Source organism: Halalkalicoccus sp. NIPERK01 (genome assembly GCF_030287405.1).
Classification (GTDB): domain Archaea; phylum Halobacteriota; class Halobacteria; order Halobacteriales; family Halalkalicoccaceae; genus Halalkalicoccus.
Genome location: NZ_JASVVV010000001.1, coordinates 496,524 through 712,884, shown reverse-complemented (window position 1 = coordinate 712,884; position 216,361 = coordinate 496,524). Strand labels below are relative to the sequence as shown.

Here is a 216,361-nt window from a genome sequence, read left to right as displayed (position 1 = left end):
TCGTCATCCGGACGATGTCGCCACACGATCCCATCTGGTACCACCCCGAGACGCTCCGTTCGGCCGCGGAGGGGCGGATCGTCACGAGCCTCGTGGCCGGTGGCGTGCTCTCGGCCCTGTTGGTGGTCCTCACGGCGGGCGGCCTGTTCGGGATCACGCCCGTCGGCCTCCACAGCCTCTTCTTGCGCGAATCGCTCCCCGAACCGCTCTACCTCGCCGTCCCGCTGACACCGCTTCTGATCCCGGGGTACGTCCTCCGGCGCGAGGAGCGCGCGATCACCGCCCGCGACGCGGAGTTCCCGAGTTTCATCCGCGCGCTCGGGGCCAGCGAGAGCGCGAAGCGAAGCACGACCTCCGACGTGCTCTCGACGCTGCGGACGAAGGACTTCGGCCCCCTCACCACCGAGATCGACGACCTGTTCAAGCGCCTCAACATGCGTCTCGATCCCGTGCTGGCGTGGCGCTACCTCGCCGCCGACTCCCAGTCGTACCTGATCCAGAAGTTCAGTGAGATGTACTTGATCGGCCGGCGGATGGGCGGCAGTCCGCGCCGCCTGGGTGAACTCATCAGCCAGAACATGAACGAGGTCAATCAGCTCCGCGAACAGCGCAGACAGGCGGCCGTCACCTTGATCGGACTGCTGTACGGGATCACCGTTACCTCTGCGTTCGCCTTCTTCATCGGCCTCGAAGTCGTCGCAATTCTCTCGGGGATGAATGTCGACCTCACTGCGACCCAACAGCTCGGGGTCGGTCAGCTCATCCACACCGAGGTCTACGACATCGAACTCATTCGCTACCTGCTGTTGGTCGTCATCCTCTTCAACGCGCTGCTCTCCTCGATCATGATCCGAACCGTCGACGGCGGCAACAAGGCCAACTCCTTCATCCACTTCGTCCTACTGAGCTGGCTGGGCTGTCTCACCGCGGTGGTGACCACCCGGCTGGTGGAGCTCTTCCTGACCGTCTGAACCCGTGAGAACGGAACCCGTGTCGGTCGCACGATCGGGGCAGGACGCGGTTTCATCACGCTGGCGGACCCCCTCCACCGCTCTCCGATGGGACCCCGCTCGTCTCGGACGCTCGTGGCGGATCAGACCGCCTCGTAAAGATCCCCGAACTCGACTGCGTCGAGCGACTCGGGAGCCGTCACCGCCGGACGGTCGTCGTCGGACAGCGCGTCGAACCGGGCGTCGATCGTCGCCTCGAACCGTCGTTTATCACCCGCCCGCGCGACTCGTTCGACGGTCCCCTCGAAGTCCCCATCCATCTTGATCGCTCGATAGGTTCGCCCACCGTCCTCCCGATCGGCGGCGACCGTCGATCGGTCGACGGTCGCGGGATCGAACAGCACCACGTCGACGCCGTCGAGGGCGGCCCGCGTCCAGTACGAAGCGTGACGACGGCTCGCGTCCGCGAGCGCGACGGCATACCGATCCGCGACTCGCGGATCGGACGTCACGATACAGATCGTCGGGATCACGCCACCGACCTCCCTACCCGATCGAATCGTGTTCCCATCCGTCCCCGCGACCAACCACGAACTTGACTGCTCGATAACATATTGGATATTCTATACGAACGACCAACATAAAATACTATCGGACGTCGATAGGGCTCGGTATACTGTCGGTCATACCGCCGTGAATCGCTTGGAGCCACGACGGGCGGGACTCGTGCCCGTGCCCGTCGACTCGTGCCACCGCAGGTCGTACGCCCATGACCGACAGTATTAGAACGCCCCCTCGTCGCCCATGAAGGAGAAACCGCTCGCGCGGTCGTGGACGGTGATCCCGCCGGGACCGATATCGATCGGGAAGATGTCCGTCTCGACCGGCCGTTTTCGCATCTTCGCCACCCAGATGTACCGATTGACCCCCGAGTCGGTCGGCGTCTGGATCAGATAGATATTGCCGTCCGTGAGGAAGTTCTCGAGGCCGATCTCCCAGTTCGGAAAGCGGGCCCCCTGTTCGGTGACGAACAGCGTCGTCAGCCCGTTTCGTTTCAGGATGTCCGAGAACTTCAGGAGGTAGGTCCGTTTCTCGCGTTCGGTGTCGAAAAAGAGCGACAGCATCGTCAGCGAGTCGACGACGAGTCTGTCGTATCGGGTCCGCTCGAACTCCTCGAGGAGGGTGTCGAGCGTCGTCGAGAAGTCCTCCTCGCGGAGGAGGAGTTCCTTGTCGTAAACCGCGATATCGCCGCGCTCGACGAGGTCGCCCCAGTCGTCGAACCCGAGCGATTCGGCGGCCTCCTTCACGTCCGTCGCGTCCTCCTCGAAGGTGAGGTAGATACCGGACTCGTCGAACTTCTTCGTCCCGTGATAGAGATACTGGATCCCGAGGATCGTCTTTCCGGTCCCCGGGGTACCGCTGACGAGGACCGTCGAGTCGGTGACCAGTCCACCGTTCAGGATCGAATCGAGACCCTCGATCCCCGTCTCCGTGATGTCGACCATGCCGGCTACGTATCGCCTCACCGCCTTAGTCGTATTCGTTACCAATTCTATATGCAATTACTTAGTATAGTAAAAAATTGAAACTGAATATAATAGTACAAAAGATATATGCCCGCGGTTTTGAGGGGGAAGCATGAGCCCTCGGATCGAGGTAGAGGGGATCGTCGAGTCGGTTCCCGCCGGTTCCGCCCTCCTCGTCTCCGGTCCCCCGATGACCGGCAAGTACGACCTGTTCGTTCGGTTGCTCGCGGGGAGCGAGGCGATCGCGATCACGACGGACACGGACGCATCGACGTTGCGCGAGGACTACGCGGCGGTCGCCGCGTCCGAACGCCTCTCGATCGTCGACTGCGTGAGTCGGTCCCGTGGGGCCGCCACCGCCGACTCGGCGGACGTCCGCTACGTTCCCGGACCGGGGAACCTGACGCGGATCGGCACCGCCTTCACCGACCTCGTCGACTCCCGTACCGGCGACGACGTGCGCGTCGGACTCCACTCCGTCTCGCCGCTCGTGATGGCCGCCGAGCTGCGCTCGGTCTATCGGTTCCTACAGGTGTTCACCGGCCAGGTTCGGAGCGCGGGATGGCTGTGTCTGGCGACGTTCGATCCGACCATGCACGACGAACGGACGGTCAACACGGTCCTCGACCCGTTCGACGCCTGTATCGACACCCGCGAACGCGACGGACGGCGAGAGGCCCGGATCAGGGGGTTCGATTCTCGAGCGGGCGAGTGGACGCCCTTTTAGGTGCCCAGTCGCTGTGCGCGTGCGGTGACGACGATCCCACAGAGGACGATCGCCCCCCCGAGGACGGTCGCCACGCCGGGCACCTCCGCGAGCAACACGAGCGCGAGCAGCGTCGCGCCGACCGGTTCGCCCAGAAGTGAGACGCTCACGACGCTCGATTCGACGTGCGCGAGCGCCCAGTTCACAACGGTGTGTCCGAACACGCCCGGCCCGACCGCCATCGCCAGAAAGAGGGCCCACTCGCGGGCCGGATATCCCGTGAGCGTCTCGCCACCGGCCAGCGCGACCGCGAACAGGGTGAGCGCACACGCGCCGTAGACCACGCTCACGTAGGGTAGCAAGGCGATCCGCTGGCGGAGCGACCGGCCCGCGAGCACGTAACAGGCCGCCATCACCCCGCCGACGAGCGCGAGGGCGTTGCCGTAGAGGGCGGTGCCCGCGAAGGCCGTTCCGCCGAGGAGGTCGCTCACGGACATTACGATCGCACCGGCGACCGCGAGGACGATCCCGCCGACGGTGTGGACGGTGATCCGCTCGTCCAAGAGGAGATAGGCTCCGACGGCGACGAAGACCGGCTGGGTCTGGACCAGCGTGACGCTCGCGGCGACGCTCGTCCAGTTCAGGCTCTCGAACCACGCGGCGAAGTGGACCGCGAGCGCCACGCCCGTGACGGCGGCGACCCCCACGTCGGGAGCCGAGAACGCGCGGAAGTCGGCGCGGTGGCGGGCCAGCGCGAGCGGCGCGAGCAACAGGAGGGTGAACAGGACGCGGTAGAAGGCGACGACGACGCTCGGGGCCGCGCTCCAGCGCACGAGGATCGCGCTCGTGCTGATCGCGAGGATCGACAGCGCGAGCGCCAGCGGTGGCGAGACCCGGGACACGCCGGGGAGTCGGCCGGCGGGCGCTTATATCGTCCGCTGTCGCGTTCGCCCACCGAGGCGTGTCGAACCTTTTTGTACGACTCCGACGAACTCTCCCCGTCGCGGGGTGCGTGACGACCCCGCACGGAGGTACACATGGGAGACCTGACGCTCACCAGTCCGGCGTTCGACGACGGCGAACCGATCCCCGAGAAACACGGCTACGAGGCCGAGAACGTCAGCCCGCCGCTGTCGGTCTCGGGGGTGCCCGACGGGGCGGAGTCGCTCGCGCTCGTCGTGGACGACCCCGACGCGATGGAACCCGCGGGGAAGGTCTGGGATCACTGGATCGTCTGGAACGTCCCGGTCAACGCGGAGATCCTCGAAGGATGGAACCCGAGCGCCGACGGGGCCACCGAGGGGACGACCGACTTCGACGAGACGGGCTACGGCGGACCGGCCCCGCCGGACCGCGAACACACCTACCGGTTCCGGCTCTACGCGCTCGATACGACGATCGACCTGCCTTCCTCGGCCGGAAAGGACGACCTCGAGGACGCGATCGAGGGCCACGTCCTCGACGAGGCGTCCCTTCGAGGGACGTACGCGCCCTGAGATGGGCCATCGCCACGAGCGTCGGGTTCGGAATCGCCTGCTCGCGGCCCACGCCGACCTCCTCGTGGCGACGGGCGACCGCGCCGACGCCGTCGCCCGCGCGCGTTCCGGCCCGGCGACTCGACGCGAGGACGTCGTCGAGCCGCTGACGGCGGCCCTCGAACGCGCCGACCTCCTCGAGCGCTACCCGGCCGTGCTCGCCACCGCCGCCGCCGCGCTCGGGGAGTCCCTGCCCGTCGCGCCCGTGGCCGCCCCGCCCTACGTCGTCGTGACCGGAACGGGTCCCGTGTTGCGCGCCTCGCTCCCGTCGGGACGCCTCGTCGTTCGCCTCGCGGTCTTCGCGCTCGAGCGCGATCCCAGACGCTACGTCAGAACGGGGACGACGCCCGACGAGATCCTCGAGATCGAGCGCCGCTAACCCTCGAGCAGTTCCTTCGTCTTGCGGTGGCGATACCGGAACATCGGCTCGAAGCCGACGACCGCCAGTGGCGAGGCGGCCCGACAGACACCCGGAAGTTCGTAGTGGACCGTATCCCTGATCCGGGTGCCCTCCCCCTCGCGGCGGAACTGGTGGACGTGACTCCAGCGGGCGAACGGGCCGTCGCGCATCTCGTCCCTGAACAGCGCGCGCTCGTCGCTCTCGCTCCGATCGGTGATCACCGAGATCCACGACTCCCCCGGAGAGCCGAGCGGGCGAAGCACCATGTCGATCTCCGCACCCGCCTCGAGGACCTCTGGGTCGCGTTCGCCGTCCGGGCCGCGAACCCCTCGGATGGCGAGTCCCATCCAGTTCGGGGTCAGCGCTTCGAGGCCCTCGACTCGCGAGTGAAACTCCCAGACGTCGTCGAGCGGGGCGTTGACGTACGTCTCGCGCTCGTAGGTTGCCATACGCCGGCTACGGGTCGGACGCCTAAAACTACTTGAGCCGTTCCTGGAGGAAGGAGGGGTGGGCGGCGGTCACGCCGTCGATCGAGAGGATCTCCTCGCTGATGATCCGGCCGACCTCGTTGCCGTCGGTCGCCCGGATCTCCGCCATCAGCATGTGGTCGCCCGAGGAGGAGTACAGCGCTTCGACCTCGTCTATCCCGCCGAGCGCGCGGGTCGCCTCGACGTAGCGCTCGCTCTCGACGTCGATGCCCACGAGCGCGATCGAGCGCCCCGAGAGCTTCTTCGGGTCGACGTCCGCGGAGTAGCCGACGATCACGCCGTCCGACTCCAACTGGTCGATGTACTTCCTGACGGTCGGCTTCGAGACCCCCGCCTGACGTGCGATCTCCGCGTACGACGCCTGCGCGTCCTCCTCGAGTGCGGCCAGGATCCGGTCGGCTGTCGAGTTCGTCGCCACACCTCCTGTTTTGCGTCCGAGAAAAAATACCTTGCGAATCGGAAAGCCGTTTGTCTGACGGCCGACTGACGGCTCCCCGGATCCGAACGGGATCTCAGCGGTGACGATCGAGCAGGTCGTACGATCGCTCCCACTCGTAGTCGTCGTCGAAGTACCGCTCCGCGAGCGGTTCCTCGGGCATCTCGCCGATCGCCTGTTTCTCCTGCTGGTAGGAGGGACGGTCCTCGTCGACGTAGAACCGGCCGGTGAGGACGGTGCCCTCCTTGAGGACGTTCTCGGTCTCGTACATCATGTCCTGTGCCTCCCCGCGGTCGTGGACGTCGAAGTCGTAGTCGTCGGACTCCTGGACGTCGATGTACGGGACGTACTGTTTCGCGTCCTTGTTCCAGGTCGGACACTGGGTGAGGAAGTCGACGTGGGCGAACCCGTCGTGCTCCATTGCCTCCTTCAGGATCCCCTTCGCCTGGTTGGGGTTGACCGCCGCGGTGCGGGCGATGTAGCTCGCACCGGAGGTCAGCGACAGCGACAGCGGGCGGATCGGGTCCTTCGCCGACCCGCTGGGCTGGGTCTTCGACTTGTGACCCTTCGGGCTTGTCGGCGAGGTCTGGCCCTTCGTCAGGCCGAAGATCTCGTTGTTGAACACGATATACGTCATGTCGTGGTTCTCGCGGGCGGTGTGCATGAAGTGGTTCCCGCCGATCCCGTAGCCGTCGCCGTCGCCGCCGGCGGCGATCACTTCGAGGCCGGGATTGGCGAGTTTCGCGGCCCGCGCCACGGGCAGGGAACGGCCGTGGATGGTGTGAAAGCCATAGGAATCGAGGTAGCTGTTCAGCTTGCCCGAGCAGCCGATCCCCGTCACCAGCAGGGTCTCCTCGGGGGTCCGGCCCACTTCGGGCAGGGCCTGTTTCAGCGCCTTGAGCACGCCGAAGTCCCCACAGCCCGGACACCACGTCGGCTGGGGTTCGATACCCGGCGTGAACTCGTCGCGGTCGATCTCGCGCTCCTCTCCGATTGCGTTGAATGCACTCATAGTCTCAGTCGCTTACCGCAGGTTCGAGTCTGGTGTTTGCGCTCGGTGCGTCGGTGCCGCCGGCGATCTGGATCTCGAAGCCCTCGACGATCTCCGCCGGCTCGAACGGGTTGCCGTCGTACTTCAGCAGGCTGGTGAGCTTCTCGCCGAACTGGCCGAGTTCGCGCTGGGTGAGCCCGCGGAACTGCGCGGTGGCGTTCATCTCGACGACCAGCGCCTCGTCGACGCTCTCTAAGAACTCCGTGACCTCCTTCTCGGCGAAGGGCATCAGGTCGCTGACGCCGATCGCCTTGACCGAGTGGCCCTGGTCGTTGAGCCGCTCGACGGCCTCGCGCACCGCGCCCTGGCTCGATCCCCAGGTGACGATGCCGTACTCCGCCTCGTCGGGGCCGAAGTACGTCTGGTTCGAGCTCTCGGGGTCGCTGTCGAGGTGCTCGCGGATGGACTCGAGCTTCTTCATCCGGAGGTCCATCTGCGTGATCCGGTTGTCGGGGTCCTCCTCGATGTGGCCCGACTCGTTGTGCTCGTTGCCGGTCACGAGGAACCGCCCGCCCTTCTGGCCGGGCAGCGAGCGCGGCCTGACGCCGTCGTCCTCGGGGTCGTCGTGGCTGAAGCGCTTGAACTTGCCCGAGGGGTCGTGCGGGGCGTCCTCCAACTCGGCCTCGGTGAGCGTCGGCCCCAGAGACGGGTTGGGCTCGCGGTCGAACGCGCTCGCGGGGACGTTCTGGTTCTCGCCCGAGAGCTTCTGGTCGATCACGACGATGGCCGGAATCTGGTAGTCGTAGGCCATCTGGAAGGCCGTCCGGGTCTGTTCGTAGGCCTCCTGGGGCGTGCCGGGCGCGAAGACGACCCGACAGGAGTCGCCCTGGCTCGTATAGAGGATGTGCTCTAAGTCGCCCTGTTCGGGTTTGGTGGGCAGGCCCGTCGAGGGACCCGCCCGCATCGCTTCAACGAGGACGATCGGCGTCTCGGACATCTCCGCGAGGCCGAGCGGTTCGCTCATCAGGGCGAACCCACCGCCGGAAGAGCCGCTCATCGCCTTGACGCCGGCGTGGGACGCGCCGAGTGCCAGGGCCGCGGCGGCGATCTCGTCCTCGACCTGCTCGGAGATCCCCCCGAACTTCGGCAGGTGCTGGGACATGATCGTGAAGACGTCGGTCCAGGGGGTCATCGGGTAGCCCGCGATGAACCGACAGCCCTCGTCGAGCGCGCCGTAGGCGACGCCGTTGGAACCCGAGATGAGGACCTGGTCCTCGTCGTGCTCGCCCGTCGGGATCCGCAGATCGTGCTCGAACTCGTACTCCTCGTTGATCATGTCGTAGGCGTCGTGCAGGATCGTGAGGTTGGGTTCGAGGATCTTCTCGGGCATCGCGTTCTCCATGAGGTTCTCGATCTCGTCGAGATCCATCTCCAGCAGCGCCGCAGTGACGCCCACACCGGCGGTGTTGCGCATGACCTCTCGCCCGTGTTCGCGGGCCATGCTCCGGAGGTCGATGCCGAAGACGTGCCAGTCGTTCTCCTCTGCGCGCTCCTCGAAGTCGGGGATCTCGCTCGCGTCCAACAGCCCGGAATCGTAGATGATGATCCCGCCCTCGCGCAGGTCGTCGAGGTTCTCGCTGAGTGGCTTGATCTCCTCGTTGCCGTAGTAGGCGTTCTCCTTCGGGTTGCGCGCGAAGGAGTCACCCAGCGCGAGCAGGAAGTTGTAGCCGTCCCCCCGGGAATCGACGACCTCGTCGCTCGCGCGGATCTCGACGTACGTGTGACCCCCACGGATCCGCGACGGGTAGTGTCGATGCGTGAATACGTTCAGCCCCGAGCGCATCAGGGCCTTCGCGAAGTTCTGGCTCGTCGAGTCGATCCCGTCCCCGGAACCGCCCGCGATTCGCCAGATGAGTTCGTTGTCTGCCATATGTGAAATCCCGGCCCGTCTGGGCCATTGTGAATTGGTTCGCTCGGGGTACAGTAAAGCCTTTGCCATCCATTAGCAAGGAACGATGATGAGAGATAGGTGCGCTCTCTGCCGGTTTTCCGCGCCTACTGGCGGGGTCTGGTGGTAGCCCTCCGGGCAACGAGTCGGATCGGAGGGCGCTCGAAGGCGGAGCCGTACGCGAGACCGGACGTTTCGTTGTCGAACGGCGCCGCCGAAATCGTAATAAACCCCCGTGTGGAATGGTAACGAGAAACAACAATAACTACCGAACGATAATGAACTATCCGGTTTCGCTCAGGGAAGTCCCGCTCGCGCCGCTCCCGCGAACGCCCGGCGACGAGTGGGGGACACAGGTACAGCTGTTCGAGGAGATCTTTCTGGTGTTCCTCGTGCTGGGGACGGTCGTCGGCGTCGTGGTCGTCACCTACACGCTGTACAACGCCTACCGGTACCGGGATCGGGGCGAGGCGGTCGCGGAGGCCGACCGGCCCACGCTCGGCGAACTCCCCTCGAGCGAGGGCGGGGGGCGCAAGCTCTTTCTCTCCTTCGCGATCAGCGCCGTCATCGTGCTCGGGTTGATCGGTTGGACCTACGGCGCGCTGCTGTACGTCGAAGCGGGGCCCACGGGGGCGGGCGAGGACCTCGAGGTGACCGTCGTGGGCTTCCAGTTCGGCTGGGAGTTCGAGTACCCGAACGGCCACACTACCAACGGCGAACTCCGGGTGCCCGCCGACCGGGTCGTGACGCTGACGGTCACCTCGAACGACGTCTGGCACAGCTTCGGGATCCCCGACCTCAAGGTGAAAGCCGACGCGATCCCCGGCCAGACCACCGAGACGTGGTTCGTCGCCGAGGAGACCGGCCAGTACCAGGCGTGGTGTTACGAACTCTGTGGGGTCGGTCACTCGCAGATGCAGGCCGACGTGATCGTGATGGAGCCCGACGAGTTCGAGCAGTGGTACGAGGACCCCGAGGCCTACGAGGAGGCCGAGGGGAACGACGCCCAGAACCGGATCGACGCGGCTGACGGCACCGACGGATCGAACGCGGCAACCCACCCATAGACATGGCAGGTGACCTCCCCCCACCGGAATCGGTACGGCGCTGGCTCGTGACCACGAACCACAAGGACATCGGGATCCTCTATACGATCACCGCGCTGTTCTTCCTGCTCCTGGGCGGCGTGCTGGCGCTCCTCATCCGGATCCAGCTGTGGGTCCCCGGCGAGGGCATCCTCTCGGCGACCGCGTACAACGAGGCGGTCACCACCCACGGGTTGTTGATGGTGTTCTGGTTCCTCTCGCCGTTCGCGCTGGGCTTTGCGAACTACGTCGTCCCGCTCCAGATCGGCGCGAAGGACCTGGCCTTCCCCCGGCTGAACGCGCTCTCGTACTGGTTCTACCTCTTCTCGGGGCTCCTACTCGGGGTGTCGTTCTTCCAGGGGGGGAGCCTCGACGCGGGCTGGACGATGTACGCGCCGCTGAACGTGCCCGCCTACACCCCGAGCGTCGGCGGGACGACCGCGATACTCGGGTTGCTGTTGTTCGTCCTCTCGGTCACGGTCGGGACGGTGAACTTCCTCGTGACCATCCACCGGGGCCGGGCCGAGGGGATGGGGATGTGGGACATCCCCTTCTTCACGTGGTCGATCCTCCTGACCGTCTGGATGATGCTGTTCGCCTTCGCGGCGCTGCTGGCGGCCCTCTTACTGCTGGGATCGGACCGGATCATCGGCACGCTGTACTTCACCGCCACCGACTCGGGCGGCGGGTCGCTGCTCTGGGCGCACCTGTTCTGGTTCTTCGGCCACCCCGAGGTTTACATCGTCTTCTTCCCCGCGCTCGGGGTCATGTTCGAGACGTTCCAGACGTTCTGTGGCCGGCGGATCGTCGGCCGCAAGTGGGTCATCCTGGCGATGATCCTCGTCGCGCTCCAGAGCTTTCTCGTCTGGATGCACCACATGTTCCTCACCTCGATCAACCTCGAGATCAAGACGCTGATGATGGCGACGACCATCGGCATCTCCCTCCCGTTCGACCTGATGGTCTTCGCGCTCATCTACACGATGGTCAAGGGCCGGATCCAGTTCAAGACGCCCTTCCTGTTCTCGCTGGGTGCACTCTTGCTGTTCATCCTCGGGGGCATCACCGGGGTCTTCCTCGGCGCGGTCGTCCTCGACTACGAGTTCCGGGGGACCTACTGGGTCGTCGCGCACTTCCACTACGTGATGTTCGGCGGGGCGACAGCACTGTTCGGCGCGCTCTACTACTGGTATCCGAAGATCACGGGGAAAATGTACGACGAGTTCCTCGGTAAACTGCACTTCGCCACCTTCTTCGTCGGGTTCAACCTGCTCTACTTCCCGCTGTTCGTCGCGTGGGAGACGCCCCGCCGGGTCTTCGAGTACAACGTCGCGTTCGTCGCGTGGCACCAGCTCGCGACGATCGGCGCGTTCGTCGTCGCGGGGTCGTTCCTCCTCATGGTCTACAACCTCTATACGAGCCTCTGGACGGGCGAGCCGGCCGGCGACAACCCGTGGGACTTCGCGCGGACCGCCGAGTGGGCGATCGACTCGCCGCCGCCGCTGGAGAACTGGCCCGGCCGGGCGAGCTACGCGGGCGGGACGCTCGCGTTCGTCGAGACGGGGCCGCCGGGACGGGCCGCGGACGGGGGCGAGTCCGAGACGGTCGCCGACGGCGGGGGCGCGGTCGTCACGGCACACGAACCGCATCACGAGACGCACGAACACGAGGATCACGCGAGCGTCTGGCCGGTCCTCATCGGCGGCGCGCTCTTCCTGACGTTCCTCGGGCTGTCGGGCTTTCACGCCGGAGATGTCCAGGGAGTCCAGTACGTCGTCCTGCTCGCGCTCGGCGTCCTGCTGGCCGCCTACTCGCTGATCGGGTTCGGCCTCGAACGGTTCTCGGCCCCCGAGGCGGCCATCGGCGAGCGCTGGCCGTTCGAGGGGGTCGGGAAGACCAAACTCGGCGTCTGGTTCTTCCTCGCGTCCGACGTCGTGGTCTTCGGCGGGGTCATCGGCGCGTACGTCTTCATCCGCGCGGGGATGGGGTGGACCGCCTGGGAGAGCGTCCCGCCCGACGCGCTGCCCGGCCTCGTGAACACGTTCGTCCTGCTGACGAGCAGTTACACCGTCGTCCTCGCGCTCGCCGCCGCCGACCGCGGGAGCAAGCGGGGCCTGCTCGCCAGCCTCGGCGCGACGCTCGCGCTCGGAATCACCTTCCTCAGCATCAAGGCGTGGGAGTGGAGCTACGAGTTCTCCCACGGCATCTACCCGCAGACCGGCATCGAGGCCTCCGTCTACTACGTGACCACCGGCCTCCACGGCCTGCACGTCGTCTTCGGCCTGCTGATCGCGCTGTTCATGGGCGCGCGGATCTACGCGGCCGACGCCTACCTCGAGGACGACCGGCCCGTCGAGTTCTTCGGGCTGTACTGGCACTTCGTCGACATCGTCTGGGTGTTCCTCTTCCCGCTGTTCTACCTGATGTAACGCCCGACACGCCTGTCTCTCCCGTTTCAGTGCCAGACGATCGCGTACGTGTACGCGAGCGCGAACAGCAACACCAGTAGCGCGACGACCACCTTCGCGTGGAAGGTGAACAGGTCGTGGGCTTCCGCGTCGGACGCCTCCTCGTAGGCCGCGAGTTCGGCGTCGGAACACGCCTCGGGGTGGGCCTCCCCGAGGTGGAGCGCGTAGAGTCGCTCGGTTCGAAAGGGCTGCTCGCAGTGCGGGCAGGTCGCCGCCGGCGGCTCGTCTTCGGGCACCGCGAGTTCGGGTTCGGTCATCGGACGAACCATGCGTATCGTTCACGTCCCCGGGGGATACGTCCATCGGCGCTTCAGCCCACGAACGGCGGCGGCCGCGTCGGCAGCGAGAGCAGCCACAGGCTCGCCATCGTGTACAGCACCATGACGACGACGAACGGGAACTGGCTGCGGATCGCCTGCAGGCGCCCCGAGAACAGGTCGAACGAGGTCGCGTGGGCGGCCCAGATCGCGAGCAGGTGTCCGGCGAGGACCGACCCCACCTCGACGAGGCCGACCCACCCCGGCAACACGAGCGTTCGTGGCGGGATCGGCGGGGACAGCGGGTTCGAGACGGCACCCAGCAACGCGGGAGCGAGCGAGAGGGCGAACCCGGCGTAGTGGGCGAAGTGGTAGCCCGCGGCGATCCCCAGCAGCGGCGGCGCGAACCGGAAGGCGAGGTAGCGCGCGGTGAGGTACGTCCGTGCCTGCCGTCGCGCCCGCGTGGCCGCGAGCCAGTAGACACCGAGAAAGAGCGCGTAGCCCCCCAGCAACACCACGAGGTAGGTGATCGCCGGGGGGACGCCCAGTCCGACGAGCGCCCCGACGATTCGGGCGCCCGGCGGCGTGACGACGAGGCCGCTGTAGGTGAGCTCCCAGACCAACAGGACGACGAACGCCGCGCCCGAGAGGTCGCGAAACACGTCGCCGTCGCGGAGGCGCGAGCCCGGAATCCGAAGGATGAGTCCCGCGTCGGTGCGCTGGATCGGCGCGACCGCGCCGTAGCAGCGAAACCACACAGCGATCGGGTCGCCGTAGCGAAACCAGTCGGCGGGCGAGAAGACGACCGCGCCCGTGAGGGTGTACGCCGAGTAGCCCAGCACGGCCACGGCGAGCGTCGTCGGGCGCGCGGTGACCGGGAGGACAACCTCGATCCAGATCAGGGCGAGCAGCCCGCAGATCGCCGGGAGCACCCCGAGATCCGAGGGATAGTCGACGAAGCCGTGGGGGAGGCGCTCGGCGACGAATCGCCACGGGTCGAGCGTCGGCCACGGATCCCCGACGAGGTACGCCGTCATCGTCAGCCCCGCGCGGGCGGCGACGAACACGACGAGCACCGCGAGGTTCGCGGTGGCGACCCGCGGCCCCGCAAGGCCGATGGCGACGACCAGCGCGAGGACGGCGAGCGAGGCCGCGCCCGTGACGGTGGCGAGCGCCCGCCGTGCCGGACCCCGACCGGGAAGCCGGTACGACCGCCCGTGGACGGCGTCGATGAACGCCCGGTCCGTGACCAGCATCGACAGGAGCGCCGACGCGCCGACGACCGCCCCGCCGGTCAGCAGGTAGAGCCACGTCGGGACCGACACGTCGCTCCCGCCGTCCCCGAGTCCCGCGACGACGTTGCTCGCCGCGGCCACGTCGATACAGACGGCCAGGGCGAGCGCTCCCAGCGACCACCGCAGGAGACGGGACGTGTTCGATCCCCGGACGACCATTCGTCGGGAACACGCTCTCGCACGCTAATCTACCTGTCGCCGTTCCGGAACCGACGGGAAGCTATAAGTCTGTGAGAGATCATCTACCACACAATGGCGGGCGTCAAGCTCTACACGGCCATCTACGTCGCGCTCCTCGTGTTGGCGACCTCGAAGGTCGTCTTCTTCCAGGTGTTCGACTACTGGGACGCGGTGATGGCGACGATGGGTGCCGCGCTCGTGAAGACGACCCTGATCGTGGGCTACTTCCAGCACCTGCGCTTCGAACCGCGCTCGCTCACCTACCTCATGGGTATGGGAGTCTTCGCGGTGTTCCTCCTGACCGTCGCGGCGGCCTACTCGATCTTCTGACGGGCCTCGTACCCGTATCGTGTCCCGCCGTCACGGGGACCGGAAGCCCGGTCGCCAGTACAACAGCGCGATCGCGAGGACGAACGCGGCCGTCGAGACGTCGACCGAGAGGCTGGAGGCGGCGGCCGTCAGCACCGAGGACCCGCCGGCGACGCCCGCCACGCCCGCGACGGCCGGAAACGCACACCCGACGCACGAGGCGAGTCCGATCACGCCCGGGACCGCGGCACCGACCGCCTCGATGACGGCCGCGTAGACGAGATACGCGAGCGAGAGGTAGCCGATCACGAGATAGGGGACGAACGTGAGGTGGACCGTTGACGAGACGTAGCTCACCGCCGGTCCCCACCCGGGCGCTCCCATCCGGACGTGGATCCCGGCGGCGTGGACGTGGTGAGCGTGGCCTACCTGTACCCCGATCAGCCCCGAGACGCCGGCCAGCGCGAGGAAGTACGCCGCCGCGACGCCGAGCGCGAGCCATCGCGCCCGCCGCGACCCCGTTGGGGGCGCGGTCCGCAGGACCGCCCAGAGGCCGACGTCGATCCAGACGAACGGGTAGAGGACGTAGCGCAGACCCGTCGGCTCGGCCGGCGTGAGCCCGAAGTAGGCCGCGACGAGGAGTCCTTCGACGGCGACGACGGCTCCCAGTAGTCGGACGTCGCCCGACGGGACAGCGTTCGAGCGCCGGTTCGCGGTCAGGGCCATCTACGCGACGACGAGGTTGACGACGATCGCGCCGATGAACACCAATCCGAGCGTGATGACGCCCTCGGCCACGCCCCACGCGGTCGAACGCCCCTTCGATCTGGCCGTGATATACACTCCCACGAACAGGAACGCACAGGTCACGAGGAGGACGAACCCGCCGACCACGACGCCCGCGAGCGCCCGACCCGCCTCGGGGACCGGCCCGCCGCCGACGTAGAGGACCACGCTGCCGCCGATCACGAGTACGAGCGCCACGAACGCGAGGGTCCACGACGTCGGCGTTCGCATCGCCCCCGTCAGCGTCCCGGTCGTCCCGGCGAACCCTGCCGGGCGGTCGTCCTCGACCGGTGCCAGCGCCGGGCGTCGCCTCCCTCCCCGTGCGATGGCTGCCGCGATGACGACGAGGAGCAGCCCCATCAACAGGGCGCTCGCGAGGTTGGCGATCGCAACCATGGTACTAGATATCGTTCGGCGCGATCGGTATTAAACGCTCGCGTCGAAAACCCGCTCGTGGATCGGGGTCACTCCTCGTTCGCGGGGCTGCTCGGGTGGTAGTCGGTGTCGTACACGCCGACACGGCCGTCGACGCGGTCGGGGTTGATCCGCCCGGCCAGCAGCATGAAGTCGACGACCGTCAGCGCGCACATCGCCTCGACGACCGGCACCCCGCGGGGCGGCAGGACGGGGTCGTGACGGCCGATCACCTGGACCTGCTTTTCCTCGCCGGTCTCCCAGTCGACCGTGGTCTGTTCCTTGGGGATCGAGGTCGGGGCGTGCAGCGTCACCTCGCCGGTGATCGGCTCTCCTGTACTGATTCCGCCCTGGATCCCGCCGTGGTCGTTGCCGACGGGCACGGGATCGCCCTCCTCCGAGAACTCCCAGTCCTCGTTTCGCTCCGATCCCGAGTACTCGCGGGCCTCGGTTCCGAGGCCGAACTCGAAGGCCGTGGTCGCGGGCACGCTCATCATCGCCTGGCCCAATCGGGCAGGGAGGGAGTCGAAGCGGGGCGCGCCCAACCCTCTGGGAGCGCCGCGGATCTCGAACTCGATCGATCCCCCGATGGAGTCGCCCGCCTCCTGGTACTCCTCGATCAGGTCCTGCATCTCCCCCGCGACCTCGGGATCGCCACACCGGACGTCGTTCTCCTCGCTGTGTTCGACCATCTCCTCGAAGCTCACGCCCTCGGCGCGGACGTCCCCGATCTGGCTGACGTGGGCCTTGATCTCGATTCCCTGTAGCGAGAGGAGCTTCTTCGCGACCGCGCCTGCCGCGACCCAGTTCACGGTCTCGCGGGCCGAGGACCGCCCGCCCCCACCCCAGTTGCGCGTGCCGAACTTCGCCGAGTACGTGAAGTCGCCGTGGGAGGGCCGGGGCGCGGTGATGAAGGGTTCGTACTTGCCCGAGCGGGCGTCCTTGTTCTGGATGACCATCCCGATCGGCGTCCCCGTGGTGTAGCCGTCCTGCACGCCGGATTTGATCGAGACGGCGTCGGGTTCGCCCCGGCTGGTGGTGATCATCGACTGGCCGGGCTTTCGTCTGTCCAGGTCGCCCTGGATGTCCTCCTCCGCGAGTTCGAGGCCGGCGGGACAGCCCGACACCGTACAGCCCATCGCCTCGCCGTGGCTCTCACCGAAGGTCGTCACCTGGAACAGCCTGCCGAATCGGTTTCCGTTCATTGTCGCTGGATGGTGGCTCCGAGGTCATAAAGCACGTCGAAGAACTCCGGAAACGAGACGTCGACGTGTTCGGCTCCCCTGACTACAGTCTCGCCCGCCGCGACCAGCCCCGCGACCGCCAGCGCCATGATGACGCGATGATCGTCGTAGCCCTCGACGGTCGAGCCCGACAGCTCCGAGTCTCCGCCGTGGACCACGAGTTCGTCCTCGCTCTCCTCGACGCTCGCGCCCAACTTCGCCAGCTCGGCGGCCATCGCGCTCACCCGGTCGGTCTCCTTGTAGCGGACGTGCTCGCAGTTGGTGATGCGCGTCTCGCCGTCGGCGACGGCCCCGAGGGTCGCGATCGTCGGCAGGAGGTCGGGCGTGTCGCCGACGTCGACGGTGATCCCCGAGAGATCGGACTTCGAGGCCTCAATCAAACCGTTCTCGCAGTCCCACTCGACCGTCCCGCCCATGCGCTCGACCACGTCGACGATGGCGGTGTCGCCCTGCGCACTGGGCTGGGCACCCCGGACCGTCAGGCCCTCCTCGGCCGCGAGGACGCCCGCCGCAACCAGGTACGAGATCGAGGAGAAGTCGCCGGGGACGTGGTACTCCCCGTCGTAGGGTTCGTACGACTGGTTCCCCGGGACGCGAAAGCCCGACGCGCCCGCCGAGCGGACCGCGCCGCCCTCCGCATCGATCGGCTCTGCCTCGACGCCGAACTCGTTCAGCACTTCGAGCGTGATGTCGACGTAGGGAGCGGACTTGAGTTCAGTTTCCAGATCGATCTCGATTCCCTCCTCGGTGACCGCGCCGGCCATCAAGAGGGCGGTGATGTACTGCGAGGAGACGTCGCCGGGGATCGAGACCTCCCCTCCCGAAACGGGTCCCTCGATTACTAAGGGAGCTTGCCCGTTTCCACGGGTGCTCTCGGCCCGGCCGCCCAACTGGCCGATGGCGTCCAGAAGCGGGCCCTGTGGGCGCGATCGAAGCGAGCCGTCGCCGGTGAGGACGGTGATTCCGTCGGCGAGCGCGGCGGTCCCGGTCACGAGGCGCATCGTCGTGCCGCTGTTTCCGCAGTCGATGACGTCCGCCGGCACGTCAGGCCGACCAGCAAATCCCTCGACTTCGAGGCCGTCGTCGGTCTCGCTCACGTCGCCGCCGAACGCCTCGACGGCGCGGGCGGTCGCGCGCGGGTCGGCGCTGTCGAGCGGGTCGTAGACGAGTGCGCCCGACGAGTAACCCGCCGCGAGGATCGCCCGGTGGGTGTAGCTCTTCGAGGGCGGGGCCCGCGCGGTCCCGCGAAGCGAAGAACGGGTAATGGTGACGTCCATGCGCGAGCGTGACTCCCCCGCCGTATCACGCTATCGGTGGCGACAACGCCAAGGCGGTGGACGCGTAGCCCACACCATGTCCTCGGATCCTCGAACGATCCGTTCGGTCGCCGTCACCGCCGAGGACGCCGTCTCGGCCTACGAGGCGAGCGAGCGAAGCGCCGCCGACCCCGTGCTCCGGGTCACGCCTCCCTTCGCCGGGCGGATGCGCGCCCGCCTCCACGTGCCCGGCGACGAACCCGACGACTCGGGATCTATTCACCTCCCCCCGAGCGACCTCTTCGACCCCGAGCGCCTGCCGGAGTACCCCGAACCCGCCGAGACCGAGGCCGAAATCCGCGACGATCCCGACCTGACGTACTCGACGGAGCGCCACCACGACTACCACGTCCGGCGGGTCCGCGAGTGGCGCGAGGCGGCGACGGAGGCGTTCGCAGAGACCGTCGAAATCGACACGCCCGACGGACCCCACCGGATCGAAGTGAAGGTGCTGGGGGCGGGCGAGTTCCCCTAATCGGCCACGAGTCCGCGCGCGAGCGTCTCGACCAGCAGGTCTCGGATCCGCTCGTAGTACTCGGGGTCGTACTCCTCGAACTCCTCGCGGTGGATGACCAACAGCCCGATCACCGACATCAGCCCCAGTATCTCCATCGCCCCCGCGTCCTCGCGCAGTCCGTCCCCCCGATCGCGGAGCGTCTCGAAGATCGACTCGAACTCGACCACGCCCTCCCGTCGGAGCGCCGCCATCGTCTCGTCCGGGACGTCCTGATAGAACTCCCGGTAGTCGCTCTGGACGACCATCCGCTGGACGAACGCGTTGTCCTCGAGCCACTCCGCGTAGGATCGAAAGAGCGCTTCGAGCCCCTCGCGCGCGGTGTCGACCGTCGAGAGTTCCGCTCGTGCCTCCTCGGTGAACTCGGTTACCTCCCGGCGGTAGATCTCGAGGTAGAGTTCGGCCTTGGAATCGAAGAACCGATAGAACGTGCTCTTCGCGATGCCGACCGGCTCCGTGATGTCCGCCACGTTGGTCTTCTCCGGCCCGTAGCGGAGGAGCAACTCGTGGCCGGTTTCGACCAACTCCCCCCTGATTCGCTCGCGCTCCGCCTCGTCGAATCCTCGCATGTCCACCCTTCGATCTGTGACTGTATAACTAATTCGTTCGTTAGTCATGACCTCATGACCAAAATAGATATACAGTCACGAACCGTACGTCGGGGTATGGCAGCCATCGAGTGTACGGCGCTGACGAAGCGCTACGGTGATGTAGTCGGCGTCGACTCGCTCTCCTTTACGGTCGGGGAGGGCGAGGTCTTCGGATTTCTGGGCCCCAACGGCGCGGGCAAGACGACGACCATCCGCACCCTTCTGGGGCTGCTCTCGCCCTCGGAGGGAACGGCGACGGTGCTCGGGGCGGACATCCGCGAGGAGGCCGAACTGATCGAGGCCAAGCGACGGATCGGCTACCTGCCCGCCGACCTGGGGTTCGACGAGGGGCTGACCGGAAGGCGGGTGCTCGACCACCACGCCGCGATCAAGGGCGAGAGTCGACGCGAGGAACTCCTCGACTTGTTCACGCCGCCGCTGGACCGGGAGATCCGCGAGTACTCGACGGGCAACGAGCAGATGCTCGGGATCGTCCAGGCGTTCATGCACGACCCCGATCTGGTGATCATGGACGAACCCACCTCGGGGCTCGACCCGCTCAAACAGGAGGCGTTCCACGAGTTCGTCGAGGCCGAGAGCGAGCGCGGGACGACGATCTTCTTCTCCTCGCACGTCCTGAGCGACGTCCGGCGGGTCTGTGACCGCGTCGCCATCCTCCGGGAGGGCCGACTCGTCGCGCTCGAAGACGTCGAGACGCTCCTGGATCGCGGCGGCAAGCGGGTCCACGTCCGACTCGCCGAGGGCGCCGAGGGGTTCGTGACCGACGGAATGCTCGACGCACAGGTCACCGACGGGACCGTGACGTTCACCTACGTCGGCGAGTACAACGCCCTCTTGCGGCATCTCGCGGGCTACGACGTGCTCGACATCGAGATCCGGGAGCCACCCCTGGAGGACGTGTTCATGCACTACTACGGCGGGGGGACGGAACGAGAAAGCGAACCCGACGCGGTCCCGAGAGGGGAGGCCATCGATGCTTGAGATCGGTCGCTACGAGACCGAAAAGCGCCTGCGCGGGACGGTCGCGCTCGTGGTCGGGATCGCGGCCCTCTCGCTCGTGTTCCTGGCCTTCTTCCCGTCGCTCGAGAGCGCCGACGTCGACATCGACGCCATGCTCGCGGCGTACCCGCCCGCGATACAGGAGGCGTTCGGGATCGCCACCCTCAGCACGGTCGAGGGGTTTCTCGCCGTCGAGATCTACCAGTTCGTCTGGCTGCTCCTCCTCGGACTGTACTTCGCGTACAGCGCCGCCGGGCTGATCGCGGGCGACGTCGAGCGCGACCGGATGGACCTCACCCTCTCGTTGCCGGTCTCGCGGTCGCGCGTCCTCGTCGAGAAGTTCCTCTCCCTCTCGGTGCCGATCCTCGCGCTCAACGCCGTCGTCGCCGCCGCCGTCTACGTCGGCGTGCTCGCGATCGGCCAGTCGATCGACCCGCTCGACCTGGCGATGGTCCACCTGCTGTCGGTCCCCTACCTGCTGGCCTGCGGGGCGATCGGACTCGTCCTCTCGGTGCTGGTCGACCGCGCGGACGTCGCGAAGCGGATCGCCATCGCGCTCGTGTTCGTCCTCTTCCTGGTCGAGTCGATCGCCGCGAGTACTGAAGAACTCGAGTGGATCGGCTACGCCAGCCCCACCCGCTACTACGACCCGACCGCGATCCTCGTCGAGGGGAGCTACGACCTCGCGGGGGCGGCCGTGTTGCTCGCCGCGACCGTCGCGCTGGTGCTGCTCGCGCGGTTCCGGTTTTCCAGAGCCGATATCGGCGCGTAGGGTCGGAGATCGACCGTTTATTGTCCCGCGGACCACAGCGGGGGTATGGACCCGGACCTCTCGGCACTCGACTCGTTCCTCGCGGAGGCGGACGCCGACGGCTACCTCATCGACGCCGACTCCTCGGACTCGGATCAGCGCTACCTCTCGGGATTCGACGCCCACGATCCCTTTTTCACGCTCTACGACGGTGAAACGCACCTGCTCGTCTCCGGACTCGAGTACGGCCGCGCGAAAAAGGAGAGCCGCGCCGAGTCGGTCTCTCGCTACGCCGACTACGACTACCAGTACGGCTCGCCCGAGGAACGGTATCGAATGCTCGCGGCGTTCCTCGCCGACCACGGCGTCTCCTCGCTTTCGGTCCCCGCGCGCTTCCCGCTCGCGACCGCCGACGGCCTACGCGAGCGCGAGATCGGCGTCGAGGCCGAAACCGACGGCGTGCTCACCGGGATCCGTGCGGTCAAGACCGACGAGGAGGTCGAGTTCATCCGCGAGGCCCAGCGAGCGAACGAGGGGGCGATGGGGCGCGCCGAGACGCTGCTCAGGGAGGCGACGGTCGAGGAGGACGTCCTGTATCACGACGGCGAGCCGTTGACCAGCGAGCGCCTTAGGAGAGAAATCGAGATCGAACTCCTCCGGCGGGACCACGCGCTCGACGAGACCATCGTCGCCTGTGGCGCGGACGCCGCCGACCCCCACGACCGGGGGAGCGGTCCCCTCGAAGCGGGCGAAACCGTCGTAATCGACGTCTTCCCGAGGAACAAGGAGACGAACTACCACGCCGACATGACCCGGACGTTCTCGGTCGGCGAGCCCTCGGCGCGCGCACGCGAGTGGTACGACCTCACGAGCGAGGCGAAGGAGGCCGCACTCGCGGCGGTCGAACCCGGGGCCACCGGCGAGGACGTTCACGATGCCGTCTGCGCGGTCTACGAGGAGGCGGGGCTGCCCACCCTCCGGGACGACCCCTCGACCGAGACGGGCTTCATCCACTCGACGGGCCACGGGATCGGCCTGGACGTCCACGAACTTCCCCGATTGGCTCCCGGCGGCGCGGAACTGGAGGCGGGCCACGTGATCACCGTCGAACCCGGCCTCTACGATCCCGCTGTGGGGGGCATCCGGATCGAGGACCTCGTGGTCGTCACCGAGGAGGGCTACGAGAACCTGACCGACTACCCCGAGGAGTTCGTCCTCTGAGAACCGACTGATCTCGTCGATCGTCGTACCCATCTTTATACACTGTCGAATCGAGTGGGAAACGAGATGGACTGTCCCGAGTGTGGCGACCGACTGGCGAACGTACAGGGCTACGAGACCTGCCCCGACTGTGGCTACGTCAGGCCTCGCGAGCGAACGCCCCCGATGGCGTAGCATCCGCCGATCCGCCGTTTTTCGAGCGCGTGCGACCGGAGCGTATGCCAACGCCTTTTTCCCCGGACGGGTAATGGGGCGTCGATGGACGTACTGATCGTCGGCGCGGGGGCGATGGGTCGCTGGTTCGGGGAGGTGGTCGGGGGCGAGGGGCGGATCGCCTTCGTCGACCGGGAGGAGGCGGTCGCCCGCGAGGCCGCCGAGACGGTGGGTGGACGGGCGGTTCCGGAGGGGACGGCGGAACGGTTCGATCTGGTCTGTCTCGCGGTGCCGATCCCGGCGGTGGAACCGACGATCGAACTGTACGCCCCCCTCTCAGATCGGGCGATCGCGGACGTCAGCGGCGTCATGGCCGCGCCGGTCGCGGCGATGGAGGCCCACGCCCCCGAGCGCGAACACGTCAGCCTCCACCCGCTCTTCTCCCCCGAGAACGCCCCCGGCAACGTCCCGGTCGTCGCCGACGACGGACCGGTCGCCGGGTGGATCCGCGAACGCCTCCGCGAGGCCGGCAACACCGTCGTCGAGACCACGCCCGAGGAGCACGACGCGGCGATGGAGACGATCCAGACGAAGGCCCACGCGGCGGTGCTGGCGTACGCGCTCGCCGCCGACGACGTCCCCGAGGGGTTCGAGACGCCGGTCTCCCGCGAACTCGACGAACTCGTCCGGAACGTGACCGGCGGCAACCCTCACGTCTACGCGGACATCCAGTCGACGTTTCCGGGCGCGGACGACGTCGCCGAGGCCGCCATCGACGTCGCCGAGGCCGACCGCGAGGCGTTCGAGGCGCTGTACCGCGAGGCGGGCGAATGAGTCGACAAGCGATCCTCGATACGGCGAAATACCTCAGGAACGTCCGCCCGATCGACCCCGAGGAGGTCGCCGAGTACGTCGAGGGCGGCGCCCATCCCGCAGTCGTCCGCCAGACCCTGCGGGAGAACGCCCTCTCACTCGGGCTATACGAACGCGAGGACGGCACGTTCGTTCCCGCTTCGGAGGAACCGATTTCACCCACCTTCGACGGGGTGCGCACGATGCCCGACCGATATCTCTCGTGCCTCGAGGACCTGCTGGTCGAGCGCTTCGGCCCTGGCTGGGCCGACGGCGAGAGCGGGGCCGCCCTCAGGGAGGAGATCCGCCGGCTCAAGGAGCGCTACTACCGCCAGCACCCCGTCGAGTACTCCTACGAGACGGCGCTGGGCTACGCGCTCTATCACCTCCCCGACTACTACGCGGCGACCGGGTACGCGCTCGACGAACTGGGTTCACGGGACCTGCTCCCCTCGACGCTCCGGGTGCTCGACGTGGGCGCGGGCGTCGGCGGCCCCGCACTCGGTCTGGCCGACTACGCCGAGGGCGCGCTCGTCGAGTACCACGCGGTCGAACCGAGCGCGGCCGCAGACGTTCTGGAGGCGTTGCTCGCGGCGACTCCCCGAAACTTCCACCCGACGATCCACCGGACGACCGCCGAGGCGTTCGAGCCCGAGGTGGCGTTACGCGCGGACGGCCAGCGGGACTCGGACGAGTCCCGCGACGGGTACGACCTGATCCTGTTCGCGAACGTGCTGAGCGAACTCGCGGAGCCCACGGCGGTCCTGAAGCGGTATCTCACACACCTCGTGTCCGGTGGAGCGGCCCTCGCGCTCGCGCCGGCCGATAAGAACACCGCGACCGGCCTGCGGGAGATCGAACACGAGGTCGTCGCGGAAAGCGAGTACACGGTCTTCGCGCCGACCCTCCGGCTGTGGCCCGACCGCGAACCGACCGATCACTGCTGGTCGTTCGACCGGAAACCCGACCTCGCCGTCCCGGAACTCCAGCGCCGCCTCGACGAGGGGCGACGTGCCGAGGGGGAGCGCGGCGAGCGCGACGCCGCGACGGGCGAGTTCGTCAACACCGACGTCCAGTACGCCTACTCGATCCTCCGGCGGGACGGGCAGGTCCGGGTCGACGTCACCGCGAGCCCCGAGCGCTTCGCCCCGTTCGCCGCGAGCGAGGCCCACGTCACCGACCGGATCGACTGCATCGCGGTCAAACTCAGCGACTCGCTCTCCGATTCGAACCCCCTCTTTTTGCTCGGCGACGGCAGCCAGTCGGAGAGCCACTACGCCGTGGTGACGCGGGAGACGGCGCTCAACCGCGCGCTGTCTGCGGCCGAGTACGGCGACGTGTTCGTCCTCGAGTCCGTGCTGGTCCTCTGGAACGCGGACGAGAACGCGTACAACCTCGTGGTCGACGAGGAATGCGTCGTCGACCGGGTCGGATGACCGCGTTTTTGTCGACCGCCGCCGAGGCGGGCGTATGGACACGGATCTCGAGATCCTGCTGACGAACGACGACGGGATCGACAGTCCCGGCTTCCGCGCGCTCTACGACGCGCTCTCGGCGGTGGCGAACGTCACCGCGGTCGCGCCCGCGAGCGACCAGAGCGCGGTCGGCCGGGCCATGTCGAGCGAGGTCGGTGTCGAGGAACACGAACTGGGTTTCGCCATCGCGGGCACGCCCGCCGACTGTGTGGTCGCGGGCCTCGAGGCGCTCGGTCCCTACCCCGACCTCGTCGTCTCGGGCTGTAACACCGGCGCGAACCTCGGGGCCTACGTCCTCGGGCGCTCCGGGACGGTTAGCGCCGCCGTCGAGGCTGCCTTCTGCGGGGTCCCCGCCGTCGCCGTCTCCCTCTACATCCCCGAGGAGGAGTGGCCCCGGACGCCGGAGATCGAGGAGTACGCGGAGGCCTGTCGCGCGACCCGGTACCTCGTCGAACGCGCGCCGTCGCGGGGCGTCTTCGAGCACGCCGAGTACCTCAATGTCAACGCGCCGCTTCCCGCCGACGACCCCGCGCCGATGGTCGTGACCCGTCCCTCGACGGTCTACGAGATGGGCGCGACCCAGAACGGGGACTCGATCACGCTACACGACCTCTCGTGGGAGGCGATGAGCACGGGGGAGATCGACGACCCCGAGGGGACGGATAGAAGAGCGATCACGGAGGGAAAGGTCAGCGTCTCGCCGCTGACCGCCCCCCACACCACCGAGCACCACGAGGCGCTCGATCGGCTCGCGGCGGACTACTAACACGACCGTGTCATAGAATCGTTCCCAATGGATTGTTTTTCACTCTGCCCTTCAGCGAATCAGCTGGTAGATACGTACTCCGTATCTATCACCAGTCGTGGGTCAAGACCGTAGTTAACCGGTTTGAGTGAGGGTGACGAGGCGGAGACAGAGGAAATTCGGGCGAGTCGCTTCGTACTCATACCTCTCTGGGTCAGCCTGACGATACTCCTCGGTCGGCGTCGGCTCCAACAGTCGGTCAAGCTGGAAACCAGCCTCAAGCGCAGGCCCTAGCATCGCGGAGAGGGGGCGACGGTACGCCGGTACCTCCACCTCCTCGCCGAAGGAGTCCCAATTCGCGGAGACCCGTTCTATTTCGTGGTAGTTTCGAGCGTCGCCGTACTCCTCGAAGTCGGCATGAGGGTGTTGGACCGAGAAAACCACCCAGCCGCCGGGTCTGAGGATTCGACGGAGTTCACGGAGCAGTGACTCCCAATCCTTGATGTAATGGAACGCGAGCGAACTGGTGATGCCGTCAAACCCGTCATCGATGAGGGGGAGGTCACTTCCGAGGTCAGCCTGAACGAAGTCGGCGTCGGGTATCCTTTCTCGTGCGTACGTGAGCATCTCATGGCTCACGTCGAGGCCGACGACGGTAGCGCCACGGTCGCTGAGTGCCTTGGTGAGATGGCCAGCGCCACACCCTGCGTCAAGGACGTAAGTCCCTTCGACGTTGGGAAGCAAGGAGAGGGTCGCTGGCCGTTCGAGGTAGGCGTTCGCAGGCTTCGTGTCTCCCTCACGGTCGTACCCCGCGGCGAGCCTATCGTAGGCTCGGTGGGCAACTGGGGGGTCCGGAGTGTCGGGCATCAGGTCGTCAGACGCGATAGGACCGTAAATAAGCTTTAAATAGCCGTGTTTACTGCTCTCCGAAAATAAGCCCGTGATAGATACAGAGGGTGTATCTATCACTTTGAAGGACACGAGAGTATTACTACGACACGCTGAACAGTACTAGCGCGACAGCGCAGTGAGTATTAGAGCGACAGCGCGGCGAGCACGAACGCGAGGACGAGGAGGAGCGCGAGGGCGATCCCCACCCGCACGAGGATCGGCCAGTAGGTCGCGAGCGCGATGAGGGCGTCCGTCGGACTGCTGGATCGCGGGGGGCGCTCGCGGCGAACTCGACGGGATCGTCGCCGCTGGCCCGAGCGGGCCGTGCGGGATCGTCGCGAATGCCGTCGGCGTGCCGGTTCGTCGACCGGCCACTCCTCGCCGAGGTGGTGTCGGGCGTATCGGCGGTAGCCGAGCGCGTCGTAACGCCTCCGTCGAGCGTCGTCGAGCAACACGTCGCGGGCGGCGGTGAGCCGGCGGAACTCGGTCGCGCTCCCGCCCGAAACGTCCGGGTGGTGGCGTTTGGCCCGCTCGCGGTACGCGGCGCGGATCGCCTCGCGGTCGGCGTCCGGGTCGACCCCGAGGGCGTCGTACAGCGTCTCCATTCGACGGGTCGGGGTACGGACCCCGGCGCCAAAGCCGCTCTGATCGGGCGGGGGTGGCCGTACTGGCTTTACCCCCGCCACCCCGTCCGATCCGCCCGTCGACCGGCGCGAGGCGGCTATCGAACCCCTAGGCGGGTTTATCCTCCTCGACGGTGTACTAGAGCCGGTGGTATCAATGCTGTTCATAGCTACCTTGGATCACACGCCGGACAACTGCTGGGCACGCCCGGAGAACGAGGAGAAGGCCCGCGAGTGGATCGCGGGGATGGACCGGACGGCGGAGCAGGCCGGCGTCGAGGTCCACGGGTCGTACGTGACGCCGAACGAACACCGGTTCTACTTCGTCCTCGAGGCGGATACCTTCGAGGCGGTGACCGCGTTCCTCGGCCCGCCGCTCCTTCACGACCACGACGCGCACGTCGCGCCCGTCCTGACGTTCGGGGAGGCGGAACGGACGCTCCTCGAGGAGTGACCCGGACGGGCTCTCCGAGGACGGCACCGTTTCCCGGACGCCCTCGTCAGCCGTCGACAGGCATCCATGTTCGGAGAACCGAACGCGTTTCACGCGCCGGGCGGTACCCGACCGCATGGCCGACACCGACGTCCGCGTGTGGCTGGTCGAACGCACCTACTCCGACGACGAACAGAACCTCATCATCCTCGTCTACGCGACCCCCGACGGCGAGCGCTACTTCCGGAAGGAACGCGCCCTGACGAGTTTCACCGGCGACTCCAGGGACACGACCGCCGCCCTCGACGTCGACCCCGACAACCTCGGATCGGTCGACGAGGCGGACCTCCGCGAGCAGTACGCCGCCGAGGCCACGCGGATGGCCGACGAACACGACCCCGCCGACCCCATCTGATCCCCGCGTGGTGGCCCTCGATCCCCGTCCGGGCCTACTCGATGCGCTCGCCCACGAGGACGCCCACCTGATCGTGGACCCGTCTCGCACGGGTGACGGTAAAGCCCGCCTCGGTGAGCGCCTCGACGAGGGTACCGACGGTCGCGGGGTCGTCCACCTCGGGGCTATAAAACGGTTCGTCGGGGTCGGGAAGCCCGAAGAACATCACGTCGCCCAGCACGAACCTTCGAGGGCCGAGGTCCGCGATGACCTCGATGGCCTCGCGCTTCCCCTCGTCCGAGAGGTGGTGCATGGCGAAGTTCGATACCACTATCTCGACCTCGCCGTCGTAGTTGGGATCGCGAAAGCGCCCCTCGCCGAACGCCGCGTTCTCGATACCCTGCCCGGCCGCCTTCTCCCGCGCCCGCTCCAGCATCCCCGCGCTGATGTCCCGACCAACGACCCGCTTCGCCTCGGGCGCGAGCGCCAGCGCGATCGCGCCGGTCCCGCAGCCCAGATCGAGGACGACGTCATCCGGATCGGGATCGGCGCACTCGATCACGAGATCAGCACAGGCCCTGTACTCCTCGCTGTCCTGGCTCTCGTCGTACTCCGCGGCGTGCTCGTCGAATCGGCTCGCGTGCTCCTCAATCGTCCTCTTCATACCGGCCCCTACGCACGCCCGGCTCTATGAACGACTCGGAGGCGATCTCGCGGTTCCGTTCGGCGAGCCGCCCCCACTCGCGGAGGCCGGTTTCGATCCCCTCGGGCGAGAAGCCGATCCGCTCGCCGACGGCGATCAGTTCGCGGGGCCCGCGCAGTTGGAGGTGGCTCTCCGGGGAGGCGCTCACGACGTAGGGGACCTCGTACTGGTCGACGAGTTCGCGGAGTTTGCGCACGTCCGAGAGCGCCTGCACCCGCGGGCCGCCCTCGAGTCGGAGCACGGTCGAGAGGTCGAACTCGACGCGCACCCCGTTTCGCGCGGCGGCCTTCGCGAGCACGTGGTTGAAGTCGCCCTCGCCGGCCATCGGCCGGGAGAGGACGTCCACGCGGGGCTGTTCGACCGCGAAGCGATTGAGGTCGTCCGTCCCGCCCCGGAGCGCGAGGATCGTGTACTCCTCGCGGCGGTTCCCGAGGTAGCCGCTCGCCGTCTGTGAGCCCTCGGCGCGGATCTCGGTTCCACGAACGACGTCGATCCCGTAGGTCTCGGCGATTCGCTCGGTCTCGTTCCCTTCGAGCGCGTCGCCGTTTCGGACGACGACCCCCGCGAACCCGTACTCGCTCGCGGTGTGGGCGTGGCGTGCGACCGTCGAGCGGCCCTCGGGGGCGGCGTAGACCGCCTCGTACATACCACCCCTTCAGGGAGCGGCGCCATACCCGTGGCGGTTCGGGTTCGGGTATACCGTCGGCCGTAAGCCCTTGCGTGCATTCGTCGGTACATCCGACGAATGTACGCAGACCGTTACGACCGATAGTATAACATCCTCGATGGCGTATGCACACCCGTATGGCTCGACGTAGAAACCCCTTCGACGACCTCGACGAGTTCTTCGACCGCCTCGGCCGCCAGTTCGAGAACCAGCCCGGGTTCGATCAGGACGTCTTCGGCATGGGCGGCGCGAACCGCATGAGCATCGACCTGGCCGACCGGGACGAGGAGTTCGTCGTCACCGCGGACGCACCCGGTTTCGACAAGAACGAGATCGACGTGCGCGTCACCGACCGGACGCTCACGATCGAGGCCGAACGCGACGAGGAGTCCGAGGAACGCGACGAGACCTACCTCCGCAGCGAGCGCCGAAGCGAGTCGCTGCGCCGGACCGTCCAGCTACCCGAACCTGTCGACGAGGAGAGCGTCTCGGCGACGTACAAGAACGGCGTGCTGACGATCACGCTCCCGAAGCGCGACCCCGAGGTCGGCGGGAAGTCGATCGACATCGAGTAGCGCGTCGACCCACCACGCTCACGCGCTCCTTCCGTCCCGACACCGCCAGTAACAGCCATGCCGTTCGACGGCGAAGGAGCCCCGTGCCGACCTGCACGAACTGCGAGGGCGAGTTCACCGCCGAGGAGCTGACGCGCCACGAGGACGGCCCGCTGGTGCACGTTCACTGTCCCGACTGCGGCGTGCTGCTCGGGCGCTACCGCGAGCGCTAGTTTCACCGTAACCGCGCGGGCGGTGATGCTGTCGGTCGTCGGCGGCGACGGCAGTAGTCGATGTGACCAGCACTGGCGCGTTCCCTGCCCGTCGTCCTCACCGCCGCTGTCCGTAGGTATGACCGACGGTATGAGCAGGGCCAACGCCTTTGGGCGTGTCGGTCGTAGCGTGGGAAAACCGGCACGCGGTGGCCGGGGGACCAGCATGGAAAGCGTGAATCCAGCGACCGGCGAGACGCTCGAAACGTACGACGACCACACGGACGAGGAGGTCGACCGCGCGCTCGACCGCGCGATGGAGACCTTCGAGGAGTGGCGCGAGCGTCCGATCAACGAGCGGCAGGTGCTCCTCTCGCGCGCCGCGGAGGTGCTCCGGGAGAACGAGGAGGAGTACGCCGAGTTGATGACCGAGGAGATGGGCAAACCCATCACCGGGGCCCGCGCGGAGGTCGAGAAGTGCGCGTGGGTCTGTGACTACTACGCCGAGCGCGCCGACGAGTTCCTCGCCGACGAGGTGCTCGGTAGCGAGCCCGAGTCCCGCTCGCTCGTCTCCTACGAACCCCTCGGAGCGGTGCTGGCGGTGATGCCGTGGAACTTCCCGTTCTGGCAGGTCTTTCGATTTGCGGCCCCGCACCTCACCGCGGGCAACGTCGGCCTGCTGAAACACGCCTCGAACGTGCCGGGCTGTGCGAGGGCCATCGAGGAGGTCTTCTCCGAGGCGGGCTACCCCGAGGGCGTCTTCACCACCCTGCTCGTCGGCTCGGACACGGTCGAGGACGTGATCCGCGACGACCGTCTCGCGGCGGTGACGCTCACGGGAAGCGAGGGTGCCGGTCGAGCGGTCGCCGAGACCGCGGGCAGCGAGGTCAAAAAGAGCGTCCTCGAACTCGGGGGGAGCGACCCCTTCGTCGTGCTCGACGACGCCGACGTCGAGGCCGCCGCCGAGACGGGCGCGCAGGCCCGCACCATCAACTCGGGGCAGTCCTGCATCGCCGCGAAGCGCTTCATCGTCCACGAGGCGGTCTACGACGAGTTCGTCGAGCGGTTCACCGAGGAGATGGAGTCGCTCTCGATGGGCGATCCGATGGATGAGAACACCGACATCGGCCCGCAGGCCCGCGAGGACCTCGTCGAGGACGTCCACGAGCAGGTCGAGGGGAGCGTCGAGGCGGGCGCGGAGCTCGCAGTCGGCGGCGAGCTACCGGATGAAGAGGGCAACTTCTACCCGCCGACGGTGCTGACCGAGGTGCCCCGCGACGCCCCCGCCGCGACCGAGGAGGTGTTCGGCCCCGCCGCCGCCGTGTTCCGCGTCGAGAGCGAAGGCGAGGCCATCGAGGTGGCCAACGACACCGACTTCGGGCTCGGGGCGTCGATCTGGACCGAGGACGTAGAGCGGGGCGAGCGCCTCGCCCGCCGCGTGGAAGCGGGCTGTGTGTTCGTCAACGAACTCGTCAAGTCCGACCCCAGAATCCCGTTCGGGGGCGTGAAGAACTCGGGCTACGGCCGGGAACTCGCGGAGAAGGGCATCCACGAGTTCGTCAACGAGAAGACCGTCTGGGTGCAGTCGCCCGAGGGTCCCGACGACGTCGCGACGGAGTAAAGAGGGCGGGCGAAAAACGGGGGCACAATGGTCGACGGGCGAGGACTCGGTAGGCGACGGCTGCTCCGGATCGTCACCGCCGGCGCGATGGCGGGCGCCGCGGGCTGTTCGGGGCGCGGTTCGGACCCGATCGAGAACGGCGACGGCCCCCGGACCTACACGCTGACGGTCGCGCTCGAGGAGGCCTCCGGCGATCCGGCCCCCGAGGCCTCGGTCTCGGTCCAGTCGGCCCAACTCGTCCCGCAGGCCGACGCGAAGGTCCCCGGATCGGACGGGATCGTCACGTTCGACCTCGAGAACGGCGAGTACGTGATCGTCGTCGAGAGCCAGGAGTTCTCGAACGTCGAGGAGCCGGTCACGATCGACGGCGAGGACGTCGAGGTGACGATCACCCTCCGGCGCGGGTTCGGCTAGTCGCGCACGACCAGCACGGGCACGGACGCGCTGTCGACGACCCGCTCGGTGACGCTCCCCATCGACAGCAGTTTCTCGCGGGGGCTCTTGCCGTGCGTGCCGATCGCGATCAGGTCGATCCCTTCCTCCTCGGCGTACTCGACGATCTCCTTCTGGGGCGTTCCCGTCCGGATCTCGCCGACCGCCTCCAGTCCGGCCTCCTCGGCGCGCGCGAGGACGTGCTCGACCGCCTCCTCGCCGTCGGATCGCAGCGAGGCCTCGACGGCCTCGCGGGCGTCCTCGGCGGCGCGAGCCACACGGGAGTCGACGACGTACAGCGCGTGGACGGTCGCGTCGTGGTCGCGCGCGATCCGCAGGCCGTGTTCGAGCGTGGTGTCGACCATCTCGCTGCCGTCGGTCGGGATCAGGACGCTGTCGTACATACGCGGGCCTTCGGGGCCCGCCCACTTCTATACCGTTGGTCCCGTCGATGCGACGTCACACGCACGCTCCGATGACGCCGCGGACGGGCTTTCGACGGAGCGCTCACTCCGGGCGATACGAGGCGATCCGGCCCCAGCTGGACTTCTTGCCCCACAGCCCCGAGCGCATGCACTCGAGTTCGACGATCTGGGAGTTGTCCACGAACAGGTTGACGTTCGGCCCGAAGTTCTTGAGGTACCACTCGAACACCTCGGGATCGGCCGCCTCGAAGACGCAGTTCTCGATCCCGACCTCGTTGGCGATGGCGAACGCGACGTCCGTGCGCCACTCGCGCACCCGCTCGGTGATCCCCTCGGATTCGACCATGATCTTGTACGCGCCGGCCTCGAGGTGGCGCTCGGCCTCCCGGATCGCGCTCGCGGGGTCGATCGCCTCCTCGCCCTCCAGTTCCTCGACCGACGAGGCCCCGCCCGCGCCGAACTGGACGTTGATCTCGGGTTTCGCCTTCAGTCCGTGATCCTGGACGAGTTCGGTCAGCGCCACCAGATCGTCGGTGTCGATGGCGAGGAAGCCCGAGGAGATCTCGACGATGTCGAAGCCCAACTCGGCGGCCTCCTCGACGTACGCCCCGACGTGCTCGTGATCCGCGACGAGGACGTGCTCGACGAACCCGCCCGTCGAGACCTGCACGTCGTGATCGTGACAGATCCCGATTAGCTCGCGCACCGCCTCCTCGGGCATCAGCGCGAACGAACCCCCCGAGAACTTGTAGATGTCCACCCAGTGGCCCATCGTTTCCAGTATATCGCGCAGTTCGCGCGGCCCCATCGGGTCGTAGTAGGGGCCGCGTATCTCGGTGATGCCCCGGTCGCGTGGCTTCTCCGGTCGGTCGTTGAGCCGCAGGAAGTCGAATGCGCGCTCCATACCACCTATTGATCGATTGACTACTTAGCGCTGTGTGACCGTTTCCCGATCGGTCGGCGTGAAAGGAGCACGGGCGGGTGGCGGTCACACCGTCGGTCATGGGACAGTCGACGGCGTGTGCCCGCGGTGACGGGCCACGGCGCGAGCGGGTCCCGTCCTGCCGGCGGTCGATGCACGGCGGTATGACCGACGGTATCAGTCGAGTCGCGGCGGGTCGAGAAGCCCGGGGAGGTCGCTCGCCTCGAACGACTCGAGATCGCGCACCGTCTCGGTGATCTCGGCCTTTCGGTCCCCGTCGTAGCGCTCGCCGACGATCGCGTCGAACTTCGCTTCGATCCCGTCCCAGCCCATCGGGGTCCGCGGGTGGCCCGCGAACACCGACTTCTCGACCCGGTAGGTCGTTCCGTTCCCGGTGACGACGTCGACGACGGCGGGCATCTCGCCCGCCTCGAAGCGCTCGGTGAGCGCGGGGTCCTCCTCGACCTCGACCCGTCGCAGCAGTCGCTGGACGTCGTCCCGTCGGATCCGCTCGGGGTCGTAGGAGGCTGCCGTCACCTCGCGGTCGATCAGCGCCACGGCGAGCATGTAGGGCAGCGAGTGGTCGGCCTCGGCCTTCGTCTCGATCTCGTAGCGACTGCCCTCGCCCCCGCCGATGATGAGTTTCGCGCCGGCGAAGGTGTCCAGACGGATCTCGCTGACGTTCTCGGGGGAGATCCCCTCGCTCTCGGCGAGTTCGATGACCCCCTCGATCGCCGACTGGGCGTAGGTCTCGGCGACGTAGCGTTTGGTCATCGTCTCGAGGACGCGCTCACAGCCCGGATCGGGGTCGACCTCGAAGGGGCCCGAGACGACCGCCTGCCAGCCCTTCTGGCCCTCGAAGACGTTGGTCGGCCCCTCCATGCCGTTCCGCGCGAGCAACGCGGCGTAGACCGCGTTGCGGGCGGCGTGCGCGCTGGCGACCCCCTTCCAGTCGTTTATCCCCTCCGTGCGGGTCACCCGCAGGGCGTTGTTCGCGGTGCCCGCGATCCCGATGGCGTGGCGCAACTCCTCGCGATCCAGCCCGAGGACCTTGCCCGCGCCCGCCGTCGCCGAGATCACGGTGTGGGTGACGTGGTCGAACCCCCGCTCGCGCACGGGCGCGTTCCACGCGAGTTCGCCCTGGATCTCGTAGGCGACCCCGATCGCCTCGAGGAGGTCGCGCCCGCTCGCGCCCTCGGCCTCCCCGCAGGCGAGCACCGCCGCGACGTTGTCGCTGGGGTGGGGCGTCTCGCCGGGCGCGAGAAACGAGTCCATGTAGTCGAGATACCTGACGAGGGCGGTGTTGTACATCGTCGCCTCCGGGATCGAGGCGCGCTCGTCGGTGCCCCAGAGCCTGCACGGACCGTCGGAACTCGCCTCCCCGACGGTGGCCCGGACGGCCTCGGGCGCGCGCTCGCCCATCGCGCCGACCGCGATCCCGATCGAGTCGAGCACGCGCTTTTTCAGTTCCTCCCGGACCCCCTCGCGCAGGCCGTCGTACTCGACGGCGAGGACGAACTCCGCGAGTTCGTCGGTAGTCGTCATGGATGCCCTACCATGGTCCGGGTAAAAAGTGTTGTTCGGCCAATACCTAGAGGTCGGCGGTGCAGTGATAGGGCTCGCCCCCCTCGGACGGGTATGGTCAAAGCCTCGGATCTACTGGTCGAGTGTCTCTCCGCCGAGGGGGTCGAGTACGTCTTCGGCGTGCCGGGCGAGGAACTCGAGGACCTGCTGTTCTCGATCCGGGACTCGAACATCCGGTTCGTCCCGACGCGCCACGAGCAGGGCGCGGCGTTCATGGCCGACGTCCACGGCCGGCTGACCGGCGAGGCCGGCGTCTGTCTCAGCACGTTAGGACCGGGCGCGACCAACCTCATCACCGGGGTCGCGGACGCCCACCTCGATAAGTCCCCGCTGGTGGCGATCACGGGTCAGGGCGGGCGCGAACGCCTCCACAAGGAGAGCCACCAGGCGCTCGACATCGTCCACACCTTCGAGCCGGTGGTGAAGTGGAACACCCAACTGGGCGAACCCGAGATCGTCGCCGAATCCGTTCGAAAAGCGTTCAAACTCGCCGAACACGAGAAGCCCGGCGCGACCCACCTCGAGTTTCCCGAGGACGTCGCCGCCGAGGGGACGACCGACACGCCCCTTCCGGCCCGCGAGCGGGTGCGCCGCCCCGACCCCGACCCCGGTTCGGTCGAGCGGGCGGCGACCCTCCTCGAACGGGCCGCGCGCCCGATCGTGCTCGCGGGCAACGGGGCGGTGCGGACGCGGGCGCGCGGGACGGACCGGGACTCGGAGAGCGCGAACCGGCTGCGCGACCTCGTCGAGCGGGCGGGCCTGCCCGTCGTCGCCACCTACATGGGCAAGGGAGCGATCTCGGACCGCCGACCGCACTCGCTTCTGACGCTCGATTCGGGCCCCGACGGCGAGGCCGCCGACGCGATCGAGGACGCCGACTGCGTGCTCGCGGTGGGCTACGACATCGCCGAGCACGACCCCGCGGGCTGGAACCCCGACCTCGATACGACCGTCGTCCACGTGGATCACGAACCCGCCGAGGTCTACCGTCACTACAACCCCGAGATCGAGATCGTCGCGGACATCCCCGCGAGCCTGCGGGCGCTCACGGAAGCGATCGGCTCGGGAACCGGGAAGGCGTGGTGTACCGACGTCCACGACCGGATCATCGAGGAGGTGACACGGAAACCCGACCCCGACGAGCCCTTCAGCGTGCGCCGCACCCTGCCGTTGCTGCGGGAGGCGATGGCCGACGACGACGTCCTCGTATCGGACGTCGGGAGCCACAAGATGGCGATCGCCCAGTCGTTCCCCGTCTACGAGCCCAACACCTGCATCGTTTCGAATGGCTTGGCGAGCATGGGGATCGCCGTCCCCGGCGCGCTTGCGGCGGATCTCGCCTGCGATGCGAACGTCGTCGCGGCGACCGGCGACGGCGGCTTCCTGATGAACGCCGCCGAGATCGAGACGGCGAAACGGCTCGGACTCGACTACACCATCGTACTGTTCAACGACGACGACTACGGCCTGATCAGCGAGAAACAGACCGAACACACCGGCGAACGGTTCGGAACCGAACTCTCGAACCCCGACTTCGTGGCGTTCGCCGAGAGCTTCGGGATCGAGGGCCACCGGCCCGAGACGTGGGCCGACCTCGAAGCGACCCTGAACGAGGCGATCCCCTCGGCGGGGATGGCGCTCGTGGAGGTCCGTCTCGGATGACCCTGTCGCTCTCCCGGCGGGCGGTCCTTTGGGGCGAGCGGACGGCCGTGATCGAGACCAGCGAGGGGAGACGCTACAGCTACGCCGACCTCGGGGCGCTCGCCGAGCGATTCGCCCGGAAGCTCGCCGGCCGTGGCGTCGAACCCGGCGACCGGATCGCGCTGCTCTCGCGGAACCGGATCGAGACCCTCGCGCTGGTCTTCGCGACCCGTCGTCTGGGGTGTGCGCTCGCGTCGGTCTCGCCCTATCGCTCGAAATCGGGGATCTCGGGGCTCGTCGATCGACTCGATCCGCGCCTCGTCCTCCACGAGGACGCCCAGTCCGACCGCCTGCGGAAGGTGCGCGAGACCACGACCCTCGGGGAGCTCTCGGAGGTCGACCCGGCGGAGTACGAGCCTGCCGATTCGCCGCCGGATCCCTGGCTGCTCTTTCACGCCCCGGCGGAGGAGGACGCGACCGTCTACGCGTTCTCGTCGCGGGCCGTCGAGCGCAACTGCATCGCCGGGACGACCGCGTGGGGGCTGGGACGGTCGCGGGTAGCGAACCTCGCCTCGCTCTTTCGAACCGACGGCCTGCTCGTGGGCACGCTGCCGGCGCTGTACGCGGGCGGAACGGTCGTGCTCCACCGGGCGTTCCGCCCCGACCCCGCCCTCTCGCTGATCGAGCGCCACGACGCGACGCACGTCTACGGGACGCCCCTGGAGTTCGACCGGCTGACCGAGGCCGAGGGGTTCTCGATGGCGAACTTCGCGAGCGTCGAGGCCTTCTATTCGAGCGCGCCGCTTCCCGCCGAACTCCACGACGCCTACCTGCTTCAGGATCGACCGGTGGGCCGGCTGTTCGGGACGCCCGCGGTCCCGCACCTGCTGACGTTTCCGCCCGAGCGCGACGACGCGGTGGAGAAGGGCGGAAGCGTCGGCAGGCCGGTGCTCGACTGCGAGGTTCGAATCGCGGACGGACAACTGGAGGCGCGCGGCCCGGTGATCGCCGAGGGAACCCTCGACGGGGCGTTCGAGGGCTGGGTCGGGACGGGCGTGCGGGCGCGACGCGACGACGATGGCGACTACTGGATCGAGGACTAGAGGAGGTCGCGCCCGCGCGGCGAGAGCGCGAACAGCCCGACGCCCAGAAGCGCCCACAGCAGGACCATCAGCCACTCGTAGGGCCAGACGAGCGCCGACGGTCCGCCGGGGAGGTAGAGGAAGACGAAGAAGGCCGAGAGGACGAGCGCGACCCCGCCCGTCGCGTAGCCTGCGGGAACTTTGAATGGTCGATCCATTCCGGGTTCCCGGCGCCGGAGGACGAGAAACGAGACGCAGACGAACAGCCACGCGAGGACGATTCCCAGCCCGCCGGCGTTGACGATCCAGCCGAGCATCCCCTCGCCGAACAGCGGCGCGAGAACCGACGAAACGCCGATCAGGACGATGGCGGTGTGGGGCGTGTTGTACTCGGGGTGGGTCTTCGCGAGGAACGACGGTAGCATGCCCGATTCGGCCATCGCGAAGATCGCCCGACTCCCGCCGATGATGAATGCGTTCCAGCTCGTGAGGATGCCGGCGATACCGGCAAGGGCCATCAGCTGGCCGACCGTCGCGCTGTCGTACAGCGCCTCCATGGCCGCCGCCGCCGGCAGCGGGCTCTCGACCAGTTGAGCCCCGGGAAGCGCACGGCTCGATCCCCAGATGACGGCGATGTAGAACAGCGTCGCAAGCAGGACGGCGACGACGATGATCGTCCCCAGCGATCGCGTGGGGACGTCGGCCTCTTCGGCGGCCTGCGGGATGACGTCGAAGCCGACGAACATGAACGGCGTCGCGAGCACGACCCCGAAGATCCCCGCCGCCCCGGCGATCACGGGCGGGTCGGGCGAGGGCTGGCCGCCTGTGACCGCGCCGATCACCAACACTACTCCCGCGAGCGCGATGACGAGGGTGACGACCGCCTGGAACTGCGCGGCCGGGCGGATCCCGACGTAGTTGACGTAGGTCATGGCGGCCGCGCCGCCCGCGCCGACGAGCACCCACGTCGCGTAGACGGGATCGCCGGCGATCGACCAGAGTTCGACCGCGTTGAACCCCGGAACCACGTACGCGAGCGCCGACGGCAGGGCGACGGCCTCGAAGGCGGCGACGCTGACGTAGCCGAAGGAGATCGCCCACGTACAGATAAAGGATCCCAACGGCCCGAGCGCCCGGTGGCTGTAGACGTGCTCGCCGCCGACGAACGGCATCGCCGAGGCGAGTTCGCCGTAGATGACCGCGACGAAGACCACGAGGACGCCCCCGATGACGAACGCCGAGATCGCGCCCAACGGGCCGCCCTCGTCTATCCACTGGCCCGAGAGGACGATCCATCCCCAGCCGATCATCGCGCCGAACGCCAGTACTAACAAATCGCGTTGAGAGAGCGCCTTCACAAGCCCGCGCTCGGTCGTGTCCGCCTCTGACATACGCGGCCCCTCACGGTACGGGGAGAAATACGTTCCGTCGTCGGCAACGGGGTGTCGCGAGACCTACAGAATCTCGCGGACGTTTTCCACTGCTGACTCCTTCTTCGCGGGGTAGGCCTCGACCTTCGCCCGCAGGGTGATCCCCTCGCCGAGCGCGGCCTCGCCGCCGAAGGCGGCCTGCTTGTCGAGATACAGGAACAGTTCGCAGTTCTCGGTCACCCGCTCGTCGAGTTGGTCGCGAACCCGCTCCAGGTCGGCCGATCCCCTGAGCGTGTCGAGAACGTGGCGAATCCCGTCGGCGTTCTCGACGCGCGCCGAGAGGACGAGGATGCGGTCGCCGTGATAGCCCTCGGTCTCGGCGCGCTCGATCTCGAACCCCTCGGGAAGGTAGGTCCGGAGCGCCTCCTCGACCCGTTTCTCGTCCTCGGTGGCGTAACAGAAGGTCCGGAGGTCGACGTAGTGGAGCGGGACGGCGGCCATCGCGCGTTACTCGTCGTCGGTAGCGTCGGCGGGCGAGAGGTCCGACTCGGGGACGCCGGTCTCCTGGCCGTCCTCGAAGCTCACCGTGTAGGTGGCGTCGCCGAACATGGTCTCCATCACCTGCGTGATCCGCCCTTCCTGGCCGTCGAACTCGCTGTGCTCGTCGGACAGCACGACGCGGTCGTCCTCGTCGAAGCTCATACCCACGGGTAGCCCCCGGTTCGGTAAAAGTAGCGTGGTTCGACCGGCGAAGCGTTATTCCCGGTCCGTGCCGTTCCCCCGGTATGCATATCTCCGATTCGGACCCGCCGCTGGAGGGGGACTGATGACCACGATCGACGGGCTGTGGTACCGCGCGAACGAGGCGAGCCAGCGCGCCGAGCAGGCGTACCACCACCTGCGCGAGCGCCACGACGCGTTCCTCGAACGCGACCGCCACCGTCGGGTCTCACGGAGGCGATTTCGCACCCTGACCGAGCGCGTCGAGCGTACAGGCGCGCCCTACGGTGCCCACACCATCGTCTATCGCCCCTCGGGGGAACTCCTGCTCGTGCGCCACGAGGGCGTCGACCTGTGGGTGCTGCCGGGCGGCGAGGTCGGCCCCGAGGAGGACTTCCAGCGCGCCGCCGTCCGCGAACTCGCCGAGGAGGCCGGCGTCGACGCCGACTACGAGGGACTGGGGGTCCTCACGCAGGTCACGATCACCTGCGGGGAGTACGAGACCTGGGGCGTGATCCCCGTGTTCGTCGCCCGCGCGCTCACGACCGAGACCCACATCGCCGACCCCGACGACGAGATCTCCGCCGCGCGGTGGTTCTCGGATCTCCCCGAGGACACCCGCGACCGCGAGGACCTGCTCGCGTGGCGCGAGCGCGAACTGTGAGCTACGCGGAGTCGGGGCCATAGCGCTCGCCCTCGCGCGAGTCCGCACGCATCCGCCGCAGCGCGGCCTGCGCGTTGGCGGCGTCGTAGCCGAAGAAGACGTCCTCGCCGTAGGCCGCTGCGACCTCCGCGGCGTGGATCAGGGCGTCGATGTCGAGGTCGACCGCGTAGAGTTCGACGCTGAAGGGCGTCTCCAGAAGCGTCTCGAAGCCGCTGGCGATCGTTTCGAGCCAGTAGGTAGTGGAGTACGCCATGTCGTAGAGGGGAATCACGAACTCGTCGACGTGGGGTTCGATGGCCTCGACGTCGAGGCCGGCCCGCTCGTAGAGGTGGCCCGGGTACGGGTCGGGATAGAGGGTGAGATAGGTCCTGCCGGGGATCCTCTCGCTGGCGTCGGCGATAAAGTCGGTGATGACGGAGGCGCGCCACGCGAGGCGGTCCTCGAACTCGCTTTCCTCGAACAACCGGGTACAGCGCTCGCAGAAGCAGTACTCCTGACGCGGGAAGCCCACGTCGTCGAGGCGGACGTCCTCGTTTTTCTCGCTCGCTTCGCTCACCATCTCCAGTAGGCCCTCGCGGTAGCCCTCGTGGGTCGGGCAGATGTACGCCCAGTCGAAGTACGGGCGTTCGCGCGTGGCGAGTTCGCCCTCGCGGTTGCGCGGGACGAGCTCCGGGGAGCTCTCGGCGGCGGCGTTGTCCCCGAAACAGGAGATCATGTTGACGGCCTCGGGGATCGGCTCCGCAGCGCGCCCGCTCACGTCCTTGGATTCGTAGAAGGCGAGATCGAACTCGGGCCAGGTACACTCCTCTCGGTTCCGCGTGACGACCCCGAACATGGGGGTCCTACCGGCGCGGCGCGTAAGTGCGTTGCTACGTGGTCGACAGCGTTTTATCCGCGATGGTCGTGCGTCGACGTATGGGACAGTATCAGCGGATGGACTACTCCCAGTACGCCCGCGGCGGCTTCGCCCTCGGCGTGGCGGTGTTCGTCGTCGGGATCCTCGGCCACGCGCTCGGCCCGGCGCTGTTCGGATCGCTCCCCGGGTGGGAACTGACGCTCTTTACGCTCATGGAGTTCGGCGGGATCGCCATCGCGCTGTGCTCGCCGATCGTCTTCGCGGTCGTCCTCCCGCTGATCGAGTGAGGGCGGCCGCTCACACCGGCCACTCCTCGCCGTTCCAGGCGGCGTCCCAGAACAGGTACTCGTAGCGCGCGGAGGTGAGAAACGCCTCGCGATACCGTTCTCGACGGGCCTCTCCCGCGCCGGCGGCCACCTCGTCCATGAGTTCCTTGCACCACTCCGCGAGTTCGGTGAACTCGGGACTCGAGTACATCTCGATCCAGCGTGCGTACCCCTCGTGATCGGGCAGACCCGCCTCGGCGAGCCTCCTCCCCGTGTCGTTGAACCCCCACATACACGGCAGGAGCGCGGCGATCAGTTCGCCGAAACTCCCGGTCGCCGCGGTCCGCACGAGGAAGTCGGTGTAGGCGCGCGTCGTCGGCGAGGGCTCGGTCGACTCCAACGCCGTCTCGCCGATCCCGAACTCCGCGGCGTAGGAGCGATGCAGGTCCATCTCGGTCGAGACCGTCTCCGAGAGCAGGTCGGCGAAGCGCTCGATCCGGGCGAGATCCGGCGCGCGGGCGGCCCCGAACGCGAAGACGCGGTTGTACTCGATCAGGTAGACGTAGTCCTGTCGGACCCAGTGGCGAAACGGCTCCTCGTCCAGACTCCCGTCGCCGATCCCCCGCACCATCGGGTGCTCGTGGATGGCGTCCCAGATCCGTTCGGCCTCGGGTTCGAGCGACGCGACGAACGACATACCGCGAGATGACGACTCCGGATCGAAGTACCTTCCGGTCGTACTACCGGGTTATCTCCGCTTTCGAACGACGATCACGGGTCGGTCGGCGGTGCGGACCACCCGTTCGGTCACGCTTCCGACCAACATTCGGTCGAGTCTGGAGCGACCCCGCGGCCCCATGACGATGGCGTCGATATCGTGGTCGGCGGCGTAGTCGTTGATCTGGCGGTGGACCGACCCCTCCCGGAGTTCGGTGACGGTCTCGACGCCGCGGTCGGCGGCGACGCGCTCGACGGTCGCGAGCGTCTCGCGGCCCATCCCCTCAAGGCGCTTGTCGAGCGGGTCGAAACTGCCGACGCTGCCGTATCTGTCGAGGTCGACGACGTAGAGGCCGTGGAGCGTCGCGTCGAACGCCGCCGCGAGTTCGACCGCGTGTGAGAGCGCGTTCTCCGCGTCGGTGCTGCCGTCCGTCGGAACGAGGATCCTCTCGTACATGTCTCCGGCGGGTCTACGCGCCGACACGACATAGCATTGGTACCCGTTCCCGATCCGCGGGCCCGGGTGTCGTGATCGCCCGCATCGCGGCGGTTCCCGACCGGTAGTTCCCAGCGTCCGAGAACGCGCGAATCGGTTTTATCCGCTCCCTTCGTAGACACGTCCGAGGGAAATCACGATGAAGATCCTCGTTCCGATCGACGAGTCCGACCAGTCACGCGAAGCACTGCGGTACGCCCACGAGGCGTTTCCCGACGGCGAGATCACCGCGGTACACGTGATCCCCGTCGAGGGCTACTGGGCCGCGTTCACGGACGATCCGGAGGCCATACCGAGATACGAGAAGGCGCGTGAACACGCCGAGGAACTCCTCGACGCGGCGCGAAGCGAGGTCGATGCCGGGATCGAGACGCGAATCGAGACCGGGAGCCCGGTCCGCGAGATCGTCGATATGGCGGGTAGAGACGGCTTCGACGCGGTCGTGATCGGCAGTCACGGCCGTACCGGGGCGACGCGAGTCCTGCTGGGGAGCGTCGCGGAAGCGGTCGCCCGGCGCTCGCCCGTCCCGGTGACGATCGTTCGGTAGCGACCTATCCGACGTCGATGTGTGTCGCGAACTCCTCGCGGATCAGCGTCCCGCAGTACGCACACCGGACCCCGTCCGCGAGGACGGTAAAGCGCGAGTCGACGGGTTCGCGTTCGGTCGTGATGCAGTTGGCGTTCGGACACGAGAGGACGCCGACGACCTCCGCGGGGCGCTCGACGCGGTGTTTCTCCACCACGTCGTAGTTCCGGACGATGTTGATCGTCGCGTCGGGGGCGATCAGCGAGAGGACGTCGACCTCGCCCTGGCTCAACTCGCGGCCCTCGACCTTCACGATGTCCTTTCGTCCGATCCGATCCGAGGGGACGTTCATCCCGACGGAGACCTCCTCGCCGCCCGACCCGTCGATGTCGAGGATCGCGAGGACGTTCAGCGCCTGGCCGCCGGTGACGTGGTCGATGACGGTGCCGTTCTCGATCTTGCCGACGCGGAGTTGGTGGTCGTCCGTCATAGGAGTAAGTCGAGCAGTGCCATCCGCACGGGGATGCCGTTGTGTGCCTGTTCGAAGTACGTCGCGTGGTCGGTGTCGTCGATCGCGGGGTCGATCTCGTCGACCCTCGGGAGGGGGTGCATGATCGAGAGGTCATCCTTCGCGTTTTCGAGCGTCCCGAGGTCGATCCCGTACTCGCTCGCCACGGCGCGGTACTCGTTCTCGTCGGGGAACCGCTCGCGCTGGATCCGGGTGACGTACAGCACGTCGAGGTCGGGGAGGACGCCGTCGAGTCCGGTGTGTTCCTCGACCGACGCGCCGGCCTCGTCGAGGTCGTAGCGCACCGTCGGCGGGAGCGCGAGGCTCTCGGGGCTGACAAAGTGCTGTGTGACCTCGAAGTTCGTCAGCGCCTGCGCGAGCGAGTGGACCGTCCGCCCGTACTTCAGATCGCCCATGATACCTATAGAGAGGTCGTCGAGGCCGGCGTTCTCGCGGATGGTGTAGAGGTCGAGCAGCGTCTGGGTGGGGTGGTGGCCCGCGCCGTCGCCCGCGTTGATCACGGGCACGTCGACGAACTCGCTGGCCATCTTCGCCGCGCCCTGTTTGGGGTGGCGAAGGACGAGCGCGTCGGCGTAGCCCTCGATCACCCGCACCGTGTCGGCGAGGCTCTCGCCCTTCGACACCGACGAGGAGCCGACCGATCCCATGTCGATGGTGTCACCGCCGAGGCGTTTGATCGCCGTCTCGAAGCTCATCTTGGTGCGCGTGCTGGGTTCGAAGAACAGCAGACCGAGCAGCGAGTCGGTGTGGCGGGTGTCGCCCGTCGGGCCGTCGAAGTCGGCCGCGCGGTCGAGCACCGTCTCGATGTCCGCCCGCGAGAACTGCTTTGCGGTGAGCACGTGATCGTGCCACATTACCCCAACGGGGGGTGTAAGGGGCCTTCAATCCCGCGGTTGACGACATGTACTGACAGCCGGGATACACGCTTAACAGCCCCGCCGCCGAAGGTCGGGACGATGGTCGCTCTCGGCTACACCCTATCGAGCGAGGAGCACGGCCCGACCACGCTGGTCGAGAACGCCGCCCGCGCCGAGGAGGTCGGCTTCGAGTTCGTCTCGATCTCCGATCACTTCCACCCGTGGGTCGAAGCGCAGGGCGAGAGCCCGTTCGTCTGGAGCACGCTCGGCGGTATCGCACAGGCCACCGACGAGATCGACGTCGGCGTCGGCGTCACGTGTCCCACCGTCAGGATCCACCCCGCGATCCTCGCCCAGGCCGCGGCGACCACGGCACGGATGCTCGACGGGCGCTTCTTCTTCGGCGTCGGAAGCGGCGAGAACCTGAACGAGCACGTGCTGGGCGACCGCTGGCCCGAGGCGGCGGTCCGCCTGGAGATGCTCGAGGAGGCCGTCGGCGTGATCCGCGACCTCTGGGAGGGCGAGAACTACAGCCATCATGGTACCTACTACGACGTCGAGAACGCGAAGATCTACACCCTTCCCGACGAACTCCCGCCGATCGTCGTCTCCGCGTTCGGCCCGAAGGCCGCCCGCTCGGCGGCCGACATCGGCGACGGCCTGTGGTGTGTCGGTCCGCAGGAAGAACCCCTCGAGACCTACGCCGAGGCCGGCGGCGACGGCCCGAAATACGCCCAGATCGACGTCTGTTACGCCGAGAGCGAGGAGGAGGCGCTCGACACCGTCTACGAGACGTGGCCCAACGGCGAGATATCGGGCGAGTTGAGCCAGGTCCTGCCGACGCCGGCGCACTTCGAGCAGGCCGCGGAGATGGTCGACCGCGAGGACGTCGCCGAGAGCGCCACGCCGCTGGGGCCGGACCCCGAACCGTTCGTCGACAGCGTCGAGGCCTGCGTCGACGCCGGCTACGACCACGTCTACTTCCACCAGATCGGCCCCGATCAGGAGGGCTTTTTCGAGTTCTACGAGGAGCACCTCCGATCGGCGTTCTAACCGGGCGAAGGTTTATTTCTGTTGAATGATATACCATTCTAGAGATGAGTCGACGCTTACCGACGGGGATCGACGTGCTCGACCGGAAGTTGAGCGGCGGGATCCCCGCGGGCAGCGTCGTCGCGCTCTCGGCCGCGCCGGCGAGCCAGTCGGAACTGCTGTTGTACGAACTCACCGCCCCCCGCGAGACGCTGTATCTCACGACCGAGCGGTCGGTGGAGGCGGTCCGCGACGCGTTCGAGCGGACCACCGCCCCGACGGGAACCCCCGAGATCGAGCAGGTCGCGAGCGACGCCCCGCTGGACGAGGTGAGCCGCCTCGTCGAGACGGTCCCGAACGGGGCCACGGTGATCGTCGATCCGGTCGACGCCCTGGAGCGGCGCGATCCCGCCCGGTATCGACGGTTCATGAACGGGCTGCAGACGGCGATGGTTAACACCGAGAGCGTCGCGGTGTTACACTGTCTCGCGGGCAACGACCCGCCGGCGGGACGCGACCTCACCGAGTACATGGCCGACGTGGTGTTCTCGCTCGAGACGACGATCAGCGGCGAGTCCATCGAGAACCGGCTCGCGGTCCCGAAGTTCCGCGGCGGACGTGCGCTGAGCGAGACGATCAAACTCGAACTCGCAGAACGGGTCCGGATCGATACGAGCCGGGATATCGCCTGACTACTCCTCTGCGTCGAGTTCGCCTTCGAGTTCCTCGACGATCTCGTCGGCGTCGACGTCGGCGTCCTCGAGCGCCTCCTCGACGCCGCCACCGCCGCCCATGCCGCCCATCATGCCGCCGAGACCGCCCATCATGCCGCCGCCCTCGATGGTCTCCTGGATGATGACCCGATCGAGGTCCAGCCGGTCCATCAGGTCCTGGGCGATCTGCTGTTTCTGGAACATCCACTGCTGGTTCATCGTCAGCTGTGGCGTGGCCTCGATGTACAGCGTCTCCTTCTCGACCGTTTCGACCTCGGTCTCGGGTTCGGCGTCTTCGTCCTCTTCGTCGGGTTCGACGACCGTCTCCTCCTCGACCTCGTCGGTCTCGACCCACATCTCGAGGTCGGCGTCGACGAACATCGAGAGCATCCCCTTCGCGCGGTCGACGCGGTCCTCGACCTCCTCGACGATCTCGTACTCGTACTCGATGTCCTCGCCCGCGAGCGGGTGGTTGAAGTCGACGCGGGCGCGCCCGCCGATGACGGTCTCGACGTGGCCGTGCTGGCCGTCGATGTCGACGTGTGCGCCGGGGTAGCGGTCGTCCTCGGGGATCTTCTCGGCGCTGACGGTGCGGACCTCGTCCTCGCTGTACTCGCCGAAGGCCTCCTCGGCAGGGACGACGACGCTTCCCGAATCGCCGGCCTCCTTGCCCTCGATGTCGGCCTCGACCGTCTCGAAGAGGTGGCCCGCGCCGAGCGCGATCACGCGCGGCTCGATGTTCCGCTCCTCGACGTCGACGCCCTCGTCCTCCGCGATCTCCCGATCCGTGGTGTCGACGAGCTGGTCGTCCTCGACCGTGCGTGCCGTGTACGCGAGACGAACGAAGTCGCCGTCGGAGAGCCCGTCGGCCCCTTCCGAGGCGTCCTCGTCCGACTGAGACTCCGCCTCCGTCTCGGCGTCGGTCTCGGGTTCGTCGGCTGCGTCTGCCTCTTCTTCGTCACTCATACCACAGACGACAGGCGTTCGCGCCTTAAGAACAACGTTTCGTGTCCGCCACGGACGCGGACGATCAGCGGCGGTTCATACCGTTGATCACGGGACAGTCGACGGCGTGTGCCCGAGCTGACGGACTACGGCGCGAGTCGGTCCCGTCCTGCCAACGGTTGATCGGAGGTATGACCGACAGCATCAATCGTCGGCGTACGTTTCGATCGCCTCTTCGACGTCTTTTTCGTCGATCTCGCCCTTTCGGTACGCTTCGATGACCTCCTCGATGTCCTTTTGATCGATCTCGCCGTTGGCGTAGGCCTCGAGGAGCTTCTCGACCGTCTCCCGGTCGATTTCGCCGTCGATACGGAAGGCGATCTTTCCGTGCTCGTCGATGACACAGATCGTCACCGAGGCCTCGATGCCGTACTTCTCGAGGGCCTTGGCGTGACCCATCGCGTGGTCCCAGTCGCCGCCGTACTCCTCGTGGAACGCCTTGAGGTCCTCCTTCGAGACGTCCAGGTTGGAGTTGATCGTGACCACGTACGCGCGGTCGTGGTACTCCTCGTGGAGGTCGACCAGCGTCTTCGAGTAGGACTTACACTCCTCGCTTTCGATGTCGGCGAACATCACGATGGTCGGTTTGTCCCTGGCCTCGACCGTGACCGTCTTGCCGTCGTGGGTCTCGACGTCGACCTTCGGGGCGTCATCCCCGCTTTTGGGCTTGTCGTTCTCGCCGCCATCCTTGGTATTCTCGCCGTCGTCAGGGTCGTTCTTCTCGTCGGTGTCCTTCGGATCGTCGTCGCTGCCGAGACAGCCGGCCATGCTCGCGAGCGCTATGCCACCGGACAGCTGGATCATACGTCGACGGTTTATGTCGCGCATCGCCTGTATGATTCATTCGTTGATACTTACTTATCCACGATAATATCAGTACTATAGGAAACGGGTAATCGGTTCACGTCTGCGTCGACGAACCCCACCGACGAACGCGAGAATCGCCGCCGTCGCTGGGCGACTCTAGCGGGCGGCTAATCGGGGGAGGGGCTCGTGACGAGGCGCGATCTCACCGGCGACGTTAGCCGGTGTCAAAGACCGGATGAGGGGAAAACGGACGCTTTTCGGCGCTTCGGTCCGTCCGAAGGCGTATGTACGAGGTCGAGATGAAGGTCCGGGCCGACCACGGGCGGGTACGGGACGCCTTGCGGGAACTGGGGGCGAGCGCTCGCGGCGCGATCACACAGCGCGACACGTATTACGACGCGCCGACGCGCGACTTCGCCGAGACGGACGAGGCGCTTCGGGTGCGTCGCGAGGAGCGCGGCGGTACGGAGCGAGCGAGACTCACGTACAAGGGGCCGTTGATCGGGGAGACGTCGAAGACGCGCGAGGAGTACGAGACGGACCTCGGGGACGGCGACGCGGCGGCGGCGATCCTCGACTCGCTCGGGTTCGTTCCGGTCGAAACCGTCGAGAAGGTACGCGAGCGCTTCTCGCTCGCGGAGTACGCCGTGACGCTGGATTCGGTCGCCGGGGTCGGGGAGTTCGTCGAAGTCGAGACGGAGGCGTCAGAAGGGGACGTCGACGCCGCACGCGAGGGCGTCGCCCGGACGGTCGAATCGCTGGGGTTGGATCCCGACGAGGAGATCCGGGTCTCGTATCTCGAACTCCTGCTCGAACGGGACCGCGACCGGCCCTGATACCGCCGGTCATACCGCCGTGACTCGATCGGAGCCACGACGGGTGGGACTCGTGCTCGTGCCCGCCGAATCACGCCACCGCAGGTCAGACTCCCATGACCGACGGTGTGAGCCTCAGTCCGGGAAGTCCGTCGGGAGGCGGTGCCGACACGGATATGCGATCGAGACCCCGTCGTCGTCGGTGACGATCCCACGGATCGGGTCGAGACAGTCCGGACACTCGTACCAGGACAGCGACCACCCGTCGCGTCGAACCGGAAACAGACACAGCGCCGCGGTATCGGGTCGTCTCATAGTCTCCACCGCGGAATGCGGTAGGCGGACGTTTGCGTATATTGCATTATAGATAATGCAGTATATCCGTCGGTCGCTCCGGGGATGCACACGAGTTATAAACAGTGGGGAAGTTATCGGAAGGTATAGCACACCCGGACGTGTAGGATCGCCAATGACCGAGCGGAACATCCGGGTCGAGCCGATCGATCGCCGAGCGGTAGAGGACCAGGAAATCGAGATCGTCGAGCGGAAGGGGTTGGGCCACCCCGACTCGATCTGTGACGGCGTCGCCGAGAGCGTCTCGCGGGCGCTCTGTCGGGAGTACATCGACCGGGTGGGCAAGGTGTTGCACTACAACACCGACGAGACCCAACTGGTGGCGGGCAACGCCGCTCCGGCGTTCGGCGGCGGCGAGGTGATCGACCCGATCTACCTGCTGATCGTCGGGCGGGCGACCAAGGAGTACGAGGGGACGCGGATCCCCACCGGCAAGATCGCGCTCGAGGCCGCCCGCGAGTACCTCGCCGAACACGTCCCCGAACTCGAGTTCGGCACCGACGTCATCGTCGACGTGAAACTCGGCGAGGGATCGGGCGACCTCCAGGAGGTCTTCGGCGAGGAGGGCGAGGAGCGTGCCGCGAGCGGGCAGGGCCGACAGGGACGGGGTTCGCCCGTGCCGATGGCCAACGACACCTCCTTCGGGGTGGGTCACGCCCCGCTGACGGAGACCGAGCGCATCGTTCTGGAGGCCGAACGAAGTCTCAACGGGTCCTACAGCGATACGAACCCGGAGGTCGGCCCCGACGTGAAGATCATGGGCAAGCGCGAGGGCGACCGGATCGACATCACCGTCGCCGTGGCGATGATCGACGAGCACGTCGCCGGCATGGACGAGTACGACGCGGCGGTCACGAGCGTCAGGGATCACGTCGCCGATCTCGCCGGCGAGTACACCGACCGGGAGGTCTCCGTCTACGTGAACACCGCCGACGACTACGAACGGAACTCGATCTACCTCACGACGACCGGCACCTCGGCCGAGCAGGGCGACGATGGTTCGGTCGGTCGAGGAAACCGGGCGAACGGCCTGATCACGCCCAACCGCTCGATGTCGATGGAGGCGACGAGCGGAAAGAACCCGGTCAACCACATCGGGAAGATCTACAACCTGCTGTCGACCGAGATCGCCCACGCGGTCGTCGAGGAGGTAGAGGGGATCCGCGACCTGCGCATCCGCCTGCTCTCCCAGATCGGCCGGCCGATCGACCAGCCCCACGTGGCCGACGCCCACGTCGTCGCCGAGGATGACGTCGAACTCTCGGACATCGAGGACGAGGTGATCGCCATCGTCGACCGCGAACTCGCCGACGTCTCCGAGATCACCCGTCGCACCATCGACGGCGAGCTATCGACCTTCTAGACGAAGCCCGTTTATCCCTCCCGTTTCTACCTCGGCCATGATCCCGCCCGGAGCCGACACCGTTCTCGTGCGCTACGGCGACATCGGCGTCAAGAGCACCAAGGTCCGGCGGGACATGGAGGACTCGCTCGAATCGAACCTGCGGGCGATGCTCGACTCGCGGGACGTCCCGGGAGAACTCGACTGGCGGTGGTCGCGCCCGCGGATCAGGACGCCGGCGGCCGACCGCACGACGGACGTCGCCCGTGACACCTTCGGGATCGTCTCGGCCAGCCCCGCCGTCTCGACGGAACCGACGATGGCGGCCATCCGCGAGGCGCTCGCGGAGACGGCCGGCGCGATCGGGGTCGACGGGTCGTTCGCGGTCGAGGCCCGCCGGGCCGGCGAGCGCGAGGCCCACCCCTTCACCAGCGAGGACATCGAGCGCGAGGGCGGACGGGCGATCTGGGAGGTCCTCGCGGACCCCGAGGTCGATCTGGAGGATCCCTCTCGCACCTTCTACGTCGAGTGCCGATCCGAGGAGGCGTTCGTCTTCACCGAGAAACGCGCGGGGCCGGGCGGCCTCCCGCTGGGAACCCAGCGCCCGCTCGTGGCGCTCCTCTCGGGCGGGATCGACTCCCCGGTGGCCGCGTGGGAGGCCATGAAACGCGGCGCGCCCGTGATCCCGCTGTACTTCGACTTCGAGGCCTACGGCGGCGCGGACCACGTCGCGCGCGCGGTCGAGTCGGCCCGCACCCTCGCCGGGTACGCGCCGAACCACGCATCCGACCTGCGGATCGCACCCGCGGGCGCGGTCGCCGACCGCCTCGTGAGCGAGGTCGGCCCGACCAGAATGCTCTCGTTGCGCCGGTTCATGCTCCGGGTCGCCGACCGGGTCGCCGAGGAATCGGGCGCGGCGGGGATCGTCACCGGCGAGGCGATCGGCCAGAAGTCGAGTCAGACGAGCGCGAACCTCGCGGTGACCGACCGCGTCGCCCGACTTCCGGTTCACCGCCCGCTGTTGACCCGGGACAAACAGGAGATCATCGCCCAGGCCCGCGAGATCGGGACCTACGAGGACGCGACCATCGCCGCGGGCTGCAACCGGATCGCGCCCGACTACCCCGAGACGAACGCCTCCGTGGAGGCCGTCGACGCCGCGGAACCCGACCTCGGGACGCTGGTCGAGGAGGCGGTGTCGGGGATCGAGACGGTCGAGTTGTAGGACAGGTGAACCGACCGAAACGAAACCGACTTTCGACGCCCCCGCCATTCTCCGGCCGTGACGACCGTCTGCATCGTCGGCAAACCGGACGTGGACGTTCGATTCGAACTCCTGAGCCGCGAGACTGCCCGCGAGGCGCTCGCCACCCACGACGTCTCGGTCCCGTGGGAGAACACGATCAGCGTCGAGACGGTGAGTCTGGGCGGGGCGGTCTCGCTTCTGAACGACCTGAACTGGTATCTGGTCCGGTTCGCGGAGGCGGCGTTCGTCGCGGAGCCCTCGATCAGCGACGACGAGTGGCTCTCGCGGGAGTTAGCCGAACGGGTCCGGGACAACGAGACCGACCCGGAGGAAACCGACCGGTTCCTCGCGGTCTACGGCGTCGAGGAGGGACGACTCGTCGAGCCGATGTACGTCACCCGGCGGGACGGCGAGGTCCCCGGGTACGACCTCCGAGAGGTCGAGGAAACGGTAGTGGTCCGGGTCGCGCAAGGGGAGTTCGGCGACTGACGGCGGACCGTCCGGGACCACGGGATCGACGGCCGAAACGACGGGCGCGTCGCTACCGGACGAGGTGTATCGACGAAAGGGTGGTGTCAGAGGCACCCTCGAAACGAGCGCCTTGCCGCTCGCGCGTGACCATGAGCGCAGGCGGCGAGGGATCGATCCGTGGCGCTCGAACACACGTAGTCCGGGTGATACCAAATGCGCTGTTCCTAAACAGCTAGCCCCGGCGGGCGGTCGCCTCCGGTTCGATCCGCGGAGCGCCTCGACCGTCGGTATCGTCCGTGGCGCTCCGCGACCAGCCCTTCGAGGACGGCCGACCCGAACGAGCAGTCGGTGGGGGAACGGATTGATATTGGTCGACGGGCTAATGGTCGAGAATGGCCGCCGGCCATCGACCGGCGCCGACCGTTGAAGCGGGATCGGACGGCCCCGACGGATCGGCCAGCGGTCGTCGCACGCGGATACAGCATGGACCAGAACCGCCGCCCGGAGAACGGATCGGTGCTCGTCGCGGTAGTGGACCCGTCCCGCGAGTCCGTGGACGGGGACGCGTCCGCGGGACCCGACTGGAGCGAGAGCGAGGACGGCCCGCGCGTGGTGTCGTTCGCCGACGTCGAGGGGCTCTGGCGGACGTTCACGCCGACGGCGCTCGAACTCCTCGAGACGGTTCGACGGGAGCGCCCGGCGAGCATCAACGAGACAGCGCGCGTCGCCGGTCGCGACGTCAAGAACGTCCACGACGAACTGAAACGCCTCGCCCGATCGGGCGTGATCCGCTTCTCCGAGGAGGGTCGGGCCAAGCGGCCGGTCGTTCCGTTCGACGAACTCGTCGTGGACCTCCCCCTCGTCGAGGACGTCCCTCCCGGTGGCGTCGGTGACGTCCCCGGCCTGCGCCGGCCCGAGGGCGACCTCGAAACGGTGTACGGCCGTCTCTCGGACGCGGTCCTCGCGCTCGATACCGACGAGCGCGTGACCTATCTCAACGACCGGGCCGAGGAGCTACTGGACCGATCGAGGGACCAGCTATTGGGTGAGGTGATCTGGGACCAGTTCCCCGTCGCGGTCGGCACGACCTTCGAATCGGAGTATCGCCGGGCGATCGAGAGCCAGGAGTCCGTCAGGTTCGAGGAGCACTTTTCGCCGCTCGAGACCTGGTTCGTGGTTCGGATCTACCCCTCCGAGACCGGCGTCTCGGCCCACTTCCGGGACGTCACCGAGCGAAAGCGCCGCGAGAAACGACTCGATTTCCAGCGCGAGCAACTCGCGTCGATCAACCGGCTGAATAGGGCGATCCGGGAGATCACACACGCCGCGATCGGAGCGTCTTCCCAGGGGGAGATCGAACGCCAGGTCTGCGATCGGCTCGTCGAGATGGGGATCTACGCCCTCGTCTGGACCGGGCGCGTCGACCGCGGCGGCCGAACGGTGACGCCGAGCCGCACGGCGGGCGACGACGAGGGGTACCTCGACGGGATCGGGATCGCCGTCGGGAGCGCCGACCCGCTGGGGCAGGGGCCGACGGGGGTGGCGGTTCGGACCCACGAGCCGCAGTTCGTTCGGGACGTCCGCGAGGACGCCGCCTACGGGCCGTGGCGAACGCGAGCCCTGAACCGGGGCTTTCGCTCGACGGCGGCGATTCCGATCCGACACGAGGGCGTCCTCTACGGCGTGTTGAACGTCTACGCCACTCGAACGGACGCGTTCACCACGGTCGAACGCGAGACGCTGACACACCTCGGCGAGGTCGTCGGCCACGCGATCCACGCGATCGAACAGCGAAAGGTGCTGGCGGGCGACGCCGTCCTCGAACTCGAGTTTCGCAACGAGGCGATCGCCCGCACGTTCACGGCGGGGCTGGACGCCGACGACGGGGGCCCCGTCGAAATCTCGATCGAGCGGACGGTCGCCGCCGACGAGGGGTCGGCCCTCCAGTTCGTCACAGTCTCGGGGATGTCCGCCGAGCAGTACGAGGCCGCCCTCCGTCGGTTTCCATCGACCGATCGAGTACGACACGTCGCCGGCGACGCCGACGACGAACTGCTGTTCGAGATCCGGGAGAGGGGGCCGTCGATAAGCGCGACGATAGCGTCGTACGGCGGCCGAATAACGGGCTGGACGATCACGCCCGACGAGCTACGTCTGTTCGCGGAGCTACCGCCGGAGGTCGACACGCGGGCCGTCACCGAGGCGATCGGGGAGGTCTACCCCGGCACCGAACTGCTCGCACAGCGCACGAAGGCCCGAGAGGAGGTGACCCTCCACACGCTCGACGGCGCGCTCACGGATCGGCTCACCGACAGACAGCGCACCGCGCTGGCGGCGGCGTACGTCGCGGGCTACTTCGAGTGGCCCCGAACCACGACCGGCGAGGAGGTCGCGGAGATGCTCGACGTCTCGCCGCCGACGTTCGCCCAGCACCTCCGAACCGCCGAGCGAAAGCTCTTCGCCGCGCTCTACGACGCCGACTGAGGCCCGCGAGGACGCCACGCCCTCCCGACCGCGACCGCAACCGCTTTCTCGATCCGGCGCGGCCGGTTCGGTGGTAACGATGGGCCTTTCGCGCACGCTCCTCGATCGGACGTTCGGCCGACCCACCGGCTTGCTCGGCCGGTTCGGCGGACACGTGATGGCGCGGATGAACGCCGAGACCATCGAACGGGTCACGGCGCTCGCCGATCTCGACGCCGGCGATCGTGTCCTCGAAGTCGGGTTCGGCCCCGGAGTGGGAATCGAAACACTGGCTCGCGCCGTTCTCGACGGCTCCGTTGCCGGCGTCGACGCCTCGCCGGAGATGGTCGAGCAGGCCCGCCGCCGGAACGCGGCGCTGATCGAGGCGGGCCGCGTCGATCTCCGGCAGGGAACGGCCGAGGACCTCCCCTTCCCGGACGGGTCGTTCGACGCAGCGTTCGCGTTCAACACGATGCAGGCGTGGACGGAGCCGAACGCCGGCCTCCGGGAGATCCGTCGGGTGGTGAAACCGGGCGGGCAGGTCGTCGTCTCCGTTACCGTTCACGCCGGCACGCCGGAGGACCCGGTATCGATGCTCACTGACGCGGGGTTCGAGTCGGTTCGCGTTTACGAGCGCGGAGAGGACGTGTGCTTTCTCGCGGCCGCTCAATCGAACAGCCCGGTCGAGAGGTAGCGCTCGCCGCTGTCGGGGAAGATCGTCACCACGAGCGGGCAGTCGTGGTAGCCCGCCTCCGCGCCGCCGTCGGCGCTCATCGAACTCGTTGCGGGCGCTTCGGGACAGTTCAGTTCGGGTCGGGCGAGGCGGTCGGCGACCCGACGGGCCGCGATCGAGGCCGCGCCGCTTGATTGACCGACCAGGATTCCCTCCTCGCGCGCGAGGCGGCGACACTCCGCCTCGGCGTCCGCGAGCGCGACCGTCTCGATCGAATCCAACAGATCCACGTCGAGCAGTTCGCTGACGAACCCCGGTCCCATCCCCTGGAACTCGTCCTCGCCGGGTTCGCCGGTCGAGAGGACGGCGTTGGCCTCGGGTTCGACCGCGATCACCTCCATCTCGGGGTACTCCTCCTTGAGTCGTCGTCCGGTGCCGCTGATGGTCCCCCCGGTTCCGACGCCCGCGACCAGCGCGTCGATCTCACGATCGCCGACGGCCTCGACGATCTCGGGGGCGGTGGTCCGGTAGTGGGCCTCGGCGTTCGCGGCGTTCTCGAACTGACCCAGCTGGACGGCGCCGGTCTCGGCGACGATCTCGTCGGCGCGCTCGCGCGCGTCGGTCATGTCGCCGGAAACGAGTTCGATCTCCGCGCCGTAGGCCCGAAGGAGGCGGCGGCGCTCCTCGGACATCGTATCGGGCAGGACGATCCTCAGGTCGTAACCCTTCGCGGCGGAAGCGACCGCGAGGCCGATGCCCGTGTTCCCGCTGGTCGGCTCGACGATCGAATCGCCGGGTTCGACCAGCCCCTCGCGTTCGGCGGCCTCGATCATCGCGATCGCGGGCCGGTCCTTCGCCGACCCCCCTGGGTTGAACGACTCGAGTTTCGCCGCGACCGTCGCCCCCTCGGGGGAGTCGACCTGGACCAGCGGCGTCCCGATCGCGTCCAGAATGCTCCCGTGCATACCCGGCGACTAGGGAGCACAGCTATAAACCCCTGATGGACGCGAGTAATAAATACGGGGCCGGATATTAACAATCCCTCGCGAGAGGGCTGAAACCCGCCGATGCTGCCGGGATCGACAGTCGAATGTCCGGCGTCAGCGTGGGTGGCGAACGTGCAGCGGACCGGCACCACGGCCCTCCGAACCCTCGCGCGCGACCTCTGGAGCGGCGGGCGCGGGTGGATACTCCTGGGCGTCGCCGGCGGGTGGTTCCTCTCGCTCGGCGTCCGCCTCGTGTTTCCCGCCCTCCTCCCCCATCTCCGCGAGGCGTTCGACCTCGGATTGACCACCGCGGGCCTCCTCATAACCGTCCTGTGGGTCGCCTACGCGCTCGGGCAGTTCCCCGGTGGGATCATCGGCGATCGCCTCGGCGAGGGCAACGCGCTCGTGATCAGCACCCTCGTCTCGGGGACGATGATCGCTATCGTGGCCGTCTCGAACACGGCGCTGGTGCTCTTTCTCGCGACCGCCCTGTTCGGCTTCTCGACGGCGCTGTTCGGCCCCGCGCGCTTCACGATCCTCTCTGGGATCTACGACGAGCGCGACGGCACCGCTATCGGCCTGACGCTCTCGGCGGGCGAGGCGGGCAACGCGATCCTGCCGGTCGTCGCGGGCGCGCTGGCCGCCGCCGTCTCGTGGCGACTCGGTTTCGGTCTCATCGTTCCGCTCTTCTTCCTGATGGCGGTCGTCCTCTTCCGGGTCGTCCCCGGCCAGGTGAACGAGGGCAGCGCGGTCGACAGCCTCTCGGTTGCGACGTTCGGCTACGTCGCCCGCGGGATCGCCGAGCGATCGATCCTGATCGTCACCGGCGTCCACGTCTTCCTCTTTTTCGTCTATCAGGGCTTTACGGGCTTTTACCCCACCTACCTCGTCGAGGTGAAGGGACTCTCGCCGGGGATCGCCGCGGGCCTGTTCGGCCTCTTTTTCGCCAGCGGCGTCGTCGTCCAACCGCTCGCCGGGGCCGGCGGGGATTGCTTCGGCACCCGCCCGACGCTGTACGCCGTCATCGGCGTCACGACGCTCACGCTCGCGGCCCTCCCGTTCGTCGACGGCCTCTCGGGGATCGTCCTCGTGACGGTCGTCGCCAGCGCACTGCTCGGGGTGACGCCGCTGACCCAGACGTTCCTCGTCAACGCCCTGCCGGAGGATATGAAGGGCAGCGGTCTCGGCCTCCTCAGAACCGGCCAGATCGCGCTCGGGGCGACCGGCCCGTTCGTCGTCGGCGCCGTCGCCGACCTCGGATTCTTCGACGGCGCGTACCTCGGCCTCGCCGTCGTCTCGGGCGCGGGTATCGTGCTGACGGCGCTCGTTCCCGACGACTAGCACACCCGTTAAGGCGCCTCGCTACGAACGCCCCGCCATGACTCTCGAAACGATGCGTCCGAACCCGACGTGGGACCCGAAGGCACACGAGGCCGAACTCGAACCCTTCAGACGACACGCCGAGGACCTCACCATCAGAGTGTGGGGCGGCGACTGGTGTGGCGACTGCCGGGCGGTACTGCCCGATCTGGGTGCGGCCCTCGACGCGGCGGGGATCCCCGACGAGCGAATCCACGAGTACCCCGTCGAGAAGCGCGAGGACGGGTCAAAGAAGGGTCCGAAGGTCGAGGAGTACGGCATCGAGTACATCCCGACGGTGATCGTCGAGCGTGACGGCGAGGAGGTCGCTCGGTTCGTCGAGAGCGAGCCGATCCCGGCGGTCTCGTTCCTCGCGGAACAGCTGCGCGAACTCGAAGCCTCCGCCTAACTCGCGGGGTCGAGGTCGGCGGCCCACTCCAGGGCCTCCTCGATCCCCGTGACCGGCGGCGAGCAGGTGAACGACCGACAGACGTAGGCGGTCGGCTCTCCCTTACTCTCCCGTTTCGCCCAGATCGGCGGCGCTTCGTCGAGTTCCAACTCGTCGAGCCACTCCTCCAATCCGTCCTCGGTCGGCGGCCGCCGCGCGAGGATCCGCCCGGGAAGATAGGCATCTCCTATGCTCTCGCGCCACTCCTCCGGGACCTCCTCGGCGGCGACCGTCAGTTCGAGCGACCCGTTCTCGAAGCGATCGGCGACCAGCGCGAGCGTCGCGTGTTCGAGCGGATTCCCCCGAATCCGGTCGCCGTGCCGGGCGAGAACGCGTTCGACGATCCCCTCGAAATCGGCGTCGGCGAAGTGCGAGAGGGAAAGGAGGACGTCGCAGGCGACGCCCAGGCTCGACGGGGTCGACTGGTCGCCCAGTTCCTGCGGGCGGGCGACGAGTTCCTCGCCCGCCTCGGGCGTGAAGTACAGCGTCTCCCGATCCGCGTCCCAGAACTCCCGCTCGATCGCCCGCGCGAGGTCGAGGGCGAACGTCAGGTGTTCGAGTTCGCCGGTCGCCTGGTAGGTGTCGAACGCCCCGCGAGCGAGGAAGGCGTAGTCCTCGAGGTAGCCGTCGATCTTCACCTCTCCGTCCTTGAACCGCCGCGAGAGCCGTTTCCCCTCCGCGTCCCAGAGGTGTTCGCGGACGAATTCGAGGGCCGAGACGGCGCGCTCGGCGTACGCCTCGTCGAGGGTCAAACCGGCCTCGGCGAACGCCGAGACCATCAGGCCGTTCCAGCCCGCGAGCACCTTCTCGTCCCGGCGCGGCCGCGGGCGTTCCTCGCGGGCCTCGAACAGCCCCCTTCGGGCCTCGTCGAGTCGCTTCTCGACCTCGCCCTCGTCCATGCCGTACTCCTCGGCCAGCGACCCGACGCTCCGCGAGAGCGTCAACACCGTCCTCCCCTCGAAGTTTCCTTTCGAGCGGACCCCGTAGCGCTCACAGAACAGTTCGGCGGCCTCCTCGTTGAGGACCTCGTGGACCTCCTCGGGCGTCCAGACGTAAAAGGCGCCCTCCTCGCGTTCGCCCGTCTCGGGGTCCTCGCTCTGGGCGTCGAGCGTGCTGTAGAACCCCCCCTTCGAATGCCCGAGTTCCCGGTCGACGAACGCGAGGGTCTCGCGGACGACCTTCGCGTAGCGTTCCTCACCCGTGGCCTGATAGCCCGCCAGATAGGTTCGGGGGAGTTCGGCGTTGTCGTAGAGCATCTTCTCGAAGTGCGGGACGACCCACTCGCGGTCGGTGGCGTAGCGGTGGAAGCCGCCGCCGAGGTGGTCGTACATCCCTCGACTACTCATCGCGTCGAGCGTCTCGCGCACGACCTCGCCGTAGGGTCGCCGTCCGGTGCGGTCGTGCGCGCGCAGGAGGACCTCCAGTCGGGCGGGCTGGGGGAACTTCGGTCCGCTCTCCCCGAACCCGCCGTGCTCGCGATCAGCACCCCGCAGGGCGGCGTCCGCGGCCTCGATCAGCACGCCCTCGGGGCGCGTGCCTGCTTCAGGAACCTCCTCCAACTGGTCGGTGATCGCGCGGGTCCACTGGTCCGCCCGGTTCTCGATTTCGTCCCTGTCGGTCTCCCAGCTCTCCGTGATGTTCTCCAGCAGGTCGCCGAATCCGGGCATCCCCTGTCGGGACTCGCGCGGGAAGTACGTCCCCACGTAGAAGGGCCGGCCGTCGGGCGTGAGCCACACCGACAGCGGCCAGCCGCCCCGTCGGGTCACGAGTTGGCAGATCGTCTGGTAGATGCTGTCGAGGTCGGGGCGTTCCTCCCGGTCGACCTTGATCGGGACGAACCCCTCGTTGAGCTTCCTCGCTATTTCCTCGTCCTCGAAGCTCTCCTCCTCCATGACGTGACACCAGTGACACGCCGAGTACCCCACCGAGAGGAAGATCGGCACGTCGCGATCCTCGGCGGCGTCGAGCGCCGCCTCGTCCCAGGGCTGCCAGTGCACCGGGTTGTCGGCGTGCTGTCGGAGGTACGGGCTCTCCTCCTCGCCGAGCCGGTTCCGGTCGATCGTGCTCATGGATCGCGATAGGAGGTCACGGCAGGTAAACGTGGCCACAGGGCTATGTGGTCCGACGCCGTACCATACGCATGGACGAGAGGAGGGACGACGGGCTGGGATCGGTCTCGGGGCTCCCCGACGAACTGGGAATCGACGACGATCTGGCACGGGCGGATCAGCGCGCGACGGTCCGCGTCGAATCCAGGCGCTACGGCAAACCGGTGACGATCGTCGGGGGGCTGGACCCGCGGGCGATCGATCTGAAGGAACTCGCCTCGGAACTCAAACGCGCGCTCGCGGTCGGCGGCACCGTCGAGGAGGGGCGAATCGAACTCCAGGGCGATCACGCGAAACGGGTGCCGGACCTCCTGCGCGAACGCGGGTTCGAGGTGGCCTGAGGCGTGTGTACCCTCCTCTTCGCGTGGCAGGTTTTCGAGGACGCTCCCGTGGTGATCGCGGCGAATCGTGACGAAGCGATCGGACGCCCCTCCCACCCGCCCGGACTCTACAGCGAGAACCCGCGCGTGATCGCCCCCTGGGACGAGCAGGCCGGTGGGACGTGGATCGGGTACAACGCCTTCGGAGTGACGGCGGTGATCACGAACCGCTGGATCGACGACGAACTGGCCGCCGAGCGCTCGCGGGGCCTGCTCGTCGGAGAGGCCCTCGAACGCGAATCGGCCGAGGACGCCGCCCGGTTCGTCGAGCGGTCCGTGAGGGAAGTCGAGTACGACGGGTTCAACCTCGCGCTGATCGACGAGAACGCGGCGATCCTGCTGGAGTGGGACGGCGGACTTCGGGTAAGGAACGTCGACCCCGGCGTCCACGTCGTCGTCAACGTCGGCGCGGACGGCGACTTCGAGGTCCCTGCCTCGCGTTCGGCGTTCGGCGAACGACAGGCCGAAAACGCCCGGCGGGCGCGCGAGGCGCTCCAACCCGACCCCGGCGAGCGTTCGGGGGAGTGGCACGGCCGAGCGGCCGAGATCCTGCGGGATCACGACTACGGCTTCTGCGTTCACGCCGATAGCTACGGGACGCGCTCGTCGTCGCTGATCCGGGTGAACGCCGAGGGCGTCGAGTACCGGTTCGCCGACGGGCCGCCCTGCGAGACCGAGTACGAACCGGTGGATCGACACGTCTTCTAAACGTGGATCGGCGAGGAGGTCCGTGGTGGCGGAGTCGTCACGGGAGCGGTAGTAATCGGGCGGGAGAAGCAGGCAGCGTTCTTATCAGCCCACAAACCGATCTATGAGTATGGTACTCGATACCGTGATCGTGTTCCTGATCAGCCTGCTGGTCGGGAGCCTCGGGATCTACGTCGGTGTCAGCCTCGCGACTAACGAAGCCATCGGGTTCGGGGGTGCGGCCCTCACCGCGCTGTTGGGCGCGCTGGCGTGGGGGATCGTGAGCCTCGTCCTCGGCGGGATCCCGCTCGTCGGCGCGCTGCTGGCGCTCCTCGCGTGGATCGGCGTGATCAACGTCCGCCATTCGGGCGGGTGGGGGACGGCGGCCCTGATCGGGATCGTCGCGTGGCTCGTCGCGGGGGCCGTCCTCTACGTGCTCGCCGGAATCGGGCTCGTCTCGGCCTCCGCGGTCGGGATCCCGGGCGCCTGATACCGTCGGCCGTAAGTGCGTAATCACCGCAGGGAACGCGCGGCCGAGCTACCGATGACGTCGGCCAGTTCACCACGAGTCACGCTCGGAGAGTTACAGCCGACGGTGGGAGGCGTCCCGATCACTCCTCCGCCCGGAGGCTCGGCACGTCCCCGGGCGTATCGAAGTCGTGGAAGTGCTCGCCCTTCTCCTTCGTGAGGATCGAGAGGGCGGCCGCCCCGCCGTCGCCCGCGGAGATGATCGCCTGCCACTCCTCGGCGCGGACCATCGCCCCCGTCGCGTAGGCGTCCCCGACGCTCGTCTCCATGTCGAGGCCGACGTCGATCGTCCCCTCGTCGGTGGTCTCACAGCCCAGTTCCTCCGCGAGGTCGCGCTTCGCGCCGGTCGCGAGGACGACGTACCGCGCGTCGTACTCGTCCTCGTCGGTGGTGACGGTAAAGCCCTCGTCGGTCGGTTCGACCCTGGAGACCTCCTCCTCGCGCAGGTCCGCGCCGCGGTCCTCGGTCTGGCCGCGGGCGATCGCCATGAACTCGCTTCCCCCGATGCTCCGGACCCCGAGGTAGTTGAACAGGTGTGCCTTGTACATCCACGTCCCGTCCGTGTCGAACACCACGGTGTCGAGCCCGTTTTTCGCGGCGAACAGCGCCGCGCTCAGCCCCGCCGGACCGCCGCCGACGATCGCTACGTCGCTCATGCGATTCCAGACGGGGAGACCGTCAATAAGCCTACTGGGCGGCGATCGATAGATAAGTACCAGATGTACTGAGTAACTATTAAATGGATCTTTTCATTGGTAGCAAATGGAATGTTCGATACTACCATACTGCAGTTGGGGGGGCAGGGTCCCCTTGTTTCGCTCCTGGCTGGAATCGTAGCGATCGTCCTGTTGCTAGTCGTCCTTGACTTGCCGCCGTTCATCGCGCTCGTCGTCGCAGGACTCGTCGTCGGCATTGTCACGCCGGAGGTCGCGTTCGCCGATATCCCCGGCGAGTTCGCCACCGCGTTCGGTGAGAACATGGCCGGGATCGGGATCCCGATCCTCATGGCGGCGGTCATCGGAAAATCGATGATCGAAAGCGGGGCCGCTGATCGCATCGTCCGCGGGTTTAGTTCGGTCGTCGGACAGGATCGGACCGAGCTATCGCTGTTCGGGAGCAGTTTCGTGATCGCGATACCCGTCTTCTTTGACAACGTCTTCTACCTGCTCGCACCCCTCGCGCGGGCGGCCCGATCCCGGACGGGCGGGAACTACGCGCTGTTCATCGTCGCCGTGGGGGGCGCCGGCGTGGTCACGCACGGGTTCGTTCCGCCGACGCCCGGCCCGCTCCTCGCGGCGGGCGAACTCGGCGCCAACCTCGGGACTACGATCATTATCGGGATCCTCGTCGGGATCCCGACCGCGCTCGTCGCCGGTCTCGGATACGGCTACTGGATCAATCGCCGGATGGACATCCCGCTGCGCGACGCGATGGGAACCTCGGTCGACGAACTCGAGGAGAAGGTCAACACGCCGACCAGCGCCCTTCCGGGTCTGTTCGAGTCGCTGCTCCCGATCCTGCTTGCGGTCGTTCTCGTGGCCGCGAACACGGGCGTCGAGACGTTCGTCGGCGAGGAGAGCGCACCGGCGGCCTTCACGGGATTCTTCGGCGATCCGAACTTCTCGCTGACGGTCGCCGCGCTGGTGGCGGCGTTCACGTTCTACCGCATGAGCGACCTCTCCTCGGAGACGTTCTCGGACGAACTCACAGAGGCGCTCAAGAGCGGCGGTAACATCGCCGCGATCACCGCCGCCGGTGGCGCCTTCGGTGCGATGCTCGCCGCGGCGGGCGCGGGCGAGTACATCGCCGGTGCGCTGGAGAACGTCGGATTCGGGATTCTCGTGACGGCGTGGATAATCGCCGCCGGCGTGCGCGTCGTCCAGGGATCGGCGACGGTCGCGATCGTCACCACGGCCGGTATCATGGCCCCGTTCACGGACCAGTTGGCGGCCAATCCCGCCTACATGGTGATGGTGATCGGCGCGGGTGCCTCGTTCCTTTCGTGGTACAACGACAGCGGCTTCTGGATCGTCAAGGAGATCGGGGGGCTCACACAGGCTGAGACGCTCAAAACCTGGACCGTGTCGACGATACTGATCGGGGTCGTCGGTCTGATCACCTCGCTCATCTTCGCGACGGTCCTTCCGCTCGCCTGAGGAGGTCGGAAGTCCGTATCTAAAAACCGGAAGCGGTTTCGCAGTCCAGGTTATCGCATGTCGACTTCGCGTTTCTCCCAGTCCTTCTCGAAGAGGTTGATCGTGTGGACCCCCTCCCCGGTGTAGGCGTGCTCCTCGACGACGTCGTGGTCGAGTTCGATGCCGAAGCCGGGACCGTCGGGCACCTCCATGAAGCCGTCCTCGACGACCAGCGGCTCCGTGAGGAGGTCGTCGACCCACTCGACGTCGTAGGTCTGGAACAGCTCCTGGATCATGAAGTTCGGTACCGTCGTACAGAGGTGGGCGTAGATCGCCGACGCGACCGGGCCCTGCGGGTTGTGCGGCGCGAAGCTGACGTGATCCGCCTCCGCGAGGCCGGCGATCTTTTTGCCCTCGGTGAGCCCGCCCGTGTTCATCAGGTCGGGCTGGATGATGTCCACGTCGGTTCTGGTCACGAGTTCGAAGAAGTCGTGTTTCGAGATGTGGCGCTCGCCGGTCGCGACCGGAATGGGCGACTTGTCGGCCACCTCGGCGAGGCTGTTGATCGAGTCCGGCGGGCAGGGCTCCTCGAACCACGTGGGCTCGAACTCGTCGAGCTTTCGGGCGACATCGACGGCCTGCCCGGCGGTGAAGCGCCCGTGACACTCGATCAGGAGGTCGACGTCCGGGCCGACGGCCTCCCGGACCGCACGAACGATCTCGACGGAGTGGTTGAGGTCCTTCTTGGACATGCGCTGCCAGGCGGTTCCGAAGGGGTCGAACTTCATGGCGTCGTAGCCGTCGGCGACGACGCGCTCTGCGGCCTCGGCGAACCCCTCGGGTTCGCCCTCGGCGTCGGTGTACCAGCCGTTGGCGTACGTGCGCAGGCGGTCGCCGTGGACCTTCCCTCCTAAGAGGTCGTAGACGGGTTCGTCCAGCAGTTTGCCCTTGATGTCCCAGCAGGCCATGTCGACCGCGGAACAGACGGTGGTGTTGATGACGTTCTTCGAGAACCACTCGTCGCGGTACATCTCGAGCCAGATCCGCTCGGTGTCGAAGGGGTTCTGGCCGACGAAGTAGTCCGACATCTCCTCGATGGCGGCGGCGACGGTGCGAGGCTTGTCGTGGGTCGTCGCCTCGGCGAGGCCGGTCACGCCCGCGTCCGTCTCCAGTTCGACGAACACCCAGGGTTTCCAGGGGTTCGCGACGATGTACGTCTCGACGTCCGTGATCGCTACGTCCTTCATGCTCGGGTAGCCAATCGGACCCGGGATAGTAAAACTCCGGGCACGGACGGGGACCGGGTGAGCCGTGTATCGCGCCCTCGCATCCGCCCGTCGAAGGACAACCTTTACCCCACGGCCCGCGCGTCTCTCAGCCATGTCAGAGACCGTGCTGCTGGTCGGTGGCGGCGGGCGCGAACACGCCATCGCGCGGGCGCTCGAAGGAAGCGACTGCGACCTCTATGCGTGTGCGGGCAACCGGAACCCGGGGATCACCCGGATCGCCGCGGGATTCGAGACGCTCGACGCCACGAACGCGAGCGCCGTGACGACCTACGCCGAGGAGGTCGGCGCGACCCTCGCCGTGGTCGGCCCCGAAGCGCCGCTGCAGGCGGGGGTGGCCGACGCCCTATCGGAGGCGGGCGTCTTCCCCTTCGGACCGAGCGCCGAGGCCGCGCGCATCGAGACCGACAAGGCCTACCAGCGACGGTTCATGCGCGAGCACGACATCTCGGGCTGTCCGGAGTTCGAGACGTTCGAGAGCACGGAGGAAGCCTGCGAGTACATCGACTCCTCGACTACTGACCTCGCCGTGAAACCCGCCGGACTGACGGGCGGAAAGGGCGTGAAGGTCATCGGCGATCAGGTGACCAAGGAGGAAGCGAAGGCGTACCTCCGCGAGGAGGAATACGAGAGAATCGTCCTCGAGGAGCGGTTCGTCGGCGAGGAGTTCACCGTCCAGGGCCTCGTCGCGAACGGCTCGCTCAGAGTGACCCCGGCGGTTCAGGACCACAAACGCGCCTACGAGGGCGACGAGGGGCCGAACACGGGGGGAATGGGCTCGTACAGCGACGCGGGCCTCGAACTCCCCTTCATGACCGAGGACGACTACCGCGATGCGGTTTCGATCCTCGACGAGACGGTCGCGGCGCTGGGCGACTACACCGGTGTTCTCTACGGGCAGTTCATGCTGACCGCCGACGGGGTGAAAGTGATCGAGTTCAACGCCCGCTTCGGCGACCCCGAGGCGATGAACACCCTCCCGGTGATGAACACGGACTTCCTCGACGTGCTCGTCGCCGCCCGCGAGGGCGAGGAGCTTCCCCAACTGTCGTTCGCCCCCCGTGCCACCGTCTGTAAGTACGCCGTCCCCGAGGGCTACCCCGTCGACCCGCAGGGCGGGACCCGGATCGCCGTCGACGAGGAGAGCGTGGCGCGGGCGGCGACCGGGAACGCCGAGGCCGCCCTCTTCTACGCGAGCGTGGACGAGCGCGACGGGGGTATCTACACCACCACCTCGCGCGCGTTCGCCGTCGTGGGGATCGCCGAGAGCATCGCCCAGGCCGAGGAGATCGCCGAGGACGCCCTCTCGGAGGTCGAGGAGGGCGTCCGGATCCGCCACGACATCGGCACCGAGGACCTGGTCCGCTCGCGGATCGACCACATGAGCGACCTCCGCGGCGAGTAGCCGGCATACGCAGGGATAACGACGAGGGGGATCCCCGTGGTGTCACGTCGCATGGACGATCACGCACGCGACGAGTCGCCGTGGCTCGCGACGACCGACGGCCCACGATTTTCGGCGCTCGACGGCGACCGAACCGTCGACGTTGCGGTCGTCGGTGCCGGCATCGCGGGGCTCTCCACCGCCGTACACCTCGCCGAGGACGGGATCGACGTCGCGGTGATCGAGCGCGACCGGGTCGGGGCGGCGGTGACGGGCCACACCACCGCGAAGGTCACCTCCCAGCACGGCCTGAAGTACGATCACCTGCTCGACACCGTGGGCGAGGAGCGCGCCCGCCAGTACGCCGAGGCGAACCAGGACGCCCTCGAGGAAGTAGCGGAGCGAAGCGAGGGCTTCGACGCCGAGTTCGAGCGCGCGCCCGCGTACGTCTACGCCGACGATTCGGACGGGCGCAGGCAGGTCCGCGACGAGGCGCGGGCGGCCGAACGGCTGGGACTGCCCGCCGCGTTCGTCGAGTCGGTAGACCTCCCCTACGAGACGGCGGGCGCGGTCCGATTCACCGAGCAGGGCCAGTTCCACCCCCGGAAGTACGTCCTCGGACTGGCCGAGCGGATCGAAGAGGAGGGCGGCGAGGTGTTCGAGGAGACGCGCGCGACCGACCTCGACGTCGGCCAGCCCTGCGAGGTCGAGACCGAATCCGGAGCCGTCACCGCCGAGCACGTCGTCTGTGCGACCCACTTCCCGGTCTTCGACCGCGGGGGCTACTTCGCGCGGATGAAGACCAAGCGCTCGCACGTCGTCGGGGTGCGGGTCGCGGGCGATCCCCCGGAGGGGATGTACTACAAGGCGGGCGATCCCTACCGGTCGATCCGCGTTCACCGATTGGACGGCGAACCGCTCGTCCTCGTGGGCGGGGAGAACCACGAGACGGGACGGGGCGGCTCGACGAGAGAGCGCTACGAGCGTCTGGAGGGGTTCGCCCGCGAGCAGTTCGACGTCGAAGAAGTGGCGTATCGCTGGTCGACGCAGGACTACAAACCGTTCGACGCGATCCCATACGTCGGCCGACTCGGGCCCGTCGGGAAGAACGCGTACGTCGCCACCGGCTTCGGCGGGTGGGGGATGACCGGCGGCGTCGCGGCCGGGCGGATCCTCGCGGGGCTGATACGCGACGGCGAGCACCCGCAGGCCGAGGTGTTCTCGCCCGCGCGGGTCACCGGAGAGTCGGCGACGTCGTTCCTGACGCACAACGCCGAGGTCGGCGCACGGTTCACCGCCGACTGGGCGCGCTCGCTTCTCGCCGACGAGGAGGCGACGCTCCGCGCCGGCGACGGGACGGTCGTGCGGACCGACGACGGGCCGGTCGCCGTCTCCAGATCCGAGTCGGGGGAGTTGAACGCCGTCTCCGCGGTCTGTCCGCACATGAAGTGCGTGGTGCGCTGGAACGACGGCGAGGGCAGTTGGGACTGCCCGTGTCACGGCTCGCGCTTCACCCCCAGGGGGCGGGTGCTCGACGGGCCGGCGATCGAGGACCTCCCGCGCCGACGGGCGCGTGAAAAGTGACTGCACGTGCCGGCCCACCCCTTTCGGCCGCGGGCGCGCTGGGTTCGACCATGGGAGAGGACGACGATCCGGCCTACGGCAGCGACGACGTGAAAAACGAGGACGGACAGTACGGCGGCACCGAGGACGGCGGCGACGAGAAGCGAAGCGCCGGCGGCGAAACGGACGAGAACGCGGAAGATCACGAGGACGAGGAAGAGGGTGAGGACGAGGAGGCGCTCGGGCAGGACGAGACCGACCCCGAATAACACTAGTTCAAGGGGCGCTCGGGCGTACGGGGGGCCGTGAGCGACGAGACCCCGCCCCGCCACGACCGCGTGACCCGCCACCCCACCCCGGACCGCGCGAACTCGCTGTGGCACTGGCCCGACGCGCGCCACCCCCTCCGAGTCGCGCTCAACTACCTCGCCATCGTGCTGGCGCGCCATTCGCCGAGCCTCAGGCTGAAGAACCGGCTGCTCGGGGGGATCGGCGTGACCGTCGGCGAGGGCGTCTCGTGGGGGCTCGAATCCACCCCCGACGTCTTCTGGCCCGACCTCATCACGGTCGAGGATGACGCGATCATCGGCTACGACGCGACCCTGCTGTGCCACGAGTTCCTCCAGGACGAGTACCGGACGGGGCCCGTCGTGGTCGGCGAGCGGGCGATGGTCGGCGCGGGCGCGGTCGTCCTCCCGGGCGTCGAGATCGGAGCGGAGGCGCGCGTGGCGGCCAACTCGCTCGTGATCGAGGACGTCCCCCCGGGCGCGACGGTCGCGGGCGTTCCCGCGGAGGTGCGCGATCCCGGCGAGTGACGGCCACGGGTTGAAGGGCGCCTCGCCGATACGATTGGGTATGGAACCGTCCGAGTTCTACACGATCGTCCGACAGCAGGCGAACCTCGAATCGGCCGAGGAGGCCGAGGCGGCCGCGGACGCGGTCCTCGAGACGTTCGCCGAACGCCTCTCGCCGGGCGAGAGCGAGGAGATCGCCGAACGATTGCCCGACGAGCCCGCCGGCGCGATCGGCACCGACGACGAGGGCGAGGACTTCGGGCCCGAGGAGTTCCGAACCCGGGTCGAACGCCGGGCGGGGATCGACGAGGACCTCGCAACTCGGGCCACGCGGGCGACGGTTCACGCCCTCGAGGAGGCGGCCGGCGAGGCCTTCACCGACGTCCGCGAGCAGTTCCCCGCCGAGTACGACGACCTGTTCGGGGGCGCGTCCGGCTCGTAGGCGACCGGCGAACGAAAGCGATATTTTAACTGTCGACGCGCGGCGACCGTCGCACATGGACATCAGCGAGGTCGCGACTGACGAGTACGTCGCGGTCGACCCCGACGAGCGGATCGCGAAGCTCAAACCGTACTTCGAGGACGAGCACCGCGACGGCGTGTTCGTCGTCCGCGACGGCGAGTGCGAGGGCGTCATCACGCCCCGGGAGTGGCTGCGCTCCCATCGCGACGACGACACCGCCGCCGAACGCCTCGCGAAGGCCGTCCCCCGGTTCGATCGGACCGCGGACGTCCGGGACGTCGCCCGCCAGCTCGTCGAGAGCGAGACGCGGATCGCCCCCGTCTACGTCGAGGGGGAGCTGTGGGGCGCGATCACGCAGGACGCCATTCTGGAGGCGACCCTCGAGAACCTCGACGTACTGGAGGTGCGCCAGATCATGACCGAGGACGTGGTGACGATCTCGACCGACACCACCCTCGGGACGACGATCAACAGGCTGCGCGAACACGGCGTCTCGCGGCTGCCGATCGTCGAGGACGGGCGGCCCGTCGGGATGGTGACGACCAAGGACATCGTCGACTTCGTCCTGCGCAGTGCCGACCGCCCCACCGAGGGGACGCGCGGCGGCGATAGCGACGCCCTGCTCGACATCCCCGTCTACGACGAGATGAGCCGGCCCGCCGAGACGACCGGCCTCGAGGACACCGTCGCCGAGGCCGTCCGCACGATGTTCGAGTACGGCTACGACGGGCTGATCGTCTCGCCGGAGTACGACGAGCGCGTCGCGGGCGTGCTCACGAAGACCGACGTGATGCGCGCGCTGTCGTACACCGAGGCGGAGGGGATGGACGTCCAGATCACCAACGTCGACGCGCTCCGTTCGACCTCGCGCGAGGAGGTCGGCCGGCGCATCCGGGCGATCAGCGACAAACACCGGAACATGAACGTCCACCACGTCCACGTCCGGTTCAAGGAGCACAAGGAGAGCCTCCGTGGGCGGGCGCTCTACCGGTGTGGGATCCGGATGCGGACCAACGAGGGACAGATCGCCGGCACGGGCGAGGGCTACGGCGGCGACGAGGCGTTCTCGCTCGCGCTCGAGACGCTCGAACGCAACGTGCTGGACAGGAAGGGCAAACGGAGCGACGAGGAGTACCGCGGACAGCTCCTGCGGAAGCTGGGCGAACTCTAGTCGCGCGACCGACTCGCGCCCTCCTCGAAGACCGCTCTATTGGGAACGATGTACTCGGTGCCGTCGTCCTCGATCCGGGTGACGAACAGTTCGACCTCCTGGACGACGCCGGTTCGCTCGCCGATCGTCACCCGGTCGCCGATCCCGTAGGGCTGGTTCAAGAACAGGTACAGCCCGGCCGCGCCCGAGGCCAGCAGGTCTCGGCCCGCGACCCCGATGAGGAAGACCAGTCCGAAGACGTAGACCGCGAGCAGGACGAGCAGGGCGTTGGTGGCGATACCGAGTTGGCCCATGGCGATGAGGACCGCGACGTAGATGACGCTGTACTTGGCGACCGTGCCGACGAGGCCGACCTCGGGGAACTTCACCCCTCGAAGGCGCTCGTCGATCAGCACGTCGACCTTGTCGCCGGCGACGATGCCGGCGATGACCACGAACAGCGCGATGAACGCCCGCGGGAGCAGCCAGGTGACTTCGGCGAACAGCTCGCTCACGTCGAGCACGCCCGCGACGTAGAGCGCGAGCATGAGGCCGACGCCGTAGAGGAACCACGAACTCAGCCGCGAGACGACCGAGACGGTCGAGCTACCCAGCCCCTGGGCGGTGCGCTCGAAGGCGGTCCCCTCGACGAGTTCGCCGACGCCGATCGCCGTCAGGACCTGTTTCATCAGCTGACCGAAGACGTACCCGAGGACGACGACCCCGACGAACACGGCCAGTGCGAGAACCAGCGGTTCGCGCAGGACCGATACCTGCATCAATACTCCTCCGGATCGATTTCGAGGACGAGTTTCCCGCCCTTGAACGCCCGGACCAGCCCGTCGCTCTCGGAGAGGACGATCGAGGTGGCGTTCGTATCGCGCGTGATCGCCCCGCCGGCCATGTGGCGCGCGCCCAGTCCCTTCGGGATGTCGATCCCCTTCGCGTCGGGTTCGAGATACCGGTAGGCCGAAACGATCTTGCCCGAGTCGCTGATGACGAACGCGCCGTCGAGCCGCGAGAACTCCTTGAGCATCACGTTGACGATCGGGTCGCCGACGTGGACGTGGGACTTCTCGAAGGGGTTGTACGAGAGGGGACGGGACTTGTTCATCACGTTGCCCGCGTCGCCGACAACGAACAGCGCGCCCACCGGCTTTCCCTTCTGTCCCTTCTTCCCGAGGTCGATCGCGACCTCGAGGACGCTCCGGATGACGCCCGGTTCGGCCCGCGAGTTGACGAACAGGTCGTAGAGCTCCGAGTGGACCGACTCCTCGGCGCGCACCCGCGAGACGGTGTCGATCTCGTCCTCGAAGACGCTCGTCGCACAGACGACGACGTCGCCCTCCTCGACGTAGCCGTCGCCGACGGCCGCGCCGATCCCGAACCGGACGAGGTCCTCGATGTCCGAGAAATCGAGCGGGATCTCGACGAACGTGCCCGCGTCGACCGCGTTCTCGGTATCGACGACGATCACGTCGAGGTCGGTCTCGCTTTCGACGAACCGATCGTACAGCGATCCCGTGGGCGAAAAGAGCGCGACCGCATCGGCATTCTCGACGATACCGGAGAGCAACTCGGAGACGATGTCCATTGGCGATAACTCACTCAGCGCGCGCGAAAAGCGTTGTGGCACGCTTCAGCCCGTCCGATGGGTGGCTGACGAGTACGTGCCTGCCGAACGCTTTTGGCCCGCTCGGGCGAAGGTGTCCCATGGTCGCCCTGCTCGCGATCGTCAAGAAGGCCGCATCGTTCGGGTACAAGAGATACGGCGTTCCCGGCGCGATCGCCACGACGCTGATCGCCCTCGGGGGCTATTACTATCTGAAGAAGGCGCTGAGTGGGTCGAAAACGAGCGAGAACTGACGGGGCGGCGAGGCGCGCGGATCGGGATCGATCGCCGACCTGGCTAGCGGTATCAGGCCACCTCCTCCGGGGTGACGGCGAGGTACTGTTCGAGGAGGTCGTCGCGCTCCCGGAGGTCCTCGATCGACCCCTCGAAGACGATCGACCCTGTATCGATGACGTACCCGCGGGTCGCCAGATCGAACGCGAAGTGTACGTTCTGTTCGGACAGCAACACGGTCACGTCCTGCGAGACGACGTCGTGAAGCATCGCCTGGAGGTCGTCGACGATGACCGGGGCGAGCCCCTCGGTCGGTTCGTCGAGCAACAACAGCGACGGCCGTTGGACGAGCGCGCGGGCGACCGAGAGCATCTGCTGTTCGCCGCCGCTCAGGTTCCGTGCCCGACTCGTCCGGAGGTCGTCGAGGACCGGGAACAGGTCGTACATCTCCTCGACCGGACGCGGGTCGGCCGCGAGTTTGTGCGCGAGGACGACGTTCTCGTGGACGGTCAGCGTCGGGAACACGCGGCGGTCCTCGGGAACCAGCCCGATCCCGCGAGCGTTGATCTCGTTCGGCGACAGGCCGACGAGGCCCTCGCCACGGTAGGTGATGGTGCCCCGCCGCGGGGGCGTCACGCCCATGATCGAGCGCATCGTCGTCGTCTTCCCGGCCCCGTTGCGTCCGAGCAGCGCCACGACCTCGCCCTCCGCGAGGTCGAGCGAGACGCCGTGGAGGACGTGGCTGTTCCCGTAGTACGTGTCGACGTCGGTCAGTTCGAGGACGGTCATACGGTCTCACTCCCGAGATAGGCCTCCGTCACGCGTTCGTCCGACAGTACCTCCCGGGGCTCTCCGTCGGCCAACACGGCCCCCTCCGCGAGGACGACGATCCGGTCGGAGACGCCGGTGACGACGTCCATGTCGTGTTCCGTGACGACGAACGTCGCGTCGATGTCGTCGTTCAGCCGTCTGATGAGCGAGACGACCTCCCGCGTCTCGGTCGGGTTCATCCCCGCGGTCGGCTCGTCGAGCAGGAAGACCGTCGGCTCGATCGCGAGCGCCAGCGCGATCTCGACGTTGCGTTTCTCGCCGTGGCTGAGTTCGTCACAGCGCGTCTCCGCCAACTCCGCGAGGTTGGTGAGTTCGAGCAACCCGTCGACGTCCTCGTTGAGCGCCTCGTCGGCCGCCGTCCGCGATCGGAGGTCGAACGTCCGCCCGTCGTGGGCGATTCGGGCCACCTGCACGTTCTCTCGGACGGTCAACCCGTCGAACACGTTCGTGATCTGGTACGATCGGGAGAGTCCGCTCCGCGCGACCTCGTGGGGCGGGGCGTCGGTGATGTCCCGGAGTTCGCCGTCCGTTCGGAGGCGGATCGACCCCGCCGTCGGCGCGAGGACGCCAGTCAGCAGGTTGTAGAACGTCGTCTTGCCCGCGCCGTTCGGGCCGATGATGCTGGTGACGTCGTCCTCCTCGATGGCGAGCGAGACGTCGTCGACGGCGACCAGGTCCCCGAACTGCTTGCGGAGCCGTTCGGTCTCGAGGACGGTCGTCATCGCGTCCCTCCCTCGGGGGCGTCCCCGCTCGAGGTGACGCGCTCTCGCGCCGCCCGGAGCCTCGCGGCGATCGACTCGCGGGCGAACGTTGCCACGGCGCCCGCGCCGCCGCGTTCGTACTCCGAACGCGCTTCGAGGAGCCAGGCGTGAACCAGGACCAGGCCGCCGGCGGCCCCCTGCTTGAAGTAGAGCACGACGACGATGAGCATGACGCCGAAGAAGAACTCCCAGTAGGCCTCGAGGGCGGGATAGCGGCTGATCCCCCACCGGACGTAGAGGTAGACGAACGCGCCGACGACGGGTCCGGCGAAGTAGGTCGCGCCACCGATGACGGTGGCGACGACGGGGATCGCGCTCGTCGTCCAGTGGGAGTGATAGGGCGAGGCGACGCTGGAGAGACCGGCCGTCAGCACGCCCGCGACGGCGACGAAGGCCGCCGAGATGACGAACGTCATCCAGCGGTGGCGGGTGACGTCGACGCCGAGGGCGGCCGCCCGGTCCGGGCTCTCGCGGATCGACTTGCAGATCGTCCCGAACGGCGAGTGGACGACCCGCCAGATCGCGTAGATCGAGGCGATCACGACCGTCGCCGTCAGGTAGTAGTACGTCCGGCGATCGCCGAGCATGACCTCGGCCCCGGCGACCTCGGCGATGCCGAGGAGGACGATGACGCCGTCGGTCCCGTTGGTCAACCCGCCGGGGTCCTGGATGATAACGGAGTAGCCGAGCATCCCGAACGCGAGCGTGATCAACGCGAAGTAGATCTCCTCGAGGCGGACGGACAGCCAGCCGACCGGGACCGCAAGCAGGACGACGACGAGCACGCCCACGACCCCGCCGACGGCGAACGTTACCAGTGGTGCGAGGCCGCTGCCGACGGCGTCGACGATGGACGGCCCGGCGTCCCGCAGGACGATCGCGAACCCGTACGACCCGCCCGCGTAGAACAGCGCGTGGCCGAACGAGAGCAACCCGGTGTAGCCGTACAGCAGGTTGAACGCGAGGGCGAACAGCGCGATTATCAGGAACTCGGTGAACAGATAGACCTGGAACGGCGGCCCGAACGACACCACCACCAGACCGAGCAGGCCCAGGAGGACGAACCGCTCCCTGGTCCAGCCGTTGCGGACGGCCTCCCGCCCGAACGCGCCGATCCGGGAGCCGGTGGATTCGTCCTGCGTGCTCATTCGCCGATCCCCCCGAACAGCCCCTCGGGGCGGAACACCAACACCAGTACCATCGCGAGAAACGGGATCGCGATGTGGCCGGCGGCGATGAACTGCGGGCCGATGCTCTGGAGGATCCCGACGAACATCGCCCCGACGAACGCGCCCGACAGCGACCCGAGGCCGCCGATGACGACGATGATGAACGCGTCGATGATGACCTGATCGCCGAGCGCCGGGCTGACCGACTGCAGCGGCGCGGCGAGCGCGCCGCCGAGGCCCGCGAGGAAGCTCCCGAGGAAGAACACCGCCGTGTACAGCCGGGGCACGTCGACGCCCAGCATCGACGCCATCTCCCGGTCCGAGGAGGTCCCCCGAACGAGCGATCCGAAGTAGGTCCTCGTGATGAACACCCACAGGCCGCCCATCACGACGAACGCGGCCCCGATCACGAACAGCCGGTAGGCGCCGAACGTGCTGCCGCCGATCGACACCGGGAACGCCAGCGAGGCCGGCGCGCCCATCGAGTACGGCTGGGAGCCCCAGACGAACCGGACGCCCTCGTGGATGACGAGGACGAACCCGAACGTGACGATCAGCTGATCGAGTTCGTCCTCGATGCGGCCGTACAGCGGCCTGATCGTCCCGACCTCGATGAGGACGCCGAGCAGCCCGACGGCCACCCCGCCGACGAGGACGGCGATCCAGAAGTTGCCGATCACCTGATTCGTCACGCCGAGCGTGACGTACGCGCCGACCATGTAGAACGCCCCGTGTGCGAAGTTGAGGACGCCGAGAACGCCGAAGATAAGGCTCAACCCGACGGCGATCAGGAACAGCCGGCTCCCGAGGCTGAGGCCGATGACGAGGTCCGAGACGCCGATGAACGGGAGCACGCTCGTCGCGCCCATCGCGGCAGCGTGGACGATCGTCACACCCCCGGGGGGAGGTCGGAACCGGCGGCCTCGAGCGTGCCGCGGAGGTCCTCGGGCGTGGCGTCGTAGACCTCGACCGGGCCGAGCACGTTGCTCTCCCACTCGTCGGCGTACCCGATCTGCCCCCAGATCGCCGGCACCGTCGCCTGGTTCGTCTCCTCGTTGAACCGGTACTGCCCGACCGCGCCCGTGTGTTCCATCCCGTCGAACGTCTCGACGAGCGAATCCGCCTCCGTGGAGCCGGCCTCCTCGATCGCCGCCTTGTACAGATAGAGGGCGCGATACGCCCCCTCGGCGTTGTACGTCGGCAGGGTGTCGTACTCCCCGACGTAGGTCTCCCGGAACGTGTTGTTCTCCTCGCTGTCCGGGACGAACGGGTCGTAGCGGGTGGAGGCGTACTGGCCCTCCGGGAGGGGCGAGCCGTCCGCGGGCAGGTCCGTCCCCATCCCGACGCTGAAGAGGGTGTAGTCGATCCGGTCGAACCAGCCCGCGCCCTCCGCCTGCCCGACGAACGTCGTCAGGTCCGCGCCCCACAGCGGTGTGACCACGGCGTCCGGCCCCGCGTCCATCACAGCGCTGATGTACGGCGAGTAGTCGTTGGTTTCGAGCGCCGGGAACTGGGCGGTGACGAACTCCGCGTCGACCCCGAGGCCCTCGGCGAACGCCTGGAAGTAGTCCCACGTTTCGTAGCCGAACGCGTAGTCCGGCCCGATCGTCGCCCACGTGGTGGCGTCGAGTTCCGAGGCGACCTGGGCGGCCCCGTACATGTCGTGGGCGACGGTGTTGCTGTTCCGGAAGACGTAGTCGTTCCCGACCGAGTTCTCGTGTTCGCCCTCCGGCGAGGTCAGAAACGGCGTCGCCGCGTGCGTGACCATCAGCGGTATCCGGTACTGCGCGATCTGGGGGGCGATCGCCTGTGCGACGCCGCTGCTGTCGAGCCCGAACAGCCCGTCGACGCGCTCCTCCTCGATCAGACTCGTCATCTGGCGGATCGCCGTGTCGGCGTCGGCCTCCGTATCGCGGGAGATCACCTCGACGTCCTGGCCGTCGATGCCGCCGTCGTTGTTGATCTCGTCGACCGCCAGTTCGAACCCGCGCTCGGCCTCGTCCCCGTAGAGCGAGGCGAACCCCGAGAAGATGTAGAGCGCCCCGAGCGTGATCGTCCCCTCGTCGTCCCCGCCCCCGAGACAGCCGGCGACCGCCGTTAGTCCCGCCCCGGTCGCCGCCGTCTTCAGGAACGTCCGACGATCGAAACCGGTGGCGCGGCCTCCTCCATCAGTTGTATCCTTTCGTACCGAATCCTCGATCATTGTTAAGCGAGTAGGGCATTGTGAACACATAACATAAATATTGCGTCCGTCTTTCGGGTCCGTAGACCGGACGGTACCTCGGAGTTCGACGGTGGAATACCCGCTGCTGTGCTCCCCTTCCCCCAACGATAGCTATAGGTCGTTCGTGAACGATTCCTGTACCGGGACCGACAATGGTAGACGATACCGCACTACAGGCCATGTTCGAGGACATGGTGACGGCCCGATACTACGAGGAGCGCCTCCAGGAGGAGTACCTGGAGGGAAAACAGCCCGCGTTCGACATCTCTGCGGGGCCGATCCCCGGGGAGTTACACCTCGCGGCCGGCCACGAAGCCGCCGCGGCCGGGGTCTGTCGGCACCTCCGCGAGGACGACGTGGTGACGGCGCCACATCGACCCCACCACGTCGCCATCGCGAAGGGCGTCGACTTGGAGCGGATGACCGCCGAGATATTCGGCCGGGAGACGGGGCTGAGCAAGGGAAAGGGCGGGCACATGCACCTGTTCGACCCCGACGTCGGGTTCGCCTGCAGCGGCATCATCGCCCAGGGCTGTCCACCGGCGGTCGGGGCGGGACTCGCCGCGAAGCGGCGAAACACCGACGGCGTGGCGGTCGCGTTTCTCGGCGAGGGCGCGATCAGTCAGGGCGCCTTTCTCGAATCGCTGAACCTCGCGGCGGTCCACGACCTGCCCGTCGTCTTCGTGATCGAGGACAACGACTGGGCGATCAGCATGCCCAAGGGGCGGGTGACCGACGTCGCCGACGGCTCGCGGCGCGCCGACGGGTTCGACCTGCCGGGCGTCCGCGTCGACCACGACGACGCCGTCGCGGTGTACGACGCCGCACGGGAGGCGATCGGGCGTGCCCGGGACGGCAACGGCCCGACGCTGCTGGAGGTGCAGGTCCACAGACGGATGGGCCACTTCATGGGCGATCCCCAGAGCTACCGGCCCGACGAGGACAGCGAGGCCGCACAGAATCGCGACTCGATCGAACGCCTCGCCGCCGACCTGCGGGACCGGGGCGTCGACGACGAGGCGCTCGACGAGATACGCGAGCGAGCACACGAGCGCGTCGACGCGGCGATCGAGTGGGCCAAGGACCAGCCCCAACCCGACCCCGAGGCGGCCCACGAGGACGTCTTCGTCAACCCGCCCTCGGGCGTGACGGAGAGTGAACCCGACTTCGACCTTGCAGGAGGTGACGACTGATGGCACAGCAGGAACAACGGGTCGAGCGCGAACTGACGATGAGCCGCGCGATGGTCGAGGCCATCGCCCACGAGATGCGCGAGGACGAGGAGGTCTTCTACATGGGCGAGGACGTCGCCGACTACGGCGGCATCTTCGACTCGACCGAGGGCCTGCTCTCAGAGTTCGGCCACGACCGGATCATGGACGTGCCGATCAGCGAGACGGCCTACCTCGGTGCGGCCGTCGGCGCCGCCCAGCAGGGGATGCGCCCGATCGCCGAACTGATGTTCGTCGACTTCTTCGGCGTCGCGATGGACCAGATCTACAACGGGATGGCCAAGAACACCTACATGAGCGGCGGGGCGGTGAACGTCCCGATGGTACTGACCGCAGCAGTGGGTGGAACGTACAACGACGCCGCCCAGCACTCCCAGACGCTCTACGGCACCTTCGCCCATATGGCGGGGATGAAGGTGGTCGTCCCCTCGACGGCCTACGACGCAAAGGGGCTGATGCACAACGCGATCCGCGACGACGACCCGGTGGTCTACCTGTTCCACAAGCGCCTGATGGGGATCGGGTGGATGCCCGCCCCCGACGGCCCGAAGACGCCGGTCCCCGAGGACGAGTACACCATTCCCTTCGGGAGCGCCGACATCAAGCGCGAGGGCGAGGACGTCACCGTCGTCACGCTGGGCCTGCACGTCCACCGGGCGCTCGAGGCCGCCGAATCGCTCGCGGGCGAGGGGACGAGCGTCGAAATAATCGACCTGCGTTCGCTCGTGCCCCTCGACACCGAAACGATTCGGGAGTCGGTCGCGAAGACGGGTCGGCTGGTCGTCGTCGACGAGGACTACCGCTCGTTCGGCGTGACCGGCGAGATTATCGCCCGCGTGGCCGAGGGGTCGCTCTCGGATCTGGAGGCCGTCGAGCGCGTCGCCGTCCCGGACGTGCCGATCCCGTACGCGCGCCCGATGGAGGACGAGGTCATCCCGGGCGTCGAGGACATCGAGACCGCCGTCCGAAACGCCGACTCAAAATGAGCGCGAGCGACGACCGCGTGGCCGTCGAGGCCGCCGCCGTCTGGCCCGACGACGTCGACGAGGAGGAGGGCGTCGTCGTCAACTGGTTCGCACGCGAGGGGCGGGTCGTCACCGAGGGCGAGGCCGTCTGCGAGATCCAGATCGAGAAGGTCGACGTCGACGTGCCGGCGCCGGTCGCGGGCGAACTCGTCGAGATCGTCCTCGAGGAGGACGCGGAGTGTACGCGCGGCGCGACGCTCGGGTGGATCGACCCCGAGTGAGCCCGTCGAGTCGGTAGTCTCTCCGCGAAAGCCGTTCCCGGTCGCCGGGCAGCAGAACCGTCTTGTATACTGGCTCGTATACAAAAACTATGAGCAAGAGCATCCGGATAACCGAGGAAACACACGCCGTGCTCGCCGCGCTCAAGGGCGACGACGAGACGTTCGACGACGTGCTCTCGCGCCTCATTGAGGACCGCCGCGATACCGTGCGAGAGGGTGCCGGGCTGTGGGAGGGCACCGACGCAGCGGAAGGGGCTCGCCGGGCGCGAAAGGAGATGAAACGGGGCGTCGGACCCCGATGACGCTCTACGACAGTAGCGTCCTCATCGACTATCTCGACGGCGTCGACGAGACGGTCAGGTACATAGAAACCCGCTACGACGAGCGCACGATCACGATCCCGCTAGTGATGTTCGAACTGTATCAGGGAGAGGTGTTCAAGTCCGGTCCGGCGGCGTTCGACGCCGTCGACGGCGCGCTCGACTGGCTCACCGTTATCGAGGAGACGCCCGACCTCGCGCGCTCGGCGGGCGACCTCTAGGACGCGCTCCATCGGCGCGGAGAGGCGCTCGCGGCCCGTGACGCGTTCATCGCCGGGACCGCGAAGGGACTCGACGAACGGCTCGCGGTCGCCGATTCGTATTTCGACGTCGAGGGGATCACCGACGAACTGGACGTCGAGTTCGTCTGAGCCGCGAGAGTCAGAAGACCTCCAGATACTCCTCGGTCACTCGGCTCTTCTTGAAAAAGATGGTCGAAAAAGATATCTCACTGATAGACGTGATGAGATAGCTGTAGGCCGATTTAACCGGGAGTGAATATCGGCGAGCGAGCGGTTTGGAAAAACCCGAGCGAAGCCGTTCCCCGCGAGCGAAGCGAGCGGTCGCGGTGAGTGACCAACGGGAGTGAACCGCGTTTTGGTCCAGCTTTTGCCAGCGAGTGAGCGAGGCGAACGAGCGCAGTAAAAGCTGGATGCGCGGGACCGGATTCGAACCGGCGGACCCCTACGGGACAGCGTCCTAAGCGCTGCGCCTTTGGCCTGGCTCGGCAACCCGCGCGCACCACTCACTTTTCGAGAGCGGAGTAAAAACCCGTCGCTGTCCGCGTGTCACGGAGTTTAAATCCGCTGACGATCAATCGGAGGTGTGTACCGCGCGAGCGACAGGGTACGGAACGAACGCTGGCTGGCCGACCTCGGACGGGCAGCGGACGACCTCGACATCGGGAGCGACGCGCGCTCGGTCGCGGAGGACCTCTTCCTCTCGACGATGCCCGACGCCGAGCGCTCGAAACCCGCCGCGATCGCCGCGAGCCTCTACGCCGGGGGGTTGATCGCGGGCGACCGTCGCTCGCAGGGGGCGGTCGCGGAGGCGGTGGGCGTGACCCGACTGACCGTCCAGAACCGGTGGAAACCGTTGCTCGAGGAGGCGGGATTGGACCCGCCGACGTGGTAGGCAGTTATCGTGGCCGCTCGCGCCCGCGTCCCTCGCGATCGGGCGTGAGGTTGCCGTGTTCGTCGATCTCGCCGTCGACGATCCGCGTACTCGAGATGATGTCGCCGTCCTCGGCGCGCAGGTGATCGACGACGACGAGTTCGAGGGGGTCGTGGCCCCGCTCGCGCCGGAGGTCGTTGATGCGCTTTCCGCCCTCGACCGTCTCGGGCGAGACGATCAACGCGTCGAACCGGGGCCGGGTGGCGATGCCCGTCGGCTCTTCGAGTTTCCTGACCTCGTACTCCCGACCGTGTTCCTCGGCGAACGCGGCGAGTTCGTCCTCCAGATCGGCCCTTCGCTCCTCGAAGGGGCGGACGTAGCGGTCCTCCCGACGGGTCTTCGGCGCGAGTTCGTCGCTCGTGAGGCCGACGGTGACGTCGCCGAGTTCGAACGCGCGCTCGAAAAGGGCGCGATGGCCGTCGTGTACGGGGTCGAACGTCCCCCCCAGCGCAACCTGCATACCGGGGCGATGTGAGCCGGTGGCTTAGTGCCTTCGGAAGGGCTACTCGTCGACCCCCTCGGGTTCGTCCGTGTCGTCACCGGCGTCGTCACCCTCGGGGTCGTCGTCCGTGTCGTCGACGGTGATGGTGATCGGCCTGCTCGTCTCGCTCGCGTCCTCGGCGAGGTACTGATCGAGGTTGAACACCGTGTTGAGTTCGTCCTGGACCTGATGGAGGATCCCCCCCACCAACTCGCTCGGCGCGATCGCGGTGTACTCGTAGGGGTTGTTGCCCGCGCCCTCGCTTTCTCGCTTTTCGCGGGAGACGTTGCCCTCCTCGTTGAGTTCGGCGAGCGCCTCGCGCACGGTGCTGGGGTACAGGCCGGTACCGCTCGCGATCTCCTCGCTGGTCGACCCGGGGTACTGACGCAGGTAGACGTAGATCCGCGCGCGCGTCTCGGTGTCGAGCACCCACGCCAGCAGGTCGACGATCCCCTTGTCGAACTCCTCGACCGCGCGGTCCGCGCCCTCCTCGATGCGCGTTCTCGCGTCGCGGTCCTCGGAGTCGACGGTCACCGGGATCTCCTCGCCGTCGTCTGGGTCGTCTTCGGACATGTCCTCTCTGAGGGGACGAAAGTCGGCCCCGGCCAAAAGTCTTGCCTACAGGACGAGCGACTCGTAGAGCGCCTCGGGGCCCGATTCCTCGCGAATCCGGCGCTGGCGCGCCGCCCCGCTCTCGGCGTCGTAGATCCGCCCGATACCCTCGACCCCGAGGCGGTCGCACTCCCGGGCGACGACCTCGCCGAGTGAGACGACACCCGATCGGTCCCGGTCGACGAAGGAGGCCCCGTGGCCGTGGCGCATCGCGCGCCACTTGTTCTCGTCGAGGAGTTCCCGGCGGTGGTCGTGGCCGTCCGCACCCGCCTCGTACCGTTGGGCCAGATCCATCACGAGCGCGTGGACGTACTCGACGAACGCCAGCACGTACTCGGGGTCGGCCTGCCCGTCGGGGGTGCGGACCTCGACGGTGCCGTGGCCCGAGTGGGGGCGCACGTCGTACCAGAGTTCGCCCCGGTCGTTGATCGATCCCTGCTCGACCATCAGGCGCTCGAAGGCGGCGAACTCCTCGAAGTCCGAAAAGGCCGTCGGCATCCCCGTGTTCGGAAGCCCCTCGAAGACCTTCGCGCGGGCCGAGGCCAGCCCCGTGTCGAACCCGTTCCAGTAGGGGGAATTGGCCGAGAGCGCGAGCATGATCGGGAGGAACCAGCGGATCTCGTTTGCGATCCAGGTCGCCTTGTCGGCGTCGTCGACCCCGACGTGGACGTGCAGGCCCGCCGTGGTGTTGCGGTGCTGGGGGTACTGGATCCGGTCGAGTTGGGCGCGATAGCGGGGCTTCTCGGCGTGCTCGAGTTCGCGCCACTTCGCCGCGGGGTGCAGACCGGCGGCGGCGATCCGATAGCCGTACTCGGCGGCGTAGGCGACGAGGGTCTCCCGGACCTCTCCGAGCACGTCACCGGCCTCGGAAAGCGACTCGATGACCGGGGTCTGGGTTTCGATGACGCACTTGAACAGTTCGTGATCGAGGCGCTCGGTAAGGATACCGGGAGGATCGTTCGCGTAGACGAGGTCGTCGGTCCCCGAGACGGGCCGGCCCGCCCCGTCGACGACGAAGAACTCCTCCTCGATCCCGAGGGTGCCCATCCGCTCGAAACGCTCCGCCGAACCCGTCTCCATCGGAACCGAGTTCGGCCCCGCTCAATAAATAGCCCCTGTTATACCTGCGGGCGGGCGACGACGGCGAGGTGGTCGTCGTGATAGGGTTCGAGTCGCTCGGTTTCGAGGACCTCGTACTCGGTTTCGAGTCGGTCCACGACCTCGGAGAAGACGGTCTCGGGTTCACGGGTCACGTCCTCGCTTCGGGCCTTGATCGCCGCGAGCAGTCGGCCGTCGTCGGCGAGAAACGCCCGATTGCGGAGCGCCACGTCGGCCTGCCCGCGGGTCGCGACGTCCTGGATCACGGCGTCGACGTCGCTCTCGACGACGTGGGCGTAGGTCGCGGGCTTGCGGGCGTCCTTCAGGAGCGGAAAGAGGTTTCCTCGATCCTCGGCAACGGGGAGTAGATCCCGCACGGGGCGGGGCGCGAACTCGACGGCGTAGGTCGGCCCGGCGAAGTCGGCGACGTGGCCCACGGTCGTGCCGCTCGCCGCCCCGAGATAGAGGACCGTGGGTTCGTCGGGAAGGCCGAGATCCATCCCCTTTTCGAGCATCGCGCCGAGTTTCGAGCGCCGGGGATCCCACGCGCGCCACTCCCCCTGAACTGGCTCGCCGTAGACCGGCTCCCCGCGGGTCGCGAGGCGATCGCGGCCGTCGATGGCGTGGCGCTTGATTCCCTGGGGAAGGCTCATGACTCCTCCCGCGCCCGGATGGTCGCGATGCGTTCGTCGAGTTCCGCGTCGAGTTCTGGTCGGCGCTCGCCCGCGTAGTGGTCGACACGCGCGGCGATGGTGAGCTTTCCGGCGAGCGCACGGGCGGCCGAACCCCGGTCCTCGGGGCGCGTCCCGTGAACGTACTCGTGGGTGTAGATGATCCCGTGTTTCGGCGAGGGGGCGTGTCCGCGGAGGTGCGCGAACAGCGCGTCCTCCGCGCCCAGCACCTGGAGGGTGCCGCTCGGTTTCTTCGCCAGCTCTCCGAGTCCGCCCGCCAGTGCCATCAGGCGCGCCGCGAGCACGGGCCCCGCGAGCGCCGAGAGGTTGGGCGCGACCGTCGGGGTGGTCCGCTCGATGAATTCCCTAAGCGAGTCCGCCTCGTCGGCCAGCGCCGCCGTTCGAGCGGCGAGCGCGATGGCCCGCTCCTCGACCGGCGTCTCGCCCTCGCGGTCGGCCAACCGGCGGGCGTACTCGACTCCCGATCCCGACTCCGAGAAGAGGCTACCGCCCCACTCCCCCACCCTCTCGGCGAGTTCGTTGGCCACCCGTTCGGCATCGTCCATCGCGCGAACCGCGTGGACGAGCTGGGCGTCGTCGGCGCGTTCGCGCTCGCGTACCTCCTCGCGGGCGGCCCCGAGCGTCGCCTCGTGGAGTCGCTCGTAGTACTCCTCGTCGTCGGAAGCGAACCCGCTCCCGACGGCCAGCGCCGGCCAGTCCTCGGGGGCGTCGGCGCTCCCTTCGCGGATCGCACGAGCCGCTTCCCCGCGATCGTCGGGACCGATGTCGGCGAACCATCCCTCGCTCATGGGGCCGCGTACTCCTCGAATCGGGTAAACCCCTCCGACTTATGGGTCGGTGGCGCGACCGTTCGCCATGGAACTCGTCGCCGCGAACGGAAGCGACCGCGGGTACGCCGTCTCGCTGCTCGAAGCGAGCGACCTCCCGACGGACCTCGACGGGACGGCCCTCTACGTCGCCCGGATCGACGGCGAGCGCGTCGGCTGTGGCGGCCTCGAGGTTCACGGCACCGACGCCCTGTTGCGATCGATCGCCGTCGATCCCGCGGTCCGCGGCGAGGGCTTCGGGAGCGAGATCACCGACCGGCTGTGTGCGATCGCCGCCGATCGGGGCGTCTCGGGGCTCTACCTGCTGACGACCACGGCGGCGGAGTTCTTCGAGAAACGGGGCTTCGAGCGGATCGACCGGGAGCGGGTTCCCGATCCCATCGCGCGGACGAGTCAGTTCACGACGACGTGTCCGGCGAGTGCGGTTTCCATGCGCCGCGTCCTCTGAGTTACTCCATCCGTTCGAAGGGCTGCCCGCAGCCGTGACAGAAGTGCATCGACCGACAGAGCGACGGTCCTTTCGGATGTTCGCGCTCGGTCTCGGTCGACCCGCAGTAGGGACACTCCACCGGGTTCGATTCGTCCGCCTCGCCGGTCGTAACGCTCGGGTCGGGTCGCCTCATATGCTGAGGCCGAACTCCCGAAGGTCCTCCTTTCCGGCCTCGCTCACCATCTCGAGGGTCCACTCGGGGCTCCAGACGAGGCGCACCTCGGCCGAGTCGATTCCGTCCGGGCTGGCGGCGGCCTCGCGGATATCTCCTTTGAGCATCGAGCGGGCCGGACAGCCGGTGTAGGTGAGCGTCATCGTCACGACCGCGTTCGTCTTTCCGTCGAGCCCCTCGATGCCCACTCCGTAAATCAGCCCGAGATCCACGACGCTGATCGGCATCTCCGGGTCCTCGACCTCGTAGAGCGCGTCCCACACCTGTCGTTCGATTCCGGACGACCCTTCGCCCGTCTTCGGAAATTCTTCGATACTCTCGCCCGGCGTGTAGTCGGTATACGCACACGCGGTCGGGCGCTCGCTGCTCACGCGCCCCCACCCCGGAGTCGGGTCGGCTCGTCGAAGCCGAGTTCGTGGTACGTCGCGGTAAACGAGGCGTGGAGATCGAACCACTCGGCGGTGTGCGAACCGTCCCGTCCACGGATCTCGGGCCGCGCCACGTCCTCGGGTTCGGGCACGGAGAGACCGAGCGATTCGAGATACGGGATCGTAACCGCGAACCACTCCTCTCGGAGAGCGGCAAGTGACTCGGTGCGCAAGCCCTCCGAAATGACCTTGTCCTCGTTCTCGCCGGGGTCGAACAGCGAGAGCGCGTGCGGGAACAGCCGGTCGAGCGCGGCCTGCACGCGCTCGCGGCTCTCGCCCTCCGCGAGGCGTTCGAGCCAGCTCTGGGCGTGCTCGCGGTGGTAGTCCTCCTCCGAGAGGACCTTCTTCACCCGGGAGGCGATCGCCGGCTCGCTCGAATCGACCAGCGCCTCCAGCCGCAGGCGTTCTGCGGTGTCGTAGAGGTAGCTCCGGACGACGGGATCGGCCCAGTCGCCCTCCTCGAAGGCGAGTTCACACAGCGTGCTGTGGCGGAAGTCCTCGGGAGCGCGCTCCCAGAGGAGGTCTTTCTCCTCGTAGCCCCGTTCTTCGAGGACGTCGTACCACAGGCGGGCGTGGCCGAACTCGTCCTGTGCGATGTTCGCCAGCGCGAGATCCGACTCGATGGTGGGCGCGTAGATCTGCCACTCGGTGTAGCGCTCTGCGATCACGTACTCGTCGTCCGCGAGCCGAAACAGTAGCTCTTCCGTGGGCGTCATGGCTCCTCCCTCGCTTTCGCGGCCTCGCGCTGTTCCTCCTCGCTCCGTTCGACCTCGGCGGCGAAACTCGCGTCCACTCTATTATAGGTCATCGCCCAGCGGTACGCCTTGTCCGTGCTCCCGCCGAAGGTCGCTTCATCACTGTCGACCTCGCTCACTTCATCCTGCGGGACGACCCACAGGCTGTTGGTCTGCATCCGCCGGCCGTGTTGAATCTGGGCGAACAGCTTCGCCATCTCCCGGTCGGGGGCGTGGACGTTCCCGCAGTGGGTGTGGTACTTCCCCGGTTTCGCCTGTCTGAACACTTCCCAGATCATATCAATCGGCCACCTGTGGCGCTTCCTGACTCGTTTCCCACGCGTCCATCGACTCGCGCACCCACGCCACCGCCTCGTGACGCCGTCGGCGCGATCCGATCTGTTCTGCGCTCCCCTCGTAGTCGTTGTTCGCGATCGTCCAGAACTCCTCCCAGTCCAGGTCGTCGTACTCCAGTTCGTATCTCCCGGAGCGCTCGTCGTACTCGATCCGGGGTGTATCCGGAAGCTCCAGTCCGTACTTCTCGGCCTTCGGGATGTAGGCGTTCAGGAAGGCCTGCCGGAGGTCGTCGTTGCTCGTCGTCTTCAACCCCACCTCCTGGGCGAAGTCGTTGTGTTTGCTGTCCTTGTTCGGCGGCCCGAAGAACTGGACGATCCGGGGCCACCACTCGTCGAACGTCTCCTGTACCCGCTCCCGGTTCGCCCGCGAACTGCCCATCAGCTCTCTCAGAATGTCCTCGCCGTGTTTGACGTGAAAGCCCTCCTCGAAGCAGACCTTGTCCATCGCGTGGGCGTAGGGCTCCCAGCTCGTCGCCTTCAGCGTCGCCTGCCGGCGCATCGCCCCGCCGTCGACGAAGAAGTCGATCATCGGCGCCTCGTACCACGAATCGACCGGGTAGTGAAAGCAGTTCAGGAACTTCCCCTCGCCGCGTTCGAGTTCAGCGAGCATCTCCTCGCGCGTCTTCACGCCCAGTGTCTCGGCGGCCCGGTACAGCAGTTGGGCGTGGCCGATCTCGTCCTGTACCTTCGCCGTACATGCCAGTTTCCGGTCGAGGCTCGGCGCCTGACGGGTGAACTGCTTGTCGAGGTATCCGCCCATCACCTCGCTGTTGGCGTGGAACTGGATCATGCGCGTCGCTGCTCTCCTGTACTCCTCGGACAGGTCGTCCTTCGGGCTGAACGCCCGCGGACCCGCGCGCTCTTTGAGCTCCTCGATGTCCATAGTTCTTCATGGTCGTTCGAACGCATACCGATTCACCCGCATATAGGCGGGGTTTAAATACCACGGCGGGCTACGGGAGGCGATGATCGAGGAGTGTCTCGTCGTCGAGTTCCGGGTGACGGGCGACGACTGCCCGCTCGCACGGGCCACGCGGGAGGCGAACGCGACCGTCGAGTGTCGCCCGCCACAGGCCCGACGCGACGGCAACGCGCTGTTGCGGTTCAGCGTTCGGGGCGGGGCGGACGCGCTCGTCGAGCGTCTCGACGAGGACGAGGACATCCGGTACCTGCACGTCTCGACCGTAAACGGGGCTGCTAACGTCCGGTGTCTCTCGAAACACCCCTGCGTGGTCCACCGGCTCGTCGACGTGGGGTTCATGGCCGAATCGTTGCAGTACCGCGGGGGGGTCGAGACGTATCTGGGGGCGGTCGTCGGCCACGACGTCCTCAGGGGGGTTCTCGCGGCCGCGGGCGAGGCGGTCGGCGTCACCCTGGAACGGGTCTACCCGCTGGGGACGGGCAACGATACCCCCGTCGCGCAACGGTGGGACCTCACCCCGACTCAGGAGGCCGCCCTCGAGACGGCCCTCGACATGGGCTACTTCGAAATCCCTCGAAAAGCGACCGCGAGCGAGGTCGCAGCGGAACTCGGGATCGGCACGTCCGCCCTCTCGGAGCGGCTCCGTCGCGGGCAGGGCGCGCTGTTCGCCCAGCTCTTCCGGTGAGCGGGAGGATTTAAGTAATATAACCGATATTTTCCGGCAATGAACGCGCGAGGCGAGCCATGAGCGAGGAACGGGTGACGGTCGGCACCGCGGACGACGGCGAGAGCGTCGAAATGCCGGTCGTTCAGCTTCTGACCGGACGCGGATTCGTCACCGGCAAGTCGGGATCGGGGAAGTCGAACACCGCGAGCGTCGTCGTCGAGGAACTGCTGGAGGCGGGCTATCCCGTTCTGATCGTCGACACCGACGGCGAATACTACGGACTGAAAGAGGAGTACGAACTGCTGCACGCCGGCGCCGACGAGGAGTGTGACATCCAGGTTGGTCCCGAACACGCAGAGAAGGTCGCCGAACTCGCCCTGGAGCAGAACGTCCCCACGATCCTCGACGTCTCGGGCTACCTCGACGAGACCGCGGCCGACGACCTCCTGCGCGAGACCGCCCGTCACCTCTTCGCCAAGGAGAAGAAGCTCAAAAAACCGTTTCTGCTCGTCGTCGAGGAGGTCCACGAGTACATCCCCGAGGGGGGCGGGATGGACGAGACGGGGCGAATGCTGATCAAGATCGGAAAACGCGGACGGAAACACGGCCTCGGCATCGTCGGAATCAGCCAGCGCCCCGCCGACGTGAAAAAGGACTTCATCACCCAAGCGAACTGGCTGGTCTGGCACCGCCTGACGTGGGACAACGACACCAAAGTGGTCGGACGGATCGTGGGAAGCGAGTACGGCGAGCGCGTCTCGGATCTCGACGCCGGCGAGGCGTTCCTCCAGACCGACTGGACCGACGGCGACGTTCGGCAGGTGCAGTTCAAGCGAAAACGGACGTTCGACGCGGGGGCCACGCCGGGGCTCGACGACTTCGAGCGTCCCGAACTCAAGTCCGTCAGCGACGGACTCGTCGGCGACCTCCAGTCGATCACTGAGGACCAACAGCGCGAGCGGGAACGGGTCGCGGAACTCGAACGCGAACTCGCCCAGCGGGACCGCCGGATCGAGCAGTTGGAACGCGAACTCGACTCCGCCCGCGACGTGAGCGAGGCGGCCCGACAGATGGCCGACGCCCTGTCGGGCGAGACGCCGATCGGATCGGCGCAGGCGACGCTCCCCGACGTGGGGATGGACGAGGAACTCGAACGACTGCGCTCGGAGAACTCCGCGCTCGAGGCCGAGGTCGAGGAGCTTCGCGAGCGCCTCGATGGTACTCGGAATGATGGGGAAGGCGACCGGCCGCGGGACGAGGGAGTCGGCGGCATCGAGGGGGGCGAGACGACGGACGACGACGCCGAGGCCGTGGGGGTCGCCGCCGAGATCGAGGCCGCAAGCCGGCGGTCGCTCTGTAACGAGGCCCAGACGTGGGCCGTCATCGAGTCGCTCGCCGAACGCGGGAGTGCGACCGCCAGCGAGGTCGGTACCGAAGTAGCTGCACCGTTCCAGCACGTCTGGACCCTCCTTCTGGAGCTTCGGGGCTGTTCCTGTGTCGAGTGGCGCTCGGACGGAACGTACACGCTCTCGCCCGTCGCGCGCGAACTCGTCCTCGAGAGCGCCGATCCGCTCTCGGTCTGAGGCGAGGACTTACCTCGGTGGGCTGAATCGGACCCGGTATGCAGATCGCCGACAACGACGACGGCGTTCGACGGATCACGTTCGACCGCCCCGACGTCCTGAACGCCTTCACGACCGAGACTGCCGCCGAACTCGCCGACGTGCTCGCCGAAAGCGATCCGACCGAGCAGGACGCGATCGTTCTCACCGGCGAGGGACGGGCGTTCAGCGCCGGAGGCGACATCGAGTCGATGGCCGCCCGCGAGGAGACCCCCGAGGAGGCCTACGAGCGCATCGACGAGACGTTCGGCCGCCTCGCCGAGGAGGCGCTCTCGTGTCGGGTGCCGATCGTCGCCCGGATCAACGGCGACGCGGTCGGCGCGGGGATGGCGATCGTCGCGCTCACCGATTTCGCCTACGCAGTCGAGTCCGCGGGCTTCAGCGCCGCGTTCGTCCGCGTGGGACTGATCCCCGACACCGGCGGGACCTTCCTCCTACCGCGACTCGTCGGCCTGCGGGCGGCGAAGGACCTCGCCTTTACGGGTCGCTTCTTCGACGCCGCGGAGGCGACGGACCTCGGGCTGATCAACGGGGTCGTCGCCGAGGACGAACTCGACGAGCGGATCGACGACCTGCTCGACACCCTGCGAAAGCGTCCAACGAGGACGATCGGGCTGGCCAAACGGACGATCCACGCGAACCTCGGACGGGGATGGGAGGGGGCGCTCGACTACGAGAACGTCGTCCAGTCGCAGGCCTACGGCACGCAGGAGCACGGCGAGGGCGTCGACGCGTTCCTCGAGGACCGCGATCCGGACTTTCAGTCGTAGAGGAACTCGCGAATCGCGCCGTCGAACTCGCGCCGTCGGTCGAGGACCGCCTCGTGGCCCGCCTCCTCGATCTCGACGAACTCGACCTCGGGGATCCCGCGAACGGTCTCGCGGTAGCGCTCGGGCGTGAAAAACGGGTCCTCGGTCCCGCCGATCACGAGCGTCGGGACCTCGATGTCGCCGAGGCGATCGGTCGCGTCGTGGGCGAGGCAGGCGTCGGCCGAAACGAGGAAGTCCCGCCGGTCGACCCGTGACTGGGACGCGAGCAGGCCGTAGAGCCGTGCCGCACCCCTGACCGGTGGCCCCCGGAGGCCGCCTGCCACCGCGCCCGCGGCCTCCTCGTAGATCGGTCGGAACTCCCCCCGCTCGGCGTGTTCGCGCCATCGCTCGACGATTTCGCGTCCATGCTCGCTCAGGCGGGCGGCGGCCAGCCCGAGGATCGCGTTTTCGACGAGTTCGGGGTAGTCGGCCGCGAGGTGCTCGACGAGGAAGCCGCCCATCGAGAGCCCCAGCACGTCCGCGGGGCCGATTTCGTCGAGCACCTTCGCGTACCCCGCCGCCAGATCGCGCGTCGAGGCGTTCTCGGGGAGTCCGGAGGGACGGCTCACCATCGCCACCGTGTGGCGACCCGTGTATCGGTCGCAGTAGGTCGCGACGAGCAGGCTGAACCAGAGTCGGTCGGTGACCCGACAGAGCGGGTCGTTGAGGCCCGGAACGATCAACAGGGTCCGCGGCCCGTCGCCGACGGCGACGTAGGGGTGGTCGGCCCACCGCCCACGACGGAGGGGGGTTCCGATCACCGCTCGCCACCCCGGACCTGTCGATTCGACGGACGGGCCATACCGGATCGTCGTCGGGAGGGACCAAAAACCGTCGCCCGGCGGCCGTCGAGACGAGCGCGAGGAGCGGGAGTTTTACGCGTCGCCCGCCTCCGACCGGTATGACCCGTGGAACGGTCTCGGAGACGTACCACGCGGCGCTTTCCCACGGCTTCGCCGACGTACCCGAGGACGCCACCCGTGTCGGCGTCGTTCGCCGGCCGACGGCGTGGTTCTCCGGGGAGGTCGACGAGAACGTCCCCGAACTCGGCCCGCCCGAGGAGCTACTCGAGGAGTTCAAACGGCGCCACGAGGACTTCAAGATGCAGGGGATGTGCGACGAGGGAGCGCACAACGCCGCCTGGGAGGAGGTGCGCTTCGAGGAGCGGTACCGCGAGCACCTCGACTCGCCCGAAGCGGACGCGGCGCTCTCGGACCTCGCCCAACGGGTCGCGAACGGCGAGAGCGTCGTCCTCGTCTGTTTCGAGAAGGGCACCAAACGATGTCACCGCCACGCGCTCGAGGCGGAACTGACGGCCCGACTCGACCGGGACTAATCGTCGTCGACGGCGTGATCCGACCCGAGGAGACCGATCTCCCGCGAGAGCGCGCCCGGATCGAAGCGGGCGTCGGTCAGCCGAGCCGACAGGACGGCGAGGCCGGCCGACACCGCCGCGGCACCCAGAAACGCACGGAGGAACGAGGGTTCGGGGAGCGGGACGAGCGCCGACAGCAGACCGTGCGTCGTCGGCAGGTACGCCAGCCCGACGAGCAGGCCAGCGACGCTCGCGGCGAGCATGCCGTACTCGCTCGCGCGCATCGAGTAGAGCCCGTAGACCAGCGGGACGGCCGCCGCGACGGCGAAGAGGTCCGCCGTGAGGAACAGTGCGAGGACGCTGTATGCCCGCGCGCCGATGAGGATCGCCCCGAGCGCGACCGCGACGGTCGTGAGCCGTGCGGCGAGCGTCAGCGAGCGTTCGGAGGGCGAATCCAGCAGCCGCGGCAGATCGGCGGTGACGACGCTCGCGATCGCGTTGAACAGGGTGTCGGCGGTGCTCATCACCAGCAGGACGGCGAGCAGGACCACGACGAGGCCGACCCACTCGGGCAGCGTCTCGAGGACGAGCACGAACAGCGCGACGCTCGCGTCGCCCGGCCCCTCGAGGAGGTCGAACCCGGCGGCGGCGACGCCGAACAGCCCGGCGACGAGGACGATCGGGGCGACCGCCAGCCCGGAGATCGCAAAGGAGCGTCGCACCGTCTCGCCGTCCTCGGCGGCGTAGACGCGCTGCCACCACGACTGGTTGAGCAGTTCGGCCCCGGCGATGGCCACGACGATATATACTCCAAACAGCAGGCCGGGGACGAAGCCGGGATCGAGCAGCGTCGGGTCGGTAGTAGCGACCGTCCGCCCGATCGGGCCGGGGCCGCCGAGGGTGAACAGTGTGACGGCGAAGACCACGCCCAGAAGCGGGAGGACGACCAGCAACTGGACGGTGTCGGTGAAGATGCTGGCTCGCAACCCGCCGTAGGCCGTATAGAGGAGGACGAACCCGCCGACCAGTCCGGCGGTCTGCCACGCCGGGACGCCCGCGACCAGCGAGAGGACGCCGACGATGCCGGTCATGTTCGCCGCCAGCGAGACGAACATGAACGCGACGCTGACCAGCAGGACGTAGGCGTACATCGCGGGGCCATATCGAACGAAAGCGTACTCGGTGAGGGTGTGGCCCTCGGGGATCAGCCGACGGATCCGCGGGCCCACGACGACGTAGACCAGGCTCGCGGCGGCGCTGCCGAGCGCGTAGCCCGCGACGGCGGTGACGCCGCCGAACGCCGCGCCCGCCTCCGCGGGGCTGAACAGGATCCACCCGCCCATGTTCGAGGCGAGCAGCGTCGCGACCAGCGTCCGGGTCCCGACCGAGTCGCGCGCGCTGATGAACTCCTCGATCGAGTCCGTTCCCCGAGAATACCAGAGGCCGAGCACGGCCGTCGCCGCGACCGTCACGACGACCAGCGCGATCGCTCCCGTCGAACTCACCATCCGAACCGCCACCCCTCGTTCGAGCGCATACCGGCCGTCCGCCGGTCACGGGGATAAACCCGGCGAATACCACCCGATACTACCACGGACGATCCGAGTGGAACCCGATCCCGATCACTCCCGGCGTTTGATCAGGAACTTCATGTCGCCGGCGAAGACCGTCCCGCCGTCCTGATTGGTCATCTCCGTGTCGATGGTCACCAGCCCCGAGTCCTCGCGGCTCGACAGCTCCTTTTTCCCCGTGACCTCCATGTCGAGCGAGACGGTGTCGTTCGTCCGCACGGGCGCGGGGATGTCCATGTAGTTCATACCCAAAAAGGCCAACACGGTGCGTTCGAGGAAGCCACACCGGTAGACGAACCCGGTGGCGAGGACGAACGTCATCGGACCGTGGGCGACCCGCTCGCCGAAGTACTCCCCGTCGGCGTAGTGGCGGTTCGTGTGGAGTTCGGTCCAGTCGCCCGAGAACGCCGAGTGGAGAACGAAATCCGCCTCCGTCACCGTGCGCCCGACGCTCTCGAACGTCTGACCGACCTCGAAGTCCTCGAAGTGGTGTGGCTCGTAGCTGTAGGCCATGTCAACCGTTTTATCGACCGTGAAGAAATACGTTCCCGTTTTTCGGGGTCGTTCACGGTCCGCCAGTCGGCCGATCGGCGCGAAACGCGACCCGGGATCGTGTCCGATTCATATATTCTTCAATATGAATTACACAATGCACAAAGCATTTATTCGTAGCCCTCCTTGGAACAGTTGCCGTCAAGGAGACGGCCGTTGTGCCTGTCAGAGGCCACCCCCCCTCCCCATCGCACTCTCGATGGCGTCGTATCGCCATCCCCACCAGTACGCCGGTGATCCACTCCCCCCCGGATCACCCCGATGCCGGTCGGGCCGATCCCGACCGGCGTCGCGTACACTGTTTCGGAAGAAAACGTCACATCACCCGTGAGAGGGATCTAACTTGCCGCGTGTTCTCGAACCGCGTTCGCGAGCGTCGGATGCAACACCGGTCGGTCCTCGTCGTCCCGCCGAAGCAGCGGGTCGCCCCCGAGTTCCTCCTCGAGGGTGTCGACCCGCTTTTTGATCGTGCGCTCGGTGTAGCCCGTCTCCTCGGCGAGTTCCTCGGTCGATAGCGGCTCTTGTGCGTTCGCGAGCGCGAGCGCGATCTCGTACTCCGACTCGCGGTACTCCGTCGCCATCTTCTCGGCGAGCGCGGCCAACGTATCCGGGACCTCCTCGGTTGCCATACCCCTCTCTGGGGGGAGCGGGTATGTAAAACCTATACTGTCGCGACGAGCGCGGCGAGGCCGACCCCGCCGACCGAGAGGAGGAGGTTGACCAGCGCGTAGCCCGCGGCGAGCACCACCGTTTCGTCCTCCGCGAGTCGAACCGTGTCGACCGAGAACGACGAGAACGTCGTGAACGCGCCACAGGTCCCGACGCCGACGACCAGCAGGGTCCCCTCGCCGAACCCGGCGAACGTCACCCAGCCCAGCAGGAAGCTCCCGACCACGTTGACCGCGAGCGTCTCGAACGGGAACGGCCCCTCCACGTCCCCGAGGGCGAGGCCGACGAGGTACCGCGACACCGCGCCGACCGCCCCGCCGACGCCGACGAGAAGCGCCTCGATCATCGTCCGCCCCCCAGCGCGAGTCGGCGGCCGAGAACGGCGGCGGCGAACCCGACGGCGTAGCTTCCGAGCACGTTGAGGGCGCCCCACGTAAGCGGGGCGTCGACCGTTTGGAGGGCGAACGTGCTGTAGGTGGTGTACGAGGAGAGGAAGCCGGTCGCGACGAGCAACCGCGTCCGCGGCGAGATCCGGTCGGTGGTCGCGGCGGTGTAGAAGACGTACCCCAGCGCGAAACTCCCGGTGACGTTGACGGCGAACGTGCCCGCCAGCCCCGGCGCGAGCAGCGCCACGCCGTAGCGTGCGATCGCGCCGAGGAATCCTCCGGCCGCGACGAGCGCGAGCGGGGTCGGTCGTACCGGAGCCATCGCTGGTCGGTTCTCGGCTTCGGCGATAAAAACGGCGGTTCGCGTGCGTTACAGGCCGCCCTGCCTGCGGGCGCGGTCGCGGTCCGTCAGCGTCTCGACCAGCGGACGGGTGGCCTCGACCACCGCCTGCGTCCGCTCGGGGTTGCGTTTCGAGACGTACGCGAGAGCGGAGACGACGGTGAGGGCGGTGACGAACGTGATGACGATGGCGCTGCTGATGGCGACCGGTATGAGTGCTGCGATGAGTGTCACGCTGATGCCATTGATGAACAGCAACGCCCCGGCCAACAGGAGGGCCCTGTTGATCGCGGCGGTCGCCCCGCCGGACCCCGGATCGGGTCCACGCCGTCCGGTGGTCCGGCGGGAGGTATGGTCGGATAGCGAGTCCATACCCACACCCTCTTGCGGTACCCTCTTGAAACTCAGTCAGCTATCCGTCAGACAATCGTGTTTCATTCAAGGAGACGTGGTTTCGAAACACCCATCGGGAGGTCCGAGAGCCGGACGGGGGTCGGGACGCGAGCCGTGAGCGCGGCGAGACCCGACAGTATACAACCCTCGGGCGGCCTCGTCCGAGTATGATCGGGAAAGTCGACCCCGAACGGCTCGAACGCGTCTTCTCGCGGACGGGCGTGCCCGACGACGACGTCCTCGTCGGCCCGGCCTACGGCGAGGACGCCGCCGCGGTGCGGATCGGCGAGCAGGTGCTCGTCGTCAACACCGACCCCGTCTCGCTGGCCGCCGAACGCATCGGAACGATCGGCGTCCACGTCGCCTGCAACGACGTCGCCGCCTCGGGGGGCGAACCGCGGTGGCTCACGACGACGATATTCCTCCCGGACGCCGACCTGTTCGAGCCCGTCGTCTCCCAGCTCGACGCGGCCGCCCGCGAGGCCGGCGTGGCGATCGTCGGCGGCCACACCGAGTACGCCCCCGAGCGCGACCGGCCGCTCCTCTCGCTGGGCTGTCTCGGCCTCGCCGACGAGTACGTCCCCACGGGCGGCGCACGGCCGGGCGACGTGCTGATCCTGACGAAGGGCGCGGGGATCGAAGGCACCGCGATCCTCGCGACGGACTTCCGCGACGACGCGGGGCTTCCCGAGGAGATGCTCGACCGGGGTGCGGCGCTCTTCTCGGAGTTGGGCGTCCTCCCCGAGGCGAGGGTCCTCCGCGAGGACGCGAGCGCGATGCACGATCCCACCGAGGGCGGGGTGGTGGACGGCGCGCTCGAACTCGCGGTCGCCTCGGGCGTGCGCGTCGAGATCGAGCGCGAGCGGGTGCCGGTCCGCGAGCCCACGGGAGCGCTCTGTGCAGCGATGGGGGTCGATCCCCTGCGGATCTTCGGCTCCGGCGCGCTGCTCGCGGCGATGCCCGAAGAGCGAGCCGAGAAGGCGCTGGCCGCGCTCGACGACGGGGGAATCGAGGCGGCGGCCATCGGGACGGTCGAGGACGGCGATCCCGCCCTCGTCATCGACGGCGAGCGGATCACCGACCCCGTCCGCGACGACCTCTACGAGCTATGGAGCTAGCCGGGATCGGAGGTCGTCGGGGTCGACGCGGTACTTGAACGCGGGGCGGCCGTCGACGAGGACGTAGGGGACCCGTTCGCCGTACTCCTCCGCGAGACCGGCCTCGTCGACGTCGACGAGGTGAACGTCGACGGGGGTCTCGACGTCGCGTGCGACCTCCTCGACGGTTCCGATCGCCTCGGCGCACAGGTGGCAGTCCTCGCGGGTGTAGACGGTGACCTCGGCCATACTCGGGGAAGGGCGCGAAACGACAGGGGGCTTTCGATATGGGCAGCTATTTATCCGAAACCGAGTGAGTCGGGAGTATGACGGAACAACCAGTTCGCCTCGGCGTCGTCGGCCTCGGCTTCATGGGGACGGTCCACGCCGAGAACACCGAGGAGTTCGGCCACGAGGTGGTGGCGGGGACGGACCTCGACGCCGACGCGCGCGAGGAGTTCGCCTCGCGCTTCGGGGCGGCGACCTACGAGGACTACCACGAGATGTACGACGGGGAGGCCCTCGACGCGGTCGCGGTCTCGGTCCCGAACAAGTTCCACGAACCCGTCGTCGTCGCCGCGCTCGAACGCGGGATGGACGTGCTCTGTGAGAAACCGCTCGCACACACCCTCGAGAGCGCGGAGCGGATCGCGGCGGTCGCGCGCGATTCGGAGGGGTTCTGTGCGGTGAACTTCCACAACCGCCTCTCGGCCGCCGCCGAGATGGTCAAGGGCTACGACGAGGAGGGGAAGTTCGGCGACCTCACCCACGTCCAGGCCAACTACGTCCGCTGGCGGGGCGTTCCCGGACTCGGGTCGTGGTTCACCTCGGAGGAACTCGCGGGCGGGGGCGCGCTCGTCGACATCGGCGTTCACGCCATCGACTTCGCGCTCTACCTGCTCGACTTCCCGGCCGTCGAGGAGGTCATGGGGATCAGCCGGTCGAACGTCGCGGGTGACGAGGACTACGCCGACCCGAACGACTGGGGGACCGGCGAGGGCGAGTTCGACGTCGAGGACTCGGTCACCGCGCTGATCCGGTGTGAGACGGGCCAGACGATCTCGCTCGAGGTCTCGTGGGCGGCCTCACAGGAGCCGACCAACGAGTTCACGGTGAGGGGCACCGATGCCGGCGCACGGCTCAGCCTCGGCGAGGAGGAGTTGGAGCTGTTCGAGACCGGCCATCAGGGGACGGATCACTTCGTTCGCTCCGAGCTAGAGGGAAGCCTGCCCGAGACGGGCTGGCCCGCGAGCGACAAGCTGTTCGTCGAGAGCGTCGCCCGCGGCGAGGCGCCCGAACTCAACACGGTCGAGCAGGCGCTGACCGTCCAGCGGGTCATCGACGCGATCTACCGTTCGAGCGAAGAGGGGACCTCGGTCCGAGTCAATTAGTCCTCGCTGGCCCGCCCGATGAAGGCGAGTGCCGCGCCCAGAAGCGCGAGGTTCTGCAGGAAGTTGGTCTGTTCGGTGTCGCGCTCCTGTCCCTCGAGGTTCCAGAAGTCGTGCATCAGCGGCGTGACGCCGACGAGGAAGCCGGCGATCGCGCCCGCGGCGAGTCGGGGAACCCGCCAGAGGATTATCGCGAGGCTCCCGAACGCGAGCATGCCGCTCGCGAACGGGACGAGCCGATCGGCTTCGGGAACGTCCTTCGAGTCGGCGTAGCCGATCATCGCGTCGAGTTCCTGGAAGTTGCTGTACGCGAGCAGGCCGAGGCTACCGCCGAACAGTAGCCGGCCGAGCAGTGACGGTGTGTCGTCGCTCATGGGACGACCGCCGGTAGGCCCGCGCACGCCAAAAGCCGACGGGTTCCGGCAGCCGATAGTGACGATTCAGAGATAGGACAAGTTGATAACGGGGTCGGTAGTACGTGGAGGCGGGGATGCACATGCCAACCTGTGCCTCATGCGGTGAACACGTGACTGGGCGGTTCCAGCGGGTGTTCGCCGGAAACGACGGCGAAGTGTACGGCTGTCCGGCCTGCACCGATATGACCGCAATCATCAACGGTGCGCCGGCCCGACGGTAACGGCCGCCGCTCGTCACGTACAAGTACCGAGGGCCACAAGGCGTGAGCGATGCCGACACGTCTTCGGGGTCCACCCAAGCCGCGCAGCCAGCGGGAGCCGGACCCGCCCGACGCGCGGACGTTCGCCACGTTCGCGGCCATGATGATCGTCATCGCGCTCGTGATCGTCGGGATCGGCGGGATACTCCACGGATTCCCGACGTTCTCGGGACCCGACCAACCGGACGACGCGGGCACCGGCGCGGACGACGCGGAGGACGGAAACGGCGAATCCAACGGCTCGTCGGCCAACGATGGGAGCGGCGACGGCGGCCCCATCTTCGGTGGCGACGATGGAAACGAGTCCGATTCTAGTGAGAACGACGAGAACGGGTAGGGGCGGGCGATCTCTATATAGAGGATGACAGCCACTCCCGCCCCGACCTCATATCGGCAACGTCGTACGGTTAGAACCCCAGGAACGATGTTGTACGGGGATACATATTGGATATCCGGAATACGTAGGTATTTATTATCGGGAGCACGTACAGGTCGTATGGGAACCAGAACCCAGTCGACCGAGCGATCCGAGCGGCAACTCGGGCCGCTCGGCTGGTTCGCCCTGCTCGGGTTGCTCAGCATGGGAGGGCTGTACGCCCTCGACGTGACGACGCAGGGAAACGGCGTCGCGCCGACCACGAGCCTTCCGATCGGGATCGTCGCCGGGATCGGTGCCCTGCTGCTGTGGTTCGGGAACGACCCGACCGTGAGGCGAGCGTAGCGGGCCGACCACCGACGTCCCGACGAGCAGCGGCTAGTCGTCCGTCCTCTTTCCGGCCATCATCTCGATGACCTGCATCACCCCGGAGTTGTCGTCCCGACCCATTCCGTTCTGGACCATCGTCTTGTAGAGTTGATGTGCGAGCGCGGTCTGGGGCATCGGCGAGCCGAAGGCCTCACCGGCGTCCGTGGCGATCCTGAGGTCCTTGTACTGGTACTCGGCGAAGAAGCCGGGATCGAACTCGCCCTCGATCATGGCCGGCGCGCGGTTGTCGAGCGTCCAGCAGCCCGCCGCGCCGCCGCTGATCGCCTCGACCACGGCCGCGAGGTCCGCGCCCGCCTGATCCGCGAACACCAGCGCCTCACTCACGCCCACCATCTGTGCGGCGACGACGATCTGGTTGCACGCCTTCGTCGTCTGTCCGGCACCGCTCGGCCCGCAGTGGGTGACCGTTCCCCCGAGCACGTCGAGGACGTCCCGCTGTTCGTTCAGCACTTCCTCCTCGCCGCCGACCATGATCGAGAGCGTCCCCTCGATGGCCCCCTCCTCACCGCCCGAGATCGGTGCGTCGAGCATGGCCACGCCGCGATCGGAGAGCCGTTCGGCGATCGCCTCGGTGACCGTCGGCGAGATGGTCGAGTGATCTACGAGGGTCATGCCCTCGCTCAGCCCGTCGATCACGGGCTCGGTCTCCTCGCCCTCGCCGAGGACGACGTTCTCGACGTCCGGCGAGTCCGGAAGGCAGAGGAGGACGACGTCGCTCGCCTCGGCGACGCCCGCGGGCGATCCGCCGTCCTCGCCGCCGTACTCGACGAGTTCTTCGACCGGGTCGTCCGAGCGGTTGTGGCCGACGACGTGATAGCCCGCGTCGAGGAGGTTCTTCGCCATCGGCAGGCCCATGATTCCGAGTCCGACGAAGCCGACCGTTTCGTCCGTCATGCCTTGGCATACTACGGTCATCGTTCATAAATACCTATGAGACGCTCGGACTGTCACGAGGACGAAAAGTGCTCCGCCAGGGTGGGTGCGTACCCCGATCGAGTATCGGCACCTGACGGAAGGGAGCGTTTTATTCGTGGATACGTGCCCACTCGGTTCCCTGTTCTATCTGCTTGATGAAACGTGCGATATACTTACATCGGATCAGGACTACTGCTAGAGTAGCTCGACCATGCGACCTATCTCGTCCGAACTCCGCTCACTACTCACCGAGGCAGGCGTTATCCTAGTGCTCCTCTCTACACTCGTCGTGATTGGAGTCGTTGCCCTCCTCCTCGGGAACGGGGGATGATCGGTACGGAACGCTCCGACGAGTTCCTTCCTTGCACTTCCTACTTCGGCACGCGGTTCCTTAGAAGAGTGCTCCGTCAGGGATTCGAACCCTGGTCATTGCCGTGAGAGGGCAATATGATTGGCCGGACTACACCAACGGAGCCCGTATCGTCCTGCACTCTCGGGTAGCCACGAGAGTCGTTTAACAGTTGCGCTTCGCCACAGGTGTGGCGCTCGCTATCGTGTGCTCACGTCCTCGATTCGAGCGTCGAGCGCGTCGCGTCGGGTTCGAATCCGGGGTGGCTGATGATGTTCTCGCGTCCGATCCGGAGTTTGGTGATCGATCCCTCCGCTTCCATCTCCGAGAGGAGCATGCTCACCTTCGACTTCGACCACTCGGTCTCCTCGACGATGCGCGCCTGGCGCATCCGCCCCTCGTTCGATTCGAGCAGCCGGTGGACCCGCTCCTCGTCGGTCAGGACCGCCTCGGCGACCGGCGTCGGTTCGGCCGATTCCTTCGCGGGTGACTTCGCCGTCGAACCGTGTCGTCGTCGCCACGCGATCACGCCGCTGCCCGCCAGAACCACCCAGACGCCGACGATGACGACCCACCCGCCGCCCGTCGGCGTCTGCAGGCCGACGGTCGACGAGAGCCCCTCGATCGGATCAGTCACCCAATACATTCTCTATCATATTCTTCCTTAGATATGAAAACTCTTGTGTCCGGTTCGTGTCATAAGCGAACAGTCAACAGCACGGGGTTCGATCGACGGGTATGGAGACGCTCTCGCTCGACGGGCGAACCGCACTGATCACCGGCGCGAGTTCGGGTATCGGCACCGCCTCCGCGCACGCCCTCGCCCGCGAAGGGGTTGACCTCGCGCTCGCCGCGCGCCGCGAGGACCGACTCGACGGGATCGCGGACGAGGTCGAATCCGACCACGGCGTCGAGACGCTCGCGGTGCCGACCGACGTCCGCGACGAGGAGGCCGTCGAGGCGATGGTCGAGGAGACCGTCGAGCGGTTCGGCGGTCTGGATATCCTCCTGAACAACGCGGGGCTGGGCCGCGGCGGCGCGGTCGAGTCGCTCTCGACGGAGGACTACCGGCTCATGCAGGAGACCAACGTCGACGGGATGTTCTTCGCGACGCGGGCGGCCCTGCCCCACCTCGAGGAGTCGCGGGGCAACCTGCTTTTCATCGGGAGTTTCGCGGGCCAGTACCCCCGCCCCTCGAACCCCGTCTACGCGGCGACCAAGTGGTGGACCCGCGGGTTCGCCCACAGCGTCGAGGCCAGCGTCGGCGACGAGGGCGTCGCCGTCACCGTCATCAACCCCACCGAGGTCCGGACGGAGTTCGGGAGCGCCTCGGGCGAGTCGTTCGAGGAACGCTTCGAGGAGGGCGAGGTCACGGAACCCGAGGAGATCGCCGACGCGGTCGTCTTCGCGGCGGGCCAGCGCAACTCGACGGTGAGCGAACTCGACCTCTACCGGCGCGACAAGTTCGGTCACTTCTGAGACGGCCGACAGTATCAGTCCTCGGAGCCGATATCGGGGGGCGAACAGCTCCCAGAGGTGGAGATCCCGCTTCGATCGACCGAGGACCCGTCGTTCAGGACGATCTCCTCGCCGGTCACGTCGATCGTGGTGTCGACCACCTCGTTGTCGTCCGACCCCTCGAAGACGATCCCGTTTCGACGCGTCCCCGACTGGCTGATGCAGGCGCTCTCGATCGTGTTGTCGTCGCGGGAGAACCGCATCGCCCCCCGATACGTCCCGCCCCCGGTGACCGAGACGTTCTCGATGGTCCTCGTACCCGTCTCGGCGTCGGTGGCGTCGTCGACGTAGATCGCGTAGCTCGTTCGTGACCCGTTCGAGCGCCGGGTGGTGTACTCCTCGCCGACGTGGATCCGGGTGTCCCGCACCTCGAAGGAGCCACCCGAGTACGCGCCCACGACGGCGCCCGTTCCTTGACTGTTCTCGACGCTGATCTCGCAGTTCTCGATCGTCACGGGGCCGGGGCCGTCCGCGATCCGGATCCCGCGCATGTTGCCGAATCCATCCGGTCGCTCGTCGACGACGACCTCGCAGTCCTCGACGGCGCTTCTGGCGCTTCCCAGTCGGATCTGCGTGACGTTGCTGTTGGCGTACCGCCCGCCCTCGACGGAGACGGGCCCCGAGGAGTGGGAGGCGTACAGCCCGTTGTCCGCGAAGCCCTCGACCTCGCAGTCCCGAAACGCGATCGAACCGGTCGTGTTGACGTAGACGCCCGTCCCGGACCCGCCGTCGGTCGACTGGAGGCTCTCGATGAGGCTGTGGCCGTCCTCGTCGAGGGTGCGAAAGCCGAAGGAGGTGTCTCCGTCGTGAAAGCCCTCCTTGCGGAGGTCCCGGACCACGAGGCCGTCGTGGGCGCTGACGACGACCTCGGGGGCGACGCCCTCGCGCGTCGCGTCGATCGTGAAGTTCTCGATCCGGAGGTCCCGGGTCTCCGCCCCGCCGAGCCAGAGGTCCTCGTCGTAGTCCTCGCCCGGCACCAGCGTGACGTCGCCCTCGCCGACCATGGCGAACTCCGAAAGCGCGTAGAGGCTGAGGTCGTTCGCCTGGTACCGTCCCTCCGGGAAGCGGATCAAGGTGTCGTCGTCGGCGTGCTCCTCGAAGACGTCGTCGATCGGTTCGCTTCCGGTGTCGTCGGCACCGGCCTCGACGATGTCGACGACGGTCCCGTACTCCTCGTCGTCCGCCGCCGCGGTTCCGAGCAGACCGGTCGAGAGGGCCGCGCCCCCGACCGTCCGTAACAACACTCGACGACTGACGCCCGATCGGCCCGCGGTACTCATCTGACGCATGTCCCATTCCCCTTCAACGATGAAGAATAAACCCTCCGAACTAAATTTTCACAGCCATACGTAGATTTTAGAAATAGTTATCACTAGGATTGGGATATAATCTCTGGAAAAACGGAACTACAGGCGTCGAACTCCCTCGATCGCGCTGTGTTTCACCCATCCCGCGTGTGATACGACAACGAACGATATAGTACGTTCTTTGGATATTCTCCAAAAAATTCTGCATGAATATATTATATTATTGTTCTAATATTCTGTACTAACCGATCGAACGGCCGCCGAAGTCGGGCGCGGCGGCCGGGATCGGGAGTCGTTAGATCACGCCGGCGTCCCGGAACCGATCGATCTCCACGGCCGAATAGCCCGTCTCCCGGAGGACCGCCTCGGTGTGTTCGCCGAGTTCGGGCGGGTGGCGCCGGATCGACGTCGGCGTCTCCGAGAGGAACATCGGGCTTCCCGGCATCTCGATGGTGCCCGCGGGACCTTCGACCTCGCGGGCCATCCCGCGGGCCTCGATCTGCGGATGGCTGAAGACGTCCGCCATGTCGTTGACCGCCCGCGCGGGCACGTCGTGGGCGGCCAGCCGGGAGAGGGCCTCCTCGGTGGTGTACTCCGCGAGTTCGTTTTCGAGAATCGGGACCAGCATCTCGCGGTTCTCGACCCGATCGGCGTTGGTCTCGAAGCGCTCGTCCTCCGGGAGGTCCTCGCGGTCGATCGCGGCACAGAACGCCCGCCAGAGTTTTTCCGATGCTGCCGCGACCACGACGTGGCCGTCGCGGGTCTCGAACGCCTGATAGGGGACGATCGTCGGGTGGGCGCTACCCATCTTTCCCGGAACGTCGCCGCTCGCGAAGTAGTTCGTCGCCATGTAGGACATCCAGGCGGCCTGACCGTCGAGCAGGCTCACGTCGATCTTCTGGCCGCCGACGTCCTGCAGTTCCCGAGCGAGCAGCGCCGCGAGGATCGACTGGGTCGCGTACATCCCCGCGCCGATGTCCGCGATGGCGACGCCCACGCGGACCGGCTCTCGACCGGGTTCGCCGGTGATGCTCATCATCCCGCCCTCGGCCTGGATCATCAGGTCGTAGGCCGGTTTCTCGCTGTAGGGCCCCCACTCGCCGTAGCCCGACAGCGAGCAGTAGATCAGTTCGGGGTTGACCTTCGAGAGCGCCCCGTACCCGAGTCCCCACCCCTCCATCGTCCCGACTCGGAAGTTCTCGACGAGGACGTCCGCGTCGGCGGCCAGCGTCCGGAGGACCTCTTGGCCCTCTTCCCGGGCGAGGTTCAGCGTCACCGATCGTTTGTTCCGGTTGACGCTCGCGAAGTAGGCGCTCGGGCCCGCCTCGCCGAAGCGCGGGGGGTACCACCCGCGGGTCTGGTCGCCCACGTCGGGGCGTTCGACCTTGATCACTTCGGCGCCGAGGTCCCCGAGTTGCATCGTACAGAAGGGTCCGACGAGTACCTGCGAGCAGTCGAGTACCGTCAGCCCGGCGAGCGGTCCCTCGCCGGTCGCGTCGCGGGCCTCGCCGGTCATGGCGCGAGGCGGTTCTTCCGGCCCTTCATGTGTTCGTCGTAGTACGCGAAGGTGAGCGGACACCACTCCGCAGCGAGGGCGAGCACCTTCTCGGTCATCTCGCGGATCTCCCACTGGCTGTCTGCGGCGGCGCGCATATCTGCCACGTGCATCAGCATCCGGGCGTTCATCGACATCACGAGGTTGACCTCGGTGCCGATGGGCAGGACGAACCGGGCGTCCTCGGGGGCCATTCCGAGTTCGAGCAGGCGCTGGTACTCCTCGACCGACCGGGAAACCGACTCGGTGAACACCCGTTCGCGTTCGCTCACCGTCTCCTCGTCGACCGCGCCGCTCGTCTGATTGCGCCCGACCCAGTTCGGGTCGCTCGCGGAGGGGGGGACGACGACCATCTCGCCGTCACGCACGTCGTCGGGATCCACGTCGTCGAAGGCGACGTAGCGCATCGACTGGACGTCGAAACTCACGTGACGGTGGCGGGTGAGTTGGGCCATACACGACCGGCTGATCCCTCGTACGGCGAACGTCGCCTGCGGGTGTTCGAACGGTCCGAAGTGCCCGTGCGAGAGGAGGTGGCCGATCAGGGTCCGTTTCTTCTCCTCGATCCCCTCGCCGTCGACGCTTTCCATGACCTCCTCGAAGGACTGATCGCCGACGAACCCGCTCATGTAGTCGTTTCGCGCGGCCGTACAGATGACCCGCTCGGGGTCCTCGGTGGCTTCGAGCAGCGTGACGTCCATGTCCGGTGAGTTACCGCCGACCACAAAACACCCACCGATCCGACCCGACATTCGTATCGCAAAAGATATGTAATAGTTGAATGATAACTACCGTAATGAGCCCACGCGTGCGGGTCGCGTTCGTCGGCAGTTCCGACGAGTGCGCGGCGGTCGGTCGAGGCCTCGGTGAGCGAGTGACGCTCACCCCCGTCGCGCCGGACGAGGTGGCCGACTCCGCCGGGGTCGACTGCGTCCTCTGCGTCGGTTCGTTTCCCGAGGGGTTCGAGGGGAGTTGGCCGCCGACGGTCGTCCTGACGGACGACGAGGACGACGCGAGGGCCGCCCGATTGGCCGGCGTACGCGTCCTGCCGACCGACGCCGCCGGGCGACCCGAGGTCCTTCGCGCCCAGATCGAGGCCGAAGCCGATCCCGGCCACGAGACGGCCGACGACCACCTCGCACGCGCGATGATCGACACCGTGACGGATGTCGTCTACGCGTTCGATGGGTCGGGGTTCACCCACTGGAACGACCGTCTCTCGGAGGTGACGGGCCTCGTCGACGAACAACTGGCGTCGATGCACCCCGTCGATCTCTTCGACGACGAGGAGGCGGACCGAATCGCGGCGATCATCGACGACTGCAACCCCGAGGAGTTGCCGATCACGATCGAGGCGGAGCTTCCCGGTCCGGACGGCCGGTCGAGGCCCTACGAGTTCACCAGTTCGCGCCTCGTCGACGACGGCGAGACGATCGGGATCTGCGGGATCGGGCGGGACGTCACCGAGTTCAAGCGCACCGAGTGGACGCTCGAACACCTGCTCGAAGCGACCCGCGATCTGATGGCGGCCGAAGGGAAAACGGCGGTCGCGAACGTCACGGTCTCGGCGGCCGACCGCGTCCTCGGGCTGACCCACACCGGGATCCACCTCGTGGATTCGACCGGCGACCGACTCGAACCGATCGCCTACACCGACACCGTCGAGGCCTCGCTCGGGACGGTCCCGACGCTCGAACGCGACGAGAGCCTCGCGTGGGAGGTCTTCGAGTCCGGCGAGGACCGCGTCTTCGAGGGCGTCCACGAGGAGGAGGGCGCCCACAACCCCGAGACGCACCTTCGAACCGAGATGATCTTCTCGCTCGGCGATCACGGCGTGCTCATCATCGCCTCGGACAGCCCGGATGCGTTCGACGACGCGGACGTCTACTTCGCGAAACTGCTCGCGGCGACCGCGACGGTCGCGCTGGATCGGGCCGCCCGCGAGGGCGCGCTCGAGGAGAAGAACGCCCGACTGGAGGAGTTCGTCGGCGTCGTCTCACACGACCTTCGCAACCCCCTGACCGTCGCCGAGGGGTCCGTCTCGCTCGCGAGGGAGACCGGCGACGACTCGCACCTCGATCAGGTGAGCGAGAGCCACCGGCGGATGCGCGAGATCATCGAGGGGTTGCTCGTCCTCGCGCGCGAGGGGAAGGCCGTCGGCGAGACGCGGCCCGTGATACTGGGGACCGTCGCCGAGGAGGCCTGGGCAAACGTCGGCACCGGGGACTCGACGCTCGTCGTCGGCGACGACCGCACCGTCCACGCCGACCGGAACCGTCTCACACAACTGTTCGAGAACGCGTTTCGCAACAGCGTTGAACACGCCGGTCCCGACGTGACGATCACCGTCGAGGCCACGCCCACGGGCTTCGTGATCGACGACGACGGCCACGGCATCCCGGAGGACGAACGCGAGACCGCGCTCGAACCCGGCTACAGCACTGACGAGGGGACGGGATTCGGGCTGGTGATCATGCAGAACATCGCCGAGGGCCACAGCTGGGGCCTCTCGCTGGCCGAAAGCGACGCCGGTGGACTACGGATCGAGATCACAACGGACGGAAAGGGTCATTCCGCGGGCGGCCGATGAGCGGGTATGATCGCCAACCTCGCGGCGGGCGTCCAGGCCTTCACCAGCAACGCGTTCCTCGTGACGGGCGAGCGGACCGTCCTCGTGGACGCGGGCGCGAACTTCGACGTCGTGAGCGCCGTCCGCGATCGAACCGTGGACCTCGACGCGCTCGTCCTCACCCACACCCATCCCGACCACGTCGGGAACGTCTCGGGGGTTCGTGAGGCGTTCGGCGTCGAGGTGTGGGGCCACGACCCCGACCACCCGGCGGTCGACCACGCGATAAGGGACGGCGAGTCGGTACGGCTGGGCGATCACGAGTACCGGGCGCTTCACACGCCCGGCCACAAGGACGACCACCTGTGTTTCTACGCCGCGAGTCCGGAGATCCTCTTCGCGGGCGACCTGATCTTTCAGAACGGCGGGTTCGGGCGGACCGACCTCCCCGAAGGGGACCGCGAGACGCTGATCGGGAGCATCGACAGGGTCGCCGAAACGATCTCGTCGGACCTCGCCGAACTCCACCCCGGTCACGGTCCGAGCGTCGAGGGCGACGCCTACGGCCACATCGAACTCGCCGGGCAGGCCGCGCGGATGTCGTTCTAGTCGTTCTTCAGGTCCTCCTCGCGTTTCAGCCCGTAGTAGCCCGGCTGGTCCTCGGAGACTGGGTTTCCGACGACGAGGTCGTCGCCGTTCTCGACCACCCACGGGATCGCCCAGTCCAACAGGACGGCTTCGGTGTCGGGTTCGAGTTCGGATTCGGGATCCAGCCCCTGGAGCAGACGGCCGATCTCGTAGACGGTGTACATTTCGTCCTCGTCGAACAGTTCCTCGGGGGTGTAGAAGTCACAGGGGTAGAGTTCGTCGAACTCGTCTTTGGGTTTGGGCATGGGAGGGGTTGGACGGAGACGCCACTAAAGGCCACGGTGTGGCGGCGAAAAAACGGTGAGGTCTCAGCGACTTACTCGAAGTGGTCGACGGACTTCTGGTACTGTTCTTCGGCTTCGTCCCAGTTGACCACGTCGAAGAACGCGTCGATGAAGCTGCCGCGGTCCGGGCCGTAGTCGTAGTAGTACGAGTGTTCCCAGACGTCGAGCGCCAGCACGGGGTGGGCGCCCCAGAGCGCGCCCTGGTCGTGCTTGTCGACCGCGAGGTTGCGCAGCTGCTTCGCGACGGGGTCGTAGACCAGCAGCGCCCAGCCGCTCGCGGTGGTGGCTGCCTTCTCGAACTCGCCCTTCCAGCCCTCGTAGGAGCCGAAGTCCTCCTCGATGCGGTCGGCGAGTTCGCCGGAGGGTTCGTCGCCACCCTCGGGGCTCATGTTCTCCCAGAACAGCGTGTGGAGGTAGTGGCCACAGCCGTTGTGGGTGACGTTGCCGAGCGCGGTGCCCGTCGAGCCGTAGTCACCGGACTCGCGGTTCTCCGCGAGCGTCTCCTCGGCGGAGTTCAGGCCGTTGACGTAGCCCTGGTGGTGCGTGTCGTGGTGCCACGTCAGCACCTGCTCGGAGATCGACGGCTCGAGCGCGTCGTAGTCGTACGGAAGCGGCGGCAGTTCGGCGTCTGATTTCTCTGGCATGATGATCTCCTCCACTCCTACCATCTCCGGCCGCGCTGTTAAAGCTTTAGAAGCCCCATGCTATCGTATATCATTCTCCCCGTGCGCGCTCGACGGTCGAGACGGCCGTCTCGGCGTTCGGTGCGGGCCACGATCGGGACCGGTCGACGTCGAACGCCGACGGGTCCGTAGCCCGGGTCGTCGAACCGTGAACCCTACCGTTCGAGAACCGTCCGTTCGGAGCGGTCCGTCTCGAGGGCCTCGCGGTCGGCCTCGACCATGATCTCGACGAGTCCCGCGAAGGTGGTGCGTGGCTCCCAGCCGATCTCCCGTTTCGCCCGCGAGGCGTCGCCCTTCAGCAGGTGGACGTCCGTGGGCCGGAAGAACTCCTCCGTGACCTCGACGAGCGTCTCCCCGCTGTCGGCGTCGATCCCGCGCTCCTCGACGCCCTCTCCCTCCCACTCGATCCCGTAGCCCAGCGTCTCGAAGGCGATCGTCGCGAACTCCCTTACAGTATGTGTCTCGCCGGTCGCGATCACGAGGTCCTCGGGCGTGTCGTGGTTCAGGATCTTCCACATCGCCTCGACGTACTCGGGGGCGTACCCCCAGTCGCGTTGCGCGTCGAGGTTGCCCAGGTACAGCCGATCCTCCACGCCGGCGTCGATCCGCGCGACCGTGCGGGAGATCTTCCGGGTCACCGCGGCCTTCACCCGGCGGGGCGACTCGTGGTTGAAGAGGATGCCGTTGCACGCGAAGATGTCGTAGGCGTCGCGGTAGTTCTTCGTGATGTGGTGGGCGTAGAGTTTCGCCGAGGCGTACGGGCTCTCGGGGTCGAACCGCGTCGATTCGTTCTGTGGCGTCTCGGTCGCGTTGCCGAACAGTTCGCTCGTCGAGGCCTGGTAGAAGCGCGCGTCGACGCCGGTCTCGCGGATCGCCTCGAGAACACGGAGCGTCCCGAGGGCGTTCACCTCCGCGGTGTAGTCGGGCTGGTCGTACGAGACCGCGACGTGGCTCTGTGCGCCGAGGTTGTAGATCTCGTCGGGTTCGACCTCGCGGATCACCCGCCGGATGCTGCTCCCGTCGGTGAGATCGCCGTAGTGGAACTCGAGGGGCTGTCCCTCCCGGTCCGCACGAGCCTTGATCTCCTCGACCCGACGGGGGGTGTGTGCCCCCCACGAGCCGTCCGTCGTGTTCCATCGCACGATACCGTGGACGTCGTATCCCTTCTCGAGCAGTAGCTCTGCCAGATACGATCCGTCCTGTCCCGTAACCCCAGTTATCAACGCCCTCTTCATAGTCACTCTGTCCGTATTCTTACCGGTTCGTACCCGCGTTGCCTTAGCTTTTCGGAGCCTAAACAGAGGTGTCTCGGTCGCGGCGCCCCCCAGCCCATCTCCGCCATCGGGATCGCCTCGACGAGATCGGGGTCGAGACCGTGTCTACGTGCGATCTCCCGCCCCAACTCGTAGCGCGTCATCCGATCGGGCGACGTGACGTGAAAGACGCCGCGTTCCTCACGCTCGACGAGGTAGCCGAGCGCGTCGACCGCGTCCGAGAACACCGTCGGCGTGATCTCCTGATCGTCGATCAGCCGCACCCGCTCGCCCGCTTCGAGCTGTCTGCGGACCCAGCTTCCGAAATCCGGACTGTCGGCCCGGTCGAGACTCACGACGACGCAAAAGCGCACGATCGTGCCCGCCGAACCGGCCGCACGGACGTATCGCTCGCCGTCGAGTTTCGAGCGGCCGTACCGGTTGATCGGGGCGGGCTCGTCGTCCTCCGCGTGGACGGGTTCGTCGTCGCCGAAGACGTACGCCGTCGAGGGATAGACCACCCGCGCCCCGACCGCCGTCGCCGCGTCGACGACGTGTTTCGTCCCCAGCGCGTTCGTCTCGTGGGCCAGTTCGGGGTCGTCCTCGCAGGCCTCGACGCTCGTGGCGGCGGCGCTGTGGACGACGACGTCGGGATCGACGCGCTTTACGACGCGTTCGACCGCCTCGGCGTCGCGGACGTCGAGGCGGACCGTCTCGTGGCCCGACTCGATCGGCGTCGAGTAGTACGTCCCGACGACGCGGTCGCCGCTCCACTCGGCGTCGAGAAGACGCCGGCCGAGCAGCCCGCTCGCGCCTGTAACGAGAAGGGAGGTCATTCGAGTCAACCGTTGCGGCTTACCGGGTTATAGCTTGTCGTTCGGAGGCGAGACGGGACGACTACCCGGCTCCGATACCCCCGCGGTTCGAGGTCGACGAACGGATCCCTCGGGAACGACGGGCCTCAGTAGATGAGTTCGTCGTCGCTCTCGATCATGTACAGGGTGCGCGCGGCGATGTTGACCGCGTGATCGCCCACCCGTTCGAGGTCCCGAACCGCGAGCAGCAAGCGCGATACCTCCGAGAAGAGCCGGTCGGTCTCGGCGTCGTCCCCCTCGGTGGCGATCAGATCGCTGATGACGAGTTCGCTCGCGCGTTCACACAGGTCGTCGATCTCGTCGTCGCGTCGGGCGATGGCGTAACAGGCGTCGACGTCCTCTGTGGCGTAGGCGGCCATCGCCTCCGTGACCGCCTCACCGACGCGCTCGCCGATATAGGCGACGTCGATGTCGGGGTGTATCTCTCGTTCGGCCCGACCCGCGTACTCCCCGAGGTTGGTGGCGAGATCCGCGATCCGTTCGAGGTCGGTGATGATCTTGAACGACGCGGTGACGAATCGGAGGTCGCCCGCGACGGGCTGTTGGAGCGCGATGAGGCCCGTACACTCGCGTTCGAGTTCGAGATACATCTCGTTCACCTCGTGATCGCGCTCGATCACCTCTCGCCCGAGTTCCTCGTTTCGCTCCGCGAGCGCCCGGAGCGCGATATCGAGGCGTTCTCGGACCACGTCGTCCATCGTGAGGACCTCCTCACGAAGTCCTTCGAGACGGCGCTGATACTCGGTTCGGGTCATCTATCCGAACTTACCCGTGATGTAGTCCTCGACCTCCTGGTGGTCGGGGTTCTCGAAGATGCGGTTGGTGTCGCCGAACTCGACGAGTTCGCCGCCGGTCAAGAAGACGGCGGTCTTATCCGAAATCCGTGCCGCTTGCTGCATGTTGTGCGTGACGATCACGACCGTATACTCCTCGGCGAGGTCGTCGATCAGGTCCTCGATCTTCGAGGTGGCGATCGGGTCGAGTGCGCTCGCCGGCTCGTCCATGAGGATCACTTCGGGGTCGGGCGCGATCGCGCGTGCGATACACAACCGTTGTTGTTGACCCCCTGAGAGGTCGAGTCCCGACGAATCGAGTTTGTCCTTGACCTCATCCCACAGTGCCGCCCGCTCGAGTGCGCGCTCGATCGCATCGTCGGTGATCTCCTTATCCTGAACGGTTAGGCCGTAGGCGACGTTGTCGCGAATGGACTTGGGGAAGGGGTTTGGCTTCTGGAAGACCATCCCGATCTTGCGACGAAGCGCCACGGGATCGACGTCGTCGTCGTAGACGTTCTTGCCGCGAAACCGGAGTTCGCCCTCGACGCGGGCGACGTCGATGAGGTCGTTCATGCGGTTGATCGAGCGGAGGAACGTGGACTTGCCACAGCCGGAGGGCCCGATGATCGCCGTCACCTGTTCTTTCGGAATGTCGACCGTCATCGGTTGGAGCGCCTGCTCGTCGCCGTAGTGAACCTCAAGGTCCCGCGCTTCGAGGACCGGCGTGTCTGGTCGGGTCGTCCGGCCGGTTCGTTCGGCGTCGATCTCCATCTGAACCTTCGGACTCGATCGATGGGTGGGTTCCTGTGTTGCCATAACTATTGGGCTGCTCGGATCCATACTGCTGACGGTCGCTCGTTGCGCCGATCGCCCCGCCCAACCGCGGCCGGAGGCCGACCGCACCCGCTCGGCAGTGGATCGATTGCCGCTACCGACCACCACTACGAGAACGGTCAAATACCCTTCTAATATAGCTATATAGTGTAGTGTAGGTCTATTAACCCCTCCACATCGATATGTGAGCCGTCGGGAGTGGTAACGTTTCTTCGACCTGACCGCGCAGATGGGGGTATATGGTCCTCTATGCCCGTTTTAGTCGCACTCCCGTTCGCGACTACCCACAGATCGGTCCGGACTGCATCGCCCGCTCTGGCGGTCCTGATTGGATACTATATATATTTAGAAGGTTTTATGTACTGGTGGTCGAATCTTGGCGCATGGAGGTCCGCAAGGTTCAGATCACGGGCGGGTCGACCTTTACCGTCTCTCTCCCCAAGGCGTGGGCGACCGAAACGGGAATCGAGGCCGGGAGCGAACTGGCTTTTTACCCCGAAGGGAATACCCTCGTCGCGACGCCCTCGAACGTCCCGAGCGAGGCCAGCACCACGCTCGCCGTCGAGGACGTGAGTCCACAGGAACTCGAAAGCCGACTCGTCACCCTGTACATCAACGGCTTCGACGAGATCGTCCTCGAAGCGGATCGGATCACGACCGCCCAGCGCCGGACGATCCGCACGGCGGCGACGGGACTCGTCGGGTTCGAAGTCAGCGTCGAGACGGAAGACCGGATGGTTCTCCGGGACTTCCTCGACCCCTCGGAGCTGTCGGTTCACGACACTGTCATGCAGATGCGGCTCCTCTCGTTCTCGATGCTCGAAGACGCCACCGAGGGGCTGCTCGAGGAGGATTCGGACCGGATCGACGGCATCGCCGCCCGCGACGACGACGTCGACCGGCTCTGGTACGTCACCTCGCGGCTGTTTCGCGCCGTGTTGCGCGACCCGCGTGCGGCCGCCGCGGTCGATCTCGATCGCGAGACCTGCTTCGATTACCGGACGTGCGCGAGACAGATCGAGCGCATCGCCGATCACACCGTGAAAATCGCGGGCCACAGCGCCGACCTCACGGAACTGCCTGCGGACATCCGCGAACCGCTCGGTTCGCTCCGGATCGAGTCACTCGGGATCGTCGAGAACGCGATGGACGCCTTCCTCGTCGAGGACCGCGACCGGGCGACGGAACTCGCGACGGCGACGCTCGCACAGGCCGCGGGGATGGACGCCCGAACGCGGTCGATCGACGAACAGCTCGGAACGGCCGATCCCGCCGACGCCCAGCTGTTGGGACTGGTCGTCGACTCGCTGTCGCGAATCGGTGACTACGGCGCGAACATCGCCGAAACCGCCCTCCAGAAGGCCGCACCGACGCCGGAATCGAAGCGTACCGTTCGCCGGGACCGAAATCAGGCGTAGCTCCGCTCTGCGAACTCCAGGATTCGGTCGGACTCGGGCATCGTGATCCCGTACTCCTCGTCGACGAGCACCGGAACGGCGCGCTGGCCCGAGACCCGTTTGACCTCGTCCCGCTTCGAGTGAAGCGCCTCCGTCCAGACCGTCTCGTACTCGACGCCGAGTTCGTCGAGTCGATCCGCGACCTTCTCGCAGTACGGACAGCCGTCGAGTTGGTACAGCGTGACGGACATACCGGGTGGTGACGCGCCAGCGATAAAAAGTCAACTCGTCATGCAACATCCTTTTATCTGAATTCAACGAGTTCTCTCCATGCAGCAAAAAGCCGCTGCGGAACACTCCCTGGACCGGACCCGCCGGGCGTACCGATACTACCGAAACGCCGTCGAGCGCCACTGGGACCCCGATTCGATCGACCTGAGCGCGGACCGCGAGCGGCTGGCGGAACTCGACCTGGCGACCTTCACGGACCTCAGACGGACGCTGGCGCTGTTCGGCGCGGGCGAGGCCGCCGTCACCGAGGACCTCGCGCCCCTCGCAGTGGTTTTGGAGGGGATCGAGGACCAGATGTTCATCACCACCCAGCTCTACGAGGAGGCGAAACACGCCGACTTCTTCGACCGGTACTGGCGGGAGGTGGTCCACCCCGCCGAAGACGCCCGCGGGCTCGAACGGACCTCGCCGCTCGACGGGCGGTGGTTCTTCGACACCTACCACGACCTGTTCGAACGGAACGAGCGCTCGATGCGCCGTCTGTTGGAGGAGGACACGCCCGAAAACCGCGTGCGGGCGTTCTGTCACTACCACCTGACGATCGAGGGGATCATGGCCCAGACGGGCTACTACGCCGTCCAGACCGGCTACAGCGGCGAGATCCCCGAGCTCCCGCTGGTGCCGGGGCTGGTCGCCGGATTCACCGAGATCCGCGGCGACGAGGGGAGACACGTCGGATTCGGGATGGCCAAACTCAAGGAACTCATCGAGGAGGAGGGCGTCCCGATCGACGTCGTCCACGAGACGGTCAACGAACTCCTGCCGCTGACCCAGGCGGTCGCCGCGACCGCGGCCGCGAGCGAGGACGGGGCCGGCCTCGGCGAGGAGGAACTCACCGCCTACGCCGCCGAGAAACACCTCCAGCGCATGGAACAGCTCTCGACGGCGAGCGCCGACATCCCCGACATCGAGGAACTCGTCGCGATCGACTGACCCCGCTCTTTTAGTGGTCGGCCGCCCTCCCCGCGGTATGCACGCACAACTCGCGGTGAGTTTCAAATGACTGCGCGGGAGGTACACCTGCCCGTGGCCGCTCAGTCGGGGGTCGACTCGCTCGTCTCCTACGCACGGCGGGCCGAGCGAGCGGGCTACGGCCGCGTCTGGTCGCCCGAGACGTGGGGCCGTGACGCGGTGGCGTCCCTCGCCGTCCTCGCGGAACGCACCGACTCGATCGGGTTGGGGTCGAGCATCCTCCCCGTCTACTCGCGCTCCCCCGCGTTGCTCGGCCAGAGCGCCGCGACCCTCCAGGAGGTGAGCGAGGGCCGGTTCCGACTGGGTATCGGCCCCAGCGGTCCCGCGGTGATCGAGGGCTGGCACGGCGCGGCGTTCGACCGCCCGCTCAGGCGGACCCGCGAGTGCGTCGAGGTCGTCCGGCGGGTGCTCTCGGGCGAGCGCGTCGAGTACGACGGCGAGGTCTTCCAGCTCTCGGGGTTCCGTCTCCGATCGAAGCCGCCCGAGACCCCGCCGCCGGTCGACGTCGCGGGTCTGGGTCCGAAGTCGGTCGAACTCGCCGGCCGGTTCGCCGATGGGTGGCACGCGGTCGTCTTCACGCCCGACGGCGTTCGAGAGCGACTCGCGGACCTCGAACGGGGAGCCGACCTCGGAAACCGCGACCCGAGCGAGCTTCGAACCACGCTCTCGCTGACCTGCTGTGCCCTCGAGGACCGCGAGCGCGCCCGCGAACTCGCGCGCCAGCACACCGCCTTCTACGTCGGCGGAATGGGCACCTATTATCGAAAATCGCTGGCCCGCCAGGGCTACGAGGAGGAGGCGAACGCCGTCGCGGCGGCCTGGGGCAGCGGCGAGCGCGAGGAGGCGCTGGGGGCGATCCCCGACGACCTGCTCGACGACCTCTGTGCGGCGGGCACGCCCGAGGAGGCGAGGGGGATGATCGAGCGTTTCGAGTCGGTCGAGGGGCTGGACGCGCTCGCGGTGAGCTTTCCCCGCGGGGCGACCGAGGACGAAATCGAGACGACGATCGAGGCGCTCGCGCCCTAGGTCATCGACGGCGTCGGCTCCTGGCCCTCCATGTAGAACGTCCCGTGGAAGTCGAACGGGAGCGCGTGGGGGAGGTACGCGCGGGCGCGTTCCTCGAACTCCGCGGCGTCGAGGACGAGCACGCACGAGCGCTCCTCGTCGGTATCGAGCGCGACCGAGAGAAGAACGCCGTCGTCCTCCTGCTCGCCGCCGGGCCGGGGGACGAACAGCGCCTCGCCCGGGTGGATTCCCTCCTCGGCCCACACCCGAGCGCTCCCGCGCTCGACGTCGACCTTGTGCAGGCGGTCGTTGAAACCCCCGTCCGTTCCGACGCCGTAGCAGAACTGGTAGGGGTGGAGGTTCGCCTCGGCGTAGTGGATCGTGGGGAACTCGATTCCCCCCTCGAAGATGGTTCGTCCCTCCGCACGCCCGGTCTCGAGGTCGATCCGGTAGCGCCGGAGCTCCCCCGAGGGGACGTCGGGCGCGCGCGAGCGGAGGTTCGCGAGCGAGAGCGCGGGGACGATCGAGTGGTCCTCGAAGGCGACGAGGTCGACGAACAGGTCGTCGCCGCGTTCGTGGGCGTCGACGTGGTGGAACGTGAAGAAGGGCTGGACGCCGGGTTCGGCGACCACCTCGCCGTCGCGCCGGTCGACGACGAGAAAGCGCGTCTCGCGCTCGGGGTACCACCGGAAGCTCTCGACGTAGGGCCGGTCCGAGAGCAGGCGGCGCGGGGCGGTCCGGAAGGGGTGTTCGGTGACGACGGCGTAGTGGTCCGTCAGCGCGAAGCTGTGCAGGTAGGCGGGTTCGTCGCGCTCGACGTGGGCGATTCGTTCGGCGGGGCCGTCGTCGGGGTCGCGATAGAGGACGTAGCCCGGCTTCCGGCCGAACCGCGTCCCGAGGCCGACCCACTCCTCCTGGAGGAAGTCGTAGTGGTCGTGGGCGAGGGTTCCGGTCGCCGCGACGTCGACCGTCCGGTGGCCGAGCGTCGAGAGGTCCGCGGGGTCGAAGGCGACCTCGCGGGCGGTCTCGGTCACGGCCCGGTGTTCGCCGTCGCGGTGGCGGACCGTGATCGAGGCGTTGTCGGTCTGGATGCCGCCGAGGCGGGTCCGCAGGCGATCGAGCAACGACCACGAGGGGGTCGTCCCGAACTCCCCGTAGCGAAGCTCACCATCCTGTGCCGCCCGGTAGGCGTCGCTGTCGAGGAACCGACTCGAGTACCCGATCTCCCCGTCGTGGATCTCGAAGCGACGGAGCAGCGCGAACCCGTCGAACCAGTGGGCGAGGGTTCGATCGCCGACCTCGAACCGCCCGGGTCCGTTCCTGTAGAGCGTCCCCGAGAGCCAGTCGGGGAGCTCTCCCGCGACCTCGAGCGTCGCCGAATCGGTCTCCTCGTCGAACGATCGGAACCCCAGACGGTGATCTGCCATGCCGGGAACACGACGCCTCGACGCATAGTTCTGACCCCGTTTTATGGGGCCGGCGGTCCAATCCGGGGACGTGAACGCCATTCGAATCGAGGAGTTCGGCGACAGCGACGCGCTCGAAGCGAGCGAGATCGACCGGCCCGAACCGGGGGCGGGAGAGGTCCTGCTCGACGTGCGGGCGGCGGGGATCAACTTCGCCGATATAATGCAGCGCCGTGGCGAGTATCCCGGCGGTCCACAGCCACCGTTCACGCCGGGTATGGAGGCCGCGGGCGTCGTGAGCGAGGCCGAGGGAACCGGCCTCGAGGAGGGCGATCGGGTCGTCGGGCTGGTCGGACGGGGCGGCTACGCGGAGTACGCCGTCGCCGACGAGGGGGCGCTGTTTCCGATTCCCGAGGGGATGGGTTTCGAGGAGGCCGCCGGATTCCCGGTCCAGTACATCACCGCGCACAACTGCCTGTTCGAGTGGGGTGGACTCGAAGAGGGCGAGCGGGTGTTGATCCACGCCGCCGCGGGCGGGGTCGGCACCGCCGCCGTCCAACTCGCCTCCCGTGCGGGCGCTGAGGTGTTCGGCACCGCGAGCACGGGGGAGAAACTCGATCTCGCCGCCGAGTTGGGCTGTGATCACCCGATCAACTACACCGAGACGGACGTCGCGACGGAAGTCGAGGAGATCACAGAGGAGGGACTAGACCTCGTCCTCGACGGGGTCGGCGGCGAGAGCTTCGAGCGGAGCGTCGAGGCGCTCGCGCCGTTCGGCCGGGTCGTCACGTATGGCGTCGCGAGCGGCAAGCCTGGACGAGTGGAGACCCCGACGCTCTTCTTCGGGAACAATTCGGTGATCGGCTACCACCTCGGACGGGCGAGCCAGCAGGCACCCGAGCGGGTGTTCGAGGCGGTCCCCGACCTGACCGAGGGCTTTGCCTCGGGCGAGTTGGAGGTCGTCGTCGGCGAGACGTTCGACCTGGAGGACGCGGCCGAGGCCCACGCGTCCATCGAGAACCGCGAGAGCCGCGGGAAGGTCGTCCTCGTCCCCTAGAGGAGTTACGGTGTGATCAATTCACGGAACGGATCCCGTCGCGCCGGCCGTCGAGAACCGCGAACCGCTCCCCGCGGCGGGTTTCGAGCCAGTGAAGCAGGCGTTCGGCCCAGCGAAGCTTCCGGGCTTTCATCGCATCGACGGAGGGGTCATCGAAGTCCCACCCCGGAAACTCCATCCTCCCCGCGCCGAACTCGTCGGCGAGGAAGGCCCCCCGGTCGCCGTCGGTGAACCCCCCGAAGTTCGCTACGGGCCCTCTCGGAGCGGTCTGCGTCGTCGGGAGGACGTGCTCGGAGTCGAACCGGGGCACCCACGTCTCGATCAGCCCGAGGTTGTCCCCGTGGGCGTGGACGGCGACCGGTGTCCCCTTCCGGGTGAGTTCCCGAGCGGTCTCGGGGTTCTTGTCGACGTCCGTGACCAGCAGGTCGGGGTCGAGGCCAGCCGCGAGGAGCACGTCGGCGGCGGTCGAGGCCGCGATCACGTAGTCGGCGTCCGCCACGGAATCGAGTTCGTCGGGAAGCGAGGGTCCCGCCCCCGCCACCGCGACGGTCGCTCCCTCGATCCCCGCGAGACGGCGCCCGTCGAACGGCCCCGTGAGTTCGGCGAGCACGTCGCGGGCGTGCGCGTCCGCTTGACGATCGAACCCGAAGTCCGCGAGGATCGACTCGTAGACCGGCTCCCACGTCTCGAAGTTCATGGCAGTCGCTTCCGAGTTGGCGTCGAGATAATCGGTTCCGTGAGCCGGAGTGGCCCGAGTACCCCTACCCGGAGGCCCTTCCGGCTTCCACCCGTTCCTTTCATCGCCTTTGGTATAAGCTTTCTCTTAATGATATTCATCTAGAATCTTCGAGAGTATAGCCGAGAGGCGGCTCGATTCGTCTGAGATCACCCGATTCAGCGAGTCGATCCCGTCCCGGGTGCCGAACAGGAGGGCGGGGTCGGCGCCCGCGAGGTGTACCCCCCTGCTATCGGCGACCGCGGCGGCGAGCGGGTCGTAGGCGTCCCCGAGATCCGAGAGGCGAAACCAGCGGGTGACGCCCGCGTCGGCCAGTTCGGCGTTCCCGCCGACGCGTTCGAGGTGGCGGGCGGCCTCCCGCTCGCTCGTCACGTCGAGTTCCTCGACCGCGAGGTTCGAGAGGCGCTCGCGGGCGAACTCCCGGCCGACCAGGGCGGCGTCGCGGGTCTCGGCCACGTCGTGGGTTCTGAGGACGTGGGCGCCCCGTTCGACGGCCATCGCGGTCGCCGCCAGCGAGACGGGAAGCGCCTCCTCGGTACTTCGGCCGGCGACATCGCGCAGGAAGTTCTTGCGGTTGATCGAGACCAGGAGGGGCCGTCCGTAGGCGCGAAACTCCCGTAACCTGGAGAGCGTCTCGCGGTCGTCCGCGAGGGTCTTCTCGGGGCTCCACCCCCCGAACGCGGGGTCGAGGATCGTCTTCTCGGTGAAGCCGTTGGTCGCGAGTGCGTCGTAAATGTCGTCGACCGATTCGATCGCGCCGGGGCGTTCGAGGTCCGGCGGCGAGGCCATCTTGACGACGGCGGCAGCGTGGGCCGCACAGACCTCGGGCATCGCGGGGTCGGCGAAGCCACAGACGTCGTTGACCATGTTGAATCCCCGCGAGAGCGCCCTCTCGGCCACCTCGGAGTAGCGGGTCTCGATCGAGAAGACCGCGTCGCCCGAGACGGAGTCGATGGTTTCGATGGCGGTATCGAGGCGGTCGAGTTCCTCCTCGGGTGAGAGCACGTCGAGGCGTTTGTTCGCGGATTCGAGGCCGACGTCGACGATGTCCGCGCCCTCCCCTATCAGTTCGCGGTCGACGTACGCGGCCGCCTCGCCGGGGTCGGAAAAGACGCTCGGGTCGTAGGGCGACTCCTCGCTGACGTTGAGAACGCCCATGATCCGCGGCGGGTGGTCGTCGCCGATCCCCAGTCCGGCGGCCTCGACGGTCTGCATACGCGGGAACAGGGCGGGCGACCGGATAGGTGGCCCGGTTCGCCCGCGTATCCGCGGGCGGATCCACGCGGTTTTTACCGCCCGCGCGGGTAGAACGGACATGGGCAAGGTGAGCATCGGGCTTCGCGGCTGGCGCTTCGAGGAAGGGGAGGTGTTCGATTCGGAGGGGGAGTTCAAGCCGCTGGACGAGATCCCCGAGGAGACGCGCCTGCGTCTCCAGCGTCTCGAACTGCTCGTCACCTCGCCGTGTCAGGCCTGCTGGCTGATCCACGGCGACGAGGACATCGAGGAGTGCAACGCCGCCGAGGCCGTCTACGGCGAACCCCGATCGGAGGTGCTCGTCTGTGAGGAGCACGAACCGGACTTCCTCTACTGGTTCCGCGAGGAGGGCGGAACGCAATACATGGGCGAGGACGAGTTGAAGGACGCCTTCCACGAGTGGTTCGCCGACGGCGGACGCGCGCCCGGAAACTACGAGGGGATCGAACACGTCGAGACCGACCCCGGGGACGTCCCCGACCCGAGCGAGGTCGACCCCGAGGAGCTGGCGGTCGACCAGCCCGAGGACGGCAAGCGGATCGACCTGCGGGACGTCGATCTCGGCCAGGAGTACCCCTCCTCGTGATCAGCGTCGTCGTGGTTGACGCCGAGACGCCCGGCAACGTCGGCACCATCGCCCGCGCGATGAAGAACTTCGGCTTTTCCGAACTGCTGCTCGTCGACCCGCCCGAACTCGATCCCGATGGTGAGGCCTACGGCTTCGCCGGACAGGCCCGCGAGGACATACTGCCGAACGCCCGGGAAGTGACGTTCGAGAAGGTCATCGAGGACTTCCACACCGTGGGTTTCACCGCGACGACCAACGAGGACGCCAGAAAACACGTCCGATTTCCCTTCCGGACGCCCGCCGAACTCGCCGAGGACCTCTCGAAGGTAGAAACGGACGTGGCACTTCTCTTCGGGCGCGAGCGCATCGGGCTGACGAACGAGGAACTCGCCCGTCTCGACCAGATCTGTGCGATCCCCGCGAGCGCCGACTACCCCGTACTCAACCTCGGACAGGCCGCGACGGTCGCGCTGTACGAACTGCGGGGGCTGGCGATGGACGACTCACAGCTGCCCGACGTGGAACACGAACGCGCCGCCGAACCCGAGATCGAGCGGTTCTACGAGCGGTTCGACACGACGCTCGAAACGGTCGGCTATCCCGACGGAAAGCGCCCGAAGACGATGCGACTCGTCCGCCGGCTGGTCGGGCGCGCCCACCCGACCGACAGGGAGATCACTACCTTACATGGTGTGTTGCGGGCGATCGAGCGAGCGACGCGACGTTGATCGCGATTCGAGGGCGAACCGGCCTCCACAGAAGCCACTTAAGCGTCCTCCAAGTGAATGAATCGCATGGTCGATGTGGTACTGCTTCGACTGCGCGTCACGCCCGGCTGGCCCCGACGGGTCATGGAACTGTTCGTCAGGATACTGCGCGCCGAGCAGTTCGTGATGCGACGCGGACGGCTCGGGGCGGCGTTTCGGCGCTGGCTCAACGCACAGCTCGAACCGATCCTCGACGAGGAGGGGATGCACACGGAGTCGGTGTTCCTCGACCAGGAAGGCGGCGACCTCCAGCTCCTGTGGTACATGGAAGCAGAAAGTATGAAAGGGGTGTACGAGGCGTTCGAGGAGTCCGAAAGCGCGCTGACCGAGGGGAGAGTCGCCGAGTGGCTGCTCGAAGCGCCCGAGAAGATCCTCACGACCGACGTCGAGAGCGACTACCCGCTTCTCGCACACGCCTGGCACCCGGACCGGCCCTGAGAGACGGAGCGCCGTTCGGACGGGCCGGCCCCGGAGGGTCAGGCCCGCTGTTGGATCTCCTCCCGTAGAGCGGTGCTGACGGCCTCGCCGTCGGCTTTTCCTCCCAGGGCGCCCATCGCCTCGCCCATGAGACCCGAGAAGGCGGCCATCCCCTCCTCCTCGATCTGCTCGGAATTGCGCTCGACGACCTCGCGGACGGCCTCTCGGACGTCGTCCTCGGAGGCTCCGCCCAGATCCTCCCGTTCGAGCGCTTCCTCGGGCGAGAGTTCCGGCGACTCCGCGAGCGCCGCGAGCAGGTCGGCGACGCTTCCCTTCGGGAGGTCGCCGTCACGGACCAGCGCGAGCGTCCCGGCGAGTTGGTTCTCGCTCAGGTTCCCCACCGGAACGTCGTCCCGGCGAAGCTCCGTAAGGGTGGATTCGAGCGTTCCCGCGGCCAGGGTGGGGTCGACCCCCTCGCTCACGACGCGTTCGAACAGCGCCATTCGCCGGCCGTAGGCGACCTGTTCGGCGAGTCCGGCGTCGAGGCCGTGCTCGGACTGGTAGCGTTCCACCTTTTCGGTGAGGAGTTCCGGCGTCTCGACCTCGCTCGGATCCGGCTCCACCGGAGGAACGTCCGTCTCGGGGTACATCCGTGCGGCGCCCGGAAGCGGACGGAGGTACCGCGAGGTCCCGTCATCGTTCGCGCCGCGGGTCTCCTCGGGGACGCCCTCGATGGCGGTCCCCGCGCGGGCGGCGATCGCTTCGATCGCGCTTTCGGCAGTCGAGGTATCGTCGGCGACGATGGCGACCGCGTCCTCGGGGCCGGCGTCCGTCGCGTCCCTGAGCGCCGCGACCTCCTCGGCGGTGACGCCGTAGGCCGGTAGCTCGTCGGTGTGGAAGATCCCCCCCGCGCCGTGGCGTTTCGCGTGATCCGAGAGCTCGGTGCCGAGTCGCCGGTCGGGCTGGATCTCCCGGCCGACCAGCCCGTCGAACCCGTAGAGGGGGACGGCCATCACCGAACCGCCGTCGGAGAGGGCACTCCGGATGACGCCGCTGTCGGTCCCCTCGAAGACCTCGCTGGCGTCCATGGGATCGCCGACGCTCGCTCCGCGCTCGTCGAGTTCCTCGGCGATTTCGAGGAGCGCGACCTGCCGGCCGACCTCCCCGCGCACGAGGTCGTCGATATCGTCGAGGCTCTGGACGCCCTTCATCTCGACGCGGGCGCCCTCCGCGATCGAGACGTTGACGTCCTGTCGGATGGTGCCCAGCCCGCGTTTCACCGTGCCGGTCGAGCGCAGCAGCATCCCGATGCGTTCGGCGGCCTCGAGCGCCTGCTCGGGCGAGCGGATGTCGGGGCTGGTACCGATCTCGACGAGGGGGATCCCGAGCCTGTCGAGGCTCCAGCGCACCCCCGATTCCGTTTCGTCGATCCGCTGGGCGCTCTCCTCCTCGAGCAGGAGGTCCTCGATCCCGACCGCCCCCTCGCTCGTCTCGATCGCCCCGTCAGTGGCGATCAGCGACGAGCGCTGGAACCCCGACGTATTCGAGCCGTCGACGACGATCTTCCGCATGACGTGGGCCTGATCGACTGGTTCCATCTCGAGCAACCCGGCGATCTCCAGGGCGACCTCGAGTGCCTCGTCGTCCATCCGATGGGGTGGCTCGTCATCGGCCTCGACCAGACACGTCGTGTCGTAGGCGAGGTACTCGAACTCCCGATCGACCCGGCTCTCTTCGAGGGCGGCCTCGTCGATCTCCCCCAGCTCGCTTCTGGTCGGGTGGAGAAAACGCGTGAACGTCCGCGTCGATTCGGCGGGCTCGCGCCGCTCGGTCGGACACGCACAGAAGAGCTTGGTCGCCGTGTCGAGTTGCTGGTGGATCTCGAGGCCGGCGACCAGCCCCAGCGCCTCGTAGTCGTAGGTGTCGCTGTCGGTCATTGTGCCGACGTGGGAAGCCGAGGGGTAAAAAACCGTTCAGTCGTCCTCCTGTTCCTCGCCCTCGTCGTCCTCTCCCTGTTCCTGTTCGCCCTCCCCCTCTCGTTCTTGCTCGCCGTCTTCCCCCTCGTCCCCGCCTGTCTCGGAATCCCCGCCGGGAAGGTTGTCGTCACCGCCGATGTCGGTACAGCCGGCGACGAGCGCGACGCTCGCGGCGGCCGCCGTGAGGAACGGTCGTCGTTGCATACTCCCCTGAACCGCCCGAGGGACAAGTAGTACGCGCTCGTTTCGCGGCTATCGGGCGGAGCGGTTTAGTATCGAGTCACTGTACGAACACGTATGGCCTCGACCCTCTCGTTCGACGACGTCCTCGCGGACGGGTTCGTCATCGGCGCGGTCCTGCTGTGCTGGTGGGCCGTCGCCCTGATCGTGACGCTCCCCGCTATCGCGCTCGGGAGTTCGATCGTCGCCGACGCGCTGCGGTGGCTCGCGATCCTGCTCATGGTGACGGGCGTGGGAAACGCCCTCGTCTACGCGATCGCGCGCGGGATCGTCCTCTCGGAGGAGGCGCACTTCGAGTGAGTAACTGCCGGAGAAACGACTCCCTATCGCGTTCGCGTCGCGATCCGTACGTCGTCGACCCGGAGGATGTCCTCGGTGAGACCCTCGCCCTCGCAGTCGTCGTTCGGACAGGCGTAGTGCCAGCCGTCCCGGGTGGCGCGCCGTTCGGCGAACCGATCCCCGCAGACCCGACAGAACAACTGCCCCTCCGCACACGTATCGCGGTGGAGCGAGAGCGCGAGTTCGGTCCGGAAGGTCCGCTTGCAGTTACGGCACGTGTACATATCAGATCGTACTCACACGTCAGACATAGCTGTACTGGTTTCGATCGGTTCGCTGAGACGTGTGAACCGCGAACGCGCTCCGCGCTCTCGAACGTCACTCCTGTCCGAGGATTCCCCGACGGGTCATCAGTTCGGGGTCGAGCACCTCCTCTACCTCCTCCTCGTCGAGGTATCCCTTCTCGAGGACGACTTCTCTGACGGTTTTGTCCTCCTTCAGAGCCGTTTTGGCGGCGTCGCTCGCCTTGTCGTAGCCGATGTGGGGGTTGAGCGCGGTCGCGAGCGCCATCGACTGTTCGACCTGGTTCTCGCAGTGCTCGGCGTTGGCCTCGAGTTTGGCGACGAAGCGCTCGCCGAACGCCTCGGCGGCGTTCGCGAGCAGTTCGGCCGATTCGAGGAAGGCGTGGGCGAGGACGGGTTTGTAGAGGTTGAGGTCGAGTTCGCCGCGCGCACCCCCCGTGGAAACGGTCGCGTCGTTGCCGACGACCTGCTTGTGGACCTGGTTGACCGATTCCGCGACGACGGGGTTGATCTTACCGGGCATGATCGAGCTTCCCGGTTGATTTTCGGGCTGTTCGATCTCCCCGAGCCCGTTTCGCGGGCCCGACGCCAGCAGTCGGAGGTCGTTCGCGATCTTGTTCATCGAGCCGGCGACCACGCGCAGCGCGCCGTGGGCCTCGACCATCGCGTCGTGGGCGGCCTGCGCCTCGAAGTGGTTGTCGGCTTCGACGAAGTCGATCCCGGTCTCCTCCGCGATGTACTCCGCGGCGCGCTCGGGGAACTCCTCGTGGGTGTTCAGCCCCGTGCCGACGGCGGTCCCGCCGAGTGCGAGTTCCGCGAGGTGCGCTCGCGTCGCCTTCACGCGCACACGCCCCTTCTCGATCTGGGTCCGATATCCCGAGAACTCCTGGCCGAGCGTCACGGGCGTCGCGTCCTGCAGGTGCGTGCGGCCCGTCTTCACGACGTCCGCGAACTCCTCCTCTTTCGCTTCGAGTTCACCTTCGAGGGTTTCGAGCGCGGGCAACACGTCCTTCTCGACGGCTTCGAGGCTGGCGACGTGCATCGCCGTCGGGATCACGTCGTTGCTCGACTGGCCGTAGTTGACGTGGTCGTTGGGGTGGACGTCGCGCGAACCGATCTCCCCGCCCTGAATCTCGGTCGCGCGGTTCGCGATCACCTCGTTCGCGTTCATGTTCGAGGAGGTGCCCGACCCGGTCTGGAAGACGTCGACCGGGAACTGGTCGTCGTGCTCGCCCGCGATCACCTCGTCTGCGGCCTCGACGATCGCTTCCGCCGTCTCCTCCTCGATCAGTTCGAGGTCGCGGTTCGCCCGCGCGGCGGCCTTCTTGACGATCCCGAGCGCGCGGATGAACCCCCGAGGGAAGGTGATCCCCGAGATGGGGAAGTTCTCGACGGCCCGTTGGGTCTGTGCGCCCCAGTAGGCGTCCGCGGGGACTTCCATCTCGCCCAGACTGTCCTCCTCGATCCGAACGTCCTCGCTCATACCCGGGACCTCGCAGCCCGCGGGGTAAAACCTACTGAAACCGGCCGGCCGCCGGTCGACGGATCGGCAACGTGGTCGGCGAATCACGGACGGGGAGGCGTGAGGGCCCCGACGTCCGCCGTGAGTGCCGACGAGGGGGTGGCGTCACTCGCCCCGGCGGTCGTATCCCGAACCTGAAATCTGCTGGCGAAACACGGCGAGGAAGTCGACCCCGGAGACATAGTTCTACGTTGTTATTCGGTAATGAAAAATTCTCGAAACGATTAAGGGGGCAGCCTGCTCACGTGGGGGTGTACTTCAGGACTAACCATGAGTAATAACCGATCCACAACCGTTTCGCGTCGAACAGTCCTCAAGGGGGCGGGGGCCGCTGGCACCGCAGGCATGCTGACGACGGCGGGGTGTCTGACCGGCGGAGAGGGCGGTTCGGGCGGTGGCGGCGGCGACGGCAACACGCTCGAAGTCCTCCACGGGTGGACGGGCGGCGACGGGGCGGAGGCCGCCGACGCCCTCTTCGGCGCGTTCGAGGAGGAACACCCCGACATCGACCTCGACGAGAACCCGATCGGCGGGGGCGGCAACCAGAACCTCGACCAGACGGTCGCCAATCGGCTCCAGAGCAACGACCCGCCGAGTTCGTTCGCCGGCTGGCCGGGTGCCAACCTCGAACAGTACGAGGGCGCGCTCGGCGACATCGAGAGCGAGGTCTGGGACGAGGGCGGTCTGAAGGAGGCTCACGCCCAGGAGGCCGTCGAACTCTGCCAGTCCGAGGCGGGGTTCTCTGCGGTTCCGATCGGCTCTCACCGCATGAACGACCTCTTTTACAACGTCGAGGTCCTCGAACAGGCCGGCGTCGATCCCGAGTCGCTGACCAGCGTCGACGCGCTGATCGACGCGTTGGACGCAGTCGCCACCGAGACGGACGCGACGCCGTTCGCCATGTCGCTCGAAACGTGGTGTATCCTCCAGACGTGGGCCGTCACGATGCTCAGCGAACAGGGCTACGACGCCTACATGAGCTTCATCGAAGGCGACGGGGACGAAGGGGCCGTTCGCTCGACGTTCGAGACCCTCGGGGAGATCCTCGGTAACTACATCAACGCCGACGCCGCGTCCGTCGACTTCACCGAGGTGAATCAGGACATCATGAGCGGCAACGCGGCGTTCATCCACCAGGGCAACTGGGTCGCCGGCGCGTACATCAACGAGGGCCTCGAGTACGGCACGGAGTGGGGAGCCATCCGCTTCCCCGGGACCGACGGTATGTACGGGCTCCACATCGACTCGTTCATCTACCCCGGCGACAACCCGAGCCCCGAGGAGTCCGCCGCGTTCCTCCGGTTCGCGGGCGGCGAGACGGCCCAGGTGCAGTTCAACCAGTACAAGGGCTCGATCCCGACCCGACAGGAGGTGCCGACCGACGACTTCAACGCGTATCTCACCGACACGATCGAGGACTTCCAGAACGCCGACCAGAAGCCCCCGACGCTGGCACACGGCCTCGCGGTGGATCAGAGCACACAGTCCGACCTCGAAGGCGTCCTCAACGACACCTTCGCCGATCCCTACGACGTCGACGGCGCGACCAACGGGTTCATGAACACCGTCTAACCACGACCACCGTATGAAACGCATTCTAGGGTTTCTGCGTCGTGTTCGGGGCGAGGGGCGGGCGCGGACGGACGGCGGAACCGCCGAACGGCAGTCGACGACCGAGCGCTGGCTCGACAGCGACTTCGTACGGTCCGCACCGTTCTGGGGGCCGCCGTTCCTGCTCATGGGCTTTTTCGTCTACGCGGCGATCGGGTGGAACTTCCTCCTCTCGCTGACGGACTTCTCGGGGTTCGGGGAACCCGACTACAGCAGCCTCAGCCTGGACAACTACTGGACGATGCTGCAGGACCCGGGGATCTGGGCGGCGACGCGGAACACGTTCGTCCTGCTCGTGGCCTTCACCCTCGCCTGCCTGGGCGTCGGGCTTCTGTTGGCCCTGTTGCTCGACCGCGAGATCCGGTTCGGACGGACCCTCAGAACGATTTACCTGCTGCCGTTCGCCCTGTCGTTCATCGTCACCGCCCAGTTCTGGCGGTGGATGTACAACGTGAACGACGGCATCGTCAATCAGGTCGTCGGTGTCTTCGGCCTCGGGCCGTACAACTGGCTCGGGAGTCCACGACTCGTGCTCGGGGCGGTGATCTTCGCCCTCGTCTGGCAGTTCAGCGGCTACACGATGGTCATCTACCTCGCCGCGCTGCGATCGATCCCGACCGATCAGTACGAGGCGGCGCGAGTCGACGGGGCGAACGCGGTTCGGATGTACCGGCGTGTGATCATCCCACAGTTACGGCCCGCGATAGTCAGCGCCTCCGTCGTGCTCGTGCTGTTCGCCCTGAAGGCCTTCGACTTCCTGTACGCGACGTTCGACGGCTACCGGCCGCGACGCGGGGCGGACATCCTCGCGACGAAGATGGTTCGCGAGGCGTTCGGGAGATCGGAGTGGGCCTACGGCTCCGCGATCGCGATCGCGCTGTTCGTGCTGTCGCTAGCGGTGATCGCGCCGTATCTATACACCCAGTACAAGCGAGGCAACCTATGAGCGAAGGATCGGTATCGATGGGGCAGGAAACAGATGACGAGACGGCGTTCGAGGGGGCCACCGCTCGTCGGGTCGGGCTGTACGCGACGCTGATCGGCTTGGTGATATTCTACCTGATCCCGATCGAGTCGGGGCTGGTGACGTCGATCAAGACGTCGCAAGCGCTCATCAACACACAGCCGTTCGCCCCGCCGGGACCCGACGGCGTCACCCTCGAGAAGTGGGCGTTCGCGTTCGACGCCCTCGGGCGAGGGATGGTGAACAGCCTCCTGTTCACCATCCCCTCGACCCTTCTGTGTGCGATCCTCGGGAGCATGGCCGCGTACGGGCTGACGCTCGTCAACTGGCGCGGACAGATCGCGGTGTTCGCACTGTTCATCGCGGGCATCTTCATCCCGTATCAGGCGGTCATCGTCCCGCTCACGCAGTTCTGGTCGCAGTACGCGATGCTCGAGTACCGCCTCGGATTGCTCCTCACGTCCCACCAGGCGACGATCCTCGAACTCGTCATCACGCATACGGCCTACGGGATCCCGATCTGTACGCTGCTGTTTCGCTCGCAGTACAAGACGATGTCCTGGGAGATGATCGAGGCGGCCAAACTCGACGGGGCGTCCGTCTGGCGGGTCTACAAACGGATCGTGCTCCCGCTGTCGGTGCCGATGTTCGCGGTCGTGTTCATCTTCCAGTTCACGCAGATCTGGAACGAGTTCCTGTTCTCGTTGACGATCATCGGGAGCGTCAGCGATCCGGCCGCCTCGGCGACGCTGATCCTCTCGGGGCTGGGGGAGGCGCTCGAGGGCGTCGATTACCCGCTCCGGATGGCCGGGGCGCTGCTCACGGCGCTTCCGACACTGCTCGTGTATCTCCTGTTCGCCGATAAGTTCGCGGAGGGCGTACAAGTATGAGAATTCACCAACCGAACCACCTACCACGGAGAACCCAATGGCAGAACTGATCCTCGATCACGTGACGAAGTACTTCGACGACGACGGCGAGCGGATCGTCGCGGTCGACGACGCCTCGATCGACATCGCAGACGGGGAGTTCCTCGTCCTCGTCGGCCCATCGGGCTGTGGGAAGTCGACGACCCTGCGGATGATCGCTGGCCTCGAGACGGTCTCGGAGGGCGAGATCCGACTCGGCGGGCGGGTGATCAACGACCAGAAACCCCAGCAGCGCGACATCGCGATGGTGTTCCAGTCGTACGCGCTGTACCCCCACATGACCGTCCGGGAGAACATGCGCTTCGGGCTCGAGGAGTCGACCGACCTCGGCGACGAGGAGATGGACGGTCGGGTCGAGGAGTCCACGACGATGATGGGGATCGACGACCTGCTCGAACGCTATCCACGCGAGCTCTCGGGCGGGCAACAACAGCGCGTCGCGCTCGGGCGGGCGATCGTCCGCGACCCGGAGGTGTTCCTGATGGACGAACCCCTCTCGAACCTCGACGCCAAACTCCGGTCGTCGATGCGGACCGAACTCCAGCGCATCCAGGACGAACTCGGCGTGACGACCGTCTACGTCACGCACGACCAGACCGAGGCGATGACGATGGGCGACCGGATCGCCATCCTCGACGACGGGCGGCTCCAGCAGGTCGCCACGCCCCTGGAGTGCTATCACCGCCCGCAAAACCAGTTCGTCGCGGGCTTCATCGGCGAGCCGTCGATGAACTTCTTCGACGTGCGCGCCGAGGGGGGGCGGCTCGTCGGCGAGGACTTCGAGTACCCGCTGTCGGCGGAGATCGCGGGGAAACTCGACGCCGACGAGGTGGTCCTCGGGATCCGCCCGGAGGACGTCGAACTGGTCGACGGCGCGACGGGCGAGCACGACTACGCCGCCGAGGTCGTCGTCGTCGAGCCGATGGGCAACGAGAACAACGTCCACCTGCGGGTCGGCGACACGCAGTTCATCGCCACCGTCGGCGGGATGCGGCGGATCTCGGCGGGCGAAACCGTGACCGTCCGACTGCCCGAGGAGGCGATCCACGTCTTCGATCGGACGAGCGGCGAGGCGCTGCACAACCGCCGACTCGACGAGGAACTGACGACCGAGCCGCCGGTCTGAACCCGCGTAATCCCCGCGCTGTTTCGAGGTTTCACTCTCAGAGAAGTTCGTCCGAAACCCCGGCCGCAGGGACGTTTTTCCAGGTAGTTCTGGCAGCTTCAACCCCACAAGGGTTCGTCTGAAACCTAGAGTCGGCCGCTAGATCGGTGGCTGAGTGGATACGCTTCAACCCCACAAGGGTTCGTCTGAAAGCGCCTCGGGCAGTGTCTCTCCGTGTCGGGCGGCGAACTTCAACCCCACAAGGGTTCGTCTGAAAGCGGCGAGCGAGACGTGGTGTTCGAGGAAGACCGCCACTTCAACCCCACAAGGGTTCGTCTGAAAGTATGCCATCAGTTCCCTCGGTAGACAAGACGAAACTTCAACCCCACAAGGGTTCGTCTGAAAGTAGGGAGGGTTACGAAAAATGGTCGCACGTTCCGTAGACTTCAACCCCACAAGGGTTCGTCTGAAAGGGCAGTCCAATACAAGCACCCGGTCCTTCGCGCGTCAACTTCAACCCCACAAGGGTTCGTCTGAAAGTTTAGGTAACATTACGGGGCTACGATAACAATGGTCACTTCAACCCCACAAGGGTTCGTCTGAAAGCCCGGCTGTGAGTCTGCCCGCCGAGGCTGATCTCACTTCAACCCCACAAGGGTTCGTCTGAAAGCTCGAAGACTAACCTGCCACTGTTGCGACGTACTCTTTACTTCAACCCCACAAGGGTTCGTCTGAAAGCGTAGACGGTCTTGGCATCCACATCCGCGGGTCGTCACTTCAACCCCACAAGGGTTCGTCTGAAAGGTACATGTCCTCGTAGACTTGGTTGTACGGCAGGTCACTTCAACCCCACAAGGGTTCGTCTGAAAGACTAATTGTAAGATGGCGATATACCGCCTACTACTGACTTCAACCCCACAAGGGTTCGTCTGAAAGTCCCCCGGAGGCGGGCGTTCTGGCCGACACCACCACTTCAACCCCACAAGGGTTCGTCTGAAAGCGGATGCAATTGGCATTGTGAGTCTGTAGGTAAGTCACTTCAACCCCACAAGGGTTCGTCTGAAAGTGCAACAATCACCATCACCGCACCGGACGACACAACTTCAACCCCACAAGGGTTCGTCTGAAAGGGACGGGTGGATGGGAGTCCGTGGACGAGTCGGACACTTCAACCCCACAAGGGTTCGTCTGAAAGACCACCAACACTATGGCAGACAAAGAGACGCTCCAAACTTCAACCCCACAAGGGTTCGTCTGAAAGTATGATGTACTCCGAGCGAAGGGTATGCGGGCCGTTACTTCAACCCCACAAGGGTTCGTCTGAAAGCCGCTGGCAACTCAACGAAGAGGAGTTCCCGGAACTTCAACCCCACAAGGGTTCGTCTGAAAGCACGTCGGAGATATCACTCCCGCTCGTATTCAGGCCACTTCAACCCCACAAGGGTTCGTCTGAAAGTCTCATCGGCCGCGAACGCCACGGGGTCTTTGTCGTCACTTCAACCCCACAAGGGTTCGTCTGAAAGTGTGGGCATACAGATCGAGTCCGTATTGGTGTATAGACTTCAACCCCACAAGGGTTCGTCTGAAAGCTGTTGACTGAAAGTCGGTCTGGACGAGGCCTTTTTCTCGACTTCAACCCCACAAGGGTTCGTCTGAAAGGAGTTTGTTGATATCGTGGCCGGGTTCGCGGGCGTACTTCAACCCCACAAGGGTTCGTCTGAAAGGTTCTGCACAGATTGTCCCGCTTTCGTCCTCCCAGTCACTTCAACCCCACAAGGGTTCGTCTGAAAGCACCGAAGGAGTGAGCCATCGAGCCCCCTCACACCCCACTTCAACCCCACAAGGGTTCGTCTGAAAGTCGTGCGCGCAAGAAGCCCACGCATCCCGCCGTACTACTTCAACCCCACAAGGGTTCGTCTGAAAGTTCAGCCAACATCCGGTCGACATGCACTCGCTGTCACTTCAACCCCACAAGGGTTCGTCTGAAAGTGATCGGGATGACTGATCCGCTGGACGACTTGGATGACAACTTCAACCCCACAAGGGTTCGTCTGAAAGGTCGCCACGAGCTGCCGTCTGGCCATCGCCCTGTTCACTTCAACCCCACAAGGGTTCGTCTGAAAGGGAGTGAGACGATACCCCCATCGGCGACCACCCCGAACTTCAACCCCACAAGGGTTCGTCTGAAAGCCGGGCAGGACCCACCACCACGCTCACATCTCACTTCAACCCCACAAGGGTTCGTCTGAAAGCTCTTGGTGTTCCAACGCTTCGAGTCCGGCGTGCAAACTTCAACCCCACAAGGGTTCGTCTGAAAGGGCCATCTCGCCCGTGTTGCCGACGACTACGATGAACTTCAACCCCACAAGGGTTCGTCTGAAAGATTGTGCCCGGCAGGCGATCAACCTCAACGGGTCGTCACTTCAACCCCACAAGGGTTCGTCTGAAAGACCTCGTCGCGCAGGCCAAATCCGTCTCGACGATACTTCAACCCCACAAGGGTTCGTCTGAAAGCCTTGCCCTCGAACTCGACGAGGAGGTCCGAACAGAACTTCAACCCCACAAGGGTTCGTCTGAAAGGCGGTTACGGGCAGCTCGTCAGCGGGGGTGGCCGGCGACTTCAACCCCACAAGGGTTCGTCTGAAAGGGGTGACCCTACGGCAGGGTCGTTCATGTTCGCCGAACTTCAACCCCACAAGGGTTCGTCTGAAAGGATCACGGACGCCGACAAACGCGCCGAGTTCTTCACACTTCAACCCCACAAGGGTTCGTCTGAAAGCCCCGAGTTCCTCCCGGAGTGGATGTCGATCAGTCACTTCAACCCCACAAGGGTTCGTCTGAAAGGGGTGAGAGACAACGACTCGACCACGCGCGGGTGGGACTTCAACCCCACAAGGGTTCGTCTGAAAGCGTCATCGGTCAAAGAGTTGGACTATCGCATCGTCCACTTCAACCCCACAAGGGTTCGTCTGAAAGCGTACTTCGGTGAAGAGCGGACCAAACTGTTCTGGGTACTTCAACCCCACAAGGGTTCGTCTGAAAGTCGACGAAAACGCACGCCATCGGATGTTGCTCAATGACTTCAACCCCACAAGGGTTCGTCTGAAAGCGCTTGTCCTCGAGTTCGATCGTCCGGGCTGCGGACTTCAACCCCACAAGGGTTCGTCTGAAAGGGGTTCAGTTTAGAGGAGTGTCACTTCCCACCGCGACTTCAACCCCACAAGGGTTCGTCTGAAAGCAGAGGAGCGGTCGAACGCACGCGAGAACGAATACACTTCAACCCCACAAGGGTTCGTCTGAAAGCCTATTTGATTGGCCTAACCGATTAGTCTGACGAAACTTCAACCCCACAAGGGTTCGTCTGAAAGTGTCCGATAGTGAAGAAGTCCGTCGAGAGCTTGGCACTTCAACCCCACAAGGGTTCGTCTGAAAGTCCTACGCTGTCGCGCTGCTCGACCGGGTGGAGAAACTTCAACCCCACAAGGGTTCGTCTGAAAGTCTCCTCGGCGGTCAGCGCGTCGAACTCCTCATCATCACTTCAACCCCACAAGGGTTCGTCTGAAAGGAGAACCTACTCGACCATGTGGCCATCCAGAACGGACTTCAACCCCACAAGGGTTCGTCTGAAAGCATCAGCAAGGACGGGACGACCCTTTCACAGCGAAACGACTTCAACCCCACAAGGGTTCGTCTGAAAGGGGCGTGCCCACGAGACGAACGTGGAGATTTTCTCCCGGATACTTCAACCCCACAAGGGTTCGTCTGAAAGGTCTTATCAAATGTGGCTACATCCGAGGCATATCCGAACTTCAACCCCACAAGGGTTCGTCTGAAAGTCGCTGTTGCCCGGAATGACGACCCCCGCGCGCCCGGACTTCAACCCCACAAGGGTTCGTCTGAAAGGGTGCCCGATTCGCGGGCTACAGCCCCCACGACAGTCGGTGACCACTTAGTGTTTCCGTCGACCGTCAGTAGTCGACGAACCCCTGTGGGTCGACGGAAGCCTCAGAGAAATCGGCTGTCTTCCGCTGGATCGTCCCCGTAGACGGTTCGGTCGAGGAGCGTATCCGAGGACAGTTCGTAGAGGATCACCGATTCGCCCGGCTTGAGGAGGTCCTCGATCTCGCCACGGAGTTTCGGGAGATCCCCCTCGGTGATCTCCCCCTCGAGCACGGAGTTCTGGACGTGGGTGAGGTATCGTCGGCCGATCTTCAGCATCTTCTGGGTCCGCTCGGCCTCCATGTCGTAGACGAGGACGACGTACATCTCACCACCACCGTTTGAACGGTTCGTAGGGTTCACCGGTCAGCAGGTGTTTCTTCAGTTTGTACGCCTCGATCCGCATGAGGTACTGGTAACTCACCTTCCGGTTGAGCCGAGGATGCTCGACGGTCCGTTCGAGCGTCTCCTCGAAGGCCTTCCCGTAGGTTTTCCGTCCTCGCTCGGTCAGCAGACACGAACCGAGTTCGGTTTCGAAGTCCTCCAGCCCGATTTGGTTCCGGTTAACGAGGCGAAAGAGCACCCGATCGGCGAGTACCGGCTTGAACAGGTCCGCGAGATCGAGCGACAGCGAGTACCGGCGCTCGCCCGGTTCGTGGAGGTAGCTGATCGTCGGATCGAGTGCGGTCGCCCGGATCGCCGAGACGCAGTTCGCATAGACCAGCGAGTTTCCGAAGGAGATCAGGCTGTTCAGCTCGTTCGGCGGCGGGTTGTACTCGCGGCGATCCAGCCGGAACCCCTCGGGGAGGATCGCGTCGAACGTCGAGTAGTAGGCCTTGCGGGCGGTCGCTTCCGTTCCCATCGCCTCGTTCACGTCGGTGACGGATTCGAGGCGCTCGCCGGCGGCATCGATATCCTCGATGACCTCGTCGAAGTCGTGACCTCGCCCGGCGTAGTAGGTGACGTTCGTCCGCATGTTGTGGATCGAGCCCTCGACGATCGCCTTCGCGAGCTTGAGCCGACGGTCCGGGTGGTCGTAGGCCCGGACCTGTTCGACGACAGTCTGGCCCGAGGTCTGGCCACGCTTTGGCATCAGCGAGCCGGCGTAGTAGTCCTTCCAGCCGAAGACGTGAACCGCGACGCCGTGTTTGTTCAGAAAGGAGAGCAGCCGGGTATTGTAGTCGATCTGGCCGTGCAGGAAGACTGCCTCGGCGTTCTCGACCGGGATGTACTTCTTCTCGCCGTCCTCGGTCACGAGTCTGAGCGTGTCGTCCTGGCGTTCGAGCCGTCCCGCCGAGAAGACGTGGTAGTTCCTGTCCATGTTGTTAGCAGCTCCAGCAGAAGTCGTGATACGCACACGACGAGCAGTACGGTTTCTCCTCCGCGGGCGGCGGCGTCTCGCTGGTAACGACCTCGTAGATCCCACGGATCGCTTCCTCGACCTTCTTCTCGCGTTCCTCGGTCAGCTCGACCGGTTCGCGCTTTCGTTCGCGTGGATGGGCGAGCACGCCTTCTTTCTCGACGCCCGCGACGTGTTTCAGATACCAGAGGTAGTACGACAGCTGCATCCGAGCGGGTTCCGTGAGCTTCGAGGAGGGTTTCACCTCGACGACTCGGCCGTCGTCGAGCAGGTCCAGCGCGATCATCCCGTCGATCGACATGCTTCGGCGTTTCTCGCTATAAGCGGTGTCATCGACGTTCGTTCCCCGGACGACCGAGACGGTATCGCGGTCGATCTCGACGTCACGGCTCAGGAACCACAGTTCGCGCTCGCAGACGAAGTAGTACTGCATCATCACGCCCGTGACGCGGAACTCCTCCGGGACAGATTCCTCGCGAGCCGAAGCGAGGAGGAGCGAGACGGGATCAACATCGGATCCACCCACCGTGGTTGAAGATGTCATAGTAATCTCGCCTCCGCGGAGGTATCGGGAATTACGACGCCTTTGGTCGCGTCGAAAAACCCGTTATCTCGCCCGGAGCGACCGTCGATCCACCGGCGTTCGGCGTCCGGGTAAAGCCATTCGCAGTGGCCCAGTGGGTTCGATTCCTCGTTATGGCCGTAGAACGGGACGGATACCTGCACCGGTTTCGTCCGATCGAGGAGGTCGTCAAATCGATCCCAGTCCGTCGTATAGGCGTCACGGATCTCACGAACCGCGTTCGCTTCCGTTCGCGTTCGCGCCGTGATGATCTCGACTGCAGGCCGTTCGTCGATCAGAGAGAGCGCTCCGAGTTGCTCGGCGTCGGCCCGGTCGACCAGATCCACGTATTCGCGCGATCCCACACCGCGCTCGTCGAGCGACTGGAAGTAGGTCTCCACGGCCTCCCGTGTGACCGTCGGCTCGGGGATCGGATCGCCGTCGTACACGTCCCCGAGCGCGAGCGCGGTCAGCTTGGTGAGGCTGTCGCCACCCCTGTCGTAAACGGAAGACGAGGGTGTATGCTCTCGGCCTCCCGGTGAGGCCAACGTCCATACGGTGACACGCCCGCGATCCCGGTCGAACGATCTGTTACACCGCCCGGCGGCCTGGACGAGGCTGTCGAGGGGCGCGAAGTCCCGGAACACCTCGTCGAAACTCACGTCGACGCCCGCCTCCACCAACTGTGTCGAGACGAACGCGATCGGCACGTTTCGTTCGGTTAGCGTGCTCGCCACTTCGATTAGGTGTGCTCTATCGACCGGACGGTGGCGTGTCGTGAGGTGGACCAGCAGGGGTTCGTCCCCCGTTGTCGCATCCAGTGCTGCCGTGACGGTTTCATCGGCATCGAGGTCGTCGGTCCATCCCTCGTGGGATTGCAGCCGTCGATGGTAGACCTCGTTGACGTTGACCGGACCGCTTCGATCGTCGAGCGCGGCGGCGAGTTCACGGGCGCTGTCGATGGTGTTGCAGATCGCGAGCGTGGAGTTGCCGGTATCGAGACGTTCCGCGATGCGGTCTGCTGCGTCCGTGTACGCGACCGGAACCGGATCGCCGTCGAGGGCGGTCTCCGTGGAGGGGTGGAGATCGAACGTCAGTCGATCGAGCGGCTCGAAGTACGGATCGGGATCGCCGATAAGCTCGTACGGTCTCCCCCCTTCGGTGAACAGCTTCGGCTGTGTGGCCGTCATCGAGATGATCGTCGCGTCGTAGGCTTCGGCCAACAGCTCGGCGAGGCGTTCGACCAGCGGCCACCAGTCCAGTGGGAGCGCCTGCGGTTCGTCGAGAACGATCACGCTACCGTACAGCGACGGGAGCTTCATCGACTGGCCGTTGGCCGGGCCGGCGAGACTCTCGAACAGCTGGACGAACGTAGTCACCACGAGGCCGCTCCGCCAGCTCTCGCCGAGCATCGTCGCGAGATGTTCTTTCTCGTCGTCGGCGACGGTTTCCGGGTACTCGGGCAACGGGATTTGGGTCTCCTCGAGATGGTGGTCGACGGCGAGGAGGTCGTCGTGGGCGTCCACCGGAAACACGTCGGAGCTCACGGACGCGACTTGGTCGATGATAGAGGTGAAGGGGAGCGCGTAGACGACGCGGCCATCCCCCGGTGTTTCATCGAGGACGGTCAACGCAGCGTCGAGTCCGGAGAGCGTTTTCCCGAGACCTGTAGGGAGGGTGAGCGTTGCGATCGAGTCGTCCCTACGGGCGAACTGCATCGCACGTGCCCGTACCCGTCGGCGTGCTCGCTCTCGATCCGCGTTGAGCTGACGCGTGTCGGCGTCGAGCTCCTGGCTCGCGGCCTCCGTCATGAGTTCCCGGACGTGCTTGTCGATAGCCCCTCGTTCGGGAACAGTCGCCTCATACGCGGCCTCGTCCACGTCGATTCCGGTCGTCAGCGACGCTGCACTCGTCTTGTCGGCGAACACCAGCGCACTCCAGGCCTGTAGCACGCCATCGTAGAAACGGTCGGACAACCGCTCGGTCTCGAGTGAGGTGAGGGTCACGCCGCCGAGGACGTGGCTCGCGATGTCCTCGTGTCGTCCCCGTTCGCACGCCTCGGTCGCTCGCTGGTGAAACTCCGTCCACGATCCATCCCCATCCGTAGCGTCGTCTATCAGGGCATCCGCCAGTTCCGGGACGGTATCGTCGATGTGATCGATCTGTTCGAACGTTTCCTCTCTGAACAGTTTGTGGAGGCGGCTCTTGGTCGAATCCGCGCTCGTCCGCTGGACGTATGATCCCGTGTCGGGGAGTCGACCGTGGTGTCTCGCGACCGCGAGAAAGCCGACGAGCGGATCGGTCCCGTCGAACCCCGATACGGAGAGCACGTAGTGGGCCACAAGGGCTCCGACCGGCGCGTGGTGAGTCGGTCCTGCGGGCTCTTTCTCCTCCGAGAGATGCTGACGGAACCAGTCGGTCAGCTTTCCGATGTCGTGTACTAACGCAATTCGCCGGGTAAGATCGCGTAACGACTCACCCTCCGGCGTTCGTGCCTCGGCGGGGACGAGCAAGTCAGCGGCGCGCTCGGCGACATCGTCGAGGTGTCGGTTCAGTGGGATCGGTTCGTCGTTCGGTCCGCGGTGTGAGGGACGGATGCTGAAGTCGGTCAACTGAACATCACCCGCCTTCCGTCGACATGGGCTGTCGCCGCGTCGGCTACCAGGAGCGACTCGCCGGCCGGCGAATATCCCACGGAGAGGAAGTCCGTCGTCGTCCGCCCTCCCTCGTCGGCGGCCATATACCCAGGAGCGCGTTCGACACGCACCCGTTTCTCAGGCTCGACTTCGATACTGTCGGTGGCGTTTACGACCGCCGAATCGACACGTACCGTCTCCGGATCGTGCTCTTGAACGTCGAACGAGCCCAGGAACTCGACCTCCGCGAGATGTTCGGAGAGCCCGAGACTGGGCGGGTAGTAGCTCGTCCCGGATTCGAGCCGATCCCGAAAGCGTTCGAACAGATCGTCGTCGGCCAGTTGCAGATCGATCCGATACGCCGGATCGACAATCAGTTCGTAGTTGTGTTGCTGGCGGAGTTCGGTCGGGTCCGGCATCGAGATCCGCGTGTGGCCCCGACTCGGGACCGTCTTCAGGTGTTCGTTGGCCGTCGAGAGCGTGTTCTGTGGGACGTTCATCGTCCGGAGTTCTCCGACCGGTTCGATCGCTACGCGCGAGGATCCGGGACCGAACGCGTCGTAGTAGCCGTCCCGCTCGAGTCCGAGCATGGCCGCAACGATTCCCGCGACGGTCGTCCGCGGTGGGATCCGGTAGGTCTGCTTGACGATGTTTCCCTCGACACGCCGAAAGTGCGCCCAGGGACCACGAATCTCGAAGGAGAGACAGGTCTCCGGAAGTCCAAGATTGCTGTCCCGACTGGCCAATGACTGCCGGGACATCAGTCGTCGGCCGCTGCGGGCTTCGTTCGGCCGGCCTCATCGTACACATCGACGACGTCGACCGTCCCATCGCCGAGGCGCTCCCGGAGCGCGTCGTAGATCCCGTGCTGGCCCGTGTCCACGCCTGCCGTCAACACCTCGTCGTCGACGCTGGCCGCGAGCACGTTGCTCGCGGCGACGCGAACGCGGTCGATTCGATCCGCGTGGCGCTCAAGGCGTGCGAGTAGATCCGTCAGGTCGACCGTGAGGTCCCGAACGTTTCGAACGTTCTCGATGGGGTCGGAACGATCCTCGTCGACCGCGAGGTCGCGGGTGAGACCGCCGAGGTGATAGCCCTCGTCGGCGTACTCAACGCGGAGATAGAGTCGGGGTTCCTGTCCGACCTTGCTCCGACTGATCGTCTGGTTCTTGATGGCCCGCCAGCAGAGAGTATCGAGGCGCTTGACGTCCTCCCTCGAGAGTTTCGTGTCGGCCGCGCCGTGTTCGTCGACGAGCCCGTGAAACGCGATGAACCCGTACTGGATCCGGTGGTCGTCGAGGTCGAACCCGCCCTGCTTCTTGTCGGAACCAGTTGCGATGACGCTGGTGAGGCTGTTGTACTCCTCGTTTTCCGTCACCGGGTGGATCGTCTTCGCCGGGGAGAACTGGACGGGCCCGGTGAAGTGATCGGGGAGGTAGTCCTCGAACCCCTCGTACTTCTCCTGTAGGTCCATGCTCATCGTCGCCCCGAAGTATCGGACGTCCGCGGCGTCGTCGAGGAACTCACCGAAGATCTCCTCGCGGAGCGCCGCTTCGTCGTCCTCGTCGAGATCGCCGAGGTCCCATTCGTCGGGGTCCAGTCCGCGGAGTCGGTCGCGGAGTAGTTCCCAGCGTTCGGACTGGTTGCCGGCCTCGTTTTTGACGTTGCGGACGTAGACGCCGTGGCCGTCGTCGTCGAGCTGATCCCGTAGATACCGTTTGAGGCGGACGTCCGTGACGACTGCTTGCTGGGTCCGCGGATCGATCCGCGGACGGTTCGACCCGCTGAGCGGGTTGCCGTTGGGGTTCGCATCGACGGCGTCGTAGCAGAACACGATTTCGGAGCGATTCTCTACCGGGTCGTAACTGTCGTCGGCGTATGCGTATTCAGTCATCGGTTGCCTCCGCGGATTCGGTTGCCTCGTTATCTTCGGTCGGTTCGTCGCTCGTCGTCCAGTTGTTCATTCCATAGGCGACCCCGAGCGCGTAGTAGTAGCGCAGCTCACTCGTGTCGATCGACCAGCCGCCGTCAGCGTCTACCTTGGGGAGCGTTTCGACGATCCGGTCGACGACTTCGCCGTACATCGTTGAGGGGAGGCCCTTGTCCCGAGAGTAGATCACGTCCTTGTCGATGACGTCGCTGGTGAGCCGTTTCACCTTCGTGTCGGTGATCGCCTTGATCGGATACTGATCGACGAGGGTCGTCGAGCGTCCCTCGCTTACCTGCTGATAACCGGTTACCTGTCCGACCAGCACGCCGAGGAGAAATCCTCCACGACGCTCCGGGTTCTCGGACGACAGGGCCGGCGTCTCTTCGAGGAACAGTTCGAGCTTCGCCTCGCGTTTCTCGCGGTCGGAGCCGCCATCCGCGCGGGCCCGTGTGTCGGTCGTGTGTGTCATTGATTGATCCGTGTACGTCGTTGCTTTCGTCAACGATTCGTCCTCGCCGTCGAGCAGACCTGCTTCCGCGAGCGCGCAGAGCTGTGCGTACTGCGTCGCGACCCGGAACGTCGGGAAGCCCTCGCCCTCGTCGTCGAGCAACCGCTCGACGTACTCCTCGAGCACCGTCGAAGCGGGAATCGGGTCCCCCGAAAGCGCGGCGACGAGCGCCTGGATTCGGAAGTCGTCCGCCGATGCCGTCTGGTCGTCGTCGGGTTCGGCGAACGTCGTTCGGAAGTACCAGCCGTTCGTGATCGATCCCAACAGGTACTCCTCGTCCGCGACGAGCATCTCCCAGTTCTCGTGGGTCGGCATCGCTGGCCGGACGTCCGAGTGAGGAAGCGTGGCGTCGGCGTCGAACACCCACGAGTTCGTCACCGCGTCGTGGGCGCTCGCGAGTCCCACCGGATGGAACAGCGTGCAGTCGAGCGTGTCGCCGAACACGTCGAAGCGCTTCATCTGGTGTTTCAATACCGCGGCCACGTAGAAGCGCATACGGGTCGCCAGCTCCTCGTGGATCTCGTCGCGATTGTAGGCCTTGTAGACCTTCTCGACCGGGGTAAGGTCGTCCTCTACGACGACGTCGTGGAGCATCCGGTAGAGTTCCCGCGCTTCCTCGGGCGTGATTCGGCCGAAGAAGTACGGGAGATAGTAGACGTTCGACTCCAGCGTGTAGTAGCTACAGGCGTCGACGAACGTCGAGGCGTTCATCAGCGTCACTGCGACGTCCTCGGATATTGGGTGGGTTCGCCACGCTTCGTTCGGGTCGAAGCCGGGGAACTTCTCCAGCTGCTTGCCGAGGAAGTAGTTGAGCGGGTCCTCAGCGGTTCCCACCGTTCGGCCTCGGGAGCCGGTTACCAGATCAGTCGCCTGGCCTGCGGAGTTCGTCGCTTCCCCCTTCGAGACGAGTTTCGAACGCTTTCTCGCACGCATTGCGACGTTGAAAACGTCGCTCCCACAGGCACCCGGCAGCCGGTACTCTCCGTCGGGCTCGAGTTTCACCGCGACGGTCGTCAGCGCCGTCGTCGATCCCTCGAGGCGCTCCTCGACTGCCCCCTGAATCCGATCGTCGATGTCCTCCTGCTCGCCGAGTTCTGCGAGTGCCTCGACGATCCAGCCGTCCTCGTGGTCGGTGACCGTTTCTTGGATCACGTCGTCGGCCGCCCAGGCGGTGAGCCGCTCGGTGAGGTACTCTGCGATCTTTTCGGGATCCTTTCCCTTTCCCGTTCGGTGGGTGATGCTGTGGTCGAATCCACGAGCCGCGTTGAACCACGAATGGGCCACCGGCTCCACGAGATCGCGGGTGTACGTCCGGAACTGGACCGGCTGTTCCGGATCGAGGCGTGGCTCGTCGCCGGACAGATCGACCCGCAGGACTGCAAGGCTTTCGGGTTCGTCGAACAGGTCCGTCGATTTCTCCGGCGTGAGATACGAGGCGTACTCCCCGCCGCCCGCAGTCGCCAGCGTGTACAGCCGCCCGTACAGGTACTGGAGGTCCCGAAGTGACGTTATCGGTCGATCGGGTAGCTCCGTGGCGAGTTCCTCGTCGTCCTCGTACTGTTTCTCGAACTCGTAAGGGGTCGGAAGGAGGCTCATCTGCCGTGTACCTCCGGAGCGGGCTCGCCGAACGGCCCCTGTTTTTCGACGACGTTCACGAACCCGAACCCGAGCGAGTTGCGCTCGCCCAGCCCACAGTCGAGCGCGAGGTTCAGGTGCCGCCGGTGGTCGTCGTCCCGAACCGTATAGCCGAAGCGCCACTTGCTCAGCACGTAGGTCCTCGTCTCGCGCTCGGTCACCTGCACGGGCACCGCGAACGTCTTTATCAGTTCGTACGAATCGAACAACTCACCCTCCACGTCGCTCGGCCCCGGAAGATATTCTGGACAAAACAGCCCGTGTTTCTTGTCGAGATTCGCCTCAAGCTGGTTCAAAAGCGGCTCGGTGGTGTGCTCGGGCCGCCAGAACACCGCCGTGTCGCCGCCGGGATGGTCGATCCCGTACTCGTCGCATCGCCACGGCGGGATCCGAACCAAGAGTCCGGTGCCGGTTTCGAGCGTCCCCCTGGTACCGGGCTCGCCCACGTCGGGCGAAAAGGCGCTCATGTCCTCGACGCGGAACGGCATCTCCCCGATGTTCAGTTCGCGCTCTGTCTGCAGGTCGCGAACGACGTGCGTGAGCAGCGGTTCCTCGGGCGCGGCCACGAGGAGTTTGCGCTCGTCGCCCGCTCGCATGTCCCGCGGCGGGAACGGATTCGAGTAGGCAAACCCCGGCGGCTCGTTCGCGTCGTGGCGCTCGTCGTACTCGGTGCCGGAAAGCGCCCCCCACAGCCGCCCGCGAAGCTTGTGGTGATACGCGTTGTCGTAGGCCGTATCGGCCCGCGCCGAGAGGTGGGCCATCACGCGCACCGGCCTCGATCACCCCTGTTTGCAAGTCGCATGGTGTAACCTGTCGTTCCGAGAGGCATGTAAAAAATCCTCGGGGTGCAGGCCGAAAGTGAAACAGATTCGGGGGTGTTGGCTTTGCGTGCGTTCGTCCGTCAAGGGAAGCACGATCGTGCACATGGAAAGCGATTTATCGCCCTCGACTGAACACGAGAGTGAATGAGTCTGTCCGACTCGGACCGCGAGATCATCACCGCCGAACTCGGGCGCGAACCCACGCGAGCGGAGGCCGCGCTGTTCGAGAACCTCTGGAGCGAGCACTGCGCGTATCGTTCCTCGCGCCCGCTCCTGGGCGCGTTCGACAGCGAGGGCGCACAGGTGGTCGTCGGGCCGGGCGACGACGCCGCGGTCGTCGCGCTTCCCGACCCCGACGGCAGGAACAGCGAGACGTACATCACCCTCGGAATCGAGAGCCACAACCACCCCTCCTACGTCGACCCCTACGACGGGGCGGCGACGGGGATCGGGGGGATAGTGCGAGACACCCTCTCGATGGGGGCGTACCCCATCGCGCTCACCGACTCGCTGTACTTCGGGGGGTTCGACCGCGAGCACACGCGATACCTTCTAGAAGGAGTCGTCGAAGGAATCGCCGACTACGGCAACGCGATCGGCGTTCCCACGGTCGGAGGGAACCTCGCCTTTCACCCCGGCTACGAGGGCAACCCGCTGGTGAACGTCGCCTGCGTGGGTCTGCTCTCCGAGGAGCGCCTCGTCACGGCGAAAGCCCAGCAGGCGGGCAACAAACTCGTGCTCGTCGGCAACGCTACCGGCCGGGACGGGCTGGGCGGCGCGAGCTTCGCGAGCGAGGACCTCGCGGAGGACGCGGAGACGGAGGACCGCCCCGCTGTGCAGGTCGGCGATCCCTACGCCGAGAAGCTGCTGATCGAGGCCAACGAGGTGCTGGTCGGGGAGGGGCTGATCGAGTCCGCCCGCGATCTGGGTGCGGCGGGACTCGGCGGCGCGTCGAGCGAACTCGTCGCGAAGGGCGGCTTCGGCGCCGAGATCGATCTGAACCGCGTCCACCAGCGCGAACCGAACATGGCTCCACTAGAAATCCTGCTCGCCGAGTCCCAGGAACGCATGTGCTACGAGGTGCGACCGGAAAACGTCAAGCGCGTCGAGGCGGTCGCCGAGCGGTTCGATCTGGGCTGTTCGGTCATCGGCGAGGTCACGGAGGGCAACTACGTCTGCGAGTTCGACGAAAGCGAGGCCCAGCGGGCCTCGGAGGCGCCGAGTAGCGTGGAGCATGGCCCCACGGACGGTCGAGCGGCGGAGCCGCGAGACGGCGGCGACGAGCCGCGAGGCCGCGAGACGGTCGTCGACGTCCCGCCCGACTTTCTCGCCGACGGCGCGCCGATGAACGACCTCGGGCACGTCGAACCCTCCCAACCCGAGCGCGACCTGCCCGAGGTCGCGCTGGAAGGGGCGTTCGAGGGGGTGGTGGGAAGTCCGAACACCGCGAGCAAGGAGTGGGTGTACCGCCAGTACGATCACGAGGTCGGCCTGCGGACGGCGACGGGGCCGGGCGACGACGCCGCCGTGCTGGCCATCAGGGAGGCGGGCTCCGCCGACGGATCGAGCGGTGAGAACCGCGAGTCGGGGACCGGTCTCGCGATCTCTGCGGGCGCCGAGCCCAACTGGACGGCGGCCGACCCCTACGAGGGCGCGCGGGCGGTCGCCGTCGAGAACGCGACGAACCTCGCGGCGAAGGGCGCGACTCCGCTGGCCGCCGTGGACTGTCTCAACGGCGGCAATCCCGAGAAGCCCGAGGTCTACGGCGGGTTTCGAGCCGTCGTCTCGGGGCTCGCCGACGCCTGTTCGGCGCTGTCGGTCCCGGTCGTCGGCGGGAACGTCTCGCTGTACAACGATTCTGCGACGGGGCCGATCCCTCCGACGCCGACGCTGGCGATGGTCGCCAGTCGCGAGGGCTACGACGCCCCGCCAACGGGGTTCTCGGGCGAGGGTGCCCTGCTGGTCGTGGGCGATCCCGTCCTCACAGGTGAAGCGGACCCCGAACTCGGGGGCTCCGAACTGCTCGCGCGCTTCGGCGGCTCGGATCGATTCCCTGCTCCCGCCGAGAACGCGAGCGAGTTCGTCGCGGCACTCGCGGTGGTCGCCGACGGCGAGGGGACGCTCGCGGTCCACGACGCGAGCCACGGCGGGCTCGCCGTGACGCTGGCGGAGATGGTCGGTACGGCGGGCACGCGGGTCGACCTCTCGGGCGGGCCGGCGCTCGGTCGACTGTTCAACGAGCGCGCGGGCCGTGTGGTGATCGAGACGGCCGACCCCGAGGGCGTCCGCGAGCGCTTCGACGGGGTCGCGCCGGTCGCCGAGATCGGCGAGTCGATCCCCGAGCGGTCGCTCACGATCGGGACCGATGGCGGCACACTCACCTACTCCGCCGAGGAGATCACGGAGTTGCGTGGCGTCCTCGCGCGCGAACTCGACTGAAAACTGAAAGGCACCCCCTCATGTCTTCGACAGCCCGCGGGCCTCCTCTGCGGACTCCCTGATCGAATCGAGCGTCGCCTTCGGACCCGTCGCGCTCACGGCGGCGTTGACCGCCCCCTCGACCAGCGGGGCGTCCGCGAAGGCCGCCTCGACTTCAGCGAGCTCGATCGCCATCTCGGCGTTCATCACCGCGCTCCCGAGGTCGGCGAGGACGACGACGCCCTCGGTTCCCTCGCTCGCCTCCTCGATGGCCGCCGCGATCAGGTCGACGCTCGTTCCCAGTCGGCCGTCCTCGGTGCCGCCCGCGGCGACGACGGTGGCGTCGCCGGCCATCTCGCCCGCGACGTCGACGACGCCCTCGGCGAGGCGCGCGCTGTGTGAGACGACGACGAGGCCGATCATTCCTCGTCCTCCGTCTCGGTTTCCGCCTCTGCCCCCGCGTCGATCCCCTCCGGGGCGCCGTCGAGGTACTCCGCGGCCACGTCGTAGATCTCCTCCACGATGTAGAGCGTGCTCGTCGCGCCCGGATCGGGATGCCCGACCGACCGCCAGCCCAGATACGAGGCCCGGCCCTTGTTGGCGCGAATGGGCGTCGTAAAGCGAACCCCGCGCTCGGCGGCGTCGACCGCCTTCGAGAGCGCCGTCAGCGGGTCGAGGTCGTCCACCTCGATCGCCCGCTTGTACGTGTGGACCGCGGGCGTGATCGCGTCGACCATCGTCGCGTCGCCGACGCTCGCCCCGCCGCGGTCCTTCACCTTCTCGAGGTAGGCCTCCGCGAACGCCACCGACGACGCCGTCGTGATCCCCCCTTCGAACTCGCCGCTGGCGACCGCGAGCGACCCGCCGTAGAGCGGCCCCGAAGCGCCGCCCACCTTCGAGAGCAGCGCCATTCCGACCCCCTTGACGAACTCGTCGGACTCGCTCCCGGGATCGCTCTTCTCGAGTGCGGCCTGAAATCCGCGATGGAGGTTCGCGCCGTGGTCGGCGTCCCCGATCGCCGAGTCGAGTTCGGTCAGATGGTCCCTCTCGCGGTCGATCCGATCGGCGACCGCGTCGAGCGCCGCCACGAGCGCCTCGCGCTGGGTGTCCTCGTCCACGGATCAGTCCTCCCGGACCGTCAGCGCCGGGGTGTCAGCGGGCGCGCCGAGCAGCTCCTCGAGTTCGTCGTCGAGTTCCAGCACCGTCACCGAACAGCCCGCCATGTCGAGCGAGGTCATGTAGTCGCCGACCCAGCTCTCGCGGGTCTCGAACCCGCGCTCGCCGAGCAGCTCTTGGAGCCGACGGTTCACGACGTACAGCTCCATCAGCGGGGTCCCCCCCATCCCGTTGACGATCGTTGCGACCCGCGCGCCCTCCGCGAGGTCGAGGTCGTCGAGTACCCGCTCCGTGAGGTGCTCGGTGACCGCGTCGGCCGTCATGACCTCCGCTCGCTCGACGCCCGGCTCGCCGTGGATGCCGATCCCGAGTTCGATCTCGTCCTCCGGGAGGTCGAACGTCGGCTCGCCCTTCTCGGGCGTCGTACAGGAGGTCAGCGCCATCCCCATCGTCCCCACCCGCTCGATGACCGTCTCGGCGAGGCGTTTGACCTCCGCGAGGTCGTCGCCGCGCGCGGCCGCGGCCCCCGCGATCTTGTGGACGAGGATCGTCCCGCAGACGCCCCGGCGGCCCGACGTATAGAGCGAGTCCTCGACGGCCACGTCGTCGTCGACGATGACGTACTCGACGTCCGTATCGCCCTCCATCCCGGCGAGTTCGATCGCCGTCTCGAAGTTCATCACGTCGCCCTCGTAGTTCTTGACGATACAGAGGACGCCCGAGCCGCCGTCGCAGGCCCCGATCATCTCCCCCAGTTGGTCGGCGGTCGGGGAGGTGAACACCTCGCCCGCGGCCGCGCCGTCGAGCATCCCCTCGCCGAGATACCCCGCGTGGGTCGGCTCGTGGCCGCTCCCGCCGCCCGAGACGAGTCCCACCTTCCCCTCGACCGGCGCGTCGGCCCGGACGAGGACGTTCGTTTCCTCCAAGCGGCGGACGTACTCCGGGTGGGCCGCGACCATCCCGTCGAGCATCTCGTCGACGACCGCGTCGGGTTCGTTGATCAGCTTCTTCATGCCTACCCCTACCATGCACCGATCCGCGCATAAGCCTACGCGTTCGCGCCGGCTCGCTCGAGCCGGCTTCACCGGTCACGATCGCCCACCGCTCTCGAGCTGGCGTTCCTCTCAGGGTTCTCGGCTATCGCTCCCGAACGGACTGACCGGGGCCCTTCCTCTCTCCGATTCGTGGCGACCGTACTCCGTTCCGGATGAGAAGAACTGAAACGAGCTTGTAACGTCAACAAATATATATGGTTGTTAATACAAAAGGGGATTTATCTTCTCAGACGACCAATCTTCATGCAGTGAATTAGCAATGAAATTCTACCCGGAAGAGAAAAACGTCGGTAGCTGGGACCGAGGGGCGCGATTGATCGTCGGGCCGGTGCTCGTGCTCGTCGGAATCGCGGCAGCCCTCGGGACGATCGCCCTCGCACCCGTCCTGATCGCGATAAGCCTCGTCGTCGGGGCGATCCTGACGGTGACCGGCCTCACCCAGAAGTGCCCGATGAACCGACTGTTCGGCATCAACACCTACAAGGGCGAACCGTCGACGAAGGACGCGGAAACCGAACCCACCGAGCGACCCGCCTGAAAGAGTCGTCCGATCGTTCGATTTTTCGGCGTACCGTGCCCGTTTCATATCCGTTCTCAGCAGCTACGAAGCTCCGAGGGTACCGGATACGCACGCTTCATTCGATATCGACGGTCACCCCGATTCCGTCCCGTTCCGCCCGTTCGACGAGGAATTCGGCGGTCGCGGCGTCGAGCACCGCCGAACCGACGCTACTGAGGACGATGATCCCACCGGGCCGGGAGAACTCACCCTCGAACACGTCGGCGAAGGGAACGAGGTCGTCGAGCGAGAGCCCACTGTCGCGCAGGTCGCCCGTACGAATCGCTTCCTCGGGGACGTCCGCCAGCACCGCCGCCGCCCGTCGGATCGTTTCGCCATCCAGTTCGCGCATCTCGGCGCCGTAGGCCCCGACGGCGACCACCACCGCGTCGGGTTCGAGCGCGCCTCCCGGAAACACCGGTTCCTCGCTCGTGGTCGCCGTCAGGACCACGTCGGCGCCGGCGACGGCCTCGGCGGGGGTGTCGACCGCTTCGGCCGGGATCCCTCGCTCCGTGAGGTCCGCCGCACACCGTTCTCTCGAACTGCTCGGCGAGTGGACCCGAACCCCTTCGAGGGCGCTTCCGGCGGCGATCGCACGGGCCCCCCAGCGCGCCTGCGTGCCCGCGCCGATCACGCCCACCGTGAGCGGGTCCTCGGCGAGGTCGCGGGCGGCCAGCCCGGCGATACAGCCGGTCCGTGCGCCCGTTATCCGGGTGCCGTCCACGTACGCCCTCGCCCTCCCCGTCCGGGCGTCGGTGACGGCGATCTGGGCGTTGACCGTCGGGAGTCCCCGATCGGGGTTCCCCGGGTGGACGCTCGCGAGTTTCGTCGCGTAGCACTCCGCCCCGTGGACGTAGGCGGGCATCGTCAGCCCGGTCCCGAGCGGTTCGTCCGATTCCAACCCGGTACCGACCGGAAAGTGCGGGCGTTCCGGGCGTTCGACCTCGCCGCGGCCCTGTTTGACGAAGGCCTCCTCGACCACCCCGAGGAGGTCCGCGAGGTCGAGCAGCGCCACGACGTCGCCGTCGGAGAGGATCCGGACCATGGTTCGAACTCTTCTGCGGCCGACGCCAAATGGTTACTCACTCGCGCCCCCGCCGACCCCGACCGGTATCGAGACGGGATCGGGATGGGGTGGGGTGGGCGGCGGGGGCCCTCTCCCGCGCCGCCGGGTGGACGACGTACTTCGGTCCCGACTCGCGGATCCGTCGGGGACGGGCCGGACTGTACGCCGTGACGCCCGATAACCACCCGATAATCGAGGAGATCATTCCAGGTTTGATCAACGCCGTCGGCTTCTCGGGCCACGGGTTCATGCACGCGCCGGCCACGGGGCGAGTGGTCGCCGAACTCGCCGCCGACGGCGAGGCGTCGCTCGTGGACGTTGCGTCGCTGGGAAGCGAGCGGTTCGGCGAGGGAAGCGAGGTCGAACGAAACGTCGTCTGATCGGGCCCGGCGCGGAGGACGGACATATGCTGGGACGTCACGTACCGCGGGCCATGGCGCAACCGACGTCCGAAGCCGGTGGCATCGTGTCGAACCCTATCCGACCACGCGAGGGTGTGTGAGTGGCGTTCGTTCTCGTCGTTTACGGCACCGGCGAGGGCCAGACCGAACGGGTCGCCGGCCACGTCGCGGACGTGGTTCGCGAGCGCGGCCACGACGTGACGCTGGTTCGTGGCGACAGGGTCCCGGAGGGGTTCTCGATCGCGGAGTACGACGGCGCGGTCGTCGGCGCGTCCGTCCACGGGGGCCGACACCAGCGCTACATACGCGAGTTCGTCGTCGAGAACCGCGCGGCACTCGACGTGATGCCCTCGGCGTTCTTCTCGGTGAGCCTCTCGGCGGCGGGCGAGGAATCGGGACGCGAGCAGGCCCGTGCCCTCCTCGACGGGTTCCTGGAGGACGTCGACTGGCAACCGGCGGTGAAGGCCATCGTCCCCGGCAGGCTCGCCTACAGCCAGTACGGGCCGATAAAACGCCTCGTCATGAGGCTGATCGCGAAACGAGCCGGCGGCGCGACCGACACCTCGCGGGACCACGAGTACACCGACTGGGAGGGCGTCACCTGGTTCGCCGAGGAGTTCCTCGATCGCCTCGAATCGGAGTGAGCCGCCCTATTGCTGCGTTTCGACGACCAGCGTCCGCTCGCCGTCGGGATCGGTCTCGACGACGACCTCACGTCCACGGTTAGTCTCGCGCACCTCGCAGTCGGCGTCCTCTCCGTCGAGGGTGACGCCGACGACCTCGGCATCACCCGGAACGGTATGCCCGACGACGAGCCGATCGAGCGACGCGTCGGCGCAGACGGTCGTCGTGTACTCGCGACCCCCGGCTCGCGCCTCGATATCGACCGCGCCGTCGCCCACGCGGACGTTCTCCGCGCCGATCCGCGACTCCCCTGCGGGTATCTGCGGGGTGACCTCCAGTCGACCGCGGCCCACGTCGGGCCTGACGCCGAGTCGCTGGCCAACCACCGGCCAGACCGTCCCGTAGGAGCCCCACGCCTGTAGCGCCATCAACCGGTCGGTGAACGGCTTGTCGATCGAGCGCCCGTACTTGGGCGAGGGGACGACCTCCGGCATCGCGCCGGGCATCTCGTCGGGATCGGGCAGTTGCAACGAGGCGTTGGCGTCGACGAACCGACCCTGCTGGTCGGCAGCGAGTCGGCCGTAGTTGCCCGCCGCGACCGCCATGATCGCGCTGTTGAGCGTGTAGATATTGCGCTCGGCATGGTCCTCTGCGTGCTCGTACTCGTTCCGATCGCAGCCCGGCGCGCCGGTATGATACAGCCCGGGGTTCCACTCGCCGTCGAGTCCGCCCTCTGGCGCGCCGACTCCCCCATAACACTCGGTTTCGCGGAGCGCAAGCGCGTCGTTGCCGTCGTCTGCCCCGGCGAGGCCGAGCGTCCGCGCCCCTCGGTCGCGGGGCAGTTCGATCTCCAGCGGCGTCAGCCCGATCCAGTGGCGGTGATACAGCGGCGTGTCCGCGTCGTCGAGCGAGTCGGCGTACCCCGGCACCTCGGGCACCCACCACGCCTCCTCGAACTCCGCGAGCAGTTCGTCCGCGCGCTCGGTGGCCCATGCGACGGTTTCGTCGTCACCCTTGCTGGCGGCCATATCGGCGAGGTCGTACAGCCCGCGGATCGTGTAGACGGCGTTGTCGAGGACGCGCTCGCCCATACCGGGGCGCTCGACGTTACCCTCCCCGATCGGCCAACCGTCGGCCGCGCCGAACTCGGAGAGGAGGTACTCGGCGCTGCGCTTCGTGAAGTCGTACATCTCGTCTCGGAACTCGTCGTCGCCGCTCCAGCGCCAGATCAGCGCGACCGCGCTGGGGAACTTCGCCGTCTCGTCGGTGTTGCCCGGATCGTCGTTCGCGCCGTAGAACACCGATCCGTCAGTGATCACCTCGTGGACGACCTTTCCCGATCCTTCGTTCGCGACCTCGCTGACGTCGCGCAGCGCGCGCATATGCTCCTTGATCGGCTCGAACTGCCCGAGCGCGACGCTGGCGAACGCCGTGTACTCGCCGTCGACGGCGAACAGCCACGGGAAGTCGGGATAGCCCGCGCCGACGAACCGCGCCCGGTCGATCGTTCCCGCGGGTTCGGGGTAGTTCTCGCCTGCGTTGGTCACGCGAACTTGTAGGTCACGCGACTCCTGAACGAGATCCGAGAGGTTCTGCTTGGTCCAGTCGATCGCCTCCTCGAGACGGCGGTTTCCGGGCAGGTCGAGGCGGGTCCGTTCGCGGCGTTCGAGACGCTCCTCGACCTTTTCGGAGAGCGCCCCCTCCGGGTCCGAGAGCGCCGCCTCGCACTCCTCGATGGCCGCGTCGGGACCCGATTCGGAGCCACCGACCGCGAACCAGACCGTTCGTGTCTCGCTTGCTGGGATGCAGACCTCGTACTCCAGGCGTCCCCCCGCACCTCGGCCGAACGTCGAGTCGTCGTGGCGCTCGAAACCCGCGTCGTCGGACTCCGCGCCCCCGCCCTCGGGATCGTAGACCGCCCAGTCGTCCTGCGGCCCGCGGAACTCGCCGCCATCGCCGACCTCGCCATCGGTGGGGGCGAGCGTTGCGCCGACTGCGGCCGCCCAGTCACGGTGGGCGGCGTTCTTGACCGGAGGCGTGCCCTCCGAACGGAAGACCAGCCGCTCGCCGTCGAACTCGCCCTCGTCTTCGAGGTTGAACGCCTCCTGGGAGGGATCGGTGTCGCCCCACGGGTACGCGTCCATCAGCTCCGAGGCCGCCTCGACGCCGAGCGTCACCGTCTCCTCGTCCTCACCCGCATCAAGGCGAAGCCCGATCAGCACCGCCCGGCCGTCATCCGGGACGACCTCGGTGCGTCGGAGGGCCACGCCACCTGTCCTCGGGAGTTCCATCTCGGCGAAGCCGTACCCGCGGGAGAACCGCGTCGCCGGACCGACCGTCTCGCCGTCGATATCGAACCAGATACCGTCGAGCAGTTTGATCGGCGGGCTCCAGATCCCCTCCATCTCGCCGGGGACGTGCCAGCCCATCGCCGGAAACCGGCCAGTTTGGGTCCCGGCGACGTACGCCCGGGTTCCGCTTACGACGTACCGACGGTCCGCGAGTCGGTCGGCGATCGACAGCGTCGGCGACTCGGGGCCGTCCGAGACGGGCCGTGTCGTCGTTTGATCCGCGCCCGCGAGGCCAGCGGTGCCGGCCAACCCGGCGGCCGCGGCGGTCCGGATGACTCCTCGTCGCGTGATACGCCAGTCGAAATCGCCGTCGGCTCCCATAGCTGGTTCCGATTCACATCGTTCATAGTTAATTGTACTGAAACCTCGAATAGATGAAGTGTCTCGCTTCGAGGGGAATCAACGAGGTCGCGTACCGACGAACCGCTCGATCCGGTCCATCGCCTCCTTCAGTCGGGGGAGGCCGCTCGCGTACGACACCCGGAGGTGGCCCTCGCCGGCCTCGCCGAAGACGGAGCCGGGGACGACGGCGACGCCCTCCGATTCCAGTAATCCCTCGGCGAACGCCTCGTCGTCGCCCGGGACCTCGGGGAAGACGTAAAAAGCGCCCTTGGCCTCGAAACAGTCCAGCCCCATCTCCTCGAAGCGAGAGAGGACGAACCGCCGTCGACGGTTGAACGCCCGCACCATCTCCTCGACCTCGTCGTCGCACGTCCTGAGCGCTTCGAGGGCGGCGTGCTGGGCGGTCGTCGGCGCCGAGAGCATCGAGTACTGGTGGATGCGGTTCATCGCGCCGATCCCCTCGACGGGGCCGAGGGCGTACCCGAGGCGAAGGCCGGTCATCGCGTACGCCTTGGAGAAGCCGTTGAACACGATCGTGCGCTCGCGCATGCCGTCGAGGGTGGCGATCGAGGTGTGCCCGCCCTCGTAGGTGAGGTCGGCGTAGATCTCGTCCGAGAGGACCCGGAGGTCGTGCTCGCCGCAGAACTCGGCGACGGGTTCGAGGTGCTCCTCGCGCATGACCGCACCCGTCGGGTTGTTCGGGTAACACAGGACGAGGAGGTCGGCCTCGCTCGCGCCCGCTCGCTCAAGCGCCCCGTAGGTCAGTCGAAACTCCTCGTCCTCGCGGGTGCGCACGGGCAGCGGTTCGCCCCCGGCGAGCAACACGCCCGGTCGGTAGGAGACGTAGGAGGGATCGACCATCGCGACCCGGTCGCCGGGGTCGACCAGCGCTCTGAGTGCGACGTCGACGCCCTCGCTGACGCCCGTGGTGACGATGATCTCCTCCCCCGGATCGTAGCGCAGGTCGTAGTGCTCCGCACAATGGCGGGCGATCTCCTCGCGGAGTTCGCGCATCCCTCGATTCGCGGTGTAGGAGGTCAAACCCCGTTCCAGCGAACCGATGGCGGCGTCGCGGGCGGCCCACGGCGCCGAGAAGTCGGGTTCGCCGACGCCGAGCGAGATGACGTCCTCGCGCTCCTCGGCGAGTTCGAAGAACTTCCTGATCCCCGAGGGCGGAACCCGCCCGACGCGTTCGGAGGTCCTCACGCGAGCCACCTCCGACGACCCGCCGGGCGGACCGACCGCGTCATGGCGAGACCGACAGGCGGTCGTCGTCGTCGCCGTCCATCTCGATGCCGCCCTCCTTGTACGTCTCCATCACGAAGTGGGTCACCGTCTGGGTCACCTCGGGGACGGGCGCGACCTTCTCGCTGACGAACCGGGAGATCTTTCTCACTGAACCCGCCTCAACGATCATCAGGAAGTCGTAGTTCCCGCTGACGAGGTGCAGCGAGGAGACCTCGGGGAACTTCGCGAGGCGCTCGGAGACCTCCGCGTAGCCCGTCTCGCGGTCGAGCGTGACGTTGAGTTCGACCGCGGCGCGGGCGTGGTCCTCGTCGACCGCCTCCCAGTCGACGATCGCCTGATAGCCCCGGATCGTTCCCTCGTCTTCGAGGTCGGCGATGGTCGCCTCGACCTCGCTCTCGGAGAGGCCGGTCTGGCGCGCGAGGTCCGCCGTCTCGGTGCGGGCGTTCGCACAGAGGGCGTCGAGCAGTTCGCGTTTCGGCTCCATACAGGGAGAGCCGACTCCGGGAGGATAAGGCTTGCTTCCGGCCGAATATTCACCCTGCCGGGATCGCAACGCATACCGGATCCGCGGGGGAAATTTCGGTATGAACTACCTGCTGTGGGCGCTTCTGGCGCTGCTCGCGTACACCTTCGTCGCCCCGCTGATGAGCGTCGCCACGACCGACGTGCCCAGCGACGTCGCCGTCATCGTCTCGAACACCATGCTCGTGATCGGTGCCGCCGCCGTCGTCGTCTTCTCCCGGGAACCCGTCGCGGAGTACCTCACCCACCCCGACGCGCCCTACATGTACGCCGCCGGGATCTGTCTCGCGGTGGGTATCCTCGCGTACTACCGCGCGCTCGCGATGGGGCCGGTCAGCGTCGTCGTCCCGGTCTTCGGGATGTTCATCGTCACGAGTTCGCTGGTGGGGTTCGTCGCGCTCGACGAACCGCTCACGGCGCGGAAGGCCGCCGGGATCGGCTTTGCTGCCCTCGCGGTCTACCTCACGGCCGTCGAGTGATCGCGGGTCAACGCTTTTGCCGTCGTCGGCCCCAGTGTCGGTATGGCACTCCAAGCGTCCGACAGCGACCTCGAACGCGGCGACCCGGCCCCCGAGTTCGACCTCCTCGGAACCGACGGCGAGACGCACTCCCCGACCGATTTCGCGGATCACGAACTCCTCCTCGTGGTCTTCACCTGCAACCACTGTCCCTACGCGAGGGCGAAGATCGAGCCGCTGAACGACATCGCGGCCGACTACGACGAGGTGGCGGTCGTCGGGATCAACGCCAACGACTCCGAAGAATATCCCGAGGACTCCTTCGAGCGAATGGAGGAACTCGTCGCCGACGGCACCGTCGAGTACGACGCCTACCTGCGCGACGAGTCCCAGGAGGTCGCGCGCGCCTACGGCGCGGTCTGTACGCCGGATCCGTTCCTCTTTCGAGAGGAGGGAGGGGAGTTTCGCCTCGTCTACCACGGCCGGATCGACGACGCCCACGACCCCGACGCCGAACCGACCGAACACGACATGCGCGAGGCCATCGAGTCGGCCCTCGCGGGCGGGGAGGTCGCCGTCGAGGAACGCCCCTCGCGTGGCTGTTCGATCAAGTGGCGCGAGGCGTAGCCGGAAGGCCCGCGCACCGAGTACGGACGGTCGATCGGAGTCGGTGCTCAGTCCGCCGTCTCTCGAAAACGCTCCCAGGCGCTGTGGAACTCCGAGTCGTCCTCGGTGCGCTCGTCCCACTGTTCGAGGCCGCGCTCGCGCCGGGTGCCCGGGATGGTGTTGTCGAGGACGAGCGCGACCAGTCCGCCGACGGCCATCCCGGTGCCGCCGATGACGAAGACGGTGTCGGCCACGAGCGGCGAACCGAGCAGGGGTGAGACGCCGGCGGCGAGTTCGCGGAAGGCCGCGGCGCTCTCGAAGTTGGCCATGTACTGGGGGATCGCGAGGCCGACGAACAGCGCGAAACCGACGACGAAGACGTTTCTCTGAGAGTCGAGGTCGACGTGTTTCAGCGTGCTGATGCCGACGGCGACGATCTGGCCGAACATCGCGACGAACAGGCCGCCGACGATGGGGTCCGGAATGGTCGCGACGAGTTGGCCGAAATACCCCACGAACCCGACCACGAGCATGATCGCCGCACCGACCTGCACGACGTAGCGGGAGGCGACCCCGGTGAGGCCGATCGCGCCGATGTTCTCCGAGTAGGAGGTCGATCCGCCGGTTCCCATGACCCCCGAGAAGACGTTCATCAGCCCCTCCATGCCGATCCCGTGGTTGATGCGCTTCTCGCTGGGCGCGCCCGCGCCGGTCAGTCGCGCGACCGCCTGGTAGTCCCCGAAGCTCTCGACGATCGAGGCGAGCACGCCCGCGACCATGCCGATCGCGAGCGCGAGTTCGAAGCGGGGGAGGCCCCACTGGAAGGGGTAGATCGGCATCAACGCGGGCGCGGCGGCGACCTGCCCGAGCGCGACGTAGCCCGGCGAGTCGGGGGTGTAGAACCCCGCGACCGAGAGGACGGCGGCGAGCACCCACGCGATGGCGATCCCGAGGATGACCGGGAACAGCTGAAAGGCACGGCTTCGCGTTTTGAGGTACTGCGAGAAGAGGACGATCAATCCCACAGTGAGGCCCAAGAGGAGCCAGTCCTGGTTCGCGGCGGTGATCTGTGGGGCGTCGAACAGCGCCAGCCCGATCAGCGCGATGGTGGGGGCGATCACGACGGGGGAGAGAAAGCGCCGGAGGCGACCGATCAGTCCGAAATACCCGATAAAAATCTGGACGAACGCGGCGACGATAATCGCCCCCTGGAGGTAGACGAGGTCGGTCTGCCACCCCGGCTCTCCCGGAATCGTCCCGACGACGGCGATGATCGCCAGCGCGGGCGCGAGCATCGAGAAGGGCGCGCCCTGCACGATGGGATAGCGGTTCCCGAGGGTGGTCTGGGCGAGCGTCGCCACCCCGCTGACGACGAAGAACGTCCCGACGAACCGGGCGGTGACGTCGGCGGGCATCCCCATCGCGCCCGCGAGGATCAGGGGGACGGCGATGTTCGCCCCGACCATCGTCAGATAGTGCTGGAGTCCCAACAGGACCGACTCGAACAGCGGCGGTCTGTCCTCGATACCGTACTCGACGAAACTGGCCCGATTCCGGTCCTCGCCCATTGTCCAAACTGGCTGTCCTTCGCGGGCGGGCGGTCAAATGCCTACTGGTTCGTCGGTCCGAACGCGGACGGCCAACACTTACAACGGCGGGCGGCGAAGGGGGGCACATGACGGAAGTCGACCTCAGCGAGGAGACGATCGAGCGTCTGAACGCCCTCCGCGAGGAGGACGAGTCCTACGACGAACTCGTCAACGAACTCATCAACATCTACGAGGCCGGCGAGATGAGCCTCCATCACGCGGGCGACGAGTTCTGATCGGCCACGGCCCGACAGGTCGACTCCCACTTTCCCTGTTCTTCGAGGCGTCCCTGTAGCCGGTCGGCGTACTCCGAGACGAGCGCCTCCGCCGCCCGTCGCTCCTCGTCGTCGCCTCCGGCGCTCCCGCCGAGGCCGAGCGCGCCCCTGATCGAATCGAACAGCCCACCCGAGGAGTCGACGGAACCACCACCGCCCATCCCGCTCGCCGCCCCCACCTGCGCGTCGATTTTCTCCAATTCCGGCATGATCTGGGGGAGTTTCTCCGTATCGGCGATCAACTCCGCGCGCTCGGGGTCCTCGGGGTCGCGGATCTCGAACTCCGCGGCGGTCATGATCAGCCCCCACTGCTGGCTCGAAAACCGGGATTGGTTGACCCGCTCGGTGAACTCGCGGTCGACCGCCATCCGGTCGCCGACGATTCGGTCCATCCACGGCTGTTCGCTCATGACGGACGCTTCGGAGAGCGGGAGTATCAGGGTTTCCCACCCGCGGGCCACGACAGCGTTATCGTCTCATAAGTGCTAGGTAAAGTCACCCAAGGAGTGGTCACAATGACACAGCAACTCAACGTGGAAGAACAGAACAAAGGACTCGTTCGGCGCTTCATTCGGGAGGTCGTCAACGGGGGTGACTACGACGTGGTCGACGAACTCTTCGCCGCGGAGTACGTGCGACACGACCCCAGTCTCCCCGAGGAGAAACGCGGCCCCGAGGGGTTCAAGGAGACCGTCGAGATGTGGCGGACGGCCTTTCCGGACGTCGAGATGACGATCGACGCGATGGTCGCGGAGGGCGATCTGGTCGCGTTCCGCGCGACCGAGACCGGCACCCACGAGGGCGAGTTCATGGGGATCGAACCCACCGGCAAGCGCGTCGAACTGACCGGGAACGTCATGCATCGCCTCGCGGACGGAAAAGTGGCCGAGACGTGGGCGACCTTCGACATGCTCGGGCTGCTTGAGCAGCTCGGCGCGATCGAGACGCCCCGCTGATCGAACGCCGTTTTTCGAAAAAAGACCGGGGAGCGTTAGGCCGCGTCGCCCTCGATGGTGGTGTCGGCGTGGAGCGACTCCTTCAGCGCGTCGTGGACCTTACAGAGTTCGTTCGCCCGGTCGACGACCTGCTGGCCGGTCTCGTCGTCGACGTCGGCCTCGACCGCGATGTCGAACTCGATGGACGTGAGCTTCCCGTCGTCGTTCACCTCGCCGGTGACCGTGTTCTCGATCCTCCCGAGGTCGTCGACGCCGCGCTGCTGGCCGCCGACGCGCAGCGCCGGGACGTAACACGCGGCGTAGTCCGCGAGCAGCGTCTCGACCGTGTCGGGCGTCTCCTCGCCCTCGGCGTCGATCGTGAGTTCGAAGTCACGGACCGAGTTGGTCGACTGGAACCCCTCCTCGCTGGTGCTGACTACCTCTTTTGTCATTGCGTTCCGGTAGACGCCCGGCTGTAGTGTAAGTGTTTTTCTCGGAAAATCGACCCCGATGTCGTGGGCTGACCCCGGTCGACCGATTCAGAACGCGTCGGTTTCGACGTTGATGTCGGCTTCGAGTTCCTCGCGCAGCGCCGCGTGGACGTGACAGATCCCCTCCGCGCGCTCGGTGATCTCCTCGGCCTCGTCGTCCGAGAGGTCCTCCTCGACGTAGATGTCGAAGCGGATCGCGCTGATGTCGTCCCCGTCGTCGAGGTCGGCCTCGGCGTCGATCTGGAGCTTTCCGAGGTCGTCGTGGTCGCGCTGCTGGCCGCCGACGCGGAACGCGGGCAGGAAACACGACGCGTAATCGGCGACGAGCACGTCGTTGGGGTTCGGTCCCTCCTCGTCGGTCGCGTCGATGGTGAGCGAGAAGTCGCCGACCTGGCTGTTGGTCACGAAGCCCTGTTCGCTGACGCTGGTGGTCTCGATGTCCGTCATGGCACTCGGCCTTCTCGCGGGCGCTCCTAAAGAATGGCGAAAGCGGTGGCCCTCGCGTCCTGCGAGCCTCACGCGCCCAGGTCGAACGTCTCGTCGCCCTCGAGGACGTGGACCTCGGCGTCGCTTCCGGTCGCCTCGACCTCACGGACGAAGTCGTCGGTGTCGATCTCGATCGGCGGGAAGGTGTCGTAGTGCATCGGGAAGGCGTAGTCCACGTCAAGCCAGTCGACGGCGACCGCGGCCTGCCACGGCCCCATCGTGAAGTGATCGCCCGCGGGGAGCGCGGCGGCGTCGGGTTCGAGATACGGGCCGATGACCTCGCGCATCTCGGTCATCAGGCCGGTGTCGCCGGCGTGATAGAAGCTCAGGCTCTCCTCGTCTGCGACCTGCGTGGGCTTCGTATCGCTGATCACGTAGCCCGCGGGCATCCCCGCCGAGTACTCGTAGTCGGTGTCGATGCCGTTGGTGTGGTCCGCGCGGTGCATCGTCACGTAGGCGTCGCCGCACTCGACGGTGCCCCCGAGGTTCATCCCCATGCCGCCGACGGCGTCCTCGAAGCCGAACTCGTCTTTGGCGTAGGCGACGAGTTCGGGGTTCGCCACGAGCGTCGCCTCCGAGAACTCGCCGGCGTGGCCGATGTGGTCGGCGTGGCCGTGCGTGAGCAGGACGTAGTCGGGCGTCTCGATATCAGTGGGTTCCAGATCGGTCTTCGGGTTGTCGAAGAACGGGTCGATCAGGAGGTCGGTATCCCCTACAGAAACGTGCCACGTCGAGTGGCCGTGCCAGGTGAGTTCCATACGGGTCGATCATCGGTCGACTCGCCCATAAAAGGTGCCGCATGCTCCGCGGTCCGAGACGAACCTGCCGCCGAACGAAACCTTTTGGTCCCGCGTTCAGAGGTCGACCCATGCACCGCGTTCGATTCCGCGATCCCGCAGGGTCCGTCCGACGGGGCGAGTGGAGCGAGGGGGAGATCAGCTTCGCCGGCGAGACGTACGATTCGAAGGAGGTCGACGTCCTCCCGCCGTGTGAGCCCACGAAGATCGTCTGCATCGGCCGGAACTACGCCGCCCACGCCGAGGAGCGCGACGAGGACGTCCCCGATCGCCCCCTCCTGTTTCTCAAGCCGCCGAACGCGCTCGCGGGCCACGGCGACACCGTGACCCTGCCCGAGGATCGGTATATCGAACACGAGGCAGAACTCGCGGCCGTCATCGGCGAGCAGTGTCGAAACGTGAGCGAAGCCGACGCCGAGGACGTCGTCGCGGGCTACACCTGCTTCGACGACCTCTCGAATCGGGACGATCAGGACAGAGAGCAGAACTGGGTCCGCGGAAAGGCCTTCGACAACGCCGCACCGATGGGGCCCGTGCTCGCGACGCCCGACGAGGTCCCGGACGACGCGCGGATCCAGTTGCGAGTCGACGGCGAGATTCGACAGGACTCGACCCTCGATCACCTCATCTTCTCGATCCCCGAACTGATCGCCGAGATCACCCGCTACATGACCTTAGAGCCCGGCGACGTGATCGCGACGGGCACCCCCGAGGGCGTCGGCCCGCTTTCGGACGGCGAGCGGGTGGAAGTCGAGATCGAGGGGATCGGGACGCTCGAACACGACGTGCGCCAGCCGTAGCGTTCCGAACGCCCGCTCCGTCGTCCTCGCTTCGACGGGACGGACGCGTGTAACCACGCTTAATATCGCCGCCCGATTTTGGGCGACCATGCACCCACGGGATCTCTCCTCGCACACCGCCTACGAGGCCGGGCGGGGGGTAGAGGAGGTCGCCCGCGAGTTGGGGCTCGATCCCGACTCGCTCGTGAAACTCGCCTCCAACGAGAACCCCTTAGGGCCGTCCCCGGCGGCCGTCGAGGCCATCCGCGCACACGCCGATCGGGTCCACACCTACCCGAAGGCCTCCCACGCGGACCTCACCGCCGAACTCGCCGAGCGGTGGGACCTCTCCGCGAACCAGGTCTGGCTCGCGGCGGGCGGGGACGGCGCGCTCGATTACCTTTCGAGAGCCACCCTCGAACCGGGCGACGGCGTTCTGGTTCCGGAACCGGGCTTCGCCTACTACGGGATGAGCGCCCGGTACCACCACGGCGAGGTGACCACCTATCCGGTCTCGAAGGCCGAGGAGTTCGAGCAGCGTGCGGAAAAGATCCTCGCCGACTACGACGGCGAGCGGATCGTCTACCTCACCAGCCCGCACAACCCCACCGGCTCGGAGGTCCCACTCTCGGAGGTCGAGGAACTGGCCGAGCGAACCGACGACGGGACGCTGATCGTGGTCGACGAGGCCTACGGGGAGTTCTCCGACCGCCCCAGCGCCGTCTCGCTGGTCGAGACGCGCGACGACGTCGCGGTCCTCAGGACGTTCTCGAAGGCCTACGGGCTGGCGGGCCTCCGACTGGGCTACGCGCTGGTACCCGGGTCGTGGGCCGACGCCTACGCGCGGGTGAACACCCCCTTCGCCGCCAGCGAGATCGCCTGCCGGGCCGGCCTCGCGGCGCTCGACGACGCCGAGCACGTCGAGCGCTCGATCGAGGTCGCACACGCCGCACGCGAGCGGATGTACGAACGTCTCGACGCCCGCACGTGGGAGAGCGCGGGCAACTTCGTCCTCGTGGAGGTTGGCGACGCGAGCGGGGTCGCAGACGAACTCCAAGAGCGGGGAGTCATCGTCCGGGACTGTACGAGCTTCGGGCTCCCCGAGTGTATCCGGATCACCTGCGGGACCGAGGAGGAGACCCGCCGGGCGATCACCGAGTGCAACGAGGTCCTCCGGGAGGCGACATGAGGGTCGTCGTCACCGGCACCCCCGGAACGGGCAAGACGAGCGCGACCGAACGCCTCGCGGATCACGACGTCCTCCACCTGAACGAGGTCGTCGAACGCGAGGGCCTGTACACCGAGCGCGACGAGGCCCGCGACAGCCTCGTGGTCGACCTCGATGCCCTTCGGGAGTTCGTCGGGGATCGAGGAGGGATCGTCGAGTCACACCTCGCACACCACCTCCCCGCCGAGAAGGTGATCGTCCTCCGGTGTGACCCCGCCGAACTCGAGCGGCGACTCCGCGAGCGCGGGGAGAGCGAGGCGAAAGCGAAGGAGAACACGGGGTCAACGAAGTCGCCCCAAGCCCTCGCTCGCTACGCTCGCGAGAACCGAGAGAGCGAGGAACTCGACCTGATCCTCTCGGAGGCGGTCGCCGAACACGGGCTGGAGAACGTCTACGAGATCAACACGACCGGACGCACGCCCGCCGAGGTTGCCCACGAGATCGAGCGCGTCCTCGCGGGCGAGCGCGACCCGAACGCCGGGGAGGTGACGTTCTCGTGACCCTCGACAAGTACCGCCCGCTCGCGGATCGCGCGCTCGAACCGTTCGTGGAGGGCGCCGACAGGGTGGGGTTGACCCCCAACGGCGTGAGCGTCCTCGCGTTCGCGCTCGCGGGCGTCGCCGCCGGCGCCTTCTACGTCGCCGGCGCGAACCCGGGGTGGTATCTCGTCGGAGCGCTGCTCGTTCTGCTGAACGGGGCGCTCGACTTACTGGACGGGGCGCTCGCGCGCCGACAGAACGTCGCCTCGACCGCAGGCGACCTGCTCGACCACGTCCTCGATCGCTACGCGGACATCCTGATCATCGCCGGACTCGCGGCGGGGATCGGGGAGTACGCGCTGGGCTTCGTCGCCGTCACCGGCGTGTTGATGACCTCGTACCTCGGAACGCAGGCGCAGGCCGTGGGGCTGGATCGCGTCTACGGGGGGTTGCTCGGGCGGGCCGATCGACTCGTCCTCGTCGGGGTCGTCGCGGTGCTCACCGGGCTGGTCCCGGTGACGGTCGTCTGGTTCACGCTCGTGGGCTGGCTGCTCGTGCTGTTCGCCGTCGTCGGTCACCTCACCGCACTCCAGCGGTTTTACTACTCGATGGGTGCCCTTGGGTGAGTGTGTCGCACCATTTATACACCCCCGCCTGCAAGGGCGGGTATGGTTCAGTGTGAGATGTGTGGCACCGAGACGTCCACACCGAAGACGGTCAAGATCGAGGGCGCTGAACTCGATGTCTGTGACTCCTGTGCGGAGTTCGGGACGGAGGTCCGAACCCAGGAGTCCTCCGAAACCTCCACGAAGTACTCGACGTCCTCCTCGTCGGGTACGTCCGATTCGAGCGCCGGTGATTCCTCGGGCGGGTCGAGCGGCGGGAGCCGGCGTCGACGCGACATGTTCGACGAGATGGAGGAGGTCGCCGCGGATTACGACCAGCGGATCCGACAGGCCCGCGAATCGGCCGGACTGAGCCAGGAGGACCTCGCGGGCGAACTCAACGAGAAGGCGAGCCTGATCCGCAAACTCGAACGCGGCGACATGCTCCCGAGCGACTCGGTCCAGAAGAAACTCGAACGCAAACTCGAGATCTCGCTGTCTGAGGGCGGCGAAACGGAGGATACCGAGTGGGAAGGTAGCTCCTCGACCGGCAGCTACACGCTGGGCGACGTCGTCACCCGCAAGGACTCCTGATTCGGGAGACTCATTAGCCGCCCGGCCCTCGGACGAGACGTGTTCGTTCTGATAAACTGCAAGGCCTATCCGTGCGATCCGGTCGAGATCGGGGAGATCGCCTACGAGGTGGGCGAGGCGTCGGGCGCGCGGATCGCCGTCGCGCCCCAGACCGCCCGGCTGGAATCCGTCGCCGAGACGGGCGTCGAGACGTGGGCCCAGCACGTCGACGGCAACGAGCCCGGGAGTCACACCGGCAGCGCGCTCGCCGGGTCGCTCGCGGAGGCGGGCGCGACCGGTACGCTGTTGAACCACTCCGAGAAGCGCCTGAGACTCGCGGACATCGACGCCGGCCTCGATGCGGCGGAGCGCGCCGGCCTCGAGACGGTCGTCTGTGCGAACAACCCCGAACAGGTGAAGGCGGTCGCCGCGCTCGGCCCCGACGCCGTCGCGGTCGAACCGCCCGAACTCATCGGTACGGGTACCCCCGTCAGCCAGGCCGATCCCGACGTCGTCACCGACGCGGTCGCCGCCGCGGAGGCCGTCGACGAGAGCGTCGAGGTGCTCTGTGGGGCCGGAATCAGCACGGGCGAGGACCTGATCGCCGCCGAGGAACTCGGCGCGGAGGGCGTCCTGCTGGCGAGCGGCGTCGCGAAGGCCGACGACCCGCGTGCGGCGCTCGAAGCCCTCGTAGAACCGCTGTAGGGCGTTCGTTTTACGAGACGTAGGCACGAACGTCCCGCGTGATCCGATCGACGTCGAATTCGTCCTCGCTCTTCTCGAAGACGACCTCGCCGTCGACGCGGACCTCGAAGATGCCGTGGTCGCCGGTAACGAGGGCGAGTTCGTCGATCCCCTCGCCGAACTGCGAGAGCAGGGCGTGCTGAACGGCCTCGGCGCGCTCGAGGAAGCCACAGGGGACGCAGTACTCGATCTCGACTGTCGTCATGGCCGGTGGTAGGAACGCCCCGTTGATAAAGACTCATACGGTCGGTCGTAACTGGGTATCGGTGATCGCTGACCCGTACAGGCGATCACCGGTACGGGACTACGACCGACGGTATCACTCGAACTCCGAGAGCGAGGCCTGGCCCGATCGGTCGGCGGACCCGCCGGTCGACTTCACTCGAGCCTCGCTACCGTCGGAATCCACCTCTGCGTCGTCCCCGCCGGCCCAGCCGTCGAGGCTGGTTTGGGCTGCCGAGTCGAACTCGAGGTTCGAGACGCGTGCGCCGACCTTTCGGATTCGCTCGCCCGTGAACTCCTCTAAGAGATCCCGGACGACCCGCTCGACCAGCGCGGGATCGTCGACCGGGCCGGGAAGCGAGCGGGCGCGCGTGTGGACGTCGAACGGCGGGGTGACGACCTTGATCCCGATGGTTCGGTAGAGCGCGTCCCGTCGGGTGGCGCGCTCCGCGACCGCCGCCGCGAGCGTCAGTAGACGCTCTTCGATCTCCTCTCTGTCCGTCGTCGGTTCGACGAACGCCGATTCCCGCGAGAGGCTCTTGGGACGGCCCGTGGGCGTGACCTCGCGGTCGTCCTCGCCGCGGGCGCGATCGTAGAGGGCCGCCCCGCGCTCGCCGAACTCCGCTATCAGCGCTCGACGGTCCGCGGTGGCGAGGTCGTCCGCCGTCCCGATCCCGCGTTCGCGGAGGGTACGGGCGGTGACGGGACCCACCCCGTGGAGGTCCTCGATCGGGACGGGCGCGAGGAAGTCGCGGACCTCCTCGGGGCGGACCACGACCAGACCGTCGGGCTTCTCGGCGTCGCTCGCGATCTTCGCGGTGCTCATGTTCGGGGCGATCCCGATGCTCGCGACGACGCCGACCTCCTCGCGGATGCGCTCCTTGATCCCGCGGGCGAAGTCCCCGGCCTCGTCCCACATCGTTTTTTCGGTGACGTCGAGATACGCCTCGTCGATGCTCACCTCGCGGACGGTCTCGGCGTGCGCGTGCAGGATCTCCCGTACGTCTTCGCTTACGGACTCGTAGAACCCCATGTCGACGGGCCGGTAGAACCCCGCCTTCCGGACGTCGAGGTCGGGATCGGTCGCGGCATCCCGCTTCCGGGGGAGGCGTTCGAGCGCCTCGGAGATCGCCTGTGCGCTCTCGACGCCGAACGCGCGGGCCTCGTAGCTCGCGGTCGCGACCGCTCCGGCCGTTTCGCCGGGTTCATAGCCCATCCCGACCACGAGCGGCTCGCCGCGGAGTGCGGGCTCTCGAAGGCGCTCACAGGACGCGTAGAAACAATCCATGTCGGCGTGAGCGACGATTCGCTCTCCCGTCTCGGATTCGATGCCCGGCAGCCGCGCTCCCATTGACCGATGTGGGTCCCGCTCGCTGTTAAGCGTCGTGGCTCGACGTCTCCACCGTTCGGCACCACGTCCCCGGGCGTCGACGAACGTCCGTCGGTGGCCGAATCCCTCCCGTGGATAGAGTTCCCGGAACGTCATACTGTCGGCTGTACGTACCCACCGCCGGGAACGGTCGAATCGTCGGAGTCCCAACTAACGGGTTACAGCCGACAGTATCAGGCTGGCGGACGGCGGTAGCGCCAGCCACTCGCGGCGACGCTGATCAACACGAGCGCGAGGAAGGCGACGGCGAGCCACCGCCCCGTTTCCGTCGCGAGGAAGTCGGCGACCGCCCCGAGCAAGTCGAGACCGAACGCCCGTCCGAGCGCGAACAGCAACAGGACGGTGCCGAGGACGACAAGCCCCAGCCTGACGATCACGCGGGCGAAAAACGCGGTCGTGCTGCCTTCCGCGCGCGGTTCGTCGCGTGCGTCGCCGGCGGACTCCTGTTCGGACATACCCGATCGTGACAGGACGAACTGGTAATATTATGGGGACGTTAACCGGGGAGATCGTGGCCGGAAACCAGTTCGAGATACGGCGCGAGCGACTCGATCGTGGGTCGCCCCGACACGCGCGTCCCGTCGAGGGAGATCAGACCCGCGTTCTCCAGTTTCGGGAGGTGGGAGTGATACATCGAGGTCTCGAGTCGCCCGTCGTCGGCGTCGGGTTCGTACCGGGCCACCCAGTCTGCGAGCGCCGCGACCGTCGTCGGGCCGGGGTTCTCCCGCAGGTAGTGCAGGACGTATCGCCGACGCGGCGCACGGAGCACGTCGAAGGCCGTCTCGGGGGTGATCGACGGGGGCTCCTCGCCTTCCTGATAGACGACGTCGAACAGCGGTTCGAGCGTCCGGATCGTTCGTTCGTCGACGGCGAGCGGATCGAGCGAGAACCGACCGACAGCGTCGGCCTTGGCGAGTCGACGGGTCAGGACGTGCAGGAACCGGAACGCGGTCTGAGTTCCGACGCCATCGAGCAGGTCCTCGAGCGTGTGGAAACAGACGAGCGTTCGGCCCTCCGTCCAGTCGTCGAGATACAGGCTGATCGTGGTCCCCAACTCGGCCAGATCCGTCCGGGCCCGGATCGAGGTGGTGACGTCACGTCCCGCCCGCGAGACGGGAGCGACGTCACCACCCCCATCACCACCGTTCCCGACCGTGATCGTTCCGAACGCGGCGGGCGCGTCGTCGATACGGTCGTGCCACGCCGTTCGGAGGTCCCGATGGCTATAGCCGTAGGCGACGATCAGCACGTTCCACTCCCGGAGCGCGGCCTGCCGGTCGAACACCCGCTCGACGCCCTCGATCGGATTCGTCGTCGGCGCGAGAACCAACCCGTTTCGGGGCTCGGTAGTGGGTATCTGTCTCATTGCTGGAATCAACGCCGATTACATCTATTAATTGATGTGATGTGTAATAAACATACTGACACTAGGATAAATACTACTTGCAGGCGACTGCAGGCCATCGGCTTTTTCGTGGAGCCAGCGAGGGTGAGGGTGAGCATGGCGATCCGTGTGGGGGTTTCGTTGTCGGCGGAGGCGTTCGCGCTGTCCGAGACGTTTCGATCGCATCCCACCCTCGACTGTACGGTCGAACCCGTCGTTGGCCATCCCGAGGGATGGTCGGTGGGCCTCGTCTGGTTCGATACCGGGGACGAGACGATCGACGCGACGCTGAAAGCGGACCCGTCGGTCGAGCGGGCCGACCCGATCACCGACGACGACGGGAAACGCCTCTACCGGCTGTGGTGGGCCGAGTCGGCGCGTGAAGCCCTCTCGGTGCTCGCCGGCGAGTCGGGAACGATCCTCCGTGCGCACGCGAGCGACGGCAGGTGGCGCTTTCGGGTGTTGTTCCCCGAGCGCGAGACCGCCTCGCGAGCGCACGAACGCGCGGAGGACGCCGGGATCGAACTGGATATCACGCACGTCGCCTCGGTAGAGGCGAACCGTACACGGCGCTACGGTCTCACTGAGGACCAGCGGACGACCCTGCTGGCCGCGATCGAGCGCGGCTACTACGACATCCCGCGGACGGTGACGATGGGCGAGTTCGCGTCCGAACTCGACATCTCCCATCAGGCGCTCTCCGAACGCCTCCGCAGGGCACACCGGACGCTCGTCGAGAGCACCCTCCTCTCCGACGACCTCGACTGATGGCAGGTGCCGGGCGAATACTAAAACACATCAGTACCGCGATCCTATGTGACGCTACGATAGATGTGGGCCGACCTCGCCGCCGCAGGGAGCGTGTCGTCGCTTCGACCCGATCCGGTCGTCGACATCCAGCAGGCGTACTTTTCGGATATCGGAGTGCAGCTGCTCGCGACGGCGGCCCTCGTCGCGCTGGTCGTCCTCTCGCTCGACTTCGGTCGGAGAGTGGAGACGTTCGTCGGCCGTCGCTACGACCGCCACGTCGGGGAAGCCAGCCGGATCGTCTGGCTGCTGTTCGTCGTCGCCACCGGGATCTACGCGCTCAGCGTCGTCTGGCACGTCACCTACTTCATCCGGCTCGTCCTCGAGACGCTGGCGATCGACCGCTGGACCGCGATCAAGCAACTCGTGACGGTCTCGCTCGTGCTCGTGGCGTATCTGCTGATCCGCTTTCTCAACCGGTCGATCGACGAACTCCAGCGGACGTCCTCGCTGACCAAACACCAGAGCGAGGTCGCCTACCACGTCGCGGACATCGGGATCGCCCTCGGGGCGATGACGCTGGTTCTCACGCTCTGGGGGGTCGACCTGACCAACATCTTCATCGGGGCCGGCGCGATCACCGCGATCGTCGGACTGGCGGCCCGCGAGACGCTCGCGGCGGTGCTCGCGGGGTTCATCCTGCTGTTCTCGCGGCCGTTTCGCGTCGGCGACTGGATCGAGGTCAAGGACCACTCGGGGATCGTCAAGGACGTGACGATCTTCAACACGAAGATCCAGACCTTCAGCGACGAACACGTCCTGGTGCCCAACGACATCATCACCGAGAGCGACCTCACGAACCTCTCGCGAAACGATCAGCTCCGCGTCGAGATCGAGGTCGGGATCGACTACGGGACGGAGATCGAACACGCACGGGCCGTGATCGTCGACGCGGTGAGCGACCTGGACTCGATCAAGTCCTCCCCCGATCCGCAGGTGGTCGCCAAACGGTTCGCCGACTCCTCGATACTGCTCGAACTCCGGGTCTGGATCGGCGATCCGACGATGCGCCGCAAGTGGAACGCCCAGACCGAGGCGATGGAGGCGATCAAGGAGGCGTTCGACCGCGAGGGGATCACGATCCCGTATCCACAGCGGGTCCAGTCGGCTCGGGGCGACGGGTTCGACGTCGATGTGCCGTCTACCGACGAGACGCCGCCCCCGACGGTCGGAAGCGAGTGATACCACGCGGTTATATACTCGAGGGGGAAAGCGGGTACAATGATCGAGACGGTGCGCGAATACGGGGGTCGGCTCGGACCGACCTGGCTCGCGGGCGCGATCGCGGCGGGCCCGGCGACGATGGCGAGCCTGTTGACCGCGGGTGCGGGCTACGGGTATGCGCTACTGTGGGTCGTGATCCTCTCGGCCCTCTTGGGAGCGCTCGGCCAGTATCTGGCCGCTCGCCTCGGACTGTTCACCGAACGGGGGATCGTCTCGACGGTCGAGGTGCATCTCGGAGAGGGGTGGGCGTGGGTGCTCGTGCTCGACGTCGTGCTCGCGGCCGGTCTCGCCCAGTTGGTGATCATGAAGACGGTCGCGGACGTGAGTGCGACCCTCACCGGCGTCGACGCCCGCGTCTGGGGCGTCCTCTGGGCGCTCGTGCTCGCTGTCGGGCTGGCCGGCGGGGGCTACCGGATCGCCGAGATCGGCGCGAAAGCGCTGGTCTCGCTCGTGGTGGTGCTGTTCGTCGCGACGGCGATCGTGGTCCCGATCGACCCCGGGGCCGCCGCAAGCGGGCTGGTTCCGCGGATCCCCGCGGGCCTCGACGGCGCGCTCGTCGCCGCGGGCGTTCTGGGCGGCGCGGTCCACGTCACCCTGCTCGTGATGCAGAGCTACACCATGCGCGCCCGCGGCTGGACCTGCGAGGACGGCGCGCTCGCACGGTTCGACGTCGGCTCGTCGATGGTGCTCGCCTTCGGCGGGTACAGCCTCGCCATCTTCCTCGTCGCCGCGAGCGTCCTTCACACCCCCGCGGTCGACGCCGCCGCGATCACCGCGATCGGGGCGGGGCAGGCGCTCGAACCCGCCGTCGGCACGGCCGCGACGTGGCTGTTCTTGCTGGGGCTTCTGGGCGCTGCGGTCTCCACCCTCGGGGGCAACACCGTCGTCCCACCGTACGCGCTCGCCGACAAGCTGGGCTGGGGCCAGTCCGTCACGGACCCGCGATACCGCGCGCTGGTCGTCTGTGTCGCGCTGGCCTCCTCGCTCGGGGCCTTTTTGGAGGGATCCTTCTTCCCGCTTCTGGTGCTCGTCCTCGCGTTCGGGCTGGTCGGCACGCCCTTCGCGATCATCGTGATACTCCTCTTGCTCAACGACCCCGGCGTGGTCGAAACGCCCCTCTCGCTGCCCGCGAACCTCGCTGGTCTCGTCTTGCTGGGCGTTGCGCTCGTCACCGCCGGCACGTTCGTCCGTGAGCAGGCCGCCGCGATCACCGATCCGCTCTCGGCGTTCGTCGTCGTCTTCGCCGCCGGGATCGGCCTCGCGAGCGCACTCCTGCTCGTCCGATTCGCCCGCACCGCACGGCGACCCGCGCCCGCCGAGGTATGACCCTTCCGACGAGCGGGCGCGTCCTGCTCACCGGCCCCTCGAACGTCGGCAAGACCCGCCTCACCGCGGGGGCGCTCGCCGCGTGGGTCGAGGAGCACGGCGCCGAAAACGTGGCGGTCCTCGAGTTCGCCCCCGAGGTCGAGCGCGACGGCGTGTTGCTGGGTGGACGGCTCGACCGTTTCACCGACCTCCCCGACCGGGCGTGGGTCGGCGTTCTCGACGCGTATGCGCCGCGAGCGGCGGGCGACACCGAAACGGAGGCGCTGGATCTCGCCCGCGAGAACGCCCGCAACGGGATGAAACTCGTCGAGTCGATGCCGCCCTCCCGCGCCGTGTTCGTCAACGACGCGACGATCCCGTTCCAGCACGAGACCGGCGACGTGGAGGCGTTGCTCGCCGCCTGCGAGGATAGCGAGTTCGTCGTGATGAACGCGTTTTCGGGGGATGAGTTGGGGATCGACGACCCGATTTCACGGAGGGAGCGAGCGGCGAGGAGACGGTTGGCGGAGTGGGCAGACACCCACGAGCGCCTCGAAAAGCGAGAGTGAGCGCGGTGGCCTTGCTTCGCGGCCGCCGGCCGCGAAGCGAACGGGGAAGGGCAGGCGTCCCGAGAGCGCCGTCCGACCGGACGGCGCGACTCGGCGGTACCTGGCGGTCCTCAGAAATCGGAGATTTCTGGGATCTCGCGGGAACAGAGTTTCCGCGGACCTCGCGATGGCTCCGCCATCGCTCAGCCCGAAAAGACCGCGTAGCGATCTTTTCCTGGGAAATGAAAAGGGCGAACGAGGGACGCCAGTCCCGAGTGAGGGCTTTCGTTAGTCGGATTCCGCGACCGCGGGTTCGGCGGCGGCACTCGCGCTCCGCTGCTCGTCTTCGAGGAACTCGTCGGCGTCGATGGCGGCCTTACAGCCCATCCCGGCCGCCGTGACCGCCTGCTGGTAGTGGTAATCGACCACGTCGCCCGCGCCGAAGATCCCCGGGACGGCGGTCTTCGTCTGGCCGCCGCCCTTCCCGCCGCGGGTCTTGAGGTATCCCTCGGCGGCCATCTCCACACCCGTACCGTCGAGATACTCGGTGTTGGGCGTGTGGCCGATGGCGATGAAGAACGCCCCCGCGTCCAGATCGTACTCCTCCGTTTCGGGGTCGTCGAGTTTCGCCGTCGGGTGGCCCTCGGGGTGGGTCACGAGCGAGACCGTCTCGACGCCGGCCTCGGGCGTGCCGTGGATCTCCGTGACCTCGGTGTTTCGGAGGATCTCGACGTTGCCCTCCTCGACCTGCTCCTCGATCCGGTCGATCCAGTAGTCCTCGGCGCGGAACTCCTCGCGCCGATGGATCAGATAGACCTTCTCGGCGAACTTCGTGAGGAAGTTGGCCTCCTCCATTGCGGCGTCGCCACCGCCGACGACGACCATCTCCTCGCCGCGGAAGAACGCGCCGTCGCAGGTCGCACACGTCGAGACGCCGTAGCCCATCATCTCGTCCTCGCCCGGGATCCCGAGGGTGCGCGCGCTCGCGCCGCTGGCAGCGATCAGCGCGTCGGTCGTGTAGACGTCGCCGTCCTTCATTCGCACCTCGTAGGGCCGTGCCGAGTCGTCGACCGCCTCGATCACGCCGTTGATCACGTCGGCACCGAACTGCGTCGCCTGCTCTTTCATGTTGTTGATCAGTTCCGGACCCGAGATGCCCTCCGGGAAGCCGGGGTAGTTGGCGACGTCCGTCGTGAGGGTGAGCTGGCCGCCGGGTTCGGTGCCCTCGATGACGAGGGGTTCGTTGTTCGAGCGGGCGGCGTAGATCGCCGCCGTGAGCCCGGCGATCCCGCTGCCGGCGACGATCAGCCGGCGGTGCTCCTCGCTCTCGCTTTCGATGCCGAGTCTCTCGTCGAGTTCGCCCGTCTCGTCGAGCGCGCTGGTCTCGTCCCACCCTCCAAGGAGTTCGTCGTCGACGAACACCTCGGGAGCCGTCTTTCGACCCTCGGCGCGTTCGACCATCTCCTCGAACAGTTCCTCGTCCTCCGAGACGTTGTACAGTTCGTAGTCGATCCCCTTCGCGTCGAAGAGCTCTTTGGCCTTCTCGCAGTACGGACAGTCGTTCTTGGTGTAGATCTCCACCCGGGGATGGTCGCTCATACGGAAACGGTACGGCCGCGCGGTACTTATTCTGCGCCATTCCTACAGGTGTAGCCGCTACGCCGGTCGCCCCGTAGCCGAAGCTCTTAGGCACTGCTCGGACGAGCGATCGGTATGCCCGCCGACCTAGAGGAGAAGACCGACCGCTACGAGCGATTGCTCGCGGACGCGCTCGATACCGCCGAACCCGCAGGAGACGACGGAACGCCCCTCGCGGAGGCGGCCGAGGAGTGTCTCGAGATGGCACGGTCGTACCTCGAGGACGGCCGGCACTTCCGAGAGGAAGACGACCGCGTGAACGCGCTCGCATCCTTTTCGTACGGCCACGGCTGGCTCGACGCCGGGGCGCGGATCGGCGTTCTGTCGGTTCCGCAGGAGGGACATCTGTTTACGGTCTGACGGACCAGGACTCGGACCTCCGGCCGGGATTCAGGAGCCCGTTCACTCGAAGGCCCGCCGTCCGACCCGGGATCGCCGAGAACACGAATCGGGCGGCAGCGAGACGACCGCACCGATTCGCCTTCGACGGTTCCTTCCCCGATCCGTACTGTCACCGACCGAGAGGAACCGCTATTCTTACAGTGATAACCAGCGATAGAGGGAACGATGGAGGCCGTTCTCTGGTACGTGCTCACCGGGACTCGCGGCGGGCCGAACCGCGTTCGGCTTCTGCGGGCGATCGACGAACGGCCACGCAATGCAAACCAACTCGCCGAGGACCTCGATCTGGATTACACGACGGTCCGCCACCACCTCGACGTGTTGATGGACAACGGGATGGTCCGCAAGAGCGGCGGCGACTACGGTGCGGTGTACCTCACGACCGACCAGGTCGAGGACCACTGGGACACCGTCGAGACGATCATCGAACGGATGGAGTAACTATGGACGAATTTGGGAAAGCGTATATCAGAACGCGGCGGAAAGGGGGAGCGTAGATGGGGCCCTGGACAGAAGCCGTCACCGCGACCGCGGGCGTTCTCTCGCTTCAGCGCCTCCTGGGAGCCCCGATTTGGGGACCGCTTCAGACCGATCCCGGTATCTGGCCGACGATCGCCCGGATCTCGGTTGCCGCGAACGTCCTCCTGTTGCTCGTCCTCGGCGTCATCTGGGCGCGCAACTACTGGCAGTTCCGCTCGAAACACACCCTCGGGCTGTTGGTCTTCTCGCTTCTCCTGCTCGCCGAGAACGCGCTCGCGCTGTACTACTACCTCGTCGATCCGACGCTCGCCGGTTGGTTCGCGACCGCCGTCCCTGCCATCGCCTGGCGCGCGATGATGCTGCTTCACGTCCTCGAGACGCTCGCCCTGCTGTTTCTCGCGTGGATCACGTGGGACTAGCCGATCCCGTTTCTCGAACCGATTCGACTCCCATCGCCCCGAGCCACTACCGAACGTCCACCCCGATATCGAGCGCCCGTTCACCGACGACCGCTACGATCTCTCCCGTTCTTCACGAACGATCACCCGAAGTGCATGCGAAACATTTAAGTAGCTTTCGGTGTTACGTAGTGTTAGGAAGCAACGAGTCCTCCGGGATTTCTTCGAGGGATACTCCCGCCGGAGCGCACTCTCGCGGTCATACGATCATATCCATGAAAGAACGAACATTCACTGACGAGTCGGTCACGGAAACCGAACGAGAAGGGACCGAAGAGACGACCGAGAGCGAGTCGACGCTCACCTGCCCCGAGTGTGGCGGTCGCCTCGAGACGGACACCGAACACGGCGAGACGGTCTGTGCGGACTGCGGGCTCGTCGTCGAGGAGAACGAGATCGATCGCGGGCCGGAGTGGCGCGCGTTCGACTCCTCGGAGCGCGACGAGAAGAGCCGGGTCGGTGCGCCCACGACGACGATGATGCACGACAAGGGCCTTTCGACCAACATCGGCTGGCAGAACAAGGACGCCTACGGCAACACGCTCAGCAACCGTCAGCGCCAGAAGATGCAGCGCCTGCGCACCTGGAACGAGCGATTCCGCACCCGTAACTCCAAGGAGCGAAACCTCAAGCAGGCGCTCGGCGAGATCGACCGCATGGCCAGCGCGCTCGGCCTCCCGAAGAACGTCCGGGAGACCGCGAGCGTGATCTACCGCCGGGCGCTCGAAGAGGACCTCCTGCCGGGGCGTTCGATCGAGGGCGTCGCCACCGCGAGCCTCTACGCCGCCGCTCGCCAGGCGGGCACGCCCCGCAGCCTCGACGAGATCGTACAGGTCTCGCGGATTGACCGGATGGAGCTCACCCGCACGTATCGCTACGTGGTCCGCGAACTCGATCTGGAGGTCCAGCCCGCGGACCCCGAGAGCTACGTCCCGCGGTTCGCCTCGGACCTCGAACTCTCGGACGAGGCCGAACACCGCGCTCGCGAACTGCTCTCGAACGCGAAGCAGTCGGGCATCCACAGCGGGAAGTCGCCCGTCGGGCTGGCCGCCGCGGCGGTGTACGCCGCCGCGTTGCTCACCAACGAGAAGGTCACGCAGGCCGAAGTAAGCGAGGTCGCGAACATCAGCGAGGTCACGATTCGCAACCGTTACAAGGAACTACTTCAGGCGGATGACACGAACCCGGCGGCGGGTGCGGCGAGCGCGGAAGTCGCCGATTAACCCTCCTCGGGAGCTGTTAGGCGATAGATAAGTACCGTACGCTGTACCTACTTCACCGTACTGTCATTTCCTCTACGTGTGTCAATGGAACTCAGGATACTAATATAACCCTGCAACTGTAACCCCTGAGTGCTCATGAAAAAGCAGGAGCTCATCCACCTTCACGGCCTGCTGGCAGAGGTCTCGAACCACTACGAGCAAAACGCGGGCACGCCCGATTTCGAGGAGTACGAGTCGCTCGGCGTACGACCCACCTCGATCCACAAGTCGAAAACCGACCACAAGGCCGCCGTGTTCGCCCTCGCGACCGGTATCACGGGCGACATCAGCGCAGAGTCGCAGGAAACAGTCGCCGCTCAGGCCGACTGAACGCCCGAATTCTCCCCGACCACCGCCGACCGGAGAGCCACGCGGCTATCGTTCGGAACTCCCTGTTCGCGAGGTCGGCACCCGCCTGATCCGCGAAAATGAGGACGATGCTCGTCAAGTCGTCGTCGGGTCGGCTTACTATTCTAGGAGGTCGTCGAACTCCGGCAGCACGTCGTTGCCCCCGTCCTCCCGTTTCGAGTCGGTTCCGTCGTTCTCGTCACCGATTTCCTCGTCATCGTCGGACTTGATGACCTCGACTTCGAGGACGTCGAGCGGGATGTTCCGCAGGCGCTGGCCGATCTCCTTGCGGGCGATCCGCGAGGCGTGTTCCTCGCGTTCGACGTTGAACACCGTCATCTCGAGTTCGAGGGCCACGAGCGCCTCGTCGGCGACGATGAACGCGGGTTCGAGTTCCTCGCCGCTGGGCGAGGTGCGCGACCCCATCGAGATCTCGACGTAGTTCAGATCGGGATTGAGCATCTCGCCCGTCTTCGAGATGGCGATCCGCACGGCTTCGTCGGCCGTTGAGACGTCGTACACCGGAACGGCCGCCTCGACGACAACTCGACAGTCCATGGTCACTGTGAACATCACGAGCCAGCGGTATGAATGTTGCCCGCGAGTCGAAACCCACAAACGCGCGGGCTCCCGAGGAGGGGCGATGGAACGTGGTGCGATCCCGCTCGAGACGTGTCCCGGCGGCCTCGATCTCCGACTGACGCTCGAGAGCGGCCAGTCGTACCACTGGCGACGCGAGGACGGCCGGTTGTACGAGAACGCGCCGGGGGGCTGGTACCACACGGTCGTCGACGGCGAACTCCTCCGGGCCCGCCAGACCGACGACGCCCTCGAATGGGAGGCGACCACCGACGCCGTCCCATACCTGCGTCGCCTCCTCAGGCTCGACGACGACCTCGACGCGATCGTCGCGGACGGTCCCGACGACTCCCTGCTGCGCGAGGCCTACGCCGCCCATCGGGGACTGCGGATCGTCAACGATCCCGCGTTCCCGTGTCTGATCTCCTTCATCTGCTCGGCACAGATGCGCGTCGGGCGGATCCACGCCATGCAGACGACGCTCGCCGAACGGTTCGGGGCGAGTCTGGAGATCGGTGGCGGGACCTACCACGCGTTTCCGACGCCCGAGCGACTCGCGGCGGCGAGCGTCGAGGAACTGCGCGAGTGCTCGCTGGGCTACCGTGCCCCCTACGTGAAGGAGACCGCCGAGATGGTCGCGAGCGGCGAGGCCCACCCCGACGAGGCGCTCGGACTTCCCTACGAGGACGCTCGGGAGTTCCTCACCCGGTTCGTCGGCGTCGGCCCGAAGGTCGCGGACTGCGTCCTCCTGTTCTCGCTCGGCTATCTGCAGGCCGTACCGCTCGATACGTGGCTCCGGTCGGCCATCGCCGAGTACTACCCGGAGTGCGATCGGGGCTCCTACCGGGAGACCTCGCGGGCGATCCGCGAGCGCTTCGGCGGGGAGTACGCGGGCTACGCACAGACGTACGTCTTCCACCACCTCCGAACGGCGGGGACGGCGGAGGCCGGAGAATGAAAGGCTATAGGCGCTGATCCCCAACGGCGGACGATGGGCTCGGCACCGAACCGGTTGAACGGCGCTCGTCGGACGATCAAGCCGCCGATCCACCGGCTGTTCGACTGGGCATTCGGCGGGTACGCGATGACCGACAACACCGAGGAGGAGTACGTCGGGACGGTCGACCTGCCCCAGCGGGAACTCGAGGAACTGCTCGCGACCGCGGGGTTCCGGCGCAACGTCGTCTCCTCGCTCAAAGTGCGAGTGGACGGCAACGTCTCCGACGGCTCGTGGGCGTGGCGCGCCTCGCCGCTGGCCGACTGGCAGCTCCACCTCATCCTGCACGACGTCGGCGAGAGCGTCGAGGCCTACGCCCACTGGGAGTACTCCTGGATCACCCACCCCGTCAAGCACTACCGGGCGGTCGGCTGCAGCCCCGAGCGGGGCGTCGGGATGGCCCGGGAGTTCCTCCGGAACTACGAGAGCGAACGGTATCCCGACGGAATCCCCTTCGAGATCGAGTCCTTTTACTGGCGAAAGCCGTGGTATCTGACCCGCCTGCACGGCGCGAGCGAGCGGGTGAACGGCGGCGCGGAGACGCTCGAGAAGTGGGCCAGCGGGGTCAAACGCCGGCTCAGTGCCCGACGGTCGTGAGCGGGGGAACTTTACCGCTGGGCGGACATTCGCCCCCATGACCCGGACACGCGCACACGTCCTCGTCTCGGGCACCGTCCAGGGCGTCTACTACCGCGCGACCACCCGCGACACCGCCCGCGAACACGGCGTCGACGGCTGGGTGAGGAACCTCGACGACGGCCGCGTCGAGGCGGTCTTCGAGGGCTCGGAGGAGGACGTCGAGGCGATGGTCGGCTGGTGTCACGAGGGCTCGTCGGCCGCCCGGGTCGAGGACGTCGAGGTCGAGTACGGCGACCCCGAGGGGATCGAGGGCTTCGGGATCCGTCGATAGGGCCGCCCGTTCGGGTCGTCAGTTCGTCGAACGATCCTTGAGCCACGGCGGTTCGTCGGTGTGGCTCCACTCGGCCCATTCGGCCTTCTCGCCGGCGTAGTACGCACGGTAGGCCTCGACCGCGTCGTCCCGCCTGTACTCGTCGGGCATCGCCTGCGGACGGGGTGTCGGCTCCGTGGCCGGAAACGCGATCCCGCCGGGATCGATCCGCTCGATCACGCTCCAACTGGCGTGATCCTCGGTCTTCCCGTAGCGCTCGACGAACTCCGCGTTGAGCGCCCGCGCGTACTCGCGCAGGCGCAGCCAGTTGGCCCGGGACTCGCCGGCCCACCTCGTGACGGGGTGATCGACGTGGGTCGACCGATAGAGGAACCCCGCCTCGTAGCCGTTGGCCCTGGCGGCCGTACAGAGGACCTGCGCCGCCTCCAGCAGCATCTTGCTCACGTGCTGGTCGCAGTGGTAGCGGGCGGCGAGTCGAGGGTCCTCGTCGAGCCAGAAGACGTTCACACCGACTCGAGGGCCCGAAACGAATTGAGGCTGTCGTCCGCAATCTTCAACGGCCGCCCGGCCGAAGCCCGCGTATGATCACGGCAGCACGGATGGGCGCGGTCGACCGCAACGCCGAGGCGCTGGGAGTGCCCCGAAAACAGCTCATGGAGTCGAGCGGCAACGCCGTCGCCCGCGCCGTGCGCGAGGAGGCGAGCGAGGGCGATTCGGTAGTGATTATCGCCGGCCGGGGGAACAACGGCGGCGATGCCCTCGTCGCCGCGCGCTTTCTCGACGGGTACGACCTCTCGGTCCAGTTGTTGGGAAGACCCGAAACCATCACGACCGACATCGCCCGCGAGAACTGGGAGGCGCTCGAAGCGGCGGGATACGACGTCGAGGCCGTCACCGACTCGACGGAATTCGACGTGAACGATCCCGAGGTGATCGTCGACGGGATGCTCGGAACCGGGGTCAGCGGCGACCTCCGAGAACCCGAGGCGACGGCCGCCCGCGCGATCAACGCCGCCGACGCGACGGTCGTCTCGGTCGACGTCCCCTCGGGGGTCGATGCCGACTCGGGAGCCGTCCCCGAGAGCGCCGTCGAGGCCGACCGCGTCGTCACCTTCCACGACGGGAAGCCGGGCCTCGCGGACCTCGACTGTGAGGTTCGGGTCGCCGACATCGGCATCCCGGCCGCCGCCGAGCGCTACGTCGGTCCGGGCGACCTCGAACTCGGCTCGCCGGCCCCCGACACGGAAACCAGAGTCTTCGTCGTCGGCGGCGGTCCATACACGGGCGCACCCGCACTCGCCGCGCAGGCGGCGCTGCGTGCGGGTGCCGACCTCTCCTTTATCGCCTGTCCCGCCTCGATCAAGGACGTGCTCGCGGGTTACGCCGAGGACCTGATCGTTCAGGCCTACGAGAGCGACCGGCTCACCCCCGAGGAGGTCGACAGCCTGATCGACACCGCCACGGAGTACGACGACGTGGTCGTCCTCGGGCCCGGTCTGGGCACCGCCGACGAGACGCTCGAGGCCGCCCGAACCTTCATCGAGTCGTTCGAGGGTCCGATGCTGGTCGACGCCGACGCCCTCTCGGTCGTCCCCGACGTGGAGACGGAGGCGACGTTGATCTGCACGCCCAACCGAAAGGAGTTGGCGAAGATGGGCGGGCCGGAACTCGACGATCTGGAGGCCGGAGCAGAGGAGATCGAGGCGTTCGCCGCCGACCTCGGCCACGTCGTGATGGCGAAGGCCGAGGCGGACGTCGTCTCGGACGGCGAGCGGACCCGGATCTCGACGCGGGGTGCCCCCGGGATGGCCGTCGGGGGGACCGGCGATACCCTTGCAGGAATCACCGCCGCGTTCATGGAGGAGAACGACCCGCTCGACGCCGCCGCCGCGGCCGCGTACGCCAACGGCCGGGCCGCAGAACGCCTCGACAAGGGCGGCGGGCTGCTCGCCTCGGACCTGCTCGAGGAGCTTCCGGCCGCGATCTGGGGGGAGCGATGACCGACGACGACCTCACCCACGTCGACGACTCGGGCGAGGCGCGGATGGTCGACGTGGGCGCGAAACCCGACACCGCCCGGCGGGCGGTCGCCGCCGGGGAGATCCACCTGCGCGAGTCGACCATCGAGGCGATCCGCGAGAACAGCACGAAAAAGGGGGACGTGCTCGCGACCGCCCGGATCGGGGCGATCCAGGCGGTCAAGCACACATGGGAGACCATCCCGATGTGCCATCAGATCCCGATCACGAACGTCGACACCGAGTTTCGGGTCGGTGACGACCACGTCGAACTCGAAGTCGCCGTCGAGACGACCGGGAAGACGGGCTGCGAGATGGAGGCCCTCGAAGGGGTGACGACGGGGCTGAACGTCGTCTGGGACATGGTGAAGGCCGCGGAAAAGGACGCCGAGGGGGGGTATCCGGGGACGCGAATCGCGGACGTGCGGGTGCTCGAAAAGGAGAAACGCGCGCTCGATTAGGCCGACTCCGTCAGTCGGAGGTCGCTCGCCTTCGCGCGGGACTGCTCGATCACCGACGGCCGCGCGGCGAACTCGACCAGAACGTGTTCGGCGTCGTAGGTCACCTCGTCGACGCGTGCGTTGTCGTGGAGCCACGAGACGAGGCTCATCGTCTCCTCGCCCATCGGGAGCATCAGGCGCTCTTCCTGCAGGGGCGGCAGTTCGCGGGCGATCCGATTCGTGAGTTCCTCGACGTTCAGCCCCTCCTTGCCGCTGACGGCGACGGGATTCGGCGCGAGCGCCGACAGCGCCTCGCGTTTCTCCGCGAGGTCGTCGTCGCTCACCGTATCGATCTTGTTCAGCACCGTCACGATGGGGGCCTCGTTTCGCTCGTAGAGCGTGTCGTGGCAGGTCACGAGCTTCTCGCGGATCTCCTCGATCGGCTCGCTCACGTCGACCACGAGGAGGACGAGATCCGCCCGGTAGACCTCGTCGAGCGTCGAGCGGAACGACTCGACCAGCCAGTGGGGCAGGTCGCTGATGAACCCCACCGTGTCGGTCAGCAGGACGTCGCGCTCCATGTCCGCCCGCCGGGTCGTGGTACCGAGCGTCGTGAACAGCTGGTCGCGCGACTCGGCCGTGGGGTCGAGGTCGGGGTGGAGTTCCTCGTTCTCGTCGACCGAGAGGTCGGCCGCGAGCCGCCTGAGGAGCGTCGACTTCCCGGCGTTCGTGTACCCCGCGAGCGCCACGAGGTCGAAGCCCGACTCGCGGCGCTCTTCCCTCCTGTGTTCCTCGGTCTCGGCGATCGAGGCGAGCTCCTCCTTGATCCGGCTGATCTGTGACTTGATGTCGCGCTCGCGGGACTCGTCGTACTCGCCCAGCCCCATGAACCCGGGGTGTTCCTCGCGCTTGGCGAGGCTGACCTTCGCGTCCACACGGGGAAGTTCGTAGCGCAACTCGGCGAGTTCGACCTGTAGCTGGGCCTTGCGCGTCTGGGCGCGCTGGCCGAAGATGTCGAGGATCAGGGTGAATCGGTCGACCACCTCGACGTCCTCGGGCATCTTCCGGCCGATGTTGTAGATCTGGTAGGGCCCGAGTCGGTTGTCGAAGATCACCGTCTCGGCGCCCGTTCGGGCGACCAGATCGGCCAGTTCCTCGATCTTCCCCTCGCCGAGGTGGTAGGCGGCGTCCTCGGTGCGTGTCTGTGTGAGCTCTTCGACGACGGTGTAGCCGGCCGCACGCGCGAGATCGCGGATCTCGTCCGTGTCGGCGGCCCCCTCGTCTACTCGTTTCGCGATGACCGTGTTCATAACAGGAGTGTTCGTGCGGCGTAGGCCGCGTGGTGGGCTATCTCGACGGCTCGACGCTCGCCGATCGACTCGACGTACTTGAACTCGGGGCCGAACGCCGCGCCGACCGTCGTGGCGGGTTCCCCGTAGAATTCGCCGCGCTCGGCGACGACGGGGCCGGCGGGCGGATCGGGCAGCGCGCCGAGCGCCCCGTCGACCACCGAGAGCACGTGTTCGAGCGCGGGATCGTCGCGGCTGGTCGCGAAGCCGATCCCGCCGACCTCGCGGACCCGGTTCGAGCCGACGCTGGCGGCGACCGCGGCGGCGACCATCAGGTACTCGCCACGCTCCTCGTGACGGCCGCTGACGTCGATACCGACGACCTCAGCCGCGCCGGTCGTTCACCTCCGGCCCGCCGAACTGCCACGCAACCATGATCGCGAGTACGCGCCGTGTGGACTTCAATCCCGCGCCGGCCGGCACAGTAATGACGGTTCGGCGAGTCCTCCGTCCATGATCGCGGAGGCCATCGACTACCACCGCCTCGGTGCCGGCTTCGGCGGCGGCGGGCTGTTCGGCGCGGTCTGTGGGTTCGCGGCCAAGCAGTTCGCGAAGGCACTCCTGCTCGTCTTCGCCGCCCAACTCGCGGTGTTCCGACTGCTCGAGGCCCGCGGGATCCTCAGCGTGGACTGGCGGCTGCTCGCGAGCGACGTTACGGGGGTGGCTCCCGACGTCTCGGGGTGGCTCGTCGCGACCCTCTCGACGCTCTCGGTGGGGTCGGGGTTCGTCGCGGGATTCCTGCTGGGCTACAGGCGCGGTTAGCGCGTACTGATCTCGTCCTCGTCCTTGATGATCCGGGTCTCGGCGGTGCCGCTGGTGTGTTCGTTCACGAGGTCGTAGAAGTCGTTTTGCATCCCCGCGGGGAACTCGATGACGCCGACCCACGAGCCGTCGTTCTGCCACTCCTCTCGTTTGAGGTCGCCGAACTGCCTGACCTGCGCCTGTGCGCTCCCCGCGTACTCGGCGGGCAGTTGGACCGCGACGATCACCTCGTCGAACCGAATGGGGATAACGGGTCTGAGGGCGTCGAGCGCGTCGTCGACCTGCGTCTCGACCGGCTCCATCGGGTCGACCTTGAACCCGGCCTGTTCGAGCGCGCTCTCGATGCGGTCGGGCGGGTGCGGGGCGTTGTCCATCTGGGGGTTGACCGCGTTGCGCGCGATGCGGTTGATCAACTGCCTCCGCTTCTGTTCTTGCATCTCGCGGCGCTGTTCGGCGGTGATCTGGATCTCCCCCCGCTTGATGACCTCGGGGATGATCTCCAGCGGGTCGGTGGTGTCGAAGACGTCCTTCAGGTCGTTCTCGGCGGGGCGATCGCCTCGAGAGGCGTTCTCGAAGACCTCCTCGGCGGCGATCACCTCCTCCAAGTCGCCGTCGAACTCGCCGCGTTTGATCGCGAGCGCCGCGTCCGGGTCGACGAGCACCTCGAAGCGCGCGCCGTGGGATTCGAGGCGCGCCGTCACCGCCTCGTCAAGCGAAATCATACCCGACCGTTCGGGCCGGCGGTAAAAGAGTGTTCCCGCTGTTACTCCTCCGGTTCCTCGTCCTCGTCCGCCAGCAGGTCGAACTCCGCGAGGTACGAGTCGATCTCGTCGTCTTCGACCTCGGTGAACGTCGCGGTCTCGGTCGGAATCGTCGCCATGCCGATGCTCTCGGGGCGGAGTTGGCCGTCGTTGACCTCCGCGAGCGCGCGCAGCGCGAGTTCGATCCCGCCCTCCAGGTCCGCGCCCTCCTCGTAGTGGGCCTCGAGGTAGTCCTCGATGTCGCCGCGGTCCGCGCCCACGGCCAGCGCCTTCCACTCGTAGGGCGTCCCCGAGGGGTCGGTCTCGTAGAGGCGGGGCTCGCCGTCCTCGATGCCGCCGATGATCAGCGCGACGCCGAACGGGCGGGCACCGCCGACCTGCGTGTACTGCTGGATGTGGTCGGTGACGTCCTTGGTGAGCGTCTCGATGCCGATCGGCTCGCCGTAGCGGAGGCGGTTGACCTGCGCGTCGCGCCGGGCGAAGTCGATCAGCTGTCGGGCGTCGGCGACGTGGCCGGCGCTGGCGATGCCGATGTGGTCGTCGGCCTTGTGGATCTTCTCGACGCTGGTGCGCTCCATCAGCGGCGAGCGGATGCGCTTGTCGACGGCGAGAACGACGCCGCCGGCGGTTCGGATGCCGATGCTTGCCGTGCCGCGCTTTACGGCTTCGCGGGCGTACTCGACCTGATAGAGGCGTCCGTCCGGGGAGAAGATCGTGATCCCGCGGTCGTATGCCTGCTGTTGGGCTTGTCCCTGCATAGTATCACGCTGTAGTTACATCGAGGTCCGTCGCGCCGGTGTACGCATCCCCGACCTCCACGTCGACGAGACCGTCACGCGTGACGGCGGCCCGGTCTGCGTTCTCGAACACGACTCGATTCTCGCCCGAAACTTCCGGTCGGCGTCCTAAATACTTTTCTTCACAGCTTCTCACCGTTCCGCTCGTGCCGCGGACGTGGACGCCGACCTCCTGGCCCTCGACCTCGTCGAGACAGGCGAGCGCGGCGCGTGCCTCGCTCACCGTGTCCCGGCGGGTGCGGACGACCGCCTCGCCGACGCCGTCGGCGTGGTGAAAGCCGAACACGCTGAGGTCGGCGTCGGCGCTGCCCGGATCGCCGAGCAGGTTCTGGCCCGCGTACCAGAGGCGCCGCTGGAACGCCCGCCGCGAGAGCTTCGCGTCGGGCCACGTCTCCAGTCCGACCGCGAGGTAGCGCCACTTCGGACGCAGGTGTTTCGGGAGGTGTCTCACGTCCCGATGGAGGGGTTCGGTACGGATAGGTCCCCCGCCCCCGGCGAAGGAGGGCGGGTTCGAAACCCGCGACGCCGCCCGATCCGGCTGACCGTCGGGAGCCGTTTGTTCTGGAGCGGTTCGCCGTAGTCCGGCGGGTCGCGCCACGGCGAATCGACGATTTCGTCGAGTTCGTCCAGTATCCGTTCTTGCTCATGAGAATTGAGCGCGAAGAGGTCGTCCTGCGCTTTCGAGGAGAGTTCCCACGTCCAGTCGCCGTCACTCATCGCCGTCCGTGCCGAACCGGTCGCGGGCTTCCTCGGCACTCGTGGTTCGTCCCTCGCGGATGTCTTCCTCCGCTTCGAGGAGCGCCACGAGTTCGTCACGGTCGAACGTCGGGGACTCGGTCGCGTCCCGAAGCGTGTACCGACTGAACTCGCACTGACTGTTGAATCCGCGTCCCTGTCACGTGTCGTCTATCTCGTCGGAAAACGACTGCGTGACTTTGAAGGTCACCGTGACGATTGTGTCGTCGCCGTCGTTACCCGTAGCCGCTTCAGACATACGGACATGCTACCTCCGTATTACCAAGTCTGTTTCGCTGAATGGCGACAACTCCTCACGAAAGACATAGGATGTGAGACGAGTTGTGTGAATCAGACGACTTGCACTCGGTCTGTCGGGACGAACAGAAATAATACGTCGTTTGGAAATCGCTTGTCGGTATGAGTCAGATACTCACGAATATCTCCGGTTCTCCCTTCTACCTTCTTTATATACTATTCTCGTCTGCTCTCTGCACGGTCGAAGGAAGACAAGACGGGAGTGTCGCGTTGTGTGCTACCTATTCTCACTTGAATGTACTTTGTTCAGGTCTCGGACTAATGTTACAGAACTCGCCTGCTTTGCCGCTTTCTTCGTAGCGTCCGTAATTGCAGTCGGTACCGCGAGTGTTCTCCCGTGAACCTAAGCAGGAGCTCTTCGTTCGAGCGCCAGTTTAACCCCGAATCCGATGAGGACGCTTCCACTGGCCACACGAAGGGCATCTCTCACGAGTTCGCGTTCAGTAATCACTCGTCTTGCTCGCGCGGAGAATACCGCGAGCATCGCTTGATAAATGAATCCGAGACCCGCAAACAACACGCCGAGGGCGAAAATTTGGAGGGTAAACGAACTCCCCGGTCGGACGAACTGCGGGAGGAAAGCGAGGAAGAATACCGCCACTTTCGGATTCAAGACGTTAATCAGCAGGGCGCTTCGAAACGATTCGCGCGGCGTGTAGCTAGTACTATCCGGCGTAATTTCGAATTCTTCCGAATTTCTGAACGTCTGAAAGCCGAGATAAACGAGATACGCCGCACCGACGAATTTAACGACAGTGAACGCCAACGCGGACGTTTGCAGGATCGCCGAGAGCCCGAGTACGGCGGCGGTCGTGTGTACGATACTCCCCGTCGAAGACCCGAGCGCGGCCGTGACACCGGCAGTACGCCCATCGCTGATACTCCGCGTCAACGTATAGATACTATCTGGGCCGGGTGAGACGATGAGAGCGATTGCGACCGGGATGAACGCAAGGACGACGCTTGGTTCTAACATGCACTAGCGGTCGAGAGTAGATACCTTAAAATTGAATCACTGTCTCGCCCGTTTGAACAAAGTTTGAGACGATTACTGCGATAGTTAGGCGTACTCTGACCGTCGTCGCGGTACCGTTCCGGCTAGATTCAGGAATCGGGCGAACGTTTGTTATCTGCTATCGACTCTCACGCTGATGAACCTTGTTCAGATAGCTGAAATCCGTGGTACATTCACGGAAAAAATAATCCACGTGGGTAATAGTGGGTAAGACTTATCCAGAAGTGAGTCGTAGTGGGTAACATGACGAAAGTGGATGCTCACGACCTGCGAACCAACGAGACCGACGACCGGGGTCGAATCTACCTCGGGACGGAGTACGCGAACAAGCGCGTGACCGTCGCCGTCGTCGAAGTCGAGTCTGACCGACCCGACGAGGACGAATTAGCCGCCGCGTACCGCGAGGCTTCCGAGAGCGCCGACCATCTCGCTGAGGAGTGGAAGGGGGCATCTGACGAGGCGTGGAACGGACTCGATGAATGAGCGATGATACCGAGGTTCGGCGTGGCGATGTCGTAATCGTTCGTCTCGACCCTGCCGAAGGCCATGAGATGAAAAAGACTCGACCTGCGGTGATCGTGCAAAACGATATTGGAAATCGCAACTCCAGTACGACCATCGTTGCTCCGGCGACAGGTACGCATCGAGGCTACCCGTTCGAGGTGTTGGTCGAAGAGGATAGGTCACCGTTCCAGAAGGACTCCTCAGTTCGCCTCGACCAGATTCGCGTCGTCTCTATCGAAAAGCGGATTCACTCGGTTGTCGGGAGTCTGAGCGAGCCGACCATGGCCGAGATGGACGAAGCACTGAAACTGAGTCTCGGGCTGGATTGAGTCACCGATTTCCGGGTTAATTACACCTGCGACCGCCGTCTATCAGTCTTCGCGTGATGCCCTTTGGGAAACCTTGTTCAGGTCTGGAACTGACATTACAGGTTTCGTCTACCGTGCCGCTTTCGAGCTCTTCGATGAAGATTTCGGCGAGGGAGTCGGCGGAGTGACTACTCTTTAATCTCGAACCGCGGATTCCAGACTACTTCCCACAGGTGATCGTCCGGGTCTTGGAAGTGACCCGAATATCCGCCCCACTCACGGTCACGAGGCGAGTCGGAAATCTTCGCACCGGCTTCTTCCGCCGTCTGCATTACGTCATCGACTTCTTCTTTCGACGCGACGTTGTGGCCGATAGTGAACTCCGCAGGACTTGACACAGTTTCGTCGACGTTTGCATCTTCCGCGATTTGATGTTTAGGGTAGAGTGCAAGTTGCAAGCCGTTACTCAGAGGGAAGAAGGCGACTGCTCCGCCCTCAAACTCTGTTCCGACAATTCCCTCCGTCGGCCAACCTAAGCCATCACGGTAAAAGATGAGGGACGCTTCTAAGTCACTGACTCCCAACGTAATGACGGTAATGCGCGGTTCCATGGCTACTGGTCTAGCAGGGGCTGAGAATCACCCGCTAACCTGTATCTAGATGGGTTGGTGGTGAAATAGGCTTTCGTAAAAATTGGAGAGCTGTAACGTGGTTCATCGACCGGGAATCATGGAAACAGCTAACGGGAGAGAACCTCAAAGCTATACGGCCCGTATACAGCCTAAAACGCCCGTTTCCGACTACCTGCTCTCTCGTTGTTCGACCTTGTTCAGTTCGATGAAATCCGTAACACAATCTCTTGAAACAAACCCGTTGTAGAGAACTCAGCAGTACGAAAACGGACAATAAAGACCCTCTTTCGGACACGTATATAAATAACGGCGCATCCAGAGGAACGTGTCCGAACACTCATCACCGGAACCGAATCATTCTACGAAGAGGGATGTTCGGATCGGAACGTACTGGTCGCCGTTGATGCTGTGTGGAACGTGGTCGGTGACTGTAGAAACGAACCACATTGTCCTGAAGAGGGTTCGAACCACCGTTCGGCGAACTGACGGAGGTAAGTTCGACTCGCCGGTGACGAATGACATGAGCCTCTGCATGTGGGCGCTACTGTCCATCGACTTCTGGACCGCTTCACGACGTGTTTGCTCGAACGTGGCGAATGAGTCCTTTGGAAGCACTCCATCATTCTGTCTGAGAGCCTCTACGATGTCTGGGTGCGCCTTCGCCGCATCGTGCATGGCGAGGACGTTCCCCTCACCGAATGGTGAGGCGATGTGAGCTGCATCACCGACAAGTAGCAGTCCGTCTTGTCGCCACACCGGGGCGATGCCGGGTTCGATGTCGAGCAACGCACAGTCGTCGAAACTATCGAGGTCATTCCAGACCGCCTCCTCCAGATCGGGTTCAATAGTAATCACCCGTTCTCGAAGGTGGTCGATACCTCGGTCGCGCACCTCCGGATACGCACCGCCCTCGATGAACAGGCCGTACTGTCCTTCGTTCTCGTTGAGGGGGGCGTAGACGAGCACACCTTCGTCTGCAATCCGGAGGTGAGTTTCGAGGTCGGTCGGGGAAGAGGACAGTTTGAACCAGAGGAGTTCGAGGTCAGAGTCGCTTCGTCCGTCGTCGATGTCAGCTCGGTCACGGACCGTGGAGTATCTGCCGTCTGCCCCGACGACCAATCGACTCTGGACATGGAGTCGGTCCCCGCTCGGTCGCTCGGTGGCTTCGATTCCACAGATCGATCCATCTTGACGAAGAAGATCATTCACTGTCGTCCCGTTCAGATACGTGAAACAATCTCTCTGCTTTGCCTCCTTGAGAAGTAAATCGAGCAGGGGGCCTTGGTCCATCTGGAGCGCAAAGTCGAACGAATCGGAGTCCTCACGCCAGTCGAACATCTCGAAACTCTTGTCATAAGCTACGATGTTGCCGCTCTGGAGCTTTCGGTGCGGGAGTTCGAGGACATCGCCGAGCAGTCCAAGGTCCTCAAAGAGCCTGAGAACAGGCGGCTGAAAGCCGTACCCACGAAAATCCCTACTAAGGTCGTGACGACGCTCGATGAGAACAGCCTCGATTCCGCTTCGAGCCAGCAGATGTGCAAGTACGCAACCAGCAGGACCTGCTCCGACGATCGCAACATCGGTGCTCAAGTGTCTGATTCCCCCGTCGTCCGTCGTGTTCGTATTTTGTTGTGTCATGTGTGTCCGTTTCAGAACAGGCCGACGATGAACCCGGCTCCCATGATGATGAGGACGGCGGCGGAGAACGCCGGGAGATACGGTGTGTACTGCTTGACTCGCTCCTCGGAGTGCTGGTAGCCCGCAATCAAGAGCATCGTCAGTCCGACGATACCGACGATGACGGTGAGAGCGTACGCGCTCATCAGCTCGAGGCAGTAGTTCGACCCGGCACAGAGCGCGATGATCTCGAACTCCTCCTCGTGGGCGAACCCGAGGACGAACGCGAACCACGCGATGCCGAGGAGGCCCCGGTCTGCGGCCTCGTCAGGGTTTTCGTGCGAATGGGAGTGTCCCTCGACGAACGGGATGAAATCATTCACACGAGAGAGCAGACCACCGCCGTCGTGGTCGTGCGAGTGGTCGCCTTCGTGACTGTGGTCATCGTGGTCATGGCTATCGTCGTCGTCGTGAGCCCCGTGAGAGTGTCCGTGGAAGTACTCGCGGATGCCAAGCGCGATGAGCAAGACACCGGCAACGAGACTGACCTGTCCGCCGATTTGGATACCGCCGAGTATCGTAATCGGTTCGTTGACCTGTGTGAGATTGAAGTACTCCTTCGCGTAGAAGAAGACTCCCACCATCGCAATACTGCTGATGAGGTGGCCGACGCCGATGATGAAACTCGCTGCGAAGCCGTACACCCACTTATTCGCTTGATCGAGTGCGTACGAGGCGGCAACTGGCCAGCCGTGGCCCGGTTCGATACCGTGGATTGCCCCGAGTATAACCGCGCCGACGAGCGGACCAAGCACTTCGTTGGGAACCATCGCCTCACCTGTCACTCGGAAACAGCTGACTTTAGAGGTTGTTAATACCGAATGAGGGGTTTCGTCATAACGAACCTCTTGTATCTGTACGATTCAGTGTTGAGTATGAGAACGAGTTTCAACATTCCTGACGACGTAGTCGAGGAATTCGACCGAGTGTGGCAGGATGAGGGGATTGAAAACCGGTCGAGGGCGGTGAGAGAAGCGATGCTGGAATTCATCGAAACCCATTCTCGCCTCGAAGATACGACCGGAGAGATCGTCGCGCTCGTCGGCTTCGACTATCGCCATCACGACGTCATACAGGAGCTCCACGGCGCGCAACACGAGTATCAGGACGTCATTCTCAACACGAGCCATACCCATCAGGGCGAGTGGTGCCTCGAATCGCTATTTTGTCGAGGGGTCGCTGAGCGGATTCGTGAACTGACGTACCGACTTCGTGATTTCGACGGTGTGCGCAGGGTGAAGGTGATGGTGATTCGGGACAGCGTTGAATGAGCTGCCTTCTTCGTCGTAGCGATTCGATTATACAGTCGTTTTCGCTCTCACTGATCGAGCGCCACTCGAAAGAGCAACTACCGGAAGAAGATTTGAGCTATCCAACCCCGATAGAAGGCCTGAAACGCTCGAATTCGACTACCTACTCTCCCGCTGCTCGACCTTGTTCAGTTCGATCAACAGCCGGAAGATCGCCTTCACGAGGTTGGAATCGACGTCGAATCGCTCCGCGTTCTCGCCCGCGCGATCCATCACGCGCTGTTCCTGACTCTCGTCGGTCGTCGGGAGTCCCTCTTGGGACTTCACCTCGGCGATGGTGTCCGCGACGTAGGTCCGCCGGGCGATCAGCTCCACGAGGTCGTGGTCGATCTCCTCGATCTCCGCGCGCAGTTCGTCCAGACTCATCCCGTCCGCGCGCCCTCGGTCCGCGTCGTCGTCAGCCATGTGGTTCCATCCCGTGTCTCCCACTCATCTCGGAGGTCGGCTAAAGTCTGTCGTTCGCCGACCGCGACGTAGCTCGGGCCGGTTCCCGAGAGCGACACCCCATCGACGTCGGGGAGCGCCTCCAGCATCGGCTCGGTCGGGAAGCCGAGCGCCCCGCAGAACGCGAATCCGTTCACCGACATCGCGGGGCCGTACCGGCCCTGTAAGGCGAGTTCACAGACCACGTCCGCGATCGGAGCGACTTTCCGACAGCGCTCGACGTCGGCGTCGGCGCTGAACGCGCGTTCGGGCGGCGTCCACACGAGGACGTCCCACTCGACGGCCTCGTTCGCCAGCAGTTCGTCCCCCGAGTTGTCGGTGACGACCACGCCGCCGAGCATCGACGCCGAGGCGTCGTCGAACGCCCCCGTCACGGTCACGCCGACCTCGCGGGCCGCCCGCACGCCCAGTCGGCAGGCCTCGAGGGGATCGGCCTCGACGCCCAGCGCCTCGCAGGTCGCGAGCACCGTCGCGTTCGCGGCGGCGCTCGAACTCTTCAGCCCCGCGGCGAGCGGCACCTCGCTCTCGGTTTTCACCGTTCCGCCCGCCTCCGCCACCCCGGCCTCGTCGCCGTACTCCGCCACGGCGAGTTCGACGCAGCGCTCGATCAGCGCCGTGTCGGCCTCGGGCGCGCCGTCGATCTCGCCGCGAACACCCGTCGAATCATCGAGGTCGACCGTCGCGGTCGTTTCGAGGTCGATGGCGAACGCCGCGCCCCGCTCGTTGGCCAGCGCGTTGAGGATCGTTCCCGCCGCGGGGGCGTGTGCCCGGCCGTTCATACCGGACCCACTCGGGGTCCCTATTTACCGGCTTCGAACGCGGCGTTTTTCCGCCGGGGCACGTAGTGAGAGGTGATGAGCCAGCGCAGCAACGTCTCCCCGTCGACGCTGGGGATCGAACTCACGGAAAGCGGCGTCGCGGTCAGCTACATCGACGGCCGGGAGGTCTTCTACCACGGCGTCCCCGAGAAGGTTTCGGAGACCCTCAGAACGCCGCCCGGAAAGGAGGTCCACGTCCTCGTGACCGATCCCACCGAGACCGAGGGGGTGATGATGTACGTCAACGACCGAAAGACCCACGACGAGGTGCTCGAATCGACCGGCGTCGGGCGGATCCTCGTCGGTCCCGACGAGCGAGAGGAGGTGTTTCCCGGCGTCGAAGTCAGGACGGAGGGGTACAGCGTGCTCGTCGACGCCGATCCCGAGGTCGCCCGCGGGCGGGTGTTCGTCTTCGCCGAGGACGAGATGAGCGAGCACTCCTACGAGATGGTCGCCGACGAGTGAGTTACTGGATGTACGAGGGGTCCTCGGCGTCGCAGTTCTCCTCGTGCTGGCGGGCGTCCTCCCGTTCGTCGAACATGAGGCCACAGCCCTCACATTTGTACCACGTCATGTCGTCGCGCTCGGTCTGTACCACCATAGCTCACAGTCTGGTGGGACGAACCAAATGCGTTACGTCGGCCAAGTCGGCGGCGCTCGCCGGCCGCGAAGCGGTCCTCGAAAAAACGGGTTCTTCGTCCGGAGGCGAACGGTAAAGACGGGTCGGCCCTCACGACCCGACATGAGTGACTCGGACGTGACCCTCTCGGTCCGTGGCGCCGAAAAGCGCGACGCGGGCCGCGGGGTCGCCCGCCTGCCCGAAGCCGCCCGTCGCGCCCTCTCGGTCCTCAGCGGCGACACCGTCCTCATCGAGGGCGAGCGGACCACCGTCGCCAAGGTGTGGCCCGCGGGGCCGAGCGCCGAAAACGGAACGATTCAGATCGACGCCGACACCAGGGCCAACGCCGGCGTGAGCATCGGCGACACGGTCAGGGTGCGAAAACAGACCGTCGAGGACGCCCGGTCGGTGACGATCACCCCGCCGGTGTCGATCTCGGCGGAGGACGCAGAAAGCGTCGAGCGGGCGGTCAAACGCGACCTCCGGGACCGCCCCGTCCGGACCGGCGAGCGGGTCCGAATCGAGCGCCTCGGCGTGGGTCCGTTCTCGATCACCGACACCGACCCCGATGGCACCGTCAGGATCACCGATTCGACCCGGGTCACGGTACCGGCGGACGTCGAGGCCGCCGAGACTGCCGAGGGAAGCGACGGCCGGATCAGCTACGAGGACATCGGCGGGCTGGACGACGAACTCGACCTCGTGCGCGAGATGATCGAACTCCCGCTCTCCGAACCCGAACTCTTCCGGCGGGTGGGGATCGACGCCCCCAAAGGCGTGTTGCTGTACGGTCCGCCCGGAACGGGCAAGACGCTGATCGCGCGCGCGGTCGCCAACGAGGTCGACGCGAGCTTTCACACCGTCTCCGGCCCGGAGATCATGTCGAAGTACAAGGGCGAGAGCGAGGAACAGCTCCGGGAGGTCTTCGAGAAGGCCAGGGAGGGTTCGCCGTCGATCGTCTTCTTCGACGAGATCGACTCGGTGGCGGGAAAGCGCGACGACTCGGCAGACGTCGAGAACCGCGTGGTCGCCCAGCTCCTCAGCCTGATGGACGGGCTGGACGCCCGCGGCGACGTGGTCGTCATCGGCGCGACCAACCGCGTGGACGCGCTCGATCCCGCCCTCAGACGGGGCGGCCGGTTCGACCGCGAGATCGAGATCGGCGTCCCGGACGCCGTCGGAAGGAGGGAAATCTTCGAGGTCCACACGCGGGGGATGCCGCTCGCCGAGGACGTCTCGCTGGATCGCCTCGCGGAACACACCTACGGGTTCGTGGGCGCGGACATCCACGCCCTCGCCACGGAGGCCGGCATGAACGCGCTGCGCCGGTTCAGAACCGACGGCGGGGCCCTCTCGGATCTGACGGTCACCCGCGCGGACTTCGATAGCGCGCGTGCCGCGGTCGACCCCTCCGCGATGCGCGAGTTCGTCGCCGAGACCCCCCAGACGAGTTTCGCGGACGTCGGCGGGCTCGAGGAGGCGAAACGCACCCTCCAGGAGGCCATCGAGTGGCCGCTGTCCTACACCGAGTTGTTCGAGAAGACCGCCACCGACCCGCCCTCGGGGGTGTTGCTGTACGGCCCGCCCGGAACAGGAAAAACGCTGCTCGCCCGCGCGATCGCTAGCGAGAGCGGGGTCAATTTTATACATGTTGCCGGCCCCGAACTGCTGGATCGCTACGTCGGCGAGAGCGAGAAAGCGGTGCGAAAGGTGTTCGAGCGCGCCCGCCAGTCGGCCCCGTCGATCGTCTTCTTCGACGAGATCGACGCGCTCGCCGCCGAGCGGGGGCGGGGTCACGAGGTGACCGAGCGGGTGGTCTCCCAGTTGCTGACCGAACTCGATGGGCTGGCGGACAACCCCAACCTCGTCGTGCTCGCCGCGACCAACAGGAAGGAGGCGCTGGACCGGGCACTGATCCGCCCCGGCCGTCTCGAGACCCACATCGAGGTACCCGCACCGGACGAGGCCGCTCGACGGGCGATCCTCGATATCCACACCCGGGAGAAGCCGTTGGCCGATGACGTGGATCTGGACGCGCTCGCAAGGGACCTCGACGACTACACCGGTGCGGATCTCGCGGCGCTTTCGAGGGCGGCCTCGATGCGAGCGATCCGCGAGGTCGCGAGCGAGTACGGGCCCGAGGAGGCGACCGAACGGGCCGACGAGATCCGCATCCGCGAGGAACATTTCGAGGCCGCGCGAGCGGGGATCGACCGCTCGCGCTAGTCGGCGAGTTCCTCGTTTTCCGCCCACTCCCACTCGCCGTTCGCGCTCGCGTCGCCCGCGATCTTCGTCTCGCCCGCGGTCACCTTCTCGCCGCGCTCGACCCGGAGGTCGGGGTAGCCGATTCCCGGCGGCAACAGCACGTCCACTCGGCTCCCGAACGCGATGTGGCCCAGCCGTTCGGCGCGTTCGAGTTCGTCGCCCGCCTCGACGTAGGGCGTGATCCGGCGGGCGAACGCGCCGGCGATCAGCGTCACCTCGGACTCCTCGAATCCGACGTGAACCTTCTCGTTTCTATCGGACTCCTTCGAGAACGCCGGGCGATACCCGCCGGACTCGTGTTCAACTCGCTCGACGACCCCGTCGTCGGGTGCGCGCACGACGTGGACGTCGTGGACGTTCATGAAGACGCAGACGCGCAACTGGTCGCCCTCGGTGCGGATCTCCGAGACTTTGCCGTCCGCGGGCGAGACGATCCCGGTAAAGGGCGGGGTCCGCTCGGGATCGCGGAAGAAAAAGAGGGTGCCGGCGGCCGCGAGGACGAACAGCCCTCCGAGGGTGGGGCTGACGACGAACGCTGGAAACGCGAGCAACAACGGCGGGACGGCGTACCACCACACGCCGGGCGCGAACTTCATGGGCCGCGATTCAACCCCCTGTCATACGGGTCTTTCGCTTGCTTTCCCGCCGAGATGCGGGACGGGTGCGTACGCGAGCGTCTCGCCGGTACTCGGAACCGTCGTACTGTCGGTTACGGAGCAGTAACCGGGTCCGTCATACCGTCGGTCATAGCTCCGTGCATCGACCGCTGGACGGGACCCCCGTGCGCGGTGGCCCACTCACAGCAGGCAGACGCCGTCGACTGTCCCACGACCGACGGTATCGACACGAGCGGACGGAGTCGTCGGCGACGGCCGGGCGGGTAGCCGACCGTCGTTCGCTCGACATCGCTGGATAGGGCCGGGTTCGTCCCGTGAGGTACGGATTTATACCGTGCGCTCGAAGAGTACTTCGGATCGTGAAAACGATCCGGATAGAGGACGACGTTCGTCTCCTCCCGGTGGAGGAACCGCCAGAGTGGTGTCAGAGGCACCCTTCACTCCCCTTCGTCCCCGCCGTGACCATGAGCGGAAGCGAGCGGCGTGGTACGCGGTTCGCTACACGGCGGCTCACAGCCGCCATCCTCCCGTTGGGGTCGGGGATGGAAACCGGTTAACGCTAGATGGTGAAAACACCCGAAGGGGCCCCTTCGTTACCTAGCCTGAGACGAAACACCGCGGATCGACCCACCCCCCCTACCAGTCGTCGAACAGTAGCTCACAGACCTCCCGCTGGGCCGCTCGAAGGTGGTTCGCAAAGGTCGGCTGGGAGACGTCCAACGACGCGGCGACCTCCTCGCCCGTCCGGACCCGTGGCGACTCGAAGAACCCGCTCAGGTACGCCGTCCGGAGGGCCGCCCGTTGCTTGTCGGTCAGGCGGTCCTCGCAGGCCGTCCGAAACGTCCGCCGGGTCTTGAGCGGTCGTTCACGGGTCCGGCGGGCACGCAACTCCACGTCGGGACCCGTTCGTCCCATTCGTTCGATGAACTCGCGAACGTCGACCGTATGTGGGAGGTCGACGACGGACGTCGCGACTCCGTCCTCGATGGTGAGCGTGTGAACGACCGCCCCCTGCTCGACGAACCGCGAGGCGAGCGTCGGGTCAGAGGTTCGCGCCCTGAAGAGGGATTCGCCCTCGCGTTCGGCGAGACAGAGCAGTTCCTCGACGGCGACGGACCCCTCACCCGCGGTACGGAACTCCTCCGGTGAGACGCCGCTGGCGGTGACGAAGACGTCCGGTTCCCCGTTCGACCGGGAGACGAGGCCCTCGAACTCGATCTCACACTCTGCCTGCCGGGCGAGGCGACACAGCGGCGTGTTCGCCTCACGACACTGGAGTGTGAGTTCGACGACCCGATCGGTGCGGAGCGTCTCCCGGGTTTCGACGGCGGCGATCGCGTGGGCGATCGTCCGACCGAGTTCCGCCAACACGGCGTGATCGCGCTCGTCGGGCTGGGAGTGGTCGGCGTACACCGTCAAGACGCCGTACAGCGATTCCTCGTAGACCAGCGGAACGGCGAGACACGAGCGCGCACCCTGCTCGAGCGTGGCCTCGCGTAACGGGGTGAATCGCGTCTCGGTAGCGATGTCCGAGACGACCTGCGTCTCCCGGGTGCGCACCGCGGTGGCGGTGGGGTTCCGCTCGCTCGACGTCCCGTCGGTCGGGACGTCGAGCGCATCGACGTAGCCGCTGTCGATGCCGGCCCACTCGCGTGGCGTGATCGTGTCGGTAACCGGGTCGCGCTCGCCGATCCACGCGAACTCGTACTGGTCGGAACCGGCCAGTCGCTCGCAGACCGCTCGGTCGATCTCCTCGAGGCTGTCGGCCTCCACCAGCCCGTCGATGACCTCCCGGATGAGGCCGTTGAGGCGGTCGAGCCGGGCCAACTCCTCGTTTTGCTGGGCCAACCGCTGTTCGCCCTCGGCGCGGTCCCACGCCGCTTCGATGGTCGCCGCGAGCGCTCCCACGAGGTCGACCGTCGTCTCGTCGAATGCCCCCGTCCGGGTGGAGCCGACACAGACGACGCCGTGCCTGCCGAGGGGGACGAGCACCCGACTTCGGAGCGTCGACTCCGAGGAAGCGCTCTCCGGGGCGGGAGGGAGGTCGTTGCTCACGTCGATGTCGGCGCTGACGAACGCCCGCCAGACCTGCTCCGCGAACCCGTCGGGAAGCCGAATCGTACCAGTACCCGTCTCCGGGTCGTTTCGACCGGTTCGCTGGCGGAACTCGCCGGTCGTCTCGTCGTAGTGCCACACCGCGGTGTACTCGGCGTCGAGTACGTCTCCCGTGATCGTGCCAACGCGGGCGCCGATCTCCTGCGTCCCGGCTCCCATCAGCTCCCGGCTCGCGCTGTTGAGCCGTTCGAGGGCGTCCTTGGCCCGTTTGAGTTCGGTGATGTCGACCAGATACCCCACGTAGTGGGTGATGTCGCCCGAGTCGTCGCGAACGATGTTCGTGGTGTCCTGCACCCACCGGACGCCGCCGTCTCTGGTCCTGATGCGGTACGGGTCGTGGCTGAACCGCTCGGTCGTCCCGGCGCTGTTCTCCTCGACCTCCCGGGTGATCCGGTCGATCTCCTCGTCGAGCAGCAGGTCCGTGTACGTCAGGTCCCCTTCCGTGAGTTCCTCGGCCGTGTAGCCGAGCAGGTCCTCAACGTTCCCGGAGACGTACTCGACCGGCCAGCCCTCACCGGCGTCGGGATCCCATCTGAAGACGACCGCGGGCCCCTCCGTGAACACGTCGCGCTCCTCGGCTAGCTGCTGCTGGGCCCGCTTGCGTTCGGTGACGTCTCGGAAGACGACCGCGACTCGCCTGCTGCCCGCGCCCTCCGGCTTGAAGGCGTAGAAGTCGTACCACGCATCGTCCGCCTCGGCGTACCATTCGAGACGCTCTCCCTCGCCCGTACTGGCTACGCGTCCGAGGATCCCGTACAGGCGGGACCCGTACGACAGATCGGTCTCGGTCAGCCACCGTCCTTCGACGTCCTCGCCGAGCAGTTCCGTCGCCGCGGGGTTGGAATCCCGGTAGAGGATATCGATCGGTTCCCTGTCCCCGTCGAAGGCCACGTCGGCGAGCAAGAAGCCCTCGTCCATCGCCTCCAGTACCGCGCGGGAGCGATCTTCGTTCCCGCGGGGCCGTCCGCCCCCGGTGCGCTCGGAGTGACAAACGGGTCGCCACCAGACCCGACCGCGCGCGCCGACCTTCTTCGTCTCGAGAACCCCGTCCTCCGCGAGCGCGTCGAGTTTGTTGTAGACCGTTCTGTCCGTGCAGTCGAACTCGGCGGCGACCTCCGGGGTCGTCAGCGGCGTTCCGGGCGGGGCGAGGGCGTCGAACGCCTCGAGGACGGTCGCGGGCGACGGGGCGGACGAACTCATGGGTATCGGTAGTCACCAACATCCAAAAGGATTCCGTCAACGGAAAACTGACAGCGATTCGGAACTCGCGGCTTCGCTAGTCCCGGAACGCCTGCGTGCGGGCGTACTCACCTTCTTTTCCGAGAATGTCACCTATCCGGACAGCTCGTCGATGAACCGATCGAGTTCCGCGAACTCCGAGCGCGAGAGGATCACCTCGGCATCGATACCGTTCGGACGATCGAAATCGCTGTCTAGCGTGAGGACCTTCGAGACGCCAGCCTCTCTCGCGACCGTCGCATAGTAGCCGTCCCAGCCATCGATGTTGGTCTCGCCCGCAACTGCGAGCGCCGACCGGATCTCCGACTCCGAGAGCGTGCGATGCCAGTGAATCCGGCGAGCGTCGAGGAAGTTAGCAAGGAGCTTCGTCGCCGTTTCGCGTGGGATTCGGTACACCCCACGTAAGACGTGGTGTGCGCCGATCACCGCCGCATACGGCACGATCGCGTCGAGATCCCCGTGGATCGCCTCGCGGACGTGTTCGAGTGCCGGTTCGCTTACTGGCGTCCCGGCGTGGGCGAGCGCGATCACTCCGACATCGAACAGAACAGGATCGTCATTACCGCCCATCGGACTCGGTCTGCTTCCGAACGAGATCGCGGTGTTCTCTCGCGAGTTGGTCTATCGAATCCGTACCCGTCGTTCGTTCGAGGTCGTCCAGCAGGTCGTCCATCCGCGCCTCGATCTCCTCGGAATCGCGCTCCGGTTCGATCACCACGCGCTCGCCCTGTGCGGAGATCTCGACTTTCGACCCGGGCGACAGCCCGAGCCGCTCGCGGAGCTCCTGTGGGAGCGTAACCCTTCCCTTCGAATCGATCGTTCCCATCATCCCACTATATGTGGGATCGACGTATAAGGATTCTGTCGATCAGTCCCAGAACGCCTGCGTGCGGGCGTACTCGCGTTCCTTCTCGAGGATGTCCCGGTAGAAGTCGTCCTCGTTCTCGCGGTGGTTGTTGATGATGTAGGCGGCGTTTCGGGGACCGACCCCGCGTGCCGCGAGCGCGATCACCGCCCGCTTGCCGTGGCCCTGGACGAGGCTCGCGGCCGTGTACGCCCGCCGGGTCGCCTTCTCCTCCTCGGGGGTCTTCTCCTCGGTTCGAACCGCTTCGACGACCTCCTCGGCCCACGGGTTGAGCGCGGCGATCATCGTCGAGCCACACTTCGGACACTCGGGTTCCTCGGCCACGCGCTCGACCTTCTGGGTGCGGTCCCACTCCTTGCAGTGCAGACAGGCCAGCAGCACGCGGTCGTCCCGAATACGCTCGCGGACGGTCTGGATCACGCTCGCGTCGGCGTTCTCGGGCGCGAGCAGTTCGGTGCTCGACGAGCGCCCGCCGATTCCCAGGGGAGTCCGCTCGCCGACGCGCTCGACGGCGAGCTCCCCGGATCTGATTCGCTCCAGGACGCGGGCCGCACCCGGCACGTCGAGGTCCTCGTGGAACACCTCCCTGACGGCTTCCTCGTACATCGGGGTGTCCTCTAGCGCCCCCAGAAGCCGGTCCATCGAGATGGATCCCCGAGAGCCCTGCCAGGATTTGAGCGCGCCGAACTTCGCGGCGACCTGCGCGAGGCGGAATTTGAGTGCGTCCGAGTTCTTCAGGCTCAACTCGATCAGCGCCTCGACGTGCTCGGGGTCGGTTTCCTCGAGCACATCGACCACGTCCCTCGCGGCGACCCCCGAGGGGACCGTCAGTTCGATCCGGTAGGGGTCGGTCTCCAAGCCCACCGACGAACCGGTGCGCTGGCCCAACAGGGCCGAGAGCAATCGTCCGAGGGTTTCGTTGACCTTGTGGCCGAAGCAGGCGTTGACCACGACCGTTCCGCCCGAGAACTCCACGAGCAAGCGATCCTCGGCCGGGATCGGGTGGCCGGTCTCGACGTGGCGCTCGATCGGGGAGAGGGCCTCGCTCGCGGTGTGGAGGTCGGTCGGGTACCGGGAGACGAACTCGCGGGCGACCGCCTCGCGGGTCGCTCCCCCGGAGAACTGTGGGGCGGCGACCCGCCGCAGTTCGCCGACGTTCTCGGCCACTGCTCGGGGAACGGGGATCTCCTGGCCGACCCACGAGGGAATCTCGCCGGTCGGGTTCTCGACCGGACTCACCCGAACTTTCTCCTCCTCCTCGTCGATCTCGACGATCCGCCACATCTCTCCGCGCTGGATGAACGTCGCACCCGGTTCGGCGAACGTGGTGACGAAGCGCTCGTCTAGCGTGCCGACGCCGCGCCCGCTCGCGACGTCCCGGACCTCGTAGGTCGCCTCGTCGGGGATCATCGAGAGGTTCGCGTACACGTACTGCCAGGTCCCGCCCGACTTCTCCAGACTGTCCGCTCCCTCGTCCAGCCAGAGGATTCGGTTGTTCGAGAGTTCCCGGACGACCTCCCGGAAGGTCTCCTCGGGCAGGTCGACGAACGGTGCGGCGCGGGTGACAACTTCGTAGGCTTTTCTAGCTCGGATCTCGCCGTGGCCCATCACCAGCCCCGCGATCTGGTTCGCGAGCGTATCCAGACTGCCGGTGTGGATCTCGGCGGGTTCGACGTCGCCGCGCTCGGCCCGGTCGACGATCGCGAGCGCCTCGAGCGCGTCGTCGGGGGTCGTGGCGATCACGGTCCCCCGCGAGACCCGATCGCTTCTGTGACCCGCCCGACCCACCCGCTGGAGCAGTCGCGAGACCTCGCGGGGACTGGCGTACTGGACGACGTGGTCGACCTGTCCGACGTCGATCCCGAGTTCCATCGAGGAGGTACACAGCAGTCCGTCGAGGTCGCCCGCCTTGAACGCCTCCTCGACTTCTATTCGGGCTTCCTTCGACAGCGAGCCGTGATGCACCCCGATGTTCGCATCGAGGACGTTGAACCGCGAGCCGAGCGCTTCGGCGGTCTGGCGGGTGTTGACGAAGATCAGGGTCGACTCGTTCTCGTCGACGATCTCTCGAACTGCCCGGACGTGACTCGCCATCTCGGGTTCGGTGACGAGTTCGCTCGCGAGTTCCTCGTCACCCGGCTCGACCTCCGGCGTGAGCACGCGCAGATCGAGCCGGCTGCCCGCCTCGACCTCGCGGATCTCGCACGGACGAGTACCCGTCAAGAAGGCTCCGACCTCCTCGGGGTCGCCGACCGTCGCCGAGAGGCCGATCCGCTGGAAGTCGCCGGCGAGTTCGACGAGGCGTTCGAGGCCGATCGCCATCTGTGCCCCGCGTTTCGAGGCGGCGAGTTCGTGGACCTCGTCGATTACGACGAATTCGACGTCAGAGAGCGCCTTTCGGAGCTTCGAGCCGGTCAGCATCGCCTGCACCGTTTCGGGAGTCGTCACGAGCACGTCCGGGGGATCGTTCGCCTGCTTCTGGCGCTGGTAGTCGGAGGTGTCGCCGTGGCGAACCGCGACCTCGATCCCCAACCGCTCGCCCCACCACTCGAGACGTTCGCGCATGTCGCGGTTCAGCGCCCGCAGCGGGGTGATATAGAGCGCGGAGATACCGAACGCCTCCTCGGCCTGCGAGATCGAATCGAACACCGGCAGCATGGCGGTCTCGGTCTTTCCAGTCCCGGTGGGGGCGATCACCAGCGCGTTCTCCCCGGCGGCCAGCGGCGGGATCGCCGCCCGCTGCGGGGCGGTCGGCGTCGAGAACCCCCGTTCGGAGAGCGCCGCCCGCACCTCGCTGCCGAGATGCGTGAAGGCCGCAGAACCCGACGCGGCCCGCTGTTCGCTCATCGGTTTTCGTATGGGTCGGAGGAAAGTAAGCGCGTTGCTTACCCCTAGACGTCGCGGTACGCGCCGAGGCGCGTTCCATCGAGAAGGTAGGCCTCCCCGTCCGAGAGCCCCTCCGGCAGGAACGGACAGAGGAACTCCCCCTCGACGTTGATCCACGTCCCGCCCATCAGTTCGTTGAACGCCGGAAAGACGATCAGATCAGTGTCGGTCCACGTCCCGACGTGGTCGCCGAAGGGAGCGCGCGCGAGCGCCCCACGGAGCCAGACGCGTTCGGTTCGACTTCCCCCTACTTCGTCGGTCAGCCTGACCTGCGGGTGCTCGTGGCCGACACAGACCACTCGTGCGCCGAGCACCTCGGACGCGGGCCAGCTGTGGCCGTGAACGAAGCCCACGTCGCCGAGCCGACAGCCGTCTCCGGGCGTGACCGTCACCTCCGGCACGGAACCGGGCGTCCGGGTCGAACGGGCGTTCTCGACGATCGACTCGATGTCGCCATCGTGGTTGCCCTTGACGATCGTCACCGGCACCGACAGCGATTCGAGCAGCACCTCGATCTCGCCGCGCTCCGCGCCGCCCGGCCCGCCGATCGAGTGCATGAAGTCCCCGAGGATCACGAGCCGATCCGCGCCCGCCTCGGCGAGCAGTCGGTGAACGTGCTCGCGGCGCTTCTCGGCGCGACTCGCGACCTCGACGCCGTTCTCGTGGCGAAGCGCCGCCTCGATGCCGGCGTGGAAGTCGGAAACGACGAGCGCGCGTTCCCCGCAGAGGTCCGCGATCGCGGCCGGCTCATCCACGAGCGGCTCGACGAGTGCCATCTAGATCGGCTTCAACACGTCGTCCTGTGGCTCGTAACACCGCCCGCTCAACAGCGCGCTCTCGATGGCGTCGTCGACCGCCTCGGGCGCCACGCCGGCCTCGTTCGCCACCCGATCGACCACTGCCTCGCGGTCCGCGCCGTCGCCGTCGGCGAGGTCGCGCATCACTTCCATCGCCCGGTCCTCGACGTCCACCTCGCCCTCGTCGCTCGGTTCGTCCGCCGTGTCGACCTCCGTACCGGGGTCGGTAGTGGCGTCCCCGTCCTCGATTTCGGCGCCTCCCTCCGGTTCGGGAACGTCGATACCTGCCTCGCCGGGGTCGTCGACCTCGCTTCCCGAGGAGAACTCCATGTCGAACTCGGCTTCGATCTCGGCGCGCTCCTCGGCGTCGAACTCGTACAGTTCGCCCTCGTCGACCGTCTCGGCGTCCCCCTCCGCTACCGGTTCGGACGCGGCCGGTTCCGATTCGGGAACGTCGAAATCCCCGAGGTCGTCGGAGTCCGACCGCTCGTCCGACTCCGCCTCGGCGGTCGCCGTCTCGGGCACACCGGCCGTCTCGCCGTCGGCGTCGTCGGTTGCCCCGCTCGGTTCCGCCGGCGCTTTCCCGGTTCCGTCCTCGCTCTCCTGCTCCGGCATCTCGAATCCGGTCGCATCCGGTTCGGGTTCAGATTCGATGTCGGTTGCGGCCCCCGGTTCGGGTTCCGAATCCGTGCCGTCGGACGTGGGGGTGTCCGCCTCGGCCCCACCGACGCTGGCCGGTTCGGAAGCCTCGGCGTCGTGCAGGGCAACGAGGTCCACCGTCCGACCGTCATCCGCGCCGGGTTCGATCGCGGGCGGGGTGGCCTCTTCGACCGCACCGGCGACGAGTCGGGCCGCGTCGAGCGCGGTCTCGCGCAGCGCCGCGAGGTACGCGGGCGTCGTCCCGTACTCCTCGCGCGCGAGGGCGATCCCGTCCCGACGGTCCGACGCTCCGCTGTCGGTTTCGAGCGCGCGGGCGAACTCGCCGATCCGCCGCAGGGTGTGTTCGGCGGCCTGTACCGTCCAGCGATCCCGTGTCTCGGCGTCGACCTCCGCGATGCTCTCGGGACGGACCGAGGTGTAGACGCGATCGGAGTCCTCCGGCCGGAAGGTGTTGGCCTTCCCCGTGACCGCGACAAAGGTGGGCGGGTCGGCCCGCTCGAGGAACGCCAGCGCGTCGGGCTGGTACTGGCCGGCGTAGACGACGAACGCGCCCGTCGGATCGACCACGCGCGCGCGGACGACCTCGTCGTTGACCCGCTGGACCTCCGTGAGGACGCCGACGGCGAACAGGCGGTTGACCCGCGCGCCCGTCGGCGTGATCACGTACTTCGGGGCGCGTTCCTCGTCGCTGTCGGCGTATTCGAGCGACGAGGCGTCGAACTCCGTAGCAAAGAGGCGGTGGGCGACCTCGCGGCGTCCCGGCCCCGAGTCGCCACCGCCGCCCCCGTTCCCGTTTGCGCTCATTCGCCCACCTCCGCGAGCAGCGCCTCCGCACGCGCGGCCGGCGACTCCGTGACTTCGGCGAACTCGCTGGCGTCGAGGTTCGCGCCGTACTCGTCGACGCTGAGCGATCCTCTGACCGCGTACTCCCGACCGACGAGGGTCTCGCGGATCGAGTCGGCGACGACCTCCTGGTCCATCGCGTCGCGGGCCTGTTCGCGGGCGTCGTCGATGTCCCCGCCGTAGACCTCACGGGTGAGGTCGGTCCCGAGGATCGCCGTGACGGTGCCGGTGCCGTCATCCAGAATGGCTTTCACCCGGAGGTCGTCCTCTCCCTCGACCTGCCCGTGGCTCCGACACTGGCCCTTTTGAACCACGCGGCCACACTCGGGACAGCGCTGGATCAGTCCTGACCCATCGCGGACCGCGACGATCGTTCCGACGAGTTCGATGTCGAACGCCCCGCCGCTTTCCACCGCGTCGCCGATCGGCCTTCTCGGAGCGCTATCGCTCACCTCGACCGCGCGGTCGAGCGCCGACACAGTGGTAAACTCCGAGCAGTTGATCGAGGGGACCCCCCTGAACTCGCGGACGTAGACGTTCTCGAACAGGAGGTCAGCCCCCGCCTCGATCTCGTCTCGCGGCTCCCAGTCGGTGAAGGGTAGCCGGGCGCTCTCGTCGGCGAGGACGCCCGAGAGGATCTCCGTCTCGCCGTCCCGACCGTCGATGGTCCGGGTCTCGACCTCGATCACGCGGGCCTCGACCGTCAGTCCCCGGTCGCCGGGCGTCACGCTTGCGAGGTCCGTCTCGCCGCCGACCTCGTAGGGCACCTGCAAGAGTTCGTCCTCGAAGACGAGCGTCGTCGACTCCCCCAGATTGAGTTCGGGGTGGCCGTCCCACTCCCGCACTCCCGCGTTACCGGCGGTGATCGTATCGCCGGGCGAGAGGCCGAAATCCTCCCAGGCGGTGTAGTCGATGGTTCCGCTCGAATCGGCGAGCACGCCCTCGGTGATGGTTTGTTCGTTGCCCTGATAGCGGATCGAGCGCTTGCCTGCGGTCAGCACCCGGCCGGTGACGGTGACGTTCGTATCGTCGGTGGTGATCTCGCCGATGGCCTTCGATTCGGGTTCGCTTCCCCCGCCGTCGCCGTACTTGCGGCGCAGGCTATCGACGGCCTCGTCCATCGGCACGCTGTACGAGACGAGGTTCTGTAGATCGCGTTTGACCTCCTCTTTGTCGATACCGAGGTCGGAGGCGAGCGCCTCGGCACGTTCGTCTACGCTCATCGTCCCCTTTTGACCGCGATCGGGTATAAAGGGTCGCACACCGTAGCGAAAGTGGTTTCGCTGCAGGATGTAAGGATGTACGAATTTATGGTGTTGAACTCTGAATACGCCTTACATCAATGGTGGAGGTTTCATCAATTCTACAATCAGTTGTATTTGTAACAACTGTGTGGACGACGATTACCGTTTACATATTTAAATCTCAAGATAACGTATCGCTCATCTCTGCAATGTTTATTATGACAACCAATTTCGCCTTGATTCGAGCACTCATTAACGTTTATTATGAACTAGGTGAGATTTCGCAATATATTGAAACTGCAATACAATCACTAGTTTTATGGATGATTGTTACGGGTGTTTTCTTCGGAGGGAGTATATTTGTTGCTCGTCTTGGATCACGTCTCAGACGTTTCTTTGAAAGAATGGAATGGTATAGCAATCACTATCATGAATATCCAGAAACAACAATAGATACAATATTGAAACCCTATATATTGGGATTACTTGGGATAACACTGTCCTTTATGGTTTCCCTTCTTTTCCTAGTCATTTTTCCGTATGTGTTCGTCTGGAAATGGAGTTGGTTGCTTGAATTTGAAGGTATAGAAGCGATTTTTGATTATATCTCCCAGCGAGTTCTTCCTCCACCACGATAATTGGTAGATCAAACGATTTTACCTCTATGAGTACTCTTAGAGGAGATATGCACGTCGTCGTCAACGCCGCGACCAGCGCCGACGGGAAGCTATCGAGCCGACGGCGCGAGCAGGTCGCCATCAGCGGCCCCGCCGACTTCGACCGGGTCAACGCCCTCCGCGCGGAAAGCGACGCCGTGATGGTCGGGGTCGGCACCGTGCTGGCCGACGACCCCCACCTCACGCTCGACGACCCCGAGCGGGTCGCCGCCCGCGAGGAACGCGGCGACCCGCCACACCCCGCGCGGGTGATCGCCGACTCGGCGGCGCGAACGCCACCCGACGCACGGATCGTCGACGACGCCGCGAGGACCTATCTCCTGACGAGCGAGCGCGCGCCCCCGGAACGCCTCGACGCGCTCGTCGAGCGGGGCGTGGAGGTCGTAACCGCTGGCGACGAGCGCGTCGCCCTCCCCGACGCGCTCTCGGCGCTCGCCGTCGAGGGGATCGACCGGCTGATGGTCGAGGGCGGCGGCGAACTGATCTTCTCGCTGTTCGAGGCCGGACTGGTCGACGAACTCTCGGTCTTCGTCGGCCCCTCGATCATCGGCGGCCACGACGCCCCGACGCTGGCCGACGGCGAGGGGTTCGTCGAGGGGTTTCCCGACCTCTCGCTCGAATCGGTCGAGCGGATCGACGGTGGGGTGTTGCTTCGCTGGCGGGCGTGATTTTGTCATTCATATACTGTTTAACGGCCCGAAGACACGTCTACTCGATCCGTCACGTCCGTCGTCCGGCACAGAAGAAGGGACGAGCGGTCTCGTCCCCATCCACCTTCGTAGTCCGCGCTGGCGCGAGCCAGCGCACACTTCCCTCGTAATTATAACATGATAAATAGTTCGGTGTCGGTTTCGGGAACACCGCGTCCGGCCGCCGTACGTTCGTCACGGTGGGCGGCACCCATCCCGTCACCGGCGACCTGTACGCTCGGCCGTAACTATCTCGCTGACGCCGTCGACGTGCCTCGTCCGGCCGACGTCGCGAAACCGGCGACCGGCGCCGGTCGAGGGGGGACGACCGACAGCCTATTCGTCCGGTTGCACCACATCGGAGCCATGAGCGACGACCGGCTGATCGAGCGGGCGATAGACGAGGCTCCCATCGGGATCACGATCGCCGACGCCTCGGGGACCGACCTGCCGCTGATCTACCTCAACGACGCCTTCGAGCGGCTGACGGGCTACCCGCCCGAGGAGACGCTCGGTTCGAACTGTCGGTTCCTGCAGGGCGAGCGGACCGCCCCCGAACCGGTCGCGACGATGCGCGAGGCCATCGGGAGCGAGGAGTCGGTCTCGGTCGAACTGCGGAACTACCGCAAGGACGGGACCGAGTTCTGGAACCAGGTAGACATCGCCCCGATCCACGACGGCGAGGAGGTGACGCACTTCGTCGGCTTCCAGACCGACGTCACGGCGCGAAAACGGGCCGAACGCGAGGTCAGGCGGCGGGTTCGCGAGGTCGAGCGCGAGCGGCGAAAGCTCCAGGAGGTGCTCGATCGGATCGAGGGCCTCCTCGAAGATATCACCCGAACCCTCGTCCGGGCGACCACCCGCGAGGGGATCGAGGAGACGGTCTGTGACCGGCTGACGGCCGAGGAGGCCTACGACGCCGCCTGGATCGGCGAGCGCATACCGACGACCGACCGGATCGAACCCGCGACGTGGGCGGGGCCGGTCGACCTCGACGGCACCACGCTCCCGATGGACCGCGGGGACGACCCGGTCGTGCGCGCGCTCGCCACCGGGAACGCACGGTTCGTCTCCGAGGACGGCGATACGTCCTGGCACGAGGCGGTCCGGACCCGCGAGACGCGGGCGATGGCCGCCGTCCCGCTGGTCTCCGGCGAGACGACCTACGGGGTGTTGGTCGTCTACGCCACGCGGCCCGACGCGTTCGACGACCACGAGCGGGTCGTGTTGGAGTCGATCGGCCGGGCCATCGCCAACGCGTACAACACCCTCGAGAGTCGGCGCATCCTGACCGCCGACAGCGCCGTCGAGTTGGAGTTCGACCTCGGGACCGAGGACCTGTTCGTCGTCTCGCTGTCGGCGCGCGCCGACTGTCGGTTCTCCTACGAGGGGGCGGCCGACGACGGTGAGACGTTGCTGTTTTTCACCGCCGAGGGCGCCCCGCCCGAGACGCTCCTCGAACTCGCCGCCGAGTACGAGGCGGTCGCCGAGACGACCGTCCTGACGGCCGACGGGACGACCGGCCTCCTCGAGTTCCGACTGGCGGGCGTCTCGCTCGTCACCAGACTGGCGAACCGGGGCGTCCGGCTCCGCTCGATACGTGCGGATGGCGGAACGGGCCGTCTCCGACTCGTCGTCCCCGGCGGCGTGAACTCGCGGTCGGTCGTCGAACTGGTCACCGAGGCGTGTCCGACCGCGACGCTCGTCGCCTCCCGGGAGTACGACCGCCCGCCCCAGACCGACGACGAGTACCGACTGTCCGTCGAGGGGGAACTCACCGATAGACAGTCGCTCGCGCTCAGGAAGGCGTACGTCAGCGGCTACTTCGACCCGGACCGGCGGATCTCGGGCCAGGAGATCGCCGCCTCGATGGGGATCTCCCGCTCGACGTTCCACCAGCACCTCCGGGCGGCCCACCGGAAACTGCTCGGCGAGTTCTTCGACCGGGGACTACCCGACTAGTCGGGTGTTCAGTTGATGGCCGTTCCGTTCCTACCAATGGTCGGAGTTACACCATGCCACAACGAACGGGTATCTCACGGCGGCGGTTCGTACAGCTCGGGGGCGGCGTCGCGGTCGTCGGCCTCACCGGCGGCTTCGCGAGCGCGGACGGCCACGACGATCAATCAGAGGGCGACGACTCGATGGACGACGGCGGGGAGACCGCCAACGTCCGGGTCGCCCACCTCTCGCCCGACGCCCCGAACGTCGACGTGTTCGTCGACGACGAGGCGGTACTGGAGGACGTGCCGTTCACGGCCGTCAGCGACTACCTCGAACTACCAGCAGGTAGCTACAACGTGAAGGTCTCGCCCGCGGGCGAGGGTCCCGAGGGCGCGGTCCTCGAGGAGGACCTCGACGTGCCCGCCGCCGACCTGACGGTCGCGGCGATAGGCGAGGTCTCCGGCGAGAACCAGCCCCTCGAACTCGCAGTACTGGAGGACGACAACGGCGACCCGGGCGACGCGGCCCGCGTGCGTGCGGTCCACGCCTCGCCCGACGCCCCCGCGGTCGACGTCGTGGTCGCCGAGACCGGCGACGCGCTGTTCGAGGGCGTCGAGTTCGGCGACGCGGCCTACGCCGAGGTGCCCGCCGGCGACTACCGACTGTGCGTCTACCCGGCCGGCGAGCGCGAGGAGGCCGTCCTCGGTGCGGACGTCGAGGCGATGGGCGGCACCGTCGCCTCGGCGTTCGCCGTGGGCTACGTCGCACCCGACGACGCTCCCGCCGACGAGGCGTTCGAGATCGTCCTCACGGTCGACTTCGAGGGTGGGGACGGCGACGACTCGGACGACCACTAGGGTCACATTCGAACCGTCCGATCCTGACTTCGTGTTTTATCGGTCCCGCACTGGAGAGGGGGTCCACGGCGTTCCGGCCACGTTAACTGTCACACCGTCGTACGGTGTGTATGAAGGAACTCGAATACGCCCTCGACGCCGCCGACGAGGCGACCTTCGAACGCCTCGCCGCGTCGTTCGTCCGCTCGCGGGGCTACCGGACCAAGGAGTTCCGCGCCGACACCGGCGAGTGGAGCGCGCGGATCTGGATGCGTTCGCGACCCGGCATCGCCTGTGCGAGCGTCGCGGAGGACTGGCGGGAGGCGTTGCGCTCCTCGGCGCGGAAGGTCAAACGGATCGAACACGAGCGCGGCGAGGAGTACGGGCTGTTCGTCTTCGTCACCAATCGGGACGTGACCGGCCTCCAGGAGTTCGATATGGAGGATGAAATCGCCCGCGAGTACGGCTGGCGCCTCCGGCTCTACCACCGTCAGGACCTCATCGGGGAACTCTACAACACCGCGCCGGGGCTGGCGAAACACCACCTCGACGTCAACCTCGGGTTCGACACGGACCACCTCGCCACCCTCGAGGAACTGCGCGACGAGCGACTGGACGTTATCGCGACGCGTCGAGACGAGGCGACCGAACTCGCCGCGGGGCCGGCGGTCGTCCTCCACGTCATCCCCAACGGGATCTTCTCGACCGAACGCCGGTGGGCCTCCTCGGAGATGCCCGATCCGAGCGTCCTCGCGTCGTCCGACGCTCCCGCGGTGGACGCCCGCGAGACGCTGAAGATCGCGTACGACCACGACGAGGGCGACTACGAGGGATACGCGCTGATCCGACACGACGGCCTCTACGAGTCGGCGACGACGCGGCTGTTCTACTCGGACGGGGACGGGTTGCTGTTGCGCTCCACCCCCGACGACCCCGGGCTGGACGCCTCGGTGGCGATCGCCGTCCGCGAGACGCTTGCTCACCTCTCCGCGATGGGCTTTTCGGCGACGGCCTCGGTCTGGGTCTCGGTGCTGGACGCCGCCGAGGCACGACTGGACCCCGCGGAGATCGAGGACGCGCTGTCCCCCACCGCCCCGTTCGGGTTCGATCGGTACTCGACCCGAGTGGCGACGGCGTCGATCGCCGACCGCGAACACGCCGCGGTCCTCCGTGACCTCGAAGCGATCCTCTCGGAGCTGTGGCGGGCGTTCGGCTATCCCGACGGGACGCCCCACGTCGTGGACGGCGAGTGGGTCGGCGAACCCGCCTCCCTCGACGACTCGACCCCTCCCTGATCGATCGGCGGTATCCCGATCACATACGAATCGATATATTTTTTACCCATTATTATAAAGTATATGTGAATAGCGGCCATGGGAATCACGTCGAGAACCGATCGAGCGACCGATACGCGGCTGACAGCCGCGACGCTGCTCGAAGCGTATTACTGTCAGGACGACCGCGAGAGATATCTCCTATCAGGGGACGTACGGAAGGCGGCGGACGCCGGCGCGAACGCGCTCGAGAAGATGGCGACCGCCTACGAGATGGAGTTCCCGTGGCTCGACCGATCCCGTGCGCGGACGGCCGGGCGGGCGTTCATGCACGCGTTGTTCGTCCAGGACGAGATCGAGAACTGGGAGGGGATCCGCGCGGTTCCGACCGACCTCCGGGACGTCCTGGTGAGCGATCTCGATGAGCGGTACGGCCCGGACCCCGTCGCGGACGTCCGGTGGGAGAGCGTCGAGGCGTCCCTCCGGACGACGTGTCGGACGGCGGGCATCGACGAACGATACGCGTCGCTCCAGACCCGTTTTTGGGTGT

At 66.7% G+C, this 216,361-nt stretch carries 245 protein-coding genes, 2 tRNA genes, 1 pseudogene and 1 CRISPR repeat array (2 of these 249 only partly in view); of the genes and pseudogenes, 116 read left to right on the top strand and 132 right to left on the bottom strand.

Annotated features, from left to right (window positions below):
- Positions 1-971, top strand: the 3' portion of a protein-coding gene (flaJ, locus tag QRT08_RS03765) for an archaellar assembly protein FlaJ (RefSeq protein WP_286044567.1). The gene continues 775 nt to the left of window position 1, outside the view; the window shows 971 of its 1,746 coding nt (coding positions 776-1,746); the start codon falls outside the window, past its left edge; it ends in the stop codon at positions 969-971.
- 122 nt (positions 972-1,093) lie between these two features.
- On the opposite strand, the gene QRT08_RS03760 is transcribed toward flaJ, so the two are convergent.
- Together QRT08_RS03760 and QRT08_RS03755 are read right to left on the bottom strand one after the other, a co-directional pair.
- Entirely contained in the window at positions 1,094-1,483 is a 390-nt protein-coding gene (locus QRT08_RS03760) for a hypothetical protein (protein WP_286044566.1), read from the bottom strand.
- A 249-nt stretch (positions 1,484-1,732) separates the two neighbouring features.
- Positions 1,733-2,455, bottom strand: coding sequence for an RAD55 family ATPase (locus QRT08_RS03755; protein ID WP_286044564.1), 723 nt, complete (start codon positions 2,453-2,455; stop codon positions 1,733-1,735).
- 133 nt (positions 2,456-2,588) lie between these two features.
- On the opposite strand from QRT08_RS03755, the gene QRT08_RS03750 reads away from it, so the two are divergent.
- Positions 2,589-3,203, top strand: a complete 615-nt coding sequence (locus QRT08_RS03750; RefSeq protein ID WP_286044563.1) for a DUF7504 family protein — start codon at positions 2,589-2,591, stop codon at positions 3,201-3,203.
- Here the strand turns inward: QRT08_RS03750 and QRT08_RS03745 are convergent.
- Positions 3,200-4,084, bottom strand: coding sequence for a DMT family transporter (locus QRT08_RS03745; protein ID WP_286044562.1), 885 nt, complete (start codon positions 4,082-4,084; stop codon positions 3,200-3,202). The genes QRT08_RS03750 and QRT08_RS03745 overlap by 4 nt on opposite strands.
- Before the next feature lie 135 nt (positions 4,085-4,219).
- Between QRT08_RS03745 and QRT08_RS03740 the strand changes: the two genes are divergently transcribed.
- The gene (locus QRT08_RS03740; protein ID WP_286044561.1) at positions 4,220-4,678 is read left to right on the top strand and encodes a YbhB/YbcL family Raf kinase inhibitor-like protein; all 459 of its coding nucleotides are present in this window, start codon (positions 4,220-4,222) and stop codon (positions 4,676-4,678) included.
- A 1-nt stretch (position 4,679) separates the two neighbouring features.
- Positions 4,680-5,096: a DUF7988 family protein gene (locus QRT08_RS03735; protein WP_286044559.1), complete on the top strand. Its 417-nt coding sequence runs from the start codon at positions 4,680-4,682 to the stop codon at positions 5,094-5,096.
- On the opposite strand, the gene QRT08_RS03730 is transcribed toward QRT08_RS03735, so the two are convergent.
- The 4 genes from QRT08_RS03730 to QRT08_RS03715 form a co-directional block, all read right to left on the bottom strand.
- The gene (locus QRT08_RS03730; protein WP_286044558.1) at positions 5,093-5,566 is read right to left on the bottom strand and encodes an SRPBCC family protein; all 474 of its coding nucleotides are present in this window, start codon (positions 5,564-5,566) and stop codon (positions 5,093-5,095) included. The two genes, QRT08_RS03735 and QRT08_RS03730, sit on opposite strands and share 4 nt — an antisense overlap.
- Before the next feature lie 28 nt (positions 5,567-5,594).
- Positions 5,595-6,023 carry an HTH-type transcriptional regulator LrpA1 gene (gene lrpA1 / locus QRT08_RS03725; protein ID WP_286044557.1) on the bottom strand — a complete coding sequence of 143 codons (429 nt, stop codon included), beginning with the start codon at positions 6,021-6,023 and terminating at the stop codon, positions 5,595-5,597.
- Between the two features lie 94 nt (positions 6,024-6,117).
- Positions 6,118-7,053, bottom strand: a complete 936-nt coding sequence (locus QRT08_RS03720) for a thiamine pyrophosphate-dependent enzyme (protein ID WP_286044556.1) — start codon at positions 7,051-7,053, stop codon at positions 6,118-6,120.
- A gap of 4 nt (positions 7,054-7,057) precedes the next feature.
- On the bottom strand, positions 7,058-8,962 hold the full coding sequence (locus QRT08_RS03715; RefSeq protein ID WP_286044555.1) for a 2-oxoacid:acceptor oxidoreductase subunit alpha: 1,905 nt from the start codon (positions 8,960-8,962) through the stop codon (positions 7,058-7,060).
- 296 nt (positions 8,963-9,258) lie between these two features.
- Between QRT08_RS03715 and coxB the strand changes: the two genes are divergently transcribed.
- Both coxB and QRT08_RS03705 read left to right on the top strand, forming a co-directional pair.
- On the top strand, positions 9,259-10,047 hold the full coding sequence (gene coxB / locus QRT08_RS03710) for a cytochrome c oxidase subunit II (protein WP_286044554.1): 789 nt from the start codon (positions 9,259-9,261) through the stop codon (positions 10,045-10,047).
- A gap of 2 nt (positions 10,048-10,049) precedes the next feature.
- Positions 10,050-12,494, top strand: coding sequence for a cbb3-type cytochrome c oxidase subunit I (locus QRT08_RS03705; protein ID WP_286044553.1), 2,445 nt, complete (start codon positions 10,050-10,052; stop codon positions 12,492-12,494).
- Positions 12,495-12,520: 26 nt separating this feature from the next.
- Here the strand turns inward: QRT08_RS03705 and QRT08_RS03700 are convergent, their stop codons facing one another.
- Together QRT08_RS03700 and QRT08_RS03695 are read right to left on the bottom strand one after the other, a co-directional pair.
- Positions 12,521-12,802, bottom strand: coding sequence for a DUF7410 domain-containing protein (locus tag QRT08_RS03700; protein ID WP_286044552.1), 282 nt, complete (start codon positions 12,800-12,802; stop codon positions 12,521-12,523).
- Positions 12,803-12,843: 41 nt separating this feature from the next.
- Positions 12,844-14,244, bottom strand: coding sequence for a hypothetical protein (locus tag QRT08_RS03695; RefSeq protein ID WP_286044550.1), 1,401 nt, complete (start codon positions 14,242-14,244; stop codon positions 12,844-12,846).
- 93 nt (positions 14,245-14,337) lie between these two features.
- Here QRT08_RS03695 and QRT08_RS03690 point away from each other — a divergent pair, with 93 nt between their 5' ends.
- Positions 14,338-14,595, top strand: a complete 258-nt coding sequence (locus tag QRT08_RS03690; RefSeq protein ID WP_286044549.1) for a cytochrome C oxidase subunit IV family protein — start codon at positions 14,338-14,340, stop codon at positions 14,593-14,595.
- 30 nt (positions 14,596-14,625) lie between these two features.
- On the opposite strand, the gene QRT08_RS03685 is transcribed toward QRT08_RS03690, so the two are convergent.
- The 4 genes from QRT08_RS03685 to aroA all read right to left on the bottom strand — a co-directional run bounded on the left by QRT08_RS03685 (position 14,626) and on the right by aroA (position 18,295).
- Positions 14,626-15,300: a DUF7546 family protein gene (locus QRT08_RS03685; protein ID WP_286044548.1), complete on the bottom strand. Its 675-nt coding sequence runs from the start codon at positions 15,298-15,300 to the stop codon at positions 14,626-14,628.
- A complete protein-coding gene (locus QRT08_RS03680) occupies positions 15,301-15,756 on the bottom strand; it encodes a hypothetical protein (protein WP_286044546.1) in 456 nt (151 codons plus the stop codon). It lies immediately after the preceding gene.
- A 68-nt stretch (positions 15,757-15,824) separates the two neighbouring features.
- Positions 15,825-16,979, bottom strand: coding sequence for a chorismate synthase (gene aroC / locus QRT08_RS03675; protein WP_286044545.1), 1,155 nt, complete (start codon positions 16,977-16,979; stop codon positions 15,825-15,827).
- Positions 16,976-18,295 carry a 3-phosphoshikimate 1-carboxyvinyltransferase gene (gene aroA / locus QRT08_RS03670; RefSeq protein ID WP_286044544.1) on the bottom strand — a complete coding sequence of 440 codons (1,320 nt, stop codon included), beginning with the start codon at positions 18,293-18,295 and terminating at the stop codon, positions 16,976-16,978. The genes aroC and aroA overlap by 4 nt, the downstream gene beginning before the upstream one ends.
- 76 nt (positions 18,296-18,371) lie before the next feature.
- Between aroA and QRT08_RS03665 the strand changes: the two genes are divergently transcribed.
- Positions 18,372-18,809, top strand: coding sequence for a DUF8009 family protein (locus QRT08_RS03665; protein ID WP_286044543.1), 438 nt, complete (start codon positions 18,372-18,374; stop codon positions 18,807-18,809).
- Here the strand turns inward: QRT08_RS03665 and QRT08_RS03660 are convergent.
- The gene (locus QRT08_RS03660; RefSeq protein WP_286044542.1) at positions 18,806-19,417 is read right to left on the bottom strand and encodes a TetR/AcrR family transcriptional regulator; all 612 of its coding nucleotides are present in this window, start codon (positions 19,415-19,417) and stop codon (positions 18,806-18,808) included. The two genes, QRT08_RS03665 and QRT08_RS03660, sit on opposite strands and share 4 nt — an antisense overlap.
- A 96-nt stretch (positions 19,418-19,513) precedes the next feature.
- Here QRT08_RS03660 and QRT08_RS03655 point away from each other — a divergent pair, with 96 nt between their 5' ends.
- The 6 genes from QRT08_RS03655 to surE all read left to right on the top strand — a co-directional run bounded on the left by QRT08_RS03655 (position 19,514) and on the right by surE (position 25,676).
- Positions 19,514-20,440, top strand: coding sequence for an ABC transporter ATP-binding protein (locus tag QRT08_RS03655; protein WP_286044540.1), 927 nt, complete (start codon positions 19,514-19,516; stop codon positions 20,438-20,440).
- Entirely contained in the window at positions 20,433-21,230 is a 798-nt protein-coding gene (locus QRT08_RS03650; RefSeq protein WP_286044539.1) for an ABC transporter permease subunit, read from the top strand. The genes QRT08_RS03655 and QRT08_RS03650 overlap by 8 nt, the downstream gene beginning before the upstream one ends.
- Positions 21,231-21,275: 45 nt before the next feature.
- The gene (locus QRT08_RS03645) at positions 21,276-22,430 is read left to right on the top strand and encodes a M24 family metallopeptidase (protein WP_286044537.1); all 1,155 of its coding nucleotides are present in this window, start codon (positions 21,276-21,278) and stop codon (positions 22,428-22,430) included.
- A gap of 258 nt (positions 22,431-22,688) precedes the next feature.
- On the top strand, positions 22,689-23,417 hold the full coding sequence (locus tag QRT08_RS03640; RefSeq protein WP_286044536.1) for a prephenate dehydrogenase/arogenate dehydrogenase family protein: 729 nt from the start codon (positions 22,689-22,691) through the stop codon (positions 23,415-23,417).
- Positions 23,414-24,871, top strand: coding sequence for a DUF8157 domain-containing protein (locus tag QRT08_RS03635; RefSeq protein WP_286044535.1), 1,458 nt, complete (start codon positions 23,414-23,416; stop codon positions 24,869-24,871). Before QRT08_RS03640 ends, QRT08_RS03635 begins: the two co-directional genes overlap by 4 nt.
- Before the next feature lie 34 nt (positions 24,872-24,905).
- A complete protein-coding gene (gene surE, locus QRT08_RS03630) occupies positions 24,906-25,676 on the top strand; it encodes a 5'/3'-nucleotidase SurE (RefSeq protein WP_286044533.1) in 771 nt (256 codons plus the stop codon).
- Positions 25,677-25,790: 114 nt separating this feature from the next.
- Here the strand turns inward: surE and QRT08_RS03625 are convergent, their stop codons facing one another.
- Both QRT08_RS03625 and QRT08_RS03620 read right to left on the bottom strand, forming a co-directional pair.
- Positions 25,791-26,522, bottom strand: coding sequence for a class I SAM-dependent methyltransferase (locus QRT08_RS03625; RefSeq protein ID WP_286044531.1), 732 nt, complete (start codon positions 26,520-26,522; stop codon positions 25,791-25,793).
- Positions 26,523-26,689: 167 nt separating this feature from the next.
- A complete protein-coding gene (locus QRT08_RS03620; RefSeq protein WP_286044530.1) occupies positions 26,690-27,151 on the bottom strand; it encodes a J domain-containing protein in 462 nt (153 codons plus the stop codon).
- A 175-nt stretch (positions 27,152-27,326) separates the two neighbouring features.
- Here QRT08_RS03620 and QRT08_RS03615 point away from each other — a divergent pair, with 175 nt between their 5' ends.
- Together QRT08_RS03615 and QRT08_RS03610 are read left to right on the top strand one after the other, a co-directional pair.
- Positions 27,327-27,623 carry a DUF3303 domain-containing protein gene (locus tag QRT08_RS03615; RefSeq protein ID WP_286044529.1) on the top strand — a complete coding sequence of 99 codons (297 nt, stop codon included), beginning with the start codon at positions 27,327-27,329 and terminating at the stop codon, positions 27,621-27,623.
- 115 nt (positions 27,624-27,738) lie between these two features.
- A complete protein-coding gene (locus tag QRT08_RS03610) occupies positions 27,739-28,017 on the top strand; it encodes a DUF7967 family protein (RefSeq protein ID WP_286044528.1) in 279 nt (92 codons plus the stop codon).
- 34 nt (positions 28,018-28,051) lie between these two features.
- On the opposite strand, the gene QRT08_RS03605 is transcribed toward QRT08_RS03610, so the two are convergent.
- A complete protein-coding gene (locus tag QRT08_RS03605) occupies positions 28,052-28,660 on the bottom strand; it encodes a class I SAM-dependent methyltransferase (RefSeq protein ID WP_286044526.1) in 609 nt (202 codons plus the stop codon).
- On the bottom strand, positions 28,644-29,345 hold the full coding sequence (locus QRT08_RS03600; RefSeq protein WP_286044524.1) for an RNase P subunit p30 family protein: 702 nt from the start codon (positions 29,343-29,345) through the stop codon (positions 28,644-28,646). The genes QRT08_RS03605 and QRT08_RS03600 overlap by 17 nt, the downstream gene beginning before the upstream one ends.
- A gap of 158 nt (positions 29,346-29,503) precedes the next feature.
- Between QRT08_RS03600 and QRT08_RS03595 the strand changes: the two genes are divergently transcribed.
- The 4 genes from QRT08_RS03595 (at position 29,504) to QRT08_RS03580 (ending at position 32,167) form a co-directional block, all read left to right on the top strand.
- Complete coding sequence (locus tag QRT08_RS03595; RefSeq protein ID WP_286044522.1) at positions 29,504-29,941, top strand: Hsp20/alpha crystallin family protein; 438 nt, start codon at positions 29,504-29,506, stop codon at positions 29,939-29,941.
- Positions 29,942-30,024: 83 nt separating this feature from the next.
- Entirely contained in the window at positions 30,025-30,153 is a 129-nt protein-coding gene (locus QRT08_RS03590; protein WP_286044520.1) for an FmdB family zinc ribbon protein, read from the top strand.
- Positions 30,154-30,358: 205 nt separating this feature from the next.
- The gene (locus tag QRT08_RS03585) at positions 30,359-31,753 is read left to right on the top strand and encodes an NAD-dependent succinate-semialdehyde dehydrogenase (protein WP_286044518.1); all 1,395 of its coding nucleotides are present in this window, start codon (positions 30,359-30,361) and stop codon (positions 31,751-31,753) included.
- A 27-nt stretch (positions 31,754-31,780) separates the two neighbouring features.
- A complete protein-coding gene (locus QRT08_RS03580) occupies positions 31,781-32,167 on the top strand; it encodes a hypothetical protein (protein WP_286044517.1) in 387 nt (128 codons plus the stop codon).
- Here the strand turns inward: QRT08_RS03580 and QRT08_RS03575 are convergent.
- The 3 genes from QRT08_RS03575 to QRT08_RS03565 all read right to left on the bottom strand — a co-directional run bounded on the left by QRT08_RS03575 (position 32,164) and on the right by QRT08_RS03565 (position 35,077).
- On the bottom strand, positions 32,164-32,589 hold the full coding sequence (locus QRT08_RS03575; RefSeq protein WP_286044515.1) for a universal stress protein: 426 nt from the start codon (positions 32,587-32,589) through the stop codon (positions 32,164-32,166). The two genes, QRT08_RS03580 and QRT08_RS03575, sit on opposite strands and share 4 nt — an antisense overlap.
- A gap of 103 nt (positions 32,590-32,692) precedes the next feature.
- Entirely contained in the window at positions 32,693-33,514 is an 822-nt protein-coding gene (locus tag QRT08_RS03570; RefSeq protein ID WP_286044514.1) for a phosphosulfolactate synthase, read from the bottom strand.
- Positions 33,515-33,709: 195 nt separating this feature from the next.
- Positions 33,710-35,077: an MmgE/PrpD family protein gene (locus QRT08_RS03565; protein WP_286044513.1), complete on the bottom strand. Its 1,368-nt coding sequence runs from the start codon at positions 35,075-35,077 to the stop codon at positions 33,710-33,712.
- A gap of 93 nt (positions 35,078-35,170) precedes the next feature.
- Here QRT08_RS03565 and QRT08_RS03560 point away from each other — a divergent pair, with 93 nt between their 5' ends.
- Together QRT08_RS03560 and QRT08_RS03555 are read left to right on the top strand one after the other, a co-directional pair.
- A complete protein-coding gene (locus tag QRT08_RS03560) occupies positions 35,171-36,778 on the top strand; it encodes an acetolactate synthase large subunit (protein ID WP_286044512.1) in 1,608 nt (535 codons plus the stop codon).
- Complete coding sequence (locus tag QRT08_RS03555) at positions 36,775-37,860, top strand: AMP-binding protein (RefSeq protein ID WP_286044510.1); 1,086 nt, start codon at positions 36,775-36,777, stop codon at positions 37,858-37,860. The genes QRT08_RS03560 and QRT08_RS03555 overlap by 4 nt, the downstream gene beginning before the upstream one ends.
- Here QRT08_RS03555 and QRT08_RS03550 read toward each other — a convergent pair.
- The 3 genes from QRT08_RS03550 to QRT08_RS03540 all read right to left on the bottom strand — a co-directional run bounded on the left by QRT08_RS03550 (position 37,857) and on the right by QRT08_RS03540 (position 39,911).
- The gene (locus QRT08_RS03550) at positions 37,857-39,230 is read right to left on the bottom strand and encodes an APC family permease (protein WP_286044508.1); all 1,374 of its coding nucleotides are present in this window, start codon (positions 39,228-39,230) and stop codon (positions 37,857-37,859) included. The two genes, QRT08_RS03555 and QRT08_RS03550, sit on opposite strands and share 4 nt — an antisense overlap.
- Before the next feature lie 63 nt (positions 39,231-39,293).
- Positions 39,294-39,710: an RNA-binding protein gene (locus tag QRT08_RS03545; RefSeq protein ID WP_286044505.1), complete on the bottom strand. Its 417-nt coding sequence runs from the start codon at positions 39,708-39,710 to the stop codon at positions 39,294-39,296.
- Positions 39,711-39,716: 6 nt separating this feature from the next.
- Positions 39,717-39,911: a DUF8139 family protein gene (locus QRT08_RS03540; RefSeq protein WP_286044503.1), complete on the bottom strand. Its 195-nt coding sequence runs from the start codon at positions 39,909-39,911 to the stop codon at positions 39,717-39,719.
- Between the two features lie 124 nt (positions 39,912-40,035).
- On the opposite strand from QRT08_RS03540, the gene QRT08_RS03535 reads away from it, so the two are divergent.
- Positions 40,036-40,593, top strand: a complete 558-nt coding sequence (locus tag QRT08_RS03535; protein WP_286044501.1) for an NUDIX hydrolase — start codon at positions 40,036-40,038, stop codon at positions 40,591-40,593.
- A gap of 1 nt (position 40,594) precedes the next feature.
- Here QRT08_RS03535 and QRT08_RS03530 read toward each other — a convergent pair whose 3' ends face one another.
- The gene (locus tag QRT08_RS03530; RefSeq protein ID WP_286044499.1) at positions 40,595-41,428 is read right to left on the bottom strand and encodes a hypothetical protein; all 834 of its coding nucleotides are present in this window, start codon (positions 41,426-41,428) and stop codon (positions 40,595-40,597) included.
- An 80-nt stretch (positions 41,429-41,508) separates the two neighbouring features.
- Between QRT08_RS03530 and QRT08_RS03525 the strand changes: the two genes are divergently transcribed.
- A complete protein-coding gene (locus tag QRT08_RS03525) occupies positions 41,509-41,736 on the top strand; it encodes a DUF7860 family protein (protein WP_286044498.1) in 228 nt (75 codons plus the stop codon).
- Positions 41,737-41,746: 10 nt separating this feature from the next.
- On the opposite strand, the gene tenA is transcribed toward QRT08_RS03525, so the two are convergent.
- Complete coding sequence (tenA, locus tag QRT08_RS03520) at positions 41,747-42,412, bottom strand: thiaminase II (protein WP_286044497.1); 666 nt, start codon at positions 42,410-42,412, stop codon at positions 41,747-41,749.
- Positions 42,413-42,463: 51 nt separating this feature from the next.
- The gene (locus QRT08_RS03515) at positions 42,464-42,889 is read right to left on the bottom strand and encodes a universal stress protein (protein ID WP_286044495.1); all 426 of its coding nucleotides are present in this window, start codon (positions 42,887-42,889) and stop codon (positions 42,464-42,466) included.
- 178 nt (positions 42,890-43,067) lie between these two features.
- Here QRT08_RS03515 and QRT08_RS03510 point away from each other — a divergent pair, with 178 nt between their 5' ends.
- Positions 43,068-43,475, top strand: coding sequence for a universal stress protein (locus QRT08_RS03510; RefSeq protein ID WP_286044493.1), 408 nt, complete (start codon positions 43,068-43,070; stop codon positions 43,473-43,475).
- A gap of 4 nt (positions 43,476-43,479) precedes the next feature.
- On the opposite strand, the gene pyrI is transcribed toward QRT08_RS03510, so the two are convergent.
- The gene (pyrI, locus tag QRT08_RS03505; protein WP_286044491.1) at positions 43,480-43,944 is read right to left on the bottom strand and encodes an aspartate carbamoyltransferase regulatory subunit; all 465 of its coding nucleotides are present in this window, start codon (positions 43,942-43,944) and stop codon (positions 43,480-43,482) included.
- The gene (pyrB, locus tag QRT08_RS03500; protein WP_286044489.1) at positions 43,941-44,837 is read right to left on the bottom strand and encodes an aspartate carbamoyltransferase; all 897 of its coding nucleotides are present in this window, start codon (positions 44,835-44,837) and stop codon (positions 43,941-43,943) included. The genes pyrI and pyrB overlap by 4 nt, the downstream gene beginning before the upstream one ends.
- A gap of 102 nt (positions 44,838-44,939) precedes the next feature.
- On the opposite strand from pyrB, the gene QRT08_RS03495 reads away from it, so the two are divergent.
- Both QRT08_RS03495 and QRT08_RS03490 read left to right on the top strand, forming a co-directional pair.
- A complete protein-coding gene (locus tag QRT08_RS03495) occupies positions 44,940-45,893 on the top strand; it encodes a TIGR03557 family F420-dependent LLM class oxidoreductase (RefSeq protein ID WP_286044488.1) in 954 nt (317 codons plus the stop codon).
- A 44-nt stretch (positions 45,894-45,937) separates the two neighbouring features.
- Positions 45,938-46,564, top strand: a complete 627-nt coding sequence (locus QRT08_RS03490; protein WP_286044486.1) for an RAD55 family ATPase — start codon at positions 45,938-45,940, stop codon at positions 46,562-46,564.
- Here the strand turns inward: QRT08_RS03490 and QRT08_RS03485 are convergent, their stop codons facing one another.
- The gene (locus QRT08_RS03485) at positions 46,565-47,551 is read right to left on the bottom strand and encodes an FKBP-type peptidyl-prolyl cis-trans isomerase (protein WP_286044484.1); all 987 of its coding nucleotides are present in this window, start codon (positions 47,549-47,551) and stop codon (positions 46,565-46,567) included.
- Positions 47,552-47,734: 183 nt separating this feature from the next.
- Positions 47,735-48,394 carry a TlpA family protein disulfide reductase gene (locus QRT08_RS03480; RefSeq protein ID WP_286044482.1) on the bottom strand — a complete coding sequence of 220 codons (660 nt, stop codon included), beginning with the start codon at positions 48,392-48,394 and terminating at the stop codon, positions 47,735-47,737.
- A 287-nt stretch (positions 48,395-48,681) separates the two neighbouring features.
- Between QRT08_RS03480 and cyaB the strand changes: the two genes are divergently transcribed.
- Positions 48,682-49,233 (top strand): class IV adenylate cyclase, encoded by a 552-nt coding sequence (gene cyaB / locus QRT08_RS03475; RefSeq protein WP_286044481.1) that lies wholly within the window; start codon positions 48,682-48,684, stop codon positions 49,231-49,233.
- 114 nt (positions 49,234-49,347) lie between these two features.
- Here cyaB and QRT08_RS03470 read toward each other — a convergent pair whose 3' ends face one another.
- Positions 49,348-49,527, bottom strand: a complete 180-nt coding sequence (locus QRT08_RS03470; protein ID WP_286044480.1) for a hypothetical protein — start codon at positions 49,525-49,527, stop codon at positions 49,348-49,350.
- A gap of 154 nt (positions 49,528-49,681) precedes the next feature.
- Between QRT08_RS03470 and QRT08_RS03465 the strand changes: the two genes are divergently transcribed.
- The 5 genes from QRT08_RS03465 to QRT08_RS03445 all read left to right on the top strand — a co-directional run bounded on the left by QRT08_RS03465 (position 49,682) and on the right by QRT08_RS03445 (position 55,782).
- Positions 49,682-50,929 carry a methionine adenosyltransferase gene (locus QRT08_RS03465; RefSeq protein ID WP_286044478.1) on the top strand — a complete coding sequence of 416 codons (1,248 nt, stop codon included), beginning with the start codon at positions 49,682-49,684 and terminating at the stop codon, positions 50,927-50,929.
- 37 nt (positions 50,930-50,966) lie between these two features.
- A complete protein-coding gene (locus QRT08_RS03460) occupies positions 50,967-52,133 on the top strand; it encodes a tRNA sulfurtransferase (protein WP_286044476.1) in 1,167 nt (388 codons plus the stop codon).
- Between the two features lie 57 nt (positions 52,134-52,190).
- Positions 52,191-52,643: a DUF5804 family protein gene (locus tag QRT08_RS03455; RefSeq protein ID WP_286044474.1), complete on the top strand. Its 453-nt coding sequence runs from the start codon at positions 52,191-52,193 to the stop codon at positions 52,641-52,643.
- Between the two features lie 465 nt (positions 52,644-53,108).
- Positions 53,109-55,109: a bacterio-opsin activator domain-containing protein gene (locus tag QRT08_RS03450; RefSeq protein ID WP_286044472.1), complete on the top strand. Its 2,001-nt coding sequence runs from the start codon at positions 53,109-53,111 to the stop codon at positions 55,107-55,109.
- A 79-nt stretch (positions 55,110-55,188) separates the two neighbouring features.
- On the top strand, positions 55,189-55,782 hold the full coding sequence (locus tag QRT08_RS03445) for a class I SAM-dependent methyltransferase (protein ID WP_286044470.1): 594 nt from the start codon (positions 55,189-55,191) through the stop codon (positions 55,780-55,782).
- Here the strand turns inward: QRT08_RS03445 and QRT08_RS03440 are convergent.
- Complete coding sequence (locus QRT08_RS03440) at positions 55,755-56,726, bottom strand: PLP-dependent cysteine synthase family protein (RefSeq protein WP_286044468.1); 972 nt, start codon at positions 56,724-56,726, stop codon at positions 55,755-55,757. The genes QRT08_RS03445 and QRT08_RS03440 overlap by 28 nt on opposite strands.
- Positions 56,727-56,879: 153 nt before the next feature.
- Between QRT08_RS03440 and QRT08_RS03435 the strand changes: the two genes are divergently transcribed.
- Positions 56,880-58,088 (top strand): MFS transporter, encoded by a 1,209-nt coding sequence (locus QRT08_RS03435; protein ID WP_286044466.1) that lies wholly within the window; start codon positions 56,880-56,882, stop codon positions 58,086-58,088.
- Positions 58,089-58,125: 37 nt separating this feature from the next.
- Positions 58,126-58,515 carry a YbbN family protein gene (locus QRT08_RS03430; RefSeq protein ID WP_286044464.1) on the top strand — a complete coding sequence of 130 codons (390 nt, stop codon included), beginning with the start codon at positions 58,126-58,128 and terminating at the stop codon, positions 58,513-58,515.
- Here the strand turns inward: QRT08_RS03430 and QRT08_RS03425 are convergent.
- Positions 58,512-60,623 (bottom strand): thioredoxin domain-containing protein, encoded by a 2,112-nt coding sequence (locus QRT08_RS03425; RefSeq protein WP_286044463.1) that lies wholly within the window; start codon positions 60,621-60,623, stop codon positions 58,512-58,514. The two genes, QRT08_RS03430 and QRT08_RS03425, sit on opposite strands and share 4 nt — an antisense overlap.
- Before the next feature lie 71 nt (positions 60,624-60,694).
- Here QRT08_RS03425 and yciH point away from each other — a divergent pair, with 71 nt between their 5' ends.
- The 3 genes from yciH to QRT08_RS03410 all read left to right on the top strand — a co-directional run bounded on the left by yciH (position 60,695) and on the right by QRT08_RS03410 (position 62,219).
- Entirely contained in the window at positions 60,695-61,003 is a 309-nt protein-coding gene (gene yciH / locus QRT08_RS03420) for a stress response translation initiation inhibitor YciH (protein WP_286044461.1), read from the top strand.
- Between the two features lie 3 nt (positions 61,004-61,006).
- Positions 61,007-61,750 carry an NRDE family protein gene (locus tag QRT08_RS03415; protein WP_286044460.1) on the top strand — a complete coding sequence of 248 codons (744 nt, stop codon included), beginning with the start codon at positions 61,007-61,009 and terminating at the stop codon, positions 61,748-61,750.
- Positions 61,751-61,859: 109 nt separating this feature from the next.
- The gene (locus QRT08_RS03410) at positions 61,860-62,219 is read left to right on the top strand and encodes a hypothetical protein (protein WP_286044459.1); all 360 of its coding nucleotides are present in this window, start codon (positions 61,860-61,862) and stop codon (positions 62,217-62,219) included.
- Positions 62,220-62,340: 121 nt separating this feature from the next.
- Here QRT08_RS03410 and QRT08_RS03405 read toward each other — a convergent pair whose 3' ends face one another.
- Positions 62,341-62,913 carry an NAD(P)/FAD-dependent oxidoreductase gene (locus QRT08_RS03405; protein ID WP_286044457.1) on the bottom strand — a complete coding sequence of 191 codons (573 nt, stop codon included), beginning with the start codon at positions 62,911-62,913 and terminating at the stop codon, positions 62,341-62,343.
- Positions 62,914-63,024: 111 nt separating this feature from the next.
- On the opposite strand from QRT08_RS03405, the gene QRT08_RS03400 reads away from it, so the two are divergent.
- On the top strand, positions 63,025-64,413 hold the full coding sequence (locus tag QRT08_RS03400) for a GntP family permease (protein ID WP_286044455.1): 1,389 nt from the start codon (positions 63,025-63,027) through the stop codon (positions 64,411-64,413).
- A gap of 50 nt (positions 64,414-64,463) precedes the next feature.
- Here the strand turns inward: QRT08_RS03400 and QRT08_RS03395 are convergent, their stop codons facing one another.
- Positions 64,464-65,639 (bottom strand): mandelate racemase/muconate lactonizing enzyme family protein, encoded by a 1,176-nt coding sequence (locus QRT08_RS03395; protein ID WP_286044453.1) that lies wholly within the window; start codon positions 65,637-65,639, stop codon positions 64,464-64,466.
- 133 nt (positions 65,640-65,772) lie between these two features.
- Here QRT08_RS03395 and purD point away from each other — a divergent pair, with 133 nt between their 5' ends.
- The 6 genes from purD to QRT08_RS03365 are packed head-to-tail and all read left to right on the top strand — an operon-like array spanning position 65,773 to position 71,053.
- Positions 65,773-67,083 (top strand): phosphoribosylamine--glycine ligase, encoded by a 1,311-nt coding sequence (purD, locus tag QRT08_RS03390; protein WP_286044451.1) that lies wholly within the window; start codon positions 65,773-65,775, stop codon positions 67,081-67,083.
- Positions 67,084-67,134: 51 nt separating this feature from the next.
- Positions 67,135-68,646, top strand: a complete 1,512-nt coding sequence (locus QRT08_RS03385; protein ID WP_286044449.1) for an FAD-dependent oxidoreductase — start codon at positions 67,135-67,137, stop codon at positions 68,644-68,646.
- 50 nt (positions 68,647-68,696) lie between these two features.
- Entirely contained in the window at positions 68,697-68,894 is a 198-nt protein-coding gene (locus QRT08_RS03380) for a hypothetical protein (RefSeq protein WP_286044448.1), read from the top strand.
- A 36-nt stretch (positions 68,895-68,930) separates the two neighbouring features.
- Positions 68,931-69,440: an acyltransferase gene (locus tag QRT08_RS03375; protein WP_286044446.1), complete on the top strand. Its 510-nt coding sequence runs from the start codon at positions 68,931-68,933 to the stop codon at positions 69,438-69,440.
- Between the two features lie 40 nt (positions 69,441-69,480).
- A complete protein-coding gene (locus QRT08_RS03370; protein WP_286044445.1) occupies positions 69,481-69,861 on the top strand; it encodes a DUF2267 domain-containing protein in 381 nt (126 codons plus the stop codon).
- Between the two features lie 55 nt (positions 69,862-69,916).
- On the top strand, positions 69,917-71,053 hold the full coding sequence (locus QRT08_RS03365; RefSeq protein ID WP_286044443.1) for a CBS domain-containing protein: 1,137 nt from the start codon (positions 69,917-69,919) through the stop codon (positions 71,051-71,053).
- Here QRT08_RS03365 and QRT08_RS03360 read toward each other — a convergent pair.
- Positions 71,050-71,811, bottom strand: coding sequence for a mechanosensitive ion channel domain-containing protein (locus tag QRT08_RS03360; RefSeq protein ID WP_286044441.1), 762 nt, complete (start codon positions 71,809-71,811; stop codon positions 71,050-71,052). The genes QRT08_RS03365 and QRT08_RS03360 overlap by 4 nt on opposite strands.
- Positions 71,811-72,626, bottom strand: a complete 816-nt coding sequence (gene dacZ / locus QRT08_RS03355; RefSeq protein ID WP_286044439.1) for a diadenylate cyclase DacZ — start codon at positions 72,624-72,626, stop codon at positions 71,811-71,813. The genes QRT08_RS03360 and dacZ overlap by 1 nt, the downstream gene beginning before the upstream one ends.
- A 119-nt stretch (positions 72,627-72,745) precedes the next feature.
- Here dacZ and QRT08_RS03350 point away from each other — a divergent pair, with 119 nt between their 5' ends.
- A complete protein-coding gene (locus tag QRT08_RS03350; RefSeq protein ID WP_286044437.1) occupies positions 72,746-72,898 on the top strand; it encodes a hypothetical protein in 153 nt (50 codons plus the stop codon).
- Positions 72,899-72,950: 52 nt separating this feature from the next.
- Here QRT08_RS03350 and QRT08_RS03345 read toward each other — a convergent pair whose 3' ends face one another.
- The 5 genes from QRT08_RS03345 to QRT08_RS03325 are packed head-to-tail and all read right to left on the bottom strand — an operon-like array spanning position 72,951 to position 77,842.
- Entirely contained in the window at positions 72,951-73,667 is a 717-nt protein-coding gene (locus tag QRT08_RS03345; protein ID WP_286044435.1) for an ABC transporter ATP-binding protein, read from the bottom strand.
- Positions 73,664-74,431 carry an ABC transporter ATP-binding protein gene (locus QRT08_RS03340; RefSeq protein WP_286044433.1) on the bottom strand — a complete coding sequence of 256 codons (768 nt, stop codon included), beginning with the start codon at positions 74,429-74,431 and terminating at the stop codon, positions 73,664-73,666. The genes QRT08_RS03345 and QRT08_RS03340 overlap by 4 nt, the downstream gene beginning before the upstream one ends.
- Complete coding sequence (locus tag QRT08_RS03335; RefSeq protein WP_286044432.1) at positions 74,428-75,618, bottom strand: branched-chain amino acid ABC transporter permease; 1,191 nt, start codon at positions 75,616-75,618, stop codon at positions 74,428-74,430. Before QRT08_RS03335 ends, QRT08_RS03340 begins: the two co-directional genes overlap by 4 nt.
- On the bottom strand, positions 75,615-76,508 hold the full coding sequence (locus QRT08_RS03330) for a branched-chain amino acid ABC transporter permease (protein WP_303650219.1): 894 nt from the start codon (positions 76,506-76,508) through the stop codon (positions 75,615-75,617). The genes QRT08_RS03335 and QRT08_RS03330 overlap by 4 nt, the downstream gene beginning before the upstream one ends.
- A gap of 20 nt (positions 76,509-76,528) precedes the next feature.
- Positions 76,529-77,842 (bottom strand): ABC transporter substrate-binding protein, encoded by a 1,314-nt coding sequence (locus QRT08_RS03325; protein ID WP_286044429.1) that lies wholly within the window; start codon positions 77,840-77,842, stop codon positions 76,529-76,531.
- 200 nt (positions 77,843-78,042) lie between these two features.
- On the opposite strand from QRT08_RS03325, the gene QRT08_RS03320 reads away from it, so the two are divergent.
- The 5 genes from QRT08_RS03320 (at position 78,043) to QRT08_RS03300 (ending at position 80,882) form a co-directional block, all read left to right on the top strand.
- Positions 78,043-79,056: a thiamine pyrophosphate-dependent dehydrogenase E1 component subunit alpha gene (locus QRT08_RS03320; protein ID WP_369684817.1), complete on the top strand. Its 1,014-nt coding sequence runs from the start codon at positions 78,043-78,045 to the stop codon at positions 79,054-79,056.
- Positions 79,056-80,081, top strand: coding sequence for an alpha-ketoacid dehydrogenase subunit beta (locus tag QRT08_RS03315; protein WP_286044426.1), 1,026 nt, complete (start codon positions 79,056-79,058; stop codon positions 80,079-80,081). The genes QRT08_RS03320 and QRT08_RS03315 overlap by 1 nt, the downstream gene beginning before the upstream one ends.
- Positions 80,078-80,341 (top strand): lipoyl domain-containing protein, encoded by a 264-nt coding sequence (locus QRT08_RS03310; RefSeq protein ID WP_286044424.1) that lies wholly within the window; start codon positions 80,078-80,080, stop codon positions 80,339-80,341. Before QRT08_RS03315 ends, QRT08_RS03310 begins: the two co-directional genes overlap by 4 nt.
- A gap of 89 nt (positions 80,342-80,430) precedes the next feature.
- Positions 80,431-80,643, top strand: coding sequence for an antitoxin VapB family protein (locus tag QRT08_RS03305; protein ID WP_286044422.1), 213 nt, complete (start codon positions 80,431-80,433; stop codon positions 80,641-80,643).
- Complete coding sequence (locus QRT08_RS03300; RefSeq protein ID WP_286044420.1) at positions 80,640-80,882, top strand: PIN domain-containing protein; 243 nt, start codon at positions 80,640-80,642, stop codon at positions 80,880-80,882. Before QRT08_RS03305 ends, QRT08_RS03300 begins: the two co-directional genes overlap by 4 nt.
- A gap of 432 nt (positions 80,883-81,314) precedes the next feature.
- On the opposite strand, the gene QRT08_RS03295 is transcribed toward QRT08_RS03300, so the two are convergent.
- Positions 81,315-81,399: transfer RNA gene (locus QRT08_RS03295), tRNA-Leu, on the bottom strand.
- A gap of 87 nt (positions 81,400-81,486) precedes the next feature.
- Here QRT08_RS03295 and QRT08_RS03290 point away from each other — a divergent pair.
- On the top strand, positions 81,487-81,795 hold the full coding sequence (locus QRT08_RS03290) for a cyclin family protein (protein ID WP_286044418.1): 309 nt from the start codon (positions 81,487-81,489) through the stop codon (positions 81,793-81,795).
- 4 nt (positions 81,796-81,799) lie between these two features.
- Here the strand turns inward: QRT08_RS03290 and QRT08_RS03285 are convergent, their stop codons facing one another.
- The 5 genes from QRT08_RS03285 to QRT08_RS03265 are packed head-to-tail and all read right to left on the bottom strand — an operon-like array spanning position 81,800 to position 85,505.
- Positions 81,800-82,294: a phosphopantetheine adenylyltransferase gene (locus tag QRT08_RS03285; RefSeq protein ID WP_286044416.1), complete on the bottom strand. Its 495-nt coding sequence runs from the start codon at positions 82,292-82,294 to the stop codon at positions 81,800-81,802.
- A 42-nt stretch (positions 82,295-82,336) separates the two neighbouring features.
- Complete coding sequence (locus QRT08_RS03280; protein WP_286044414.1) at positions 82,337-82,888, bottom strand: winged helix-turn-helix domain-containing protein; 552 nt, start codon at positions 82,886-82,888, stop codon at positions 82,337-82,339.
- A 45-nt stretch (positions 82,889-82,933) separates the two neighbouring features.
- Positions 82,934-84,007, bottom strand: coding sequence for a glutamate--cysteine ligase (locus tag QRT08_RS03275; RefSeq protein WP_286044413.1), 1,074 nt, complete (start codon positions 84,005-84,007; stop codon positions 82,934-82,936).
- A gap of 38 nt (positions 84,008-84,045) precedes the next feature.
- Entirely contained in the window at positions 84,046-84,678 is a 633-nt protein-coding gene (locus QRT08_RS03270; RefSeq protein ID WP_286044412.1) for a fibrillarin-like rRNA/tRNA 2'-O-methyltransferase, read from the bottom strand.
- A complete protein-coding gene (locus QRT08_RS03265) occupies positions 84,675-85,505 on the bottom strand; it encodes an NOP5/NOP56 family protein (protein ID WP_286044410.1) in 831 nt (276 codons plus the stop codon). The genes QRT08_RS03270 and QRT08_RS03265 overlap by 4 nt, the downstream gene beginning before the upstream one ends.
- Before the next feature lie 67 nt (positions 85,506-85,572).
- On the opposite strand from QRT08_RS03265, the gene arsN2 reads away from it, so the two are divergent.
- Positions 85,573-85,992, top strand: a complete 420-nt coding sequence (gene arsN2, locus QRT08_RS03260; RefSeq protein WP_286044408.1) for an arsenic resistance N-acetyltransferase ArsN2 — start codon at positions 85,573-85,575, stop codon at positions 85,990-85,992.
- 1 nt (position 85,993) lies between these two features.
- Here arsN2 and paaE read toward each other — a convergent pair whose 3' ends face one another.
- The 5 genes from paaE to QRT08_RS03235 are packed head-to-tail and all read right to left on the bottom strand — an operon-like array spanning position 85,994 to position 88,607.
- Complete coding sequence (paaE, locus tag QRT08_RS03255; RefSeq protein WP_286044407.1) at positions 85,994-86,167, bottom strand: 1,2-phenylacetyl-CoA epoxidase subunit PaaE; 174 nt, start codon at positions 86,165-86,167, stop codon at positions 85,994-85,996.
- Positions 86,164-86,577, bottom strand: coding sequence for a 1,2-phenylacetyl-CoA epoxidase subunit PaaD (gene paaD, locus QRT08_RS03250; protein ID WP_286044405.1), 414 nt, complete (start codon positions 86,575-86,577; stop codon positions 86,164-86,166). Before paaD ends, paaE begins: the two co-directional genes overlap by 4 nt.
- A complete protein-coding gene (gene paaC, locus QRT08_RS03245) occupies positions 86,574-87,350 on the bottom strand; it encodes a 1,2-phenylacetyl-CoA epoxidase subunit PaaC (protein WP_286044404.1) in 777 nt (258 codons plus the stop codon). The genes paaD and paaC overlap by 4 nt, the downstream gene beginning before the upstream one ends.
- Positions 87,347-87,667, bottom strand: coding sequence for a 1,2-phenylacetyl-CoA epoxidase subunit PaaB (paaB, locus tag QRT08_RS03240; RefSeq protein ID WP_286044403.1), 321 nt, complete (start codon positions 87,665-87,667; stop codon positions 87,347-87,349). The genes paaC and paaB overlap by 4 nt, the downstream gene beginning before the upstream one ends.
- A gap of 1 nt (position 87,668) precedes the next feature.
- On the bottom strand, positions 87,669-88,607 hold the full coding sequence (locus QRT08_RS03235) for a Phenylacetic acid catabolic protein (RefSeq protein ID WP_286044402.1): 939 nt from the start codon (positions 88,605-88,607) through the stop codon (positions 87,669-87,671).
- A gap of 82 nt (positions 88,608-88,689) precedes the next feature.
- On the opposite strand from QRT08_RS03235, the gene QRT08_RS03230 reads away from it, so the two are divergent.
- From QRT08_RS03230 to QRT08_RS03220, 3 genes are read left to right on the top strand one after another with little or no spacing between them, the layout of a single operon-like run.
- Positions 88,690-89,331 (top strand): helix-turn-helix domain-containing protein, encoded by a 642-nt coding sequence (locus tag QRT08_RS03230; RefSeq protein ID WP_286044400.1) that lies wholly within the window; start codon positions 88,690-88,692, stop codon positions 89,329-89,331.
- 59 nt (positions 89,332-89,390) lie between these two features.
- Entirely contained in the window at positions 89,391-90,896 is a 1,506-nt protein-coding gene (locus QRT08_RS03225) for a helicase HerA domain-containing protein (protein WP_286044399.1), read from the top strand.
- 38 nt (positions 90,897-90,934) lie between these two features.
- Positions 90,935-91,705, top strand: a complete 771-nt coding sequence (locus tag QRT08_RS03220; protein WP_286044397.1) for an enoyl-CoA hydratase/isomerase family protein — start codon at positions 90,935-90,937, stop codon at positions 91,703-91,705.
- Here QRT08_RS03220 and QRT08_RS03215 read toward each other — a convergent pair.
- A complete protein-coding gene (locus QRT08_RS03215) occupies positions 91,696-92,505 on the bottom strand; it encodes an alpha/beta fold hydrolase (protein ID WP_286044396.1) in 810 nt (269 codons plus the stop codon). The genes QRT08_RS03220 and QRT08_RS03215 overlap by 10 nt on opposite strands.
- A 140-nt stretch (positions 92,506-92,645) precedes the next feature.
- On the opposite strand from QRT08_RS03215, the gene QRT08_RS03210 reads away from it, so the two are divergent.
- Positions 92,646-93,080, top strand: coding sequence for a DUF488 domain-containing protein (locus tag QRT08_RS03210; protein ID WP_286044394.1), 435 nt, complete (start codon positions 92,646-92,648; stop codon positions 93,078-93,080).
- Here QRT08_RS03210 and QRT08_RS03205 read toward each other — a convergent pair.
- The 6 genes from QRT08_RS03205 to QRT08_RS03180 form a co-directional block, all read right to left on the bottom strand.
- Positions 93,077-94,567, bottom strand: coding sequence for a sodium:solute symporter family transporter (locus QRT08_RS03205; RefSeq protein WP_286044392.1), 1,491 nt, complete (start codon positions 94,565-94,567; stop codon positions 93,077-93,079). The two genes, QRT08_RS03210 and QRT08_RS03205, sit on opposite strands and share 4 nt — an antisense overlap.
- Positions 94,568-94,681: 114 nt before the next feature.
- A complete protein-coding gene (locus QRT08_RS03200; protein ID WP_286044391.1) occupies positions 94,682-95,143 on the bottom strand; it encodes a MaoC/PaaZ C-terminal domain-containing protein in 462 nt (153 codons plus the stop codon).
- 377 nt (positions 95,144-95,520) lie between these two features.
- Positions 95,521-95,811: an HTH domain-containing protein gene (locus tag QRT08_RS03195; protein ID WP_286044389.1), complete on the bottom strand. Its 291-nt coding sequence runs from the start codon at positions 95,809-95,811 to the stop codon at positions 95,521-95,523.
- Between the two features lie 32 nt (positions 95,812-95,843).
- A complete protein-coding gene (locus QRT08_RS03190; protein WP_286044387.1) occupies positions 95,844-96,197 on the bottom strand; it encodes a fluoride efflux transporter FluC in 354 nt (117 codons plus the stop codon).
- Positions 96,194-96,559, bottom strand: a complete 366-nt coding sequence (locus QRT08_RS03185; RefSeq protein ID WP_286044385.1) for a fluoride efflux transporter FluC — start codon at positions 96,557-96,559, stop codon at positions 96,194-96,196. Before QRT08_RS03185 ends, QRT08_RS03190 begins: the two co-directional genes overlap by 4 nt.
- A 48-nt stretch (positions 96,560-96,607) precedes the next feature.
- Positions 96,608-96,949, bottom strand: coding sequence for a hypothetical protein (locus QRT08_RS03180; RefSeq protein ID WP_286044383.1), 342 nt, complete (start codon positions 96,947-96,949; stop codon positions 96,608-96,610).
- 188 nt (positions 96,950-97,137) lie between these two features.
- Here QRT08_RS03180 and QRT08_RS03175 point away from each other — a divergent pair, with 188 nt between their 5' ends.
- Positions 97,138-98,088 carry an AIR synthase family protein gene (locus QRT08_RS03175; RefSeq protein ID WP_286044382.1) on the top strand — a complete coding sequence of 317 codons (951 nt, stop codon included), beginning with the start codon at positions 97,138-97,140 and terminating at the stop codon, positions 98,086-98,088.
- On the opposite strand, the gene QRT08_RS03170 is transcribed toward QRT08_RS03175, so the two are convergent.
- A complete protein-coding gene (locus QRT08_RS03170) occupies positions 98,077-98,316 on the bottom strand; it encodes a glutaredoxin family protein (RefSeq protein ID WP_286044380.1) in 240 nt (79 codons plus the stop codon). The two genes, QRT08_RS03175 and QRT08_RS03170, sit on opposite strands and share 12 nt — an antisense overlap.
- A 77-nt stretch (positions 98,317-98,393) precedes the next feature.
- Between QRT08_RS03170 and QRT08_RS03165 the strand changes: the two genes are divergently transcribed.
- Positions 98,394-99,458, top strand: a complete 1,065-nt coding sequence (locus QRT08_RS03165) for a Gfo/Idh/MocA family protein (RefSeq protein ID WP_286044379.1) — start codon at positions 98,394-98,396, stop codon at positions 99,456-99,458.
- Here the strand turns inward: QRT08_RS03165 and QRT08_RS03160 are convergent.
- On the bottom strand, positions 99,455-99,829 hold the full coding sequence (locus tag QRT08_RS03160) for a DoxX family protein (RefSeq protein ID WP_286044377.1): 375 nt from the start codon (positions 99,827-99,829) through the stop codon (positions 99,455-99,457). The genes QRT08_RS03165 and QRT08_RS03160 overlap by 4 nt on opposite strands.
- A 116-nt stretch (positions 99,830-99,945) precedes the next feature.
- On the opposite strand from QRT08_RS03160, the gene QRT08_RS19020 reads away from it, so the two are divergent.
- The 3 genes from QRT08_RS19020 (at position 99,946) to QRT08_RS03150 (ending at position 100,852) form a co-directional block, all read left to right on the top strand.
- Positions 99,946-100,092: a DUF7563 family protein gene (locus QRT08_RS19020; protein WP_483299923.1), complete on the top strand. Its 147-nt coding sequence runs from the start codon at positions 99,946-99,948 to the stop codon at positions 100,090-100,092.
- 49 nt (positions 100,093-100,141) lie between these two features.
- A complete protein-coding gene (locus QRT08_RS03155) occupies positions 100,142-100,468 on the top strand; it encodes a hypothetical protein (protein WP_286044376.1) in 327 nt (108 codons plus the stop codon).
- 159 nt (positions 100,469-100,627) lie between these two features.
- Entirely contained in the window at positions 100,628-100,852 is a 225-nt protein-coding gene (locus tag QRT08_RS03150) for a hypothetical protein (RefSeq protein WP_286044375.1), read from the top strand.
- Between the two features lie 33 nt (positions 100,853-100,885).
- Here the strand turns inward: QRT08_RS03150 and QRT08_RS03145 are convergent, their stop codons facing one another.
- The 3 genes from QRT08_RS03145 to QRT08_RS03135 form a co-directional block, all read right to left on the bottom strand.
- On the bottom strand, positions 100,886-101,791 hold the full coding sequence (locus tag QRT08_RS03145) for an NAD(P)-dependent oxidoreductase (RefSeq protein WP_286044374.1): 906 nt from the start codon (positions 101,789-101,791) through the stop codon (positions 100,886-100,888).
- Between the two features lie 421 nt (positions 101,792-102,212).
- A tRNA-Glu gene (locus QRT08_RS03140) sits at positions 102,213-102,287 on the bottom strand.
- 85 nt (positions 102,288-102,372) lie between these two features.
- Positions 102,373-102,807 (bottom strand): helix-turn-helix transcriptional regulator, encoded by a 435-nt coding sequence (locus tag QRT08_RS03135; RefSeq protein WP_286044373.1) that lies wholly within the window; start codon positions 102,805-102,807, stop codon positions 102,373-102,375.
- Positions 102,808-102,899: 92 nt separating this feature from the next.
- Here QRT08_RS03135 and QRT08_RS03130 point away from each other — a divergent pair, with 92 nt between their 5' ends.
- Positions 102,900-103,640 (top strand): SDR family oxidoreductase, encoded by a 741-nt coding sequence (locus tag QRT08_RS03130; RefSeq protein ID WP_286044372.1) that lies wholly within the window; start codon positions 102,900-102,902, stop codon positions 103,638-103,640.
- Positions 103,641-103,654: 14 nt separating this feature from the next.
- Here the strand turns inward: QRT08_RS03130 and QRT08_RS03125 are convergent, their stop codons facing one another.
- The 3 genes from QRT08_RS03125 to thyX all read right to left on the bottom strand — a co-directional run bounded on the left by QRT08_RS03125 (position 103,655) and on the right by thyX (position 107,242).
- The gene (locus tag QRT08_RS03125) at positions 103,655-104,968 is read right to left on the bottom strand and encodes a right-handed parallel beta-helix repeat-containing protein (RefSeq protein ID WP_286044371.1); all 1,314 of its coding nucleotides are present in this window, start codon (positions 104,966-104,968) and stop codon (positions 103,655-103,657) included.
- 313 nt (positions 104,969-105,281) lie between these two features.
- Complete coding sequence (locus QRT08_RS03120; RefSeq protein WP_286044370.1) at positions 105,282-106,502, bottom strand: CaiB/BaiF CoA transferase family protein; 1,221 nt, start codon at positions 106,500-106,502, stop codon at positions 105,282-105,284.
- Positions 106,499-107,242 (bottom strand): FAD-dependent thymidylate synthase, encoded by a 744-nt coding sequence (thyX, locus tag QRT08_RS03115; RefSeq protein WP_286044369.1) that lies wholly within the window; start codon positions 107,240-107,242, stop codon positions 106,499-106,501. The genes QRT08_RS03120 and thyX overlap by 4 nt, the downstream gene beginning before the upstream one ends.
- Positions 107,243-107,337: 95 nt before the next feature.
- On the opposite strand from thyX, the gene QRT08_RS03110 reads away from it, so the two are divergent.
- Together QRT08_RS03110 and QRT08_RS03105 are read left to right on the top strand one after the other, a co-directional pair.
- A complete protein-coding gene (locus QRT08_RS03110) occupies positions 107,338-109,131 on the top strand; it encodes a PAS domain-containing sensor histidine kinase (RefSeq protein WP_286044368.1) in 1,794 nt (597 codons plus the stop codon).
- A 6-nt stretch (positions 109,132-109,137) separates the two neighbouring features.
- Positions 109,138-109,719: an MBL fold metallo-hydrolase gene (locus QRT08_RS03105; RefSeq protein ID WP_286044367.1), complete on the top strand. Its 582-nt coding sequence runs from the start codon at positions 109,138-109,140 to the stop codon at positions 109,717-109,719.
- Here QRT08_RS03105 and QRT08_RS03100 read toward each other — a convergent pair.
- From QRT08_RS03100 to pstB, 6 genes are all read right to left on the bottom strand, one after another.
- On the bottom strand, positions 109,716-110,003 hold the full coding sequence (locus QRT08_RS03100; protein WP_286044366.1) for a DUF5827 family protein: 288 nt from the start codon (positions 110,001-110,003) through the stop codon (positions 109,716-109,718). The genes QRT08_RS03105 and QRT08_RS03100 overlap by 4 nt on opposite strands.
- A gap of 71 nt (positions 110,004-110,074) precedes the next feature.
- Entirely contained in the window at positions 110,075-110,686 is a 612-nt protein-coding gene (sod, locus tag QRT08_RS03095; protein WP_286044364.1) for a superoxide dismutase, read from the bottom strand.
- Between the two features lie 194 nt (positions 110,687-110,880).
- Positions 110,881-111,960 carry a GDP-mannose 4,6-dehydratase gene (gene gmd / locus QRT08_RS03090; RefSeq protein ID WP_286044363.1) on the bottom strand — a complete coding sequence of 360 codons (1,080 nt, stop codon included), beginning with the start codon at positions 111,958-111,960 and terminating at the stop codon, positions 110,881-110,883.
- A 2-nt stretch (positions 111,961-111,962) separates the two neighbouring features.
- Positions 111,963-112,814 (bottom strand): SDR family oxidoreductase, encoded by an 852-nt coding sequence (locus tag QRT08_RS03085; RefSeq protein WP_286044362.1) that lies wholly within the window; start codon positions 112,812-112,814, stop codon positions 111,963-111,965.
- A gap of 125 nt (positions 112,815-112,939) precedes the next feature.
- Entirely contained in the window at positions 112,940-113,608 is a 669-nt protein-coding gene (phoU, locus tag QRT08_RS03080) for a phosphate signaling complex protein PhoU (protein ID WP_286044361.1), read from the bottom strand.
- A complete protein-coding gene (gene pstB / locus QRT08_RS03075) occupies positions 113,609-114,400 on the bottom strand; it encodes a phosphate ABC transporter ATP-binding protein PstB (RefSeq protein WP_286045021.1) in 792 nt (263 codons plus the stop codon).
- Positions 114,401-114,846: 446 nt separating this feature from the next.
- Between pstB and QRT08_RS03070 the strand changes: the two genes are divergently transcribed.
- A complete protein-coding gene (locus QRT08_RS03070) occupies positions 114,847-115,881 on the top strand; it encodes a phosphate uptake regulator PhoU (RefSeq protein ID WP_286044360.1) in 1,035 nt (344 codons plus the stop codon).
- On the opposite strand, the gene QRT08_RS03065 is transcribed toward QRT08_RS03070, so the two are convergent.
- Positions 115,872-116,111: a glutaredoxin family protein gene (locus QRT08_RS03065; protein WP_286044358.1), complete on the bottom strand. Its 240-nt coding sequence runs from the start codon at positions 116,109-116,111 to the stop codon at positions 115,872-115,874. The two genes, QRT08_RS03070 and QRT08_RS03065, sit on opposite strands and share 10 nt — an antisense overlap.
- A gap of 79 nt (positions 116,112-116,190) precedes the next feature.
- Here QRT08_RS03065 and QRT08_RS03060 point away from each other — a divergent pair, with 79 nt between their 5' ends.
- Together QRT08_RS03060 and QRT08_RS03055 are read left to right on the top strand one after the other, a co-directional pair.
- Positions 116,191-117,084, top strand: a complete 894-nt coding sequence (locus QRT08_RS03060; RefSeq protein WP_286044357.1) for a ribonucleotide-diphosphate reductase subunit beta — start codon at positions 116,191-116,193, stop codon at positions 117,082-117,084.
- A gap of 66 nt (positions 117,085-117,150) precedes the next feature.
- Complete coding sequence (locus tag QRT08_RS03055; protein WP_286044356.1) at positions 117,151-118,149, top strand: TIGR04024 family LLM class F420-dependent oxidoreductase; 999 nt, start codon at positions 117,151-117,153, stop codon at positions 118,147-118,149.
- Here QRT08_RS03055 and QRT08_RS03050 read toward each other — a convergent pair.
- A complete protein-coding gene (locus QRT08_RS03050; protein WP_286044355.1) occupies positions 118,146-119,555 on the bottom strand; it encodes a carotenoid oxygenase family protein in 1,410 nt (469 codons plus the stop codon). The genes QRT08_RS03055 and QRT08_RS03050 overlap by 4 nt on opposite strands.
- 70 nt (positions 119,556-119,625) lie before the next feature.
- On the opposite strand from QRT08_RS03050, the gene QRT08_RS03045 reads away from it, so the two are divergent.
- Positions 119,626-120,591, top strand: coding sequence for a quinone oxidoreductase family protein (locus tag QRT08_RS03045; RefSeq protein WP_286044354.1), 966 nt, complete (start codon positions 119,626-119,628; stop codon positions 120,589-120,591).
- A 16-nt stretch (positions 120,592-120,607) separates the two neighbouring features.
- On the opposite strand, the gene QRT08_RS03040 is transcribed toward QRT08_RS03045, so the two are convergent.
- A complete protein-coding gene (locus QRT08_RS03040) occupies positions 120,608-121,288 on the bottom strand; it encodes a 6-hydroxymethylpterin diphosphokinase MptE-like protein (RefSeq protein WP_286044352.1) in 681 nt (226 codons plus the stop codon).
- A 126-nt stretch (positions 121,289-121,414) separates the two neighbouring features.
- Positions 121,415-122,542 carry a dihydropteroate synthase gene (gene folP, locus QRT08_RS03035; protein ID WP_286044351.1) on the bottom strand — a complete coding sequence of 376 codons (1,128 nt, stop codon included), beginning with the start codon at positions 122,540-122,542 and terminating at the stop codon, positions 121,415-121,417.
- A gap of 100 nt (positions 122,543-122,642) precedes the next feature.
- Between folP and QRT08_RS03030 the strand changes: the two genes are divergently transcribed.
- From QRT08_RS03030 to QRT08_RS03020, 3 genes are all read left to right on the top strand, one after another.
- Positions 122,643-123,167 (top strand): DUF8114 family protein, encoded by a 525-nt coding sequence (locus QRT08_RS03030; RefSeq protein ID WP_286044350.1) that lies wholly within the window; start codon positions 122,643-122,645, stop codon positions 123,165-123,167.
- A complete protein-coding gene (locus QRT08_RS03025; protein ID WP_286044349.1) occupies positions 123,164-123,877 on the top strand; it encodes an RNA methyltransferase in 714 nt (237 codons plus the stop codon). Before QRT08_RS03030 ends, QRT08_RS03025 begins: the two co-directional genes overlap by 4 nt.
- Before the next feature lie 66 nt (positions 123,878-123,943).
- Positions 123,944-124,354 (top strand): DUF6176 family protein, encoded by a 411-nt coding sequence (locus tag QRT08_RS03020; protein ID WP_286044347.1) that lies wholly within the window; start codon positions 123,944-123,946, stop codon positions 124,352-124,354.
- Between the two features lie 38 nt (positions 124,355-124,392).
- On the opposite strand, the gene gatE is transcribed toward QRT08_RS03020, so the two are convergent.
- Positions 124,393-126,270, bottom strand: a complete 1,878-nt coding sequence (gene gatE, locus QRT08_RS03015) for a Glu-tRNA(Gln) amidotransferase subunit GatE (RefSeq protein WP_286044346.1) — start codon at positions 126,268-126,270, stop codon at positions 124,393-124,395.
- Between the two features lie 36 nt (positions 126,271-126,306).
- Positions 126,307-126,513, bottom strand: coding sequence for a hypothetical protein (locus QRT08_RS03010; RefSeq protein WP_286044345.1), 207 nt, complete (start codon positions 126,511-126,513; stop codon positions 126,307-126,309).
- Between the two features lie 93 nt (positions 126,514-126,606).
- Between QRT08_RS03010 and QRT08_RS03005 the strand changes: the two genes are divergently transcribed.
- Positions 126,607-126,849, top strand: coding sequence for a hypothetical protein (locus tag QRT08_RS03005; protein ID WP_286044343.1), 243 nt, complete (start codon positions 126,607-126,609; stop codon positions 126,847-126,849).
- Positions 126,850-126,872: 23 nt separating this feature from the next.
- Here the strand turns inward: QRT08_RS03005 and QRT08_RS03000 are convergent, their stop codons facing one another.
- Together QRT08_RS03000 and QRT08_RS02995 are read right to left on the bottom strand one after the other, a co-directional pair.
- A complete protein-coding gene (locus QRT08_RS03000; protein WP_286044342.1) occupies positions 126,873-127,112 on the bottom strand; it encodes an HVO_2901 family zinc finger protein in 240 nt (79 codons plus the stop codon).
- A 94-nt stretch (positions 127,113-127,206) separates the two neighbouring features.
- Positions 127,207-128,613 carry a class II fumarate hydratase gene (locus QRT08_RS02995; RefSeq protein ID WP_286044341.1) on the bottom strand — a complete coding sequence of 469 codons (1,407 nt, stop codon included), beginning with the start codon at positions 128,611-128,613 and terminating at the stop codon, positions 127,207-127,209.
- A gap of 309 nt (positions 128,614-128,922) precedes the next feature.
- Here QRT08_RS02995 and QRT08_RS02990 point away from each other — a divergent pair, with 309 nt between their 5' ends.
- The 4 genes from QRT08_RS02990 to QRT08_RS02975 are packed head-to-tail and all read left to right on the top strand — an operon-like array spanning position 128,923 to position 133,282.
- A complete protein-coding gene (locus QRT08_RS02990; RefSeq protein WP_286044340.1) occupies positions 128,923-130,224 on the top strand; it encodes an ABC transporter substrate-binding protein in 1,302 nt (433 codons plus the stop codon).
- A 13-nt stretch (positions 130,225-130,237) separates the two neighbouring features.
- Positions 130,238-131,209: a carbohydrate ABC transporter permease gene (locus tag QRT08_RS02985; RefSeq protein ID WP_286044338.1), complete on the top strand. Its 972-nt coding sequence runs from the start codon at positions 130,238-130,240 to the stop codon at positions 131,207-131,209.
- Positions 131,206-132,117 carry a carbohydrate ABC transporter permease gene (locus tag QRT08_RS02980; protein WP_286044337.1) on the top strand — a complete coding sequence of 304 codons (912 nt, stop codon included), beginning with the start codon at positions 131,206-131,208 and terminating at the stop codon, positions 132,115-132,117. Before QRT08_RS02985 ends, QRT08_RS02980 begins: the two co-directional genes overlap by 4 nt.
- Positions 132,118-132,154: 37 nt before the next feature.
- Positions 132,155-133,282: an ABC transporter ATP-binding protein gene (locus QRT08_RS02975; RefSeq protein ID WP_286044335.1), complete on the top strand. Its 1,128-nt coding sequence runs from the start codon at positions 132,155-132,157 to the stop codon at positions 133,280-133,282.
- Between the two features lie 95 nt (positions 133,283-133,377).
- Positions 133,378-137,164: a CRISPR direct-repeat array (repeat unit 30 nt; unit sequence ACTTCAACCCCACAAGGGTTCGTCTGAAAG).
- 102 nt (positions 137,165-137,266) lie between these two features.
- Here QRT08_RS02975 and cas2 read toward each other — a convergent pair.
- Genes cas2 through cas6 form a run of 8 tightly spaced genes read right to left on the bottom strand, consistent with a single transcriptional unit; the run spans position 137,267 to position 146,592 of the window.
- Positions 137,267-137,527, bottom strand: coding sequence for a CRISPR-associated endonuclease Cas2 (gene cas2 / locus QRT08_RS02970; protein ID WP_286044333.1), 261 nt, complete (start codon positions 137,525-137,527; stop codon positions 137,267-137,269).
- Between the two features lies 1 nt (position 137,528).
- Complete coding sequence (cas1b, locus tag QRT08_RS02965; RefSeq protein ID WP_286044331.1) at positions 137,529-138,521, bottom strand: type I-B CRISPR-associated endonuclease Cas1b; 993 nt, start codon at positions 138,519-138,521, stop codon at positions 137,529-137,531.
- Between the two features lie 4 nt (positions 138,522-138,525).
- Positions 138,526-139,104 carry a CRISPR-associated protein Cas4 gene (cas4, locus tag QRT08_RS02960; RefSeq protein ID WP_286044329.1) on the bottom strand — a complete coding sequence of 193 codons (579 nt, stop codon included), beginning with the start codon at positions 139,102-139,104 and terminating at the stop codon, positions 138,526-138,528.
- Positions 139,101-141,734 carry a CRISPR-associated endonuclease Cas3'' gene (locus QRT08_RS02955; protein ID WP_286044327.1) on the bottom strand — a complete coding sequence of 878 codons (2,634 nt, stop codon included), beginning with the start codon at positions 141,732-141,734 and terminating at the stop codon, positions 139,101-139,103. The genes cas4 and QRT08_RS02955 overlap by 4 nt, the downstream gene beginning before the upstream one ends.
- Positions 141,731-142,519: a type I-B CRISPR-associated protein Cas5b gene (gene cas5b / locus QRT08_RS02950; RefSeq protein ID WP_286044326.1), complete on the bottom strand. Its 789-nt coding sequence runs from the start codon at positions 142,517-142,519 to the stop codon at positions 141,731-141,733. The genes QRT08_RS02955 and cas5b overlap by 4 nt, the downstream gene beginning before the upstream one ends.
- A complete protein-coding gene (cas7b, locus tag QRT08_RS02945) occupies positions 142,519-143,652 on the bottom strand; it encodes a type I-B CRISPR-associated protein Cas7/Csh2 (protein ID WP_286044324.1) in 1,134 nt (377 codons plus the stop codon). The genes cas5b and cas7b overlap by 1 nt, the downstream gene beginning before the upstream one ends.
- A complete protein-coding gene (gene cas8b, locus QRT08_RS02940; protein ID WP_286044322.1) occupies positions 143,645-145,792 on the bottom strand; it encodes a type I-B CRISPR-associated protein Cas8b/Csh1 in 2,148 nt (715 codons plus the stop codon). Before cas8b ends, cas7b begins: the two co-directional genes overlap by 8 nt.
- The gene (cas6, locus tag QRT08_RS02935) at positions 145,789-146,592 is read right to left on the bottom strand and encodes a CRISPR-associated endoribonuclease Cas6 (protein ID WP_303650179.1); all 804 of its coding nucleotides are present in this window, start codon (positions 146,590-146,592) and stop codon (positions 145,789-145,791) included. Before cas6 ends, cas8b begins: the two co-directional genes overlap by 4 nt.
- Positions 146,593-146,796: 204 nt before the next feature.
- Here cas6 and purL point away from each other — a divergent pair, with 204 nt between their 5' ends.
- The gene (gene purL, locus QRT08_RS02930) at positions 146,797-149,091 is read left to right on the top strand and encodes a phosphoribosylformylglycinamidine synthase subunit PurL (protein WP_286044318.1); all 2,295 of its coding nucleotides are present in this window, start codon (positions 146,797-146,799) and stop codon (positions 149,089-149,091) included.
- Positions 149,092-149,109: 18 nt separating this feature from the next.
- Here the strand turns inward: purL and dhaM are convergent, their stop codons facing one another.
- From dhaM to dhaK, 3 genes are read right to left on the bottom strand one after another with little or no spacing between them, the layout of a single operon-like run.
- Positions 149,110-149,493 (bottom strand): dihydroxyacetone kinase phosphoryl donor subunit DhaM, encoded by a 384-nt coding sequence (gene dhaM, locus QRT08_RS02925; RefSeq protein ID WP_286044316.1) that lies wholly within the window; start codon positions 149,491-149,493, stop codon positions 149,110-149,112.
- Positions 149,490-150,188, bottom strand: a complete 699-nt coding sequence (dhaL, locus tag QRT08_RS02920; protein ID WP_286044314.1) for a dihydroxyacetone kinase subunit DhaL — start codon at positions 150,186-150,188, stop codon at positions 149,490-149,492. Before dhaL ends, dhaM begins: the two co-directional genes overlap by 4 nt.
- A gap of 3 nt (positions 150,189-150,191) precedes the next feature.
- Entirely contained in the window at positions 150,192-151,199 is a 1,008-nt protein-coding gene (gene dhaK, locus QRT08_RS02915) for a dihydroxyacetone kinase subunit DhaK (RefSeq protein WP_286044312.1), read from the bottom strand.
- A 301-nt stretch (positions 151,200-151,500) separates the two neighbouring features.
- On the opposite strand from dhaK, the gene QRT08_RS02910 reads away from it, so the two are divergent.
- On the top strand, positions 151,501-151,779 hold the full coding sequence (locus tag QRT08_RS02910; RefSeq protein WP_286044311.1) for a YgaP family membrane protein: 279 nt from the start codon (positions 151,501-151,503) through the stop codon (positions 151,777-151,779).
- A gap of 97 nt (positions 151,780-151,876) precedes the next feature.
- Here the strand turns inward: QRT08_RS02910 and QRT08_RS02905 are convergent, their stop codons facing one another.
- The gene (locus QRT08_RS02905; protein WP_286044309.1) at positions 151,877-152,845 is read right to left on the bottom strand and encodes an ornithine cyclodeaminase family protein; all 969 of its coding nucleotides are present in this window, start codon (positions 152,843-152,845) and stop codon (positions 151,877-151,879) included.
- Between the two features lie 29 nt (positions 152,846-152,874).
- Between QRT08_RS02905 and QRT08_RS02900 the strand changes: the two genes are divergently transcribed.
- Together QRT08_RS02900 and QRT08_RS02895 are read left to right on the top strand one after the other, a co-directional pair.
- Positions 152,875-153,246 carry an FAD-dependent oxidoreductase gene (locus tag QRT08_RS02900; protein ID WP_286044307.1) on the top strand — a complete coding sequence of 124 codons (372 nt, stop codon included), beginning with the start codon at positions 152,875-152,877 and terminating at the stop codon, positions 153,244-153,246.
- Positions 153,247-153,368: 122 nt separating this feature from the next.
- A complete protein-coding gene (locus QRT08_RS02895) occupies positions 153,369-153,911 on the top strand; it encodes a flavodoxin domain-containing protein (RefSeq protein ID WP_286044306.1) in 543 nt (180 codons plus the stop codon).
- Positions 153,912-153,917: 6 nt separating this feature from the next.
- Here QRT08_RS02895 and QRT08_RS02890 read toward each other — a convergent pair whose 3' ends face one another.
- From QRT08_RS02890 to QRT08_RS02880, 3 genes are all read right to left on the bottom strand, one after another.
- On the bottom strand, positions 153,918-156,563 hold the full coding sequence (locus QRT08_RS02890) for a glucosidase family protein (protein ID WP_286044304.1): 2,646 nt from the start codon (positions 156,561-156,563) through the stop codon (positions 153,918-153,920).
- Between the two features lie 78 nt (positions 156,564-156,641).
- Positions 156,642-157,790 carry a pyridoxal phosphate-dependent aminotransferase gene (locus QRT08_RS02885; RefSeq protein WP_286044302.1) on the bottom strand — a complete coding sequence of 383 codons (1,149 nt, stop codon included), beginning with the start codon at positions 157,788-157,790 and terminating at the stop codon, positions 156,642-156,644.
- Positions 157,791-157,830: 40 nt separating this feature from the next.
- Positions 157,831-158,316, bottom strand: a complete 486-nt coding sequence (locus QRT08_RS02880) for an Lrp/AsnC family transcriptional regulator (RefSeq protein WP_286044300.1) — start codon at positions 158,314-158,316, stop codon at positions 157,831-157,833.
- A 100-nt stretch (positions 158,317-158,416) separates the two neighbouring features.
- Here QRT08_RS02880 and QRT08_RS02875 point away from each other — a divergent pair, with 100 nt between their 5' ends.
- Complete coding sequence (locus QRT08_RS02875; protein WP_286044298.1) at positions 158,417-158,833, top strand: EamA family transporter; 417 nt, start codon at positions 158,417-158,419, stop codon at positions 158,831-158,833.
- A 42-nt stretch (positions 158,834-158,875) separates the two neighbouring features.
- The gene (locus QRT08_RS02870; RefSeq protein ID WP_286044297.1) at positions 158,876-159,439 is read left to right on the top strand and encodes a thioredoxin family protein; all 564 of its coding nucleotides are present in this window, start codon (positions 158,876-158,878) and stop codon (positions 159,437-159,439) included.
- Between the two features lie 47 nt (positions 159,440-159,486).
- On the opposite strand, the gene QRT08_RS02865 is transcribed toward QRT08_RS02870, so the two are convergent.
- On the bottom strand, positions 159,487-160,986 hold the full coding sequence (locus QRT08_RS02865; RefSeq protein ID WP_286044295.1) for a uracil-xanthine permease family protein: 1,500 nt from the start codon (positions 160,984-160,986) through the stop codon (positions 159,487-159,489).
- Between the two features lie 107 nt (positions 160,987-161,093).
- Here QRT08_RS02865 and QRT08_RS02860 point away from each other — a divergent pair, with 107 nt between their 5' ends.
- Positions 161,094-161,243 carry a DUF7557 family protein gene (locus QRT08_RS02860; RefSeq protein ID WP_286044293.1) on the top strand — a complete coding sequence of 50 codons (150 nt, stop codon included), beginning with the start codon at positions 161,094-161,096 and terminating at the stop codon, positions 161,241-161,243.
- Here the strand turns inward: QRT08_RS02860 and QRT08_RS02855 are convergent.
- Positions 161,222-161,692 carry a DUF5799 family protein gene (locus QRT08_RS02855; protein ID WP_286044291.1) on the bottom strand — a complete coding sequence of 157 codons (471 nt, stop codon included), beginning with the start codon at positions 161,690-161,692 and terminating at the stop codon, positions 161,222-161,224. The genes QRT08_RS02860 and QRT08_RS02855 overlap by 22 nt on opposite strands.
- A 105-nt stretch (positions 161,693-161,797) precedes the next feature.
- Here QRT08_RS02855 and QRT08_RS02850 point away from each other — a divergent pair, with 105 nt between their 5' ends.
- Positions 161,798-162,238 carry an ester cyclase gene (locus tag QRT08_RS02850; protein ID WP_286044290.1) on the top strand — a complete coding sequence of 147 codons (441 nt, stop codon included), beginning with the start codon at positions 161,798-161,800 and terminating at the stop codon, positions 162,236-162,238.
- A 35-nt stretch (positions 162,239-162,273) separates the two neighbouring features.
- Here the strand turns inward: QRT08_RS02850 and QRT08_RS02845 are convergent, their stop codons facing one another.
- The 3 genes from QRT08_RS02845 to QRT08_RS02835 form a co-directional block, all read right to left on the bottom strand.
- Positions 162,274-162,669 (bottom strand): OsmC family protein, encoded by a 396-nt coding sequence (locus tag QRT08_RS02845; RefSeq protein WP_286044288.1) that lies wholly within the window; start codon positions 162,667-162,669, stop codon positions 162,274-162,276.
- 87 nt (positions 162,670-162,756) lie between these two features.
- The gene (locus QRT08_RS02840; RefSeq protein ID WP_286044285.1) at positions 162,757-163,155 is read right to left on the bottom strand and encodes an OsmC family protein; all 399 of its coding nucleotides are present in this window, start codon (positions 163,153-163,155) and stop codon (positions 162,757-162,759) included.
- A gap of 68 nt (positions 163,156-163,223) precedes the next feature.
- Complete coding sequence (locus tag QRT08_RS02835; protein WP_286044284.1) at positions 163,224-163,952, bottom strand: metal-dependent hydrolase; 729 nt, start codon at positions 163,950-163,952, stop codon at positions 163,224-163,226.
- 110 nt (positions 163,953-164,062) lie between these two features.
- On the opposite strand from QRT08_RS02835, the gene QRT08_RS02830 reads away from it, so the two are divergent.
- From QRT08_RS02830 to tpiA, 6 genes are all read left to right on the top strand, one after another.
- Positions 164,063-164,791, top strand: coding sequence for a fumarylacetoacetate hydrolase family protein (locus QRT08_RS02830; RefSeq protein WP_286044282.1), 729 nt, complete (start codon positions 164,063-164,065; stop codon positions 164,789-164,791).
- An 88-nt stretch (positions 164,792-164,879) separates the two neighbouring features.
- Positions 164,880-165,959, top strand: coding sequence for a histidinol-phosphate transaminase (hisC, locus tag QRT08_RS02825; protein ID WP_286044281.1), 1,080 nt, complete (start codon positions 164,880-164,882; stop codon positions 165,957-165,959).
- On the top strand, positions 165,956-166,498 hold the full coding sequence (locus QRT08_RS02820; protein ID WP_286044279.1) for an adenylate kinase family protein: 543 nt from the start codon (positions 165,956-165,958) through the stop codon (positions 166,496-166,498). The genes hisC and QRT08_RS02820 overlap by 4 nt, the downstream gene beginning before the upstream one ends.
- A complete protein-coding gene (locus tag QRT08_RS02815; RefSeq protein WP_286044278.1) occupies positions 166,495-167,103 on the top strand; it encodes a CDP-alcohol phosphatidyltransferase family protein in 609 nt (202 codons plus the stop codon). Before QRT08_RS02820 ends, QRT08_RS02815 begins: the two co-directional genes overlap by 4 nt.
- Before the next feature lie 42 nt (positions 167,104-167,145).
- Positions 167,146-167,676 carry a multiprotein bridging factor aMBF1 gene (locus QRT08_RS02810; protein ID WP_286044276.1) on the top strand — a complete coding sequence of 177 codons (531 nt, stop codon included), beginning with the start codon at positions 167,146-167,148 and terminating at the stop codon, positions 167,674-167,676.
- A 39-nt stretch (positions 167,677-167,715) separates the two neighbouring features.
- Positions 167,716-168,360: a triose-phosphate isomerase gene (gene tpiA / locus QRT08_RS02805; protein WP_286044274.1), complete on the top strand. Its 645-nt coding sequence runs from the start codon at positions 167,716-167,718 to the stop codon at positions 168,358-168,360.
- Between the two features lie 10 nt (positions 168,361-168,370).
- On the opposite strand, the gene QRT08_RS02800 is transcribed toward tpiA, so the two are convergent.
- From QRT08_RS02800 to QRT08_RS02785, 4 genes are all read right to left on the bottom strand, one after another.
- Complete coding sequence (locus QRT08_RS02800; protein WP_286044272.1) at positions 168,371-168,604, bottom strand: Rdx family protein; 234 nt, start codon at positions 168,602-168,604, stop codon at positions 168,371-168,373.
- A gap of 114 nt (positions 168,605-168,718) precedes the next feature.
- On the bottom strand, positions 168,719-169,972 hold the full coding sequence (gene dinB / locus QRT08_RS02795; RefSeq protein WP_286044271.1) for a DNA polymerase IV: 1,254 nt from the start codon (positions 169,970-169,972) through the stop codon (positions 168,719-168,721).
- Between the two features lie 212 nt (positions 169,973-170,184).
- Entirely contained in the window at positions 170,185-170,466 is a 282-nt protein-coding gene (locus QRT08_RS02790) for a hypothetical protein (RefSeq protein WP_286044269.1), read from the bottom strand.
- Between the two features lie 41 nt (positions 170,467-170,507).
- Positions 170,508-171,377: a DUF7504 family protein gene (locus QRT08_RS02785; RefSeq protein ID WP_286044267.1), complete on the bottom strand. Its 870-nt coding sequence runs from the start codon at positions 171,375-171,377 to the stop codon at positions 170,508-170,510.
- Positions 171,378-171,512: 135 nt separating this feature from the next.
- Here QRT08_RS02785 and QRT08_RS02780 point away from each other — a divergent pair, with 135 nt between their 5' ends.
- The 4 genes from QRT08_RS02780 to QRT08_RS02765 all read left to right on the top strand — a co-directional run bounded on the left by QRT08_RS02780 (position 171,513) and on the right by QRT08_RS02765 (position 175,300).
- Entirely contained in the window at positions 171,513-172,163 is a 651-nt protein-coding gene (locus tag QRT08_RS02780; protein ID WP_286044265.1) for a helix-turn-helix domain-containing protein, read from the top strand.
- A gap of 63 nt (positions 172,164-172,226) precedes the next feature.
- Positions 172,227-173,384 carry a mechanosensitive ion channel family protein gene (locus tag QRT08_RS02775; RefSeq protein ID WP_286044263.1) on the top strand — a complete coding sequence of 386 codons (1,158 nt, stop codon included), beginning with the start codon at positions 172,227-172,229 and terminating at the stop codon, positions 173,382-173,384.
- A 39-nt stretch (positions 173,385-173,423) separates the two neighbouring features.
- On the top strand, positions 173,424-174,752 hold the full coding sequence (locus QRT08_RS02770) for an NRAMP family divalent metal transporter (RefSeq protein ID WP_286044262.1): 1,329 nt from the start codon (positions 173,424-173,426) through the stop codon (positions 174,750-174,752).
- Positions 174,749-175,300, top strand: a complete 552-nt coding sequence (locus QRT08_RS02765) for a DEAD/DEAH box helicase family protein (RefSeq protein ID WP_286044260.1) — start codon at positions 174,749-174,751, stop codon at positions 175,298-175,300. The genes QRT08_RS02770 and QRT08_RS02765 overlap by 4 nt, the downstream gene beginning before the upstream one ends.
- A 267-nt stretch (positions 175,301-175,567) precedes the next feature.
- Here QRT08_RS02765 and QRT08_RS02760 read toward each other — a convergent pair whose 3' ends face one another.
- Positions 175,568-176,878: an FAD-dependent oxidoreductase gene (locus QRT08_RS02760; RefSeq protein ID WP_286044258.1), complete on the bottom strand. Its 1,311-nt coding sequence runs from the start codon at positions 176,876-176,878 to the stop codon at positions 175,568-175,570.
- Positions 176,879-176,992: 114 nt separating this feature from the next.
- Here QRT08_RS02760 and QRT08_RS02755 point away from each other — a divergent pair, with 114 nt between their 5' ends.
- The 5 genes from QRT08_RS02755 (at position 176,993) to QRT08_RS02735 (ending at position 179,849) form a co-directional block, all read left to right on the top strand.
- On the top strand, positions 176,993-177,277 hold the full coding sequence (locus QRT08_RS02755) for a DUF357 domain-containing protein (protein WP_286044256.1): 285 nt from the start codon (positions 176,993-176,995) through the stop codon (positions 177,275-177,277).
- 207 nt (positions 177,278-177,484) lie between these two features.
- On the top strand, positions 177,485-177,760 hold the full coding sequence (locus QRT08_RS02750) for a winged helix-turn-helix domain-containing protein (protein ID WP_286044254.1): 276 nt from the start codon (positions 177,485-177,487) through the stop codon (positions 177,758-177,760).
- Positions 177,761-177,918: 158 nt separating this feature from the next.
- Entirely contained in the window at positions 177,919-178,218 is a 300-nt protein-coding gene (locus QRT08_RS02745; protein WP_483299932.1) for a DUF8036 family membrane protein, read from the top strand.
- A gap of 254 nt (positions 178,219-178,472) precedes the next feature.
- On the top strand, positions 178,473-179,480 hold the full coding sequence (locus QRT08_RS02740; protein ID WP_286044252.1) for a transcription initiation factor IIB: 1,008 nt from the start codon (positions 178,473-178,475) through the stop codon (positions 179,478-179,480).
- 135 nt (positions 179,481-179,615) lie between these two features.
- Positions 179,616-179,849 (top strand): UPF0058 family protein, encoded by a 234-nt coding sequence (locus QRT08_RS02735; protein WP_286044250.1) that lies wholly within the window; start codon positions 179,616-179,618, stop codon positions 179,847-179,849.
- A gap of 138 nt (positions 179,850-179,987) precedes the next feature.
- Here the strand turns inward: QRT08_RS02735 and QRT08_RS02730 are convergent, their stop codons facing one another.
- A complete protein-coding gene (locus QRT08_RS02730) occupies positions 179,988-180,425 on the bottom strand; it encodes a DUF555 domain-containing protein (RefSeq protein ID WP_286044248.1) in 438 nt (145 codons plus the stop codon).
- 85 nt (positions 180,426-180,510) lie between these two features.
- Between QRT08_RS02730 and QRT08_RS02725 the strand changes: the two genes are divergently transcribed.
- Genes QRT08_RS02725 through QRT08_RS02715 form a run of 3 tightly spaced genes read left to right on the top strand, consistent with a single transcriptional unit; the run spans position 180,511 to position 182,353 of the window.
- Entirely contained in the window at positions 180,511-181,404 is an 894-nt protein-coding gene (locus QRT08_RS02725; protein ID WP_286044246.1) for a DNA-3-methyladenine glycosylase family protein, read from the top strand.
- Positions 181,405-181,437: 33 nt separating this feature from the next.
- The gene (locus QRT08_RS02720) at positions 181,438-182,040 is read left to right on the top strand and encodes a hypothetical protein (protein WP_286044244.1); all 603 of its coding nucleotides are present in this window, start codon (positions 181,438-181,440) and stop codon (positions 182,038-182,040) included.
- Between the two features lie 37 nt (positions 182,041-182,077).
- A complete protein-coding gene (locus tag QRT08_RS02715; RefSeq protein ID WP_286044243.1) occupies positions 182,078-182,353 on the top strand; it encodes an acylphosphatase in 276 nt (91 codons plus the stop codon).
- An 18-nt stretch (positions 182,354-182,371) separates the two neighbouring features.
- On the opposite strand, the gene QRT08_RS02710 is transcribed toward QRT08_RS02715, so the two are convergent.
- On the bottom strand, positions 182,372-182,860 hold the full coding sequence (locus QRT08_RS02710) for a hypothetical protein (RefSeq protein ID WP_286044242.1): 489 nt from the start codon (positions 182,858-182,860) through the stop codon (positions 182,372-182,374).
- 74 nt (positions 182,861-182,934) lie between these two features.
- On the opposite strand from QRT08_RS02710, the gene QRT08_RS02705 reads away from it, so the two are divergent.
- Together QRT08_RS02705 and moaC are read left to right on the top strand one after the other, a co-directional pair.
- Positions 182,935-184,353 (top strand): NAD(P)H-hydrate epimerase, encoded by a 1,419-nt coding sequence (locus QRT08_RS02705; RefSeq protein WP_286044240.1) that lies wholly within the window; start codon positions 182,935-182,937, stop codon positions 184,351-184,353.
- A complete protein-coding gene (moaC, locus tag QRT08_RS02700; protein ID WP_286044238.1) occupies positions 184,350-184,832 on the top strand; it encodes a cyclic pyranopterin monophosphate synthase MoaC in 483 nt (160 codons plus the stop codon). The genes QRT08_RS02705 and moaC overlap by 4 nt, the downstream gene beginning before the upstream one ends.
- Here the strand turns inward: moaC and hflX are convergent.
- Both hflX and QRT08_RS02690 read right to left on the bottom strand, forming a co-directional pair.
- Complete coding sequence (gene hflX, locus QRT08_RS02695) at positions 184,829-186,121, bottom strand: GTPase HflX (RefSeq protein WP_286044236.1); 1,293 nt, start codon at positions 186,119-186,121, stop codon at positions 184,829-184,831. The genes moaC and hflX overlap by 4 nt on opposite strands.
- Positions 186,118-186,432 carry a DUF2209 family protein gene (locus QRT08_RS02690; RefSeq protein WP_369684813.1) on the bottom strand — a complete coding sequence of 105 codons (315 nt, stop codon included), beginning with the start codon at positions 186,430-186,432 and terminating at the stop codon, positions 186,118-186,120. Before QRT08_RS02690 ends, hflX begins: the two co-directional genes overlap by 4 nt.
- A gap of 181 nt (positions 186,433-186,613) precedes the next feature.
- Between QRT08_RS02690 and QRT08_RS02685 the strand changes: the two genes are divergently transcribed.
- Entirely contained in the window at positions 186,614-186,922 is a 309-nt protein-coding gene (locus tag QRT08_RS02685; protein WP_286044234.1) for an FUN14 domain-containing protein, read from the top strand.
- Here the strand turns inward: QRT08_RS02685 and QRT08_RS02680 are convergent.
- From QRT08_RS02680 to QRT08_RS02660, 6 genes and pseudogenes are all read right to left on the bottom strand, one after another.
- On the bottom strand, positions 186,919-187,644 hold the full coding sequence (locus QRT08_RS02680) for a ribosome assembly factor SBDS (protein WP_286044232.1): 726 nt from the start codon (positions 187,642-187,644) through the stop codon (positions 186,919-186,921). The genes QRT08_RS02685 and QRT08_RS02680 overlap by 4 nt on opposite strands.
- Before the next feature lie 41 nt (positions 187,645-187,685).
- Positions 187,686-188,441 (bottom strand): archaeal proteasome endopeptidase complex subunit alpha, encoded by a 756-nt coding sequence (psmA, locus tag QRT08_RS02675; RefSeq protein ID WP_286044230.1) that lies wholly within the window; start codon positions 188,439-188,441, stop codon positions 187,686-187,688.
- A gap of 4 nt (positions 188,442-188,445) precedes the next feature.
- Positions 188,446-188,931, bottom strand: coding sequence for an Rpp14/Pop5 family protein (locus tag QRT08_RS02670; RefSeq protein WP_286044227.1), 486 nt, complete (start codon positions 188,929-188,931; stop codon positions 188,446-188,448).
- Complete coding sequence (locus tag QRT08_RS02665; RefSeq protein WP_286044226.1) at positions 188,928-189,197, bottom strand: type II toxin-antitoxin system RelE family toxin; 270 nt, start codon at positions 189,195-189,197, stop codon at positions 188,928-188,930. Before QRT08_RS02665 ends, QRT08_RS02670 begins: the two co-directional genes overlap by 4 nt.
- A pseudogene (locus QRT08_RS18780) lies at positions 189,190-189,474 on the bottom strand (ribbon-helix-helix domain-containing protein). Before QRT08_RS18780 ends, QRT08_RS02665 begins: the two are co-directional and overlap by 8 nt.
- Positions 189,475-189,876: 402 nt before the next feature.
- On the bottom strand, positions 189,877-190,509 hold the full coding sequence (locus QRT08_RS02660; RefSeq protein ID WP_286044224.1) for a LysE family translocator: 633 nt from the start codon (positions 190,507-190,509) through the stop codon (positions 189,877-189,879).
- Between the two features lie 282 nt (positions 190,510-190,791).
- Here QRT08_RS02660 and QRT08_RS02655 point away from each other — a divergent pair, with 282 nt between their 5' ends.
- Both QRT08_RS02655 and QRT08_RS02650 read left to right on the top strand, forming a co-directional pair.
- Complete coding sequence (locus QRT08_RS02655; protein ID WP_253435814.1) at positions 190,792-191,031, top strand: hypothetical protein; 240 nt, start codon at positions 190,792-190,794, stop codon at positions 191,029-191,031.
- Entirely contained in the window at positions 191,028-191,381 is a 354-nt protein-coding gene (locus QRT08_RS02650; protein WP_286044220.1) for a type II toxin-antitoxin system PemK/MazF family toxin, read from the top strand. The genes QRT08_RS02655 and QRT08_RS02650 overlap by 4 nt, the downstream gene beginning before the upstream one ends.
- A 167-nt stretch (positions 191,382-191,548) precedes the next feature.
- Here QRT08_RS02650 and QRT08_RS02645 read toward each other — a convergent pair whose 3' ends face one another.
- The 3 genes from QRT08_RS02645 to QRT08_RS02635 form a co-directional block, all read right to left on the bottom strand.
- Positions 191,549-191,971: a VOC family protein gene (locus QRT08_RS02645; protein ID WP_286044218.1), complete on the bottom strand. Its 423-nt coding sequence runs from the start codon at positions 191,969-191,971 to the stop codon at positions 191,549-191,551.
- Positions 191,972-192,346: 375 nt separating this feature from the next.
- Entirely contained in the window at positions 192,347-193,630 is a 1,284-nt protein-coding gene (locus QRT08_RS02640; protein WP_286044216.1) for an FAD-dependent monooxygenase, read from the bottom strand.
- A gap of 11 nt (positions 193,631-193,641) precedes the next feature.
- The gene (locus QRT08_RS02635) at positions 193,642-194,439 is read right to left on the bottom strand and encodes a hypothetical protein (RefSeq protein WP_286044215.1); all 798 of its coding nucleotides are present in this window, start codon (positions 194,437-194,439) and stop codon (positions 193,642-193,644) included.
- A 105-nt stretch (positions 194,440-194,544) separates the two neighbouring features.
- Between QRT08_RS02635 and QRT08_RS02630 the strand changes: the two genes are divergently transcribed.
- Positions 194,545-194,940 carry a CopG family ribbon-helix-helix protein gene (locus tag QRT08_RS02630; RefSeq protein ID WP_286044213.1) on the top strand — a complete coding sequence of 132 codons (396 nt, stop codon included), beginning with the start codon at positions 194,545-194,547 and terminating at the stop codon, positions 194,938-194,940.
- A gap of 138 nt (positions 194,941-195,078) precedes the next feature.
- Here the strand turns inward: QRT08_RS02630 and QRT08_RS02625 are convergent, their stop codons facing one another.
- Positions 195,079-195,384, bottom strand: a complete 306-nt coding sequence (locus QRT08_RS02625; protein ID WP_369684812.1) for a chorismate mutase — start codon at positions 195,382-195,384, stop codon at positions 195,079-195,081.
- The gene (locus tag QRT08_RS02620; RefSeq protein WP_286044211.1) at positions 195,342-196,202 is read right to left on the bottom strand and encodes a shikimate kinase; all 861 of its coding nucleotides are present in this window, start codon (positions 196,200-196,202) and stop codon (positions 195,342-195,344) included. The genes QRT08_RS02625 and QRT08_RS02620 overlap by 43 nt, the downstream gene beginning before the upstream one ends.
- Before the next feature lie 75 nt (positions 196,203-196,277).
- Between QRT08_RS02620 and QRT08_RS02615 the strand changes: the two genes are divergently transcribed.
- The gene (locus tag QRT08_RS02615) at positions 196,278-196,706 is read left to right on the top strand and encodes a DUF5796 family protein (protein WP_286044210.1); all 429 of its coding nucleotides are present in this window, start codon (positions 196,278-196,280) and stop codon (positions 196,704-196,706) included.
- 1 nt (position 196,707) lies between these two features.
- On the opposite strand, the gene QRT08_RS02610 is transcribed toward QRT08_RS02615, so the two are convergent.
- Positions 196,708-196,842 (bottom strand): DUF7128 family protein, encoded by a 135-nt coding sequence (locus QRT08_RS02610; RefSeq protein ID WP_286044208.1) that lies wholly within the window; start codon positions 196,840-196,842, stop codon positions 196,708-196,710.
- 141 nt (positions 196,843-196,983) lie between these two features.
- Between QRT08_RS02610 and QRT08_RS02605 the strand changes: the two genes are divergently transcribed.
- On the top strand, positions 196,984-199,086 hold the full coding sequence (locus QRT08_RS02605; protein WP_286044206.1) for a CDC48 family AAA ATPase: 2,103 nt from the start codon (positions 196,984-196,986) through the stop codon (positions 199,084-199,086).
- On the opposite strand, the gene QRT08_RS02600 is transcribed toward QRT08_RS02605, so the two are convergent.
- The 8 genes from QRT08_RS02600 to QRT08_RS02565 form a co-directional block, all read right to left on the bottom strand.
- Complete coding sequence (locus QRT08_RS02600) at positions 199,083-199,721, bottom strand: protein sorting system archaetidylserine decarboxylase (protein WP_286044204.1); 639 nt, start codon at positions 199,719-199,721, stop codon at positions 199,083-199,085. The two genes, QRT08_RS02605 and QRT08_RS02600, sit on opposite strands and share 4 nt — an antisense overlap.
- 657 nt (positions 199,722-200,378) lie before the next feature.
- Entirely contained in the window at positions 200,379-203,057 is a 2,679-nt protein-coding gene (locus tag QRT08_RS02595; RefSeq protein ID WP_286044203.1) for a bacterio-opsin activator domain-containing protein, read from the bottom strand.
- 132 nt (positions 203,058-203,189) lie between these two features.
- The gene (locus tag QRT08_RS02590; RefSeq protein WP_286044201.1) at positions 203,190-203,666 is read right to left on the bottom strand and encodes a type II toxin-antitoxin system VapC family toxin; all 477 of its coding nucleotides are present in this window, start codon (positions 203,664-203,666) and stop codon (positions 203,190-203,192) included.
- Positions 203,656-203,922 carry an AbrB/MazE/SpoVT family DNA-binding domain-containing protein gene (locus QRT08_RS02585; protein ID WP_286044200.1) on the bottom strand — a complete coding sequence of 89 codons (267 nt, stop codon included), beginning with the start codon at positions 203,920-203,922 and terminating at the stop codon, positions 203,656-203,658. Before QRT08_RS02585 ends, QRT08_RS02590 begins: the two co-directional genes overlap by 11 nt.
- Positions 203,923-203,964: 42 nt before the next feature.
- Entirely contained in the window at positions 203,965-206,808 is a 2,844-nt protein-coding gene (locus QRT08_RS02580; RefSeq protein ID WP_286044199.1) for a DEAD/DEAH box helicase, read from the bottom strand.
- A gap of 44 nt (positions 206,809-206,852) precedes the next feature.
- The gene (locus QRT08_RS02575) at positions 206,853-207,623 is read right to left on the bottom strand and encodes a metallophosphoesterase (RefSeq protein WP_286044198.1); all 771 of its coding nucleotides are present in this window, start codon (positions 207,621-207,623) and stop codon (positions 206,853-206,855) included.
- Positions 207,624-209,108 carry an RPA family protein gene (locus QRT08_RS02570; protein WP_286044196.1) on the bottom strand — a complete coding sequence of 495 codons (1,485 nt, stop codon included), beginning with the start codon at positions 209,106-209,108 and terminating at the stop codon, positions 207,624-207,626. It abuts the gene before it with no gap.
- The gene (locus tag QRT08_RS02565) at positions 209,105-210,370 is read right to left on the bottom strand and encodes a Single-stranded DNA binding protein (RefSeq protein WP_286044195.1); all 1,266 of its coding nucleotides are present in this window, start codon (positions 210,368-210,370) and stop codon (positions 209,105-209,107) included. The genes QRT08_RS02570 and QRT08_RS02565 overlap by 4 nt, the downstream gene beginning before the upstream one ends.
- Positions 210,371-211,076: 706 nt before the next feature.
- Between QRT08_RS02565 and QRT08_RS02560 the strand changes: the two genes are divergently transcribed.
- The 5 genes from QRT08_RS02560 to QRT08_RS02540 form a co-directional block, all read left to right on the top strand.
- Positions 211,077-211,736: a 2,5-diamino-6-(ribosylamino)-4(3H)-pyrimidinone 5'-phosphate reductase gene (locus QRT08_RS02560; RefSeq protein ID WP_286044194.1), complete on the top strand. Its 660-nt coding sequence runs from the start codon at positions 211,077-211,079 to the stop codon at positions 211,734-211,736.
- A gap of 387 nt (positions 211,737-212,123) precedes the next feature.
- Entirely contained in the window at positions 212,124-213,719 is a 1,596-nt protein-coding gene (locus QRT08_RS02555; protein WP_286044192.1) for a bacterio-opsin activator domain-containing protein, read from the top strand.
- Positions 213,720-213,772: 53 nt separating this feature from the next.
- Positions 213,773-214,558, top strand: coding sequence for a DUF4397 domain-containing protein (locus QRT08_RS02550; protein ID WP_286044191.1), 786 nt, complete (start codon positions 213,773-213,775; stop codon positions 214,556-214,558).
- A 110-nt stretch (positions 214,559-214,668) separates the two neighbouring features.
- Positions 214,669-215,832 carry a hypothetical protein gene (locus QRT08_RS02545; protein WP_286044190.1) on the top strand — a complete coding sequence of 388 codons (1,164 nt, stop codon included), beginning with the start codon at positions 214,669-214,671 and terminating at the stop codon, positions 215,830-215,832.
- A 78-nt stretch (positions 215,833-215,910) separates the two neighbouring features.
- Positions 215,911-216,361, top strand: the 5' portion of a protein-coding gene (locus QRT08_RS02540; protein WP_286044189.1) for a hypothetical protein. The gene runs 251 nt beyond the window's last position; the window shows 451 of its 702 coding nt (coding positions 1-451); it begins with the start codon at positions 215,911-215,913; its stop codon lies beyond the right edge, outside the window.

Coding starts and splice junctions, on each gene's coding strand:
- QRT08_RS03110 (WP_286044368.1), top strand. CDS start 107,338: ATGAGCCCACGCGTGCGGGTCGCGTTCGTCGGCAGTTCCGACGAGTGC.
- thyX (WP_286044369.1), bottom strand. CDS start 107,242: ATGGACGTCACGCTGCTCGAAGCCACCGAGGACCCCGAGCGGGTCATC.
- QRT08_RS03530 (WP_286044499.1), bottom strand. CDS start 41,428: ATGTTCGGGGTCGTCACGCGGAACCGAGAGGAGTGTACCTGGCCCGAG.
- purL (WP_286044318.1), top strand. CDS start 146,797: ATGAGTCTGTCCGACTCGGACCGCGAGATCATCACCGCCGAACTCGGG.
- QRT08_RS03640 (WP_286044536.1), top strand. CDS start 22,689: ATGGACGTACTGATCGTCGGCGCGGGGGCGATGGGTCGCTGGTTCGGG.
- QRT08_RS03655 (WP_286044540.1), top strand. CDS start 19,514: ATGGCAGCCATCGAGTGTACGGCGCTGACGAAGCGCTACGGTGATGTA.
- dinB (WP_286044271.1), bottom strand. CDS start 169,972: ATGGGAGCGCGGCTGCCGGGCATCGAATCCGAGACGGGAGAGCGAATC.
- moaC (WP_286044238.1), top strand. CDS start 184,350: ATGACCGACGACGACCTCACCCACGTCGACGACTCGGGCGAGGCGCGG.
- QRT08_RS02625 (WP_369684812.1), bottom strand. CDS start 195,384: ATGGCTGACGACGACGCGGACCGAGGGCGCGCGGACGGGATGAGTCTG.
- QRT08_RS03495 (WP_286044488.1), top strand. CDS start 44,940: ATGGTCGCTCTCGGCTACACCCTATCGAGCGAGGAGCACGGCCCGACC.
- QRT08_RS02685 (WP_286044234.1), top strand. CDS start 186,614: ATGATCGCGGAGGCCATCGACTACCACCGCCTCGGTGCCGGCTTCGGC.
- QRT08_RS02910 (WP_286044311.1), top strand. CDS start 151,501: ATGAAATTCTACCCGGAAGAGAAAAACGTCGGTAGCTGGGACCGAGGG.
- QRT08_RS03570 (WP_286044514.1), bottom strand. CDS start 33,514: ATGGAGCGCGCATTCGACTTCCTGCGGCTCAACGACCGACCGGAGAAG.
- gatE (WP_286044346.1), bottom strand. CDS start 126,270: ATGACCGACAGCGACACCTACGACTACGAGGCGCTGGGGCTGGTCGCC.
- QRT08_RS02665 (WP_286044226.1), bottom strand. CDS start 189,197: ATGAGTGACGGCGACTGGACGTGGGAACTCTCCTCGAAAGCGCAGGAC.
- QRT08_RS02860 (WP_286044293.1), top strand. CDS start 161,094: ATGACGGAAGTCGACCTCAGCGAGGAGACGATCGAGCGTCTGAACGCC.
- QRT08_RS03185 (WP_286044385.1), bottom strand. CDS start 96,559: ATGGCTCCGGTACGACCGACCCCGCTCGCGCTCGTCGCGGCCGGAGGA.
- QRT08_RS02635 (WP_286044215.1), bottom strand. CDS start 194,439: ATGGTTCCCAACGAAGTGCTTGGTCCGCTCGTCGGCGCGGTTATACTC.
- QRT08_RS03165 (WP_286044379.1), top strand. CDS start 98,394: ATGACGGAACAACCAGTTCGCCTCGGCGTCGTCGGCCTCGGCTTCATG.
- QRT08_RS02565 (WP_286044195.1), bottom strand. CDS start 210,370: ATGAGCGTAGACGAACGTGCCGAGGCGCTCGCCTCCGACCTCGGTATC.
- dhaM (WP_286044316.1), bottom strand. CDS start 149,493: ATGATCGGCCTCGTCGTCGTCTCACACAGCGCGCGCCTCGCCGAGGGC.
- QRT08_RS02830 (WP_286044282.1), top strand. CDS start 164,063: ATGCACCGCGTTCGATTCCGCGATCCCGCAGGGTCCGTCCGACGGGGC.
- QRT08_RS03620 (WP_286044530.1), bottom strand. CDS start 27,151: ATGGAGACGCTGTACGACGCCCTCGGGGTCGACCCGGACGCCGACCGC.
- QRT08_RS03565 (WP_286044513.1), bottom strand. CDS start 35,077: ATGACGACTACCGACGAACTCGCGGAGTTCGTCCTCGCCGTCGAGTAC.
- QRT08_RS03615 (WP_286044529.1), top strand. CDS start 27,327: ATGCTGTTCATAGCTACCTTGGATCACACGCCGGACAACTGCTGGGCA.
- paaC (WP_286044404.1), bottom strand. CDS start 87,350: ATGACGCCCACGGAAGAGCTACTGTTTCGGCTCGCGGACGACGAGTAC.
- QRT08_RS03275 (WP_286044413.1), bottom strand. CDS start 84,007: ATGGAGACGGGTTCGGCGGAGCGTTTCGAGCGGATGGGCACCCTCGGG.
- QRT08_RS02555 (WP_286044192.1), top strand. CDS start 212,124: ATGAGCGACGACCGGCTGATCGAGCGGGCGATAGACGAGGCTCCCATC.
- tenA (WP_286044497.1), bottom strand. CDS start 42,412: ATGTCGTTCGTCGCGTCGCTCGAACCCGAGGCCGAACGGATCTGGGAC.
- QRT08_RS03385 (WP_286044449.1), top strand. CDS start 67,135: ATGGACGATCACGCACGCGACGAGTCGCCGTGGCTCGCGACGACCGAC.
- cas8b (WP_286044322.1), bottom strand. CDS start 145,792: ATGAGCCTCCTTCCGACCCCTTACGAGTTCGAGAAACAGTACGAGGAC.
- QRT08_RS02835 (WP_286044284.1), bottom strand. CDS start 163,952: ATGGAACTCACCTGGCACGGCCACTCGACGTGGCACGTTTCTGTAGGG.
- QRT08_RS03315 (WP_286044426.1), top strand. CDS start 79,056: ATGGCACAGCAGGAACAACGGGTCGAGCGCGAACTGACGATGAGCCGC.
- pyrB (WP_286044489.1), bottom strand. CDS start 44,837: ATGTGGCACGATCACGTGCTCACCGCAAAGCAGTTCTCGCGGGCGGAC.
- QRT08_RS02655 (WP_253435814.1), top strand. CDS start 190,792: ATGACGAAAGTGGATGCTCACGACCTGCGAACCAACGAGACCGACGAC.
- QRT08_RS03425 (WP_286044463.1), bottom strand. CDS start 60,623: ATGAGCACGATCGACCGGAACCGGCTCGGCGAGGAGGAGAGCCCGTAC.
- QRT08_RS02995 (WP_286044341.1), bottom strand. CDS start 128,613: ATGAGCGAGGACGTTCGGATCGAGGAGGACAGTCTGGGCGAGATGGAA.
- surE (WP_286044533.1), top strand. CDS start 24,906: ATGGACACGGATCTCGAGATCCTGCTGACGAACGACGACGGGATCGAC.
- QRT08_RS03060 (WP_286044357.1), top strand. CDS start 116,191: ATGCAGCAAAAAGCCGCTGCGGAACACTCCCTGGACCGGACCCGCCGG.
- QRT08_RS02640 (WP_286044216.1), bottom strand. CDS start 193,630: ATGACACAACAAAATACGAACACGACGGACGACGGGGGAATCAGACAC.
- QRT08_RS03145 (WP_286044374.1), bottom strand. CDS start 101,791: ATGACGGACGAAACGGTCGGCTTCGTCGGACTCGGAATCATGGGCCTG.
- QRT08_RS03755 (WP_286044564.1), bottom strand. CDS start 2,455: ATGGTCGACATCACGGAGACGGGGATCGAGGGTCTCGATTCGATCCTG.
- QRT08_RS02865 (WP_286044295.1), bottom strand. CDS start 160,986: ATGGGCGAGGACCGGAATCGGGCCAGTTTCGTCGAGTACGGTATCGAG.
- paaB (WP_286044403.1), bottom strand. CDS start 87,667: ATGATCTGGGAAGTGTTCAGACAGGCGAAACCGGGGAAGTACCACACC.
- QRT08_RS03445 (WP_286044470.1), top strand. CDS start 55,189: ATGGGCCTTTCGCGCACGCTCCTCGATCGGACGTTCGGCCGACCCACC.
- QRT08_RS03645 (WP_286044537.1), top strand. CDS start 21,276: ATGGACCCGGACCTCTCGGCACTCGACTCGTTCCTCGCGGAGGCGGAC.
- QRT08_RS03465 (WP_286044478.1), top strand. CDS start 49,682: ATGACCGAGCGGAACATCCGGGTCGAGCCGATCGATCGCCGAGCGGTA.
- QRT08_RS03285 (WP_286044416.1), bottom strand. CDS start 82,294: ATGCAGGTTGCGCTGGGGGGGACGTTCGACCCCGTACACGACGGCCAT.
- QRT08_RS03660 (WP_286044542.1), bottom strand. CDS start 19,417: ATGCGAGGATTCGACGAGGCGGAGCGCGAGCGAATCAGGGGGGAGTTG.
- QRT08_RS02760 (WP_286044258.1), bottom strand. CDS start 176,878: ATGAGCGACCATCCCCGGGTGGAGATCTACACCAAGAACGACTGTCCG.
- QRT08_RS03000 (WP_286044342.1), bottom strand. CDS start 127,112: ATGTACACGTGCCGTAACTGCAAGCGGACCTTCCGGACCGAACTCGCG.
- QRT08_RS03220 (WP_286044397.1), top strand. CDS start 90,935: ATGCAGATCGCCGACAACGACGACGGCGTTCGACGGATCACGTTCGAC.
- QRT08_RS03705 (WP_286044553.1), top strand. CDS start 10,050: ATGGCAGGTGACCTCCCCCCACCGGAATCGGTACGGCGCTGGCTCGTG.
- QRT08_RS02755 (WP_286044256.1), top strand. CDS start 176,993: ATGCCCGCCGACCTAGAGGAGAAGACCGACCGCTACGAGCGATTGCTC.
- dhaK (WP_286044312.1), bottom strand. CDS start 151,199: ATGAAGAAGCTGATCAACGAACCCGACGCGGTCGTCGACGAGATGCTC.
- QRT08_RS02840 (WP_286044285.1), bottom strand. CDS start 163,155: ATGACGGACATCGAGACCACCAGCGTCAGCGAACAGGGCTTCGTGACC.
- QRT08_RS19020 (WP_483299923.1), top strand. CDS start 99,946: ATGCACATGCCAACCTGTGCCTCATGCGGTGAACACGTGACTGGGCGG.
- QRT08_RS02550 (WP_286044191.1), top strand. CDS start 213,773: ATGCCACAACGAACGGGTATCTCACGGCGGCGGTTCGTACAGCTCGGG.
- QRT08_RS03195 (WP_286044389.1), bottom strand. CDS start 95,811: ATGGCAACCGAGGAGGTCCCGGATACGTTGGCCGCGCTCGCCGAGAAG.
- QRT08_RS02750 (WP_286044254.1), top strand. CDS start 177,485: ATGGAGGCCGTTCTCTGGTACGTGCTCACCGGGACTCGCGGCGGGCCG.
- QRT08_RS03055 (WP_286044356.1), top strand. CDS start 117,151: ATGACTGCGCGGGAGGTACACCTGCCCGTGGCCGCTCAGTCGGGGGTC.
- QRT08_RS03305 (WP_286044422.1), top strand. CDS start 80,431: ATGAGCAAGAGCATCCGGATAACCGAGGAAACACACGCCGTGCTCGCC.
- QRT08_RS03490 (WP_286044486.1), top strand. CDS start 45,938: ATGAGTCGACGCTTACCGACGGGGATCGACGTGCTCGACCGGAAGTTG.
- QRT08_RS03300 (WP_286044420.1), top strand. CDS start 80,640: ATGACGCTCTACGACAGTAGCGTCCTCATCGACTATCTCGACGGCGTC.
- QRT08_RS03350 (WP_286044437.1), top strand. CDS start 72,746: ATGGTCGCCCTGCTCGCGATCGTCAAGAAGGCCGCATCGTTCGGGTAC.
- QRT08_RS03380 (WP_286044448.1), top strand. CDS start 68,697: ATGGGAGAGGACGACGATCCGGCCTACGGCAGCGACGACGTGAAAAAC.
- QRT08_RS03715 (WP_286044555.1), bottom strand. CDS start 8,962: ATGGCAGACAACGAACTCATCTGGCGAATCGCGGGCGGTTCCGGGGAC.
- QRT08_RS03235 (WP_286044402.1), bottom strand. CDS start 88,607: ATGGACATCGAGGAGCTCAAAGAGCGCGCGGGTCCGCGGGCGTTCAGC.
- QRT08_RS02845 (WP_286044288.1), bottom strand. CDS start 162,669: ATGACAAAAGAGGTAGTCAGCACCAGCGAGGAGGGGTTCCAGTCGACC.
- QRT08_RS02820 (WP_286044279.1), top strand. CDS start 165,956: ATGAGGGTCGTCGTCACCGGCACCCCCGGAACGGGCAAGACGAGCGCG.
- QRT08_RS03085 (WP_286044362.1), bottom strand. CDS start 112,814: ATGACCTCCCTTCTCGTTACAGGCGCGAGCGGGCTGCTCGGCCGGCGT.
- QRT08_RS03190 (WP_286044387.1), bottom strand. CDS start 96,197: ATGATCGAGGCGCTTCTCGTCGGCGTCGGCGGGGCGGTCGGCGCGGTG.
- QRT08_RS03270 (WP_286044412.1), bottom strand. CDS start 84,678: ATGAGCCTTCCCCAGGGAATCAAGCGCCACGCCATCGACGGCCGCGAT.
- hflX (WP_286044236.1), bottom strand. CDS start 186,121: ATGAACACGGTCATCGCGAAACGAGTAGACGAGGGGGCCGCCGACACG.
- QRT08_RS02580 (WP_286044199.1), bottom strand. CDS start 206,808: ATGAGCGAACAGCGGGCCGCGTCGGGTTCTGCGGCCTTCACGCATCTC.
- QRT08_RS03635 (WP_286044535.1), top strand. CDS start 23,414: ATGAGTCGACAAGCGATCCTCGATACGGCGAAATACCTCAGGAACGTC.
- QRT08_RS03205 (WP_286044392.1), bottom strand. CDS start 94,567: ATGGTGAGTTCGACGGGAGCGATCGCGCTGGTCGTCGTGACGGTCGCG.
- QRT08_RS03690 (WP_286044549.1), top strand. CDS start 14,338: ATGGCGGGCGTCAAGCTCTACACGGCCATCTACGTCGCGCTCCTCGTG.
- QRT08_RS03120 (WP_286044370.1), bottom strand. CDS start 106,502: ATGACCGGCGAGGCCCGCGACGCGACCGGCGAGGGACCGCTCGCCGGG.
- QRT08_RS03700 (WP_286044552.1), bottom strand. CDS start 12,802: ATGGTTCGTCCGATGACCGAACCCGAACTCGCGGTGCCCGAAGACGAG.
- QRT08_RS02715 (WP_286044243.1), top strand. CDS start 182,078: ATGACCCGGACACGCGCACACGTCCTCGTCTCGGGCACCGTCCAGGGC.
- QRT08_RS02780 (WP_286044265.1), top strand. CDS start 171,513: ATGGCGATCCGTGTGGGGGTTTCGTTGTCGGCGGAGGCGTTCGCGCTG.
- QRT08_RS03150 (WP_286044375.1), top strand. CDS start 100,628: ATGGGAACCAGAACCCAGTCGACCGAGCGATCCGAGCGGCAACTCGGG.
- QRT08_RS02585 (WP_286044200.1), bottom strand. CDS start 203,922: ATGGGAACGATCGATTCGAAGGGAAGGGTTACGCTCCCACAGGAGCTC.
- QRT08_RS02890 (WP_286044304.1), bottom strand. CDS start 156,563: ATGGGAGCCGACGGCGATTTCGACTGGCGTATCACGCGACGAGGAGTC.
- pstB (WP_286045021.1), bottom strand. CDS start 114,400: ATGGAGATCGACGCCGAACGAACCGGCCGGACGACCCGACCAGACACG.
- QRT08_RS03685 (WP_286044548.1), bottom strand. CDS start 15,300: ATGGCCCTGACCGCGAACCGGCGCTCGAACGCTGTCCCGTCGGGCGAC.
- QRT08_RS03010 (WP_286044345.1), bottom strand. CDS start 126,513: ATGCAACGACGACCGTTCCTCACGGCGGCCGCCGCGAGCGTCGCGCTC.
- cas5b (WP_286044326.1), bottom strand. CDS start 142,519: ATGTCCCGGCAGTCATTGGCCAGTCGGGACAGCAATCTTGGACTTCCG.
- QRT08_RS02810 (WP_286044276.1), top strand. CDS start 167,146: ATGGTTCAGTGTGAGATGTGTGGCACCGAGACGTCCACACCGAAGACG.
- folP (WP_286044351.1), bottom strand. CDS start 122,542: ATGCAGACCGTCGAGGCCGCCGGACTGGGGATCGGCGACGACCACCCG.
- hisC (WP_286044281.1), top strand. CDS start 164,880: ATGCACCCACGGGATCTCTCCTCGCACACCGCCTACGAGGCCGGGCGG.
- QRT08_RS02900 (WP_286044307.1), top strand. CDS start 152,875: ATGGTTACTCACTCGCGCCCCCGCCGACCCCGACCGGTATCGAGACGG.
- QRT08_RS02645 (WP_286044218.1), bottom strand. CDS start 191,971: ATGGAACCGCGCATTACCGTCATTACGTTGGGAGTCAGTGACTTAGAA.
- QRT08_RS03005 (WP_286044343.1), top strand. CDS start 126,607: ATGGCCTCGACCCTCTCGTTCGACGACGTCCTCGCGGACGGGTTCGTC.
- QRT08_RS02560 (WP_286044194.1), top strand. CDS start 211,077: ATGCACGTCGTCGTCAACGCCGCGACCAGCGCCGACGGGAAGCTATCG.
- QRT08_RS02730 (WP_286044248.1), bottom strand. CDS start 180,425: ATGGACTGTCGAGTTGTCGTCGAGGCGGCCGTTCCGGTGTACGACGTC.
- QRT08_RS03580 (WP_286044517.1), top strand. CDS start 31,781: ATGGTCGACGGGCGAGGACTCGGTAGGCGACGGCTGCTCCGGATCGTC.
- QRT08_RS03395 (WP_286044453.1), bottom strand. CDS start 65,639: ATGAAGGACGTAGCGATCACGGACGTCGAGACGTACATCGTCGCGAAC.
- QRT08_RS03020 (WP_286044347.1), top strand. CDS start 123,944: ATGGTCGATGTGGTACTGCTTCGACTGCGCGTCACGCCCGGCTGGCCC.
- QRT08_RS02650 (WP_286044220.1), top strand. CDS start 191,028: ATGAGCGATGATACCGAGGTTCGGCGTGGCGATGTCGTAATCGTTCGT.
- QRT08_RS03560 (WP_286044512.1), top strand. CDS start 35,171: ATGGTCAAAGCCTCGGATCTACTGGTCGAGTGTCTCTCCGCCGAGGGG.
- QRT08_RS02800 (WP_286044272.1), bottom strand. CDS start 168,604: ATGACGACAGTCGAGATCGAGTACTGCGTCCCCTGTGGCTTCCTCGAG.
- QRT08_RS03040 (WP_286044352.1), bottom strand. CDS start 121,288: ATGAACTTCGAGACGTGGGAGCCGGTCTACGAGTCGATCCTCGCGGAC.
- QRT08_RS02610 (WP_286044208.1), bottom strand. CDS start 196,842: ATGGTGGTACAGACCGAGCGCGACGACATGACGTGGTACAAATGTGAG.
- QRT08_RS03470 (WP_286044480.1), bottom strand. CDS start 49,527: ATGAGACGACCCGATACCGCGGCGCTGTGTCTGTTTCCGGTTCGACGC.
- aroC (WP_286044545.1), bottom strand. CDS start 16,979: ATGAACGGAAACCGATTCGGCAGGCTGTTCCAGGTGACGACCTTCGGT.
- QRT08_RS03225 (WP_286044399.1), top strand. CDS start 89,391: ATGAGCGAGGAACGGGTGACGGTCGGCACCGCGGACGACGGCGAGAGC.
- QRT08_RS03600 (WP_286044524.1), bottom strand. CDS start 29,345: ATGTACGAGGCGGTCTACGCCGCCCCCGAGGGCCGCTCGACGGTCGCA.
- QRT08_RS03325 (WP_286044429.1), bottom strand. CDS start 77,842: ATGATCGAGGATTCGGTACGAAAGGATACAACTGATGGAGGAGGCCGC.
- QRT08_RS02545 (WP_286044190.1), top strand. CDS start 214,669: ATGAAGGAACTCGAATACGCCCTCGACGCCGCCGACGAGGCGACCTTC.
- pyrI (WP_286044491.1), bottom strand. CDS start 43,944: ATGACGGACGACCACCAACTCCGCGTCGGCAAGATCGAGAACGGCACC.
- QRT08_RS02575 (WP_286044198.1), bottom strand. CDS start 207,623: ATGGCACTCGTCGAGCCGCTCGTGGATGAGCCGGCCGCGATCGCGGAC.
- QRT08_RS03480 (WP_286044482.1), bottom strand. CDS start 48,394: ATGATCCAGCTGTCCGGTGGCATAGCGCTCGCGAGCATGGCCGGCTGT.
- QRT08_RS02975 (WP_286044335.1), top strand. CDS start 132,155: ATGGCAGAACTGATCCTCGATCACGTGACGAAGTACTTCGACGACGAC.
- purD (WP_286044451.1), top strand. CDS start 65,773: ATGTCAGAGACCGTGCTGCTGGTCGGTGGCGGCGGGCGCGAACACGCC.
- cas7b (WP_286044324.1), bottom strand. CDS start 143,652: ATGACTGAATACGCATACGCCGACGACAGTTACGACCCGGTAGAGAAT.
- QRT08_RS02905 (WP_286044309.1), bottom strand. CDS start 152,845: ATGGTCCGGATCCTCTCCGACGGCGACGTCGTGGCGCTGCTCGACCTC.
- QRT08_RS02660 (WP_286044224.1), bottom strand. CDS start 190,509: ATGTTAGAACCAAGCGTCGTCCTTGCGTTCATCCCGGTCGCAATCGCT.
- QRT08_RS03585 (WP_286044518.1), top strand. CDS start 30,359: ATGGAAAGCGTGAATCCAGCGACCGGCGAGACGCTCGAAACGTACGAC.
- QRT08_RS03200 (WP_286044391.1), bottom strand. CDS start 95,143: ATGGCCTACAGCTACGAGCCACACCACTTCGAGGACTTCGAGGTCGGT.
- QRT08_RS03400 (WP_286044455.1), top strand. CDS start 63,025: ATGTTCGATACTACCATACTGCAGTTGGGGGGGCAGGGTCCCCTTGTT.
- QRT08_RS03100 (WP_286044366.1), bottom strand. CDS start 110,003: ATGCCCAAACCCAAAGACGAGTTCGACGAACTCTACCCCTGTGACTTC.
- QRT08_RS03550 (WP_286044508.1), bottom strand. CDS start 39,230: ATGTCAGAGGCGGACACGACCGAGCGCGGGCTTGTGAAGGCGCTCTCT.
- QRT08_RS03330 (WP_303650219.1), bottom strand. CDS start 76,508: ATGGGCGCGACGAGCGTGCTCCCGTTCATCGGCGTCTCGGACCTCGTC.
- QRT08_RS02765 (WP_286044260.1), top strand. CDS start 174,749: ATGACCCTTCCGACGAGCGGGCGCGTCCTGCTCACCGGCCCCTCGAAC.
- QRT08_RS03740 (WP_286044561.1), top strand. CDS start 4,220: ATGGGAGACCTGACGCTCACCAGTCCGGCGTTCGACGACGGCGAACCG.
- QRT08_RS03105 (WP_286044367.1), top strand. CDS start 109,138: ATGATCGCCAACCTCGCGGCGGGCGTCCAGGCCTTCACCAGCAACGCG.
- QRT08_RS03540 (WP_286044503.1), bottom strand. CDS start 39,911: ATGAGCTTCGACGAGGACGACCGCGTCGTGCTGTCCGACGAGCACAGC.
- QRT08_RS03370 (WP_286044445.1), top strand. CDS start 69,481: ATGGAACCGTCCGAGTTCTACACGATCGTCCGACAGCAGGCGAACCTC.
- QRT08_RS03405 (WP_286044457.1), bottom strand. CDS start 62,913: ATGAGCGACGTAGCGATCGTCGGCGGCGGTCCGGCGGGGCTGAGCGCG.
- QRT08_RS03280 (WP_286044414.1), bottom strand. CDS start 82,888: ATGTCCGAAGACGACCCAGACGACGGCGAGGAGATCCCGGTGACCGTC.
- QRT08_RS03065 (WP_286044358.1), bottom strand. CDS start 116,111: ATGTCCGTCACGCTGTACCAACTCGACGGCTGTCCGTACTGCGAGAAG.
- QRT08_RS02880 (WP_286044300.1), bottom strand. CDS start 158,316: ATGGAGCCGAAACGCGAACTGCTCGACGCCCTCTGTGCGAACGCCCGC.
- QRT08_RS02680 (WP_286044232.1), bottom strand. CDS start 187,644: ATGATTTCGCTTGACGAGGCGGTGACGGCGCGCCTCGAATCCCACGGC.
- QRT08_RS03625 (WP_286044531.1), bottom strand. CDS start 26,522: ATGCCCGACACTCCGGACCCCCCAGTTGCCCACCGAGCCTACGATAGG.
- QRT08_RS02705 (WP_286044240.1), top strand. CDS start 182,935: ATGATCACGGCAGCACGGATGGGCGCGGTCGACCGCAACGCCGAGGCG.
- QRT08_RS02690 (WP_369684813.1), bottom strand. CDS start 186,432: ATGGTCGCCGCCGCGGTCGCCGCCAGCGTCGGCTCGAACCGGGTCCGC.
- QRT08_RS02875 (WP_286044298.1), top strand. CDS start 158,417: ATGAACTACCTGCTGTGGGCGCTTCTGGCGCTGCTCGCGTACACCTTC.
- QRT08_RS03130 (WP_286044372.1), top strand. CDS start 102,900: ATGGAGACGCTCTCGCTCGACGGGCGAACCGCACTGATCACCGGCGCG.
- sod (WP_286044364.1), bottom strand. CDS start 110,686: ATGCCAGAGAAATCAGACGCCGAACTGCCGCCGCTTCCGTACGACTAC.
- QRT08_RS03440 (WP_286044468.1), bottom strand. CDS start 56,726: ATGCACGGGAGCATTCTGGACGCGATCGGGACGCCGCTGGTCCAGGTC.
- QRT08_RS02735 (WP_286044250.1), top strand. CDS start 179,616: ATGAAAAAGCAGGAGCTCATCCACCTTCACGGCCTGCTGGCAGAGGTC.
- phoU (WP_286044361.1), bottom strand. CDS start 113,608: ATGACCCGAACCGAGTATCAGCGCCGTCTCGAAGGACTTCGTGAGGAG.
- QRT08_RS03310 (WP_286044424.1), top strand. CDS start 80,078: ATGAGCGCGAGCGACGACCGCGTGGCCGTCGAGGCCGCCGCCGTCTGG.
- QRT08_RS02595 (WP_286044203.1), bottom strand. CDS start 203,057: ATGAGTTCGTCCGCCCCGTCGCCCGCGACCGTCCTCGAGGCGTTCGAC.
- QRT08_RS03595 (WP_286044522.1), top strand. CDS start 29,504: ATGGCTCGACGTAGAAACCCCTTCGACGACCTCGACGAGTTCTTCGAC.
- cyaB (WP_286044481.1), top strand. CDS start 48,682: ATGTACGAGGTCGAGATGAAGGTCCGGGCCGACCACGGGCGGGTACGG.
- QRT08_RS02620 (WP_286044211.1), bottom strand. CDS start 196,202: ATGAACGGCCGGGCACACGCCCCCGCGGCGGGAACGATCCTCAACGCG.
- QRT08_RS03460 (WP_286044476.1), top strand. CDS start 50,967: ATGATCCCGCCCGGAGCCGACACCGTTCTCGTGCGCTACGGCGACATC.
- QRT08_RS03545 (WP_286044505.1), bottom strand. CDS start 39,710: ATGGCCGCCGTCCCGCTCCACTACGTCGACCTCCGGACCTTCTGTTAC.
- paaE (WP_286044407.1), bottom strand. CDS start 86,167: ATGAGGCGACCCGACCCGAGCGTTACGACCGGCGAGGCGGACGAATCG.
- yciH (WP_286044461.1), top strand. CDS start 60,695: ATGGACGAGAGGAGGGACGACGGGCTGGGATCGGTCTCGGGGCTCCCC.
- QRT08_RS03360 (WP_286044441.1), bottom strand. CDS start 71,811: ATGCAGGTATCGGTCCTGCGCGAACCGCTGGTTCTCGCACTGGCCGTG.
- cas6 (WP_303650179.1), bottom strand. CDS start 146,592: ATGGCCCACCTCTCGGCGCGGGCCGATACGGCCTACGACAACGCGTAT.
- QRT08_RS03320 (WP_369684817.1), top strand. CDS start 78,043: ATGTTCGAGGACATGGTGACGGCCCGATACTACGAGGAGCGCCTCCAG.
- QRT08_RS03665 (WP_286044543.1), top strand. CDS start 18,372: ATGTCCTCGGATCCTCGAACGATCCGTTCGGTCGCCGTCACCGCCGAG.
- dacZ (WP_286044439.1), bottom strand. CDS start 72,626: ATGGACATCGTCTCCGAGTTGCTCTCCGGTATCGTCGAGAATGCCGAT.
- QRT08_RS03510 (WP_286044493.1), top strand. CDS start 43,068: ATGAAGATCCTCGTTCCGATCGACGAGTCCGACCAGTCACGCGAAGCA.
- QRT08_RS03695 (WP_286044550.1), bottom strand. CDS start 14,244: ATGGTCGTCCGGGGATCGAACACGTCCCGTCTCCTGCGGTGGTCGCTG.
- QRT08_RS03265 (WP_286044410.1), bottom strand. CDS start 85,505: ATGAGCGAGGGATGGTTCGCCGACATCGGTCCCGACGATCGCGGGGAA.
- QRT08_RS03535 (WP_286044501.1), top strand. CDS start 40,036: ATGACCACGATCGACGGGCTGTGGTACCGCGCGAACGAGGCGAGCCAG.
- QRT08_RS03050 (WP_286044355.1), bottom strand. CDS start 119,555: ATGGCAGATCACCGTCTGGGGTTCCGATCGTTCGACGAGGAGACCGAT.
- QRT08_RS02600 (WP_286044204.1), bottom strand. CDS start 199,721: ATGAAGTTCGCGCCCGGCGTGTGGTGGTACGCCGTCCCGCCGTTGTTG.
- QRT08_RS02770 (WP_286044262.1), top strand. CDS start 173,424: ATGATCGAGACGGTGCGCGAATACGGGGGTCGGCTCGGACCGACCTGG.
- QRT08_RS02615 (WP_286044210.1), top strand. CDS start 196,278: ATGAGCCAGCGCAGCAACGTCTCCCCGTCGACGCTGGGGATCGAACTC.
- QRT08_RS03735 (WP_286044559.1), top strand. CDS start 4,680: ATGGGCCATCGCCACGAGCGTCGGGTTCGGAATCGCCTGCTCGCGGCC.
- cas4 (WP_286044329.1), bottom strand. CDS start 139,104: ATGACATCTTCAACCACGGTGGGTGGATCCGATGTTGATCCCGTCTCG.
- QRT08_RS03680 (WP_286044546.1), bottom strand. CDS start 15,756: ATGGTTGCGATCGCCAACCTCGCGAGCGCCCTGTTGATGGGGCTGCTC.
- cas2 (WP_286044333.1), bottom strand. CDS start 137,527: ATGTACGTCGTCCTCGTCTACGACATGGAGGCCGAGCGGACCCAGAAG.
- QRT08_RS02980 (WP_286044337.1), top strand. CDS start 131,206: ATGAGCGAAGGATCGGTATCGATGGGGCAGGAAACAGATGACGAGACG.
- QRT08_RS02870 (WP_286044297.1), top strand. CDS start 158,876: ATGGCACTCCAAGCGTCCGACAGCGACCTCGAACGCGGCGACCCGGCC.
- QRT08_RS02740 (WP_286044252.1), top strand. CDS start 178,473: ATGAAAGAACGAACATTCACTGACGAGTCGGTCACGGAAACCGAACGA.
- QRT08_RS03430 (WP_286044464.1), top strand. CDS start 58,126: ATGACTCTCGAAACGATGCGTCCGAACCCGACGTGGGACCCGAAGGCA.
- QRT08_RS03070 (WP_286044360.1), top strand. CDS start 114,847: ATGGAGGTCCGCAAGGTTCAGATCACGGGCGGGTCGACCTTTACCGTC.
- QRT08_RS02785 (WP_286044267.1), bottom strand. CDS start 171,377: ATGAGACAGATACCCACTACCGAGCCCCGAAACGGGTTGGTTCTCGCG.
- QRT08_RS02605 (WP_286044206.1), top strand. CDS start 196,984: ATGAGTGACTCGGACGTGACCCTCTCGGTCCGTGGCGCCGAAAAGCGC.
- QRT08_RS03030 (WP_286044350.1), top strand. CDS start 122,643: ATGGGCAAGGTGAGCATCGGGCTTCGCGGCTGGCGCTTCGAGGAAGGG.
- QRT08_RS03485 (WP_286044484.1), bottom strand. CDS start 47,551: ATGAGTGACGAAGAAGAGGCAGACGCAGCCGACGAACCCGAGACCGAC.
- QRT08_RS02855 (WP_286044291.1), bottom strand. CDS start 161,692: ATGAGCGAACAGCCGTGGATGGACCGAATCGTCGGCGACCGGATGGCG.
- arsN2 (WP_286044408.1), top strand. CDS start 85,573: ATGGAACTCGTCGCCGCGAACGGAAGCGACCGCGGGTACGCCGTCTCG.
- QRT08_RS03345 (WP_286044435.1), bottom strand. CDS start 73,667: ATGACCGTCCTCGAACTGACCGACGTCGACACGTACTACGGGAACAGC.
- QRT08_RS02720 (WP_286044244.1), top strand. CDS start 181,438: ATGGGCTCGGCACCGAACCGGTTGAACGGCGCTCGTCGGACGATCAAG.
- QRT08_RS02850 (WP_286044290.1), top strand. CDS start 161,798: ATGACACAGCAACTCAACGTGGAAGAACAGAACAAAGGACTCGTTCGG.
- QRT08_RS03340 (WP_286044433.1), bottom strand. CDS start 74,431: ATGACGACCGTCCTCGAGACCGAACGGCTCCGCAAGCAGTTCGGGGAC.
- QRT08_RS03555 (WP_286044510.1), top strand. CDS start 36,775: ATGACCCTGTCGCTCTCCCGGCGGGCGGTCCTTTGGGGCGAGCGGACG.
- QRT08_RS02570 (WP_286044196.1), bottom strand. CDS start 209,108: ATGAGCGCAAACGGGAACGGGGGCGGCGGTGGCGACTCGGGGCCGGGA.
- QRT08_RS03210 (WP_286044394.1), top strand. CDS start 92,646: ATGACCCGTGGAACGGTCTCGGAGACGTACCACGCGGCGCTTTCCCAC.
- aroA (WP_286044544.1), bottom strand. CDS start 18,295: ATGGACGTCACCATTACCCGTTCTTCGCTTCGCGGGACCGCGCGGGCC.
- QRT08_RS03575 (WP_286044515.1), bottom strand. CDS start 32,589: ATGTACGACAGCGTCCTGATCCCGACCGACGGCAGCGAGATGGTCGAC.
- QRT08_RS02790 (WP_286044269.1), bottom strand. CDS start 170,466: ATGTCCGAACAGGAGTCCGCCGGCGACGCACGCGACGAACCGCGCGCG.
- QRT08_RS02775 (WP_286044263.1), top strand. CDS start 172,227: ATGTGGGCCGACCTCGCCGCCGCAGGGAGCGTGTCGTCGCTTCGACCC.
- QRT08_RS03730 (WP_286044558.1), bottom strand. CDS start 5,566: ATGGCAACCTACGAGCGCGAGACGTACGTCAACGCCCCGCTCGACGAC.
- QRT08_RS03610 (WP_286044528.1), top strand. CDS start 27,739: ATGGCCGACACCGACGTCCGCGTGTGGCTGGTCGAACGCACCTACTCC.
- QRT08_RS03410 (WP_286044459.1), top strand. CDS start 61,860: ATGGTACTCGATACCGTGATCGTGTTCCTGATCAGCCTGCTGGTCGGG.
- psmA (WP_286044230.1), bottom strand. CDS start 188,441: ATGCAGGGACAAGCCCAACAGCAGGCATACGACCGCGGGATCACGATC.
- QRT08_RS03180 (WP_286044383.1), bottom strand. CDS start 96,949: ATGGACTCGCTATCCGACCATACCTCCCGCCGGACCACCGGACGGCGT.
- QRT08_RS03335 (WP_286044432.1), bottom strand. CDS start 75,618: ATGAGCACGCAGGACGAATCCACCGGCTCCCGGATCGGCGCGTTCGGG.
- QRT08_RS02985 (WP_286044338.1), top strand. CDS start 130,238: ATGAAACGCATTCTAGGGTTTCTGCGTCGTGTTCGGGGCGAGGGGCGG.
- QRT08_RS03750 (WP_286044563.1), top strand. CDS start 2,589: ATGAGCCCTCGGATCGAGGTAGAGGGGATCGTCGAGTCGGTTCCCGCC.
- QRT08_RS03515 (WP_286044495.1), bottom strand. CDS start 42,889: ATGTACGAGAGGATCCTCGTTCCGACGGACGGCAGCACCGACGCGGAG.
- QRT08_RS02990 (WP_286044340.1), top strand. CDS start 128,923: ATGAGTAATAACCGATCCACAACCGTTTCGCGTCGAACAGTCCTCAAG.
- QRT08_RS03605 (WP_286044526.1), bottom strand. CDS start 28,660: ATGAAGAGGACGATTGAGGAGCACGCGAGCCGATTCGACGAGCACGCC.
- QRT08_RS03450 (WP_286044472.1), top strand. CDS start 53,109: ATGGACCAGAACCGCCGCCCGGAGAACGGATCGGTGCTCGTCGCGGTA.
- gmd (WP_286044363.1), bottom strand. CDS start 111,960: ATGAAGAGGGCGTTGATAACTGGGGTTACGGGACAGGACGGATCGTAT.
- QRT08_RS03160 (WP_286044377.1), bottom strand. CDS start 99,829: ATGAGCGACGACACACCGTCACTGCTCGGCCGGCTACTGTTCGGCGGT.
- QRT08_RS03525 (WP_286044498.1), top strand. CDS start 41,509: ATGGGACAGTATCAGCGGATGGACTACTCCCAGTACGCCCGCGGCGGC.
- QRT08_RS03155 (WP_286044376.1), top strand. CDS start 100,142: ATGCCGACACGTCTTCGGGGTCCACCCAAGCCGCGCAGCCAGCGGGAG.
- QRT08_RS03650 (WP_286044539.1), top strand. CDS start 20,433: ATGCTTGAGATCGGTCGCTACGAGACCGAAAAGCGCCTGCGCGGGACG.
- QRT08_RS02590 (WP_286044201.1), bottom strand. CDS start 203,666: ATGGGCGGTAATGACGATCCTGTTCTGTTCGATGTCGGAGTGATCGCG.
- QRT08_RS03125 (WP_286044371.1), bottom strand. CDS start 104,968: ATGCGTCAGATGAGTACCGCGGGCCGATCGGGCGTCAGTCGTCGAGTG.
- QRT08_RS02725 (WP_286044246.1), top strand. CDS start 180,511: ATGGAACGTGGTGCGATCCCGCTCGAGACGTGTCCCGGCGGCCTCGAT.
- coxB (WP_286044554.1), top strand. CDS start 9,259: ATGAACTATCCGGTTTCGCTCAGGGAAGTCCCGCTCGCGCCGCTCCCG.
- QRT08_RS02630 (WP_286044213.1), top strand. CDS start 194,545: ATGAGAACGAGTTTCAACATTCCTGACGACGTAGTCGAGGAATTCGAC.
- cas1b (WP_286044331.1), bottom strand. CDS start 138,521: ATGGACAGGAACTACCACGTCTTCTCGGCGGGACGGCTCGAACGCCAG.
- QRT08_RS03135 (WP_286044373.1), bottom strand. CDS start 102,807: ATGTATTGGGTGACTGATCCGATCGAGGGGCTCTCGTCGACCGTCGGC.
- QRT08_RS03720 (WP_286044556.1), bottom strand. CDS start 7,053: ATGAGTGCATTCAACGCAATCGGAGAGGAGCGCGAGATCGACCGCGAC.
- QRT08_RS03170 (WP_286044380.1), bottom strand. CDS start 98,316: ATGGCCGAGGTCACCGTCTACACCCGCGAGGACTGCCACCTGTGCGCC.
- QRT08_RS03230 (WP_286044400.1), top strand. CDS start 88,690: ATGATCGAGGAGTGTCTCGTCGTCGAGTTCCGGGTGACGGGCGACGAC.
- QRT08_RS03175 (WP_286044382.1), top strand. CDS start 97,138: ATGATCGGGAAAGTCGACCCCGAACGGCTCGAACGCGTCTTCTCGCGG.
- QRT08_RS03365 (WP_286044443.1), top strand. CDS start 69,917: ATGGACATCAGCGAGGTCGCGACTGACGAGTACGTCGCGGTCGACCCC.